194 protein-coding genes and 1 pseudogene (2 of these 195 only partly in view) are annotated in these 230,686 nt (G+C 45.6%); 163 read left to right on the top strand and 32 right to left on the bottom strand.

Going from position 1 to position 230,686, the window contains the following annotated elements:
• From QMA13_RS18940 to QMA13_RS18885, 12 genes are all read left to right on the top strand, one after another.
• Nucleotides 1-50, top strand: the 3' portion of a protein-coding gene (locus QMA13_RS18940; RefSeq protein ID WP_282935319.1) for a glycoside hydrolase family protein. 1,708 nt of this gene lie to the left of the window's left edge; 50 of the gene's 1,758 nt are visible here — the last part of the coding sequence; its start codon lies off the left edge, out of view; the stop codon is at nucleotides 48-50.
• Nucleotides 51-349: 299 nt separating this feature from the next.
• Entirely contained in the window at nucleotides 350-3,568 is a 3,219-nt protein-coding gene (locus tag QMA13_RS18935) for a hypothetical protein (protein WP_282935318.1), read from the top strand.
• Nucleotides 3,569-3,771: 203 nt separating this feature from the next.
• The gene (locus tag QMA13_RS18930) at nucleotides 3,772-5,082 is read left to right on the top strand and encodes a Gfo/Idh/MocA family oxidoreductase (RefSeq protein WP_282935317.1); all 1,311 of its coding nucleotides are present in this window, start codon (nucleotides 3,772-3,774) and stop codon (nucleotides 5,080-5,082) included.
• Nucleotides 5,083-5,101: 19 nt separating this feature from the next.
• Complete coding sequence (locus QMA13_RS18925; protein ID WP_282935316.1) at nucleotides 5,102-7,093, top strand: alpha/beta hydrolase family protein; 1,992 nt, start codon at nucleotides 5,102-5,104, stop codon at nucleotides 7,091-7,093.
• A 20-nt stretch (nucleotides 7,094-7,113) separates the two neighbouring features.
• Nucleotides 7,114-7,791, top strand: coding sequence for an aspartate/glutamate racemase family protein (locus QMA13_RS18920; RefSeq protein WP_282935315.1), 678 nt, complete (start codon nucleotides 7,114-7,116; stop codon nucleotides 7,789-7,791).
• A complete protein-coding gene (locus QMA13_RS18915) occupies nucleotides 7,788-9,041 on the top strand; it encodes a ribulose-bisphosphate carboxylase large subunit family protein (protein ID WP_282935314.1) in 1,254 nt (417 codons plus the stop codon). The genes QMA13_RS18920 and QMA13_RS18915 overlap by 4 nt, the downstream gene beginning before the upstream one ends.
• 49 nt (nucleotides 9,042-9,090) lie before the next feature.
• Nucleotides 9,091-10,440, top strand: coding sequence for a four-carbon acid sugar kinase family protein (locus QMA13_RS18910; protein WP_282935313.1), 1,350 nt, complete (start codon nucleotides 9,091-9,093; stop codon nucleotides 10,438-10,440).
• A gap of 106 nt (nucleotides 10,441-10,546) precedes the next feature.
• Nucleotides 10,547-11,713 carry an extracellular solute-binding protein gene (locus QMA13_RS18905; RefSeq protein ID WP_282935312.1) on the top strand — a complete coding sequence of 389 codons (1,167 nt, stop codon included), beginning with the start codon at nucleotides 10,547-10,549 and terminating at the stop codon, nucleotides 11,711-11,713.
• Nucleotides 11,710-12,867, top strand: a complete 1,158-nt coding sequence (locus tag QMA13_RS18900; RefSeq protein ID WP_282935311.1) for a CaiB/BaiF CoA transferase family protein — start codon at nucleotides 11,710-11,712, stop codon at nucleotides 12,865-12,867. Before QMA13_RS18905 ends, QMA13_RS18900 begins: the two co-directional genes overlap by 4 nt.
• A gap of 4 nt (nucleotides 12,868-12,871) precedes the next feature.
• Nucleotides 12,872-13,327: a MaoC family dehydratase gene (locus QMA13_RS18895; protein WP_282935310.1), complete on the top strand. Its 456-nt coding sequence runs from the start codon at nucleotides 12,872-12,874 to the stop codon at nucleotides 13,325-13,327.
• A complete protein-coding gene (locus QMA13_RS18890; RefSeq protein WP_282935309.1) occupies nucleotides 13,324-14,574 on the top strand; it encodes an extracellular solute-binding protein in 1,251 nt (416 codons plus the stop codon). The genes QMA13_RS18895 and QMA13_RS18890 overlap by 4 nt, the downstream gene beginning before the upstream one ends.
• A 24-nt stretch (nucleotides 14,575-14,598) precedes the next feature.
• On the top strand, nucleotides 14,599-15,708 hold the full coding sequence (locus QMA13_RS18885) for a Gfo/Idh/MocA family protein (RefSeq protein WP_282935308.1): 1,110 nt from the start codon (nucleotides 14,599-14,601) through the stop codon (nucleotides 15,706-15,708).
• Between the two features lie 346 nt (nucleotides 15,709-16,054).
• On the opposite strand, the gene QMA13_RS18880 is transcribed toward QMA13_RS18885, so the two are convergent.
• A complete protein-coding gene (locus QMA13_RS18880; protein WP_282935307.1) occupies nucleotides 16,055-19,933 on the bottom strand; it encodes a hypothetical protein in 3,879 nt (1,292 codons plus the stop codon).
• Nucleotides 19,934-20,188: 255 nt separating this feature from the next.
• On the opposite strand from QMA13_RS18880, the gene QMA13_RS18875 reads away from it, so the two are divergent.
• From QMA13_RS18875 to QMA13_RS18845, 7 genes are all read left to right on the top strand, one after another.
• Nucleotides 20,189-21,325 (top strand): glycerate kinase, encoded by a 1,137-nt coding sequence (locus tag QMA13_RS18875; protein ID WP_282935306.1) that lies wholly within the window; start codon nucleotides 20,189-20,191, stop codon nucleotides 21,323-21,325.
• 60 nt (nucleotides 21,326-21,385) lie between these two features.
• Entirely contained in the window at nucleotides 21,386-23,167 is a 1,782-nt protein-coding gene (locus QMA13_RS18870; protein WP_282935305.1) for a stalk domain-containing protein, read from the top strand.
• A gap of 66 nt (nucleotides 23,168-23,233) precedes the next feature.
• Nucleotides 23,234-25,033, top strand: a complete 1,800-nt coding sequence (locus tag QMA13_RS18865; RefSeq protein WP_282935304.1) for a stalk domain-containing protein — start codon at nucleotides 23,234-23,236, stop codon at nucleotides 25,031-25,033.
• 78 nt (nucleotides 25,034-25,111) lie between these two features.
• Nucleotides 25,112-25,840, top strand: a complete 729-nt coding sequence (locus QMA13_RS18860) for a phosphonate ABC transporter ATP-binding protein (RefSeq protein WP_282935303.1) — start codon at nucleotides 25,112-25,114, stop codon at nucleotides 25,838-25,840.
• Nucleotides 25,841-25,994: 154 nt separating this feature from the next.
• Nucleotides 25,995-26,981, top strand: coding sequence for a LacI family DNA-binding transcriptional regulator (locus QMA13_RS18855; protein ID WP_282935302.1), 987 nt, complete (start codon nucleotides 25,995-25,997; stop codon nucleotides 26,979-26,981).
• 263 nt (nucleotides 26,982-27,244) lie between these two features.
• Complete coding sequence (locus tag QMA13_RS18850) at nucleotides 27,245-28,066, top strand: glycerophosphodiester phosphodiesterase family protein (RefSeq protein ID WP_282935301.1); 822 nt, start codon at nucleotides 27,245-27,247, stop codon at nucleotides 28,064-28,066.
• Between the two features lie 179 nt (nucleotides 28,067-28,245).
• Nucleotides 28,246-29,412, top strand: coding sequence for an ABC transporter substrate-binding protein (locus tag QMA13_RS18845; RefSeq protein ID WP_282935300.1), 1,167 nt, complete (start codon nucleotides 28,246-28,248; stop codon nucleotides 29,410-29,412).
• A gap of 91 nt (nucleotides 29,413-29,503) precedes the next feature.
• Here the strand turns inward: QMA13_RS18845 and QMA13_RS18840 are convergent, their stop codons facing one another.
• From QMA13_RS18840 to QMA13_RS18830, 3 genes are all read right to left on the bottom strand, one after another.
• Entirely contained in the window at nucleotides 29,504-30,001 is a 498-nt protein-coding gene (locus QMA13_RS18840; protein ID WP_282935299.1) for a DUF1648 domain-containing protein, read from the bottom strand.
• 93 nt (nucleotides 30,002-30,094) lie between these two features.
• Nucleotides 30,095-31,081: a YpdA family putative bacillithiol disulfide reductase gene (locus QMA13_RS18835; protein WP_282935298.1), complete on the bottom strand. Its 987-nt coding sequence runs from the start codon at nucleotides 31,079-31,081 to the stop codon at nucleotides 30,095-30,097.
• An 84-nt stretch (nucleotides 31,082-31,165) separates the two neighbouring features.
• Nucleotides 31,166-31,747 (bottom strand): class I SAM-dependent methyltransferase, encoded by a 582-nt coding sequence (locus QMA13_RS18830; RefSeq protein WP_282935297.1) that lies wholly within the window; start codon nucleotides 31,745-31,747, stop codon nucleotides 31,166-31,168.
• Between the two features lie 168 nt (nucleotides 31,748-31,915).
• Here QMA13_RS18830 and QMA13_RS18825 point away from each other — a divergent pair, with 168 nt between their 5' ends.
• The 8 genes from QMA13_RS18825 (at nucleotide 31,916) to QMA13_RS18790 (ending at nucleotide 37,956) form a co-directional block, all read left to right on the top strand.
• On the top strand, nucleotides 31,916-32,143 hold the full coding sequence (locus tag QMA13_RS18825) for a hypothetical protein (RefSeq protein ID WP_282935296.1): 228 nt from the start codon (nucleotides 31,916-31,918) through the stop codon (nucleotides 32,141-32,143).
• 13 nt (nucleotides 32,144-32,156) lie between these two features.
• Nucleotides 32,157-32,558 carry a spore coat protein gene (locus QMA13_RS18820; RefSeq protein WP_282935295.1) on the top strand — a complete coding sequence of 134 codons (402 nt, stop codon included), beginning with the start codon at nucleotides 32,157-32,159 and terminating at the stop codon, nucleotides 32,556-32,558.
• Nucleotides 32,559-32,692: 134 nt separating this feature from the next.
• Nucleotides 32,693-33,127: an L-fucose mutarotase gene (gene fucU / locus QMA13_RS18815; protein WP_282935294.1), complete on the top strand. Its 435-nt coding sequence runs from the start codon at nucleotides 32,693-32,695 to the stop codon at nucleotides 33,125-33,127.
• 86 nt (nucleotides 33,128-33,213) lie between these two features.
• Nucleotides 33,214-33,756: a hypothetical protein gene (locus tag QMA13_RS18810; protein WP_282935293.1), complete on the top strand. Its 543-nt coding sequence runs from the start codon at nucleotides 33,214-33,216 to the stop codon at nucleotides 33,754-33,756.
• Nucleotides 33,714-34,022 carry a hypothetical protein gene (locus QMA13_RS18805; protein ID WP_282935292.1) on the top strand — a complete coding sequence of 103 codons (309 nt, stop codon included), beginning with the start codon at nucleotides 33,714-33,716 and terminating at the stop codon, nucleotides 34,020-34,022. Before QMA13_RS18810 ends, QMA13_RS18805 begins: the two co-directional genes overlap by 43 nt.
• Before the next feature lie 282 nt (nucleotides 34,023-34,304).
• Nucleotides 34,305-34,562: a hypothetical protein gene (locus QMA13_RS18800; protein WP_282935291.1), complete on the top strand. Its 258-nt coding sequence runs from the start codon at nucleotides 34,305-34,307 to the stop codon at nucleotides 34,560-34,562.
• A 29-nt stretch (nucleotides 34,563-34,591) separates the two neighbouring features.
• Nucleotides 34,592-36,145: an ABC transporter ATP-binding protein gene (locus QMA13_RS18795; protein ID WP_282935290.1), complete on the top strand. Its 1,554-nt coding sequence runs from the start codon at nucleotides 34,592-34,594 to the stop codon at nucleotides 36,143-36,145.
• A complete protein-coding gene (locus QMA13_RS18790) occupies nucleotides 36,145-37,956 on the top strand; it encodes an ABC transporter ATP-binding protein (RefSeq protein WP_282935289.1) in 1,812 nt (603 codons plus the stop codon). The genes QMA13_RS18795 and QMA13_RS18790 overlap by 1 nt, the downstream gene beginning before the upstream one ends.
• A gap of 52 nt (nucleotides 37,957-38,008) precedes the next feature.
• On the opposite strand, the gene tkt is transcribed toward QMA13_RS18790, so the two are convergent.
• Nucleotides 38,009-40,027 carry a transketolase gene (tkt, locus tag QMA13_RS18785; RefSeq protein WP_282935288.1) on the bottom strand — a complete coding sequence of 673 codons (2,019 nt, stop codon included), beginning with the start codon at nucleotides 40,025-40,027 and terminating at the stop codon, nucleotides 38,009-38,011.
• Between the two features lie 115 nt (nucleotides 40,028-40,142).
• Here tkt and QMA13_RS18780 point away from each other — a divergent pair, with 115 nt between their 5' ends.
• Entirely contained in the window at nucleotides 40,143-41,036 is an 894-nt protein-coding gene (locus QMA13_RS18780; RefSeq protein WP_282935287.1) for a LysR family transcriptional regulator, read from the top strand.
• A gap of 22 nt (nucleotides 41,037-41,058) precedes the next feature.
• Here the strand turns inward: QMA13_RS18780 and QMA13_RS18775 are convergent, their stop codons facing one another.
• Both QMA13_RS18775 and QMA13_RS18770 read right to left on the bottom strand, forming a co-directional pair.
• Nucleotides 41,059-41,520, bottom strand: coding sequence for a nucleoside deaminase (locus QMA13_RS18775; RefSeq protein WP_282935286.1), 462 nt, complete (start codon nucleotides 41,518-41,520; stop codon nucleotides 41,059-41,061).
• Between the two features lie 36 nt (nucleotides 41,521-41,556).
• Nucleotides 41,557-42,273 carry an ankyrin repeat domain-containing protein gene (locus QMA13_RS18770; protein WP_282935285.1) on the bottom strand — a complete coding sequence of 239 codons (717 nt, stop codon included), beginning with the start codon at nucleotides 42,271-42,273 and terminating at the stop codon, nucleotides 41,557-41,559.
• Between the two features lie 121 nt (nucleotides 42,274-42,394).
• Between QMA13_RS18770 and QMA13_RS18765 the strand changes: the two genes are divergently transcribed.
• From QMA13_RS18765 to QMA13_RS18735, 7 genes are all read left to right on the top strand, one after another.
• Entirely contained in the window at nucleotides 42,395-43,270 is an 876-nt protein-coding gene (locus QMA13_RS18765; protein WP_282935284.1) for a LysR family transcriptional regulator, read from the top strand.
• An 85-nt stretch (nucleotides 43,271-43,355) separates the two neighbouring features.
• Nucleotides 43,356-43,889: an NfeD family membrane protein gene (locus QMA13_RS18760; RefSeq protein ID WP_028548373.1), complete on the top strand. Its 534-nt coding sequence runs from the start codon at nucleotides 43,356-43,358 to the stop codon at nucleotides 43,887-43,889.
• 14 nt (nucleotides 43,890-43,903) lie between these two features.
• Complete coding sequence (locus QMA13_RS18755; RefSeq protein WP_282935283.1) at nucleotides 43,904-45,427, top strand: flotillin lipid rafts scaffold protein FloT; 1,524 nt, start codon at nucleotides 43,904-43,906, stop codon at nucleotides 45,425-45,427.
• Nucleotides 45,428-45,569: 142 nt separating this feature from the next.
• The gene (locus QMA13_RS18750; RefSeq protein WP_282935282.1) at nucleotides 45,570-46,127 is read left to right on the top strand and encodes an NUDIX hydrolase; all 558 of its coding nucleotides are present in this window, start codon (nucleotides 45,570-45,572) and stop codon (nucleotides 46,125-46,127) included.
• Nucleotides 46,128-46,232: 105 nt separating this feature from the next.
• A complete protein-coding gene (locus tag QMA13_RS18745; protein WP_282935281.1) occupies nucleotides 46,233-47,243 on the top strand; it encodes a 2-oxoacid:acceptor oxidoreductase family protein in 1,011 nt (336 codons plus the stop codon).
• Between the two features lie 47 nt (nucleotides 47,244-47,290).
• A complete protein-coding gene (locus QMA13_RS18740) occupies nucleotides 47,291-49,597 on the top strand; it encodes a thiamine pyrophosphate-dependent enzyme (RefSeq protein WP_282935280.1) in 2,307 nt (768 codons plus the stop codon).
• Nucleotides 49,598-49,700: 103 nt separating this feature from the next.
• The gene (locus tag QMA13_RS18735; RefSeq protein WP_282935279.1) at nucleotides 49,701-50,003 is read left to right on the top strand and encodes a hypothetical protein; all 303 of its coding nucleotides are present in this window, start codon (nucleotides 49,701-49,703) and stop codon (nucleotides 50,001-50,003) included.
• Here QMA13_RS18735 and udk read toward each other — a convergent pair.
• Entirely contained in the window at nucleotides 49,939-50,577 is a 639-nt protein-coding gene (gene udk / locus QMA13_RS18730; RefSeq protein WP_282935278.1) for a uridine kinase, read from the bottom strand. The two genes, QMA13_RS18735 and udk, sit on opposite strands and share 65 nt — an antisense overlap.
• Nucleotides 50,578-50,883: 306 nt before the next feature.
• On the opposite strand from udk, the gene QMA13_RS18725 reads away from it, so the two are divergent.
• Nucleotides 50,884-51,699 carry an SDR family oxidoreductase gene (locus QMA13_RS18725; protein WP_282935277.1) on the top strand — a complete coding sequence of 272 codons (816 nt, stop codon included), beginning with the start codon at nucleotides 50,884-50,886 and terminating at the stop codon, nucleotides 51,697-51,699.
• 53 nt (nucleotides 51,700-51,752) lie between these two features.
• Here QMA13_RS18725 and QMA13_RS18720 read toward each other — a convergent pair whose 3' ends face one another.
• On the bottom strand, nucleotides 51,753-55,049 hold the full coding sequence (locus QMA13_RS18720; protein WP_282943442.1) for a DEAD/DEAH box helicase: 3,297 nt from the start codon (nucleotides 55,047-55,049) through the stop codon (nucleotides 51,753-51,755).
• A gap of 221 nt (nucleotides 55,050-55,270) precedes the next feature.
• On the opposite strand from QMA13_RS18720, the gene QMA13_RS18715 reads away from it, so the two are divergent.
• Nucleotides 55,271-55,663 (top strand): hypothetical protein, encoded by a 393-nt coding sequence (locus QMA13_RS18715; RefSeq protein WP_282935276.1) that lies wholly within the window; start codon nucleotides 55,271-55,273, stop codon nucleotides 55,661-55,663.
• 16 nt (nucleotides 55,664-55,679) lie between these two features.
• Here the strand turns inward: QMA13_RS18715 and QMA13_RS18710 are convergent, their stop codons facing one another.
• Entirely contained in the window at nucleotides 55,680-56,663 is a 984-nt protein-coding gene (locus QMA13_RS18710; protein ID WP_282935275.1) for a metallophosphoesterase family protein, read from the bottom strand.
• Nucleotides 56,664-57,060: 397 nt separating this feature from the next.
• Here QMA13_RS18710 and QMA13_RS18705 point away from each other — a divergent pair, with 397 nt between their 5' ends.
• Both QMA13_RS18705 and QMA13_RS18700 read left to right on the top strand, forming a co-directional pair.
• Nucleotides 57,061-58,296 carry an S-layer homology domain-containing protein gene (locus tag QMA13_RS18705; RefSeq protein ID WP_282935274.1) on the top strand — a complete coding sequence of 412 codons (1,236 nt, stop codon included), beginning with the start codon at nucleotides 57,061-57,063 and terminating at the stop codon, nucleotides 58,294-58,296.
• Between the two features lie 241 nt (nucleotides 58,297-58,537).
• Entirely contained in the window at nucleotides 58,538-59,836 is a 1,299-nt protein-coding gene (locus QMA13_RS18700; RefSeq protein ID WP_282943441.1) for an MFS transporter, read from the top strand.
• A 58-nt stretch (nucleotides 59,837-59,894) separates the two neighbouring features.
• Here QMA13_RS18700 and uraA read toward each other — a convergent pair whose 3' ends face one another.
• On the bottom strand, nucleotides 59,895-61,163 hold the full coding sequence (gene uraA / locus QMA13_RS18695) for a uracil permease (RefSeq protein WP_282935273.1): 1,269 nt from the start codon (nucleotides 61,161-61,163) through the stop codon (nucleotides 59,895-59,897).
• 243 nt (nucleotides 61,164-61,406) lie between these two features.
• On the opposite strand from uraA, the gene QMA13_RS18690 reads away from it, so the two are divergent.
• The 7 genes from QMA13_RS18690 to QMA13_RS18660 all read left to right on the top strand — a co-directional run bounded on the left by QMA13_RS18690 (nucleotide 61,407) and on the right by QMA13_RS18660 (nucleotide 70,025).
• On the top strand, nucleotides 61,407-62,798 hold the full coding sequence (locus QMA13_RS18690; RefSeq protein WP_282935272.1) for an MATE family efflux transporter: 1,392 nt from the start codon (nucleotides 61,407-61,409) through the stop codon (nucleotides 62,796-62,798).
• A 205-nt stretch (nucleotides 62,799-63,003) separates the two neighbouring features.
• Nucleotides 63,004-63,771: a metal-dependent hydrolase gene (locus QMA13_RS18685; protein ID WP_282935271.1), complete on the top strand. Its 768-nt coding sequence runs from the start codon at nucleotides 63,004-63,006 to the stop codon at nucleotides 63,769-63,771.
• 221 nt (nucleotides 63,772-63,992) lie between these two features.
• Nucleotides 63,993-65,189, top strand: coding sequence for an acyl-CoA dehydrogenase family protein (locus QMA13_RS18680; RefSeq protein WP_282935270.1), 1,197 nt, complete (start codon nucleotides 63,993-63,995; stop codon nucleotides 65,187-65,189).
• Nucleotides 65,190-65,437: 248 nt separating this feature from the next.
• Complete coding sequence (locus tag QMA13_RS18675; RefSeq protein WP_282935269.1) at nucleotides 65,438-67,291, top strand: family 8 glycosyl hydrolase; 1,854 nt, start codon at nucleotides 65,438-65,440, stop codon at nucleotides 67,289-67,291.
• A 399-nt stretch (nucleotides 67,292-67,690) separates the two neighbouring features.
• Nucleotides 67,691-68,569 carry an AraC family transcriptional regulator gene (locus QMA13_RS18670; RefSeq protein WP_282935268.1) on the top strand — a complete coding sequence of 293 codons (879 nt, stop codon included), beginning with the start codon at nucleotides 67,691-67,693 and terminating at the stop codon, nucleotides 68,567-68,569.
• Between the two features lie 95 nt (nucleotides 68,570-68,664).
• Complete coding sequence (locus tag QMA13_RS18665) at nucleotides 68,665-68,931, top strand: YciI family protein (protein WP_282943440.1); 267 nt, start codon at nucleotides 68,665-68,667, stop codon at nucleotides 68,929-68,931.
• Between the two features lie 92 nt (nucleotides 68,932-69,023).
• Nucleotides 69,024-70,025 carry a zinc-dependent alcohol dehydrogenase family protein gene (locus tag QMA13_RS18660; protein WP_282935267.1) on the top strand — a complete coding sequence of 334 codons (1,002 nt, stop codon included), beginning with the start codon at nucleotides 69,024-69,026 and terminating at the stop codon, nucleotides 70,023-70,025.
• A 140-nt stretch (nucleotides 70,026-70,165) separates the two neighbouring features.
• On the opposite strand, the gene QMA13_RS18655 is transcribed toward QMA13_RS18660, so the two are convergent.
• Nucleotides 70,166-70,651: a hypothetical protein gene (locus tag QMA13_RS18655; RefSeq protein ID WP_282935266.1), complete on the bottom strand. Its 486-nt coding sequence runs from the start codon at nucleotides 70,649-70,651 to the stop codon at nucleotides 70,166-70,168.
• Nucleotides 70,652-70,832: 181 nt separating this feature from the next.
• On the opposite strand from QMA13_RS18655, the gene QMA13_RS18650 reads away from it, so the two are divergent.
• The 6 genes from QMA13_RS18650 (at nucleotide 70,833) to QMA13_RS18625 (ending at nucleotide 80,163) form a co-directional block, all read left to right on the top strand.
• The gene (locus QMA13_RS18650) at nucleotides 70,833-71,402 is read left to right on the top strand and encodes an FAD-dependent oxidoreductase (RefSeq protein WP_282935265.1); all 570 of its coding nucleotides are present in this window, start codon (nucleotides 70,833-70,835) and stop codon (nucleotides 71,400-71,402) included.
• Nucleotides 71,403-71,605: 203 nt separating this feature from the next.
• Nucleotides 71,606-73,918, top strand: coding sequence for a helix-turn-helix domain-containing protein (locus QMA13_RS18645; protein WP_282935264.1), 2,313 nt, complete (start codon nucleotides 71,606-71,608; stop codon nucleotides 73,916-73,918).
• Between the two features lie 247 nt (nucleotides 73,919-74,165).
• Nucleotides 74,166-75,083 (top strand): ABC transporter permease, encoded by a 918-nt coding sequence (locus tag QMA13_RS18640; protein ID WP_481858232.1) that lies wholly within the window; start codon nucleotides 74,166-74,168, stop codon nucleotides 75,081-75,083.
• Entirely contained in the window at nucleotides 75,077-76,000 is a 924-nt protein-coding gene (locus QMA13_RS18635) for a carbohydrate ABC transporter permease (protein WP_481857993.1), read from the top strand. Before QMA13_RS18640 ends, QMA13_RS18635 begins: the two co-directional genes overlap by 7 nt.
• Before the next feature lie 60 nt (nucleotides 76,001-76,060).
• On the top strand, nucleotides 76,061-77,731 hold the full coding sequence (locus tag QMA13_RS18630) for an ABC transporter substrate-binding protein (protein WP_282943439.1): 1,671 nt from the start codon (nucleotides 76,061-76,063) through the stop codon (nucleotides 77,729-77,731).
• Between the two features lie 359 nt (nucleotides 77,732-78,090).
• Nucleotides 78,091-80,163, top strand: a complete 2,073-nt coding sequence (locus tag QMA13_RS18625) for an acyltransferase family protein (RefSeq protein WP_282935261.1) — start codon at nucleotides 78,091-78,093, stop codon at nucleotides 80,161-80,163.
• Between the two features lie 60 nt (nucleotides 80,164-80,223).
• Here the strand turns inward: QMA13_RS18625 and QMA13_RS18620 are convergent, their stop codons facing one another.
• The 3 genes from QMA13_RS18620 to QMA13_RS18610 all read right to left on the bottom strand — a co-directional run bounded on the left by QMA13_RS18620 (nucleotide 80,224) and on the right by QMA13_RS18610 (nucleotide 81,727).
• Entirely contained in the window at nucleotides 80,224-80,640 is a 417-nt protein-coding gene (locus tag QMA13_RS18620) for a 2'-5' RNA ligase family protein (protein ID WP_282935260.1), read from the bottom strand.
• Between the two features lie 294 nt (nucleotides 80,641-80,934).
• Nucleotides 80,935-81,402 (bottom strand): type II toxin-antitoxin system VapC family toxin, encoded by a 468-nt coding sequence (locus tag QMA13_RS18615; protein ID WP_282935259.1) that lies wholly within the window; start codon nucleotides 81,400-81,402, stop codon nucleotides 80,935-80,937.
• Complete coding sequence (locus QMA13_RS18610) at nucleotides 81,389-81,727, bottom strand: hypothetical protein (protein WP_282935258.1); 339 nt, start codon at nucleotides 81,725-81,727, stop codon at nucleotides 81,389-81,391. The genes QMA13_RS18615 and QMA13_RS18610 overlap by 14 nt, the downstream gene beginning before the upstream one ends.
• A 327-nt stretch (nucleotides 81,728-82,054) precedes the next feature.
• Here QMA13_RS18610 and mreB point away from each other — a divergent pair.
• Nucleotides 82,055-83,136, top strand: a pseudogene (gene mreB, locus QMA13_RS18605) (rod shape-determining protein MreB).
• Between the two features lie 57 nt (nucleotides 83,137-83,193).
• Here the strand turns inward: mreB and xerS are convergent.
• Complete coding sequence (gene xerS, locus QMA13_RS18600; protein ID WP_282935257.1) at nucleotides 83,194-84,279, bottom strand: tyrosine recombinase XerS; 1,086 nt, start codon at nucleotides 84,277-84,279, stop codon at nucleotides 83,194-83,196.
• A 181-nt stretch (nucleotides 84,280-84,460) separates the two neighbouring features.
• Here xerS and QMA13_RS18595 point away from each other — a divergent pair, with 181 nt between their 5' ends.
• The 17 genes from QMA13_RS18595 (at nucleotide 84,461) to QMA13_RS18515 (ending at nucleotide 104,559) form a co-directional block, all read left to right on the top strand.
• Nucleotides 84,461-84,961 carry a YhcN/YlaJ family sporulation lipoprotein gene (locus tag QMA13_RS18595; RefSeq protein WP_282935256.1) on the top strand — a complete coding sequence of 167 codons (501 nt, stop codon included), beginning with the start codon at nucleotides 84,461-84,463 and terminating at the stop codon, nucleotides 84,959-84,961.
• Nucleotides 84,962-85,119: 158 nt separating this feature from the next.
• Entirely contained in the window at nucleotides 85,120-86,082 is a 963-nt protein-coding gene (locus QMA13_RS18590) for a sugar-binding transcriptional regulator (RefSeq protein WP_282935255.1), read from the top strand.
• Nucleotides 86,083-86,104: 22 nt separating this feature from the next.
• Nucleotides 86,105-87,340, top strand: a complete 1,236-nt coding sequence (trpB, locus tag QMA13_RS18585) for a tryptophan synthase subunit beta (RefSeq protein ID WP_282935254.1) — start codon at nucleotides 86,105-86,107, stop codon at nucleotides 87,338-87,340.
• The gene (trpA, locus tag QMA13_RS18580) at nucleotides 87,282-88,103 is read left to right on the top strand and encodes a tryptophan synthase subunit alpha (protein WP_282935253.1); all 822 of its coding nucleotides are present in this window, start codon (nucleotides 87,282-87,284) and stop codon (nucleotides 88,101-88,103) included. The genes trpB and trpA overlap by 59 nt, the downstream gene beginning before the upstream one ends.
• 100 nt (nucleotides 88,104-88,203) lie before the next feature.
• Nucleotides 88,204-89,166 (top strand): AAA family ATPase, encoded by a 963-nt coding sequence (locus tag QMA13_RS18575; RefSeq protein ID WP_282935252.1) that lies wholly within the window; start codon nucleotides 88,204-88,206, stop codon nucleotides 89,164-89,166.
• The gene (locus QMA13_RS18570; protein WP_282935251.1) at nucleotides 89,163-90,275 is read left to right on the top strand and encodes a DUF58 domain-containing protein; all 1,113 of its coding nucleotides are present in this window, start codon (nucleotides 89,163-89,165) and stop codon (nucleotides 90,273-90,275) included. The genes QMA13_RS18575 and QMA13_RS18570 overlap by 4 nt, the downstream gene beginning before the upstream one ends.
• Nucleotides 90,272-91,588: a DUF4129 domain-containing protein gene (locus QMA13_RS18565; protein WP_282935250.1), complete on the top strand. Its 1,317-nt coding sequence runs from the start codon at nucleotides 90,272-90,274 to the stop codon at nucleotides 91,586-91,588. The genes QMA13_RS18570 and QMA13_RS18565 overlap by 4 nt, the downstream gene beginning before the upstream one ends.
• Before the next feature lie 110 nt (nucleotides 91,589-91,698).
• Nucleotides 91,699-91,938 carry a hypothetical protein gene (locus tag QMA13_RS18560; RefSeq protein ID WP_282935249.1) on the top strand — a complete coding sequence of 80 codons (240 nt, stop codon included), beginning with the start codon at nucleotides 91,699-91,701 and terminating at the stop codon, nucleotides 91,936-91,938.
• A 261-nt stretch (nucleotides 91,939-92,199) separates the two neighbouring features.
• Nucleotides 92,200-93,552 (top strand): Nramp family divalent metal transporter, encoded by a 1,353-nt coding sequence (locus tag QMA13_RS18555; RefSeq protein ID WP_282935248.1) that lies wholly within the window; start codon nucleotides 92,200-92,202, stop codon nucleotides 93,550-93,552.
• Nucleotides 93,553-93,730: 178 nt separating this feature from the next.
• On the top strand, nucleotides 93,731-94,417 hold the full coding sequence (locus QMA13_RS18550) for a class I SAM-dependent methyltransferase (protein ID WP_282935247.1): 687 nt from the start codon (nucleotides 93,731-93,733) through the stop codon (nucleotides 94,415-94,417).
• Nucleotides 94,418-94,589: 172 nt separating this feature from the next.
• On the top strand, nucleotides 94,590-95,528 hold the full coding sequence (locus tag QMA13_RS18545) for a carbohydrate ABC transporter permease (RefSeq protein ID WP_282935246.1): 939 nt from the start codon (nucleotides 94,590-94,592) through the stop codon (nucleotides 95,526-95,528).
• A gap of 40 nt (nucleotides 95,529-95,568) precedes the next feature.
• Nucleotides 95,569-96,402, top strand: coding sequence for a carbohydrate ABC transporter permease (locus QMA13_RS18540; RefSeq protein WP_282935245.1), 834 nt, complete (start codon nucleotides 95,569-95,571; stop codon nucleotides 96,400-96,402).
• A gap of 136 nt (nucleotides 96,403-96,538) precedes the next feature.
• On the top strand, nucleotides 96,539-97,909 hold the full coding sequence (locus QMA13_RS18535; protein WP_282935244.1) for an ABC transporter substrate-binding protein: 1,371 nt from the start codon (nucleotides 96,539-96,541) through the stop codon (nucleotides 97,907-97,909).
• Nucleotides 97,910-98,022: 113 nt separating this feature from the next.
• On the top strand, nucleotides 98,023-99,846 hold the full coding sequence (locus QMA13_RS18530; protein WP_282935243.1) for a cache domain-containing sensor histidine kinase: 1,824 nt from the start codon (nucleotides 98,023-98,025) through the stop codon (nucleotides 99,844-99,846).
• Nucleotides 99,846-101,459 (top strand): response regulator transcription factor, encoded by a 1,614-nt coding sequence (locus QMA13_RS18525; RefSeq protein WP_282943438.1) that lies wholly within the window; start codon nucleotides 99,846-99,848, stop codon nucleotides 101,457-101,459. Before QMA13_RS18530 ends, QMA13_RS18525 begins: the two co-directional genes overlap by 1 nt.
• An 82-nt stretch (nucleotides 101,460-101,541) precedes the next feature.
• A complete protein-coding gene (locus QMA13_RS18520) occupies nucleotides 101,542-103,401 on the top strand; it encodes a heparinase II/III family protein (protein WP_282935242.1) in 1,860 nt (619 codons plus the stop codon).
• 24 nt (nucleotides 103,402-103,425) lie between these two features.
• Nucleotides 103,426-104,559: a glycoside hydrolase family 88 protein gene (locus QMA13_RS18515; protein WP_282935241.1), complete on the top strand. Its 1,134-nt coding sequence runs from the start codon at nucleotides 103,426-103,428 to the stop codon at nucleotides 104,557-104,559.
• Between the two features lie 73 nt (nucleotides 104,560-104,632).
• On the opposite strand, the gene QMA13_RS18510 is transcribed toward QMA13_RS18515, so the two are convergent.
• Together QMA13_RS18510 and QMA13_RS18505 are read right to left on the bottom strand one after the other, a co-directional pair.
• Nucleotides 104,633-105,523 (bottom strand): cation diffusion facilitator family transporter, encoded by an 891-nt coding sequence (locus tag QMA13_RS18510; protein ID WP_282935240.1) that lies wholly within the window; start codon nucleotides 105,521-105,523, stop codon nucleotides 104,633-104,635.
• A gap of 176 nt (nucleotides 105,524-105,699) precedes the next feature.
• Nucleotides 105,700-106,614, bottom strand: a complete 915-nt coding sequence (locus tag QMA13_RS18505) for an aldo/keto reductase (RefSeq protein WP_282935239.1) — start codon at nucleotides 106,612-106,614, stop codon at nucleotides 105,700-105,702.
• Nucleotides 106,615-106,863: 249 nt separating this feature from the next.
• Here QMA13_RS18505 and QMA13_RS18500 point away from each other — a divergent pair, with 249 nt between their 5' ends.
• From QMA13_RS18500 to QMA13_RS18440, 13 genes are all read left to right on the top strand, one after another.
• Nucleotides 106,864-108,228: an MATE family efflux transporter gene (locus QMA13_RS18500; protein WP_282935238.1), complete on the top strand. Its 1,365-nt coding sequence runs from the start codon at nucleotides 106,864-106,866 to the stop codon at nucleotides 108,226-108,228.
• A 108-nt stretch (nucleotides 108,229-108,336) separates the two neighbouring features.
• Complete coding sequence (locus QMA13_RS18495) at nucleotides 108,337-110,166, top strand: glycoside hydrolase family 97 protein (protein WP_282935237.1); 1,830 nt, start codon at nucleotides 108,337-108,339, stop codon at nucleotides 110,164-110,166.
• Between the two features lie 99 nt (nucleotides 110,167-110,265).
• On the top strand, nucleotides 110,266-112,578 hold the full coding sequence (locus QMA13_RS18490) for a chondroitinase-B domain-containing protein (RefSeq protein WP_282935236.1): 2,313 nt from the start codon (nucleotides 110,266-110,268) through the stop codon (nucleotides 112,576-112,578).
• A 331-nt stretch (nucleotides 112,579-112,909) separates the two neighbouring features.
• Entirely contained in the window at nucleotides 112,910-114,226 is a 1,317-nt protein-coding gene (locus QMA13_RS18485) for an ABC transporter substrate-binding protein (protein ID WP_282935235.1), read from the top strand.
• A gap of 453 nt (nucleotides 114,227-114,679) precedes the next feature.
• Nucleotides 114,680-117,181 (top strand): phosphodiester glycosidase family protein, encoded by a 2,502-nt coding sequence (locus QMA13_RS18480; RefSeq protein WP_282935234.1) that lies wholly within the window; start codon nucleotides 114,680-114,682, stop codon nucleotides 117,179-117,181.
• A gap of 50 nt (nucleotides 117,182-117,231) precedes the next feature.
• Entirely contained in the window at nucleotides 117,232-118,578 is a 1,347-nt protein-coding gene (locus QMA13_RS18475; RefSeq protein ID WP_282935233.1) for an ABC transporter substrate-binding protein, read from the top strand.
• Between the two features lie 40 nt (nucleotides 118,579-118,618).
• Complete coding sequence (locus QMA13_RS18470) at nucleotides 118,619-121,810, top strand: phosphodiester glycosidase family protein (RefSeq protein ID WP_282935232.1); 3,192 nt, start codon at nucleotides 118,619-118,621, stop codon at nucleotides 121,808-121,810.
• Between the two features lie 112 nt (nucleotides 121,811-121,922).
• Nucleotides 121,923-122,555: a YdcF family protein gene (locus QMA13_RS18465; protein ID WP_282935231.1), complete on the top strand. Its 633-nt coding sequence runs from the start codon at nucleotides 121,923-121,925 to the stop codon at nucleotides 122,553-122,555.
• Nucleotides 122,533-123,711 carry an ROK family transcriptional regulator gene (locus QMA13_RS18460; protein ID WP_282935230.1) on the top strand — a complete coding sequence of 393 codons (1,179 nt, stop codon included), beginning with the start codon at nucleotides 122,533-122,535 and terminating at the stop codon, nucleotides 123,709-123,711. Before QMA13_RS18465 ends, QMA13_RS18460 begins: the two co-directional genes overlap by 23 nt.
• A gap of 20 nt (nucleotides 123,712-123,731) precedes the next feature.
• The gene (locus QMA13_RS18455; protein WP_282935229.1) at nucleotides 123,732-124,502 is read left to right on the top strand and encodes a Cof-type HAD-IIB family hydrolase; all 771 of its coding nucleotides are present in this window, start codon (nucleotides 123,732-123,734) and stop codon (nucleotides 124,500-124,502) included.
• A 197-nt stretch (nucleotides 124,503-124,699) separates the two neighbouring features.
• Complete coding sequence (locus tag QMA13_RS18450; protein WP_282935228.1) at nucleotides 124,700-125,083, top strand: MFS transporter; 384 nt, start codon at nucleotides 124,700-124,702, stop codon at nucleotides 125,081-125,083.
• 127 nt (nucleotides 125,084-125,210) lie between these two features.
• On the top strand, nucleotides 125,211-125,510 hold the full coding sequence (locus QMA13_RS18445) for a hypothetical protein (RefSeq protein WP_282935227.1): 300 nt from the start codon (nucleotides 125,211-125,213) through the stop codon (nucleotides 125,508-125,510).
• A 335-nt stretch (nucleotides 125,511-125,845) separates the two neighbouring features.
• A complete protein-coding gene (locus QMA13_RS18440; protein ID WP_282935226.1) occupies nucleotides 125,846-127,273 on the top strand; it encodes a S1C family serine protease in 1,428 nt (475 codons plus the stop codon).
• A gap of 92 nt (nucleotides 127,274-127,365) precedes the next feature.
• Here QMA13_RS18440 and QMA13_RS18435 read toward each other — a convergent pair whose 3' ends face one another.
• Genes QMA13_RS18435 through QMA13_RS18425 form a run of 3 tightly spaced genes read right to left on the bottom strand, consistent with a single transcriptional unit; the run spans nucleotide 127,366 to nucleotide 131,080 of the window.
• On the bottom strand, nucleotides 127,366-128,514 hold the full coding sequence (locus QMA13_RS18435) for a Ger(x)C family spore germination protein (RefSeq protein ID WP_282935225.1): 1,149 nt from the start codon (nucleotides 128,512-128,514) through the stop codon (nucleotides 127,366-127,368).
• A complete protein-coding gene (locus QMA13_RS18430) occupies nucleotides 128,511-129,989 on the bottom strand; it encodes a spore germination protein (RefSeq protein ID WP_282935224.1) in 1,479 nt (492 codons plus the stop codon). Before QMA13_RS18430 ends, QMA13_RS18435 begins: the two co-directional genes overlap by 4 nt.
• Entirely contained in the window at nucleotides 129,986-131,080 is a 1,095-nt protein-coding gene (locus tag QMA13_RS18425; protein ID WP_282935223.1) for an endospore germination permease, read from the bottom strand. The genes QMA13_RS18430 and QMA13_RS18425 overlap by 4 nt, the downstream gene beginning before the upstream one ends.
• A 313-nt stretch (nucleotides 131,081-131,393) precedes the next feature.
• On the opposite strand from QMA13_RS18425, the gene QMA13_RS18420 reads away from it, so the two are divergent.
• Nucleotides 131,394-133,346, top strand: coding sequence for a heavy metal translocating P-type ATPase (locus tag QMA13_RS18420; protein ID WP_282935222.1), 1,953 nt, complete (start codon nucleotides 131,394-131,396; stop codon nucleotides 133,344-133,346).
• Nucleotides 133,347-133,424: 78 nt separating this feature from the next.
• Here QMA13_RS18420 and QMA13_RS18415 read toward each other — a convergent pair whose 3' ends face one another.
• Nucleotides 133,425-133,595, bottom strand: coding sequence for a hypothetical protein (locus QMA13_RS18415; RefSeq protein WP_282935221.1), 171 nt, complete (start codon nucleotides 133,593-133,595; stop codon nucleotides 133,425-133,427).
• A gap of 94 nt (nucleotides 133,596-133,689) precedes the next feature.
• Here QMA13_RS18415 and QMA13_RS18410 point away from each other — a divergent pair, with 94 nt between their 5' ends.
• On the top strand, nucleotides 133,690-133,857 hold the full coding sequence (locus QMA13_RS18410) for a hypothetical protein (RefSeq protein WP_282935220.1): 168 nt from the start codon (nucleotides 133,690-133,692) through the stop codon (nucleotides 133,855-133,857).
• A 127-nt stretch (nucleotides 133,858-133,984) separates the two neighbouring features.
• Here the strand turns inward: QMA13_RS18410 and QMA13_RS18405 are convergent, their stop codons facing one another.
• Nucleotides 133,985-135,703, bottom strand: coding sequence for an ABC transporter ATP-binding protein (locus tag QMA13_RS18405; protein WP_282935219.1), 1,719 nt, complete (start codon nucleotides 135,701-135,703; stop codon nucleotides 133,985-133,987).
• A 15-nt stretch (nucleotides 135,704-135,718) separates the two neighbouring features.
• A complete protein-coding gene (locus QMA13_RS18400) occupies nucleotides 135,719-137,494 on the bottom strand; it encodes an ABC transporter ATP-binding protein (protein WP_282935218.1) in 1,776 nt (591 codons plus the stop codon).
• A 314-nt stretch (nucleotides 137,495-137,808) separates the two neighbouring features.
• Here QMA13_RS18400 and QMA13_RS18395 point away from each other — a divergent pair, with 314 nt between their 5' ends.
• On the top strand, nucleotides 137,809-138,936 hold the full coding sequence (locus QMA13_RS18395; protein ID WP_282935217.1) for a serine hydrolase domain-containing protein: 1,128 nt from the start codon (nucleotides 137,809-137,811) through the stop codon (nucleotides 138,934-138,936).
• A 321-nt stretch (nucleotides 138,937-139,257) separates the two neighbouring features.
• Here QMA13_RS18395 and QMA13_RS18390 read toward each other — a convergent pair whose 3' ends face one another.
• Both QMA13_RS18390 and QMA13_RS18385 read right to left on the bottom strand, forming a co-directional pair.
• On the bottom strand, nucleotides 139,258-139,929 hold the full coding sequence (locus QMA13_RS18390; protein ID WP_282935216.1) for a response regulator: 672 nt from the start codon (nucleotides 139,927-139,929) through the stop codon (nucleotides 139,258-139,260).
• Between the two features lie 2 nt (nucleotides 139,930-139,931).
• Complete coding sequence (locus QMA13_RS18385; protein ID WP_282935215.1) at nucleotides 139,932-141,101, bottom strand: sensor histidine kinase; 1,170 nt, start codon at nucleotides 141,099-141,101, stop codon at nucleotides 139,932-139,934.
• A gap of 215 nt (nucleotides 141,102-141,316) precedes the next feature.
• On the opposite strand from QMA13_RS18385, the gene QMA13_RS18380 reads away from it, so the two are divergent.
• Nucleotides 141,317-141,832, top strand: coding sequence for a CcdC protein domain-containing protein (locus tag QMA13_RS18380; protein ID WP_481858231.1), 516 nt, complete (start codon nucleotides 141,317-141,319; stop codon nucleotides 141,830-141,832).
• Nucleotides 141,833-141,909: 77 nt separating this feature from the next.
• Nucleotides 141,910-142,668, top strand: a complete 759-nt coding sequence (locus QMA13_RS18375; RefSeq protein WP_282935213.1) for an SDR family oxidoreductase — start codon at nucleotides 141,910-141,912, stop codon at nucleotides 142,666-142,668.
• Nucleotides 142,669-143,287: 619 nt separating this feature from the next.
• On the opposite strand, the gene csaA is transcribed toward QMA13_RS18375, so the two are convergent.
• On the bottom strand, nucleotides 143,288-143,617 hold the full coding sequence (gene csaA / locus QMA13_RS18370) for a chaperone CsaA (RefSeq protein WP_282935212.1): 330 nt from the start codon (nucleotides 143,615-143,617) through the stop codon (nucleotides 143,288-143,290).
• Between the two features lie 199 nt (nucleotides 143,618-143,816).
• On the opposite strand from csaA, the gene QMA13_RS18365 reads away from it, so the two are divergent.
• The 19 genes from QMA13_RS18365 (at nucleotide 143,817) to QMA13_RS18275 (ending at nucleotide 160,561) form a co-directional block, all read left to right on the top strand.
• Nucleotides 143,817-144,329 (top strand): GNAT family N-acetyltransferase, encoded by a 513-nt coding sequence (locus tag QMA13_RS18365; protein WP_282935211.1) that lies wholly within the window; start codon nucleotides 143,817-143,819, stop codon nucleotides 144,327-144,329.
• A 99-nt stretch (nucleotides 144,330-144,428) separates the two neighbouring features.
• Nucleotides 144,429-145,733 carry a phytoene desaturase family protein gene (locus QMA13_RS18360; protein ID WP_282935210.1) on the top strand — a complete coding sequence of 435 codons (1,305 nt, stop codon included), beginning with the start codon at nucleotides 144,429-144,431 and terminating at the stop codon, nucleotides 145,731-145,733.
• A 39-nt stretch (nucleotides 145,734-145,772) separates the two neighbouring features.
• Complete coding sequence (locus tag QMA13_RS18355) at nucleotides 145,773-146,654, top strand: RNA polymerase sigma-70 factor (protein WP_282935209.1); 882 nt, start codon at nucleotides 145,773-145,775, stop codon at nucleotides 146,652-146,654.
• Between the two features lie 378 nt (nucleotides 146,655-147,032).
• A complete protein-coding gene (locus QMA13_RS18350; protein ID WP_282935208.1) occupies nucleotides 147,033-147,944 on the top strand; it encodes an NAD(P)-dependent oxidoreductase in 912 nt (303 codons plus the stop codon).
• Nucleotides 147,945-148,234: 290 nt separating this feature from the next.
• A complete protein-coding gene (locus QMA13_RS18345) occupies nucleotides 148,235-149,095 on the top strand; it encodes a PHP domain-containing protein (RefSeq protein ID WP_282935207.1) in 861 nt (286 codons plus the stop codon).
• Between the two features lie 28 nt (nucleotides 149,096-149,123).
• On the top strand, nucleotides 149,124-149,756 hold the full coding sequence (locus tag QMA13_RS18340) for a DapH/DapD/GlmU-related protein (RefSeq protein ID WP_282935206.1): 633 nt from the start codon (nucleotides 149,124-149,126) through the stop codon (nucleotides 149,754-149,756).
• A gap of 21 nt (nucleotides 149,757-149,777) precedes the next feature.
• A complete protein-coding gene (locus QMA13_RS18335; protein ID WP_282935205.1) occupies nucleotides 149,778-150,479 on the top strand; it encodes a GntR family transcriptional regulator in 702 nt (233 codons plus the stop codon).
• Nucleotides 150,480-150,580: 101 nt separating this feature from the next.
• Nucleotides 150,581-151,006 carry a phosphonate C-P lyase system protein PhnG gene (gene phnG, locus QMA13_RS18330; RefSeq protein ID WP_282935204.1) on the top strand — a complete coding sequence of 142 codons (426 nt, stop codon included), beginning with the start codon at nucleotides 150,581-150,583 and terminating at the stop codon, nucleotides 151,004-151,006.
• 14 nt (nucleotides 151,007-151,020) lie between these two features.
• Nucleotides 151,021-151,614 carry a phosphonate C-P lyase system protein PhnH gene (gene phnH / locus QMA13_RS18325; protein WP_282935203.1) on the top strand — a complete coding sequence of 198 codons (594 nt, stop codon included), beginning with the start codon at nucleotides 151,021-151,023 and terminating at the stop codon, nucleotides 151,612-151,614.
• A gap of 2 nt (nucleotides 151,615-151,616) precedes the next feature.
• Nucleotides 151,617-152,750 carry a carbon-phosphorus lyase complex subunit PhnI gene (locus QMA13_RS18320; protein WP_282935202.1) on the top strand — a complete coding sequence of 378 codons (1,134 nt, stop codon included), beginning with the start codon at nucleotides 151,617-151,619 and terminating at the stop codon, nucleotides 152,748-152,750.
• Nucleotides 152,751-152,755: 5 nt separating this feature from the next.
• Nucleotides 152,756-153,598 carry an alpha-D-ribose 1-methylphosphonate 5-phosphate C-P-lyase PhnJ gene (locus QMA13_RS18315; protein ID WP_282935201.1) on the top strand — a complete coding sequence of 281 codons (843 nt, stop codon included), beginning with the start codon at nucleotides 152,756-152,758 and terminating at the stop codon, nucleotides 153,596-153,598.
• 16 nt (nucleotides 153,599-153,614) lie between these two features.
• Complete coding sequence (locus tag QMA13_RS18310; protein ID WP_282935200.1) at nucleotides 153,615-154,460, top strand: ATP-binding cassette domain-containing protein; 846 nt, start codon at nucleotides 153,615-153,617, stop codon at nucleotides 154,458-154,460.
• A gap of 25 nt (nucleotides 154,461-154,485) precedes the next feature.
• A complete protein-coding gene (phnM, locus tag QMA13_RS18305) occupies nucleotides 154,486-155,667 on the top strand; it encodes a phosphonate metabolism protein PhnM (protein ID WP_282935199.1) in 1,182 nt (393 codons plus the stop codon).
• A gap of 16 nt (nucleotides 155,668-155,683) precedes the next feature.
• Complete coding sequence (locus QMA13_RS18300) at nucleotides 155,684-156,412, top strand: phosphonate C-P lyase system protein PhnL (protein ID WP_282935198.1); 729 nt, start codon at nucleotides 155,684-155,686, stop codon at nucleotides 156,410-156,412.
• A gap of 85 nt (nucleotides 156,413-156,497) precedes the next feature.
• Nucleotides 156,498-157,556 (top strand): PhnD/SsuA/transferrin family substrate-binding protein, encoded by a 1,059-nt coding sequence (locus QMA13_RS18295; RefSeq protein WP_282935197.1) that lies wholly within the window; start codon nucleotides 156,498-156,500, stop codon nucleotides 157,554-157,556.
• Nucleotides 157,557-157,592: 36 nt separating this feature from the next.
• Nucleotides 157,593-158,381 (top strand): phosphonate ABC transporter ATP-binding protein, encoded by a 789-nt coding sequence (gene phnC / locus QMA13_RS18290; RefSeq protein ID WP_282935196.1) that lies wholly within the window; start codon nucleotides 157,593-157,595, stop codon nucleotides 158,379-158,381.
• A complete protein-coding gene (locus tag QMA13_RS18285) occupies nucleotides 158,371-159,156 on the top strand; it encodes a PhnE/PtxC family ABC transporter permease (protein WP_282935195.1) in 786 nt (261 codons plus the stop codon). Before phnC ends, QMA13_RS18285 begins: the two co-directional genes overlap by 11 nt.
• A gap of 49 nt (nucleotides 159,157-159,205) precedes the next feature.
• Nucleotides 159,206-160,021, top strand: a complete 816-nt coding sequence (locus QMA13_RS18280) for a PhnE/PtxC family ABC transporter permease (RefSeq protein WP_481858230.1) — start codon at nucleotides 159,206-159,208, stop codon at nucleotides 160,019-160,021.
• A gap of 162 nt (nucleotides 160,022-160,183) precedes the next feature.
• Nucleotides 160,184-160,561, top strand: coding sequence for a winged helix-turn-helix transcriptional regulator (locus QMA13_RS18275; protein WP_282935193.1), 378 nt, complete (start codon nucleotides 160,184-160,186; stop codon nucleotides 160,559-160,561).
• 50 nt (nucleotides 160,562-160,611) lie between these two features.
• Here the strand turns inward: QMA13_RS18275 and QMA13_RS18270 are convergent, their stop codons facing one another.
• A complete protein-coding gene (locus tag QMA13_RS18270; protein ID WP_282935192.1) occupies nucleotides 160,612-161,682 on the bottom strand; it encodes an SDR family oxidoreductase in 1,071 nt (356 codons plus the stop codon).
• 206 nt (nucleotides 161,683-161,888) lie between these two features.
• Here QMA13_RS18270 and QMA13_RS18265 point away from each other — a divergent pair, with 206 nt between their 5' ends.
• The 16 genes from QMA13_RS18265 (at nucleotide 161,889) to QMA13_RS18190 (ending at nucleotide 178,797) form a co-directional block, all read left to right on the top strand.
• Nucleotides 161,889-162,875 (top strand): helix-turn-helix transcriptional regulator, encoded by a 987-nt coding sequence (locus QMA13_RS18265; RefSeq protein ID WP_282935191.1) that lies wholly within the window; start codon nucleotides 161,889-161,891, stop codon nucleotides 162,873-162,875.
• A 201-nt stretch (nucleotides 162,876-163,076) separates the two neighbouring features.
• The gene (locus QMA13_RS18260; RefSeq protein WP_282935190.1) at nucleotides 163,077-164,078 is read left to right on the top strand and encodes an ABC transporter substrate-binding protein; all 1,002 of its coding nucleotides are present in this window, start codon (nucleotides 163,077-163,079) and stop codon (nucleotides 164,076-164,078) included.
• 9 nt (nucleotides 164,079-164,087) lie between these two features.
• A complete protein-coding gene (locus tag QMA13_RS18255; RefSeq protein WP_481858229.1) occupies nucleotides 164,088-165,200 on the top strand; it encodes a FecCD family ABC transporter permease in 1,113 nt (370 codons plus the stop codon).
• Between the two features lies 1 nt (nucleotide 165,201).
• Nucleotides 165,202-165,975, top strand: a complete 774-nt coding sequence (locus QMA13_RS18250; RefSeq protein ID WP_282935188.1) for an ABC transporter ATP-binding protein — start codon at nucleotides 165,202-165,204, stop codon at nucleotides 165,973-165,975.
• Between the two features lie 18 nt (nucleotides 165,976-165,993).
• Nucleotides 165,994-167,451 carry an MFS transporter gene (locus QMA13_RS18245; protein WP_282943177.1) on the top strand — a complete coding sequence of 486 codons (1,458 nt, stop codon included), beginning with the start codon at nucleotides 165,994-165,996 and terminating at the stop codon, nucleotides 167,449-167,451.
• A gap of 75 nt (nucleotides 167,452-167,526) precedes the next feature.
• Entirely contained in the window at nucleotides 167,527-168,114 is a 588-nt protein-coding gene (locus QMA13_RS18240) for a sigma-70 family RNA polymerase sigma factor (RefSeq protein WP_282943175.1), read from the top strand.
• Entirely contained in the window at nucleotides 168,092-168,874 is a 783-nt protein-coding gene (locus QMA13_RS18235) for a DUF4179 domain-containing protein (RefSeq protein WP_282943174.1), read from the top strand. The genes QMA13_RS18240 and QMA13_RS18235 overlap by 23 nt, the downstream gene beginning before the upstream one ends.
• A gap of 67 nt (nucleotides 168,875-168,941) precedes the next feature.
• Entirely contained in the window at nucleotides 168,942-169,484 is a 543-nt protein-coding gene (locus QMA13_RS18230; protein ID WP_282943173.1) for a MarR family winged helix-turn-helix transcriptional regulator, read from the top strand.
• 142 nt (nucleotides 169,485-169,626) lie between these two features.
• On the top strand, nucleotides 169,627-170,118 hold the full coding sequence (locus tag QMA13_RS18225; RefSeq protein WP_282943172.1) for a hypothetical protein: 492 nt from the start codon (nucleotides 169,627-169,629) through the stop codon (nucleotides 170,116-170,118).
• 23 nt (nucleotides 170,119-170,141) lie between these two features.
• Nucleotides 170,142-171,008 carry an NmrA family NAD(P)-binding protein gene (locus tag QMA13_RS18220; RefSeq protein WP_282943171.1) on the top strand — a complete coding sequence of 289 codons (867 nt, stop codon included), beginning with the start codon at nucleotides 170,142-170,144 and terminating at the stop codon, nucleotides 171,006-171,008.
• 226 nt (nucleotides 171,009-171,234) lie between these two features.
• A complete protein-coding gene (locus QMA13_RS18215; RefSeq protein WP_282943169.1) occupies nucleotides 171,235-172,239 on the top strand; it encodes a LacI family DNA-binding transcriptional regulator in 1,005 nt (334 codons plus the stop codon).
• Between the two features lie 22 nt (nucleotides 172,240-172,261).
• Entirely contained in the window at nucleotides 172,262-173,374 is a 1,113-nt protein-coding gene (locus QMA13_RS18210; protein WP_282943167.1) for an ABC transporter substrate-binding protein, read from the top strand.
• Nucleotides 173,375-173,476: 102 nt separating this feature from the next.
• A complete protein-coding gene (locus tag QMA13_RS18205; protein WP_282943165.1) occupies nucleotides 173,477-175,114 on the top strand; it encodes an ABC transporter permease in 1,638 nt (545 codons plus the stop codon).
• A 28-nt stretch (nucleotides 175,115-175,142) separates the two neighbouring features.
• The gene (locus QMA13_RS18200; protein ID WP_282943163.1) at nucleotides 175,143-176,231 is read left to right on the top strand and encodes an ABC transporter ATP-binding protein; all 1,089 of its coding nucleotides are present in this window, start codon (nucleotides 175,143-175,145) and stop codon (nucleotides 176,229-176,231) included.
• Nucleotides 176,232-176,338: 107 nt separating this feature from the next.
• Nucleotides 176,339-177,130, top strand: coding sequence for an HAD family hydrolase (locus QMA13_RS18195; RefSeq protein ID WP_282943437.1), 792 nt, complete (start codon nucleotides 176,339-176,341; stop codon nucleotides 177,128-177,130).
• Nucleotides 177,131-177,324: 194 nt separating this feature from the next.
• Nucleotides 177,325-178,797, top strand: coding sequence for an MDR family MFS transporter (locus QMA13_RS18190; protein ID WP_282943161.1), 1,473 nt, complete (start codon nucleotides 177,325-177,327; stop codon nucleotides 178,795-178,797).
• 38 nt (nucleotides 178,798-178,835) lie between these two features.
• Here the strand turns inward: QMA13_RS18190 and QMA13_RS18185 are convergent, their stop codons facing one another.
• Nucleotides 178,836-179,720, bottom strand: a complete 885-nt coding sequence (locus QMA13_RS18185; protein WP_282943160.1) for an AraC family transcriptional regulator — start codon at nucleotides 179,718-179,720, stop codon at nucleotides 178,836-178,838.
• A 179-nt stretch (nucleotides 179,721-179,899) separates the two neighbouring features.
• Here QMA13_RS18185 and QMA13_RS18180 point away from each other — a divergent pair, with 179 nt between their 5' ends.
• From QMA13_RS18180 to QMA13_RS18160, 5 genes are all read left to right on the top strand, one after another.
• Entirely contained in the window at nucleotides 179,900-181,303 is a 1,404-nt protein-coding gene (locus QMA13_RS18180) for a hypothetical protein (RefSeq protein WP_282943158.1), read from the top strand.
• Nucleotides 181,287-182,027 carry an SDR family oxidoreductase gene (locus QMA13_RS18175; RefSeq protein ID WP_282943157.1) on the top strand — a complete coding sequence of 247 codons (741 nt, stop codon included), beginning with the start codon at nucleotides 181,287-181,289 and terminating at the stop codon, nucleotides 182,025-182,027. Before QMA13_RS18180 ends, QMA13_RS18175 begins: the two co-directional genes overlap by 17 nt.
• Nucleotides 182,024-182,839 (top strand): alpha/beta hydrolase, encoded by an 816-nt coding sequence (locus QMA13_RS18170; RefSeq protein ID WP_282943155.1) that lies wholly within the window; start codon nucleotides 182,024-182,026, stop codon nucleotides 182,837-182,839. The genes QMA13_RS18175 and QMA13_RS18170 overlap by 4 nt, the downstream gene beginning before the upstream one ends.
• Entirely contained in the window at nucleotides 182,836-185,460 is a 2,625-nt protein-coding gene (locus QMA13_RS18165; protein WP_282943153.1) for a glycoside hydrolase family 38 N-terminal domain-containing protein, read from the top strand. Before QMA13_RS18170 ends, QMA13_RS18165 begins: the two co-directional genes overlap by 4 nt.
• 167 nt (nucleotides 185,461-185,627) lie before the next feature.
• Nucleotides 185,628-186,380, top strand: coding sequence for a polysaccharide deacetylase family protein (locus QMA13_RS18160; protein ID WP_282943152.1), 753 nt, complete (start codon nucleotides 185,628-185,630; stop codon nucleotides 186,378-186,380).
• Between the two features lie 52 nt (nucleotides 186,381-186,432).
• Here QMA13_RS18160 and QMA13_RS18155 read toward each other — a convergent pair whose 3' ends face one another.
• Nucleotides 186,433-187,224, bottom strand: coding sequence for an AraC family transcriptional regulator (locus QMA13_RS18155; protein ID WP_282943151.1), 792 nt, complete (start codon nucleotides 187,222-187,224; stop codon nucleotides 186,433-186,435).
• 379 nt (nucleotides 187,225-187,603) lie between these two features.
• Here QMA13_RS18155 and QMA13_RS18150 point away from each other — a divergent pair, with 379 nt between their 5' ends.
• The 20 genes from QMA13_RS18150 (at nucleotide 187,604) to QMA13_RS18055 (ending at nucleotide 208,491) form a co-directional block, all read left to right on the top strand.
• Nucleotides 187,604-188,962, top strand: coding sequence for an ABC transporter substrate-binding protein (locus QMA13_RS18150; protein WP_282943149.1), 1,359 nt, complete (start codon nucleotides 187,604-187,606; stop codon nucleotides 188,960-188,962).
• Between the two features lie 163 nt (nucleotides 188,963-189,125).
• Entirely contained in the window at nucleotides 189,126-189,527 is a 402-nt protein-coding gene (locus QMA13_RS18145) for an acyl-CoA thioesterase (RefSeq protein WP_282943147.1), read from the top strand.
• A 46-nt stretch (nucleotides 189,528-189,573) separates the two neighbouring features.
• Complete coding sequence (locus QMA13_RS18140; RefSeq protein WP_282943436.1) at nucleotides 189,574-190,521, top strand: DNA-binding transcriptional repressor DeoR; 948 nt, start codon at nucleotides 189,574-189,576, stop codon at nucleotides 190,519-190,521.
• Nucleotides 190,522-190,749: 228 nt separating this feature from the next.
• On the top strand, nucleotides 190,750-191,415 hold the full coding sequence (deoC, locus tag QMA13_RS18135) for a deoxyribose-phosphate aldolase (RefSeq protein ID WP_282943145.1): 666 nt from the start codon (nucleotides 190,750-190,752) through the stop codon (nucleotides 191,413-191,415).
• Nucleotides 191,416-191,439: 24 nt separating this feature from the next.
• The gene (locus QMA13_RS18130) at nucleotides 191,440-191,835 is read left to right on the top strand and encodes a cytidine deaminase (RefSeq protein ID WP_282943143.1); all 396 of its coding nucleotides are present in this window, start codon (nucleotides 191,440-191,442) and stop codon (nucleotides 191,833-191,835) included.
• Between the two features lie 85 nt (nucleotides 191,836-191,920).
• A complete protein-coding gene (locus tag QMA13_RS18125) occupies nucleotides 191,921-193,099 on the top strand; it encodes a NupC/NupG family nucleoside CNT transporter (RefSeq protein WP_282943142.1) in 1,179 nt (392 codons plus the stop codon).
• A gap of 29 nt (nucleotides 193,100-193,128) precedes the next feature.
• Entirely contained in the window at nucleotides 193,129-194,310 is a 1,182-nt protein-coding gene (gene deoB / locus QMA13_RS18120; RefSeq protein WP_282943140.1) for a phosphopentomutase, read from the top strand.
• 19 nt (nucleotides 194,311-194,329) lie between these two features.
• Nucleotides 194,330-195,037 (top strand): purine-nucleoside phosphorylase, encoded by a 708-nt coding sequence (gene deoD / locus QMA13_RS18115; RefSeq protein ID WP_282943138.1) that lies wholly within the window; start codon nucleotides 194,330-194,332, stop codon nucleotides 195,035-195,037.
• A 55-nt stretch (nucleotides 195,038-195,092) separates the two neighbouring features.
• Complete coding sequence (locus QMA13_RS18110) at nucleotides 195,093-196,394, top strand: pyrimidine-nucleoside phosphorylase (protein ID WP_282943136.1); 1,302 nt, start codon at nucleotides 195,093-195,095, stop codon at nucleotides 196,392-196,394.
• Nucleotides 196,395-196,605: 211 nt separating this feature from the next.
• Nucleotides 196,606-197,775, top strand: coding sequence for an FAD-dependent oxidoreductase (locus QMA13_RS18105; protein WP_282943134.1), 1,170 nt, complete (start codon nucleotides 196,606-196,608; stop codon nucleotides 197,773-197,775).
• A gap of 51 nt (nucleotides 197,776-197,826) precedes the next feature.
• Nucleotides 197,827-198,501: a TetR/AcrR family transcriptional regulator gene (locus tag QMA13_RS18100; RefSeq protein WP_282943133.1), complete on the top strand. Its 675-nt coding sequence runs from the start codon at nucleotides 197,827-197,829 to the stop codon at nucleotides 198,499-198,501.
• Nucleotides 198,502-198,833: 332 nt separating this feature from the next.
• The gene (locus tag QMA13_RS18095; protein WP_282943131.1) at nucleotides 198,834-200,909 is read left to right on the top strand and encodes a PrsW family glutamic-type intramembrane protease; all 2,076 of its coding nucleotides are present in this window, start codon (nucleotides 198,834-198,836) and stop codon (nucleotides 200,907-200,909) included.
• A 15-nt stretch (nucleotides 200,910-200,924) separates the two neighbouring features.
• A complete protein-coding gene (locus QMA13_RS18090; protein ID WP_282943129.1) occupies nucleotides 200,925-201,179 on the top strand; it encodes a CPCC family cysteine-rich protein in 255 nt (84 codons plus the stop codon).
• A gap of 141 nt (nucleotides 201,180-201,320) precedes the next feature.
• The gene (locus QMA13_RS18085; protein ID WP_282943128.1) at nucleotides 201,321-202,694 is read left to right on the top strand and encodes a vWA domain-containing protein; all 1,374 of its coding nucleotides are present in this window, start codon (nucleotides 201,321-201,323) and stop codon (nucleotides 202,692-202,694) included.
• A gap of 268 nt (nucleotides 202,695-202,962) precedes the next feature.
• Nucleotides 202,963-204,447 carry a M81 family metallopeptidase gene (locus QMA13_RS18080; protein ID WP_282943126.1) on the top strand — a complete coding sequence of 495 codons (1,485 nt, stop codon included), beginning with the start codon at nucleotides 202,963-202,965 and terminating at the stop codon, nucleotides 204,445-204,447.
• Entirely contained in the window at nucleotides 204,444-205,769 is a 1,326-nt protein-coding gene (locus QMA13_RS18075) for an aspartate aminotransferase family protein (RefSeq protein WP_282943124.1), read from the top strand. The genes QMA13_RS18080 and QMA13_RS18075 overlap by 4 nt, the downstream gene beginning before the upstream one ends.
• Before the next feature lie 45 nt (nucleotides 205,770-205,814).
• Nucleotides 205,815-206,645, top strand: coding sequence for an SMP-30/gluconolactonase/LRE family protein (locus QMA13_RS18070; protein ID WP_282943123.1), 831 nt, complete (start codon nucleotides 205,815-205,817; stop codon nucleotides 206,643-206,645).
• Nucleotides 206,646-207,068, top strand: coding sequence for a RidA family protein (locus QMA13_RS18065; RefSeq protein ID WP_282943122.1), 423 nt, complete (start codon nucleotides 206,646-206,648; stop codon nucleotides 207,066-207,068). It begins immediately after the preceding gene.
• Nucleotides 207,052-207,693, top strand: coding sequence for a carbohydrate-binding family 9-like protein (locus tag QMA13_RS18060; RefSeq protein ID WP_282943120.1), 642 nt, complete (start codon nucleotides 207,052-207,054; stop codon nucleotides 207,691-207,693). The genes QMA13_RS18065 and QMA13_RS18060 overlap by 17 nt, the downstream gene beginning before the upstream one ends.
• 15 nt (nucleotides 207,694-207,708) lie before the next feature.
• On the top strand, nucleotides 207,709-208,491 hold the full coding sequence (locus tag QMA13_RS18055) for an IclR family transcriptional regulator (RefSeq protein WP_282943118.1): 783 nt from the start codon (nucleotides 207,709-207,711) through the stop codon (nucleotides 208,489-208,491).
• A gap of 11 nt (nucleotides 208,492-208,502) precedes the next feature.
• Here QMA13_RS18055 and QMA13_RS18050 read toward each other — a convergent pair whose 3' ends face one another.
• The gene (locus tag QMA13_RS18050) at nucleotides 208,503-208,970 is read right to left on the bottom strand and encodes a helix-turn-helix domain-containing protein (protein ID WP_282943115.1); all 468 of its coding nucleotides are present in this window, start codon (nucleotides 208,968-208,970) and stop codon (nucleotides 208,503-208,505) included.
• A 19-nt stretch (nucleotides 208,971-208,989) separates the two neighbouring features.
• Nucleotides 208,990-209,322, bottom strand: coding sequence for an AraC family ligand binding domain-containing protein (locus QMA13_RS18045; protein ID WP_282943113.1), 333 nt, complete (start codon nucleotides 209,320-209,322; stop codon nucleotides 208,990-208,992).
• 233 nt (nucleotides 209,323-209,555) lie between these two features.
• On the opposite strand from QMA13_RS18045, the gene QMA13_RS18040 reads away from it, so the two are divergent.
• The 15 genes from QMA13_RS18040 to QMA13_RS17970 all read left to right on the top strand — a co-directional run.
• Complete coding sequence (locus QMA13_RS18040; protein WP_282943111.1) at nucleotides 209,556-211,277, top strand: amylo-alpha-1,6-glucosidase; 1,722 nt, start codon at nucleotides 209,556-209,558, stop codon at nucleotides 211,275-211,277.
• A gap of 70 nt (nucleotides 211,278-211,347) precedes the next feature.
• Nucleotides 211,348-213,324, top strand: coding sequence for a right-handed parallel beta-helix repeat-containing protein (locus tag QMA13_RS18035; protein WP_282943109.1), 1,977 nt, complete (start codon nucleotides 211,348-211,350; stop codon nucleotides 213,322-213,324).
• A 33-nt stretch (nucleotides 213,325-213,357) separates the two neighbouring features.
• Nucleotides 213,358-214,113: an SDR family NAD(P)-dependent oxidoreductase gene (locus tag QMA13_RS18030; RefSeq protein ID WP_282943107.1), complete on the top strand. Its 756-nt coding sequence runs from the start codon at nucleotides 213,358-213,360 to the stop codon at nucleotides 214,111-214,113.
• Nucleotides 214,110-214,904 (top strand): creatininase family protein, encoded by a 795-nt coding sequence (locus tag QMA13_RS18025; protein ID WP_282943105.1) that lies wholly within the window; start codon nucleotides 214,110-214,112, stop codon nucleotides 214,902-214,904. The genes QMA13_RS18030 and QMA13_RS18025 overlap by 4 nt, the downstream gene beginning before the upstream one ends.
• A gap of 102 nt (nucleotides 214,905-215,006) precedes the next feature.
• Nucleotides 215,007-216,020, top strand: a complete 1,014-nt coding sequence (locus QMA13_RS18020; RefSeq protein WP_282943103.1) for a hypothetical protein — start codon at nucleotides 215,007-215,009, stop codon at nucleotides 216,018-216,020.
• A 44-nt stretch (nucleotides 216,021-216,064) separates the two neighbouring features.
• Nucleotides 216,065-217,621, top strand: a complete 1,557-nt coding sequence (locus QMA13_RS18015) for an FAD-dependent oxidoreductase (RefSeq protein WP_282943101.1) — start codon at nucleotides 216,065-216,067, stop codon at nucleotides 217,619-217,621.
• Between the two features lie 42 nt (nucleotides 217,622-217,663).
• A complete protein-coding gene (locus QMA13_RS18010) occupies nucleotides 217,664-218,980 on the top strand; it encodes an ABC transporter substrate-binding protein (RefSeq protein WP_282943100.1) in 1,317 nt (438 codons plus the stop codon).
• Nucleotides 218,981-219,010: 30 nt separating this feature from the next.
• Nucleotides 219,011-219,889, top strand: a complete 879-nt coding sequence (locus QMA13_RS18005; RefSeq protein ID WP_282943098.1) for a carbohydrate ABC transporter permease — start codon at nucleotides 219,011-219,013, stop codon at nucleotides 219,887-219,889.
• Nucleotides 219,882-220,712, top strand: coding sequence for a carbohydrate ABC transporter permease (locus QMA13_RS18000; protein WP_282943095.1), 831 nt, complete (start codon nucleotides 219,882-219,884; stop codon nucleotides 220,710-220,712). The genes QMA13_RS18005 and QMA13_RS18000 overlap by 8 nt, the downstream gene beginning before the upstream one ends.
• 56 nt (nucleotides 220,713-220,768) lie before the next feature.
• The gene (locus tag QMA13_RS17995) at nucleotides 220,769-222,754 is read left to right on the top strand and encodes a right-handed parallel beta-helix repeat-containing protein (protein ID WP_282943094.1); all 1,986 of its coding nucleotides are present in this window, start codon (nucleotides 220,769-220,771) and stop codon (nucleotides 222,752-222,754) included.
• A 336-nt stretch (nucleotides 222,755-223,090) separates the two neighbouring features.
• On the top strand, nucleotides 223,091-225,433 hold the full coding sequence (locus QMA13_RS17990; RefSeq protein ID WP_282943093.1) for a helix-turn-helix domain-containing protein: 2,343 nt from the start codon (nucleotides 223,091-223,093) through the stop codon (nucleotides 225,431-225,433).
• 519 nt (nucleotides 225,434-225,952) lie between these two features.
• Complete coding sequence (locus QMA13_RS36660) at nucleotides 225,953-226,552, top strand: ABC transporter permease subunit (RefSeq protein WP_481858195.1); 600 nt, start codon at nucleotides 225,953-225,955, stop codon at nucleotides 226,550-226,552.
• 11 nt (nucleotides 226,553-226,563) lie between these two features.
• Nucleotides 226,564-227,460, top strand: a complete 897-nt coding sequence (locus QMA13_RS17980; protein WP_282943090.1) for a carbohydrate ABC transporter permease — start codon at nucleotides 226,564-226,566, stop codon at nucleotides 227,458-227,460.
• Between the two features lie 30 nt (nucleotides 227,461-227,490).
• A complete protein-coding gene (locus QMA13_RS17975) occupies nucleotides 227,491-229,053 on the top strand; it encodes an extracellular solute-binding protein (protein WP_282943088.1) in 1,563 nt (520 codons plus the stop codon).
• A 124-nt stretch (nucleotides 229,054-229,177) separates the two neighbouring features.
• A protein-coding gene (locus tag QMA13_RS17970; protein WP_282943086.1) for a hypothetical protein crosses the window boundary here: on the top strand, nucleotides 229,178-230,686 show its 5' portion. It continues 198 nt past the right edge of the window; 1,509 of the gene's 1,707 nt are visible here — the first part of the coding sequence; its start codon is at nucleotides 229,178-229,180; the stop codon falls past the right edge of the window.

The raw sequence follows: 230,686 nt of genomic DNA, 5'->3' as shown, positions 1-230,686 counted from the left end.
CTATGAGGACAGGACAATATCGCAGACTCGTGAAGGAGTTTTATTGGTAAAAAGCAGGATGTGGACAGCCGTTTGTAGCGAAAAGGCGGCTGTCTTCTTAGTATAAGATTCAATGGTTCATTCAGGAAAACATATGCCTATAAATTAGCTGTAAATCCCCTATAACACGAATTCGTTTTCATACTATTTTATTTATAACAGAAGGCAGCATGTTATAAAAACGAAGCTATGAAGCGGTAAAGTGCTTTGGGGGTGATCGGATTGAAGCTATTGATGATGTAGTATGCTGGGGTTTAATAATTCAAACTTGAGAATCTGATTATTAAATTAAGTAAGGAAGGTGTGTCGAATGAACAACAAATACATAGCCTGCGCAGTTTCTTTATTCCTCTTGTCGACGTCGGTTCTACCGCTTGCTTATGCGGATAGTAAAGATGCTGAGGTTACGGCAGATGAATTGAAAGTAGATGAAGTGAACACATTAGTAGTGAAAACAGACGAAGTGAAAATAGTAAAAACATCTGAAGATTACGAGGATCTAAAGATGATGCCTCAGGATTTGAAGGACAAGTTTGATCTCTTTATTAAAAGTGGTGTCCTGAAACCGGAATCGGAGAACACTTATGGATTTAATCTGCCGGTTACTCGAGAAGATTTCGTTCAGGCGTCAAGAATCATTTTCTCTAACGATGAAAATGAAGCGCTTACAGATAAGAATAAAGAATCGTTTAGAGCACTGGGTCTTACTAATGAAGACGGAATGGCTGTTGACCCGACTGTATTCGTAAGTAGACAGGATCTTGCAAAGTTTTTAATCTACGGGCTCGGCAAGGTAGATGAAGCACGCAATGTTACACCAATTACGGATGATAGTATCCGGGATGAAGATAAGGTAGATAAAGCGGCAAGCCGATTTGTCACACTTGCTTTGCAATTAAAGATTATGCAGAATCTTGATGATAGTCGTTTTCACGGTACGGACCGGGTTGTTACCCGCAGAACACTTGTGGAAGCTGCTTTTGAAACGCGCAAGGTTCTTGGTGGGCAAAGCGAAACGAGTAAAGTGTCTATCACAGAAGCCAAAGTAACTGGGGCTCGTAAAGTATCGGTAACCTTTGAAACTGCGGTGGATGCTGCAAATGCGGTCAAGGCCATATTATCCGTCAAGAAAGATGGCAGTGTTATCTCTGGAACAACGGAATGGGCTGCGGATAAAAAAAGTGCGACGATTACATTGGATACCAAATTGACGAAGGGAGCATATACCGTAGAATTGTCAGGGTTAGATGAAAAGGCTGTAGCCCAGAAGACAGTGGACTTTTCTGCGGAGGATGAAACAGTTAAGAAGCTTGAATTCACAAGTACATCAGACGAGTTGGCTCGCTCGAAGGTGATTGTTGGTTTTAAGCAGATTAATCAATATGGAGAGCAAACCCGCTTGCCTGCAGCTGCATTTGATATCAGAGTCAGTTCCGGAATCGGAATGCAATATGTGCCGGGTCAACAAGCCGTTAAGCTGGATCTGAGACAGGAAAGACGTGGTTCGGCAATCTTCGTCTCTATCTACGATAGAGAGCACAATTTATCGTTGAACAAAAATTTTATCGTCGGGGACCGTGTGGTTGTTTCCAAGATCGAAACGGGCAAGTTGTCTTATAAAGACAATAAGGAGCTGCAGCCCGGAGGTAAAGTCTACTTATCATTCCGAGCGTATGATCAATATGGTTGTCTCGTTGATGATGTAGAGGAGTTGGACAGAGGGATCATTACAAGATTTGAAGGTGAGTCACTGTTCGAAAATGTAAAGAACAAGGTGTTCGTTGATTATGATAACGACAATTACCCGGAGCTGGAGCTTGTAGCAAGGGATGATTTCGATAAAGACAAAGGAACTACCCTGCATTTAATGGCAGTAGGATCCGGTCAGACCGTGAAGCAAGAAATAGCTTTATTTTCCCCTAAGCTGGCGTCAAGTCTTAAGATTGCGGATTTAACTTCACAATTGGCAGTGGGGGATACTGACGTAGGAATCACTCTGGAAATAAGAGATGCTGAAGGTTATAGCTTCTCAACGGATGAAATCGCAGCATTGTATAATGCCGGGCAGATTCAAGTACGGAGTTCTGGAGTCCTTAAACTGGGTTCAGTTGCTGAAGGAGAACCGATAGGCTTAAGCGGAGCCAACAAGGGCAAGGTGGTCGTGCAAGCGACAAACAATGGATCAGCATCCATTGAAGTATATTTGAAGGATGCCAATCAAAAGGCGACAGCCGATTACACAGTTCAGTCTGCACGTGTAGCTGAAAGATTGGAGAAGTCAGGGTTCGAACCGGCAGAAACCATTACGGTGATCCAAGGAGTAACAGATCCGATTAAAACCATAAAATACGCTATCAAAGACCAATACGACACAGAATTTAAGACCGCTCCCGATGAATATCAGGTAGAATACAGGCTGCAAAAAGTCAGTGGAGAAGCAGGGGCATTTACGGCTAACTTTAATGGCAATACAAAACTTCAGATGAACGATACAAATGCTACCATTAGAGTGAAAGCAAGCCAAGCTAGCAACAGTAGTATTTTTTTGATGGCAGATGCCAAAAAACTGGGTGTTTATAAAGTGGTCACAACATTGGTTAAAGCAAAGAAAGATCCTAAGGAGGCAGAACCGACCAAATGGCCGATTGAATCAGAGCTGCAGACCATAACAGCACAGGCGCAAAGCTACACGTATCAACAGCTTGACAAGGATTTAACCTACTACGTAAATTCTGATACAAGCTTGTTTGCCGTAGGAAAATATTTAGTAGACCATGCTTTGCTGGAGAGTAAAAACAATAATAAAAAAGATAAAGCCACCCAGGAGGATGGAGCCTATATATTTAAAAACAAACCTGAACTAGCAAATAAAGGAATTACGGTTACGGTCAAGGATAAGCAAAATAATGAAATTACTTCCTATCCAAAAGGAGCTTCCCCTGTGATAAAAAGTATCACATTTGCTAATCCGAATCTATTTGCCGTCGATAAACCCGAGTTTCCGACTAAGATCATTGGTCTAAATCCGGGAAGTACGGATGCCATACTTACTGTGAATACACCTGCAGGAACAAAGATTGTAAAAACCAATTTTACTGCTTTTGCTTCCGAATTGGAATTCAAAGAATTAAAAGTGACACTTAAAGATAATACCGTGACCAATGTTGATCCCAAAGCCATCGACGATCGCTATATTTGGGATGATAAGCTGCTGAAACAGGTTCAAGTAAGCGATACCAGCGGCAATAGCTTTACGAACAAATCGAATCTCGATGCAGGAACGCAAAGCGCTTCTCTTACCCCATTCATTGGAGTATTCGGAGTATCCTTTGTTCTCAAGGATATTACTTATAAACCAGGAACAAAAGAAGACGATAAGGATATTTTCTATATGACCGATGACTACAAGCTCGTCTTCAAACCCAAAAGCGGTGTTTATGATATAAATAAAGTAAATTTACAGAGCTTTACCATTGTTGGAAATGGTCCGAGCAATAAGCCTAAGAACTTTATTTTCATTGTGAAGTAATGTACCCAGCCTTTGCCGAGTGTGGCAGAGGCTTTTTTAACGTTTCGGGGCTCCCCGTAATGTACCTGAATCAACTTCGAAGCCAAAGCTCCACTTTGTGGGATTAACTCACGGCCAAATCACCCTATAATCAAGCTCGGATATACTAATTTATTGCACTCCTCCATTTTGTATACTGTAGAGAAGATGGGAGGTAGAACAACTTGGCAAGAAAAAGATATGTTATCTGCGGGGTCAGCACCCGAGCTAACGGGATGTTTATAAACTCCATGCTGGACACGTTCCAGCCATATTGCGAGATCGTTGGGCTGCTCGATTCGGATCCGGCCAGGTTCGCTAACTGCTTTCGCAAGTTTCCTTCTCTAAGCGGAGTCCCTGTGTATGCTCCCGAGCAATTTGAACGGATGATTGAGGAAACGAGGCCGGACGTGGTGATAGTAGCCGGAGCGGACCATAGTCATGCCGATTATATAGTGAAGGGTTTGCAGCATCATCTGGATGTGATATCCGAAAAACCGATGGTAACCACCGGAGCCGATTGCAAGCGCGTGTTAGATGCACAGAATAGCAGCAGAGGAAGGCTCTACGTAGCTTTTAACTACCGTTATGCTCCGATCCATACAAGAATCAAGGAAATCATTCTGGAAGGAAAAATCGGGAAAATCACTTCTGTCGATTTAAACTGGTATCTCGATACCTATCACGGAGCAAGCTACTTCAAACGCTGGAACCGCAAAAGACTGCATTCCGGCGGTTTGTCTGTTCATAAAAGCACACATCATATCGATCTTATCAACTGGTGGATTGATCAAAAGCCGGTCGAAGCCTTTGCTTACGGGGCTCTGAATTACTTTGGCCCGGAAGGTGAGCTTAACCCTGCCAAGGAAGAAGGGCGTTATTGCGGTACCTGTCGTGTCAAGCAGAACTGCAGCTACTTCATGCGCTGGTCGACGCGCAGCAAGGAAGTTATGCCTGAGGATGACCATTTGACTCAGATGGATAAGAAGCCTAATGCCTATAACGGATACCGGGCAGACGGCTGTATCTTTGATTCAGAAATTGATATTGAAGATACTTATGCTGCAGTCATTAAATACGATAAGGGCGCAATGCTGAGTTATTCGGTCAATTTTTCGTTGCCATATGAAGGATACCGATTAGCCATTAATGGGACCAAAGGGAGATTGGAAACCAAGGAAATGATGTCCAAACGGGCATCCTATCATGTACCTGAGCAAAAGATCGACTATTTCCCGTTATTCGGGGGTAAAGAAACGATCCATGTGGTTCCCCGCTCAGGAGGTCATGGTGGAGGTGACCCGCTGCTTCTTGAAGATTTATTCCTTGGAGCTGATCCTCTTCGTGCTTATGATATCATGGCCGGTGCTGAGGCAGGAGCTTATTCAGTACTGACTGGCGAAGCGATCTGGAAATCGGCTCAATCGGGGGTGCCGATACGAATCGGCGATTTGCTGGTTTCAGAGGAACCAGAAGAAGCTGGATATTCTAAATGAACTGGGGGGAAATACGGACGTGTACGATAAATTTGAAAATGTAGGAATTGCCCATTTTGATGTAAAAAGTCAGCTGCCAAGGTGGGTTTATGAATCGGCTATGCGTGCAGCTAAAAAGGGAGAGAAAGCGCGCAGTGCCATTAAAAACAAGCAGATGCTTGAGGAACGACAGCGTGAAATCCGTGAAGGCTTGGAGCAGTGCATAGGAGGATTAGCCTCTTTCGATACTCCGCTCAACCCACAAATAACAGGAACGGTTCAAGGAAATGGGTTTCGGGTGGAGAAACTCATTTTTGAACCACGACCTCATGCATACGCAACCGCTAATGTTTACATACCCTATGATACAACAGGTCCAAGAGGGGCAGTGCTGCTTTTGTGCGGACATCGCGAGCAGGCCAAGCATTGCGATGAATATCAAACCGTCTGCCATTATCTGGTGCACGCTGGATTAATTGTTATGGCTCTGGATCCGGTGGGGCAGGGAGAACGGTTTGGTTACTACGATACCGAGACCCAACAAGCCCCAATGACCAGCGTCACCGAGCATGAGAACGTCGGTCGTCAATGCATGCCTCTCGGAGACAGCCTAGCAAGGTATATGCTTCATGATGCGGTACGCGCGATAGATTATCTGAGTACCAGAGCCGATGTAGATCCGAATTGCATAGGAGTAACCGGTCATTCCGGAGGGGGTACCCAAACCTCTCTCCTGATGATGTATGACAAGCGGATTGCGGCAGCAGCACCTGGCGGGTTTATTATGAACCGGCCTTACTTCTTGCTCACCGGCAAGGCACAGGATGCGGAGCAAAAATGGCCCGGCTTTTCTGCCTATGGCTTTGACCATGAGGATATTGTTCTTGCCATGGCGCCACGTCCCGTACTAATTCTTGCCACTACTTATGATTCGGTACCCATTGAAGGACCGCGTCATACGGTATCCGTAAACCGCCGGTTTTGGGAAATGCATGATCGCAGTGAAGATTTGACTATTTTCGAGGACGAGAATGTTCACCGGTTTACGATACCGTTGGCTAAAGCGGCCGCTGCTTTTTTCTCCAAGCATTTACTAGGGTCAGCTGTGACGCCTTCGGAGGATCAAATTGAATTGATTCCGAATGAGCAGCTGTGGTGCACTCGAAGCGGGCAAGTCATTGGCGAAATGGCTCAAGCCAAGAGTGTCTTTGATGAAAATGTGGAAAGACTCGCCTATTTTGAGAACAAACGCGAGTCGATATCCGATGCAGAACGCAAGAAGCGTGCTATGGCGTGGCTTAAGAGGACCGTATTTTACAACAGGCAGTCCTGCGATCTGAATCCCCGTCCTTCCGGAGGTGGAGAAGTAGATCATCTATGGGTACATCGTCAGATTTGGTGGAGTCAGCCGGGGCTGTTGAATCATGCCTTACAATTCTACGATTCCAAGCTGCATGGACAAAGACTTCCTGTCACGATTGCTGTGTGGGATGGGGGCACATCCCGGCTTGAAGAACATTCCCAGTGGATAGAAGAAACTTGCGCATCCGGTCGTATCGCCATGGTGTTAAATCCGACGGGGATAGGGCCTCTTCTGCCGCATCTGAATTCGCCTACGGATAAACCATTCAAGAGGTTTGGCATCATGGATAGACATACAGACGAAATGATGTGGCTTGGAGATAGCATGGCTGCCCTGCGTACATACGATGTTCTGCGAGCCATTCAATTAATATTCGTGTTAAAAAATGTCGATTCCAGTGACATTCGTCTTTATGGAAGCGGTCGGTATGCAATGTATGCCGGTTTAGCGGCTTTATTGGACTCAAGAATAGATAGTGTCCGGTTGGAGAACTGCATGAGCAGCATTGCCGACTGGATAAAAGAACCTTTTTACGATGAATTGGATTCGTTAAGCTTTATTATTCCTGGAATGCTTCGTCATTTGGATCTTCCAGATGTATATAAATGGCTTAAGGATGACAGACGCCTGTCCGATGTTGAGCTTTTAAAAAGCCATTCAGCAAGCTAAGTGAAGAGGAGGAAGTGCATATGTCTACTGTAGTTGCTATCTATACAGGACAAGGATTGGCGGAACGCATTCAACCGTTATTTCGGGAAGAAATGCCGGGATGCCGATTGGTTAGTATTATCGATGACAGTATTATCGCTGATGTGATTCGGGATGGTAAGGTCACATCTTCTGTAAGGCGCAGGCTTGTGCAATATTATCGCCACGCAGAAGAGATAGGAGCCGATGTCATTCTTAATACCTGTTCATCTGTAGGAGAAGTAGCGGATTGGGCAAGAGCTATGATCGACATTCCCATAATAAAAATTGATGAAGCTATGGCTTCGCAGGCGACTTGGCAGTTTCATAACTTAGGGGTATTAGCCACGCTGCCTACAACTTTGGACCCGACCAAACGCTTGCTGCATAAAGAGGCCGAAAGACAGAATCGTGTGGTTAATGTAGTGGATGCACTAGCCAAGGGGGCGTACCAAGCACTGGTATCAGGACAGCCGGAGGAGCATGATCGTTTGGTTCTTGAAGCTGCCAAATCGGTAGCTCAGCATGCGGATGTACTTGTGTTGGCACAAGGCTCGATGGTCAGGATGGAAGAAGCGCTGAAGCAGGTCACAGGCCTTCCTGTTTATTCGAGTCCACGCTTAGGCGTAATGGCAGTTAGAACCGAGCTGGAGCGATTGGGGAAGGTGGCCATACCGTGAATGATCAAGTGATCGCTACCTATTGGATAGAGACGGCCTTTGCCTTGGAAAAAGCCAGTGAAATCATTGTGAGCGAGCAATCCACCGGTACTTTTATGCCTTTGGCCAATGAAACGGTGAGTCTGAAGGAGAGGCATCGCGCTCGAATTTTGTCTATTCAACCGCTGGAGAGCTCTCCTTTCCCAGCACTACCAGGGGCCAAAATTCCTGTTGGCAGCAAAGGCTTGTATCATCGCGGTATAGTAAAGATTGCTTATCCGTATGACAATATCGGTCCTTCCATTCCGAATTTGTTAGCTACTGTGGCAGGCAACTTGTACGAGTTGGAAGAGTTGTCTGGGATACGACTCATCGATCTGGAGCTTCCTTCATCGTTTCGTGACAGGTATGAAGGCCCAAGATTCGGTATTGCTGGTACTAGAGAGCTTACAGGCGTACATGGGAGACCTATTATCGGCACTATTATTAAACCGAATATCGGATTGCCGACAGAGCAACTAAGAGGAATAGTTCGAGAGCTGGCCTCGTCGGGTATCGATTTTATAAAAGATGATGAAGTCCATGGCAATCCGCCCTATGCGCCGTTATCCGAGAGGGTCAAAGCCGCCATGGAAGAAATTGAACGCGCTGCGGATCAGACTGGCAAAAAAACCATGTATGCCTTTAATATTACAGATGATATCGATCAGATGCTTCGCCATCTGGAAACCGTTGTACAGTATGGGGGCAACTGCGTCATGGTGAGCATCAACAGCGTTGGTTTTGCTGGGGTAGCTCATTTACGGAAATATGCTCCTGTGTGCATCCACGGACATCGTAACCAATGGGGGATGATGTCGCGGTACCCATATCTCGGCATGTCATTTTCCGCATATCAAAAACTGTGCAGGTTGAGCGGAGTGGATCATCTTCATGTGAATGGACTTAACAATAAGTTTTATGAAGATAATGCTTCTGTCATGAGCGGCGTGCAAGAATGCTTAAAACCCATGTTTGAGAAGGCAGATGTAGCACTCCCCGTATTGTCCTCCAAGCAATGGGCGGGCTCTGCATCTGAAACATACCGCGAATTGAAAACTGTCGATCTGATGAACATAGCCGGCGGAGGGATTCATGGACACCCTGGCGGATTTGGCGCTGGATTCCGCAGCTTTGTACAGGGATGGGAAGCTGCCCTTGCAGGAATTCCATTGGAAGAATATGCACGGACCCACTCGGAATTGAGGCAGGCCTTGGATATATTAGGCTAATCTTAGCGAATCAGCAGCACAGGTCAGTGAATGGATGGAGGGAAGCGAATTGAGGATCTGTTATTATGGAGACGATTTTACTGGTTCCACGGATGTGTTGGAGGCACTGACGAGTGGTGGTCTGCGAATGATTTTATTTATGGACGTGCCAGAACTAACGTTATGGAATGAAAAGTTCTCCGACTATGACGGCTTCGGGGTAGCCGGTGTGACACGTACCATGTCGCCCGAACAATTAGAGGTGACTTTGAAGCCGGCTTTTGCAGAACTTCGCTCCTTCGGTGCGCCAATCACGCACTATAAAGTATGCTCGACCTTCGATTCTTCTCCAACGTCAGGCAGTATCGGAAAAGTTATCGATATCGCGAGGGAAGTGTTTACAGAGCAGCGCTATACTCCTATTCTGGCGGGCTCCCCTGTTCTAAGGCGCTATACGGTATTTGGAAATCATTTTGCAGCTGCCGGAGAAGAGATCATAAGGTTGGATCGCCATCCGAACCTAAGCAAGCATCCGATCACTCCGATGAATGAAGCGGATCTACGGTTTCATTTATGCAAGCAAACTAAACAGTCCGTCGGACTAATGAATGTAATGGATTTGGAGCAGCACGGTTCTCTCCTAGAGGAGCGGTATACCCAGGTACTGAGCCATGATCCGGATATTTTGCTGTTTGATGTGCTAACTGAAGAACATCTAGGTAAGATCGGCGGTATTTTATCGCGTGAAAGCGAAGCGGCTCCACTATTCGTGGTCGGTTCTTCAGGAATAGAATACGCGCTTGTTGCGCACTGGAATAGAAAAGGCAGCATGAACCCCGCCTCATTATCTAAGCAAGCAGAACCAGTAGAACAAATTCTAATCGTGTCAGGCAGCTGCTCGCCGGTGACTCAAGAGCAAATTGAGTGGGCACTGCGACACGGCTATGAGGGGATTCATATTCCGCCAGCGTATTTACTGAATCGTACTTCGGACAAGATCACTTCACTGTTAAGTCAGGCGGAACAAATGCTGAAGGACGGAAAAAACGTCATTCTCTATACGGCATTGGGGCCGAACGATGAATCCATCGAATCTGTGCAAAGTATATTAAAGGAACAAGGTCACGACAAAGCAAAAAGTGGGCAGTTAATAGGTGAATACTTAGGTGACTTAACGCGAGAGCTTATCGCTTTAACGGACTTAAAACGGGTTGTTTTTGCAGGAGGAGACACCTCAGGCTTCGCTGTAAAGCAATTGAATATTTATGCTTTGGAAATGATCGCATCCACGGTTCCAGGAGGACCATTATGTAGAGCCTACTCGGAAAATGTGCGAATCAACGGGCTAGAGCTGGTGCTTAAAGGCGGGCAAGTGGGTCCTGCTGATTTTTTTGAGAAGGTGCGAAGAGGGGACGCTTAAATGCGCAGCCAGAGAAAAGGTTGTTGAATAGAACAAAAAGAAATCGCTTTCAGGTTTAGTTGATATTCTATGTTTGTTTTCACATTACTGATACTAGGAGGACACTATGAGCATCGTACTACGAGGCATTACTTGGGATCATACGCGCGGTTATATCCCGATGGTAGCTACTTCGCAGAGGTTTGCGGAGCTGGTCCCGGAAGTAACCATTCAATGGGAAAAACGGTCTTTGCAGCAATTTGCCGACGCGCCCATACAAGCTTTGACAGATAAATACGATTTATTAGTTATAGATCACCCTTGGGCAGGTTACGCGTCCGAGTCCGGTGTGCTTCTGTCATTGAATACATATTTGCCGGATGATTTTATGCAGAACCAATCGACGAATTCCGTAGGTCAATCTCATCTCAGTTATCATTTCAACGGCAGTCAGACTGCTCTAGCAATAGATGCGGCCACCCCTGTTGCCTCCTGGCGATTCGACTTGTTGGAGCGGGAGGAGGAGCAAGTGCCCGTTACCTGGGAGGAACTACTAAACCTTGCTCGAAAAAAACTTGTCATTTTTCCGGCTATACCGATCGATAGCTTAATGAATTTTTACATGCTGTGTTTTGCCCAAGGGGAAGAGCCGTTTGGCGGCGACGAAATGGTGGTTTCTTATGAAAGCGAGCAAGCGGCATTAGAAGCTTTAAGAGAGCTTGCTTCTTACTGTCGTTCCGAAATTTTCCGAATGAATCCAATTGCCGTGTATGAGCATATGACTACTTGGAATGACATAGGCTATTGCCCGTTCGCCTACGGCTATTCAAACTATGCCAGATCAGGTTATAGTAGAATACCGCTGACCTTCGGAGATTTGGTAACTTACGGGGATCGCGGTCCTATGCGTTCAACACTTGGGGGAACAGGGCTCGCAGTCTCGGCAGCCTGCAAGCATAAGGAACTGGCGGTGCGGTATACGCAATATGTAGCAAGCGAGGAAATACAGAGCACGTTGTATACGATGGCAGGGGGTCAGCCGGGCCACCGAAAAGCATGGATCGGCGAGGAGACGAATCGCTGGACACAGTCTTATTTTAGCCAAACGCTTCCTGCCCTTGACAGAGCTTATGTAAGACCGCGTTATAACGGTTATTTGCATTTTCAGGATCAAGCTGGCAATTATGTTCAGGAATATATGATGAATGGCGGCGATACCAGGCGAATATGGGAGCTAATGAACCAGCTGTTCCGCGAATCGCTGACCATTTCGAAAGAGAGGCGGTTAGGATGACTACAACTTCCGCGTTCAAACCATTGGAAGGACTGCTTGTGCTTGATTTTGCCCAGTTTTTATCTGGACCTTCCGCTGCTTTGCGTTTAGCCGATCTCGGTGCAAGAGTAATCAAAGTGGAACGGCCGGATGGAGGCGATCTTTGCCGGCGGCTCTATGTCTCTAACCTGGAGCTGGATGGAGACAGCACTTTATTTCATTCTATTAACCGCAACAAAGAAAGTATCTCCGCCAATTTGAAAGATCCCGACGATTTAAAGCTGATACGAACATTGATCGAAAAAGCGGATGTCATGATACAAAATTTCCGCCCTGGAGTCATGGAAAGGATCGGCTTACATTATGAAGTGGTACGGGAATGGAATCCGCGTCTTGTGTATGGCGAGATTACCGGATATGGCAAAACAGGACCTTGGAGTGGCAAGCCGGGGCAAGATTTGCTAGTTCAATCGCTTTCTGGTCTGGCATGGTTGAACGGCAATGCGGATCAGCCACCAGTTCCGTTCGGTCTGTCCGTAGCCGACATGTTCGCAGGGACTCATTTGGTGCAAGGCATTCTAGCGTGCTTAGTGCGGCGATCTGTTACGGGAAGAGGCGGACTTGTCGAGGTCAGCTTGTTGGAATCTATTCTCGATGTTCAGTTCGAGGTATTGACAACCCATATGAACGATGGGGGAAAGCTTCCCGAGCGGAGTGCCGTGAACAATGCGAATGCGTATTTAGGTGCACCCTACGGAATATATGAAACGGAAGACGGCTACATTGCCTTGGCAATGGGTTCGGTAGTCCAGTTGGGTCAATTGCTGGAATGCGACCAGCTTGAATCATTCAATGATCCTTCAAGCTGGTTTACTTATCGAGATAACATCAAAGCCATATTGAAAAATCATTTGAAAAACCGTCCAACATCGTTCTGGATTTCCCGATTGGAACCGGCGGATTATTGGTGCGCTGATGTGCTGAACTGGAAACAGCTGCTGGAGCACGAAGCGTTCCGACATTTGAATATGACCCAACAAACGGTGAACGGCAGCGGTGCACAGCTTACGACCACTCGCTGCCCGATTCGTATTGACGGCAGCCTTCTGCTCTCTTCAGTTGGAGCTCCCAAAATCGGAGAGCATAACAGCAGAATCAAAACGGAGGTGTTATAACCAAATGATTCGACCTCTGTTCTATGAAGAATATGAGACTGGCGTCACAAGAGAGTCGTTCGGAAGAACGATAACGGAAACGGACATTGTGATGCACGCAGGACAAACGGGCGATTTTTATCCTCATCATATGGATGCTGAATGGTGCAAACAGCAGGATTTCGGCCAAAGAATTGCGCATGGGACACTGATCTTTAGTGTAGCCGTAGGCATGACGGCCTCAGAAGTGAATCCCGAAGCATTCTCGTACGGGTATGATCGTCTCCGATTTATTAAGCCAGTCTTTATAGGAGATACAATACGAGTGCGAGTGACCGTTCATGAGAAGAAGGATCATCCGAGACGCAGCGAATTTGGGATCGTTAGCGAGCGGTGCGAGACGTTCAACCAGCACGGGGATACGGTATTGGTATGCGATCATCTTTTGATGGTCAGGAAACGGGGAGGAGCTGGAGCATGAATTCAAGTCGGTTGAAGCTCATTTCGCGTCAATTTGAAGGCTTTGATGCCTCATTTGCCGTTCAGGCAGAACATTTTGAACAATTGACCGGCTGCAGGGTAAACCGAGAGTTCGAAGAAATTCATAGGCTCTATGACCGTATGATTACCGGCAAGGAAGCTGCTTCAGGAGAGCATGACTTGTTTCTGTGTGTCACGGACTGGCTGCCGGAAGCCATTCAAAAAGGGCTACTGCTTCCTCTTAACGAGTTTCTGAGCGAAGATCCACCTGAAGGGTGGCCAGATGCATGGAACCCTAGCATGAGGGGGCTGCAAACAGATAAAGACGGCAGCATTTACGGCTTGCCCTACCACGATGGCCCGGAAATGTTCATCTATCGCAGCGATCTTTTCGATGATCCGGCGGAGCAGGAGGATTTTGCGAAGCGATTTGGCTACCCTCTTCAGGTGCCTGCAACATGGAGCCAGTTTATCGATATTGCACATTTTTTTACACGCCCGGATGCCGGGATGTACGGGGCGTTAACGGCTTCATTTCCAGACGGTCATAATAATGTATATGACTTTTTGATCCACCTATGGAGTCGAGGCGGGGACCTGGTGACGAAGGATTGGAAAGCAGCTTTTCACCAAACTGCCGGTCAAGAAGCCCTGCAATTTATGGTTGATTTGATCTACAAGCATCAGGTAGTCCCTAAGGAAGCAATGGATATGGACAGCATCAGGAGCGGGCACTGTTTTGCACAGGGTGGGATAGCAATGATGTGGAACTGGGCAGGGTTCGCCGCCGTTGCGGAAATGCCGGGGATGTCCAAGATCGCAGGAAAAGTCCGTACAGGACTTATTCCTAGAGGAGATGGACCGCAAGGCATTCATATGTCGCTGAACATCTATTGGGTGTTGGCCATAGCCGCAGGCAGTAAAAACAGGCATATGGCCTACCGGTTTATGAAGGAAACCGCATCAGCGAAGATGGATAAAGCTACGTCCTTGTACGGCGGGAACGGGACGCGTCTGTCTACCTGGCGCGATCAGGAGGTAAGAAAGCAGTTTCCGTATTACGAGCATCTGGAGACCGTGCATCGGAATGTCAAAAGTCCGCTCCCGATTCCGGAGTATCCGGCCATTAATGAGGTATTGTCTCAAATGGTTGATGACGCAATGCGACTTCGGACTCCGGTAACGGAGGCTTTAACCCGTGCGGCAGAGCTGGTAGATGACATTTTGGCTCGAGCAGGTTATTGCTGATGACAAGAAATGGAGGTGGAGAAGATGAAGCCGAGTGAAGAGCAAGAAAGTCTATTAGACATAGACTATAAGCCGATGCTGCCCAAAGACATGAGCAGAGGAATAGGCATTATAGGAGCCGGCGAAATTGTCGTTCAAGCGCATTTGCCTGCTTATCGGATGGCAGGATTCCGGGTCGTAGGAATATACGATACGGATCGGAGTAAAGCGGAAATGGCAGTCCGCAATCATTCGGACATGATCGTGTTTACGACTTTGGAGGAGCTCTTCCATCATCCTGAGGTGCAGATCGTGGACATTGCGGTGCCTGCCCAATTTCAACCGGAGATTGCCAAAAAAGCGGCTCGTCTCGGCAAGCATATTCTTTGTCAAAAGCCCTTAGCCGAAAGCTACGCAGAAGCCCGGACTTTGGTTGATGTATGCTCCTCTTTAAGCATCAAAGCAGCCGTCAATCAGCAGATGCGGTGGTCACCGGGCATTCAGGCAAGCCGTTCCATCGTAAAGCGCAGATGGCTCGGAGAGCCTCTTCAGGCTTCTATTCAAGTAAATGTCCGTACGCCATGGGAGAACTGGCCTTGGCTTACTCAAATAACTACTTTGGAGATCATGTACCACAGCATTCACTATTTGGATTCCGTGCGTTATGTGCTCGGTCTGCAGCCGGAATATGTATATGCGGATGGAGCCCGACTCCCTGGTCAGCCTTATCGTGGGGAAACCCGCACCATGATCCATCTTAAATTTCCGGGAGAAACACGAGCTTTAATCCATGATAATCACAACAACGGGATGCCCCAAGATGATTGGTATGCTACATTTCGTTTTGAAGGGACGGAGGGAACGGTCAAAGGGACGAATGGCGCTTTATACGATTATCCTTCAGGTCGTGAAGACACGTTATCCTTGTACAGCAACCGATTGCAACGGGGATGCATGTATACGCCACAGCTGGAAGGCAGATGGTTTCCGCATGCATTTATGGGAACTATGGGAGAATTGATGAGGGCCATTGAAGAAGACCGGGAACCGGAAAATAGTATCAAAGATAATTTGATTACCTTACAAACCGTTTTTGCCGCATATCGCTCCATGGCGGAAAACAGGCCGGTCTATTTGCAAGAAATCATAGAATGAACTTGGGAAGAGCCTGATCCTCAATTGTTAAAAGAGATACTACCAGCATGCAAGGATTGGTTGTGCTCAACCTATTGAAGGATAGGAAAATCATCAAGAAATTTGATTAGCGGTGATCTTGAGCTTGAATTCGTTGCTCTTGGTATACTTGTAACATTGATACTTTGTGCAGCCGATGAGGAATGAATAAATATGGAATATAATACCAATTTTAATATTTGATTCTGCATGCTATTTAGAAGGCAAAAAAGACGACATTAATCCATAAATGGAGCGGTCGTCTTTTGTTTCACCCTCGTATAGCTGGGCAGGAATTTGCATAATATCGGGCTATGATGGATGATTACTACGTATGCTTCAAAATGCGAACAGGACCATATAGACCTCCACTTGGAAACCATTCCTGCCAGCCCAGCTCTTCTTCAGTCCGCTCCCGGTTCCAATACATGACATCGGGATTGCCACCTACCAAGCTGGTTGGCCTGCCGATTTCATAGTGGGTGCCAAGCGTGTTAGTCACCCGAACTCGAAGCCGATGCTTACCTTCAGGTAAGTGGGGCAACGTAAAGCGGTAGGGTCTCCAAAGGCGTACACCTAGCGGATGGCCGTCCACCCACACTTCAGCAGTACCTCGTACATGTCCCAGGTCCAGTTCAGCACCATGGAGCGCTGTGCTGTTGATTATGGTTTCATATTCGACCACTCCACTGTGATGAGGAAGATGGAGCGCCGTTCGCCAATCCCCTAGTGTTCCTTGTGTAGGGGCTGTCTCGAAACGTATCGGAGCGAGTAGAACTGCCGCTTCCGTGTTAGAGTCAATAGGAGTGATTCGGATGGCGGCTGCAGCTCCGGCTTGTTGTACCGCGAATTCGATGAGTCCATCACGCACGGCAGTCTCAACGCCGTTGATCCATGCTCGCAAGTCCCCTGAGGATTCTATCCGCATTTTCCTCGCACCTATGGGGAGAGGGAAGCGAAGCCAGACCGGGCGGCTGATACAATCCGGATCAGCGACAAAGGGGAGTGGCTGCGTATCTGGAACAGATTCGGGCATTAGCCAGCCAACCCGCGGAAGCGGATGAGGCCTTGCAGTGATCCACAACGACTCCGTCTCGGCAAACTGGAGGACAGAGAAATGATGAACGCCCGGAGCGTGACCCTGTTCATCGGACCAATCCTCACCAGTGAAGAGGCTAACTGTTTCTCCGTTGAGCAGCTCAATAATTCCGTCGGCAAACACCTCGCCCTTGCCTTCGGGCAAGGCGAATCGAACTTCGTTTACTCCGGTTTGCCACCATTCGGTGATGTCAATTTCTTCATGACCCTGCCGTATATAGGGATTGAAATCGCCATGCTCAGTTATTTTGACTCCATTTACGTACAGTACTGCTCTGCCGCGTGCAGCGAATACGATACGTACACGTTGAATTGGACTGTCCGTACTGCACTCGATTTGCTTCGTTAAACTGGATTGCAGATTAGGATTTCTAGTGAATAGCCATTTAGGTAGTGGGGGATGTGCAGTCTCGTTCACTTCAACCGCTGCCCTCAACAAGCCTTTGCCGATCGCCTGTGCCTTTAACAACAGTTCATTGAGTCCAACGTGTAACTCAATCCAAGCAGTTTGCTCCTCAGGTCCTCCGCTCCAGCTAATCTCCTTACCATTGACAGTCCCTGTAATATTCGAATTACTTTCTGTCCGAATCCAGTATCCGCCGGATGATGGAGCCATAACGAAGGTCCTAGCGCAGACGAACTCTCCTTTAACAAACTCGCCCAAATTAAGAAAACGACGCGGGATGCGGCCCATTCGTCCGGCCCAGGAACGCATAGACAAGTCACCGAAGACGCTGCTATATACTTTGATAACGGAATGTGCTTCAATGAATTCTTCACCTAGGCACACATGCCAATAGCCGGCTTCGCTCCAAAGTCTGGTCAACCAATCGGATTCATCCAAATCTGGCAGATGCCATCCCGAGCTTTCCCCGTCGATCGATTCCTTCTCCAATCTCACATTCATGCTGCGGCGTTCGATGGGTACAAGTCCATTTCCGCTTCCGTGCAAGTCAAAATCTCCGAATCGGTTATCCAACGTGGGTTCTACCCGGATGCGCCAACCGTCCTGAGGCAGCTCCAAGCTGTCGCTCACATTTCCAGTCCTGCTGACTATGGCAGGAAATGGGGATGGGGAGGCTGAATCCTTAGCTGTGACCTGATCCTTAGCTTTACTTGCAGTACCTAGTTCTACGCAGACTATCAGTGCTGCCGGCCAAGAGCTGAAGGGCACCTGCAATTCAATCCATTCACCCTCTCTTTTATAATCGAGGGGTTCCATATCGCCGTTGACAGGGTTCCACAGCTGTGGCACTCTGTCAGTTCTTAAACGATATACGGTTGATTCGGGGAATCTCGTATCCGGGCTTGCCGGTTGATGCATTCTTAACAATGATCCGTTCTCCGGAAGTAGCAGGAATACTTCAGAGTCGGCCGTTTTGCGGTGCAGAGACTCTCCCGGACCCTCCACTCGTCTAGGGACACGCGCTTCGATCAGCGCGACTGCCTCCTCCGCCGAATCGACATAGATCGCACCCGCCAAATCTTGCTCCGTTTCCGGCACTCCTACCGCGATGACGAAGCCGGTTCCCTGCAACCAGGTTTCTATACGGGATCGAGCATCGTCATCCATAAGGGTCGTTCCGCACAATAGCAAGACAGCAAACCGCTCCTCAGCTATTTTCAGCTTATCGCCCTCAGAGATCGCTTTTTGCAACGCGCTGTCATCTGCGATATCGAAATCAAGCTGTGCTTTTCGCAGTGCTCCAGGTTGATTATGATCCCGACGGCTCCAGCTTCCAGTCATTTGTTTGTAAATATTTTGAATCCGGGTGACATCCTCATTCGGGTCCCGGTTAGAGATTCCCATCGGGTGTTCGTTCTTTTTCCCATCGGCCAGTGATAGATGTCCGCAAACCGCATAGGAAGGGTAATGGACTGCAATATCACAGACATGCGTTCCCTCGCTCAGCATGAAGCAAAGGCGGCTGATCGTATCCGCGAAGACTGGATAGTGCTCGAAGTAGGGCTGGCGCCATCCCGTATCAGGGGGAGCCCACTCCCACCACCCGCCTCTCGTGCTGTAGTATATCGAATGAGGGCTATAAACCGTAGCTCCTGCTTGAAGCCATGGGATCAGCCAATGCATCGTTTCCTCCAGTGTACCTCCCCAGCCGCTTGAATGAAATGCTTCCAAGAATACCCTGTTGCCGCCATGCAAATGAACCATGGACGAATGCGGCTTAATCTCGCCGTCCATGTCACTTCCCGGTGCATTATACCAGCGATGAGTCCGAAAATAATCCAAATAAAGCCGCTGCGCCCCGTGAGGGTCTGCTCTTCTAGCTGGACCCGCTTGATCGCAGCAGAGAAGCATTCCTCGCTCCCGGTGCCATTCTCCAAGCGGGATGAAGAACGATTGCTCCGCAAGCTCTGCAGCCAAACGGTACACTCGACGGCGCAGTTGGGTATAACCAGGCAGAGGATCATATAACAATGGAAGGAGCGGCACCAGTTCCTCACCAAATCGCTCCTTGTAGAGGAAAGGAAGCTCTGGGGTCCATAACGGTAGTGGGGGGAGCTCGTCCTGAAAGCTGCCTGCTATCGTTTTGCCGAGATCCTGTGAGAAGCGGCGATCCATCTCCCCATGAACACGATTGATTAATTCTTTCGTTGCTGCAGGGTCCAGCCAGTTGAAGCCTTGCCGAACCGCCGCATACGTGTAATCCTCAGCTTGGTACAACACTTCCGAAGACGCGGGAATTTCTTCATCGGGCAAAAATCTACGAAGCTGATATCCGGCCATTTCCGGACGCTCGGTAACAATTCGTGCTGGCATGTTCGAGCCCGAAAATCCGATCTGGTCGTAAAACCAAAGGTACATGCCGAGCCGTTCCGCTTCTCGCAGCGCTACCTCGAACATGAGCCACCAATCTTCGCTTGCAAACGCAGGACGATCACTAACAGAACCATATTGCGGACCAGTAGGTGCCAAATTAATGATGCCGATGTTCCGCAGCCCTCCTTTTCGGAACTTCCACATTTGCCAACGCACCCGCTCCTCCGTTACTTCTTCGGCACTCCACCACCAGAAGGGAACCGGACCGAACCGGGGGTCGGCTTGGGTGAACTTTTTTTGCAGTTCAGAAAAGATCAATGATATCACCACACCTTTATCTCCTAATGAATATCTATTCTTGAATCATAATGAAGGGCAGTAGGTCAATCTAGGGGAGTATCATGCCATTTTGTAGCTTATAACGGCTATTCGTCTTGAATATTCTGCTGATTACAGCTTTATTTATGACAATATAGGTAATAACTCCGTTTTGCAGGAGAGATTTGGCCGCTGGTATGGACGCGCCGTTTTAATACATGGCATAATAAGGTTATGCAAAAAAGGAGAAAGAAGGGGGACGCAGCAATGAAAATTGTTTTGGCTCCAGATTCTTATAAAGGAAGCCTGACTGCTAAAGATGCTTGTGACGCAATGGAGCAAGGCATTCGCAGAGCAATACCCGATGCTGAGATTGTAAAAGTACCGATGGCGGACGGCGGTGAAGGCACTGTCAGAAGCTTGGTCGACGCTACGGATGGTTCACTGCACAAGGTTACCGTTCAAGGGCCATTAGGCTCTCCTGTGTCTGCAGTTTATGGCATATTGGGTGATGGAATTACTGCCGTTATCGAAGTAGCTGAAGCCTCAGGTTTATATTTAATCGATAAAGAAAACAGAAACCCGCTGCTCACTACCACGTATGGTATGGGTGAGCTTATTAGGCATGCCCTCGATCAGGGATGCAGGTCTTTTATTATTGGGCTTGGTGGCAGCGCAACCAACGACGGTGGGGCCGGAATGGCACAAGCGCTAGGAGTTAAGCTGCTGAACAAAGCTGGCAAGCCTATTGGTTTAGGCGGCGAGGCTTTAAGTGAAATAGATTCAATTGACGACGCACAGATGGACTCGAGAATTCGGGATAGCCGCTTTATTGTAGCTTGTGATGTAGATAACCCGCTATGTGGACCCAACGGAGCAAGTGCCGTATTTGGTCCGCAAAAAGGAGCTACCCCCGAGATGGTTAACCGTTTGGACTCCTGTTTGAATCAGTTCGCAGAGGTCATACGAAGAGATATCGGTACTGATATCATTAATCTTCCTGGCGCAGGCGCGGCGGGAGGCATGGGAGGCGGAACGGTCGCTTTCTTGAACGCAGAGCTAAAGCCCGGAGTGGATATTGTCATCGAAGCGGCTCAACTGGAGATGCACTTGAAAGGCACAGACCTCGTCATCTCTGGTGAAGGTCAATGCGATTTTCAAACGGAACGGGGAAAGACTCCCTATGGTGTGGCCAAAGCGGGCCAGCGTAACGGTGTACCTTGTGTATTAATCGCTGGATCCATTGGCAAAGGTATCGAGTGTTTGTATGACAGTGGCGTTATTAGTGTATTTTCCATGGTAGATAAACCGATGCCTCTCGAACAGGCAATGCAAGATGCGGCGCAATTGGCTGCGGATACAGCGGAGAGAGTGGTCAGGCTGTTTATTGGAGGAAGAAAATAAGGTATATTAATTATTTAATACATTAATTATTATTACGAAACAAAAAGGAGTTATTTATTCATGCTTCGTCATATTACTTCATCGTTCAAAGCAGGAGCATTACTAAGTACCGTTGCTGCAGTCGGATTGATGCTTCCTACATCCGCAGGAGCCGTTTCCGTTTCCCAGCAGCACATTCAGTTATTCCCTGAAAAAACAGAAATTGTTGTTAATGGTCAGAAGGAAGTCCTAGAGGAGCCAGCTGCGCTCATTCAAGACCATTTTTATGTACCGGTTAGATGGCTTGCGGAAAAGCTGCAATTAAAGCTTAATTGGGATGCTTCTACCAATAAAGTCGGACTTATAACTCCGAAGGCGTTTATCGAATTCGATTCGTCTAACGGCGTCATACAAGTCAACGGCAAAGCTGTAGATTTTGCTTCTGTAGCAGAGATTCGTAATGATCGTCTGTTAGTCCAATTGTCATGGATTGCCGATTATACGGGGGTAAGTTACAAGCTGGCATCGGATATGCAAAGTGCGGAGTTAAGCTTCATAGGGACGCTATCCACTGCGTATAAGGAATCAGATTTGATTAAAGACGATGCTCAGCCTAACTCGAAGCCGATAGCTTTGTTCGCTTTAGGGAAATCGGCGTATCGATTGGGCGAGAAGGTCGATTATGTTGATCTAAGCTACGATCCGGATGCAGAAGGACTACCAGGGTATGAATGGGAAGGGAATAAAGATGCATTCTACAAGCCCGGCACTTATCCTGTGACCCTTCGCGTCAAAGACGGTAAAGGAAATGTCAGTGACCCCTTTACGCGCTCAGTAACCATATTGGATGAGCCGTATCTGGAGCGGGAGGCGTTTCCTTACTACTACAGCAATAGCGGAACGGTGTTTCAAGCAGGGAAAGGGCTGCTGAACTCGTTATCGAGCACTGAACGGAAGCTGCCTGTGCTGGTTCGTCAACCCGAAGATCGGCCCTTAATTGTCGGGAGAAGCATGAACCCAAACAGTCAGTTAGGCTATTTATATCAAGAGAAGGTCAATGGAAAGGCACGTTTGAATCTTCAATATACGAACGGAATGGACAAGCCAGCTCGTTTTGCAATCGCGATACGTAACAACAATGAGAAAGCCGTACATATAACAACAACCCGCAAATCGCAACCGAACCCCTCTATTTACGGTGAGATAAGAGCCAATAAAACGGCGGAGGACTTCTTGAGCTCCAAATCGCTCGATGAAGAAATGGTAGTTGAAGCTGGTTCAACGGCGTATTATGCGCTAAGCAAGGATATCGATCCAGGACAAGTTTTCCAAGGCTTGTATGATATAACAGCCGATGGGGAGGTCAGCGTGTCGTATCTAATGATTAACCCTGGGGATTCCACCTATGATCTCGGTAAATATTCGATTGTAGGCCAGAAGGAATCCAAAAGCGGCACCTACCCGGTATCGGAGGTTACATGGCAGATCGATGCAAGCAATTTGAAAGAAATGACGAAGCTTGGCATTGGAGACACTTCGTTGGAGCCGGCTTTGACAGGGATGAATGCTTTCTCCAAGGAATCCCTTGTAAATGAAGGGAATTCAGGAGTTCGTTACCGGATTAAATTGGATAATGCAGCTAAAACGGGGATTGCTTTACATCCAAGAAATGGATTCGTTCAAGGCTCAGTTCGTGTAAATGGCAATGTGGTAACCTATCCAGCTGGTGGATTGACGTCCAATGAGGGGTTATTGTTGTATCGTACAACGGGTTCGGAGAAACAAGTCAATATCGAATGGATGTCTACCGGCAGCGCACAGCTTCCCCTTGATGTGGTGCTGTATCCGTTGAATGCAAAATAATAGCTATTTTATTTTCATAGAATTTTATCCTAATCTAACTTTATACCGAAGGAGCTCTTAATCAGCATGTTTTTTGCAAAAAAATGGTGTATTTTATGGACTGTGCTCTCACTGTCAACCGTGACATTGCCAGCAGCCTCCACAGCTGCATGGGCAGCCTCGGAATCGGCCGCAGTGAAGTCAGTACCTGTTAGTAAATCGTCTCTATTATATATTGGAAAAGATGAAGCTTATTTGAACGGAAATCCGTTAAAGCTCGAAGCACCGGTGCTGGAAGTAAAAGGACAAGCCTATCTACCGGCGGTCAGCCTTCCTTCATTGCTTGGGGTGTCAGTCCAATGGCAGGAGTTAAGTCAGAGTGTTCATCTGACGACGCCATCGGCTTTTGCAGAGTTTCAGCTCGCTTCAAAGCAGTTGAAAGTCAATGGAAGCTCAGCTAGCTTTGACAAGGCGGCAACCCTAATCAACGATCGGTTATATATATCGATGGCTTGGCTGGAACAATATATCAGCTTTAAAGCAACCAAGAACGAGGAGCTCAAAAGAATTGATCTGTTGTACGTTCAAATGCCAGCAGATGGAGCCTTTCATAATGATACGATGCCGAATACGAAGCCCATTGCACAGTTTTCGGTCAATAAGGACAAGTATCGTCTAGGAGAACCAATTATTTATTCGGATACCAGCTATGATCCGGATGGCGATGCAATCACAAGTGTCAACTGGACAGGGAAGGCTGAAGCTATATTCGAGCCGGGGTTATTCAAAGTTTCCCTTCAAGTCACGGACAGTAAGGGGACTGAGAGCGAAACCTTTTCCCGTAATGTAGAGATTGTCAATGAACCTTATCTCGACCCGTTCGAGTATAAAGTGTATCATGAGCCGGTTGGGACCTTTGTGAAGGATGAGGAAGCGACACTTCGTAAATATTTGCGTGATATTCCGTCACTGCCAAACGAGGCCAAGCTTTCCAAGGAACGGCCGCTTATTGTAAGCGACAGCCCGGAAACCTTTACGGAGAAAGGATTTTTATATCAGGAAAAGGTAAACGGCAAAGCCAGATTATATGCAGATCATGTCAATGGAATGAACGAAAAGGTACAGTTTGCAATTGTAGTCCGTAATCCGAATCCAGATAAAACAGTCAAGATCACGACGACACGTTCTGGAGAAGTATATCCCTCAATCTATGCAAACTTAATAGGGAACGAGGCTTCCATTGAGTTTTTGCAGGATGAAGGCAATAAGCCTGAAACGATCACTGTAGGCCCTTATCAAACCGTATATTATAAGAAGATGCCGGAGTTCTTCCCGGGTCAAGGCATGAATGTGATATATGATGTAGAAACGGATGGAGAAGTCTATTTCTCATTCGTAGCCATGGATGCAGGTGCGGACTTGAGCTCTATCGGCATGTTTGAGCGTCTGGACTACACTGGTAATGTAAGAGGGACGTTCAGCGGCTCTGATGTAACATGGAATGTGGATGCCAAATCGTTCACCAAGCCGTCCAGCTTGGCGATTGGAGATGGTACGTCAGATCCGTTTGTTACCGGCGACGACTTTTTTAGAAAGCATGACTCGTTGAATCTGGGCAACTATGGTGTTGTCTATAAGATTCATATCGAGAATCCGCGTAAAATGTCAGTTCTGCTGCTGCCGCGAGGTGGTGTATTTAAAGGACCGTTCGAAGTAAATGGTCGGATTATCCAAACGCCTCCGTCAGGGGTTATGATGGATTACCAAGGGTATACCATTTTGGCGCGTACGGATGGAACGGAGCCTTCCTTGGATATTGAATTTACGCCTGCCGCAGGCTCGGCTTTCCCTGTGGATGTCATTTTTTATCCTTTGGATGATAAATAAACTCGTTTTTTGTATGTCAAATATAGGTTATACTAAAGGCAGCGATTGGATTAAGGTGGGAGAAGGAGAAGCGAACGGATGATTATTGTACGCAATTTATCGAAATCATTTCCGCCAGATCATCAAGTATTATCAAAACTCAGTTTCCAAGCCGATGAAGGGGAACTGATTGCTTTGGTGGGGGCAAGCGGAAGTGGCAAATCGACGCTTTTTCGCTGCCTGTCCTTAAAAATGAAGTGGGACGAGGGCCAGTACATCTATGATGGCAAAGATATTTCCGGCGTGCGCGGCTTGGAGCAGCTCAAGCTTCGCAAGGACTGGGCTTATCTGGAGGAGAAACCGAGCTTGAACCCTCGGAAATCTGCTCTGAAGAATGTATTAAGCGGGTTGTTCCTCCACAAGGCTTGGTGGCGTATTCTCTCTGGGACAACATCCAACGACGATCATATGACGGCGATGGATTATTTGGATAAAGTCGGCTTGCTGGACAAGGCGCATGAGCCAGTAGAAAAGCTGAGCGGCGGAGAGAAGCAGCGCGTCGCCATTGCGAAAGCGTTAATTCGGGGAGCTAAGGTTATTTATGCGGACGAACCTGTATCCGGTCTGGACCCGGAAGCTGCAATCAAAGTGCTTGAAGACTTAAAGGACATTTGCAAGAAGGATAAGGTTCTAGTGTTCTGCAGCTTGCATCAATTGGAGCTTGCTGAGAAATTCGGTTCGCGCATCTGGGGATTGTCCGGAGGCAGGCTCGTGGTGGACATTGCAGGCAGAAGATTGACACAGAGGGAAAAGGAACTTATTTTTTAGTAAGACAAGCAAGGGATGGTCCCATAACCCATCGGAAGATGACGGAGGGACCGTCCCTTTGTTTCATCCAGGAACATCGTAATTGTTTATTGACTGAGAAAAAATGATATGCTAATCTAGATTGTAATCGATTACTTTAGAGTGAGGAAAAATAATGAGTTCAGTCAAAGAGGTAGCAGAGCTTGCAAACGTGTCCGTTGCAACGGTATCCAGAGTTCTCAACAATCATCCATCCGTTAAAAAAGAATACAGACAAAGGGTCATGAAGGCTATAGAGGAGCTTAACTATAAGCCCAACATACTTGCTAAAAATTTAAGAAAACAGTCCAGTAGCACCATTGCCATGGTAATGACTACAATAGCCAATCCATTCTATGCAGGTATCGTTAGAGGTGCTCAAGAGGCCATTCGCAATAGCGGTTATAATATGATCATTGGAACAACAGAGTGGCAAGCAAATACATATGAGAATATGCTCAGCACGAGCCAGGTGGACGGAATAATTATTTTATCCTCATGGGCCAATAAGAAAACGATTCAAAGCTTAAACGAACAATATCCTGTAGTGATGTGTAATGAGTATTACGATGATATTAACATCACTTACGTATCCATTGACAACAAAAAGGCCGGCTATGATGCAGCATGTGAATTGTTAAGAAGGGGTCACCGAAATATTGTATATGCTGCAGGATCCAAGAAGTCCAGCTCTGTCAATGATAGGCTAAAGGGATATAAAGAGGCTTTGAGTGAAGCTGGCATTCACTATAATGAGCAATTGATCATTAGGCCAACTCAGGGTCATGGGGAAGATGGTCAGATGATAAATAGGTTAAATGAGCTTGTGGAACAAGGGATAACGATCGACGGCATACTGACGCATTCAGATTTGATGGCATCCTATATTCTAAAAGGAATTAAAGAAAATGCAATTCATGTGGCCAAGAATATAAGCATAATTAGTTTTGATGGAACCTTTCTTACGGAAATTTCTAACCCTGGACTAACAAGTATTGTACAACCAGCCTTTGAGTTGGGCTTCTCAGCGGTAAATATGTTAATTCAAAAAATACAAAATAAAGAGATCAACAAAAGCGGAAGGCTCATCCTGGATCATCAATTAATCACCAGGGAAACATAAGAGCTTTCTTTTTTATAATAATAAGTAATCGATTACTTTATGATAATTTAGGATAATTTACGGAAAATTCATAATAGGATGACATTCTCATAACATTTTAAATGTATCTTAATTAGAGTAAAAAGTAATCGATTACTAAATTGAAGTTCTGGTTGATACAACAATCCCTAATAAGTATAAAGCGACAAACCGTTTATTTTCAATCTAAAAAGTAATCGATTACTTTTAGATAATATACCCAAGAGGAAGGAAGAAAGAATACTATGACACAAACCAAATTCGAAGAAGTGTACTCTACGTTTAATGATCCCAATGCGCGTGCTTTTACCGTATCGCATCGAGGCGATTGGCGGCATTATCCTGAAAATTCGTTAGCAGCCGTGAAATCTTGTATGGATATGGGGATTGACATGGTAGAAATTGATGTCCGTAAAACTAAGGATGGTCATTTGATTCTCATGCATGATAAAACGGTCGATCGAATGACCAACGGTTCGGGGAAGGTGTCTGATTTAACACTGGAACAAATGCAACAATTATTTCTCTTTGACGGTAAGGGAAGGGAGGGAGCACAGTTAACCAACATGAAAGTACCGACCCTGGAAGAGATTATGCAGCTTGTCAAAGGCAAAATGATGATTAATCTTGATAAATGCTGGGACGTTCGTGAAGAGGTCTACGATATTTTAGTAAAAACGGATACACTTCAGCAAGGTCTATTCAAAAGCAGTTCAGACTATAAGGAAGTGGACGCTTTTTTGAGTAGTAAATCTATTCGGCCAGAATACATGCATGTGATCGAAGAATTTAATGTAGATCAATTAGGTAAGGTATTGAGTGTAATTATACCTAAGGCGTTAGAGCTTGTTTATCCCACTGAGGAAAGTTCAGTGATCTGTGAAGCGAACTTTAAACCTTTAATTGGGAAGTACCGAGTATGGGTAAACTCCATTGAAAAAAAGCTATGCGGTGGTTACGAAGATACACCATTAGGCTGGGAATGGATGGTCCGATTCGGCTTTAATATGATTCAAACGGATTGGCCGCTAGAATTAAAAACATTCTTAATATCAATCGAGCACTGATCAAATAAAGCTGAGGGAGTGAACATAGTAATGCTTAATAACCGTTCTTATCGATTCGGAACGAATCTGATGTGTGCTGTTGTATGTATAACCCTGCTTAACGGTTGCGATACAACAAATCAGACTTCATCTGCTTCAGAAGGGGGAAGCCGATTGACCATCAGCCTGTTACAATATCTGTGGGAATCAAAACCCAGGGATATTTAACGGATGAGGAGTTTAATCGTTACATAGCCGAGCCGGTGAATAAACAATATCCTTGGATCACAGCAGAAAAGGTCATCTATAATACAAAAGGTGCGAAACTGTCAGAACTCGTCGCAGCAGAAAATGTTCCTGACATTGTAATAACCAATAATGTTAATGGAATGCCGGAATTTCTCGAATTGGATCTGGCTGCTCCTCTTACGGAGTTGATTCAAATGTCTAAATTCGATTTATCCAAAATCGAGTCACAGGCTATTGAAGCAGTAAAAGCTGCAACCCAGATGAAGAATCTTGTTGCGCTGCCTTATTCTAGAAATTTCCAGACCTTGTATTATAACAAGGATATCTTCGATAAATTTGCAGTACCTTATCCAAAGGACGGGATGACATGGGAGGAGGTTACGGAACTCGCCAAGCTTTTAACCCGTAATGACAACGGTACACAGTATAGAGGTCTTGAGCCCAATGTTCCGGAGAGGCTGTCATCACAGCTCTCTTTATCTTTCGTCGATCCGACAACCAATAAAGCCGCATTGAATTCAACGGAATGGAAACAAGTCATGGATAGGATGATAGCTATTCATTCGATTTCAGGTAATCAACAAATTGTGTACAATAATGAGGCTGCTGACTTGTTTTATAATAAACGTACATTAGCCATGCTGCCTGATATTAATTTATTCGGTGACTTAAGTAAATTCAAGGACTTGAATTGGGATATGGTGTCATTTCCTGTTTGGGATCATCTTCCTGGTGTAAGTCCGGGAATTGATGCGCATTTAATGGTGTTATCTAAAACCAGCAAGAAGAAAGAGGATGCATTTCGTGTGATGTCTGCTGTTTTATCTGACGATGTCCAACTGGACATGTCCAAGCAGGGAAGATACAGTATTTTAAAAGATACAAGAATCAAGGATGCCTTCGGTAAAGATATTACATGGATGGCAGGTAAAAATATTCGTGCTGTTAATATGACCCCGGCAAATCCCTACCCCCAGACCGAATTTGACAAAGAGGGCATCAATGCCATTAGAAATGCACTATCCAATGCTATCAAGAATGGCAGGGATTCGAATACAGTATTAAGAGAAGCTTCAGAAATCTTCGATAAAAAGATCGAGGAAGCGAGGAAGAAATAAAGCTACTTGCTGACACTAAAAAGTGTTGATCCTTTAAGCTTCGGGGATCAGCACTTTTGTTGGGTGTTGATTTGGATGATACCAACTGAACCTATGCAGCTCGGAAGGATCGCACGGCAAATATAATCACGCTTCCGAGAACGATGATTAATACAACAGGCAAGAACCAAATTCCTAAGCTATTCATGGCACCACCTGCAGAGCGGATCATACTCCATTCAATATAGGAAAACAGGATCATAATTTCGAACTTCAACCAGCTCAAGAGCAGCAGCGCATTGGAATATTGCCTGACCGCATTATCAGGTGTAACTTCTCGAGGGTAGTTAAACAACTGCGGATATTTTCTAAGAATCGTAAGACCAACAAACAAAATAACTCCGATGCTTGGAAGCAGTAGAAGGCTGCTTTTACCACCCCAGCGGTCGGCTTCGCCTAGTGCGTTGAAATGAGAGGGTATTTTTTCCGGCAGTTCGGAAAATATGCTAAACAAATACACGAACGTGCCTAGTAGAACAAGGATCGAGACAATGTTATGAAACTTCTCCAATGTGGTTTTTGCAATGGATATTACGGGTCTATTCTCCATAGGCTCTATGATCCTCCATCATGAAAAAAAGAAACGGCTGTCAGGTTGAACTGAGTTGACCGTCTCTCTTATTTTATTCGCAAATTTAATGGCTTATGTAGTCGAACTTGTGAGTGTAGCAATATGTCGGGCAATCATTCCGCCGTGCAACCGACCACTCTCGATAAATACTTCGTTAGCATCGTTTCCAGAAGCGGCAACACCTGCTATGTATAATCCTCGTACTGTAGTTTCCATCGTATTAGGGTCATAGAGAGGCGCTGTTTGTTCAACGTTTAATTGTACTCCGGCATCGGTTAACATGGAGCGATCGGGTCGAAAGCCGGTCAGCGCAAGGACAAAGTCGTTATCCAACTGCTTCTCTACACCATTTTCCAAAATGGTAACAAAGCGGTCATCGATGGAGACTACTTGAGAATTGAACATCATGGTAATTTTCCCTTTACTCACCATGCTTTCGAAAATCGGCCGAACCCAAGGCTTTATATTAGGCGAATATTGTTCGCCTCGATAGACGACCGTGACGTCTGCTCCCACTCGCAACAGATCCATAGCCGCGTCAATGGCAGAGTTGTTGCCCCCAATAATAACGACCTTCGTACAGCTGTAAGGATGCGCCTCACGATAATAATGGGTTACTTTGGCTTTATCTTCTCCAGGAATGCCTAACATGTTAGGATGATCAAAATATCCTGTCGCTACGATGACGTAACGCGCTTGAGCCGTGGAACCATTACCGAATCGGTCACTTACCGTAAGCTCGAAAAATCCGTTCTCTGTCTTACGTATCTCGTCTACAGAGTGATAGGACTGGACTCTAACTTGGCTCCGTAGAGCCGTACTTCGGTAATAATTCAACGCCTCCAGACGAGAAGGCTTATCATTAGGTGTAGTAAAAGGTATGCCGCCAATTTCCAGCAGCTCCGGTGTACTGAAAAAATGCATATAAGTTGGATACAGGCTTATGGAATGGGCGATGCAATTTTTCTCAATAATGAGGGGGCTGATGCCGATCTTCTGCAGCTCGATAGCCGCGGATAATCCGCAAGGGCCGGCCCCGACGATAATAACTTCCTCCAAAGGGAAACACCTCGCTTGTCGATTACATTAATGCGTACTTACATTACACTTTAATAGTAACCGATCAAGAGTAAGGCTGCAAAGTCAATAGCCCCTTTTTTGACAAACATAGACAAAGGCAGGTGGGACGTTCAACATAACAAATTGAATCGATAAGATATCAAAATGCGATTGGAGCTGTTTTTTCATCTGTAGTGAATATTGAAATGCGATAAAATAACCATTTGGCTTTAAGGAGCTGTAAATTTGTTCAACAAGAGCTTCGCGAAGCGTTGGTTGAAAGTTGGCAAAGGGCAGACCACTAATGATGCAGTCAACCTGTTCCAATCCTTTACCTTGAATAGATGTAGACAAGCTTAGCGCATCGGAAAAGGTGCTTGAGTCCGGATATTGAAACCGGAGCTGTTTGCGCAAATAAGGATCTCTTTCAAATAAAAGAGCTGTTGTTCCCGGCTTCATAGCGTCATGAATAGCGCGGGTAATGACCCCGGTTCCACAGCCTAGTTCAGCCACACTGCCGATTTCACTCCAGGGCACATTGTCTATCATTTTGTTAGTTAAAAATCGGGAGCTTGGAGTTACACTGCCGATAGATCTGGGAGTACGAATAAATTGATAAAAGAATTTTACTTTTTCCATAGCCGCAGACGGCAGATTGGCATTCATTCCTTGTCCTCCTTTTTCAGATAAACCAATTATATCTTAAACAAGAAGACAAAACATGAAACTTACCTGAAAAAATTCTTAAGAATACGATATGAATAAATATTCTTGATGAATGGGGATGATATATCGGGTTGATTACCAGTTTCAATAAAGGAGGGAATACAACTTATGAAGCAGCCATTAACCGGTAAAGAATTGAACTATATTGTGGATTCTATGTCCAATGAAGACTTATTGATGAAACAATGTGCAATTCTGGCTTCGTCAACACAACAGCCCGCTACGCATTCGTTATGTATGGAGATGGTCTCCTTACATCAACAGCATTGCGAGGCGCTTATGCAGTCCTTGTATCAGCATACGCAGCTAGCTCCAATGCAGCCGCAATCCAATTAAATGAGGTGAAATCATGCAGCAAACGCTACCGTATTCCCAATATTCAGGTCAATCCCATCAAGCAGCCTTGCCGGAAAAAGACATGCTCTTTACGATTTTGTGTGATTTGAAAAGAACATGCCGTGAATATACGACTGCAGCGACAGAAGCTAATTGTATGGAGGTGCGTCAATTGTTTACGTCCTTACTCCATAGCTCATTGCAGATGCAGGCTAACGTTTATCAACTGATGTCCCAACAATATATGTACAACACCTCGTCAGCGGCATTGCGGCAAGATATTGAGAGACAAATTCGTAAGCATCAACAGGAGGAACAGCAAACGAATCATTTCCTTAACAGCACACTGAATAGTTCCTCTTCCTATTTTAATTATTCCTCCGGCAGCCAGCAGCATCAGCCTTATATGATGTAATGGAGGCTTGAAAATGAGACGTTCTGGGATGAAGCAGCGCTCCCAGGGCGTCTTTTTGGTAGGTGTTGACAATCTCTTCTAATCCCGTTTAGGATTAATGAGAATTAGTTACTCATAGAAGGGAAGAAGAATCAATGTTAAAAGGAATTCCTTCAATTCTTTCGCCGGATTTGTTGAAAATACTTATGGAAATGGGCCATGGTGACGAGATTGTGTTGGCTGATGGTAATTTCCCGGCTGCAAGTCATGCACTGCGGTTAATTCGCTGCGACGGACACGCGATTCCTGAGCTACTGGATGCAATTTTAAAGTTTTTTCCACTCGATACTTATGCGGAGCATTCCGTGGCCTTAATGGAGGTAGTTCCTGGGGATCCGGCGGTTCCTGTCATTTGGGATGAATATAAGAAGCTGGTCGACAAGCATGATCCTCATGCAAGAGAGCTTAAGCAAGTAGAGCGTTTTGCTTTTTACGATCGTTCCAAGCAGGCATATGCTGTGATTGCGACTGGAGAAAAGGCACTGTACGCCAATATTATTTTGAAAAAAGGCGTTGTCGTTGAATCCTAGCATGAATGCATTCAAAGCTTCATAGAATAATAGAACCATAGATTGATACTCTATGAAAAGCTAAGAATGTTGGAGGAGCCATAGGTATGGTTGTGCGTATGCTTAGAAGTGTCGTCGGTTGGCCGGCCAAGTCGCAATACCCTATGTTAGTGGCCGCCTTTTTGTTAGGAAACTTGATTGCTGTATTGTTTTCCGTTGTCCAGCCATCCTCTTCTTTTCGACTGCTTCAGCATTATACATATCAGGAAACGATGGCCTCCAACGGAGTGAAATTGTATTCTATCCAGACCGTCCCGCAAAATATCGTTTTGAAACCGATCACATCAAATGTTTCTCTTACAGCGGACTTTGGGATTAACGGTGGTTTTTTTTGGAACGGGGATTTGCTTAGCATTGCCGTCATGAACGATCAGCCCTTGAAAGGCGAGCAGGACGATTACGGCTCCGGCTGGTATAATATCGATTATCCTAAGGGTACGCTTGTATGGGATGAGATTACAGGACAATTCTCGGTTCAAGTGGTGCAGGACGCTCATCAAATCAAGGTGACGGATAAGCAGCACTATTGGGCACAGGGGGAGTCAGCATGTCTCTCGGACATGATGCTTCCTGGGTTAATCAGGCACTAGCGGAGGATATGCCTGCTTTCGATGAAGCGAGGCTGCGTTCGGGGGCGGTCTACGACGATCGGCAAAACCTATGGCTCGTTGTGACGGACAAGCCTTGTACGGTGGAGCAATTCCGATCGGCTCTCATTGAGAAGCTTGGGAAGGGTCGACTATTAGACGGCATATTCCTCGACGGAGACGGCTCCAGTCAAATGAACACTGCACAAAAAGTGCTTAAAGGGGACTCGCGGGAAGTGTACCAGATTCTAGCCTTGAAAAGAAAATAAGCTGAAGAAAACCGTCGTATGCTTCATAAGGAAGCGGAGGACGGTTTTTTTATATGCATGGAGTATATGAAATGAAAATCAAAAAAAACGGCACCTGATAGGGGTGTCGTTTTACGTTTTTTGACATCAGTTAATAAACAGGTAGATTTCCTTGCTCTCTACCATATTAGTATAAACCAACATTTATTATAAGTCTATACATTTTTTGGAATATCGTTTAATTTTATTGTGCTGTATTGATTTATTCAATTGAACTCATGGATTGGAGGGTGAAGAGCTTTCATGTCGGAACCGAATCGAACCGTTTGGACTTGTAACTTGATATTTTTTATCCAACTGCTGGTTACTTCTTATCCTCTCTATTTGATTATTTTGTTCATTACCAGTTTGTTATCCTGGGCCGTCCCTTTCTTGCAAATGAAGGTGACCTCAGCCATTACGGAAATGTTGATAATCTCATCAGAGCATTCACATCTCCAAGAAAAGGTGACGGATGCAGTGCTGTTGGGACCCTTTATTCCACTCTTATTACTCTGCTAGGTATCATGGTTATGAACTGGTTAATAAGCATGGACACGTTTCAGCGTTACGTAGCTGCTCAACTTAATGAACATGCACAGCAGAGGTTTCATGATTTGTTTTATAAAAAGGCGCTTACCTTAGGATTGGAATGGTTTGAAAGTCCTCGGTATTTTCATCTGCTGCAGCGATGCAGCAAAGCAATGGAAAGCGGATCTGTATCTAACCAGCTTGCCCAAATCCAGAGGTTTGTAACTCTAACGATTAGCTGTACCTCGATATTGTGGCTGTTTGCAGTACAGAGCAAGCTGTTATCTGCCTTATTGCTTTGTTGCGGTGTCGGAATCGTTATGTTGCGAATAAGCAATAGTCAAGAACTGAAACAGATGGATGATCGTACGGATACTTTCCGAAGAAAAGCTGTTTATATAAAGGATTTGCTTGTTGGCCGTAATGCGGCAGCAGAGATAAGAATATTCGCCTTGGGACAGCATTTCATTGACTCTTGGCGAGAACGCAGTGTAAAGCTCATTATGCTGATTTCGTCAATCAGTCGTCGTCATGTTGTCCGCTCTATACCATTATCCCTTGCTTCGGCTGTGGTCCACGGGTTCATTATGATTTACTTGATTAGGGAGGCAGCACAAAACCAAATCACTACAGGAACGATGGTTGCTATGTTATTCGCAGCTCATCAATATTTGGAGAAGATCCAGATGATTAGCTGGAGAGTACAAGGGATATCGAGATTTTTCAGTGAGTTAATCCATATTCCGCTGTTTTTACAATTAGAGGGAGAAGAAGTCATTACGGCGATAAAGGAAGCTCCCGAGAGATTGGAACGCATTCAGTTTCGACAAGTTTGCTTTGCCTATCCAGGTCAACAAAGGCATGTCATTACGAATCTCAATCTCGATATATGTCCAGGCGATCGGATTGCCATCGTGGGAGAAAACGGAGCAGGCAAGAGTACGCTTACTAAGCTTCTGTTAGGACTTTACAAGCCTACGGTTGGAAAAATAACGATGAATGGAATCGATGTACAGGAGCTACAACCACAAGAGTGGAGAAGCCGTTTCGGGGCCGTATTTCAGGCTTTTACCCGTTATTCCTTTAGTGTTAAAGATAATATTGGCTTTGGAAAAATAGATCGTTTGGGCGATCGGAACGCCATTATCGATGCGGCTCACAAGAGCTCCGCACATCACTTTATTGAGACCCTTCCCGATGGCTACGAGACATTATTGGGAAAAGAATTCAATGGTGGGCGTGATCTGTCAGGAGGACAATGGCAGCAGATTGCTATGGCACGCGCCATCTTTCGAAATGCTGAAATCGTAGTATTGGATGAACCTGCCGCTGCTTTAGATGCATCATCGGAATTGGAAGTATACCGCCAGTGGTTGGATCGAGCGCATGACAAAATCGTCATCATGATCTCACACCGATTGGGAGCAGCAAGGCTGGCTAATAAAGTTATTTACTTACAGGAAGGTAAAGCTGTACAAATTGGAACACACGACGAGCTTATCGCATTGGGTGGTCCTTATGCAGATCTGTATCACCTCCAGGCGGTATGGTATCAAAAACAGGAGGGCAGCTAATGATGTCAACCCTTGATGGCACTATCAAAGAACGATGGACATATTTTCCAAAGCTGATAAACCTGATCTGGTCCCAAATGAGGTTAAAAGAGAAAATCGTCTTTGTCCTAATCACGCTTGCTTCTGGAATATTTCCTGTTCTTGCCTTGATACTGCTTCAGCAAGTAATTGATACATTCATCCATGTCATAGCAGGTGAAGTTAGTCTAGACAAAGCGATATACGGAACGTTGGCGGTTGCTGTTGTCATATGGCTATCCAGCTTACTAGAAGCTGTTCATCAATGGCAGAGCACAGTCATTAGAGAGCTAATCAAAATAAGGCTGCAAGAACAGCTCCTGTTAAGGGCTGCATCATTCCCTTATAGTGATTTCGAAAGCCCGGATACATACGATCGATTAAGCATGGCACAACGAGGTCTGGATAACAGCCTCAGAACGTTCGAAGAACTGTTCACCCTGGTTTTACAACTGAATATGGCAGCAGGGCTGTTGATATACGTAGGTTCGATTCATTATGGGTTTCCTATTCTGCTGCTTGCAGGGAGTGTCTTCGTTCAGCTCGTGCAGGGTCGATTAAATAAAGCCAAATATATTCTAGACAAAAAACATACTCAGACACAAAGAAAACTGAATTATTTAAATGTATTAATTACCGGTAAAGAAGATGCAGCTGAAATCAGGCTATTTGGGCTTCAATCCTATTTTCTAAATAAACGTATGTCAGCATTTATGCAGTTGAGAAGCGAACGTCTTGATTTGGAGAAAACAGCACTAAAGTCTAGAATATGGCCTGGAGTTGGAGAACAGTGTACCTTCTTATTAGTTATAGTCGGAGTGGTGCTGCTCATTGCACGTGGTTCGCTAACCGTTGGCTACTATGCTTCTTTTTTGGGTGCGGCGGAACGATTTCGAGATTCTGCAAATACACTGCTTCGAAGCTTGGTTCAAATAGATGGGGACTTACGTTATTTTCGAAATGTAATTGATGTTTTGGAACAGAGAAGCGAGCATGCTTCAGGTGAAAAGAAAGTGTTTCTGCCGACAGAGCCGTTACGCATTCAGCTCCATTCTGTAAGCTTTACTTATTCGGGGAGCGATGAAGCTGTGCTGCGCCATGTCTCTCTCTGTATTGAACCTGGTGAAAGTGTAGCGTTGATCGGCAGGAATGGAGCTGGTAAAACGACACTGATTAAGCTCATACTTGGTTTGTACAAACCGACAGAAGGGTTCATAACGGTGAATGGAGTTGATCTAAATGATATATGCCCGGTATGGTGGCACTCACGTACTGCCGCTATTTTACAGGAGTTTGTACAATATGAAGGCTCTGTTGCTGAAAATATTGCTTACGGTCATCTTGCTAAAGAGCAAGATTTGGAATCCATTCATTTAGCTGCTGAATTTAGCGGAGCTAGCGAATTTATCGAGGCTTTGCCAGAAAAGTATACTACACAGCTTGGCAAACAATTCGATGAAGCGGGTACCGATCTATCGATAGGACAATGGCAAAAGCTTGCTCTAGCGAGGGCGTACCTATGTAATGCGCCGCTGTTGATCCTCGATGAACCTGCTTCAGCACTCGATGCCGGAGCGGAAGCAGATATGTACAGAAGATTTCAACAAATGAGTATTGGGAAATCCGTTGTATGGATATCGCATCATCTTGCCTCGACCCAAATCGCAGATCGCATCGTTGTTTTAGATCAGGGAAGGATCGTAGAGGAAGGAAGCCATGCCGAATTAATCGGTTGCAGAGGCATGTACGCGGAAATGTACGCAATTCAATCTTATCTGTATGAAGCAAAATGAAATCAGAGCCGTTAGTTCCACCTTAGGAACCATCGGCTCTGATTTTTTTAGTTTAACCCAGAAGAGCTTTGACGCGATCAGCGACATTCTCTACGGTAAATCCGTATTCCTTCATGACCAGGGAAGCTGGCGCGGAAGCACCGAAGCGGTCAATACCCATGATGTCTCCCTTGGTGCCAACATACTGATGCCACCCTTGTGGAGAAGCCATCTCGACAGATAGTCTTGCTTCAACATCAGGCAGAATGACGGAATCTTTGTATTCTTGTGATTGTTGATTAAAGAGCTCCCAGCTTGGCATGCTGATGACACGGACATCGATGCCTTGTTCAGCAAGCTTTTGTTGTGCTCCGATAGCGAGCTGTACCTCTGAGCCCGTCGCGATAATCTGAGCCTGTGGCTTGCCGTTTGCAGCATCAGAGATAACGTAAGCGCCTTTTCCTAAGCCTTCTGCTCCCATGAAAGCCGAGTTTTCAAGGATAGGCAGTGCCTGACGAGTCAAAATTAGCGCAACAGGTCCTGATTGATTCTGCAACGCATATTTCCATGCTAGGCTAGTCTCGTTAGCATCTGCCGGACGGATCACGGTGATGCCTGGGATGCAGCGCAGAGCGGTCAGCTGTTCGATAGGTTCATGCGTTGGACCGTCTTCACCGACGGCAATACTATCATGAGTGAACACGTAGATAGCAGGAAGCTTCATGATCGATGCTAGACGAATCGCCGGACGCAGATAATCGGAGAAGACGAAGAAGGTAGCTACAAAGCCGCGAACGCCTTGGTGCAGCTGCATTCCGTTCAAAGCCGCACCCATTGCGAATTCCCGAACGCCGAAGAAAATATTGCGCTGGCTGTAATCATTCCTAGTCAAGCGACCTGAACATTTGATGTTCGTCTTTGTGGAGGTTTCCAGATCCGCGGAACCTCCTAGCAGGTGAGGAACATGTTTCGCGAGGCCGTTCAATGCATTCTCGGAAGCGGAACGAGTGGCAATAGCCTTGTCGTTACTAGTATAGAAAGGCAAATCAGCATCCCAGCCTTCAGGCAGCTGTCCGCTTATAGCTGTATCGAACTGATTCGCCAATTCTGGATGCGCTTGACGATACTGTTCGTATTTAGCATTCCAGTCTGCTTCATGTGCAGCGCCTTCCTGTTGGAATTGGGCAAAATGCTCTCGGACATCCTGTGGAACATGGAAATCGGGTTCATTCGGCCAACCATAAAATTCCTTGGTCAATGCCGTTTCGGCTTTGCCTAACGGTGCGCCGTGGGAACCGTGTTCTCCCGCTTTGCCGCTTTTGTTTGGGCTTCCGTAACCGATCACGGTTTTGACCTCGATCAGGGACGGGCGAGGGTCTGCTTGAGCTGCTGCGATAGCTTGGTGAATGGTTGCAAGATCGTTGCCATCCTCAACCCGTTGGACATGCCAACGATAGCTGCTGAACCGCTGCTGTATATCTTCGGAGAAGGAAAGACTCAAGTCACCATCCAATGAAATGTCATTGGAATCGTACAGTACAATTAATTTCCCTAATTGCAGATGGCCTGCAAGGGAAGCAGCCTCACCGGTGATGCCTTCCATCATGTCGCCGTCGCCGCAAATCGCATACGTATAGTGGTTGACAATATCGAAGCCTTCGCGATTATAGATTGCTGCCATATGGGCTTCAGCGAGAGCCATTCCGACTGCCATCCCAACGCCTTGGCCGAGGGGACCGGTTGTCGCGTCAACACCGGCCGTATGCCCATACTCCGGATGACCCGGGGTCAGGCTGCCCCATTGACGGAAGTTTTTCAATTCTTCCAGCGGAAGATCATACCCGAATAGATGCAGCAAGCTGTATAGCAGCATAGAGCCATGTCCTGCGGACAAAACAAATCGATCCCGATTAATCCAATTGGGGTTATTAGGATTATGCTTCATAAATCTTGTCCAAAGCTCATAAGCCATCGGAGCGGAGCCCATCGGCATGCCGGGATGGCCTGAATTAGCTTTGTCAATGGCGTCGATAGCAAGCGTCCGTATCGTGTTCACAGCTTTTTGTTGGATCGTCGTATGAATCAAAGTCATTGGTTAAACATCCTCCTTAATAAGTAGAAGTTGTGCTCAACTATGATTATAATGGGAAACAGAGCTATATATGAAATCGATATTATACATATGACCTATAGATGGGGGTAATAGCATGATTGCGAATTTAGAACTATACCGTGCCTTCTATTGGACGGCAAAGGAGCAAAATTTATCACGCGCGGCAGAACGTTTGTATATTACACAGCCTAGTGTTAGCCACGCTATTAAGCAGCTGGAGACGGAGCTTGCCGTCACTTTATTTCATCGCGGAGCTAAGGGAGTTCGACTTTCAGAGGAGGGACAGCTGTTATTTTCACAAGTGGAGCAGGCATTTCAATTTATAGAGTCGGGGGAGAGACAGATTGCGGAGTTTAATAACCTAATGAGAGGAGAATTGCGGCTGGGGAGCAGCGATTCACTGTGTAAATACTTTCTGCTGCCGTCCCTGGGCCGTTTTTGCAATGACTATCCGCAAATTCGTCTTGATCTGGTTCATGGAACAACACCGGAAATCATCCAAAATGTGAAGGAGGGAAGGATCGATTTTGGCATTGTCCGTTTGCCTATTGAAGATAGCACCCTGAAAATTTTGGAAACCATTACGGTGCAGGATTGCTTTGTAGCGGGTCCTAGATATTTTCATTTAGCTGGACAGGCAATGTCATTAATTGAGCTGACTTCCAATCCGCTCATCTTGTTCTCCAAGAACAGCAGCTCCCGCCGGTTTATTCAAGAGTTTGCTCAGGCTCATGGAATTACGATGGAACCGGAAATCGAGCTGGCCAGTGTCGACCTGCTAATCGAATTTGCCAAGGCGGGACTGGGCATCTCCTTTGTAACCAAGCAGTTCGTTCAATCGGAGCTGGAATCCGGCAAGCTAGTAGAGATAAAGCTGAAAGAACAAATTCCGGAACGTAAGATCGGAATTGCATTGTTGAAGAATCGCCGTCTATCCGCGGCTGCTCAAATGTTCTTTCAGCAATACCTCCATGTAGAGCTGTCTTAAGTCATCAAGGCCTGGACTGACATTACAAATTGTTTTTCTGCTTATAGAGTTCCATAGGATTGTTAGACGTTGAAGGCTCTATTCTTGTAATCGGAAGCGTTTGCTCCCCTAATGGAAGGGAAAGCTGATGATAGACATGCCTGGTGCTAAGACCGATTTGTGCTGCATCTTCTTCTGTGTAAGCGTAATATACGGCTTTAGCTCCGGTCCAATAGATCGCGGCTAGGCACATCGGACAAGGTTGGCCGCTCGCATACACTTCGCAATCTGTAAGTTCGGCACTGTTCAGGGTGCGACATGCATTCCGAATGGCTTGCATTTCGGCATGGGTTGTTGGATCATTCGTGGAGAGAACCTCGTTAACTCCGGTGGCGATAATGCGGCCGTTTTTGACGATAACCGCTCCGAATGGTTTTCCCCCGTTGTTTAATGTATTCTCGTAGGCAAGCTCAATCGCCTTTTGCATAAATTCAGTCGATTCCATGATGTTAACTCCTTATAAGGCTATTGTTTGTATAGATTATTTTGCTTCAGCTTCAAGAAGAATTCGCTTGATTTCTTTATAGCCGCGCGCTTTGGCATGCTGTAAGGCAGTTATTCCATCACGATCGGGAATGGCAGGATCAGCACCGTGCTCAAGCAGTTTACGAATAATCTGCTGGTGCTTGGAGCCGCCATCGCTTAATACAACAGCCTCCATAAGTGCTGTCCACCCCAAATTATTAATGTGATTAACTTGAATGTCGGAATGCTCCAGAAGCTCTGTTACTACTTCGAAATGACCTCGTTCCGAAGCCGGAATGAGTGCCGTTCCGCCATATCGATTAGTCAGCCGAGTGTCGGCTTTAGCTTCAAGGGCTAATTGAACAATATCGAGCAGACCTTCCGCTCCAGAATAAAGCAACACGTTATCACTGCGATTATCCCGGATATTGATGTTGGCTCCGTTTTCAATGAGAAACTTCACCATATCCGCCTTACGCCCGTGCGTAGCGGCCAGAACAGCCGTCCTTCCTGCACTATCCTGTCCATTAATATCCGAACCCTGATCAAGAAGCTGCTTTACGCTCTCCCGATTTCCTTGTTCAGCATAAGTCGTTAATTGCTCAATAGCTTGATTCTGTACCATAGGCAGCACATTCTCCCTTCCATTGTTAAGAGGCTCTGGCATTGTAAGCTCATCGCAGCCAGTTAATGTATACAACACCGTCATGCAGACCATCAATAACCGGTTCATAATCGACAACCTCACTTTGCACTTTACTTGTCTTATGTTAACATGAGCACAGATATATGAAAAATATTAATAAGATTAGTATTTATAACTTTTGGCATATACGTTGTGAGGTGCATGACAAATGGATATAAAGCAGCTGCGCTATTTTATTGCCATCGCGGAAGAAAAACAAATATCGGGAGCAGCCAAAAGACTACATATGGCTCAACCACCCCTCAGCCAACAGCTGAAGCATTTGGAGGAGGAGCTGGGGGTTCCATTAGTCATACGTCGTGCACGTGGACTGGAACTGACCGAAGCGGGACATGTCTTATATAAGCATGCGCTGAATATGGAAAAGTATATGGATCAAACCCGACGGGAGGTGAAGGAAACCGGAGAAGGGTTGAAAGGGCTGCTTACAGTAGGTGTAAACACGCTGTCGTCGGAGGAGCTTCCGCAGCTGCTTCTGCAGTTCAAGGCCCGCTATCCGGATATAACCTATAAAATTCAGCAAAATGAATCTGCACAGCTGTGCAAGCTCGTTAAAGAAAGAATCATTGAATTAGCCCTGATTCGTTTTCCGATCGATTTCAGCGATTTCAGCTATTTGCATGTGAAATCAGAGCCGTTTTATTTGGTAACTTCACAAGCTTTACCGGGAATAGGGGATAAAATAACGTACGAGCAAATAGGTCGTCTTCCGCTCATTATTCCAAGTACGGACGGACTGGGCTTGCACCAGATGATTGTCGAACAGTTATCACGCAGCGCCCTGGAAGTCAATGTATTGTGCGAATGCTCCGATATAGCGATGCTCCTTGAGCTTGTAGCGAACGGATTTGGTAGTGCAATTCTTCCTGAGGTTGTCCTGCGGCTGCATCAAAGAAACGATATTCACATCTATCCCATTGCGGATTCCACATGGACAACTTCATCTGGTTTTATTTGGTTAAAGGACCATTATCTTTCACAGGGAGCGAAGCATTTTATTGAGCTTTGGAAGGAGTATAAATAAAAAGGAAATGATTTGAAACTTTTCCTCTCCCTAATGCGTATTAATTTATGGAGCTAACCTAAATGATGTGAAGAGGGGAATGCTTATGCTTTCATTATATTGGGGCTTTCTCATCACTGGAGTGCTGTTCGCATTAGTGACGGTAGTCCTGGGAGACCTGCTTGGCAGCGCCTTGGATGGCGTGTTCGATTTTATGTCCGGACATCATATGCATGCGTTTCAACCGATGGTTATTTTCAGCGGACTGACGGTATGGGGGGGCGTAGGCATATTAATGACCAAGTACACCCTATGGGGGACAACTGCGGTACTTGCGGGCTCCATTTTGTGTGCTGTCATCATGTCTGTACTCATTTACTTCCTATATGTTAAGCCGATGAAAAATAGTGAGAATTCAGTTGCCTACTCTATGCAGGATACCGTAGGTAAAATTGCAGAGGTGTCCGTCACCATACCTTCTGTAGGTTATGGCGAAGTGCTGCTGCGGATGGGAGCAGGGAACACAAATCAGATTGCAGCCAGTTATGAAGGGGAAGAAATCCAAACCGGCACGAAAGTCGTTACTGTCGAAGTCAAGGACGGTACGCTGCTCGTCGCCCGTTTAGATAAATTGGAATAAAGGAGATATGTCGAATGCCAGAACCATTAGTTGTACCTGCTATTGTAGTAGGTGTCATTATTGTGCTCGGTCTTGCTTTCTGGGCCCGCTATAAAACGGTAAGCCCGGATGAAGCCATGATCGTGACAGGTTCCTTTTTAGGGATTAAAAACGTAATGACGGATGACTCAGGTCGCAAAATCAAAATTGTCCGGGGAGGCGGCGCATTTATTTTACCGATATTCCAGCAATCACAATTTTTATCTTTGCTGTCTCATAAGCTGGATGTTTCCACACCTGAAGTATACACAGAACAAGGCGTACCTGTCATGGCGGACGGTGTCGCTATCATTAAAATTGGCGGTTCTGTAGAAGATGTAGCTACGGCGGCCGAGCAATTTATGGGCAAACCGACAGAAGCGTTGAAGGGAGAAGCGCAGGAGGTTCTTGAAGGACATTTGCGTGCTATTCTAGGATCGATGACGGTGGAAGAGGTCTACCGTAATCGTGATAAATTTGCTCAAGAGGTGCAAGGCGTTGCAGCCAAGGATTTGAAAAAAATGGGTCTTCAAATTGTCTCATTCACAATCAAAGATTTGCGTGATAAGCATGGTTACCTGGATGCTCTGGGTAAACCACGTATTGCAGCGGTCAAAAGGGACGCTGAAATCGCAGAAGCGGAAGCATTGAGAGATGCGCGTGTTCAGAAAGCGAGAGCAGAGGAAGACGGGCAGAAGGCAGAGCTGGTGAGAGATACCAACATTGCGGAAGCCTCCAAAGAAAAAGAACTGAAGATCGCCTCGTTTAAGCGGGAGCAGGATACAGCCCGTGCGGAAGCGGACCAAGCGTACCATATTCATGAAGCACGTGCGAAGCAAAGCGTGGTGGAAGAACAAATGAAGGTTGAGCTTGTTCGTAAAGAGCGTGAGATCGATCTGGAAACAAAAGAAATTCTTCGTCGTGAAAAGCAATATGACTCCGAAGTGAAAAAGAAGGCGGACGCTGACCGTTACGCTGTTGAGCAAGCAGCCGAGGCGGATAAAGCTAAAAGAATTTATGAGGCTGATGCCATGAAGTACCGAATTGAAGCCGAAGCGAAGGCGAATGCCGAGCAAAAACGGCTTGAAGGCTTGGCTGTGGCAGACGCGGAACGCGCCAAAGGTACCGCGGAAGCAGATGTTATCCGTCTGCGCGGTTTGGCAGAAGCGGAAGCAAAGCAGAAGCTGGCCGAAGCCTTCGAGAAGTTCGGCGAAGCCGCAGTTCTCGATATCATCGTCAAGATGCTGCCGGAGCTGGCAGGCAAGGTAGCAGAGCCGATCAAAGGCATCGACAAGCTGACTGTCGTAGACACAGGTCATGGGGAAGGCGCCGCGAGAATCAGCAACTATGTGACTTCTCTAATGGCTACGGCCCCGGAAATGCTGAAAAGCGTCAGCGGCATCGATCTCGAGAAGCTGGTTAAGGGCTTGACCCAGCGCGGGACTGAAAAATCTTCTTTGAAATCCGAAGAACAGACGGCTGCTGCAGCGGTTCAAGATTTGCCAAACGAGTCCAAATAAACCAATGAATCAACCCGGGTACTGTACGATTTCGTGCGGTGTTCGGGTTTATTTTTCGTCATAAACGAGCTATAGTAATACTGTTTACTAACCTGCTAACTAATAGACAGGTATCGATACATAACGAAGGAGGTGTGTGAACATGTCGGTAAATTATTGCTCGTCCTGTGGTCATCCGATGGAGACCCGCCAAATGGATGGTGTCGAGCGACGGGTTTGCACGAATTGTGAAGCGGTTCACTGGGGGAATTACAGCATCGGTGTCGGCGCGCTTGTCGTTAAAGATGACAAAGTACTGCTGGTGCGCAGAGCGCAGGAGCCTGGCAAAGGAAACTGGACGAACCCCGGCGGCTATATCGAGCAAATGGAACCGATTGAGGAAACGGTTGTGCGTGAGGTCCTAGAAGAGACCGGAGTCCATACCAAGGTAAAAGGGATTGTTGCTTTACGTGACCAGCCTCGCAGTATTCATAATGTGTACATTGCCTTTGAAATGGACTATGTGGACGGTGAGCCCAAGGCCGACGGCATCGAAGTCGATGGGGCTGGATTTTTCTCGTTGGCAGAAATGGAGACGATGCAGGTTGCCAATTTTACGAAGTGGCTCGTGGATGTAGCGGTAAATGGCAAGAGCAACGGACTGCTTCCGGACAAGGAAACCACCATTCCATTGAACGGATATGGATTATTTCGGGTATAACTGGAAAAAAGTTTTTGGCAAGAGAGGAATTTGTCGATCTATTTAGAATATAAATAGTATTTAGAAAACTACTTGCTGCAGTCTATTCTCGAAAGGAGTCATGCAATGGTTACGTTACCTAAAAAGAACGAGCTTGGCTTTTTTGAAATTCGTCTGGAATCGATTGGGGGACTTGGTGCCAACCTGGCAGGAAAGATGCTTGCTGAAGCAGGAGTTGTAGGGGCCGGATTAAACGGTGTCAGCTTCTCCTCCTACGGTTCCGAGAAAAAAGGCTCTGCCGTGAAAGCGCATATTCGCTTCTGTGATATCGACACGAATATACGTGATACTTCGCCTGTGGAACGACCTCATGTGGTAGGGATTTTTCATGAATCTTTGTCAAAAACAGTCAATGTTGTCAGTGGAATATATGAAGACAGTCTTGTACTGGTCAATTCCACCAAAGCTCCTGAGGAGCTGAAGGAAAAGCTGAAAATGATGGGCGGTACCATTGCGGTTATCGACGCCATCGGCATTTCGATTGAAGAGAAAAACCGCGTAAATATGGCGATGTTAGGTGCATTGTTCCGGCTATGTCCATTCTTGAACCCGGACACAATGAAGAACGTAATCCGCAAGTCTCTGGAGAAAAAATACCCGCAAGCAGTTCAACCGGCATTAAACACGTTTGAAAGGGGTTACAACGAAGTTCAGTTTCAAACCTTCGCCCTTCCGGAAGGACAGAAAATGCCTTCTTTCGTACGTCAGGATACACCGGTTCTTGGATTTGAGACTCAGCCAATGGGTGGAGTTATCACGAATCCGGGCAACAGCATTTTAAAAGATTTAAGCATTTCCCGTGCAGGAATGATGCCTCATTTCGAGGATGACAAATGTATTCACTGCGCTGCCTGTGATACGGTCTGTCCGGACTTCTGCTTTGTATGGGACGAACAGGCCGACAAGAAGGGGCGCCCGCAAATGTTTTTGCAGGGCATTGATTATCAGTACTGCAAGGGCTGTTTAAAGTGTGTACAGGCGTGCCCAACAGAAGCGCTATCGAGTGCGAGGGAAGCCGACGGTTACGCCGAGCAGCATCGTGTACCGCATCGTTTTGATCTGGCTGTGAATGGATGAAGCACTTGTCAATCAAGTAAAAGCTTACCTGAAAGGTGGAATTCCAGTTGGCAATTGAGATAAAAAAAGAGGTTTCTCAAGGTACAGTGGAACAGCGTATTGTGTATGAGTCAGGCAATGAAATGGCAGCTTATGCAGCGCATCAAATCAACTACCACATCATGGGATACTTTCCGATTTCACCATCCACAGAAGTAGCGCAATTCCTGGATCTAATGAAAGCGAACGGGCAGCACGACATTAAACTGATTCCGGCTGACGGCGAGCACGGCTCGGCTGGGGTATGTTATGGAGCTTCAACTGCAGGCGGACGCGTGTTCAATGCGACGAGCGCCAACGGTTACTTATATATGCTAGAGCAAATGCCTGTGCAATCCGGCACACGTTTTCCAATGGTTATGAACCTGGTATGCCGCTCCGTTTCGGGTCCGCTCGATATTCACGGAGATCATTCCGACTTGTACTATGCATTAAATACTGGCTGGCCAATCTTGATGTGCCGCGATCCGCAGGCTGTGTACGACATGAACATCATTGCGTTGAAGCTTGCAGAAGATCCGGAAGTACGGCTTCCGGTGTTAGTGGCCTCCGACGGATATTTCACTTCACACCAAAAACGCCGCGTTCAAACGTTTGCGAAGCGAGAGGATGTCCATGCATTCGTCGGAGAAAGACCACCGACCGGCTTCGCAGATACATTGGATCGTGATCATCCGATCACGGTCGGTCCGTACATGAACGAGCCGGATTACATCAACAACTGCTACCAGCAATCCATGGCGATGTACAATGCGGAGCATGTCTATGATCGGATTCGCCAAGAGTATGAGGTGTTGACGGGGCGTGACTATCCGATCCTCGACTTGTACCGGATGGAGGATGCAGAGGTTGCTGTGTTCCTGATGAACTCAGCGTCTGAAATTATTAAGGATGTTGTCGACCAACTGCGTGAGCAAGGGATTAAAGCAGGTTCTATTGCTCCCAACATGATTCGTCCATTCCCGCAAAAAGCGATCGCGGAAGCACTGAAACATGTTAAAGCAGTCACGGTTGGCGACAGAGCGGATTCCTACGGCGGTCATGGCGGCAACATGGTTAATGAGATCAAAGCGGCGCTGTTCACTCACGGCAACCGCGATACAATGGTCATTAGTCGTATTTACGGCTTGGGCGGAAAGGACTTCTATTCCGAGGATGGACATAACATGTTCCGCTTCGCCATCGAAGCTCTGGAAAAAGGCACAGTGGAAATACCTTTCGATTACTATGGTCATACGAAAGGCGATCCTGCGAAAGCACCGATGCGTGTGCTGAACCCAATGAAATACGAGGATTTGAAAACAGGTCTAATCACCGTTTCTCCTGATGAAGCAACTGGCAAGCTGAACGTGCGGATTCCGCCGCTGCGTTCTTTAACCAAAAAGCCTAAGCGTATTGCTCCAGGGCATGGCGCTTGCCCGGGTTGTGGAATTTTCTCCGGCTTGGAGCTGTTCTTCAAAGGCATTGAAGGCGATATTGTAGCTTTGTTCCACACAGGATGCGCGATGGTCGTAACTACGGGCTATCCGTATTCAGCGCATAAAGCGACTTATATTCATAACCTGTTCCAAAACGGCGCGGCTACATTGTCCGGTGTAGTGGAAATGTTCTGGGAGCGCAAACGCAGAGGCGAATTGGATGAATTCAATTTAAAAGATGACTTCACTTTCGTTATGATTACGGGTGACGGCGGGATGGATATTGGGATGGGGCCGGCTATCGGTGCTGCGCTTCGTAACCACAAAATGATTATTTTGGAGTACGATAACGAGGGCTATATGAACACGGGAGCCCAACTATCTTACTCCACACCGATGGGTCATAGAACCTCCACTTCCAATGTAGGCTCCAAGCAGGGCGGTAAAGTGTTCCACCATAAAGATACCGCACAAATTATGGCGGCGACTCATATTCCGTATGTATTTACAGGCTCGGAAGCTTTCCCGCAAGATCTTGTTCGCAAAGCGGCCAAAGCACAATGGTACGCTCAGAACGAAGGCTTGGTTTACGGTAAAATACTCATCGCCTGTCCACTGAACTGGTTGTCCGACGACGAACAAGGCTCCAACATTGTTGGTGCTGCGGTAGACTCCTGCTTCTTCCCGTTGTATGAGGTTGAGCATGGTGTTACGAATATTACGTACAATCCGGAAGATAAGAGCAAGAAGGTTCCGTTGTCGGATTGGCTCAAGACAATGGGCAAGACGAAGCATATGACGAAGCCGGAATATGAAGAGTCTTATAAAATGTTCGAGAACGAAGTGGAACGTCGCTGGAATATGTTGAAAGCGAAGCACGAAAGTCCTTATCTATAAGTCATACATTCTTATAATAAGAAAAGGCACCATCTCCGATAGAGATCGTGCCTTTTCTATGTAATGCAACTGAAGCTGTGTAAAATGGAAGGAGGATATCCGTTTGCCATTCGTATTAAAGCATGATATAACTTCCCAGATCTTCACCTGCAGGCTCATAAACAATTATCAGCTCGCATATTATGGAACCAAGTTTTGGAATGAAGAGGACGAGGCCCGCTCTGATTATCCAGATTTCTTACGTTCTCAAGCTATCGATGAGGCCGAGAGATGGCAGCTGTATGAGCTTTCCGATAATGAACTGAAGCTGTGCAATGTGAAGCTTAAGAACGATCCGCGCCTTATCCTCTTATGGGATGAGGAAAAACAGAAGATGATTGTAAGTACTTCTCCGTTAAAATCGTAAGCATTTGGATGCCGACTTCATTATGACCGCCTTCGGGAATAATGATGTCGGCATATTTTTTGGATGGCTCGATAAAGGCTTCGTGCATCGGTTTTACCGTGGTTAAATATTGGTCATATACGGATTCAATTGTCCGTCCACGTTCTTGAATATCTCTGAGTACTCTGCGCAAAATGCGTACATCAGGGTCCGTATCGACGAACACTTTAATATCCAAAATGCCTCTTAAATGCTCATCCGATAACACATGCAGCCCTTCAATAATAATAATCGGATTAGGAAGCAGCTGCTTGGTTACTGCAGACCGGGAATGAGTTGAAAAATCATAGGTTGGCGCAGAAACTCGCTGCTCCTGCTTGAGCTGCTTCAGATGCTCCAACAGCAAAGCATTATCAAATGCTAAGGGATGATCATAATTGATCGCTTCCCGTTCGGAAAAGCTTAAATGACTGTGATCACAATAGTAATTGTCTTGCGATATAAATGTCACTTGGCTGCCAAGCTTGTCAATAACAGACCGGGCCACGGTTGTTTTGCCTGATCCTGTACCTCCTGCGATACCGATGATGAGCATGTTCGATGATCCTCCTTAAAATGTGCGCGGTTGCATGACCTGAACTTGCGAAAACGACCTTCGATAGTATAGAAACATGGATTAGTAAAAGAGAGCGCAGGTTTTTCGGCATGCTGAATTCCCGTTGCTCGTTTATTAAGTTTCTAGCGCTTCCGATCAGGGTAAAAATAAACGAACGAGTTAATGCAACTCAAGTATTGTAGCATAAACTTGCTCTCGTTACGAGAACCTCATAATTGTTGTGAAACATGGCAAAATAAGCATGGTTATAAAGTCAGTTTACTACGAAGAATTGAGGTGTTAGAGATGAATATGCAAACAATCCAAAAACCTAATGCAACCTATCCTGAATTAAAGGATAAAGTAGCGATTGTAACGGGTGCAGGCTCAGGTATTGGGCGAGCGGCAGCTCTTGCATTAGCTTCGCAGGGAGTGAAGGTTGGCTTGCTGGACTTAAAGGACAGCAGGACAGAGCAGGTGAAGCAGGAGATTGAATCTTTAAATGCCCAGGCGATGACTGAGGATGTTGATGTGTCTGATCCGGATCGTGTACGGGAGGCCATTGAAGCTGTTGCCAAGCAATGGGGGAAGATTGATATTGTGTTTGCCAATGCAGGTATTAACGGAGTATTGGCACCTATTGAGAGCATGAAACCGGAAGATTGGGATCATACGCTTTCTACGAACTTAAAAGGCACTTTTCTAACTGTTAAATATGCGATCCCACACATGAAAGAACAGGGAGGCAGCATCGTAGTCACCAGTTCGATTAACGGTAATCGAGTGTTTTCCAACTTCGGTATGTCTGCTTACAGCACATCCAAGGCAGGGCAGATGGCTTTCGCCAAAATGGCCGCGCTGGAGCTAGCCCGATATAAAATACGTGTAAACGTCATTTGCCCGGGCTCAATACAAACGCATATTAGCGAAAGTACACACCCTACGCCGGATTTGAACAAGATCAAGATTCCGGTGAAATACCCGGAAGGGAATCAGCCGCTGGAGCACGCTGCCGGTCAGCCGGAGCAAGTAGGGGATCTGATTGCATTCCTGGCGTCCAATGCTTCAAGCCATATTACCGGTACGGAGCTGTTTATTGACGGAGCGGAATCGTTAATTTAAGAAAATAGCAAAATGCCTTGGCCCGAGTTTCTTTCAGTCAAGGCATTTTTGAATTATCCAATCATCAAAATTTCTTTAATTTCCTGTTCAGACAAGCTGGATAAAGACTCCTGTCCAGGTTGAATGACTTCATCGATGAGATTCTTCTTTCTTTGCTGTAGTTCATACATTTTATCTTCTACAGTTCCACGACTCACGAGGCGAATGACTTGCACGACATTCTTTTGTCCGATACGGTGTGCGCGGTCTGCAGCCTGCTGTTCAACTGCGGGATTCCACCATAGGTCATAAAGAACAACCGTATCCGCACCGGTTAAGTTTAATCCCGTACCACCTGCTTTTAGCGAGATGAGGAAGAGGTCTCGTTCACCATCGTTAAATCTGTTGCACAGCTCTACACGCTCTCGGGTAGGGGTGTCTCCATCCAAGTAAAAATAACGTACTCCCTGATAGCCCAACTCTTTGCCTATCAAGCTTAACATCGTTGTAAATTGTGAAAATATGAGCAGGCGTTTGCCTGCGCTTCGACATTCTTCAACGATATCCAAAAGCTGCTCGAGCTTGGCTGAGCTTCCTCTGTAGTCTTCAATGAAGAGAGCCGGGTGGCAGCAAAGTTGGCGAAGTCGTGTTAAGCCAGCTAATATTTTGATCCTGCTTTTTTGAAAGCCTTCTTCATCCAGGTGCTTCAAGGTTTCTTGGCGCAGCTTGGCCAGGTAGGCCGCATACAATTTTTTCTGCTCGGGCAATAGCTCAGAGGCTTGCAGGGATTCGATTTTCTCCGGCAGCTCTCGTAACACATCGGTCTTCAATCTACGCAGTAGAAAAGGGCGGGCACGTTTTGCCACATGTTCACGAGTTAGTTCGTTGAAGGTTTTCCTGTTCGTGAACAGCTCAGGAAATACGGCGTCAAATATAGACCAAAGCTCCTCCAAGCGATTCTCTACAGGCGTTCCTGTAAGAGCAAAACGGTAGCGTGCTTGAAGCTCTTTGACCGCTTGAGCCGTTTGGGTGACATGATTCTTGAACACCTGAGCTTCGTCCAAAATCATTGTATGAAACGATTGTTCCACATACATGGAAATATCTCTGCGCAGAAGTGGGTAGGAAGTAATAAGGACATCGTACTTGGAAGCGCCTTTAAGTATGCGGCTTCGTTCGGTTTTGGTCCCATCCGCGATAATAGCCTTGATCCCTGGAGCAAACTTGTTCAGCTCATTCAGCCAGTTGTAAGTAAGCGAAGCGGGTGACACTATGATCGCTGGCTGCTTCAAGCTGCGGATCTCAGGAAGAACGGAAACCATAAAGGCGATGCTTTGCAATGTTTTGCCAAGCCCCATATCATCGGCTAATATGCCACCGAAATGGTAATGAGCAAGGGTCTTCATCCATTGATAACCGTATTTCTGATAATCCCGAAGGATTGGATTCAAGCTGTCGGGAACGGGGAAATCCAGATTGTCCGGGTTTCGCATATTTTCCAGCAATCTTCGGAACGATTTGCCCAGTTTAACCGTATTTCCATGTCTATGGGAATCCATCATATGGAGCCCGCGGGTAACAGGCAGCTTGAAGAGTGACCCCTTAATATCTCCTTGACGAACTCCAACCTCATTCAGGAGCTTAACGATTTCTTGGAATTCCTCGTTTTCCAATGGTAATAATGAACCGTTAGGTAGCTTATGATATCTGCGTTTCTCCTCTAGTGACTGAAGCAACTGACGAATTTCCGATTCAGGGATTCCTTGCATATCGAATTGAAACTCCAGCCAATTAGTTCGTTCATCCACATCTACCATGATTTTTGGAGGGGGATTAGTAAGAAGAAGCCTGACTTTAACGGCGGAAGTAGCGTATACCTGAACGAATTTTTCCAGCTCAGGTACGATGTGATAAAGAAAATCATACTCGCCTTCTTCATCGTCCATGTAATAACCGCTTTCCGTCTTGGAGAAGGAGCTTTGCTCCATTAATTCTAGAATGCGTCGCTCCTGCTCTCCGTCTCGAAGGAGGATATGATCGTATGTATGTTTGGCACTGGTGCCTTCCAGTGGATTGATAACAATCTCGCCATAACGAAACTCCAACCCTGCAAGGAGCCGATCTCTGACCCGATCCAAATACAGCTTAGCTTTTAAAGGCGCTTGCATGATTCGTTCTGTTACTGCCTTCGCAATGTGGACATTGCCGAGCTTCATTAATCCAGGGATTACTTGTTCCATAAATGGTTCCATTTGCTGCGGCTGTATTTGAATCTGCTGCTTGCGGGAAGTTTCAAGCATTTGCTTGAGCTCGGATAGTCTTCGACATTGTTCAGTATCCATCTTCAGCAGCTTACCCTCAAATAGGACAACATCGTAGGCTTCCATTATGGTTATCTGTTCCAACCCATGGACGACCAGTTGATAATCCTCTGTTGTAGCTTGATCAAATTCAAATTTGAGCGGGAGAGGCTCATCGGCCATACGAATTCCATCAAAAGTACGCTCACTCAGCTCAAGCTGGACGAAGGGAGCGGAGATAAGAAGAGGGAGGAGAGCTTCCCAGTAAAAGGGTGGGATGGGAAGCATGCGTTCGCTGTTGCTCGGAGCCGTATTGAAGTTCCAATGGCTCGGTTGACGGTACATCTTCTCATGCTGATAGATTTGAATTAGCTGGCGCAATAAGGCATCATGCTCAGGTAGAAAGCTGTGAACTTTCGGATCGTAGGTGAACTGTCTTGTAAAATCAAAGGGTTCTCTTCGATCGATGGCTTCAAGAAAACCTCTGATATTTTGAACGATATATAATCGTTTAGGTCCCAGCTTGATTTCAATGCCAAACATGGATTTCCTGTAACTATATGTATAGAGCTTACAGGTGAATTCGACTTGAAGAGTCTCTCTATGATCCACCAGAGCTCGCGCTCGGACAGTTCGAAGGGGCTTGGCAGCGAATAATCCCAGCATGCTCCCGACTAGCTGAACATCTGCCGCGGAAGAGTTACTTGGTAGCGAGATAGCTGCTTCAGAATCCTCATCCTTTAGGTCTTCTTGAGGCTCCAGCTCCACGGTTCCATCACGATGCGCAGCTTGTATGAACAGCATTGCTGCGGCAATATGCTTGCAATATTTATCATAAGATGCCAGCGTAGGGCAAGAGCATACGGCTGCTACATCTCCGTGACGATCGAAAGTGATGGTTACATGCTGCATGTTTTTTTTATCTTCTATAACATCAGCTTCAAAATTCGCAGTCATTGGATTGTAGTGAGTTAATGACACTTTTCCGGCGCGGTAATAAGTCTCTCCTTTGTCATAAGAGAGCTGGCCGCACAACTGCTTAATGACCTTCACTGTCAACTGTAAGCTCATCTGCTTAATCCTTTCTTTATTTCCGGAATCGTTATCTCCTATCATAGCAGAAATCATGAGAATGAAAAAGAACGGATGTTCCCTGTGTCTGAACCTCTAACGTAGCGAACAAGCCTTGTTTGTGGTATGCTTCATAAAAGCTTAAAATAACGCTCTCGACCTTGAGCCATCCGGAAGAAGACTTCCAATCCGATGCCCAATAGCCTAAGGAGGGATTACGAATGAACGATAATTTTATTCATATCAAGTCCATTGAAGGAGATTTGAAGCTGGTTCATAAAAAAAGAGACTTCGGCATCACCGTATCCACGAAGGAATTGGTGTTCCAGAAGCCTCATGTTAATTATCACCTCAAGCTTGAGGATATCGTAAGCATTATTCCCTTTGATACTGCCGAAATGAAGGCAATAACGTTCAATAATCGGCGTCATTCAGGAAGCGAGCTGATGAATATGTCAGCAGGAATGCCTCATTATAAGATTCACGTTCAAAAAGCGATATTGCATAATCGCAGCGGCATCTTCTCTTTTGGTTCAGCGCAATTTATATTACCAATCCATCATGATCTGCTTCTGGCCATTTCCAAGTACAGCGGACTCAGCGCCGTTATTTAATTTTATCAAAGTGCGATTATTTATACGTTATGACATAATGAGCCTCTGGAATCCAGCGCTGCTTGTTGAAGTCTCGCCCTCGAATGGTGACCGAACCGTTGCGGGCTTCCACGTACAAGCCTTCGCTGGCTTCAGGCTCCAATGGCTTCTCCGCACCACTAGCATCTCCCGTCCACGGCTGCTCAACAGAGGAGCTGTTAATCATCAAAAATTTATTTTGCACGAAGGTCTTAGGCAGCTTAAGCTCCCAGTGTGTGTGTCCCGTGAACAGAATGACCTGGGGATATGCAGATAAAATTTGGTTCAGCTCCTCATGCTGGATAACACCTCGATTATTAACACAGCAAGCGCTCGTTCCTGATACTGTATTGGGAAGAGGTTGATGCAAAAAAACAAAAATCGGTTTTGCACCCATCACATCCTTTTTTAAAGTTGCTTTTAGCCACTCCAATTGCTTGTTCGACAAGTAGGCATCCTCCAGATTGTTCGCATCCGACTGCCGGTATTGCTCAGAACCTAGAAAAATGAACGTAAAGCCTTGTAATTGCTTCTTGTAATAAAGATTGTCCTCTCCGTTGAACTTCAAGAACCGCTCGATTGAAGCTTTCTCCGTTTCCCCGTTAGGAAAGTTGGTTTCGCTCCATTGATCCGTTGCACCATGCCACGCTTGATAAAACTCATGATTCCCGATATTCGAGTATACGGCCTGAGGGTGAAGAGAACGACCCAGCAGCTCCTTCAGCTTATCGTAATCCTCCTGTCGGCCATCCGTTAAATCACCGTTAAGAATTAATGCATCTGATGCTGAATTTATTTGATTCAGGTCATTCAGTGCTTTTTTTAATTTGTCTTGTGAATGCGTGTCCCAGGCTTGAACGTGAATATCACTAAGTACAGAAAAGGATAAGATCGGTTTTTCTTCAGCCTGAGATGTTGCGTAAGGGAGACCGTAAAATAATGTCCCGACGGTCAGCAGTATGGATAAAGTCCATTTTTTCATGGGTCAGCCTCCTTCTGCCTTTATTAACCGTAGTATTAGCCGAAAGAAACGTTTTCTATTTCAGCTTAATTTTCGATTGTTTACGGAACGTTATCTACACATGGAGTTTCTATGAATCGGAATAAAGAGGAATAAAGGTTCAAATTTATGGTCATTTCGACTCATGGGCGAAACATTTCGCAAGCTCAAGGGAGGGGAATAAGGAATAAAGAGCAATATTTGAGACTTTTCTCACAGACTAAAAGACTTTCGAACTAACGTTCGCCACGATTACTGCCGTTCGATTTTAGGATTGAAGTTGAATACCATTTTCATCAATTTGCCTTTATTCTTAATAATGGTCTAAGTATATAAAACAACATTGTTCGACACAGAGAAGAAAAGAGGGTATCGCAGGATGAAGAAGTTACGTTGGATAGCAGTATCGATTGCGTTATTTACCGGTTTGTCAGGGACTGCGTGGGGTCAGCCGGTTGAAAAACCGCTTTTTCAAGATGTAAAGGGACATTGGGCGGAAAAAACAATTACACGATTGGTAGACGAAGGCATATTGGACGGGTTTCCAGATGGGACCTTCCGTCCCAACGACTCGGTAACGGCAGATCAGTTCATCAAAATGCTGCTCTTGTCCTACACACAGTTGTATCCGAATGGAGAGCGTAAGTGGACGAATGATTTCACCCAATCGTTGAGTGCGATGAACCGGAATATTTTGCAGCAGGATTACCGCACCTTTGACTTTAAGCCAAGCACGGTGGGCTACTGGGCGAAGCCATACATCGATTTGGCTAGTGATTTGCAGTTTATAAGCAAAAGCCAATTTCCGGATTTCAAAGCCAAGCTCAAGCGTGAGCAAGTTGCTGAGGTAATATACTACACGGCAAAAGAAACCGAATATTTGGAAAATGAACAATACAGCTTGGCTGCAGCCGCTGTAATGGGAGATTTACAGAGTGCAAAGCCACGTGAACAGAAGTTTGTCGCGGAGGCGTTCGCCAAAGGAATTATGGAAGGATATCCGAACGGTTACTTCGGTATTGGTCGAGAGGTCACTCGTGCGGAAGCGCTAACTATACTAGAACGGATCGTACATAAGGATAAAAGAATCAGTGTGAAGGCAGTGGATAGCGGGCTGGAGAAAATCGTGCCGACCAAGGACGGCAGCTACAAAAAGCTGATTTTCCCGAATCAGAAAATGCTGAAGGCGTACGATGTACTGCAGGAAGCGGCAAAGCGCAGGGGAACGAACTACGACTTGGAGGAAACGACGCTCAGGCTGTATAAGGATGCGGACACAAAAGCTAAAGATTTGAACATAGCAAGCACCATCGCACAGTCAGGGGAGGAAGTATCCTTGTGGCTGGAGCCTGAATACAAGACCTATGGTGTCACCGTTCATGTGCAAGAGGGGATGCTGGCAAGAAATCAAGAGGCCATCAAGACCTTCACCAATTACCTGTTCTCGGTGGATGCATTAGCCTTCGATGATTTGTTCCTGCAAGTATATAATCAAGTCGTGCTTGGTAAAGCAGTAGAGACGCGTACAGTGAAGATCGGCACCTACGCGGTTGAGATTCACGTTGAAAGTGACGGTCAGACGATCGTATTCTCCATTTTGGAGAAAAACGAATAAACAATTAGCGAGCGCTTGTTCCTGTTGAAGGAACAGGCGTTTTTGACCTTTTTTCATTTTGCGGAAGGTGAGCATCTTATGTTAATCTGATAGATGTATGTTTTTGGCATTATTGTTAGTTTTCCTTCAGAAAACTCTAAGAGAATGCTTACGAAGCAAGTTTTCCTTCAGAAAACTCTAAGGAGGAGTTATTGTGTCAAGTGGTGCGCAAGCCGCGGTGAGGACAAACGCATCCAGCAGAATGCCGGTAATGGTTAGTATCGTACTGGCTAATCTGGTTGCTTCCATGGATACGACCATTGCCAATACGACGATGCCTATCATTACGAAGGAACTAGGAGGATTCGAGCTGTACGCTTGGAGCTTCGCTTCGTATATGATCATGTCTACCGTTGTATCGCCAGTTGCCGGTCGAATCTCCGATTTGTACGGCAGAAAGAAGATTTTTGCAGTAGGTATCATTTTGTTTTTATTAGGCTCTATGCTGTGCGGCTTCTCCAATTCAATGCTTCAGCTCGTTATTTATCGTGCGGTACAAGGGATTGGTGCCGGGGTGATGATGCCGTTTCCTGCAATTATTGCGGGAGATTTGTTTCCGGTAGAGAAGAGGGGGAAGATTCAGGCTTTCTTCACCGCAATGTGGGGGTTATCCGCTATCCTTGCCCCAATGCTTGGAGCTATGTTTGTTGAATACGCCAACTGGCGCTGGATATTTTTCATTAATATCCCGATTTGTATCGTTTCGGTTGCACTTTTGTACTTTTACAAAGAAGTGTATCAGCCCAAAAAATCGAAAGTGGATTTACTTGGAGCTTTCATTTTTGCCGTTGGTGTCAGCTTGCTTCTATTAACAACCATCGTGGAAAGCAACATCTATGTGTATGCACTGTTAGGGATCGTGTTAATGGCTATCTTCGTAGCTTACGAGAAACGTCACGAATCGCCTATTGTGCCACTATCTTTGCTGAAAAATCCACCGATAGCGTGGATGATCGTCAATTCCTTCTTGGCTTGCGCCTCCTTATTCGGTGCATCTAACTACATACCGTTGTTTTTGCAAAAGGAAGGCTATTCCATATTCATTAGCGGTGTTGCACTCCTTGGGATGTCTTTTGGCTGGATGGCCATGGCTGTACCTGCTGGGAAATGGATCGTCAAATGGGGATATGGGCGTCTGCTAATCATCGGGAATATTTTCTTGGTGCTATCGGGTGTTATGCTGCTGTTCTTAAGTGAAGGCACCGGTTTCTGGTATGCCTCAACGGCTATGTTCGTACAGGGCTTGGCTTTCGGAATGATTGCAACCGTATCTGTTATCGGTTCTCAACAGCTCGTTAAGGCGCACGAGAAAGGGATATCGACTTCACTGCAGTTATTTTCACGGAATATTGGAACGGCCATCGGGGTTACGGTTATGGGAGCCTTTTTGGTTAAAACAACTGATTTTTACTTGGGAACATCCAATATGTTCTTATATGGCTTCATCGTCAGCTTGTTTGCGCTCGCTTCCTCATTCATGATTAAGGCGAAGCACACCTAAGAAGTAAAAAGACATGCTCTCCGCACTCAAAGTGAGGGAGGCATGTCTTTTTTTGGATTTATTCGTTAGATATCTTTAAAGTTTCAATCAGTTTGAAGAATATGCTGAGCACAATCGCAATGATAGTGGCGAGCGCCATCCCTTTTAAGGAAAATCCTCCGATTGTAACGGTCGTGCCGCTGATTCCGATAACCAATACAACTGTGGTAAGAATCAAGTTAGTTGCTTTGGAATAATCGACTTTGGTTTCAACGAGCATTCTTATACCGGAAGCGGCTATTACGCCGAACAAGAGCAGGGATACGCCACCCATAACTGGAGTGGGAATCGTCGTAATTAGTGCTGCTAATTTCCCGAAGAACGAGAGCACGATAGCGAAGATCGCGGCTCCTCCGATAATCCATGTGGAATACACCCGAGTTAGCGCCATGACACCGATATTTTCGCCGTAAGTCGTATTAGGAGTGGAGCCCGCAAAGCCAGAAATGACCGTTGAGATTCCGTTACCTAGTAACGATCGGAATAAACCTGGATCTTTGGATAAGTCTTTACCGACAATATTGCTTGTTACAATAAGATGTCCAATATGTTCAGCGATGACGACAAGAGCCGCTGGAACAATAATAGCAATTGCGCTGCTGCTGAACTCTGGTTTGTAATAAGTAGGCAGAGAGAACATAGGTGCCTTGATTACTGCATCGAAATTTACATAGTCAAGGAAATAAGCGACTACATAACCACATATGATACCGACAAGAATAGGGATGATTTTGAGAAAGCCACGAAACATCACATTACCTATAATCGTAATAAGAAGTGTGACCGTAGCAATAAGAATCGCATTGGGATCGAAGCTCCAGTTAGCCGCCGCATCAGCAGGCTTAATATAGCCAGCCATTTCAGCAGCAGTCGGAACCAGTTCCAGACCGATAACCGCGACTATGGCTCCCATGGCTGCAGGAGGAAAGACGACGTCGAGCCAACGTGTACCGATGAATTTGATTAATAAGGAAACCAGGATAAAGACGAAACCGGAAACGATAAAGCCTCCGAGCGCCGCGCCGTAGGATTGGGTTGCCAGAACGACGAAGACGGGTGATAAAAAGGCGAAGCTTGACCCAAGAAATGCAGGGATGCGTCCTTTACAGAGAAACAGATAGAGCAGAGTTCCTAACCCGTTCATCAGCAGGATAGTGGCTGGATCCACCTTAAAAAGTACGGGCACAAGGACCGTAGATCCGAACATCGCAAACAGATGCTGTAAGCTTAGCGGGATGCTTTGAAGCAGCGGCGGACGTTCGTTGACTTGAATTTCGCGTTGCAGCATGGTTACACTCCTCGTTTTAATAAAATCTCAGAAAAAAACACTTTCATTATAGTATCAGAAGAAAGTGTCGTTTGGAATCGCTTTTTTAAAATATTTGTCACATTTCATGTCATATCACTCCAAAGTACATGGACTTTACGTAAGGTGTTCGTTTGGATATAATTAATTTTACTGGTAAATTATTTGTGTGTAAAAGAAGTTGAGGGCAGCCGCGGCTGCCCTTTGCGCTGGGAGAGTGAGAAGATGGCCTATCAAATGGATGCATCACTAACGGAAGGACATATTGGTAAAAAGCTTATTTTGTTTGCAATGCCCCTCTTGATGGGGAATGTGCTGCAATCGCTTAACGGGACGATCAATGCCATCTGGGTCGGTAATTATTTGGGTGAGAGCGCCTTCGCGGCCACATCCAACGCAAACAATATTATGTTTTTTTTGCTGAGTCTCGTATTTGGTATTGGCATGGCATCAACGATCCTGATCGGACAAAGCGTCGGAGCACAGGACGAGACACAAGCGAAGAAAGTAGTCGGAACAAGCGCACTGTTCTTTCTGGTGCTGGCTTTAGCCATTACGGTCATCGGACTGGTTTTTTCCCCCATGATATTACGTGGGATGAATACACCGCATGATGCAATGGATTTTGCTACTTCGTATTTGCGAATTATTTTTATCGGATTGCCATTTATGTATGGATATAACTTTATTATGATGATCATGCGGGGAGCTGGAGACGCTAAAACGCCGTTTTACTTCCTGTTAATCTCAACGTTTCTGGATATTGTGCTGAATCCCTTGTTCATATTCGGGTGGGGACCTGTACCGGCACTCGGTATTTCCGGATCGGCAGTAGCTACCGTTATAGCACAGTTTGTCAGCTTGGCCTGTCTTATCGTGTTCTTATACCGTAAGAAGCATTACCTCAGAATTACTCGCGAGGATCTGCCTTATTTGAGATTCGACAGACAAATTATCGGGGCGCTTATTAAAAAAGGCGTACCGATGGGTCTGCAAATGTTAATCGTATCGACTAGCGCAATTGCCGTCATTAATCTGGTTAATGGTTATGGGTCCGTTGCTACAGCAGCTTTCGGCGCGGCCATGCAGCTCTCAAGCTATGTTCAAATGCCTGCCATGGCTATTGGTGGGGCGGTTTCGACCTTGGCCGCACAAAATGTGGGAGCAGGTAAATGGGATCGCGTCCATAAAACGACGATGATGGGGATCTTGATCAATTTTATTATGACAGGCGTATTGGTCGGAGTTATTTACTTGTTTAATAAGCAGGCGTTAGGACTCTTTTTGAATGACCCTGCTGCTCTTGAGATCGGTATGCGCATTAACTTAATCACATTGTGGGGATTTATTTTATTCGGTATTACCTTCGTTGTTTCAGGCGTCGTACGTGCAACGGGAGCGGTTATGGTGCCGTTGTTGACTACCTTCCTGGCATTATGGTGTATTCGGATTCCTCTGTCGTACTTCTTAAGTGCTAAATACGGCTTGGATGCCATTTGGTGGAGCTTCCCAATAGGATTTACAATCGGAATTGTTCTTTCCATTTGCTACTATGTATGGGGCAATTGGAAGCAATCCCAAATGCTGAACGGGAAACAGACTCAAGCAGCTCGTTAACCGTAAGGGGATACCCACCGGAGTCTCAGATACACTCTGAATTTTCATAGGTTTGTCGTCAGACTGAAGTCCTTCGCCGCAAGGGCTTCTTTTATTTAGAATAGATACCGCACATTTGTTCGCATGCAGTCATGGTTTATGGTATAATATAGTAAGGCATCTTTGCTGAATACTTCATGGAAATGAGAAGGAGTTCAATTAGGTTATGACGGGAAGAACCCATTTGGTTGTCGGCACAGGGGTGACATTGTCTATATTGCAAATGACCGGTCAAGGAGTTTCCTTGCCGGTTAGTGCTGTTGCTCTTGTTAGTTCGCTGCTCCCTGATATCGATGAGCCAAACAGCATGCTGCTGCAAAAAACGATGCCCAAGTCGCTGCTTACAAAATTGAGATGGTTGTTTGCGATCGTAGGTGCTGGATTTATCATATATGCCTACCTTCAATCGTTTTATACGCCATACAGCTATGTGGCCGGAGCCTTGATAATTATTATGTGCCTGGTTAACCAGCGGGCATTTCGCCAATTGCTCATGGTTTTACTTGGAGGGCTATTGCTTTATCTGGGAGCATCAGCTGGTCCTTGGTGGGGGACGGTCGGAGCGATGTTAATGGTTTGTGCAGTGCTTCCACATAGGGGGATGACGCATTCCATTTATGGCATCCTCATCTGGGGTGGACTGTTGTATTATGCATCGATCATGCTTAATATCAACTTATGGATGGCAGGCGCCATATCGTATTCGCTGCATCTAATCTGTGATGTACTTACAAAGCAAGGCATTCATCCGTTTCCACCTTTGAAATTTAAGCTGGTTATCCCGCTTATGAGCACGGGGAAATTCAGTGGATTTATTATCGAGAGTATCTGTATCACGATTACTTTTGTTCTGATATGGAATGCTTTTATCGTGCCCATGGGACACACTGGATTAGGTTTATGGGAGCAAGTCAAAACTGCAATTATTGGATAATCCTGTTAAATGCTTCAAATCTTAAAATGAAAACAGAAACAGATCGTCGTATACTACCTATCGGTTTAGTAACGAACGATCTGTTTTTTTATGCAAATTTAACTGAAGCGGGAAATGATATTTTCTAAAGAAATCTCATCCGTATCAGCTGTTTGGCCGAAGTATTTTCTGTATAATGAACAATAAGTCTTCAATTATTTTCCAAAGTGGAGAGTGAGAGTATGCCTAAAAAGACAATAGTAGATCCCTTTATACGTAATGAACGCGAAACCGAGCTAGCCGCATTAGCCGATACACTCGCTGCTCAGTTTGCCCTTAGGGCAGCCAAGCATGATGAAGAAGGGTCTTTTCCATTCGATAACTTTAATGAACTGAAACAATCCGGCTATTTAAAGCTCCCTGTGCCCAAGGAGTATGGCGGTGAGGAAATCGGACTTTATGAACTGGTCCTGCTGCAGGAACGGTTGGCAAGAGGTGATGGTTCTACGGCGCTGGCTGTTGGCTGGCATATGGGTCATATGCTACATTATCGAATTGCTAGGCCTTGGCCAGAAGCTTTATTCGAATGGTTTTGTAATGAAGTGGTAGAACGTGGATCTATGATCAACAGCTTTGCCAGCGAAAAAGCTACGGGCAGCCCGAGCAGGGGCGGAAAGCCACAAACCGTTGCGGAGAAGGTTGAAGGGGGTTGGCTGCTAACAGGCACCAAAACCTACAGTACGCTGAGTCCTATTCTGAACCACTTTGTGGTATCGGCTTCTATTGCAAACGAAGAGCGGAACGGAGAATTCTTAGTTACTAAATCGCAGCAAATTACCATTGATGAAACGTGGGATACACTTGGAATGCGTGCAACAGGAAGTCACGATCTCGTGCTGAGTCGCGCTTTTGTACCGGATAACGCTTTTATCTCCCGAGTGGATGAAGATCGCAAATATCCGAAACAAGACGACGGAGGAGGCTGGATGCTTCATATTCCTGCCTGCTACTTAGGTATTGCTTATGCAGCACGCGACTATGCTGTTGAGTATGCAAGTCGATATCGCCCTAACAGCTTGCCTGGTCCAATTGCAGATCTTCCTCATATTCAACAGCTCATCGGAGGGATGGAGGTGGAATTGACAACGGCTAGAACCTTGATGTATTCCGTAGCAGCACGGTGGGATGAACAGCCGGATAAGAGAAGTGCTTTGAAGCCGGATTTTGGCATCGTCAAATATGTAGCTACGAATAGCGCCCTGCAAATTGTAGATAAAGCGATGAGAATTGTTGGCGGAGCCAGCTTGTCTCGGTCACTTCCTTTGGAACGCATGTATCGGGATGTTCGGGCAGGCTTGCACAATCCGCCAATGGACGATATCGTTCTGAAAAATGCGGCACGGAGGGCATTGGTGGAGTGGGAAGGAACAGAAAGTTGAAGGTTATTAATATAGATAATTATTAATCATATTAAATAAAATAAATATAAAATATGGTAATAAAGTGAATTTTAAGCAAAATCTGTTGAGTTTCCTTCATTGTGGACAGCGGTTCGATTCCTTATACTTTGATTGTCAAGGCCAAGACAAGTTTACTTGTTAAAGGAGATGAGCTAAGTTAACGAATCGAAGATTCATGCTTTGGATTACAGCAATCCAAACACAACCACAATAAAGGAGATGATCTAATGAAAAAAGGCCGCCTTCTTGGAGCAATACTCATGATTTCTGCTGTACTTCCGTTTCAAGCATTTACCGCTTCTGCTGCTGGAGAGCTGAAACCGTTTCCTCAGCATACAACGTATTACACCGGAACGATAAAGCCTAATAATGTGACTCAAACTCAACTGGATAACGATGTTAAGAGGATCTACGACGAATGGAAAGCTAGATACTTGAAGCAAAATCCGAAAGCGACAGACCAATACTATGTTTTCTATAATCTTGAAGGGGAGGCAGATCCGGCAACAGCTGTGTCATCCTCAGAAGGCCACGGGTACGGGATGCTGGCCACAGTCCTGATGGCAGGGTACGATACGAATGCCAAAACCTATTATGACGGATTATACAAGTTCTATAAAGCTCATCCTAGTGTAAACAACAGCAATTTAATGGCATGGCAGCAAATTAAGAACAGCAGCGGCAATATTGTCGACAACCCGGATGGAGGGAATGACTCTGCAACGGATGGAGACATGGATATTGCTTACTCCCTGCTATTGGCTGATAAACAATGGGGAAGCAGCGGCACTATCAATTACCTGAATCAAGCGAAAAGTCTCATTAATGCCATTATGGCCAAAGACATTAATTCCAGCGAGTGGCTGTTGAAAATGGGCGATTGGGCAGATAACAGCGATACCACGTATGGTAAAGGTACTCGTTTATCCGACTATATGATGAGCCATCTCAAGGCATTCCAAACTGCGACGTCGGATGCGAATTGGGCGAATGTTACAAGCAAGTCCTATTCTATCATCAACAGCTTATATACCAATAAAAGCCCGAATACAGGACTTATGCCGGATTTTGCAGTTTACAGCTCCGGCAGCTACGTTCCAGCTCCATCCAAATACTTGGAGGATCCAAGTGACGGCAAGTACTATTACAACTCCTGCCGCACACCTTGGCGTATACCGATCGATTATTTACTGACAGGGGATAACCGAGCTTTAGGACAATTAACAACGTTAAATAACTGGGTGAAAACCAAAACCTCCTCAAATCCGAACAATATTATTTCAGGATATAATCTGGACGGCACTGTTATCTCTGGCGAAACAGAAAATTCAATGGCTTTCGTAGCTCCTTTTGCTGTTAGCGCTATGATCAATTCAAGCAATCAAGCCTGGTTGAATAGCCTATGGACAAAAATGGCAAGTACATCAACATCCAGCATTGGTTATTATGAAAACAGCATCCGGCTTCTTGTTATGATTACTGTTTCAGGTAACTGGTGGGCACCCGATTCCACATCGACTCCTCCATCGACTTCTACAACTCTCGTGAGCGATAACTTCAACAGTATGACTACTGGATCGGCTCCGACCGGATATACGACTAGCGGCGATGTGACGATTGCGGAGCTGCCAAGTGCTTCCAACAAAAGCATCAAGCTCAATGACACCGATACGACCAATGCCGTAAAAGCGAGTAAGAGCTTTGCATCTCAAACCGGTAAAGTGACCTTAGAATATAAAGTCATGCTGCCTGCCGCCGTAAATAATCTGTATGTACATTTAAAGCAGGGGTCTACGATCGGCACTACGATTCAATCGAATTCGGACGGAACGCTTCGTTATCGGAATGGGGACGGAACGATGTCTACCGTTGCCAATTATTCTCCGAATACATGGCTGACTATCAAAGTAGAGGCGGACGTATCTACGAATAAAGCTAATGTTTATGTGAATGGCACTTCCGTTGTGACAGGCGGTACCTTCCGCAATAGCGTAACGGCGATCGACAACGTCGAGCTGATTACTCATTCAACAGGTACGGGAACAATGTACATTGATGATGTCAATATAACGACGCCTTAAGAAACGATAAGCCATCGGCCTTGTTCATCCAGGGTCGGTGTTTTTTTATAAATACATTTCTGGACAATGGTTGGTGCCTAGATCCGGAGCTGTGTAGAGGTGAAGTCCGCGGCGGCAGGAAGGCAAAGTGAAGGAGAAAGACGGGGCACCTCCGCTCAAATGTAACTAAATAGGTTTAATCCAGACATTTGTGCTTCAGGACAGATGTCTTTTTTTAAGCTCATAACCATAAGAAAGCATAACATGACAGTAAGTTTCCCAATTTCCAAATACGACCAGTCGTCCTATCATTAAGTTTAAGAAACCGACATATATTGATTTTTGTAACCCTTTTCAAAGTTCAAGTTGCACTCTAGTCATCGAACAAATCAGACCAGACGGGTAGAAGGAGACATGAAGATGACCACCGAATCGAAACAATTATTGAGAGATGCACAGTTAAAGATGCTGCAGATTGCTCGAAATGATTATTCGGAACAGCAAAGAATCTCACTCCATGTGCACGAACATTACCATCAGTTGGTCGTCGTTCATAAAGGAAGCGGTGATATGCAATTGAACGATCAGTATTATCCTGTGGAAGGACGTTTTTTTTACTTAATTCCTCCGCAATCCAAGCATGCTTTTTACTTCAAAGAAGAATCTACTGCAGTAGATTATAAATTCAAACTATATGATGAAGGCTTAGCTCATGCCATTACCGACTACCCAACCTATGGATCTTGCAGCAGCGATGATTTGGCGGATTTGAAGCAGTGGTTTCAGCTCTCGATGGAGTACAGCAAAATGCCTGAGCCTCTTGCCTTGTACCGGATCGACTCCGGCTTCAAAGGAACCCTGCTTTCATTATTGCAAAAAAGCCGGCTGCGAACCGTGCAAGAAAACGACACCTCAAGATCAAAAGTAGGAACTTATTCGGATTTTCCTATTGCGGCCTATATTAATGAGCATTTATCGGATAAGCTTTCTTTGATAAAAATAGCTAATCATTTTGGATTTCATCCGCATTATATTATTAAAATATGCAATGACCATATCGGCATGAGCCCGATGCAGTATTTGCAAGAGAAGCGATTGGAAAAAGCGATGGAATACTTGGAAGATACCGATTGGACTGTAACTGAAATTAGCGAAAAGCTGGGCTGGACAACGTCCTATTTCTCGCGATTGTTTCATCAAAAGAAAGGGATCTCACCATCTCAATTCCGTAAAAAAGCGGTGTATTCCTTAAGATCGGATGTTTGGCTGGAGGCCGACCATGCGGCAGCAGGACAATGATAAGCAGACAATTAGATATTCCCCACGGATTGTCTTATAATGGATGGATGAGCAGTGAGCAGTCATTATAAGAATTGTGAGAGGAAGCTGGAATGATGAAGCACTTTGTTGTATTCTTACCAATGCTTGATGAAGAAAAGAGTCAAACGTATCGAGCGCAGCATCTCGAGTATTTGTCGGAAATGCGGAATGAGGGACACATCTTCGCTAATGGACGTTTTGTTGATGGTGCGGGTGGGATGGTCATTTACAAAGCGGAGTCATTCGAGACCGTAGAGGGATTTGCCTTGAAGGATCCCTATGTTGTAAATAAAGCCAGAGGCTATGAAATTCATGAGTGGGACATGGTGCTTGCTGACTAAAGCTTAATGAATCCTAACAAACGGCCGATTTTTCTGTACGCAGAGAAGTCGGCTTGTGTTGTTTGGATGTCACTGGAAGGAGAAGGAACAACATGCTTGCCCGATATATTAATTGCACTCGATTCGGAAATCCAGTGGACGTGCTGCAAGTTCAGTATAAAGAAGTAGAGCGGCCCGGGCCAGGAGAGCTTCTGGTCCAAATGGCCGCTCGCCCAATTAACCCATCTGACTTGATTCCCATAAGTGGTGCTTATGCTCATCGTATTGCATTGCCTATGGTTCCAGGATATGAAGGTGTCGGCATCGTAACAGAGGTTGGACCGAATGTATCCTCATCCATACTGGGGAAGCGTGTTCTAGCGTTGCGAGGAGAAGGCACCTGGCAGGAATATGTTCGAGTACCTGCGGAGCTGGCTGTTTGTGTACCTGAAGCCATACCTAACGATACAGCATCCCAGCTGTATATCAATCCCATTACCGCTTGGCTGGTATGCAAACAATTCCTTGCAGCCGAGAGAGGGGATTACGTTCTGATCAATGCTTGTGGATCATCTATAGGCCGAATCTTCACTCAATTATCCAAAGTGTTTGGTTATCAAGTTATTGCCGTAACTCGTAACCATTTACATACGGAGGAGCTGCTGCTTCTGGGTGCGGCCCATGTCATTAATACTTCTGAGACCCATCTGCATAAGGCTGTCATGGAGATAACGAAGGGAAGGGGGGCGAGTGTCGGGATTGACTCTATAGGTGGTTCCGCAGCAGAAGTGCTGGCGCAATGTATATGTATCGGAGGCACCGTAGTGAGTATCGGACTATTATCCGGGATACCGGTCAATTGGACGCATGTTGCTAAGCAAACCGGAGTAAACCCGGTAATGTACTGGTTGCGTCATTGGGTGGAACGTGCATCAGTCCAAGAATGGCATGAGCCTTTCCTAAACATTATGGAGCTTATCCAACAGGGGCAATTACACCTGGATAGCCCAGGTTCAAGATTTGATCTAAGTGGAGTCTTAGAGGCTGTATCAGCCGCAACCGCTTATGGGAAATCTGGTAAGACCTTACTGACAAGCTCTAATTATTTCCCTTAGGAGCTGTCATTTCCCGGGGAAGCGCAGGACTCGATAAAAAGCGCATCTCCTTCGACATCTCGTGTTGAATTCCATTAAGGTCTTCACGGATGATGTCGAGAGAGTGCGCTTTTTTATGATTATAATGCGTTTAAGAGAAGCTAAGAGCCAACTTCCATCACCATGCTTTGAATTTTTTGCAAACGTATGTACTCATTTTTTTGTAAACCTGGACGGAAATAACTGTACAAATAAGAGGCTTCATCAAACGTCAGCCCTGGGTGGCATACAACCTCTTGAATTGAATGGGGATTGTCCAGAATCAGCTGCCACTCTCCGTCACGTTCCTCAGGAGAAACCGTTTGCAGCAGTTTTGTTTTGATCTCAGCCATTTGCTGCAATTCATCCCAAATATCAGACCAAGACGGACTGAACTGCTCTGGACTAGGAAACATTTCCCGAGCTTTGGTGATCCATGCGTAAATGGACTCCTTTTCGTACTCCTGCAATTTTTTAAGCGTGTTCTTGAAACCCTCCAATAACATGTGAAAAGCGGAATAGCCGCCCTCGTCTATGGATGTTTTCCATGATGCAAGTTCTTCTTCAGATATCCCGTTCTCTAACTGCTGCCATTGATTCCGGTTCATCGAATTCGATCTCCTCTTTATAAAATGGGGTAGATTGTCATTAATTTAGCATATTCTCGTTGGGATTTAAAGGGAGGAATGGCACTCTGTTTTGACATTCCATTCCAACTTGTGTAGCATAATAAGAGATGGACAAGTACCTTACATCATCAATTGATAACACGAAGGGAGAGTATCGAGTATGTATGATATCGTTATTATCGGAGCAGGTCCCGCAGGTGGCAGCGCTGCATTGTTCGCAGCAAAGTCCGGCAAGAAAACGCTATTAATTGATAGTGATCAAAGCATGACTAAGCGTGCCTGGTTGGAAAATCACTACGGTGTGATGGAGATTACAGGTGCTGAGCTCGTCGATATCGGACAGAAGCAAGCAGTCAAGTTCGGAGCTGATTTGGTTCAAGCGAAGGTATCCAATGTATCCAAGTCAGCCGAAGGCTTTCAAATCGAGACGGAAACCGATCGTTATGAAGGCAAGCATGTGATTCTGGCAACGGGTGTCTTATTGGACCTGGCACAGCAAATTGGGCTGCAAACCAAAGATGGAACCGAACCTAGAATCAAGACAGTGATCGATGCATCTCCTGAAGGGAAAACCTCCATTCCAGGCATTTGGGCTGCAGGTACTGCTGCCGGTGTCAGCGTACATACGATCGTTACCGCTGGGGACGGTGCCAAAGTAGCGATTAATGTCATCAGCGAGCTGAATGGTGAGCGTTATGTCGATCACGACGTAGTGAAAAAAGGCTCTTAATAGTAATAAATAGACACAAGGACTGTTCGAGAGTAGCTTATCTACTTGCGAACAGTCTTTTTTTGCATTTCGTAAACGATGTTAATTGCCTTGGATATGAGTTTCGACAAAAATGCACTCGAATTTCGACGTTATCTTTCGTTGTCGGTCAGAAGAAAGTACTTTACAATGGAGTCAAGCCTCGGACATGGAGGAGATTCGAAATGTGGAGATTAAAACGCACTAGAGCTGGCAGTCATAGAGTTTTTATACGTCTGCTGGTACCTAATCTGTTATTCCTTCTACTGCCTCTGTTGGTCGGAGGGGTTATCTACAATAAGACACTTCATGAGATGGAGAAGGAAGTTACGGCTAGCAATACGACTGTGCTTCAGCAAAGCAGAGATATATTGGACCGCCGAATGTCGGAACTTTCTTCCATTGCCATCCAGTTGGTCAACGATACTAGAATCATGCAGTTTCAGCATATTAACGATCCGTTTCAGGGCTCCAACATTAACCGTATTTGGGATACACGCAAAGCGATTCAGAATTACAGTTTAACTAACAACTTTATATTTAATTATTTTGTTATTTACAAAAATAGCGAGCTCGTATTTACGGAAAACTCCACGTACGAGCTGTTTGATTTTTATAATACATTTCGCTACATAGGACTGGATACGAACAGCTGGAAAAGCATGATCGTAAGCACGTACCACCAACGCAAAATGCTTCCCGCTCAGCAGGTGCTTGTGAACGGTAATGTGTATTCCCTCCTGACCTACATCCATTCTCTGGGGTATCCAGGGTACCCTCAAGGAGCCGTTGTAATAACGGTAGATAACAGGGAAGTTCAGAAGCTGATGGGCGGATTGGATCTGTCCGGCGGCGGGTGGGCTTATATTATCGATAACAGTGGTAAAATCATCAGTTCTACTGCATCGGACGCCCCTATTAGCTGGATTCAGCGTTCCAGGCTGACAGGCAGGGAGGGGAGTATGCTAGAGCAGATTGATCATCAACAAATGCGCGTTACCTACACTACTTCCTCCTATAACGGTTGGACCTATTTAGTCGCTCAACCGAATCATATTGTTTTGAAAAAAGTGTTGTATATCAAAAACATCATTTTTACTATGGCTTTTATCTTTCTGGCACTTGGCCTTCTGATAGCCTATCTGATTGCTTACCGAAACAGCCGGCCGTTAAGATCCATTATGGAAACTATTATGGAGCGGATGGACGGGAAACCGGATAGCGGGCCCGATGCGTATCGATTTATAGGCGAGTCCGTAGCTAAGCTTATAGATAACAATCACGAGCTGCAGGACAAAATGAAGAAGCATGCTCCATACCTTCAAGCGGCATTATTCGAAAGATTGCTGAAGGGAGACTTCTTGTCTGCCAAAGATACGTCCATACTGCTCCAGCATGTCGGTATCGAGACACAGGGAAGTCATTTTGCTGTGGGGATTGTTCAACTTCGGGGCTATGAGGGCGGATTCGATACAAATTCGCTTGAGGAGCTCGATATAAAACGAGTGATGATTAAGGATATTCTTCGTCAAGAGCTGCATGTAAATATCTATTGGCATGATATAGCTGAAGATCAGATTGCGCTTTTATTTGCATTTGGAGGTAATAAGGCGGAGTCTGGATTGATTTATTTGGGTGAAGCACTCCCAGAGATAAGTGAAATCATTCAAGCTAGGACGAATGTGGTGACGAGGTTTGCCATCGGAGGCATTTATAAGCAGCTGCTGCATGTGTCGCGTTCCTTTGAGGAAGCAAAACAGACGCTGCATTTTTTAACATGGAGAAATCAGAACGCTATTGCTTCGTATGACGAAATCCCTAAGGAGAACAACGGCTATTTTTATCCGTCGGATTTGGAAATGCGCTTGAGCAATTTGGCTTTGGCAGGTGAGCTTGCAGCTGTGGAAATCGTGCTGCGTGAACTGCATGAAATTAATTTTGTGGAAAGACGGCTATCGGTACCAATGCTTCAGTTGTTTATGAACGAAATGGTGGGTACGGTAGTCAAGCTGCTTCCACAGGTTTCTCTTAACGAAGGTCCCTTGGTTGACAGACTGAAGCAATTATCCGCAGAGGTGACCTCTTACGAGGGACTAGAAAAAAACTATATGTCGCTCGCTAAGGTGTATGGTCATGTGTGCAGCTTCGTGAATGAACATAAAAAGAGTCAAAATGTGCAGCTGTTGGAAAATATCGTTTCCATGCTTCATGAATCTTTCGTTGAACCGGACCTATGTCTAGATTCGGTAGCGGAACGAATGGGAATATCGAAAGGATATTTATCTCAATTTTTCAAAGAGCAAATGGGGATCAACTTTTCGGATTATTTGGAGGATCTTCGTATGACGCTGGCCAAGGAGCTGCTGGCTGAAACGGATTTACCGGTGTTTGAAATTGCAGAGCGGGTGGGCTACAGCTCGTCGAACACCTTTTGCCGTGCATTTAAACGAATAAATGGTGTCAGTACATCAGCATTTCGCAGTTCAAAGGCGATTTGAAAGCGCATTCTACACAAATGCATATCAGATGGAATAATGCACATGGGCCGTTCTTAATGGCTGCACATCAAGCCGAATACAATCCCATTTACCTCTTGGACGACACCCTTTAATGTTAAAGCAAGGTCACTGCAAGGCTGAGCTCAAGCAAAGCTTGACGTTAGCATGGGAAGTCTAGGACGAGAGAGGTGGGCTATTGGAAGCACTTAAACAAGCAACAACAGTGGAGTCTGATGCTAGCGTGAGGATGAAAACCCGAATACCATTAACCAAAATACGTAAAGTATGGAGACTGTATGCATTAATCGCAATCCCGCTGATTTACATTATTATTTTTAAGTATGTTCCGATGTATGGCGCACAGATTGCTTTCAAAAACTTTATTGTAACCAAAGGAGTCTGGGACAGCGAATGGGTCGGCTTCAAGCATTTCGAACGCTTTTTCAATTCCTATGAGTTTTGGCGGCTGATGAGCAACACCATAGTATTAAGCTTATACAGCTTGGTTGCCGGGTTTCCTTTTCCCATCATTCTTGCACTTAGCTTGAATTACGTCAAAAATCAGTTTTTCAAAAAATCGGTTCAAATGATAACCTATGCACCGCATTTTATTTCCGTGGTCGTTATGGTTGGTATCATTCTGGAACTGCTGGAACCGAGAAACGGGATCGTCAACAATATTATGAAGTTAATAGGGCTCAACCCGATTAATTTTATGGGAGTTCCAGAATATTTCAAATCCATCTATGTGTGGTCAGGCATTTGGCAAAGTGTAGGCTTTGGCTGCATTATCTATTTGGCCGCGTTATCCAGTATCGACACTTCGCTGCATGAAGCCGCAGTCGTGGACGGCGCAACCAAGATGCAGAGGATGTGGCACATCGATATCCCGGGGATAATGCCTATCGCCATCATTATGCTGATAATGAATACAGGACATATGCTGGATGTTGGCTTTGAGAAAGTGCTCCTTATGCAGAACCCGCTCAACCTTCGAACGTCAGAAGTCATTGACACGTATGTGTACAAGGTCGGGTTGACATCACAGGCGCTGAACTACTCATATCCTACTGCGATCGGGTTGTTTAAATCGGTCATTAATCTGATTTTACTTATCATGGTTAATAAAATTGCCCAAAAAACAAAACAGGCTAGCTTATGGTAAGCGGGGGAAGGGAGCATGCATTGGAACATACGACGATCAAAGAAACGAAAAGCGATCAATTATTCACTTTTGTCAATTATACGATTTTGTCGTTATTTTTGATTACGATCCTTTATCCGTTAATTTATGTTGTAAGCGCTTCAATAAGCAGCTCGGAAGCCGTCATATCGGGTAAAGTGTGGCTATGGCCTGTCAATCCGACTTGGGAAGGCTATAACGCCGTATTCAAGCACAAGCTGATCTGGAGCGGTTTTACGAACTCGATTTACTATACCGTTGCGGGAACGCTGATTAACGTTGTTATGACCATCTTGGCTGCGTACCCATTGTCGCGAAAGGACTTTTACGGCAAAAATGTGTTTATGTTTCTCTTCGTATTCACCATGATGTTCTCCGGAGGCTTGATTCCGACCTATATGCTGGTTAAGGATTTGGGCTTGCTTAATACGACTTGGTCGATGCTTCTGCCGGGAGCATTGGGCGTCTGGAATATGATCATAACAAGAACCTATTTTCAGACGACGATTCCTGACGAATTGTTGGAGGCTTCACAGCTTGATGGCTGCACAGACTTTCAATTTGTTTGGAAAATCGTGCTGCCGCTCTCAGGTCCCATCATTGCTGTTATTGCATTGTTCTATGCGGTGGGCCACTGGAATTCGTATTTTAACGCTTTGATTTATTTGAAGAAGCAAAGCTTGTATCCATTGCAGCTTGTTCTGAGAGACATTCTTGTTCAAAACGATGTGGACATGAATATGCTCGTCGATGTTGCGGAGCAAGCGAAGCGGGAGGGCTTGAGGGAGCTGCTGAAATACTCGTTGATTGTAGTGGCTACGGTACCGTTGTTGATCGTGTATCCTTTTGTGCAAAAGTATTTTGTAAAAGGAATTATGATTGGTTCGTTGAAGGGGTAGATGCTTACGACGCCAGTTTTGCCAAAGGCAAAACTCTTAGGAGGGGTTAATTTGAGAAAAATGATGCTCATCACGCTCTCGCTGCTTTTAAGTATGGGAATTGTATTAAGTGCCTGTTCAGGAAAGGATGAAGCCGCAACGCCGGATACTTCCAAGCCATCTCAGGTTGCTGTAACTCCAGCAGGACAATTTCCTATCACTAATGAAAAAACGACGATAAAAGTGTTGGTAAAAGGCAGTTCGTCCGTCGAAGATTTTGCCACCAATGAATTTACGAAATGGCTCGAGCAAAAAACGAATATACATATCGAGTGGGAAGTTGCTCCTGAGAAATCGGCTACCGAAAAGCTGAATCTGGTTCTTTCCAGCGGCGACTATCCGGACGTTATTATGGGCTTTGGCGTATCTCCGACCCAAATGATGATTTATGGAAGTCAGGGCGTTTTCCTCCCGCTGAATGACTTGATCGAGAAGTACGGCGTCGAAATGAAAAAGATGTTTCAGGAAAACGCATTTTACAAGGATCTGATTACGGCACCAGATGGCAAAATCTACGCTTTACCTCAGGTCAACGAGTGCTATCACTGTATGTATCAGCAAAGAATGTGGATTCAAAAGCCTTGGCTCGATAAGCTGGGCCTCCAAATGCCGACTACGACAGATGAGTTCTATGAAGTAATGAAAGCATTCAAAACAAAAGATCCGAACGGCAACGGAAAAGTGGATGAAATCCCGCTCTCCGGATCGATCCAGGCTTCCAGCAGCAACCTGTACTCGACGCAGATGCTCGACTCCTTTCTCATGAATGCCTTCATTTATGATCACGGTGAGAAAAAGCTGTATCTGGAGAATGGTAAAGTGACAGTACCTTATAATAAGCCCGAGTGGAAGGAAGGGCTGAAATACATTCATAAGCTGTATGCCGAGGGGTTAATTGATCCGCAAGCTTTGACTCAGGATAACAACCAACTGAAAAAGCTGGGCGAAAATCCTGATACCGTCATTCTAGGCGCGTCCTCCGGACATAACATGGGGTCGCTCACGACGTTAGGTGGCAGCAGCGGAAGATGGTTGACCTATGTGGCAGTACCGCCACTTAAAGGGCCTGGTGGTTTCCAAAATGCAGCCTATCATCCTTATGTCGTTGGGAACGGTCAATATGTCATTACCAAAAATGCCAAAAATCCCGATGCGGCGTTCCGATTGGCCGACTTCCTGTATAATACACCAGATACTACGTTAAGATGGTATGCAGGACGCGAGGGCGTCGAATGGCGCTATGCGGAAAAAGGGGAGATTGGCATTAACGGCAAGCCTGCCATCTGGAAGCAGCTGACTCCATGGGGCGGAGTGCAGAATGTGAACTGGAGCCAGACGGGGCCGAACTATCGCTCCAATGATTTCCGTTTGGGAGAAGTAGCTAACCCAGAGCAGCCGCTAGAGGTTATCCTTTATAACGAAACGAAGACAAAGATGGAACCGAAACAAATGCCAATCGATAAGGTCATGCCTCCTGTATTCTTCACCGCGGACCAAGCATCGGAATTAGCGGATTTGGAGAAGACGATTCTGGATCACACGAAGGAAATGATGGCTCGGTTCATTACCGGTGATTCGGATATTGATAAGAACTGGGATGCCTATGTGAATAATCTGGATAATATGAATTTGAAAAGATACCTGGAGATCTATCAAACTGCGTACGACGCTAACTTTAAGAAGAAAAAATAATGGATCACTATCGCCCTCAAGCGCTGAATTTCGGTGATTTGAGGGCGATTTTATTTGGTAAAAACTGCGAACAAAAGTTCCAATTGATTCCTTTCCTACAGCGTAATAAGATAAATGAGCCTGAAATTCGGAGTCTGTAAAATGTGAAGGAAAAGATGTAATCCTTTCGTAACGTTTTCCATTTCGCGACTGTGTATAGTAAAGGTACAGCTGAGATGAATTGCGCCCCATGTGCGATCGAAAGGATAGAAGACAGATGAGCCGAATCGTTATGTTAAAGATACGGAATAATTGGATTAACACCATTAAATGTATGGCAACAAAGCAATTAATGTCCTTAACCGAAGGGGGCGTTCATAGTGCCTAAACCGGTTGTTGGACAGGGAAGATATATGGCAGGTCTAGATGGACTGCGAGCTATAGCGGTATTTGCCGTCATTGCCTACCATCTGAATCTGAAGTGGGCTCCGGGTGGACTCCTGGGAGTTGGGGTGTTCTTTGTTCTATCGGGTTACTTAATTACGGATCAACTCATAGCCCAATGGAGAAACAAGGGCACTGTGGATTTAAAAGATTTTTGGATGAGGCGGGCTCGGAGGCTTCTTCCAGCATTGCTCCTGATGCTTGTTGTGGTTGTTGCCTGGTTTGCGATCTTTGATAAAGCGCGTCTTCTTGCACTGAGAGAGGAAGTAGCGGCAGGTTTATTGTATGTAAGCAACTGGTGGCTCATCTATCATAAGGTTTCTTACTTTGAAAGCTTCGGCCCTCCATCTCCTCTAGGCCATCTTTGGTCGTTAGCCGTTGAAGAACAATTTTACTTACTTTGGCCTGTCTTACTGTTATTTGCCATCCGTTGTTTGCCAAGAAGAGGCCCCTTAGTTGGTGTGACGCTTCTTGGAGCGGTAATTTCCGCGCTTGCTATGGTGCTGTTATATGTTCCAGGTTCCGATCCAAGCAGAGTGTACTATGGAACCGATACAAGGGTGTTCGCTCTCCTTATAGGAGCGGCACTTGCGATGGTGTGGCAAAGCCGCAAACTAACGCCTCGAGTGACGGTGCGGGCACAGATCATACTTGATTCCATGGGCTTGGCTGGTTTACTGCTCATCAGTGTCATGATATGGAAGACGAATGAATATGATGAATTTCTATATCGTGGTGGATTTGTTTTGCTGTCTTTTGCGGCTGCAGTGGTCGTAGCCGTGCTCGCACATCCAGTTAGTTTGATGGGTAAAGTGTTGGGAAGTAAGGTTTTTCGATGGTTCGGTGTAAGATCTTATGGAATTTATCTATGGCATTATCCAATCATAGTGATGAGTACTCCAATGGCCAGCAGCGGTAAATTTGATCTGGCTCGAGCTTCACTTCAAATAACAGCAACGCTCGTATTAGCCGCCTTATCATGGAGGTATGTGGAAGAACCGATTCGTCGTGGTTCGTGGAACCGAATGATAGCCCAGGCGAGTATAAGCAGACGCATGCGCCAACGACTGTCAATGGTGCGCTGGACACCTTTTGCCTGCGCGGTGGTCTTAATTGGTTTTCTGTTTGTTGGATTGCTACAACGCGTAACGGATGCAACGGCAGGTTCTGAAGCAGGAGGGGGAACGGATCCCATTTTACCGCCAGAGACAGCAGTCGTCAGTGCCGTTTATGGAAGTACTGCCTCTAGTGGAGCACAAACCAATGTGCCCCCAGTGCCAAATCCATTGGGTACGGATAACCAATCGGATTCAGCAGTTTCTTCTTCAAACACCAAAGAAAGTAAGAATAATAAAGTAAATAATGATAACGAACAGTCATCATCTCAACAGCCGGATAGATCCGCAGACCTTACTGAAACCACGCAACCTACTGAAGAAATTGCTAATCAGCAGCCTGCAGAAAATACGGATAACAATCAAGCCTCCAAACAAACAGCTAAGGAAGAGCCTAGTTCTCCGGCCATTGCTGCGGTAAAAACAGGAAAAGGCATAACCGCTATCGGCGATTCAGTTATGCTGGATATCCAGCCCTATTTGGAGAAGCTTTTACCGGGAATTGTAGTGGATGGTAAAATTGGTCGGCAATTCAACGAAGCTGCGGACGTTTTAGACCAGCATAAAAAAGAGGGGACTTTAGGAAACCGCGTCATCATAGAGCTTGGCACGAATGGGCCCTTCAATAAAAAGCAGCTGGAAACACTGCTTGATTCACTGGATGGAGCAAAGCAAATTATTGTAGTAAACACGAGAGTTCCACGTAAGTGGGAGGATGAAGTGAATTCGGTTCTTGCCGAGGTTGCCCGTTCCAACTCAAAAGTTACTCTAATCGATTGGTATACCGCAAGCGAGGGGAAAAGCAGCTTCTTCGCACCTGATGGAGTGCATCTTGAAGCGGAAGGCTCTGAATATTATGCTTCATTAGTAGCCGGAGCACTGAAACGAAATTAATACCATTAAATAACCTGCATCCTTCTTTTATAGTTGGAACGCAGGTTATTTTTCTGTAGCTTATCCTAGCACTAACCTCGCCCTCTCGATAAATCTAAAGGATTCATCCGGAACGGCGTAAGAAACCGCGGTGCAATCAAAATAGCCTTGAGGGATAGAGTCGCTAAGCTCAATCATCAATTCTTTTGTTCGCTCTACATCTATGAACTCAGCCAGAGTTAAATGAGCGGAGAAAGGATACTTTCGTTTCTTTGCTCCTTCGAACGCGGTTGCGGATTCCAGCGAGCTGCGGAGCTTATCCAGCTGTTCCTGTGGTTCAATAGCAAGACAGACGCCAGGGTGCGGTAAATAATTCTTTAAAGGGCCATAGAGAATGGAGAAGGACTTGAATTGGCTTGCAATATCCTCTAGCTCCTTCCAATGTACCGAAAGTAAGGGCTGGGGGAGGGGATTGTGAGACTGATGTGTGCATCGCAAGCCATTGCGGATAGCTTATCGTATTGTTCTCGAATTGCATTCGCCTGTGTCATAAGGGGTTCGGAGGGAAGAAGCAAGAACACGCCGTAACGGTATTTTTGCTGCCACTTTTCCCAACCGGATACATCTTCAACATAATGAGTGAACATGGTGAAGCACCTCCATCCTCTATGGATAAAAATTACATTTTATTTTAACGTAAAGTAACGTTCTCGTAAATTGTTTTTACAAAGATAAAAGCCCAGATGCCGTAATAATGGCAAATGGGCTCTTTTTGATTTTTGAATACGGATATCACCAGACGCTGGGCATCACTTTTATCGAAGAGTCCAGCTTAGGTAGAAAGCTGTAGCTCGGATTGAACGTGAAAATGCGTTTAATCTGGTAAGTGATCATGACGACAGCCGTTATGGCTTCATTAAGAGAAATCTGTAAATCTGGACAATCGACAAGCAGACGCTTGGACTCCTGTTCGAATTCGGAACAGCCGGAGATGATGGTTAAGGTTCCTTTTTGTACTGCTTGCTCTACCGTTTCGAGAAAAAACTGAGCTTGCTGGAATCCGTAATTGTTTCTTAACCACTGATGAGTGTCGAACAGTACATAGTTTGTTGTAATAAGTGTTCTGTCCATATCGTCCAGATCCAAGAACAAAGTACGTGCTTTGGAATAGTAAGGGTCCTGAGGATTCATAAAGGACATGAAAGCCGTTTGATCTAGATAAACAGCTTGAGTAAGTTGAGTCTGCTCATGATTGCTCATATTTCGTATCTCCATAAAGGTTAATGTTTCGCTCCGACAAGGCATCCAAATAGAGAAGCGGATTACGATCCAATTGTTCTCTAGATATGGGAACTAGAAGCTCGCTGCTTTTAAGGGTCCAGTACTGCTCGACGATCTGATTGAGAATTTCGTTAACGGTGACTTGCTGCGTATCCGCCATTTGTTGGCATTTTGCTAAAAGAACCGGGTCTAGCTCCAGGGATAATTCATCTTCTTCTGCTTCTTCAGGCCCGGCAATAAACTGAGTCGCCGCACTTTTCCATTGTTCCAGCCGGCGCTGCAGCAGTCTTTTGGAATTGCCCATGGACTTGCACCTCCGTTGTAAGTTGGTTACGGCTTATGTATTTTTCGTCGCCATCCTATAGTGTTCGAGGAGAGACGACAATTTAATAGGGCTGAAGGCAAGATTCGCCAATTTTCTACAAGAGGAAGTTGGCTTGTAAATATATACCTAAAAAAAACCCCCGAAAGATCGAAAAGAAAGACGAAGAGTATAACACTCGGAGCCTGCGGTAGTCAGGGGATGATGACACCGATCAAGCTTGATAACCTCAGCAGCATATCCGGAGAAAGTATAGTTGGGATTTCTAATCCTACGCTTCTATACCTTGTTTGAAACGGAGGATACATAATGTTTAACGCACTGGAGCTTCAATTCGGCATCGATTTGGGGACATCGAATACAATTATTTATCAGCATGGAAAAGGGATCGTGCTTCAAGAGCCGTCCGTTATTGCAGTAAGGCACGCCACCGGGGAAATACAAGCTTTCGGTGCAGAAGCGCAAGCTATGATTGGACGCGCCCCAGGGAGTCTTGAGATTATATACCCTTTGCAGGAAGGGGTTATTTCCAACTTCGATTGGTCAACGGCAATGCTCCAGCATTTTATGAAAAAATTCAAGCCCGCTCATGGATTCGCAAATCGAAGGTATTTATCTCTATTCCTTGCGGCATTACCAGTGTTCAAAAACGAGCCGTGGAAGAAACGGTCCTTCAAAAAGGTTCCAGCAGAGCCATCACTATTGAAGAACCGCTTGCAGCTGCATTAGGTGCAGGTCTTCCGGTTGACGAGCCGATGGGAAATATGATTCTCAATATCGGGGGAGGTACGGCACAAGTAGCTATCTTGTCTCTTGGCGGTATCGTATCGAGCAGAACAACTCGCAGAGGTGGATTATCTATTGATCGGGATATTATTGAATATGTGAAGAAAACGTACAATCTCGAAATAGGTGAACGAACCGCCGAAGCAATTAAGATAAATCTAGGCAGCGTTGAGAAACCGGACCCAAGTATCCAAATGGATATTCGAGGCAGAGACCTGATTGAAGGCTTGCCTAAGACGGTAACGATAATGGCAACGGAAATATATACTCTACTGGACAGCTTTATTGTTACTATGGTGGATACGATTCGATCCACATTAGAAGATTGTCCGCCTGAGCTTGCCGGTGACGTAATCGAGCAAGGTATTATATTGTGCGGAGGAGGGGCGTTGCTAAGCGGACTTGCCACTCGTCTACAGAAGGAGACGGGTATTCCGATTCATCTCGCCGATCAGCCTCAGGAATGTACGGCATTGGGGGCCGGGAAGATGCTTGAATTCGATGTCAGAACTCCGCGAAGCGCACGCAGCCAAAGCAGTTGGAAGCCTGCATCGAATGCCAATTACAAAGAACAGGAAAACAATAATCAGCAGGCAGCTGAATAAATGACGAAAGAGCAGCAGTCCACTAGGGATTGCTGCTCTTTTATGCTTGCAGACACATCAATCTTGAGCTTTGCGAAAATCGATCGCTTCGGCCATTGTTTTGTCAGTCAGGTGTGCGTAGATTTGGGTAGTTTCTGGAGAGGCGTGGCCTAGCTGTTCCTGAGTTTTGTACAGATCGTTCCGCAAATAGTAGTCCGTTGCGAAGGAATGGCGAAGCTTATGTACAGACAAGTACGGCTTGCCAAAGTATTTGGCATATTTGATGATCATCGCTTGAATTGCGCGTTTGGTCATGCGTTCCCCTTCTTTTTTGCCGTTGGCTATGGCAAGAAAGAGGGCTTTTTCTCTTTTGGGTGCTTTATACTGCGTTTGGCGCAGCTCCAGGTAAGCAGTCAGGTCGTCCATTGCCTCCTGTCGGAAGTACACAGGAGTTTTGAAGGTATCGTCATTTTTACCTTTTCGGTATACGTGCGTCAGCTTTTTCTTAAGGTCAATATCATCCACATTCAAATTCACCACTTCGGAAACACGAAGACCTGAATTTAGAATGAGAGTGACGATACAGGCGTCCCTTACTTTATTTTGATGATAAGAGTAAAGGGCCTGTTTATTGTTGGCAACGTCCTGTTCATAGCCGCGGTGAACATACGCAATAAATTCGTGGATTTCTTCCTCCTGAAGCAATTTGCCTTCGAGTTTGGCAGCTGTATCCTTCGGTTTGTGGGTGCGCTTGATCTCGACCTTCGCCATGACATTCCGCTTTAAGAGCGGATAAAACTCCTCGTCCTCGGCAATTTGACTCAAATAATGAAATAAGGAGCGCAGGGAGGAGAGCTTGCGCGAGATCGTGGTTTTACTGTTCGTATTCTCGGTCCGTGTGGAAAGAAACATACGAAAATTATCGATACTTTCCATGTGAAGCTTTTCTAATGCTTCTATAGGCACTTCCTTAACAGAGCTCCCTTGAGCCAATCCTTCAGCCAGCAGCCACGAGAAGAATGTTTCGTAATCCCTGACATATTCCAGCAATGAGGAGGGAGACAAATCTGGAAGCTTATAATTTATAAATTTTTCTACATACCAAGGCATGGTAGGTACTCGTTTATCCAGCTCTTGGCGATCTTTTACCTTTAGTATGTTCACGTCAGCGTACCTCCATTAAGTAAGGTAATGATGGAAATAGAAAAAGAAACCATTTCATCCCAGACCCTTAGTATAGAACAGATCCACAGTGAAGTGTAGTCCTATGAAGTGATCGGCAATGAATGAACCCAAGCCCAGTAATCCATACTAACCTTTGATAATCTAAAAGGGGGTCAGACCTATGCCAAACAGATACTCAAAAAAAATGATCTATATTTTGTCCGCGTGCTTGCTTGTAGGTGCTGCAACAGGCTGCACCAAAAAGAGTCCAGCGGCACAGCCGGCGCCTCATACGAATAACATGGTGCATCAACAAGCAGCCAGTCCAGCTCCTTCTACAGTTGCAGGAGAACGTATCGAGGTTGCCAATCAGGCTGCACAAAAAATTACGCAGCTTCCTTTTGTCAGTAGCGCATCGGTGCTTATATCCCGCCACAACGCCTATGTAGCTGCCATTATGAAGGATCGCAGCGGCAATTTGTCGCAGGATATGGAAGCACAAATCGCACAACAAGTAAAATCGACTGACAGTAATATTCAAAATGTATATGTCTCGACCAACCCTGATTTCGTTCAGCGTGTCAACAACTATGTGGCGGACGTGGGAGCTGGCAGACCGATCAGCGGATTTGTGCAGGAGTTTGCAGAGATGGTGAAACGAATTTTTCCTACGGCTCATTAATGAATAGATAAGCAATGCCCGAAATGCGAGGTCAGCAGCCTCGTGATTCGGGCTTTTTGCTTTTATTTCAAAACAATGATTGTAAAAAAGTGAGGTTCTATATATAATCGATGTACAAATGTTTTATGTGAGTACATATGTACATGAAGGGGATAGCCATGTCAGATATGAATCAGGAAAGAATGAGGCTGCTTGTTAAGATTAGTCAGCTTTATTACGAGGACGGTCTTAACCAACAAGATATTGCACAGCGATTCGGCATCTCGCGACCGCATGTGAGCCGGATGCTAACAGCTGCAAGAAGTGAAGGCATCGTTCACATAGCCATTAAAAATCCTTTTTCATTGGAACAGGAGGTGGAGCGGCAGCTCATTAAGCTATTCGGTATTCATGATGCCCTAGTCGTTAATACCAATGACGCGGACGAATTTAGCTCCAATCTTCAGTTAGGCCGGACTTGTGCAGCGCTATTAGAGTCCATTGTGAAGGATCAAGACATTGTCGGCGTGATGGCAGGTCGAGGAGTTGCCGCACTTGGCGAAGTTCTGGACTATTTTCCTAGAAGTGGAGTTCAATTTGTGCCCATGGTAGGCGGTTGGGGCTCAGAAGGAGCGGATTGGCACGCGAATTCAAATGTGAGTAAGCTGGCCGAGAAGCTAAAGGCCAAATACTGGCTCCTTCATGCCCCTGCCGTTGTAGCTTCTGAAGAAACCAAAGCGCTGCTTTTGAATGAACCTGAAATCTCTCGTGTTATGCATTTGGCTCAGCGGAGCAGTATGGCGATAGTAGGTATAGGGCAAGTATCGGAGCGGGCGACGATCATGGAGTCCGGATACTTCTCGGAGAAGGATCTCGCCAGTGTGCAGCAAGGTCATGCTGCTGCCAATCTGTGCGCTTCTTTCATTGACATTGAAGGAAACATGATCGATTTCCCTGCCAAAAACAGAATGATAGGTGTCACAGCTCCAGAGCTTCGTGGTATCCCTAATGTCATAGCCATTGCTGGAGGTTTGGAAAAGGTGCAGGCCATAACGGCCACACTTCGCGGCAAGTGGGTTGATCGGCTTGTAACCGATTTGGCAACGGCCCAAGCGGTAATCGAATTTCATACTAATAATTAAGCAGAAATGAGAGTGATAGTTGATGAACGCCGATGGATATTATGGCTCGTTCGGGGGGACGTTTATCCCGGAAATTTTGTACCCGGCCATTAGCGAGCTGAAGGAGCATTTTGAGCAGATCAAGTCGGATGCCGACTTTTGGAACCGATATTATGAAATTCTCCGTAATTTCTCAGGCCGCCCAACGCCGCTGACCTATGCTGAAGGGCTTACCGACCATTTCGGAAGTGCAAGAATTTATATCAAGCGCGAGGATTTGAATCATTCCGGCGCACACAAAATTAATAATGCGTTAGGGCAGGCCTTACTTGCTAAGCGAATGAAGAAAACACGGGTCATAGCGGAGACAGGCGCTGGGCAGCACGGTGTTGCTACAGCTATAGTGGCGGCTAAACTCGGATTAGAAGCTACTATCTATATGGGGCGGGAGGATATGGAGCGCCAGTATGCCAACGTATTCTGGATGAAGCGTTTCGGCGCGCAGGTGGTACCGGTCGATTTCGGTTCCCGAACTCTGAAGGATGCAATCAATGAGGCCTTGCGTGATTGGGTGTCCAGTTTTGAAACGACTCATTATTTAATGGGTACCGCTTCAGGACCCCATCCGTTTCCAGCGCTTGTGGCCTATTTTCAATCGATCATCGGAAAAGAAGCTAAGGAGCAATTGCTGGAGCTTGAAGGCAAGCTTCCGAGCCGAGTATACGCCTGTGTCGGAGGTGGCTCTAATGCGCTTGGGGTATTTCAGGAATTCATGGTGTATCCTGAAGTCGAGCTAGTCGGTGTGGAAGCGGGAGGCAGAGGACCAGAGTTGGGGGCACATGCGTCCAGAATTGCCTATGGGCAAGCAAAGGTCGGCATTGCGCAAGGCTTTAAAACCTTGTTCTTGCAAAACGATGAGGGTCAAATGCTGGATACGTACAGTGTTGCAGCAGGATTGGATTATACGGGAATATCTCCGATTCTCGCCAATTTGTCTGAGCTGAGGAGAGTCCGGGTCGAAGCGGCTACGGATGATGAAGTGATTGCAGCTCTCCAGCTCGTTATGACCAAAGAAGGCTTGGTGCCTGCACTTGAATCAACGCATGCTTTTGCAGGAGCTTTCAGGGAGATAAGCAGCACCAGCACTAAGGACTGCATAATCATCAATATGTCGGGACGCGGGGATAAAGATATATTTAACATTGCGGAGGGATTGAAGGATGATGAATGGACCGCATTTATCGGAAGAAAGCAGCAGCAGTATGAACGCGCTCGCTGAACATATTCGACTTAAACGGAATGATAAATCCATTTTACTGATGGCGCATCAAATATTAGGTTATCCGGATTTCGAAACGAATTACGAGATGATCCGGTTGTTTCACGAATATGGGGTCGATCTGGTAGAGCTGCAAATTCCTTTTTCAGAGCCTATAGCAGACGGTCCTGTGTTTTTAAAAGCCAATCAGCAGGCGTTGGAGCAAGGCACAACGGTACAGCAATGCATGGACTTTGCTCGTAAGGTTACTCAGGATTTCGATATGCCGTTTTTGTTTATGACCTACTATAATATCGTATTCCAGTATGGGGACGAACGGTTTGCGGCAGATTGCGCTTCAATAGGAATATCGGGTTTGATCGTACCGGACGCTTTTCCGGAAGAGAGCAGCGATTATTTAACGGCATGCACAAAGCAGGGTATCGCTCCGGTGTTGCTTGCAACTCCATATACATCTGCTGAGCGATTAGCTTACGTCTCCCAAGAAACCGATGGATTTTTGTATTGTGTCGCAAGAAAAGGCTTAACAGGCTCCAAGACAGCATTCGATGAAGCTGCTTCTCAATTTATTGAACGCTGCAGACAACATGCAAGAACACCGATAGGAGTAGGCTTCGGCATTCAGCACCCTGACGATATCCGATATTTAAAAGGTAAATCCGATATCGCCATTGTAGGAAGTCAGCTGCTTAAGGTACTTGAATCGGAAGGCTTGCCCGGCGTTCGTAAGTTTCTTCAATCCTTAAGTGAAGCTGTGGATTAAAACTTTTTTGTAGAGCGATACCCCAATCTGCTCCTAATATGGTAGAGTAATCTTGAAAAGATTCCCTGACCATCACGTTATAATGTAGGAGGAGCCCTTCATGCAGTTAACTCAAATTCAAGCGTTAGCACAATCGATTAGTGCCAATGTCAACAAAGTCATTGTAGGAAAAGAGGACGTCATCGAGAAGCTGCTCATCGCTATCATTGCATCCGGTCATATTTTGCTCGAGGATGTTCCGGGAACGGGGAAGACGCTGCTTGCCAAAGCCATGGCCAAATCATTGAATTGCACTTTTAAGCGCATTCAATTCACCCCTGATCTACTGCCTTCCGACTTAAGCGGAATCAACTATTTCAACCAGAAGCACGCTGAATTCGAGTTTCGTCCGGGACCGCTATTCACGAATGTTTTACTTGCCGATGAAATAAACCGTGCTACACCAAGAACTCAATCCAGCTTGCTGGAATGTATGGAAGAACGACAAGTTAGTATTGATGGCGAAACAAGAAAGCTGGAGGCGCCATTCCTGGTTATAGCCACTCAAAACCCGGTGGAGAACCAAGGCACGTTTCCTCTGCCAGAGGCTCAGCTGGACCGGTTTTTGTTCAAAGTGAAAATGGGCTACCCGACAACGGAAGAGGGAGTGAATATCCTCAAACGGTTCAAGGATGGCAATCCTCTCGAAGATATTGCCAGTGTTGCTGAGACAGAAGCGATTATCGCAGCGCAGCAGCATTATTCTAAGGTAACCATCAGCGATGAATTATTGTCCTACCTGTTAAGCATTGTTGAGAGAACAAGAACTCATGCTGATGTAGCGACAGGGGTTAGCCCACGCGGCAGCCAAGCTCTCCTGAAAGCTGCTCAAGTCCATGCCATACTCAAAGGCCGGGATTTCGTCATTCCAGATGATCTTAAGAGGATGGCGAAGCCGGTCTTAGCCCACCGCATTATCGTTAAAGGCTCCTATCGTTCACGATATGAAGCGGCAGAAGCGATTATCGATTCGATATTGCAGGAGGTTGCCGTACCTACCGAGCCGGAGCTGGTGAACGAATGAGCGTTCATTGGCTGCTCTTTATCACGATGTTCATTCTTGTCATTCAGGTGATCTTGTTCAAAGCTCTTGGACATAAGGGACTGACCTATGAAAGATATTTCAGTACCAAGGGATGCTTTGAAGGGGAAGAAGCCGAAATGATTGAACGGATTGCGAACCGGAATATTGTGCCTGTACCATGGCTTAGGCTGGAATCGTTAATTCATGCCGGTCTGCGCTTTTATAGCCAAGCGAATCTGGATATTAATAACGGCAAATTATTTCAAAATCATAAAAGCATGTTCAGTCTGATGCCCTATACGCAAATAACGAGACGGCATCAGATTTATTGCGGCAAGCGAGGCTGCTATCGGCTGAACACAGCTTCACTCACTTATGGAGATTTGGTGGGGCTTTACCGGAATACGCTTAAGCTTTCGCTGGATGCGGAGCTGTTGGTTTATCCCAAGCTGGCGTCACTCGACGAGTTGACGCTTCCGTCCCATAGCTGGCAGGGCGATTTGGTAGTACGTCGGTGGATCGTCGAAGATCCGTTCATGATTTCCGGGGCTAGAGAGTATCGTTACGGTGACCCATTGAATGGGATCAACTGGAAAGCCACCGCACGAAGCGGGAGGCTGCAGGTTCACCAACGAGATTTCACCGCAGACCAAAGGCTAATGATTTATCTTAACGTTGAAGATCATGAGAAGATGTGGAACCAGGTTAATGATGAAGCGTTGTTCGAGAAAGGATTGTCCATTGCTGCTGCCATCGCACAGCATGCGATTGATCTTGGAATGGAAGTAGGATTCAGCACTAACGCATACTCCGTAGATTCGAAGGACCCTGTTAGAATCGAACCCAGGAATGGGGCGGTACATATGACATACCTGCTGGAAACCATGGCTAAGGTTGTCGTTACCAGAAGCATCCCGTTCGATACTCTGCTCGAGGAGGAGGCGGCTAACGGACTTACCAATCAAGACATTCTAATTGTTTCCGCTTACATTAGCGATAAAATGAGAATACCTATGGAGCAGCTACGCTTCCAAGGGAACTCGGTTGATACCTTACTTCTTCAGAAGGAGCTGCATCATGAAGAAGAACAGGCGGGTGAAACGGCATGAAGAATCCATCGTTGAGCGCTAATGCGGGGATTATCTTACTTAAGGGCTGCGTTGAAGTGCTACTCGCTTTCCCTTTGCTGCTCTTAGCGGCCGTATATATCCTGCCTGAATCCCACAGGGTTCTTTGGATAACAACACTTCCTTTAGGCTATGCCATCGGATACATTCTGAACAGCTTGATTCCGCTAAGAAGAACCTACCTTCAGATGCTTGTCTCTTTGTGCTTAGGTGCGATTTCATCTTACTGGCTCTTTGGGATCTCATTTGCTGCAATCGTTGCGGCAGTCACTAGCTTCATCGTAGTATACCGCGGCATACGCCTCGTGTGGATTCCGTGGGATGTCTTTTTCCCGGTCAATTTTTATGTGTTCGGTATGATTATATATTTTGTTTCCTCAGTCTTTCTGCATTTTGTAGATTCATTCCAGCCTTATATGACGTTGTTACTGTGGGGAGGGTTAGCCGCGCTTGTGGTGACGCTTCTCATGTCTAATGAATCCAACATGAAGCAGGAGACTTTATCTGGAGATAAAGAACCGGTTATCGCTGCTGAGATGATGTGGAAAAATCGGCTGCTTGTTGTCCTGCTGTTAGTTATTATCCTTCTCGTTGTATTGTTCCGTAAGCTTGGAGAAGCGGTGCTTTGGGGCATCCATCAGCTGATTCAATGGCTTCAAGCATTATTTAGCGGGCCGTCTTCGCCACCCGCTGCGGAACCGGCCAAATCGCCGCAGCCCCCTCCCATGAATCTGTCGGGTAACGAAGAACCTGCGTTATGGCTTGTATGGCTTGAGAAAATATTGTATTTCGTTGTCGGAGGACTTCTTGTTCTTGGCTGCTTGTTAGCGATCTATTTCATCTTAAGAAGGATACCTCGCTTAGCCAAACGATTATTTGCCTGGCTTGCGAGCAAGCTGCATTCGGAAGATAAACAGAAGGGTAAAATCGGCTACGAAGACGATGTAGAGAGTCTGATGGACTGGGAAAGTCTTAACGAAAGGCTATTTTCTAAGTGGAAACGGCTATTCAATAGGTCCGGACATCGCGAGAAGTGGGAGGATCTTCAAGATAACAAACAAAGAATACGGTTCTTGTACCGTCGCTGGCTCCGACAATCGATGCAGCGTGGATACATGTTCAAGAGCTTCCTGACTCCAAAGGAAACCGGGCTGGAGGTTCAGCAATGGGACGATAAGAAGCAACCTCCTGTTGATACGTTTTTGTCTTTGTATGAACAAGTCCGGTATGGGGATAAGGGTATTGAGGATCACGATTTACATGCGGCCAAAGAACGGATGGATAAGAAAAAGTAACTCGATTTCTCAAGGACTGTTGAAATACCGGGTGTTTATCCATTATAATTTCTGAAGCACGACCGATACATGGAAGGGTGAGTCCGCTGATTAATGTATTAGCAGCATCAATGACATACAGCAAGGAAGACGGGTATGTCGGTAAAGTTGAATTTGAAGTGCAGGATCATAAACTGCCGTATGAAATTACGCTGTATAGCAAGAACGGTAAGGAATGGAGCTACGGGCTATTCTTCCTGAATGAATCTGGAAGCGAAGATGAAATATTGGCAGTGGAAGATTTGCTTGAAGAAAATGATGAATGGTACGACTTCCTTGTGAATGCGGCTAAAAGCAAGCTGCAACAGTAAATGAAATGGTTTGAAATCTCATAGCACAACAACAAACTGCAGTCCTTAACAGGGTGGCAGTTTTTTTGTTCTTTCCGAAGGCTCAAAATGTTTCCCTTGACAAAAATATTTTGCCGAGTACAATCACTAACATAGGAACATTTATTTTGTGGCATCATATACTTGAGAAAGAGATAAGGGGTTCTGCCTAATAAATGTTGCCCTGGGACAAAAAAGTTAGCTTGGCGCATTATGCCGTTAATATAAAAGAGGTGATACCGTATGAGTGAAAAAGCGCAAATTAAAAATGTCGCCGAAGAGGGCTGGAGATTATCGGGAGGACGTCCATCTCTTCCCGAAGTATATCGTTCGATGAAAATACCCAAAACAGGAAGCTGGATCAAGAAATTCTTAGCTTTTGCAGGGCCTGGATATTTGGTTGCCGTTGGTTATATGGACCCGGGGAACTGGGCTACGGATATTGCCGGTGGTTCCATGTTCGGTTATTCTTTACTCTCAGTAATTCTAATATCCAATCTTATGGCTGTACTGCTTCAAGCTCTCGCCGGCAAGCTGGGTATAGTAACCGGCAGAGATTTGGCGCAAGCCTGTCGGGATCATTACAATAAACCGATTGCTTTTACTTTATGGATCTTATGCGAACTGGCCATAGCGGCTTGTGACTTAGCTGAAGTGATCGGGTCGGCAATAGCATTAAAGCTGTTGTTCGGTATCCCACTTCTGTACGGGGTTATGATCACCGCCGTTGACGTACTCGTAGTGCTGTTACTGCAAAATAAAGGATTCCGCTTTATCGAATCGTTGGTTATCATTCTAATAATAACCATTGGAGGCTGTTTCCTAACAGAGATGTTCTTATCCAAGCCGGAAATCGGCGGAATTGCCAAAGGCTTCATTCCTACAACGGAAATTATCAGTAATCCCATGATGCTGTACATTGCCATCAGTATATTGGGCGCAACCGTAATGCCGCATAACTTATATTTGCACTCATCCATTGTTCAAACCCGGAAGTTCGATCAAACACGGGAAGGCAAACGCCAAGCGATTAAGTACGCAACATGGGATTCGTCCATTGCCTTATTCTTTGCCTTATTTATTAACGCGGCGATCCTGATCTTGTCTGCCGCAACGTTTCACAGAGCAGGGATGACGGAAGTAGCGGATATCGAGGATGCATACCAGCTGCTTACTCCATTGCTTGGAACCACATTAGGAAGTATTCTCTTCGGAGTAGCGTTATTAGCTTCAGGCCAAAACTCCACATTGACTGGTACATTGGCTGGGCAAATTGTTATGGAAGGGTTCCTTAACATTCGTCTCCCTGGATGGTTACGCCGTCTCATAACCCGTTTGATTGCTATTATTCCAGCGGTCATCGTGACAGCTGTAGCGGGAGAGAAGGGCACAGCCCAGCTGCTAATTTTAAGCCAAGTCATTTTGTCGCTTCAATTATCGTTTGCGGTCATTCCGCTCGTGAAGTTTACGAATGATAAGAAGAAAATGGGTGAATTCGCCAATAAAAGCTGGTTGAAATGGCTATCCTGGATCGTAGCTGGAATTATTGCGATATTGAATGCTTATCTGTTATTTCAAACCTTTTTTCTAGAATAATTGAGCACTTATCCATTAGTAGGACCAAGAATGTCAATCTTTGATTGGCATCTTGGTTCTTTTTCAAACAATTTTATAGGTATTTCTTATAAAATAAATAGTCTTTATATATTATTCCAATTAACGAATCCGATCTATAATGAAGTAAAGGATGAGATGAAGCGAGGGATGATATCAAATGAATGAGAAGGTAAGAGTGCAGTTTAACGAAGTGGCACAACAGTACGATCAGCAGCGTAAGCAGTTGATTCCATGTTTTGATGATTTTTACGAAACGGCTGTAAGGTGGACGCATTCGTCCAATGAAGCTCCGCGCATACTTGATTTAGGCGCTGGAACAGGACTCTTATCTGCAGGAATTTTGCACAAATTCCCACAAGCTCAGTTAACCTTGGTCGATTTAAGCGAAAAGATGCTTGCTACAGCGCGGCAGCGTTTTGCAGGAAACCGTAAGGTGGAGTATATTATCGCCGACTATTCGCAATATGAATTTGATGGGCCTTTTGACGCTATTGTGTCGTCCTTATCGATTCATCATTTGACTCACCAGGAAAAGAAGGCTTTATTTCACAAGCTTTATGGTCTTTTGAATGAAGGGGGAGTCTTCGTGAACGCGGATCAGGCAAGGGGACTTACTTCGCATATCGATCTCTCTTACAAGAATCAATGGGAAGAGTGGATTCGTTCCAACGGACTCCCGATAGAGGCAGTGGAGGGAGCTATAGAGAGAAGGAAGCTGGATATTAACGCAACAGTTGAGGATCAAATTCATTGGTTAAGCGAAGCAGGCTTCTCGGATGTGGACTGCGTTTATAAATACAATGATTTCGCCGTTTTTTATGCAACAAAGCCTGGGTTGGCCTAATAGGAAGAATTCAAGCCGGAGGGAAGCCTCTAGGCTTTTTTTTGTCGAGAAAAAGCGCTTTATTGATTAAAAAGTCAAAATTGTCGACAAGGTAATCAAAATACCGTTAAATATATCCCACTCTCTTTGATTATAATAAACTCAACATTATTGAAGTTGAGGTGATCGCATCATGAATACTAATTCGGCTTCCGCTCCTGCGGAAAAGAAGATACCTAAACGGAGCAAGAGAGGTCTTCAAAATCGGGAAACGCTAGCAGGATTCTTATTTGTAAGTCCTATGCTGATCGGAGTAACGATCCTGGTACTGCTTCCGATTCTTGCTACATTCGTACTAAGCTTCTCGGATTGGAATTTTATTATGGGCTTCAAAGGGTTTAAATGGGCTGGACTGGATAATTTCCAGAAGCTCGTTACAGATGCGACATTCCTGAAATCTTTCAGGAACAATGCCATATTTTTGCTGACAGTCCCCATTTACTTAATTGTTTCCATGGTGCTCGCCATTCTTATTGATAAGAAAGTGTACTGGAAAGGCTATTTCAAAGTCGCTTACTTCATGCCTTACATCTCCAGCGTCGTTGCTGTAGCGATCGTATGGCAAGTATTGTTTCATCCATCGGCTGGACCCGTTAACCAGTTCTTAATGTCGATTGGGATTTCGAACCCGCCAAAATGGATCGCGGATCCTAACTATGCTCTTGTCTCCGTGATGATGATTTCGGTATGGATTTCCATCGGGTTTAACTTGATCGTGTATATTGCAGGCTTGCAATCGATTCCTAAAGATTTGTATGAAGCAGCTGATATTGACGGAGCATCTGGTTGGGTTAAATTCAAAAGTATCACATTGCCTATGCTGTCACCTACGACCTTCTTCTTGCTCATTACGGGTATTATCTCAACCTTTAAGGTATTCGATTTGATCGCAGTCTTGACGCAAGGCGGACCTATTCAATCCACAAGCATGCTTGTTTGGTACTTGTATGATACAGCATTTACGAATTTGAAAATTGGATATGCTTCGTCTATGGCGACTGTACTGTTCTTCTGTGTATTAATAATCACGTTCTTGCAATGGATCGGTCAGAAAAAATGGGTAAATTATTAATCGTCTACAGGCAACTGAACGAAAAGAAGGTGGGAATAATATGAGGGAGCCGCTGAGCCTCAAAAAATTGATCTTTACGATCATCATGTTTGCAGTCAGTTTAGTGTTTCTGATGCCGTTCTTCTGGATGCTTTCCGCATCCTTCAAAATCGAATCCGAAGTATTTAACTATCCTATCAATTGGATTCCTAAGCATTGGAACGCAATTAGTAACTATAAGGAAGTATGGTTCGGACAGTATCCATTCTACCTGTATTATTGGAACTCCATTAAGATTACGGTTGTAACAACAATTATTTCGGTTACTGTATCGGCATTGGCTGCCTATGGATTCTCCAAAGTGCAGTTTGCAGCAAGCAAGTGGTTATTCCTTATCGTGCTTACAACCTATATGGTACCTTCGCAAGCTGTTTTGGTTCCGCAATTTATTTTGTATCGTTCCATCGGTTTGTTTGATAACCATCTCGGACTTATCCTTATCGGAAGCTTTAGCGTGCTTGGAACGTTTATGCTGCGTCAGTTCTTTATGGGGCTTCATAATGACTTTATTGAATCAGCCAAGATTGACGGTGCAGGCCACTGGAAAATATTTTGGAATATCGCATTGCCTCTTGTGCGTCCAGCGGTTGCAACCTACGCAATCCTACGCTTTATCTGGACTTGGAATGATTATCAGAATGCGCTGATCTTCCTACGTACGGACAAGCTGTTTACGATTCCATTGGCGATGCAGAAGTTTACTTCTTTAAGCGGTGAGTTCTATTCGTTAATAATGGCCGCTGCGGTGTCTGCTATCCTTCCGCTGCTTATAATTTTCATCATTGGTCAAAAAAGTGTTATTGAAGGCATTGCAATGGGCGGAGTTAAGGGGTAATTCGACAAGGAAAGTCAAAAAAATTGTAAATAAGTCAAAATCCGCGCATGGATGCTCTAACAGCAATTGGTACAATCACTGTGTAAGCTTGATGAAACCAACATAGCGAGTTTCAAAACAAGGAGGGTACTTAAAGATGAATAAGAAAAAAGTAAGCGCAGGCGTATTGACCAGCGTAATGGCACTGGGCGTATTGGCAGGCTGCGGTGGGGCATCAGATCAGAAAAACGCTCAAGGCGGAGATACAGCAGGTAAAACGACTGAGTTGCGGTTTTATACTTATGGTACTGAGGGTAACTATAACTGGAAGAAAACGATTGCTGCATACGAAGAGAAAAACCCAGGAATTAAAATTAACCTGATCGGATTGAGCGAAAAGGGCGATACCCAGGAAGCAATGAAAAAGCTTGACTTGGCTGCCGCATCCGGTGAGGATATGGACGTTCTGATGTTCAGTGATCCTGCCGCTTACGCTCAACGCGTTGCACTGGGCATGGTAGCTCCAATCGATGATTATATTACGAAAGACGGCTTTAAAGTTAACGAAGAATACAAAGTAGATACGAAGCTGAATGGCAAATACTATGCACTTCCAGGTAAATTCAATCCTTGGTATGTCCTGTTGAATAAGAACATGTTGGATGCAGCCGGCTTGAAAGTGCCGACCGATTGGACATGGGATGACTTTATGGATTATGCTAAGAAAATGACCCAAGGCGAAGGTGCTAACAAAGTATACGGTACGTATTTCCACGGACCACAAAATGGTGGCTGGGTCGAATATGCGAAACTGGCTTTGGAAAACCAACCGGACAATCCGGATTTCATTAAAGCGGATGGAACCTCTAATCTGGACAGTCCGTTGTACAAGAAATCGCTTGAGATTCGTATGAAAATGGAGAAGGACGATAAATCAGCAACTCCTTATACGGACATGCTTTCCCAAAAGCTGAATTATCGTACGCAGTTCTTTAATCAAAAAGCAGCAATGATCGCAACCGGCAGCTGGATGAACACGGAGATTGGCGGAACAGATCAAGTTCCATTGAACTTTAACGTTGCAGTGGCTCCATTCCCTAAAAACAATCCTGGTGACCAAGTTGGCTATGCACCGGTTGCTACAGACTACATCTCCGTTGCTGCTGCTTCTAAGCATAAAGATGAATCTTATAAATTCATCCGCTGGTTAACCACGGACGGACAATTGGTTCAAGAGAAGAACGTACCATCATGGAGCAAAGTGAAGCAAGAGGATCTTGGTAAAATTATCGACAACATCTTGAGCACAGCGAAATCTCCGGAAAAAGTAGACAAAGCTTCGCTAGTCAGCGTATTGTCTAACTCCAAAGCTGCTGCGATGGTACCTCCGGTATCTTACCAAGCCGAAGTCAACAAAACAATAAACGAAGAGTTTGAAAAAATGATCTTGGGCAAACAAGATATCGATACAACAGTTAAAGCTTCTCAAGATCGGGTAAACAGCATTATCGCTTCCAATAAAAAGTAACAAAATCGGTCATATTAATAAAAGGAGGGGTGGCTCCAAGCCTACCTCTTCTTTTGTTCGTTGTACATATATTGCATGTGTTTAAGACTATAGAAGGGCGGGAGGCTGCTACTATGAGGAAAAAGATAGGTCAATGGTTATCATCCCGCTCGTTTCGTTTTAAGCTTATGGTTACATCCATCATCTGTATTCTTATTCCCGGTTGTTTCTCTCTCATTATGTATAATTACTTAACCCAGGATGCGGTTAAACAGCAGGTCATCTCCAACTCGCAGGAATCGATGCTGCTGGTCAACAACTATGTCACCAATTCGCTTAAATATATGCTCAATGTAGCCAACTTGATTCAGATGGACTCAGAGCTGAGCTCCATAGTGAAACGAAAAGCTACCGGACAGACGTACACGGGACCGAATGCAGAGTACGAGGAATTCACCGACCAAAGTAAAATAAGGAACACAATTGAAAATATTACTATTGGCGGGGAGCAGTGCTACGTCACCATTATTTTATCCAATGGGTCCTATTATTCCAGTTATTCCGTTTACGACTATAATCCGATCGATATGACGAGAGAACCGTGGTTTGCGCAGTTAAATCAACTATATGGCTTTAATTCGTATTGGGTAGGTGCGTCGCCAACCGTATTTATATCTGAGAAGGACAAAAATCCTTACCAGCTCTCTGTCGTTAGGACGTTACGGGAGAAGGAAGGATTTCAAATATACGGGTATGTCATTGTTACTATTATGGAAAATCAGATGAATCAAAATTTCGAAAATCTTTCGGATAGTCAGGAATTTATGATCCTCGATTCCAATAATGTGATCATGTCACATAACGATGTTGATCAGATCGGCAAACCATTCCGCTTTGCAACTTCTAACCAAACGAACAAACAAATCTCTACCCAAATTGTCCATGGTGACAATGAGGACTACTTGCTTACCCAGGAACCGTTGTTTACAGGATGGAAGCTGGTTTCTCTGACACCCTATCAGACAGCTATAAATAAGATCAAATCGATTTTCACAAATGTAATCACGCTTCAGCTTATTTCGTTTATTGTGTTCTTGTTACTGCTTCTTTATTTGCTAAGAACGTTCACCAAACCACTTGTTGGTTTAGGGAAAGTGGCCATAACCGTGCAAAAGGGCAATCTGGATGTCCGTTCCCGTATCCGCGGAGGGGATGAGATCGGTAGGCTTGGGTATTTGTTCGACCAGATGCTGGATCGGATTCATGACATGATTGAGGAGATTTCGGTCACCCAGACACGCAAACGCAAAGCCGAGCTGGATATGCTGCAGGCGCAGATCAATCCCCATTTTCTATTCAACGTATTGAACTCGATCCGTATGAAAGTGATGTTCAAGGGGGATAAGGAAAGTGCGGAGATGATTGGCTCCCTCTCCAAGCTGCTGCGTATGACCATTAATCAAGATAAAGGACTTATTACACTGCACGAAGAGATTGAAATCGTTATGGATTACACGCAGCTGATGAACATGCGACAAAAGGAAAAAGTGCTGCTGCAGACGGATATCTCAGCTAATGCCTTATTGGAAAAAGTACCTCGCTTTTTTCTTCAGCCATTGATCGAAAATGCACTGATTCACGGCTTAAGTCAGTCTGGCGGTGTCATTAGAGTGAAAGCATGGGTTGAGGAAGACAAGCTTATCGTATATGTCGAGGACAACGGAGCGGGGATGGATGATAGCACCTTAAGCAAGCTTCAGCGAAGACTTGCTATGAGTAATGAGCAGGAGCATCCTGAAATGGAGAAGCATAAAGGCTTTTCCAGTATCGGTTTGTCGAATGTAAATGAACGAATGCGCATGACATATGGAGAAGATTTTGAAATGAAGATGGAGAGCGAATTGGGCAAAGGGACCCGGATCACGATGCTCATCCCATGCTTGGAGGCGAATGAGTGATGTATAAAGTCATGCTAGTGGATGATGATTACCCTGTACTGGAATTTCTATCAGAGGCCATTTCATGGATGGACTTTGACCTTGAGCTTCAAGGGTGCTACGAGAATGGAGCTGTTGCATTAGAGCAGGCAGAGCAGGAGATGCCGGATATACTGATTACCGATATCGGGATGCCTAAGATGAACGGATTGGACCTGATTGCTAAGCTGCGTGAGCGAAAGCCTAATCTGCGTGTAGCTATTTTATCTTGTCACGACGAGTTTTATTATGCACAGCAAGCCGTCAAGCTGAATGTGCAGGATTATGTGTTGAAAGATACGCTCGATCCTGCCGATTTGGAGAAGCTGCTGCTGCAGTTCAAAGCAAGCTTGGATCAGGAAGAACGTGTACAGACGCATCAGCACCAGCTTCAGCATATGGTGGACCGAAATATAGAAATGCTTAAGGAAAAATTCATCCGCAGAACGCTTCAGCAGCCGATTCTCGATCCTAATGATTGGCTAGAGGAAGCCAACTCTTTCGATCTCTCCTTAAAGGGAATGGCTTGCTTGCCGATCCTCGGGGTCATTGATGGGTACCGTTCAGCTAAGCAGCGCTTCATGTCTGACGATATTTTACGCTTTGCCATTGATAATGTGATTGGCGAAGTGAGCGGAAAAGAGTCGCTGCCAGCTGTGCATTTTGCTTACGGAACTAAGGAATCGTTCTTTTTGTTCCCATTTCAATCCACATTGAAAATAAATCCTTTCGATGAAGCCGCGGCTAGAATGAAGCGAATCCAAGAAGCGCTGCGTAAATACTTGAAAATATCGATATCTTTCATTATAGGGGAAGTCAGCCATAGACCGGAAGAAATCAAGACGGCCCTTTTTCAGCTAAGATCGAGCAGAGTCCAGCGGTTTTATATGGAGGAGAGTAGTATTTCCAAAAAACGAACTCTACCGCAAGGAAACATCGATTTATTTTCTTGGTATGATCAAGCCAGTACAGAGCTCAAGGAAATGATCTTAGAGAAAAATACTGCAAGCATCGTGCCTACAGTGAATCATTGGATGGAATTTCTGAAGGAGCATGCCTTTGAGCCGGAGAAGGTGAAGGACTGGGTGCTGAAGCTGCTGCTTGATTTGAAGCTTAAGCTTCAATCGCTCCAGTATTTCCGTTCTACTTATGAAGTCGATATATTGCATAAAGAAATATTGGAGATTGATTCTTTGTTCGAGCTGGAGCATTGGTTGGTGGAGCATTTTCAATCCGTAATCACCCTTGCGGGGGAGATAGGAGATCAGAGGAAACGATCCGAAGTTGTTCAGGCATGTCATTATGTGTCGCTTCATTTGGATAAAAGAATAAGTCTGGAGGAGGTAGCGGATCATCTGTTCTTAAACAGCAGCTATTTCAGTCGATTGTTTAAGAAAGAAACCGGGGAAACGTTCATTGAATACGTAACCCGTATGAAAATGAATCGCGCCAAGGAGCTTCTGGATCACACCAACCACCCGGTAGGCAAGATCTGCGAGATGCTGGGTTACGACAATCAAAGTTATTTTATCAAAATATTTAAAAATTCGGTTGGTGTAACACCGATGGAATACAGAGGTCAAAAAACATCCTGAAAAAGTAAAAATAGTATCATTTCACAAGGTGATTCGGTAGTATGATAGAGAAAAGTTAATCTATAACCTACGGAGGCGCCCGATGAACCGTAATGAAATTAAACGATTATTGGACAATCAGTCGTCAGAATCAGCTTCTTTATTGTTTGGTGATGGAGAACAAGCTGCATGGTGGAACGAGGTCAGACGAGCAGAAGGTTACAGGCCGATGATAGACGAGGTACGCGAAGAAGCCGAGAAGCTGCTTCAACAGCAGGAACCTCAGCGATCATTTGCCCTATTCCGCATATTTGCGGAAAGCGGTACAAGGCTTGAGTATGAACATGTCTACTTTGAAATGAGAAAAAGACTTAATACATTTACCATCATGACGTTGTTGGAGCCTGAACGCACGGATTACCAGGAAGCTCTTGAGGAAACGATATGGTCCATTTGCAATGAGTATACCTGGTGTTTGCCAGCTCATGCGGGGAATACACCGGAAACTACAGAGGATAGCGTGTTTACGCTGCAGAATCCGTCTGAGGACTTGCAGGGGAATGCCCATATCATCGATTTATTTTCTGCGGAGACCGGGTTTGCACTAAGTGAAGTGCTCAAATTAACGGAGCATAAGCTGCCGCGGTTGCTGCGTAATCGAATCGTTCATGAAGTATACCGACGTATCTTTTGGCCATATATTCATCAGGGACCTTTTCATTGGGAAAAGGCTACCCATAATTGGTCTGCAGTTTGTGCCGGATCTATCGGGGCAGCGGCGCTTCATCTGATGAAGGACAATGATGACTTATCTGTTATTCTGGAACGAGTCCTTGAGACGATGAACTGCTATTTGCAAGGCTTCGAAGAGGATGGGGCGACGACGGAGGGCTATGGTTACTGGTACTATGGCTTTGGGTATTTCGTGTTTTTTGCAGATTTGCTTAAGAAAAGAACGATGGGATCTATTCATTTGTTCTCGGATGAGAAGATACACCGGATTGCCTTATTTCAACAGAAATGCTTCATGAGCGGAACTTCAGTCGTCAACTTCTCGGACTCTACTCCGGAAGCACGAATTCATATGGGGCTGACACATTATTTGAATCGGATTTATCCCGATGTGGAAATTCCTGATTTTTCATTACGCACGAGTTATACGGAGGATCATTGCAACCGTTGGCCTACCGCACTTCGCAATATTTTGTGGTTTCGTGAAGATAAAGCGATTACCGGTGAACCTTGGGGCACCGCTTCTTATTTCTTGAACGATGCGCAGTGGCTAGTTTCAAGATATGTTAACGAGCATGGCTCATTCTGCTTCGCAGCCAAGGGCGGGCATAATGCGGAACCTCATAATCATAATGATGTCGGTCATTTCATTATTCATTCGCAGGGGGAAACATTCCTCGCTGATCTGGGCTGCGGGATGTACACGAAGCAGTATTTTGGATCAGAACGATATACTTATTTGTGCAACAGCTCTCGAGGTCACTCCGTGCCTATCGTAAACGGAAAGCTGCAGCAGCCGGGTGCTGAACGTCGTGCTTCTGCATTACAGGCTTCAACGGAACCGGAAATGGAACGAATGCAGATGGATTTATCCGGCGCTTATGATGAGACGCAGCTTCGTCAGTTGGTTCGCAGTTTCACATGGTATAAGAAGGAGCTGCCTCGGTTGATATTGGTAGATACCTATGAATTCAGCGAGACTCCGTTGGAGATTGTGGAACGATTTATTACTATGATCGAACCCGACTTGGCTGGAGAGGATCTTATCATTCCTGGGAAGGAACAGCGTTTGCATATCGGTTACGATGCTGCCATTCTTCAGCCGCAAGTTGAAAAGCTCGAGTATACGGATCACTTCGGCGTCTTGAAGGATGTGTACGCAATCGATTTTAAGCTACTTCGCCCAGAGCGGAACTGCACAGTTCAATTTCAGTTTGAATTTAAATCATAGTAATTTTACTAGGGGGACTCCGAAATGACTGTAATTGTAAAAGGTCCTTGGGTAGATCAAGCATGGCAGGATGCCATTAAGAAAGTAAGCAAAACTAGCCAGCGTATTGGAGCTCAGTTTCCTCATGCCAGCGTCAATGGAACGTATGTTCTGGAACCGGCTTTTTGGTGGACGGCAGGATTTTGGCCCGGCTTGCTGTGGCTGCTCTACCGCGATACGAAGAACGAGCATTTTAAAATATTAGCGGAGCAGTGCGAGGATCAACTGGATCAAGTCATTACTGACTATTATAAGCTGGATCATGACATTGGCTTTATGTGGACATTGACAAGCGTAGCTCGCTACAAACTGCTTCAAGCGGACGATTCCAAGCGCCGCGGACTGCTTGCCGCCAATTTGCTGGCAGCGCGCTTTAATGTGAAAGGGAACTTTATCCGCGCATGGAACCCTTGGCGTGAAGGGGAGAACAATGCCGGCTGGGTCATCATCGACTGCATGATGAACTTACCGCTGTTATATTGGGCGTCCGATGTCAGCGGCGATCCGAGATACAAGCATCTGGCACAAGAGCACGCAGACACCGTATTAAAGAATTTCATTCGACCCGACGGTTCGGTCTATCATATCGTTAGATTCGATGAGCAAACAGGCGAACGTATTGAGGCATTGGGTGGACAGGGCTTTGCCCCAGAATCCGGGTGGTCTCGAGGAACGGCTTGGGCGCTGTACGGTATGGCTTTGAGCTATCAACATACAAGAGAAGAGAAGTATTTACATGCGGCGAAGCAGGTAGCCCATTATTTTATTTCTCAGCTGCCGGAAGACCATGTTCCACTCTGGGATTTCCGTCTTCCTGAGGGCATCGCCAAGTATCGCGACTCTTCAGCAGGAGCATGCGCCGCTTGCGGACTGCTCTTACTGGCAGATCTGGTATCTCCGTTGGAGGGTGCCTCCTACTTTAAAGCGGGTGAAGCGATCTTGAATTCCCTGTACACCAACTATGGTGCTTGGGATAATGAGCAGGAGGAAGGGCTGATCCTGCACGGTACAAGCCATTATCCGGAACAGAAAAATATGGATGTACCTTTAATTTACGGCGATTATTTCTATGTTGAAGGATTAAGCCGTCTAAAAGGTCACACCAAGCAGTTCTGGTAAAATATTGAAACCTTAGTCACTAAATAAAGCCATCCTTTGGATAATGTCCTGAGGATGGCTTTTTGGCATGCAATCATGAAGCATACCAAGGATTGATATGAATGAGCACCTCATCTACATCAGGATGCATATTCATAATCACCTGTTTAATTTGGCGGGAAATATCATGCCCTTGTTGAATGGTCATTTCTCCTGGGATGCTAAGCCGGACATCGACTAACACATAATGCCCGTGTTCTCTTGCGCGGATACGGTCTATGCGCTTCACTTCAGGAACCGATCTAATCAAAGAGGCGTATTCGTCCAGCTGTTCCTGATCCACCGCTTTTTCCATCAGCACATTGAAAGATTCCAGCCCCATATGATAGGCCAGCTTCAGCACTAACACAGAGACGATGATCCCTGCCAACGGATCCCCATAAGCTAAATAATGGATGCCGAAAGCTTCTCCGATCAGGGCAAGCCCGATCCCAGCTACTGCCGCTATGGAAGCATAAACGTCGGCAAGATGATCGTATGCAGTTGCCAGCAAGCCTTTGCTGTTCACTTTCTTGCCAATCCGATAGGTGTAGGAATAGAGCACCTGTTTCCAAATCAAGGAAACCGCTGCTGCGCTCAGAGCAATATAGCTGGCCTTTCGCGGCAATTCGAAAAAGGCCATCACAGCCTCATAAGCAATGTACAAAGCGGCAATAGCCAAAATAATGGACACGAAGGCGGAGCTTAATACTTCTGCCTTGCCATGACCGTAGGGGTGGTCCTCATCCGCAGGGCGCTTCGATATATTCATCGAAGTCAGCGAAGCGGCGGTTGCGATGACATCACCGGCATTATGAATGCCGTCAGCCAAGAGCACTTGACTGTTAGTCAAAAGCCCGACAATGATTTTGATCATCGTTAAAGCAACATTGCTTACCAAGCTAATCCATGCCGCGACAATCGAGGAACGGTTACCTTTACTCATCCATTGTGACCCCCACCAGAACTTTTTCCCGTAGGAAACAAAAACCCTTGACCGCTATCGGGCAAGGGTTGGGTATTTTTTTGAAATAACTAACTTCCTTGCTTAGCTCAAGGTGTAACCCATCAGCATTTTCCAATTATACCATCTTAATGGTGGGGTATGCAAAGGCGCTTGCCTTAATTAAACCTATCCATTTGTTTTTTGGTGAACAAACGGCTGCCTACCTGCGCATTGAGGGTGGCTTGCTCCGGCGATTTTGCTCCTGGAATGGCTACAACAGAAGGCCGTGAGACGACAAAGCGAAGGGCAGCTTCTGCCATATCTTCATCTTTTTCAAGCACACTTCTGATATCGCTTACTTTACGAATCCGTTCCTCGAACTGCTCGCGGCCAGCGCCGCCTACATTCCAGGCACTGCGAACGCTATCCGTAAAAACAGAATCCTCCGTATAGTTGCCGGATAAGAGGCCCATCGCCAAGGGTCCACGAACCAGAACCGCAATACCATTCTCCTCGCAATAAGGGAGGAATTCCTTTTCAGGCTCACGGTTAACTAAAGAATAGTCGGCTTCAACAACCCGGCACGTTCCATTGATATTGAATCTTTTGAGCACTTCCAAATTGTTCGTAGATATTCCATACTCTCTAATTTCTCCGTTTTGCTTCAACATTTCAAAACCTTCAAGGAAGATGGAAGGGTCTTGAATATCACCAATGTGGCAAAGCATCACATCGATCCAATCGGTTCTCAAGCGATGCAAGGATGCATGTGCGCACAGGCGGATCATATCGGGGGTTGTCAGAGGTACCCCTTGTCCCGTTCTTTTACCGAAATGGCCAATTTTAGAAACGATATAAGATTTATGCCGATCTCCGCCTAATGCTCTGCCAAGTCGCTGCTCAGACAAGCCATTAGGTATGCCATAGGATTCAGCGGTATCAAACAGATTCACTCCCTCATCTATCGAAGCGCGAACCGTTGCGAACGCAGTAGCATCATCGACGTCCCCCCATTGGTTACCTATATTCCAAGTACCGAGGCCAATGGTAGAGACCTGCCACCCCGTGCGACCAAAATTGCGATAAATCATTGATCTCCACTCCTTTTTGAAACACGTTTATGAATGTCTTTGATTCGCATTCTGAGCAGTTTTATTATACATCAAATTCACATTACTGCATTAAAGCTGCACTGCCAATCCGAGTTTCCGACAAAAAAAGGTGAGTTATGGCTATATATATTCGAGTTGAGCCTATTTATACTGTAGAGGTTTGTTAGAGAAATCATACGGTAGAGAGAAATTTTCGGAAAGATATTCAACATGGGGGAGTGGAGAAGTGTGACAGAAAAGAAAAAATTATCTTTGTGGTACTTGGCTTGGCCTATAGCCGTCGAAATGCTGCTGCAATTTTTGATGGGCAGTGTGGATACCTTGATGGTTAGCCACATCTCGGATTACGCTTCTTCGGCAGTCGGTTTATCGAATCAAGTATTGAATGCGACCAGTGTTATGTTTATGCTGATTAACTCTGGGGCGGGTATTGTTATAGCCCAGAAAATGGGTGCAGGACTTGTGGATCAAGCTCGTCGAACTGCAGCTATTACTGTAAAAGCTAATTTGGTTGTGGGGGCTGTATTAAGTCTATTTATTTATTTCAATGCAGACTGGTTATTGGGCTTCATGCAGGCACCTGAGCAAGTGCTCCCCTTGGCAGCAACCTATTTGAGCTTTGTGGGTGCGAATACGATTGTGATTTCTCTGTATACAGCGTCATCAGCGATCATACGCAATACGGGAAATACGAGAGGACCTATGCTTATCGTGATGGGAATGAACGTCATTCACCTCATCTTAAATTATGCACTTATCTATGGGGCATTCGGATTGCCAGAGTGGGGTATCTTCGGGGTATCTGTTTCCACTGTCATTAGTCGAACCGCAGCGCTCATTTTCAGCCTTATTGTATTGTATAAAGCATTTAATCCAGGTTTTGCAAAAAGCGACTGGAAAGGGTTCGACATGAAGCTGGTGAAGGAAGTGTGGCATATAGGATGGCCTATGTCCATCAATGCGGCATCATGGAACTATTCTCAAGCACTCATTTTTGCTATGGTAGCCTCGATGGGAGCGGCTTCTCTAGCTTCGTTCACCTACATGAATACTATACAATCGCTGCCTTGGTTGGTAGGCATGTCCGTTGCGATGGCTTCACAGATCCGAGTCGGTCATTTGTACGGGGCACGTAACTTCGAGGCATGCTACCGAAGCGCATTCGCCGCATTATGGTCAGGCCTCGCATACGTTCTGATTACTTCCCTGTTATTGTGGCTTGTCGGCCTCACGGCGTTGGGATGGTTCACATCAGATGCCGAAGTACTGCAAATTGCGGTACCTTTGTTGGCCGTGAACGTCGTTTTGCAGCCTTTGAAAATGATTAATCAAGCGTTTGCCTTCTCACTTAATGCCGTTGGAGATACCCGCTTTACAGCTGTAACCAATATGGGCTCCATGTGGCTGGTTGCAGCTGCATGTTCATATTACTTCGGAATTACGTTAGGGTGGGGGATCATCGGTATCTATGCAGCTATGATTATGGATGAGAGCATTCGAGGTATTCTCGTAGCCGTTCGCTGGAAGAAAAGAGGACGACTTAAATCGGAATCAGATGAAGTTAGTATGGTACAAAAACAAATGAGTTTGTAGCATTGAGCCTTGGAAAGTATTGCCATAGGATTGGATTATGGGTTATGGTGCATTCCTTTGCTTGAAGTTAATGGATGGATTTATTCAAAAGGGGAGAGTGAACGAATCATGAAACAATCAATCGATATTATGCCAAAACAAAGCTGGGTGCTTAGTTCTCCTGATTCGAGCCTTCAGTTCCAAATCGAGCTATCTGAGGAAGGAACGCTATACTATAACGTGCTCAAAGAAAAAAGTATGATTCTGGATCGGGCTCCACTTGGGATTGTTACAACGGAAGCAGATTTTACCAAAGGATTGGCCTTTGTGCGGAAAGTATCTTCCGAAGTGAATGATGATTATACGCTTCCTCATGGTAAAACCAAGCATTATGAGAATCGTGCCAATGAGTTGACTCTTTTCTTCGGAAAAAATGGACAGGAGCTCCAATTCATCTGCCGAGCCTACAACGATGGAATTGCTTTCCGCTATCAGTTGGCTGGAAGCGGTGAGCTGGTGATTACAGCGGAACCCACAGGATTCGTACTGCCTCAGGAGCCCTTAATTAATGTTTGGTCGCAAAAATGGATGGAGTGCTATGAACGCACTTATGATCTTGGAATGCTGGAGACCATGGACGAATCTGATTATGCATTCCCGATGCTGTTTCAAGTTGGAAATGCCGGCTGGGTATTACTTACGGAGGCGGCCGTATACGGCACCTATTGCGCAGCCCACTTGAAAGTAAGCGGCGAGAAAGCGAGAACGCTAGAGCTTGCCTTTGCTCCGGACCAGCCTGGCCCGAATGTGACGAGCGCACCGTTCGCAACTCCTTGGAGGACGGCGATTATCGGGTCAACGCTAGCGACGATAGTCGAATCTACGTTGGTATTTAACCTTAACCCTGCTTCCGAGGTGGAAGATATGTCATGGATTCGCCCGGGACGTTCGGCTTGGTCATGGCATTCTGACAGTCAATCGTGTAAGGACCATCAAAAGCAGGTTCAATTCGTTGATTTCGCGGCGGAAATGGGCTGGGAATATTCGCTTGTAGATGGTGGATGGGATCGAGAAGAGAGTACGACGGATGTGCCTGAATTAATCAAGTATGCCGAGTCCAAGGGTGTTGGCATCTGGTTGTGGACGCATTATAAACGAATCAAGGAAGAAGAGGAATGCAGAAATTCGCTGGAGCTATGGGCTAGTTGGGGGATCAAGGGGATCAAAGTCGACTTTTTCGATAGCGATTCACAAGAACGAATCCAGGTCTATGATATGATTGCAAACGTTGCATTGGAGAATAAACTGATGATTAACTATCACGGGTCGACGAAGCCTTCGGGCGAGCAAAGACGTTGGCCGCATGTTATGACGAGAGAGGGCATTTTCGGTGCGGAATACTGGAAGAACGACCTGAACGAAGGCCCTAACGCGACTCATAACTGCACGGTACCGTTTACTCGTAACGTTGTGGGAGCAATGGACTATACACCGGTTACCTTATCCAGAGTAACCCGTACCGGTCATGGTCATCAATTGGCTTTATCGGTCATTTTTGAATCCGCAGTACAAAATTTTGCCGATTCGATAGAAGCCTATAACGAAAGCGGCGGCAAGCTATTCTTATCCCAGGTGCCCGCTGCCTGGGATCAAACACTGCTGCTGGAAGGTTATCCAGGCCGTTATGTTACTATGGCAAGAAGAAACGGTGACGACTGGTACATCGGAGCCATATGTGCTGCCGGAGGTAGAACGTGCCACGTGGATCTCCGTTTCCTTGATAGGGAGGCTTCGTACCGTGCCGAGATTTATGAAGAGGTATTCGGACCCCTGGATCACTATCGGTTCAAGCATTCTACAGACATTACAGTCCGGACGGATATAGTAACGCATGCGGATACGCTGCATTTGCCGTTAAGAGTCAACGGAGGCGCTGTGATCCGTTTAACGAAAATATAAGCATCTGGTCCTGGTGCTCACAGCCAGGACTTTTATTTTGATCTTACAAGCTAACGAGCTGTTGGTAGGAGCGATAATTAACCCTTAGGAGGTTTCAACTTGAATCAAAAAATCGTTGTCATAAACAAGGAAAGTCTTTATTCAGTAATCCAGCATGCGATCCCGGGAGATACCGTTATTATGAAAAACGGAGTTTGGGACGATGTCGTATTGGAGTTTGACAAGCTAGGTACTTCAGAGCAGCCAATTATCCTAAAGGCAGAGATACCTGGCGAAGTGATCCTTACGGGTGCGTCAACGCTCACGTTTTCCGGTGAGCATCTTACGGTCGATGGCTTGTTCTTTAAAGAAGGCGTACAGCCTGGCATGAATGGAAGCAATACGATCGTTAGGTTTCTGAGTGGTTCCAAACACTGTAGATTGACTAACACGGCTATAATTGATTGTCACCCGACCCAACCAGATATCAAAACATTTTGGGTCACCATTGATGGTTCTCATCATGAAGTAGATCATTGCTATTTTAAAGGAAAGCTGTATGCGGGCCAACTGATGAGAAGTATGAAATATTCAAGCTATAACCGGATTCATACAAATTATTTTGTCGATATTCCTGCTTACGGGATTAATGGCTTGGAGATTATTCAGGTTATGGGGATCGGAAGTGATGGAGAACCAGGAAGTGCAGGTGGCGAGCATGTCATTATCGAGAATAATTTGTTCGAGAGAGCGGATGGCGAGTGTGAAGAGATCATTTCGATCAAATCGAATCATGATGTGATTCGCAACAATACATTTAAGGATTCCATAGGCGGAGTAGTGCTCCGCAGCGGTCATAATACAGTTGTGGAAGGAAACTTTTTCATCGGGGGTAACATAGGGGGAACGAAAGGCATTCGTATAACGGGCGAAAATAACTTGATCCGAGGTAATTATTTAACCGGGCTTCAAGGCTTCGCGCTCAGTGTAATGGCAGGAGAATATATCGATGAGCCTTTGACTTCCGATTGGCAGCCTGTCCTTCGTAAAGGGACACCACTGGGACGTGTGCCTGTGTATAACTGGTCCAAGCATAATACGATCACATATAATCAAATGATCCATAATTATGGTCTAGATATCGATATTGGCATAGGCTACAAATCGGCTTGGCCTTCCAAACAGCGTATATTACTGCCTGAGCTTAATGAGTTCTCGGAGAATGTGATCGTCAAGGATCGTGGGGAGGCTCTTACCTTTGCACAGCAGGATCCGAATGTTATGGAGATTACTTTTGCTCCGAACCATTATGTAAATAATAAATTGAGCATTCAAGATAAAGAAGCACTGCTGCCCGAAGGATTTGCTCATGTTGAACTACCATTGGGAACATTGCCCAACACAGGGTACAAGTGCAGTATCGAAGAAGCGGGAGGATTGTCCTTACAGGCTCCTTTAAGAGACGATGAAGTGGGTCCGCAATGGGTCTTGGATAAAAGAAAAGACGGGAGCCCGCTATTCCAACCGAGGGACCAGTTTGCAATGGTCGAAACGGTGCCATGGAATGTTAAGAATAACCTGTGGATTTTGTGTACAGGCAGTAGTGACTTATTTGTACGCAATTGGAGAATGAAGCTTGACGTGGAGGAAAGGGAGCTATGTCCTTTTGAACGCGAAGGGAACTACTTCGTACCCATTCGCTCGTTGGCCGAGAAACTAGGTTTTGCGGTAACGCAAAGTGATGACTGTAAAGAAATTCATATTAAGGACAACGAAACTACCTTAATGATTAGTCTCGGCAGCTGTGTTGTGGTTAGAGAGGGCAGTAGGAGTACCACCCCATTCATAGCTATCGAACGACAGGGCAATCTGTACTTACCTGTCGATGGGGCAGCCGAGCTACTGGGTAAAAGCTTGTATAAGAATGAACAGGGGATAATCGTGTTCTCTGACAAATATGAGGATGCGGTCGCTTTTGAGGATAAAGCGTTTGTTGAACAAACATTACAGTTGTTTAAAGTCACAGCAAGTCGTTTTGACAAAAATATGACAATGCCTCCACAAGGGCATACTCACGGAAATATTCCAGGTCATACGTTACACATGGATAGTACTCTCCAATGGATTTCTTATGGAGACAGAGAATGGATTCGTTATGATCTGGGTCAAGTTTTTGAGGTGGGAAGAGCAGTCATTTACTTTGTCTCGGGAAGCGAAGCGCAGTATTCGTTCTCTATTGAAGCTTCGATAGATGGGGTGGAGTGGATAAAGCTTGGATATGGGGTCAGCAGCAGTGATGAGGAATCGATAAAGTTCACACCTGCGTATGCCCGTTATGTTCGGATTTTCGGACATTCGAATCGGCACAATAATGCTATTCGACTATATCATGTTCAATGGTTTACCGAGCAGAATGAAAAAATCCCTTTATAAAATTTTCTCGAAAAGAGCTTCGAAATCCCCGGGATTCCGGGGGTTTTTTGTTGGACTTTTTATTAAAAGGTTAGTTTAATACAAAAACTGGTTAACTACATACATCTTTATTATGAAAAAAATAATGTAGAATAATGAAAGCGCCACCACAGAGGGGTAACAATACAGGGGAGATGGTCTTAACTGTAAGCAGCTGAAGCGAAAACATGCTTATGGTAACAAAGAGAAAGTGTTTTCATTATTAAATGTAAACGCTTAATTTACTGTGCTCAAAAAGAGAGTATCAACAAACGCAAATCAGTTTTTTATTTTGGAGGGAGCAGTAAAACAGATGAACAAAAAATGGATGGCAAGTATGCTTGCTTTAATGCTGACGATGGGGGTAGGAGCGGGCTGTGCCAAGCAAGATGCAGCTGCGCCGTCAGAGCAACCGGCTCAAGCCAAAAGCAAAATTGGTACCGATCCAATTAAACTCACGGTGTTTACAGAAGTGCCCATGCTGGCCGATGATTTTGACAAGCTGATTGCAGGACCCGTCAAAGCAAAATATCCTAATGTTACATTGGAACGAAGCGAGAAGGCAAAAGGGAATGAAATTACCGACAGGATTGCTGCCGGGAATATACCGGATATTTTATTGACAGGCTTTTACTTCATTCCGAATCTTACCGATACCGGTATGCTGTTGGAAATTGATGATCGAATCAAGCAAAATAATGTTGACTTAACTGCCTTTGAGCCTGTCGTTATCGATGCTTTGAAAGGCTTCCGTGATGGCAAATTAGTAGCATTACCTTTTTACATGGGAACAACGGCGTTATTTTATAACAAGGATATTTTTGATCGATTCGGCGTTCCATATCCTAAAGATGGCATGACATGGAGTGAAGCAACGGAACTGGCTCGCAAGCTAACCCGCAGCGACGGTGGAGTTAATTATCAGGGTCTGAATCCGGGAAGCTGGGACACTCTTGGAAGCCAATTAAGCTTACAGAAGATTGATACGGCAGCGAACAAATCGATGGTAAACAATGACGGTTATCGCAAGGTTCTGACCCTTCTTCAGGATATTAACTCCATTCCTAATATGGATCCTAAGATGAAAGCGATGGATGCATTTACTAAAGACAGGAATTTGGCAATGTATAATTTCTGGTGGACAGATGTCGTAACAAGAATGGAAGAAGCAGCTAAAGCCGGCAATCCCGGAAATTGGGATATCGTTACGACGCCATCCTTTCCTGATAAGCCGGGTGTAGGGGCCAAAGTGGACGCTCATATTCTATTGGTCTCTTCCCAAACCAAATACAAGGATGAAGCTTTCGAAATTATCAAATTTTTAACCACTTCCCCTGAAGTTCAGACTGAAGTCGCCAAAACAGGAAGACTTCCTGTCCAAACTAATAAAGAGATTCGCAAGCATTTAGGCGAAAACTATCAAAGCTTAAAAGGCAAAAACCTAGATGCCATCTTCAAAAATAAAATGGCTCCGCTGCCGAAGTTCCATGTACTGGACAGCAGCGCGGTTGGCAAACCGATGGGTGATGCGGTAACCGCCGTTACGCAGAACAATGTGGATATCAATACGGCTCTTCGTCAAGCCGATGAAGCCGTGAACAAAAATATTGAACAATTGATGAAAAAATAAATCGTCATTAAGGAGACCAATCAGATCTGTTCTGATTGGTCTTTTTACTGCCAGAATAGGGGATGGACATTACACTTAGGATTCAGATGTTGGATGAAATTTACAAAATATTCATACCGAGAAAACATTGAACTAACAATGACAATCTAGACTGTAGATATTAAATCAATTTGATTAATTCATTGAAGGGGTGATGCCAACTGTAGTAAGGATGTAGTAAGATAGAGAATCATCAAAGAGCGCCTCATCTATCTGACATCCTGAAATAAGAAGGAGAGCGGATAATATGACTTCGAATCAAAGCATGCAGCCGAATAAACTGGATTCCAATATGGTGAGGCTAATTATTCTGAAAATTAGCATTGAACTATAAAGCCAGTTGTCGTAATATAATAATTAATCAAATTGATTGATAATTAATTATGGGCCAACATTCGAAAAGGAGGCGGTTGGATGTCTCGAACTACGAAGATGGTGCAGGACAAACAACAACTGGTTTGGCAGATGGATCAATCCGAGAGAAGGATGGTAGCCCCTGGGGTCAGGTTCATTCGTCAGCATCTCACAAAGGGCGATATGAAGGAAGCGGTATATATGGTAGAAGTGGATCTGGGCCATGAGCTGATCCATGTGGAGCCAGTATCTTTTCAAGGGAAAGTAGTACGACTAGATACGGTTGGGAATATGCTTCATCAGCTTGAAATGCAGGGAAAAAGATGTGTCGCCGGGTTCAATGGAGATTTCTTCAGTTATGGCGGAGTGCCATCCGGCCTGCAATTGGTAGATGGTGAAATTATTACGTCACCTTTATCGACCAAAGTTATGCTGGCCGTAATGCAGGATGGCTTAGTAAAGCTGGAGGAGTCTGTCAGTATGAACGGTTTAGTACAATGTGAAAGCGGATACATATTACGAATCGATATGATTAACCGTGCAAGAAAAATGGTCAATACGGATCATGCCTGCGTATACACGTGGCGATATGGCGATTCTACTCGTACTCCTGACGGAGGGATTGAAGTCATTCTTACATCTCTCGAGGCAACGGTAAGATTGTATCAAGGACTACCTATTCAGGGCATTATTCGATCCATCAGGGAGACTTCAGATTCACCGATTGAACAAGGTACTTGGGTGTTATCCCTTACTGGGTCCAAAGCTGAACAATTCCGAGAAAAGGTTAGACCAGGTGAGGTGATTTCACTTCATGTTGAGTTTGATAAAGGCATGGATAAAGCACGACAGGTGATTTCCGGAAACTCAACATTAGCGTTCATGCTATTAAGAGACGGTGAAATACCAGAACATTTGCTGGACACCCATACTAGATTGAACAGTGACAGGCATCCAAGAACAATTGCTGCAACCAAGCAAGGCAAACTGTACTTAGGGGCCATCGATGGTCGACAGCCGGGTTATTCTGACGGAATGACATTAGCTGAGGAAGCCTATTATCTGCAAAGCCTCGGCATGGAGAATGCTATTAATTTGGATGGAGGTGGCTCAACTACTTGTTATATCCGACAGCCCGGAGATGAGACGGCGATGCTGGTCAATCAACCATCGGATGGGTTTGAACGAGAAATAGGCAATGCACTGGCTGTTATTTCGAAAGCGCCAAGCTGTGAAATTGATAGCCTTGTCATTACACCCTCCTCCACTCGAGCGATGTCGGGTAGCAAAGTATCCTTTCAAGTAAAAGGTCACGACCGTTATTGGAATGCATCAGCTATGCAACCTGAAAACGTCCATTGGTCAGTAGAAGGCAGTATCGGAGCTATCAATGAGATAGGAGAGTGGACAGCAGGCTCTGATACGGCTGCAGGCCGAATCATCGCTCGTTATGGTGAGGTTGTTCAATCCATACAGGTCGTCGTTACGAACCAGCTTGCGCGTCTTACTCTAGTTCCATCATCCACAGAAGTGGAACCCGGCGGAATTTGCTCTTTTCGTGCTCAAGCTTTTGACGAACAAGGAAATGAGCTGTTCGTTTCCAGCGAGCTGCTTAGCTGGTCAACTGAGGGTGCAATCGGAGATTGGAATGAAGGAGGTTATTTGGCTGCCGGTTCCGAAGGAGCGGTAGGACGAGTGATAGCGAGTCTGGGGAACATTCACGCCTATACTAATGTACATGTTGGAAAACCGCACCTCATCATTGCTGATTTCGAAAGTTTGGATAAGGTAGGGGTAGCCGAGGTTAACGCAGTAGAAGGGTCCGTGACGTTAACAAAGGCGGCAAGACCGTCCCCTGTTAGATTCGGCACCTTTTCCGGCAAATGGACCTACGACTTCACTGGGATGTCAGGGAGCTCTAGTGCGCATATTACGTTTGAGGATGACTTTGGAGAGCGAGGACGTGAGATTGAAGGGACACCTTACCGGTTTGGGCTGTGGGTTAACGGGGATGGTGGTTGTCATTGGCTTCGGTTGGGTATAGAAGACGCCGATGGATTTAAACGATCATTGAATTTTACAGAGCCGGGAGGTTTACATTGGAAAGGATGGAAATATGTCTATACCGATGTTCCGCAAAATACTAGGTTCCCAATTTGTGTACATACGATAACCCTTGTGGAAACAAGCGACGCAAATAAGAACAAAGGAGTGCTCTATCTGGATGATTTCAGGGCAGAGTATGTTGATTTTCACGAAGATGTTGAAGGTCCTGAGTTCTCCGGTATGATTCCGGCGGATCAAGCTTTTGTATCCGAAACGTGTCCAATCATTCAAGTAATGATAACAGATAAGAAAAGCGGCGTAGATCCTTCGTCGATACGAGTATGGTTGAACGATTCAGTTCTTCCGCATACTTTCAGAACAGACACAGGGCTGCTAGAATGCGGTCCACGGGAAGATTTGGAACCAGGAACGTATCGAGTTACCGTTGAAGCAGCAGACATGGAGCGTAATGCGGCACTCCCAGCAGCGTCGTGGAGTTTCAAAATAATTTTGTAATTACATTAATATTTAGTGAGGTTAAATATATGACAAAGGTGAGATCAACGATGAAGAAAAGAAAAGGTTTGTATACGGCCCTAGTGTTAACGCTTTCCACCATGATAGCAGCAACAGGCTGCTCTAATAAGTCAACACAGTCCTCGCAAAACAGTGATCCTTCTAAATCAGAGCCTGTGAAAGCGGAAGAGCTTACTATTACGGAGCCGGTTACACTTAAGCTGTACTCTCATTTTGCGGCAATCAATACACCAAATGATGTCGATGCTCTCTTCGGTACCGTCAAGAAGAAGCATCCTAACATTAACATCGAGTTAATTAAAGGAACTAAGCTTACCGATATGATCGCAGCTGGGGAAGTGCCCGATCTGATTGCTACAACGCATTTTTACATGAATGATCTTCTGCCTCTCGGAGTTGCCAGCGATATGACTGATTTCGTGAAAAAATATCAGGTCGACCTAAATAAATTTGAGCCGCAGGCCATCAACGCTATCAAAACTTACGGCAAAAAAGGAGAGCTTTACGGGATACCGTATACGCTGAACTATGGCGTTCTCATTTACAATAAAGATATTTTTGACCGCTTTGGAGTTCCATATCCGACAGACGGCATGACATGGGATAAAATCATTGAGCTGTCCAAAAGATTGACCCGTGAAGAAAACGGAATTCAATATCTTGGCTTCGACCCTGGGTCTGAACGCACATTCTCTAGAGGGTACTCCTTAGGAACAGTGAATGAGAAGGGGGGCCCGATCTTTGATTCTGAGGGTTACAAGAAGACGTTTGATCTATTGAAACGGATGTATGAAATTCCAGGTTATATTGACCCCAAAAATAAATTCCAGTACGGCGTGGACTATTTCATTAAAGATCAAAAGCTTGCTATGTTCCCCTCTTGGCTTGCAGCCATTACGAGTCGCCTGCCTCAATTGAATGAGGGAGGCAATGGATTCAATTGGGATGTGGTTGGACATCCTGTGTTCGACGATAAGCCGGGTGAGGGACGAGAAATTGAGTTCCAATCTCTTATGGTACCCCCGACCAGCAAAAATAAAGAAGCAGCCTACCGCGTTATTCTGACAATGATCAGTGAGGAATCGCAAAAGGAAATGAATAAAGGAAACAATTTAACAATATTAAATAACCCGGAATTAAAAAAACAGTTCGCCTCCAACACGGACATTTATAAAGGCAAAAATCTGGATGGTATTTTCAAAGTGAAGCCGGCGACGGCACCTATCAATTCGGAATACGACAATGAGAATTATAAATATTTACGGGAAGCATTAACGGGAATGATCTTTGACAAAAAAGACATTAACACCGTTCTAAGGGAAGCCAATGAGAAAGCAACTAAGTACATTCAAGACGAACAAGGCAGAAAGAAATAAAGAGCGTCTGTATGACTAAATCGAAGGGAGACAGGATTCTATGAAGCGAAATAAAAGGAGATGGCGTTATCTCGTTATAGGTTTCATTACAGCGATTATGTTAGTGACACCAACCTATAGCCAGTTTGAATATGGATTTGTACGTGCGGAATCGGTCCAATGGCAAACTATAGACGAGAAGCAAAATACCATTTCACCTGGTGTACTTCATACAAGCCGTACTTTAATAGGGAATGGGCTGCGTGAATCCATTCATTTGCTGGAGGTGGATCCAACTAATCCCTATGTTAAAGTGGAAGCGATTTCCTCACATGGAGAGGTTTCAGCTGCAGAAACGGTCAACAATATGCTTGAGGAGCTGGAGCAGCAAGGTGAACGCCCGGTGGCCGGAACAAACGGTGATTTTTTCAGTACGGTAGGTGTGCCCTCAGGCCTAATGATTTCAAATAGAGAACTGGTAAGCTCACCATCAACCAGCAAGATTGCTATGGCTATTATGCCGGATCATACCGTTAAGCTTGAAGAGAACGTAACAATGACATCCAAACTGACCAAAGATAACGGTGAATCGCTAACACTAACGATGATTAACCGTACCCGTGTGGCGACGCATACCAACCATGCTTTTTTATATAATTGGAGATTCGGAAGCTCGACGAGAACACCGGATGGAGGTGTTGAGGCCGTCATTCGTGCAGATGACCCATCCAACCAATTAATACCAGGGCAGCCTGTAAGCGGTGTAGTCGAGTCAATCAAAGAAACAGCAGATACGCCGATAGAGCCGGGTACATTCGTATTGTCGGCTACTGGGTCCAAAGCAGATTGGATTCGACAGAAGCTTGCCGCCGGTACTAGACTTCGCTTGGATATATCGCTGTCCAAAGGATTTGGAGATGCGGAGCAAGTGATTTCTGGAAACTCCACTTTAGGCTATGTTTTATTAAAGAACGGGGCGGTATCGTCAACGGTGCTTGATGCGTCCGATGCGAATACAAGCGACAGGCATCCAAGGACAATGATAGCGACTAAGCAAGGAAAGCTGTACCTTCTTGCTGTAGATGGAAGACAGCCCGGACATTCTGACGGGATCACGATGGCAGAAGGCGCCTATTACTTGCAAAGTCTTGGAATGGAGAACGCCATTAATATCGATGGGGGAGGTTCTACTACCTATTATGTTCGACAGCCAGGGGATTTGTCGCCTAGTTTAGCAAACCGTCCATCTGACGGCCACGATCGTGCAGTAGGTAATACGATAGCGATTGTATCGACGGCACCTACCGGTCCATTGGATAAGCTGGTCGTAAATCCGGATACCCCATTACAAGTCATAGCCGGAAGCAGAATTGAATTTGATGTGAAAGGTCAAGATGCAAACGGCAACGGTGTTCCCGTATCACGCGAAAATCTTCAATGGTCGGTTCAAACCAATATAGGCGCGGTGGAATCCAATGGAGCCTTCACGGCTACGATGACCCCAGGAACAGGACGATTAACGATTCAGAATGGGACCGTCGACAAGAATTTGGATATAACCGTTGTAGATCAAATCGATCACCTTACACTTCAGCCTAATACGGCGGTAGTTGAGCCAGGAGCTATAATTCCGTTTCAGCCGGTAGCTCTTAATGCCCAAGGTCAGCAGGTTTGGATATCTCCAGATCGACTTATATGGTCTATTGATGGCAATATCGGTTCGATATCTCATGACGGGAAGCTGCAAGCGATCAATGGAACCGCAGAAGGAAAAGTACATGCTGCTTATGGCAATGTAAGTACAGAGGCCGTCGTTCAGGTGGGTAAGCGGCCACAGCTGCTTGAGCCATTTGAAAGGACGGACAATATGCAAACTAAGGATGCTAATGCCGTTACCGGCTCTGTTACCATTACAGCCGTTGCTCGGCCGAATCCGGTTCGATTTGGGACTAAATCATTAAAGCTCACCTATGATTTCACAGGAAAAGGCGGTACTTCAAATGCCTATGTGAATTTGTTGAACGATAGTGGTGAAATCGGAAGAGATGTTGAAGGAAAGCCTTATCGGATTGGTTTGTGGGTATACGGAGATTCTAATAATCATTATTTGAGGTTAGGTGTTACGGACGGTAATGGAACGAATCGCATCTTTGATCTTACGGAGCCGGGAGCGCTTAATTGGACTGGCTGGAAGTATGTAACAGCACCGGTACCTGATAATACCATTTATCCTCTGAAAGTGCGTTACATCGTTGTGAGTGAATCAGATGCAGCCAATAAAAACAAAGGTGCGGTTTATTTGGATGATCTTCGGGCTGAGTATATGGACTTGGGTGAAGATGTCACCGGGCCTGTGTTTGGCGCTCAGACACCGGAACCGGGTACGGAAGTTACCGGACTTCGACCTACGATTAGTGTAAAAGTGATTGATGCGGGAAGCGGTGTTGATCCATCCTCGGTTATTGCTACTATCGATGGTACAGCCGTCCAATCGACTTATGATGCCGCGAGCGATATAGTTCATGTAATTCCTGGAACGGATCTAGCAGAAGGCGAGCACCATATCAAAGTCGAAGCAGCGGATAAAGCGGGTACTTATGCGATACCAGCTGCAGAATGGTCATTCTGGTTGAAAGCTCCTGACACAATGCCTCCAAGCTGGAGCGGGGGCGCTGCATTAACCGTAACCGATGTTACTTATCACTCAGCAAAGCTCAACTGGAATGCTGCAACGGATAATATCGGTGTACAAGGATATCGAATTTATAGCAATGGCAAACCGAAGGATACGGTTCAAGCAGACCGCTGTTCGGCAATATGCACTTATTCGATGGATGACCTAATTAGTTACACTCAGTATTCTTTGGAGATTGAGGCTTATGATGCTGAAGGTAATACGGCGCGCAGCGGTACAGTGGAAACCTACACTGCAAAGGATACTACAGCTCCCGGAGCACCTGTTACCGTAAATGTTTATGGCAAAGGACATGACATGCGGATCACCTTCGTTCCACCGGTGGACTTGGATTATGAGGGAACGAAAGTGGTCATATCCCCAAAGGGCGGAAATAACGGAAATAAGGATGGAAGAAACGTTGAGCTATTTGCTCTATCAGGTGTCACTGTTCTTGAAGCAAGCAATTTAAAGCACGGTTTTTACGAAGTGGTTGTTCAATTTCAAGATACGAGTGGAAATTTGTCGTTACCTGTCATTAAACAAGTGAAATTGAATGAAGGAAAAGGAAATGAATAGGGCATTGGTCAAAGTAGGGATTGTAGTCAAGGATGATTTATCGTATTATATAGTTAATCAAATTGATTTATAATCATTTTGAGGTACTATGACTTCAGAAAGGAACAGCAGTATGTGGGAATTAGCACTAATGGTCATGCTGGGCATCATTGCGGCTGTGCCTTTGACTTACTTCGTATGGATGCATACTTGCCGGAGGAAGAAGACCGATGCGGATGCATTGATTGTTCTAGGCTACCGTTGCGACGGCAATCAAATCCATCCCTTACTAAAGGAACGCTTGGATACAGCAATACTTTTGTATCGGCAGTACGCTTACCGCTATCTGGTTTTGTCTGGCGGAGCCGTTAAATCCAATTTAACGGAAGCCGAAATTATGCGGGATTATTTGTTGGAACAAGGTGTGCCGGAAGATAGGATGCTATTGGAATCCCGTTCCCGCAACACCGTGCATAATTTGGTGAACTGTAGACTTGTACTTCAGGAGCATGGGATGAGCACGTTTTTGTTAGTTTCCAATTCCTTTCATTTACGTCGAATGAGGTATATAATGAAGACGCTTGGATTAACAGCTTCACTGTATGCGGAACGGAATTGGAGTAGCATAGTACAGCTTCAGTGGAGATTAACTTTTCAGGAAATCCGGGCATATCGCCTGACCCTACCGTGGTTGGATAAGGCAATGAATATGAAATCTCCCCAGGCGATGGGGGGCAAGAAAGGTGCTGCATCCCGTGAAGCCTGAAAGAACAACTAGCAATAAACTGCTCAAATCCATTAACCAGCAAAAAGTGCTGCGTCTCATTTATACGGAAGGCCCCATATCACGTGTAGAGCTTGCTGACAAAACAGGTCTCACCCAACAGACGATCACCAATATCGTGAATCGGCTGCTTGAGGATGACTACTTGTTGGAGACGGACCCTATTGCCGGCAATAGCGGCAGGAAACCGATCCCGTTAGTGGTAAAGACAGGAGAAATGTATGCCATAGGCATCGAATTGGCGATTAAATATGTCAGGGGTACCTTGATCGATTTTCACCATAATACCATTCATGAAATTAAAGAGCAGGTTCAAGCCTATAACGATGTAGAACATCCGCTTGAATATGTTACTCGTATTGTAGATGAGCTGATGAAATGGGTTCCTAAGCCGCAGCAGCTCAAAGGGATTGGTTGCAGCATTCAAGGGCTCGTCGATTCCAAACAGGGTGTAGTTATTTATTCACCGGGCCTTCGTTGGAAGAAGTTTCCTCTCAAAGAACGGCTGGAAGCGCGCTACAATCTGCCTATTTATTTAGAAAACGATGTCAATCTGCTTGCAATTGTTGAGAATTTGAAGGGTCATTTAGCGGATTCCGTGAACAATGTTACGATTAAATTGGATTATGGGATAGGCGGAGCGCTAGTTTTGAACAAACAACTATGCACAGGTTCATCTCATGTCGCAGGAGAATTCGGACATTATAAAGCGTTTTCACCGGAAGATACGCCTGTCTGCCACTGTGGTGCCAAAGGATGTTTAACGACATTAGCTTCGGTAAGCGGATTAAAGCGAAATGCAGGCCTCACACCGGAAAGTTTTGCAGAACAGCTGGATGCGGGGGAGGAACAGGCTTTAGCACTTCTACATAAAATTGAGCCCGCTATTGGTACTGCGCTGAGTAACGTCATTACATTTTTCAACCCGGATCATGTGCTGCTGACAGGGAAGTTGATCGACGTGCTGGGTCCCCGATTAATCACGATTCTGGAGAAACGTATTTATTCCACGATTCCCGAATCGTGCCGGGGAGTGAAGCTGGTTTATTTACCGCAAACCCCTAATGAATCGACATCTGCTGGCGGTCTCGTAGTCAATCATTTCTTTGATGTACCTTTGGAAAGCTTGTCTCTTTAGAGAACCAAGCAACCTATCGCATGAATGAGAGAGAGGGAGCCGGTATGACGCAATATCGCTTATTAGCATTAGATTTAGACGGTACAACGTTAACAGAAGACAAAGTTATTACGGCGGAAACGCGTACTTGGATTCAGCGGGCAGAACAGGCGGGAGTGAAAGTCATTTTTGCCACCGGACGCGGGACGCAAACAACGAAGTCCTTCTGGGAAGAACTGAAGCTCCAATCCCCGATGGTCCTTGTTAATGGCGCGGAAGTATGGGAAAGCCCCGAAGTCCTATCAAAGCGAGTGTATATAGCTCGAGAGCATCTACTACAACTCCATCAACTAGCAGTAGAATGGGATGCCCATTATTGGGGTTATAGTGTGGAAAGCTTAACGAGCAAGCGGAATTGGACAGAGCAGATGTTTGATCGGGATTGGATGAAATTCGGCATACGACATGATGATCTGGATAAAATTCAGGAGCTTCGCCATATTATTCAAGGCTGGGGTACGTTGGAAATTACTCGATCCGCCGCAGTGAATATTGAGATTTCGCCCAAAGGGATTTCCAAAGAATCCGGCGTCCGCATAGTGTGCGATCAATTGGGTATAAGAATGGATCAAGTTATGGCAATTGGCGATAATATGAATGATCTTAAATTAATCAGTGCTGCAGGTCTTGGAGTAGCCATGGGCAATTCCGATGATGAGCTGAAGCTGGAAGCCAATGCCATAACGGATACAAATGAGCAAGATGGCGTTGCGAAAGCGATTCAGAAGTATATTTTTCAATTAGCGGTCTAATAAATAACTTATAACTTGTGGAGCTTGTAGAAAAAGATCGGCAGCCTTCTATAGTCCATAAAAATATTTCGTAGTATGGAATAGGGGTAAGGCTCATAGCCTTACTCTTTTTTTCTCCTCTGGACATCATATCTTAAGAAGCCGATGAAGGCTGTCAAAAGTCCGCTGTATTCTTGCTGACTTTTAGGAGCAAATGAATGAGTTGGTCAACTTCCTCTACTGTCATGCCTGCGGCAAGCTTGCTGTTGATTCACGCAAGGATCGATTCGAGCACCGGATTTTGCGATACTGCACAAAGTATGGAGCAATTCATTGTTTATCGCACAATTCAGGGTATCGGCGGTGGCGCCTTAATGCCTGATCAAATCAATTGGCGATGGATTTTTTACATTAACTTACCCTTTGGTATTATTTCTTTATGGTTTATTGCCCAGTTTTACAGGGAGACACTCCATCTTAAAAAGCTCAAGATTGATTGGTTTGGTGCTCTTACGCTTGTAGGGGCTGTAGTGAGCTTTATGTCTGCGTTTGAGCTTGGTGGAAACCGATATGCATGGGACTCAACACCTATTCTTTCCTAGCTTATTATTTTTGCCATTCTGTTCGTTCTCTTTATAAATTGAACGGAAGGTTCAAGAACCAATTATCTCATTTAGCTTATTCAAAAGACAATTATTTGCAGCCACACGCATAGGATGTTCTTTTTCTATGACAAGCTTAGCAACACAACATAACATGGAACCGCAAAAACGCGGAATAGCTACATCCACGAATACATTTTTTCGGACCTTGGGGATGTCTCTAGGTGTGACCATTTTAGGCGCCATACAAAATCACATTTATAAATCGCAATTAACGGATGCTTCAGATACTATGTCCATTTCCGTGTCATCTACTTTTAACTGGACTTTACTTCCAATTGCTCTAGGCTTCATATGCATTTTATTAATGGGGAAAGAAAGACTTATACCTCTTGAAAAAGAAAAGCGCAGTAATCAAGCATCGTAAATGAAACCTATTTGTTAAGGGAATGCGAAAATCATATCGATTACTTGATGGAAGAAACAAGTTAACATAATAATAAATATGTTAACTTGTTTTTGTGTCTTTAGAAGTCAATTATTAAATCAAGCTTAAAATGAAGGCTTCCTTGGAAGGCGGAGCATCCATAAATGCAGTATCATTTGGGCATTTTCTCAGCAGTGATGAGGGCTAGTAGGCTTTTAACTCCCATTTATATTATTTTAAAGTGTCATTAAGGTACGGATTCTATTATGTATTCATAGCCACTGGCTAGTGCAATAATCGAATCCAACTCAACTTATCAATGGGAGGTTTTCAATATGGAAAACAATTACGATAACGAATATAAAGCACAACCTGAAACGGAGCAATCGGAGAAGCTTACTGAAATGCCTTCTATCGAACAATCACAAGAACCAATGGATGAAGGTAAATTTAGACGGAACGGTTCGTTTTTTAAATATTCCGGTAAAGTATCGTTAAATTCGGTGGACAATTACGAAATGAAAAAACGCAATACTTTGAAAAGTAGTTTTGCCGCTTTTTTGGCCGGAGCCGTGGTCGTAGGGAGCTTGATGTTCGCATCAGACAAATATAACTTATTCACTCACAGCACAGCAGCAGCTGGAGGAGCGCCAACGTCCGTATCCTCTAGCGGTACGGCTCAAACAGCCTCTTACTATAATACAGCAACGGGCGGCAGTATAGCGGATATTGCCAAGCAGGCCGGTCCTGCCGTAGTCAAGATAGAAACGAAGGTAAAGGTTAACAATTCGCGCAGCAATTCGATGTATAACGATCCTTTGTTCAGACAGTTTTTCGGCAATAAAGGAGGTAGCAGCAATGGTGGCGGCAGCGATAATCAATCAGGATCTAGCGATGGGGCATTGCAGTCTAGCGGTATGGGATCCGGATTTATTTTTCAATCTTCAGGCTATATATTGACTAATGAACATGTCATTGATGGAGCGGATGAAATTGATGTAACTGTGCAGGGCTATGATACACCGTTCAAGGCGAAGCTGCTAGGTAACAGCTATGATCTCGATTTGGCTGTCCTCAAGATTGAAGGAGATAAGGAGTTCCCAACATTGCCAATTGGTGATTCTAATGAAACCCGTGTTGGGGATGGAGTAGTCGCAATCGGCAATCCGTATGACTTCGACTATACTGTAACCTCTGGTGTTATTAGTGCAAAAGAACGTCCAATCAGCATTCCGGATGAGAAGGGTACCCGTGACTATAAGCATTTATTCCAAACCGACGCGGCTATTAATCCTGGTAACTCCGGCGGTCCACTGTTGAATATGAACGGTGAGGTTATCGGTATTAATACAGCGGTAAGTGCTGAAGCGCAAGGCATCGGGTTCGCAATCCCTACTAGTACAATCAGTTCTGTCCTTGAAAACTTGAAAAACAATGTGGAAATTCCGAAAGAAGCAGCCCCCTATTTGGGAGTGAGCGTTCAAAATATTACCGATGACATGTTAGCCGACTTAAATTTGAGCAGCACGAAAGGTGCATTAATTGCTGATGTACAACCCAAAACACCTGGTTTCGAAGCAGGCTTAAGACCTTATGATGCTATTATTGCCGTAAATGGAACAGAAATTGCAACGGCGGACGAATTAACGAAAACAATTCAGGCTACAAAAGTTGGAGACAAAGTCAAAGTAACGATTATGCGTAATGGGAACAAGCAGGACGTTACTGTTACTATTGGAGATAAGAACGCCACCAAAAAATAATTCGATTTCATTCTTGCACAAAAAGCCCTTTAGAGGGCTTTTTGTTTTGAATATTAATTTAACTTCATCAACGTTAATGACATTAACTAAAATCAATTGACTCTACCCTTGTATTTACCTGTATGCAACAGCTTCACTTTCACTTCAATTTTGTTGATGGAATCTTCGTCAAGAATGAACTCTTGATTTTTATGAAGTTCTTTCCACTGCTGAGGATAAGCGCGGTACAATGCTTGATCCAGTTTTAGTACATCCAGCTTTTTTTCTATACCTTTCATATAGGTCTGTTTGATTTCATTCTTTATGGCTTTTGCCGCTTGTTCCTCTATCTCCTTTTCGGAAATATTGGCGATTAATTCATCTAAATAGGATTCTATTTTGATGGTTAGATCAAACACTGGCTTGCCATCCTTAAATACCGGTTGAATTTTAGATTTGGGGTGAAGCAGGACGATGGCTGCTTTTGGATTTTTATCGTTGGGGATGTTAATGGGTGACCGTTCCAGTTTTCTTTGCAGCCATCGATAGCCTGTAAGCTCTTCCTCGGATAGCCAACCTACCATTTCATGCTTTCTAAAAAAATATGCCCCATCGATTTTCAGCAGTGACTTGGGCTTGCTGTCCTCATGCCAGTTTCCCTTATCTATCGCCAGTGACGGCAGCATGGCCGGATCGCCGGCCTCGTTCAATTGAGATATAAGCTTAAAACCATACAGAGGGACTATGTAAGAACGCTGCGAAAAGGTTTGAGCTGGGGTATCTATGATGGAATCCAACGGCGAGAAATTCATAATCGATTTTTGGTACAACACTTCATTGAGTGGTTCTCTGCTTCCATAAACTAAAATATTGTATCGAACCTCTCTGTACCGGTTAAGCATGTCGTAGGCTTCCTTTATTTTCTCGCCGTGCTTCAGCATATTCTCAGATACAATAATAGCTTTGACATGGCCCCAGAATACTCGAATTTGCGAGGTTGCATAGATAGAGTTAAATGATTCGGTAATGGTCTTACCTTCGCCCTTGCCAATCCATATTGGGATATTTTTACCTAGTTCGGTGGACTCGACTTTAGCTACACTCGAAAAGTTCAATACTTGAACATAACAAACAAACTTTCCATCCTTGTAATCAATCCCTAGAGCCGTAACATAGGCCATTCTTTGAATATCTTTGGAATTCCAACAGCCTGGAAGCAAGAGGAGTGAAAGACATACAAGCAGGATTTTCTTGAAATTCACGATTTTTGTTCTCCTTGATGATCTGAATCTCCCGTGTCAAGAACACGAGGTCTTCCTCTAAACTTACTCCAGGGACTTTTAAAGAACGATTTCAATATATCCTTAGGAATAGGAGGCGAGACTGGTGACAAGTAAGGAACGCCAAAGGATTGCAGCTTGGACATATAAAACGTCAACATGATGACACTGAGGATAAAACCATACAACCCTAAAATGGAACAGACGATAAACACGGTTAACCGTACAGTACTCAGAACCGTACTCAAGGTCTGATTGACTAGAGTAACACCAGAAACGGCGGTTATTGCACCTACAACGACTACAGATGGGGAAACTAAACCGGCTCTTATCGAGGCATCACCAATGACCAATCCGCCTACGACCGTCAAGGTTGAACCGATGGAGCTTGGAAGACGTACACCCGCTTCACGGAATATTTCCAGCAAAATCAACAAAATAAACATTTCAATCTGTGCGGTGAAAGGGAGGCCTAGACGAGATACAGCGATTGTAGCCATTAATCGAAATGGAATTTGATCTTGATGAAACGCTGCTATGGAAACCCAAAAGCCGGGCAAAAAAGCGGAGAGCCAGAAGCTTAATAAGCGCATCAATCTTGAAAAGGAAATATACTGAAAATTAAAATGAATATCTTCCGGCGATTTAAGAAGTAGTGAAAATGTTGCAGGCGCAATAAGCACGAACGGATTTCCGTCGACTACAAGAACAAAACGCCCTGCCAGGAGCGCCGCAACGGCATAATCGGGACGTCCGGTAAAATCGAGCAGCGGGAACATAGAATATTTGACATCGCCCAGAAGCTCTTCAAGCTGTCCAAGACTATACACTCCGTCTATGTCGATCTTTTTGAGTCGTTTACGGACTTCATCAAGTAACTGAGGGGAAATGATATCTTGGATATATAAAAGTCCTACCTTAGTGCGTGTTCTCTTACCCAAAATAGTCGTGTCATAGCATAGGCTGTTGCTTCGGATTCTTTTGCGGATAAGAGCAATATTTGTCGCAATTTCTTCGGTAAATCCGTCTTTAGGTCCTTTTATGGATATTTCAACCGTCGATTCTTCAGGGGTTCGGCCTGGTAAATTGCAAATATTCAATTTGAATATGGACTTCGTTTGCGGAAAAAAGAGGAGAAGGTCACCCTGAAATACGGAATCAATGATCAATTCCTCCGTACAGTGAAGCGATAGTGGTATAAGCGGCAAGGCTCCATAATAATTGTCTTCATCAAAATGCTGGAACCCCTTGATATCATAGACCTTCTTTAATTCTGGTAGAATATCGGTACCGATTTGTTTAGAATCACATAAACCCTCAGCATAAATAAGCAATATTTTAGAAGTAGCGACTTCTGCAAAATGGTGCTCCAAAACTTGAACGTCGGAGGAATGAGCGAACAGTCCCTTTAGTTTCGAGATCGTCCATAACGGTGCTTGGGGATTTTTTTCGTTCATGTTGCTTCCTCCTTTTTTGATCTTTTGATAAGCGATACGGCACCCCACAATAAGGAGGTGACGAAGGATACGACCAGGAATGCAGGAAAGTAATCATGATACATCCACAGATAGTATTCATTTTGATTGATCGGTAAAAACGAAGTGGCGACATAACTAAGGGCAATGATTAAAATAATCAGATGCTTTATTTTTGTATTTTTAGTCGGAATCATATCAGCAAGTAAAAACAATGCAAGGCTTATGCGGACGCAGGCTCCTGATAACCACTGAAAAACGGAAAGAAAATCGACATGCTCCACATAATCTCCCAATCGCACAAGACGCCATTGCTCATAAGGGGATATCATTTGCTTGGCCGCTTCTTCAGGCCCAAATTCTACGATCCCCCCGATTAGAGGACCAATCGTAATATAAACCATCATGGATGCGAACACGAGAAACTTCCATACTTTGATTTTTTGTTTAATATGATGCTGCATGAGAAGAATCATAATCAGTTCTACAAAACCGCCGCCCGCAAAAACCATACCATTGACAACAGGCTGAATTCCATTTTCAAGGAAAGGCTTCAACAGGTTGTAGTCTTTTTCCGGAGAGTTAGCTACAGCAACGAAAATGCCTAACGCAATGACAGTAGGAAGTAGGATACCGGAGCAAATGGCAATAGTTCGCACACCCATAATAGCTGAATAAAAGCATACGAGGGTTAAAGCCCCGGTTAATATGATTTTTGGAGTTGCCGGCAAATAGTTCGTAACGGTCCAGATCGAGGTATGGATAACCGTTGTATTTCCTATCAGATATAGCTCTAAAATAACTGGCGAAATAAGAATCCATGAGATGACTGTATTGGTTTGAGAAGCAAGCCAGGGCTGCAGCTTTTGCTGTCCGGATCTATAGGTAATAAAAAGCAGGAGCAAGCACCAGGGTAAAAATGCTCCCGCTGCCATTAAGGCAGAGAACCATGAATCCCTCCCGGCAGCATCCAGAATCATTGGGTTTACAATGACATGATTGGTCAAGCCGTTCATAAGCATTAAAATCATAAACGCCTGCAAAAGGCTAATTTTCCCACTCGTCGTGTCCATAGCTAATATCTCATTTCATTGTCAACGTTAGTTGTTCTGCTGGAATATGTTCCTTATAATGTCCAATGGTGGGAAAGGGTATGCATTTTTCAAAGAAGTAGGCAAAATGTGGACATATAGGCATTAGCCCATTTACTTTTGTTTTGTTACAGATTATAATAATTCTAAATAATAAATGTTTTCCAATAAAATTGCATATGAACAAACCGAGATCTATTCTCGATTAACATGCTGCTCCCGCACAAGGAGCAGCATGTGCCATTTTAAGGGGAGTAATAATGGGATTCATTCTCAATGAGAAGGAGTGATTCAAATGATTACAGCTTATTCATCTACAAAAACCGATGCAAACCAACCGGAATTATCCCAACAACAAGCTCAACAGTTGAACCAGGAGCAGAGCTGGTTAAGCCGTTACGGAGAAGCTCTTGCAGCTTTAACAAGTGGAATATTGATTGCAGCAGCTTGGGGGATAGACGGCTCGTTTCATACGGCAGCGATTGCTTTATATTCCCTGGCATTTGTTGTAGGTGGTTATGTGAAGGCGAAGGAAGGCTTGTACACCTTATTTGCTGAGCGTGACCTGGATGTAAATCTGCTTATGCTGGTTGCAGCGGTAGGGGCAGCAGGGATTGGATATTGGGCAGAAGGAGCCGTACTTATATTCATTTTCTCACTCAGCGGTGTATTGGAAAGCTATACGATGGATAGAAGCCGTCGCGATATATCGTCATTGATGGATCTTAAGCCAGAATTAGCTGTTTTGTATCGCGATGGGGAGGAGACAATCGTCTCAATAGATGCTCTTGAGATCGGAGATGTCATTATTGTCAAGCCAGGAGAAAGGATACCTGCCGATGGCGTTGTAACGGAAGGATTATCATCTGTTAATCAAGCTTCCATAACCGGTGAATCTCTCCCTGTAGATAAAGCCGCGGGCGATGAAGTATTTGCCGGAACCTTGAACGGTCAAGGAGCATTATTTATTGAAGTCAGTCAACGAAGTGAGTCAACCTTATTCTCGAAAATTATTCGGCTTGTACAGGAAGCGCAAAGCGAAAAGCCTGCTTCACAACGATTTATTGAAAAGTTCGAACGGATTTATGCCAGAGCAATCATTGGAGCGTGTGCGCTGCTGGTTGTTGTTCCACCTCTTGTTCTTCAATGGACCTGGAGCCAGTCTTTGTATAAAGCCATGGTATTTCTTGTTGTAGCTTCCCCTTGTGCGTTGGTTGCTTCTATCATGCCTGCCATGCTCTCAGCGATCTCAAATAGTGCCCGTAAAGGGATATTGTTTAAAGGTGGAGCTCATCTAGAGAATCTTGCACGAACTCGGGTCATCGCGTTTGATAAAACAGGGACCTTAACGATGGGAAGACCTGTGGTTACGGATATTATTCCTTTTCAAGGGTATAGTGAGACGGAGATGCTAAATATTGCGGCCTGTCTTGAGAGCTTATCCGAGCATCCGCTAGCCAAGGCTATCGTTCTGGAAGCCAAAGATCGCGAACTGTCGATCAAACGTCCGTCGGAGTTCACTACACGCACGGGTTGGGGGATTCAAGCCCAGTGGGAGGGCGACACGTGGAAAATCGGTAAGCCGACTTTTATGGATGATAGCTACATGACCGATACGTTATCGGAAGCTATTGACCGATTAGAACGAGAGGGCAAGACAGTAACTGTTATGCATAATTCTCTGGGAGCTGCAGGTATCATAGCGCTTCGCGACACGCTTCGTCCCAATGTGAAACAGTCCATCGCATTATTGAAGAAGCAAGGTATTGAAGTTGTCATGCTGACCGGTGACCAACGGCAAACGGCTCAAGCCATCGCTCAGGAAGCGGGTATTGATAAAGTATACGCTGAGCTGCTGCCAGAACATAAAGTGAGTCTGGTTAAGCAACTGCGGCATGAATACGGATCGATTGCGATGGTAGGGGATGGCGTTAACGATGCACCGGCATTGGCTACTGCAACTGTCGGTATTGCTATGGGGGCTACAGGAAGCGATGCAGCGCTCGAGACTGCGAATATGGTTCTACTGAGCGACGACATCGATAAGATAGCCAGTGCTATCACACTAGGCAAACGGACTCTTGCTATCGTCAAACAAAATATCACATTTGCTCTGGCAGTCATATGTGTATTAATAGCGGCGAATTTCTTGCAAGGTATTGCTCTTCCTTTAGGAGTCGTTGGACATGAGGGGAGTACGATACTTGTTATTTTAAACGGACTTCGTTTATTGCGCTCCAATTCATAATACTCGTAGAGAAAAGGAAAATCGTAATTCCTGAACACGCCAAAAAAATGGACCCTGCTCATTAACGGCGGGGTCGGTTTATGGCTCTGTTCTTTTACTGAAGACCATAGTTGGAGTTGCTGATAAAATAGATTGCTGCTTTCTTCGAGATGCTTCTCGAATCTGACGGTCATTTTCTATGGAGATAAATAAACAAAAGGCTCCAAGACCAATGAGAATAAAAGTTGTAACAGGAAGAAGATAACTCATCTTCACGGCTCCTTAGTAAAGTTAATGATAATCATTATCATCATTATAACCTATTTTTACAAATGATCAAATCATTTTTTAGGGAGGAAATACAATGAATACGGTTCACGATGTGTTAGAAGAAATTGAAACCCGCATCAAAGAGCTTCAATCAATTGAAGATGAATGTAGAAGAAAGAGAAATATTAGCGGCAGAATGAATGCGAGAACGAAGCGAGAAGAGTTGGAACGGTTGAAGAATGTGATTCTGGGCATAGAGTAAGAACAGATCGGAATGAAGAGCAGACATCCTCAGTGTCTGTTTTTTTGTGTTGTATTCTTCCATTCAATTTCCTCTTAGTACAATAGGAAGAGGCACTGCATGCATGTATGCATACAATGCCTCTTATTCAAGATGCTTCCGCCATGGACGCGATAAGCTGTTTGTAAATGACTCCACCTGCCATTAATTCTTCATGTGTGCCTTTCTCGGCAAGCTTTCCTTGATCCATGACGAATATGATATCGGCGTTACGTATGGTTGATAGCCTGTGGGCGATAATGATGGTGGTACGGCCCTTGCGCAGCTGATCAAGTTCTTCTTGCATAATCCGCTCTGTCTCCATATCTAGTGCTGATGTCGCTTCGTCTAACAGTAAGATGTCGGGGTCACTAATGATCGCTCTCGCGATAGCAAGCCGTTGGCGCTGACCTCCGGATAACGTGTAGCCTCGTTCACCGATAATCGTATCATAGCCCTCGTCCAGTGATTCAATAAAATCGTGAATTTGTGCAATCCGGCAAGCTTCGATCAGATCTTCTTCAGACAAATGCTCCCGACCCAAAATCAGATTGTTACGAATGCTGTCCGGTAGCAGGAAGGGCTCCTGGAAAACAACGGAGATTCGGCTCATCCATTGATCCATTCGGATATCAGAGAGAAGGGTCCCATTGATCCTAATGGAGCCTTGTGTCGGCTCAAAGAATCTCAGGAGCAGCTGGGCAACGGTGGATTTGCCGCCTCCGCTAGTACCGACGATTGCAATCTTGGATCCCATTTCAAGAACCATATTTAATTGATTTAATACTTGGCGTCCTTCATCGGAATAAGCGAAGGATACTTGGTCGAATCGGATACTTCTAACCGCTCCTGTCAAGTTCTTCGTTCCTTCAGCTACTTGCTCCTGTTCAAAGAGCTCTTTGACACGGTCCACGAATGCGAGCCGGCCGGACATATTCATAAAGAAATTGAACACATTCTGAAAGCTTTGGAATAACTGGTTGGAATACTGATACACGATAACGAAGGTCCCGAGAGTTGTATTTCCTTGGATAACCTCATAACCGCCTATAATGAGCACTCCGAGCCTTCCCATCCACTGTACCGTATTGCTTAACAGGAGCTGCGAGTTCGTCAGCTTCCCGTTTTGCATGACTTTATCGTAAAAAATCTGGAATGTGCTGCGGAATATTTTTTCCTCCCATTCCAAGCGATTGTAAGCAAGGATCTCCCTGGTAGAGGCTATTCCTTCCTCAATCTTGACCAGCAGATCTCCGCGACGATCCTGCATCTCCTTGGTCTGACTTCGCATGATAGGACCGTAATAGCGTCCGAGTCCGATGTAGACAGCGCTGAAGAAGACGACGAGGATCAAAATCATCGGGCTGGCCCAAGCGATAACACCGATCAAGAATAGGGTCCCGGCAAACTGCTGAATGCCTTTAGCCAAATCTCTAGAAACAAAATCGGATACCTGCTGTATGTCGCTTGTAAAATATTGAACCCATTTGGCAGTCCGATGATTTTGCATTTCGGCGACAGGCTTACGCTGAATGACCGCCATTAGGCTGGTGCCCATTAGACGATGTAGGTTTAGCTGATTGACCCTGGTCAAATAGTTGCCTATCCAGTTCAGGCTATAAGCTAGCAAGCTCGTAATGGTTAAATAGAGGAGTACCCATTGCAGCTTGGCGTAATTTTTGTTTACAAGGATATCGTCAATAAAAAATTTCTGCGAGCCCTGTGACATCAACTGTACCCACTGCTGGAGGGCGAGGACGGCGATGCTGATCAGGATCATTTTTCGACTTTGATAAATATAATTCCATATCCATTTGATAGTTTTCATCTGAGACCTCCTTCCTTATGAATTCCCTGCTGCTGCACGTGTCTCCAGCTCATACAGCCAGCCCTTGTTGTTCACTAGCTCATTATAGCTGCCTGTTTCCGCTGCTACGCCGTCCTTGATGACGACAATCCGATCATAATGACGAACGGTAGACAGACGGTGTGCGACGGCTACAGTTGTGCGTCCACGCATTAAAGTGTCAAGCGCTTTCAAAACCTCGATTTCACTTACATTATCTAAAGCAGATGTAGCTTCATCCAACAAAATGATTTTGGGATTCTTAATGAACATCCTCGCGATGGAGATACGTTGACGCTGACCTCCAGATAGCTTGACGCCTCGTTCACCGACTAGCGTATCGTAACCATCTTTCAATTGCATAATGAAGTCATGTGCATTTGCTGCTTGCGCGGCCTCAATGACCTGATCATCAGATGCCTCGGGGAAGCCGAAGCGGATATTCTCGCGAATGGAAGAACCGAATAAATAAGTTTCTTGGAAAACATAGCCGATAGAATCCCGCAACTGCGATAATGACAATTCATTTAGCGGCACACCGTCAAGATAGATTTCTCCAGAGTTAGGATCGTAGAAACGCCCGATAAGTTTCAATAAGGTTGATTTACCATTGCCTGTCGGCCCGACAAAAGCGAATCGTTCTCCAGCCTGGATGTCCAGATAGAAGCCTTTAAGAATGTCCCGTTTATCATACCCGAAATGAACATCCCTGAAGGTCAATTCTCCTCGTACAGCGGGCAAAACGACGGGGTCTGTCGGTTCTTCAACCTCAGGGTGGAGAGCCATAAAATCCTTAATTTTCTCACCTTGATGCAACACCAGACTCTGATCAACAAGAATCTGAACGATTTGCGCTGAGTTCTGATTCATCATTTGGTAATACATGACAAACGATACAAATTCACCCACTGTCAGCATGCCATTCCGGTTCAAGTAGGAGCCGCATATGAACATGACAAGCATTCCAGCAAAGGAGGATAGCTGTCTGGAGAGAGCACGCGCGCCGCGGAAAATAAACTGCTTTTTTTGACTCACATTGAAATCTTCATGCTTCGTTTCATAACGCTCCAATTCCCATTCTTCACGCTGGTAAGCTCGCATTTCAGTCAGTCCCGTAATGCTCTCATAAATTTTTCGATTCCATTCGGTACGCCGTTCCCGAGCGATTTTCCCCCAGTAGGCTGTTTTTTTCTGTAGAAAGGGTCCGACCAAATAGTAAAGAAAAAAGCAGGGCATTGTGACTAGCATAAGAATCGCATTGGTATGAATTACGAAGCCGAAGGCTACGAACATCATAATTCCATTGTTGACCAGGCTTGGAAAATGCCTCTGATAAATCCCTTGCACTGAGGAGACATCCGTATTGAGCAGGGAGAGTGTTTCTCCAACCCCATGCTTCTCATAATAAGTAAAGCCAAGACGTCGAAGCTGCTTCATACAAGCATACTGCAGGTCTCTAGAAGCCTTCTCTCGGACAAGCCGGGAGAGCAGGTTGTTGGCGGCCATGGCCCCAAACATACATACAAGCACACCGACAAGGATTAGAACGATAAATCTGAATTTATCTAAATCCTTGGCCATAATCACATTGTCGATAATATACTGCAGAACACGGAAAATGCCCATTTGCGAGAGGGAGATAATGAGTCCGCAGATAATAAATAATGTCATTTGCCAGGCGTAAGGCTTCATAAAGGAAAGCAGCCACATGTATACGCCCAAATAATATTTCCCGTTCTTCTTAGCTTCTGTCTTATCCAGCAGTTCGTCCAATACAATTCCCTCTTTCTGTAAACTTCATCCTTCTATTATGGTCGGATTTCCATTTGTTGTCTATCTGCTAAATTAACACTAATTCCCTATGACAGCCTGTATGAGACCGTTTACATTAATCAATAGTATTATATAGTACATTAATTGGTTTTTTCTCAATAAGAAGGAAGAAAATGTGGATAGAGGGCAGGCTCAGAACAAATAAATGAAATTTTAACCTATTTCCAGCGGATTGTTCTAAAGATTCTTAGCTTTATCAGTAGTATAATGATGAAAATCTGAAGGCAGGACAAATCAAAAGGAGGAAGACTTAAATGGGAGTTAGAATTGAATTGGAAAGGGTACGGCCTGAGCGGGTTAGTATATATTCCAAAGGAATCATTGATTTTATAGAGACAATAAAAGAGAAGCGGATCCATCTCCATAGCTTTGCACTTCTTCGTTATGGCAAGGTTGCTGCCGAGGGATACTATAAGCCTTTTCTTGAAACCCAGCTTCATCAAGCTTTTTCTGTGAGCAAAAGTGTGACATCCGCTGCTATCGGCATTGCTATTGGTGAAGGACTGCTGTCTTTGGAAGATCCTGTGGCCGAGTACTTCCCTGAAAAGCTATCCGGGGAAGTCCACCCCTATACCGGAATGATGCGAATCAAGCACCTGTTGGAGATGGCGACCGTACATTCCAAATCTACGAATACGCAGACAAATGATTGGATAGCGTCATTCCTTAACACAATGCCTAGCCACCCTCCTGGTACAAGCTTCGCCTACGATACTACAGGGACTCATGCGTTGTGTGCGATCCTTCAAAAAGTGACAGGGATGACAGTCCATGATTATTTAAGAACCAGACTCTTTGATCCGATAGGAATGGGGGAGATTGAATGGGAGAGCTGTCCCATGGGCATCAACAAAGGGGGGAGCGGTATTAAATGTACCACAGAAGATATGGCAAGATTCGGACAGCTCTATTTACAAAAAGGAGTATGGGAAGGAAGCAGAATCTTACCTGAGGGTTGGGTAGAGCTCAGTACGTCTAAGTATAAGGATACTAATAATACCAAAATTCTTCTCGACGGAACTCAGGGATACGGCTATCAATTTTGGCGAACCCGCTACGATTCCTATTGCGCCTTCGGGGCCGGTGGTCAGCTTATTGTTGTTATTCCGCACAAGGAGGCTGTATTCGTATCGACTGCCAACACGATGAACTATCGCGACGGACAACAGCAAATTCTCGATAGCTTATGGGAAACGCTATATCCTGCAATGAGCAGCGAAGCTCTTCCGGAAGAGGAAAATTGCTATGTGGAGCTTCAAGGGCAGCTGAATCTCTTATCACTAACCATGCCCATTGGTGAGAAGTATTCCTCGATCGCCGAACATTTACATGGCAAACGTATACATTTCGACCACAATCCATTTGAATTTGATGCTTGCTAATTTCATTTTCATGGCGAGAATGGCAGCTTGATTTTTTACAAAGAGGAAAATCATATCGAGCTTGTTTTCGGGCTTATGGAGTGGAGGAGCGGTAGTAACCCTTTCCTCGAAATACCTTCTTTCAGCACAGGGTGTTGGGTCGATGAGAAAACCTTTGTCATTCAAACGACAATGTTCAAATTAACGCAAGAGTTTACTCTAACGTGCGGATGGGAGCAGGGACTTCTTAGTATACAAGTCGCACCCGCAGGGTTTTACTTTAAAGATCAAGTTGAGTATATCAATGAGGTAATGTCTAGATAAGAGAGTGGATTTATATTATCAATTCACCATACCATTACGAAGTGCGGCGACCACCACTTGTGTACGATCTTCACAGCCGAATTTCTGCAAAATACGATGCACGTGAGACTTCACTGTGCCTTCGGTTATGAATAGCTTTTGCGCAATTTGATCATTGCGAAGCCCATAGGCCATTTCCTGTAATATCTGTTGTTCACGCTCGGTCAAAGAATCGAATAGGGGAGACTTGTTCCCAATTTCTGCGATAGTAAAGCCAGTATTGGCCACCCTAAGAAGTGCATTGGCTGCAAGCCCGGTCTTGTATATGGCTTCGCCGCGGAAGGCGGAGCGGATAGCGTCCAGCATTTGCTCTACCTCTGCATCTTTAAGTAAGTATCCAACCGCTCCAGCGCGAATGCCTTGATAAATATACTCTTGATCATCAAAAGTAGTCAGTATGACGGTCTTCGTCTCAGGCCAGTGTCTCATAATCTCTTGCATGGCCTCAATCCCAGACATGACTGGCATTTGTATATCCATTAGTATGACATCTGGCCGAAGCTCGGCGGTCAAATCGACCGCTTTTTGACCGTTCGAAGCTTCTCCAACAAGCTGCATGTCGGCTTGCAAACCGATAATATAGCTGAATCCTTGCCGAATCATAGTCTGATCGTCAGCTAGCAGCACTTTGATTTTTTCATTAAGCTGCATAATCAGTCCTCCTGTTCATTAAAGTCACGGCTGCTCTCAGCTCGCGGAATGGCTGCAATAATTTCAAAGCCGCTCGGTTCAATAGCCGCAAGTCTGAGGCTTCCTCCTTGCTCCTCAAGCCGTGTTTTCATAACCCGTAAGCCATACCCTTCTTTAATATCGCTGTTTGAATCCATAATGCCGTTATCTCGGATGATCATCACGAGCCTATCGTTTTGCTTAATAAGACTAACCTCGACTAGAGTAGCTCGAGAATGGCGGATTACGTTTGTGATAGCTTCCTGCAGTACTCTGAACAATGTTTCGTATGCCTCTGCGTTCACTTCTCCATCATTTAAATCGGTATGAAATGTATAGGGAATGGAGGCAGAAGCCTCCATTCTAGCTAACAGCGACTTCAAAGCCGTGATTCCTGGGGTGGAACGATTATCAGCGAGGGCATGGACGGAAGTTCGGATATCCTGGAGTCCCTGGCGAGCTACAGCAAGCATTTCATCCAATGATCGGCTGGCCCGCGCGGGGTCTTCCTTTACCATATAACGCAGAGCCTGTATCTGAACGATCAACGATGTGAGGCTATGGCCGACGGCATCATGGATATCTCTTGCAATCCTCGTTCTTTCTTCCAGTACTGCATACTGCATAGCGGTGGCAGAAGCTTGATGAAGCTGATTATAGGCTGACTGAAGCTCCTCCAAATGCTTCTTATTCAATTCATACATCTCATTCCGTTGTCTGCGGCTCCGTATGAAGAAATAGAGGACAATCGCAAAGACAACAAAAGAGATAATATTAAAAATATCATCACTGCCAAATCGCACATAGAGTGCCGCGGTAACACAGATGACCAGAATTGCTGGTGTCTGTATTTTAGCGAATGAGAACCGGATCGCCGACACAAAAAGAATGATGGCGATAATATACACAAGATTGATTTCTTGAAACCATATTACCCCGATTGCGGCTTCCAGCAATAGAATACTCATGGCAATGACGAGTCGTCTTTTTGTCCAACTCGCTCTTGGAAAGAAAAGGATGCATGTATAGGTCGCCCAAAGGACAACATTGAGTCCTACTTGAACCGGAGGACCATGAAAAAAATGATTGAATTCCATTAAAAAGAATAAGAATGCGGAGCCGGCTGCTGGTCTTCCGTATAAGTAGTATTTCATAGTGATCCTCCTTCACCATGTAGGCCACTTCATTTTGCATTGTTTAATGGAAAATTACAATCCATAGAGCTGAATTTGAAGCAATATCTATCTGTAGATATAGAAAGAGCAGGGGCAAAGTTCTATCTGCAGCTAGTCGTTCTGTTTAAGAGATGAAGGTACTATTATGCATGAAGCCGAAACCAATCAAGGAGGCATAACATCATGCAGTCGCAATTATTAATTACAGTTATTGTGGGTATCTTCATTATGTACCGAATTTTTTAAGAATTCGTCGCAATTTAAGCTGGCAGCAGCTGAAGCCACGTAGAATGCAGATAATTACGGTTATTTTCACTATCATCGGTCTAATCTTTCTTATGGAAGGAACATTCCAGATAAGTAGTGTAATTTCGGATATCATCGGTATTCTCGCAGGCATTATTCTTGCTTATTTCGGAGCCCTACTTACTCAACTCGAGAAGCGCAATGGTTATTGGTTCTATCGACCGAACCTATGGATTGGTAGCCTTGTTACCGTTATTTTCATCGCTCGTTTAATCTACCGAATATTTGGGATATTCGCGGCAGATCATTCAGGGGCAGCACACCCAGGAACCTCATTGGCTAACGGCATGCTGAGTACAGGGTCGGGTTGGACTTCAGGTTTGATGCTGATCATGTTCGCTTACTATGTTACTTACAATGTGATTTTGCTGCGCAAGCAAGAGCTTGTAAGGTCAAGAGTGTGATATGATTAGAAAAGGAAGTCACAGGATAACAATATATAGGGATGAAAATACGCTATGAAACGATGGAGGTTGAAAACATGAAACTTTCCGGAAAAGTAGCCGTTATTACCGGGGCAGCTTCAGGTATGGGTAAAGCGATTGCAGAGCTTTTTACAGCTGAAGGAGCAAAAGTGGTTGTATCCGATCTACGTGTTGAAGCAGCACAAACGGTCGTGACCGGGATTGAATCAAAAGGTGGGACCGCCATTGCTATTGCTGCTAACGTGGCTAAAGAAGAGGATGTTCAGCAATTAATCGATTCGGCTGTAAAGCAATTCGGTACACTTGATATATTGGTCAACAACGCAGGTATTATGGATAACTTTGTTCCTGCAGCTGACTTGACGGATGAGCTGTGGGAGCGAATTTTTGCCATTAATACGACAGGTCCTATGAGAACTACACGAAAGGTGCTTCCTATTTTTATAGAGAAAAAAAGTGGAGTCATAGTAAACATCGCTTCCGCAGGAGGTCTGCAAGGATCCAGAGCGGGTGCTGCGTATACTGCCTCTAAGCATGCTGTAGTCGGATTTACAAAAAATGTCGGGTTTCAGTATGCAACCTTGGGCATCCGCTGCAACGCAATTGCTCCTGGAGGCGTGAATACGAATATTAGCACAACTATTAATTCACCTAATTCCTTTGGCATGGAAAGAGCGATGGCTGGAATGAATTTAAACCCTCGATCCGGTGAGCCCGAAGAAATCGCTAAGGTCGCTCTGTTCCTTGCATCGGATGATGCCAGCTTTGTTAACGGAACCGTAGTTGCAGCGGATGCGGGCTGGATGGCATATTAAAAAGGACAGAAGAGTACCTTCTAAGCCGCGCTAACGCGGCTTTTTTGGTTTGCACAGCAGGAGCAGTGTCGATCATGAGGCTGTACAAGACTTACGAAGTCAAGCAAGGATCTTTTTGTATACTTGATTTGCTAGCTTAACAATTGTTAAATTAGTGTGTATACTACTAAAAAATAGGAGGTGCTTAAGCATTTTTATAAATAAAAGAGTTCCTCTTTTGGTTGTTATTATCTTGCTTATATCGAGCTTAGTTCTTCTTAATAACAAATATCTTAGCGCTACTGAAGGCAACTGTGGCAGTGAAAAGGGCAACACCTATAATTGGATAGGTAGGGCATGTCTTTGGAATGGATATAAATTAAGTAAGCCTACTCACTTTACGATCTCAATACCATCCATCGATAGTGGACCAGTTACCTATGAAGTAACGACAAATACGAATCAAAATGTAACGATACTTATAGACCCATCTTTGGATATGTATAGTGATCAAACTATCGATTCCATTCACTGTAAGGTGATGGAAAAAGGCTTGTTTATGAACAAACTTATTTTTAAACAATGTACTCAACAAGGAGTCGATGGCAAATCGTTTAGTCTATAATGGGGACCTTACTATTCATGCTATAGGAGTCCCGTTAGGAACATTCACATCCGGCTTAAGTAAGATAACATCTCCCTTTTCCGGGACACCTCCTAGAACCAGTACCTCAGAATTAAATCCGGCTATTCGTCTTGGTGGGAAGTTCACGATAGCTACAATTTGATTGCCTACTAATGCTTCTGGTGTATAGCGATTCGTAATCTGGGCGCTGGAACGCTTAATGCCTAGAGCACCAAAATCTATTTTTAATTTGATAGCTGGAACTCGGGCTTCCGGGAAAGGCTCAGCCTCGAGAACAGTACCGATTCGAATGTCAAGCTTCATAAATTCTTCTATAGTTGCCATGAGAGATCTCCTTTTGCATATGTGCTTATGTTGTTGATTGACCTGTATATTTGGGACATTATCGTCTAATTATATGTTCACAAAACATCACGTCTCCAGATAAAGTTTAGCTATAACCAACTCTCCCATTTGAAAATAACATTTTCGAGAAATTCTTCTGTATAATAAATGTGCAAAAAGTTGAGAGGCAGGTGATTCTGTGAACATTAGAAAGGCTGTGCTATCTGATGCACCAGGGATCGCAAAAGTACATGTCGATAGCTGGAAAACCTCATATACCAATATCATCCCGGATGAGTACATAGTTAAACTTTCCTATGAAAAAAGAGAGCAGATGTGGAAAGGTATTATCCCTAAGGGAATTGTATTTGTTGCAGAAAATGATCATGGCAAGATTGTCGGTTTTTCGGATGGGGGAGCAGAAAGGAGTGGAAAGTATCCGGAATTTGATGGGGAATTAAACTCGATTTATATTTTACAAGAGTATCAAGGTCAAGGAATCGGTAAGTTACTCGTAAAATCAGTCGTAAATGAATTGAAAAATAATGGTATGAAGTCCATGCTTGTGATTGTGTTGGAGGATAATAGCTCACGTTTATTTTATGAGAGGCTCGGCGGAAAGAAAATGGATACGTTAGAGATAGAGTTTGCTGGTAAGAAATTAAAAGAGCTCGTGTATGGTTGGGAAGATATACATACTTTATTTCCTTAAAAATCCGCGTTTTGCGCGGTTTTTTATTTTAAGGTTGAAATGCTGTCACAGCTCGAAACCTCTTTTCGTCTTATAGGTATCTTGCGAAGGAGGAGGCAGATGAGAATGAAAAATTATGATGTAGCAATAATCGGTGGAGGCATTTCGGGGCTTCTCGCGGCTATTGAAGTAGCGAAAGCCGGGAAGCAAGTTATCGTTTTGGAGCAATCAACGCATGTAGGGGGACGAGGAATTTCTGTCAATAAGAATGGGGCACTCCTCAATCTGGGTGGGCATGCAATTTATAGAGGAGGGTATGCTTATGCAGCTCTGCAGCGTTTCGGCCTCAAGTTAGAGGGAGGCGTACCCTCGACTACAGGATCGATTATTTGGAAGAACGAACTCATACCGCTGCCATCCGATCCACTCAAGCTTTTAACATCCAAGTTATTCTCCTTTTCAGGTAAAATGGAGCTTGGCCGCTTGCTAATGCGCCTTGGCAAAATCAATGCTGCAGAGCTTGCTGACGTTAGTCTTCGAGAATGGGCAGAACAAGAAATAGTTGATCCCATGGTACGTCATTTATTTTATACTCTGTGCCGAACGTCGACCTATAGCCGCGACCTTGATTACCAGACTGCCGCTACGGTCCTGCATCAAGTGCATCTGTCACTAAAAAGCGGTGTGTTTTATTTAGATGGAGGATGGCAAAGCATCATCGATCAGCTGCATAATATAGCCATAAGCTGTGGGGTCACGATACAGACTGGCGCAGGTGTAAGTGCAATTAAGCATTCAGGAGGTGCCGTGCAGGGAGTACTTCTAGGAAGCGGAGAGCTGATGGAAGTGAACCGTGTTATTAGTACACTAGCGCCGAGCGACAATTTTCGGCTGGTTCCGGGTGCAGAGCAGACTGCGCTAAGCCGCTGGAAGGAGGACGCACGTCCGATTACGGCAGCATGTCTTGATTTGGCTATGAAGCGATTACCAGTAGTCGGAAGGGATTTTGTCATGGGGATCGATCAGCCGGTATTCTTCTCCAATCATTCGCGCGCGGCTAAACTCAGCGATAACGGAGCGGTTATTGTGCATATGATAAAATACAATGCTGTCGGAGAGCATGATCCCAAAGCTGACGAGCAATTGCTCACACACACGATGAATTTACTTCATCCTGGCTGGCAGCAGGAAGTAACAGCTAAACAGTTTTTGCCGAGCATTACCGTTGTGCATGACTATCCGCATAAGGCACGAAGAGATAGCAAACCAGAACCTGCTGTACCGGAGATTCGAGGACTGTATGTTGCTGGCGATTGGGCGAGTCATGGCGAAATGCTTCTAGACGCGGCAGCAACAAGTGCAGGACGCGCTGCATCCATGCTTCTCCAAGATGCATCAAAAGGAAGAGATGTTATTAGCGTGTAATTTATACAAAACAGAGTAAGCCTATCATGGAGGATATTCATGGATAAGACTTTGATCACGGAAGGTATGTACGCATCCTACAAAAAATTGTTGTTTTCACTTGCCTATCGAATGATGGGGAGCGTCATGGATGCGGAGGACATCGTCCATGAAGCCTACCTGTCCCTTCAAGGTACGGATCCGGGGCAGATTACGAACCTTAAATCGTACTTGTGCAAAATCGTCACGAATCGCTGTATCGATAGGCTTCGTTCTGCCCAGAAGCAGCGCGAGGTTTATGTAGGTCCTTGGCTTCCAGAGCCGATTGTTACAGAACAGTCCGACAGCAATGATCCGTACCAAGCATACGTACAGCATGAATCGCTCTCTACGGCGTCTCTGCTTCTGCTCCAGCAGTTGTCTTGGGTGGAGCGCTCGGTCTTCCTCCTGCGGGAAGTATTGCAGTACGACTACGATGAGATAGCAGACATCGTCGGGAAGAGCAGTACAAATTGCCGTCAGATCTTTCATCGCGCCAAACGGAGCATTCATACCGATCATGAACATACAACCTTACCCGCTTCACCCAATCACCAGATGCTGGTTGATAAATTTGTAGCCGCCCTATTAAGCGGTGATATGAGCAAGCTCATGACTGTCTTATCACTCGATGCTACCTTATACTCCGATGGTGGCGGTAAAGTAACAGCTGCCAGACGTCCAATTCTGGGTGCGGAGCGAATCGCAGCTTTCTTCGAGGGCCTGTTGAGAAAGCTCGAGCCTGGCTTCTCCTATAAACTCGCGTTTGTAGGTAGTGAGCCTGGGCTTGTTACTTATTCTAATGGAGCCACCGTTAGTGTATTCTCCTTCCAAATCGAGCAGGGAAAGATTACTGCTGTCTATATAGTCGTAAATCCAGATAAGCTGACCTTAGTGCATTAGATGAAGTTTGAGGGAAAAGCACAAGCCAAATTGCTTGTGAGTCTGTCGAGAAATCCTCTTATTCAGAAAATAGCTGCAAACGTAGGTGGGGTATCCCTTGTGAGGAGCGAGAGCGTCCGCCTTTGTTCTCGGGAAATCACCGCTGTAAAGCGATTAAGTTGAAAGTATCCCGAGAACAACAGCGGCCGGAGGGGATACCCCACCGGAGTACCACCCACACTTCTGAAGTAATGTAGGTTTTCAACAACCTAACAAGCCAAATGGAGCTTGTGTTTTTTTGTGTCTGAAAAAGTGAATAGGGCGGGTTAAGTAAAACCGATATCGGTTTCATGGTATAATGATTTAGCATACTATTAGCTATAGGAGGTAAAACATACTATGAATATCGCATTTATCGGATTAGGAACGATGGGCAAACCGATGAGTATGAATCTACATAAAGCAGGCTTCTCGCTTATCGTATACAACAGGAATCGGGAAAGGGCAGCGGAATTTGAAGCTCTGAATTCCGTGAAGATTGCTGCTTCGCCGGCAGAGGCTGCGGCGCAAGCAGATATTGTCATTACCATGCTCACCGACGACGCTGCCGTAGAGCAAGTATATCTTGGTGACAATGGCATCCTGTCCGCATGCCAATCGGATTCCAAGCCCCGTATCGTCATGGATTGTAGTACGATTTATCCTGTTACTAGCCAGATGCTGGCTGAGAAGCTGGCAGCTCTTGGCGTCGATATGCTCGATGCTCCAGTAACCGGAAGTGAGCCGCAAGCCATAGACGGCGTACTGACCTTCATCGTTGGCGGCAAACGTGAAGCCTATGAGACATGCATTCCACTGTTTGATGCCATGGGCAAAAAAGCGGTATACATGGGAGCCAGCGGAGCTGGAGCTAACGCCAAGCTAGCCAACAACATGCTGGTTGCAGCCAACTTGACAGCTTTGGCAGAAAGCTTGGCCCTGGTTCAAAAGTCAGGCGGCGATCCACAGCTGTTCCTAGAGGTGCTTGCCGGAGGCGGAGGACGCAGCGGGATGGCGGAGATGAAAGGTCCCAAAATACTAGGCAGAGATTTCTCAGCCCAGTTCATGACACAGCTGATGTTCAAGGATTTGAAGCTGGCGGGACGTCTTGCCGAGTCTCTTCAAGTTCCTGTGCCGATGCAAGCTTCCGTACAGCAAATTTTCCAAATCGCTTGCAACAGCGGCTGGGGCGCGGAAGATATGAGTGCTATTGCCAAATGCTATGAGGCTTGGACGAGCACGACAATTGGAGAACGCAATGAAAGAGTGTAAATCCTATCCTAACTTAATTGGCGGAAAAAGAATCCATGTGATGGAATAGAGTAGATTTCCTTTATAAACACCTACATGACCACAATGCAAATAACTATTGCGTTGTGGTTATTTTATTTGGTTTCGCTTGTTTTTAATTTGAATTCCTTACAATTTCTTAACATGGGTATTACACTCCATTAACCCTTGTAACTTGGCATCAAGTTAGACTGGTTCCATAGAACAAAAATAACAACAGCCATTTGGAACTAATTAACTTCTTCCTAATAAGAACCTACAAGGAGGCAGCTATGAAAGCAGAATTGCACTGCCATACCAGAATATCCGACGGTTCCTTCCATTTTGATGAGATTTTAGAGCTTGCTCGCAGGGAAGGAGTCACGCATCTGGCTATTACGAATCATGACACCACATGCGAGTTACACCAAATGATAGATAACGGCCAAAATCAAGGCATTGAGATTATTCCCGGCATTGAGATTTCGGGATATGACTTTCAAAGAGGACGTAGAGTTCATCTTCTAGGGTACTTTATCGAGCCTGGTAACGAAGCTATTGAGACATTATGCAGCCCGCTGCTCAAAAAGAGGCACGAAGGGTGCCATACCGCTGTAGAACGGCTGATTGAAGCAGGCTACTCCATTACATGGGAGGAAGTGTTGAAATATGCTGAAGGCGGTACTGGGGTCTATAAGCAGCATATTATGCATGCGCTGATCAATCATGGTTACACGACGACGATTTATGGCGATTTATATAAAAAGCTGTTCTCCCGCGGTCAGAATAGCGAGCAGCCAGGCATTGCCTATATCCCGACGGAATACGTCGATATGTGTGAAGCTGTCCGGGTTATTTTACAGGCAGGAGGCGTCCCTGTGTTGGCACATCCCGGTCAATACCGCAACTTTGAGGCTGTGGAGGAGCTGGTAGAGGCTGGTCTGCAAGGAATTGAAGTATGGCATCCGCTGCACAGCGATGAAGATGAACGGAGAGCGATCGAGTATGCTCAGGAGCTCGGTCTAGTGATGACCGGAGGCTCGGATTTTCATGGCTATTATGGGGAGAAAGAAGTAACCCTGGGCAGCAAAAGCCCCGGATTAGCTGTAGTAAAGGAGCTTAGAGAACGGAAGGAAGCTTTACTGCGTTCGTAGACCACTTACTATCCTAGGAGATGATCAGATGAAACATATCCATCAAACTCATTCCAGTATGCCGTTATCTTATGAGCCTGCCGTTCATGCAAGCAGCCATATTCTCAACAGCTACGCTGACGAATGGACCTCGATTGGTCCCAACAATAATCTGATCGATTCCCGTATCGGTGCTTATACCTATACGATGGATGACGTCACGATCAATTATGCCGAGGTGGGTAAATTCACATCCATCGCGTCCCATGTCTGCATTAATCCGGTCGACCATCCAATGGATAGGGTGACGCAGCATCATATGACATACCGGTGTGTTGCCTTCGGGTTCGCTGCTACGGATGATGCGGATATTTTTGAATGGCGCAAAGGCAACCGCGTTACTATCGGTCATGATGTGTGGATCGGACATGGCGCGATTGTAATGAAAGGAGTTCACATTGGTACCGGAGCGGTGGTTGGTTCAGGCGCTATTGTGACCAAGGATATAGAGCCTTATACGATTGTAGTCGGAGTACCGGCAAGACCGATCAAAAAGCGTTTCTCTCAAGATATTATTGATGCCCTGCTGCAAATAGCTTGGTGGGACTGGCCGCGAGATTTGTTGGAAGAGCGATTCTTTGAGCTGAACGATGTTGCCGGCTTTGTTAAAAAATACGGCTGAAACCACTTGGAGGTGTCCGTTATGTCAGAAGAAATGGATATTATGGATCATCTGATTGCGTCCATCCAATCCGGTAAATATGAGCCGGACGATAAGCTGCCGTCGGAGAATGAGCTTGCCGACCGGTTTAAGGTTCCCCGTATGACCGCACGCAAAGCCTATGAACGGCTCCAAGAGCTGGGTTACATTTACTCCAAACAGGGAAAAGGCAGCTTCGTACAAGACCGGAACCTGCGGATTCCGCTAGCGCTATCTGCGAATAAGAGCTTTAGTCAGAAAATAACCGAGCTTGGTTATGATTACCAGTCGAAAAATATTTTCTGCGAGCCCATTGAATATAACAGCAAAATTTACGAATCACTCGGAGCGGATGAAGAGGTGCGTGTATACAAAATCGGCCGTCTTCGAATCATCGATGGAAGACCGATAGCACTGCATATTTCCTACGTCGCAGAGTCCCTGTTTCCGGATATCGCGAACACCGGCCATGAGATTACTTCGATGTTCCAATATTACCGAAGTCAAGGGTTCCATCAATACCAGTCCAGCGAGACGATTCTCCGCCTAACGTATCCAACCAAGTTTGAGCGAGAGCTCTTGGCCTGCTCTAGTCTGATTCCTTTGCTGGTGCTCGAAGCCCAATGTTTTGACGGTGAATCGGGCCGAACTTTGGAGTACTCCAAAATCATGTACCGGGGTGACTTGTTCACCTACGTGATATAACAGAGATTTACACAAACTTAACAGCTGCCAGCCTGGCAACAAGATAGAGTGGATTGTGAGGGGAAGTTCAAGCTCTCTCAAGCGAAAGGAGGCACAAGGATATGAAACGTAGACAAAGAACGGAGACGTTAATTAACGGTTCGCCTCATCTCGCAGAGGCACTGGCTAATGATATTCAAGGCCGTTACCCGATTGATTTGATCGAAGAGCCCAACCACGGTTTGGTGATGGTCAAGGTAAGAGAAACCGCTCAGAAAAGCTTGTTCTATTTGGGAGAAGTGCTGGTAACGGAATGCAAAGTCGGGATTGGCGGTGCAGTTGGAGTTGGCATTGTCAAAGGCGATGAGCCGGAGAAGGCCTATAACCTCGCGGTCATTGATGCTGCTTATGCAGCACAGCTGAAGGAAACAGCAGCCTGGACCACGGTTTTGCAGTCGGAAAGCGAACGAATTGCAGCAGAACGTCATGCATTGCAGGCGAAGGTACTACAAACCAAGGTTGACTTTGAGACGATGGACACAGATTGAAAGGAGGGTATTCCATGAAGCTGGATAGGGTACATGACATACAAACGGCATATAGAAAACTGATCGACTCCATGTCGAGGCCAGGAAAGATTGCAGACCTTGTCAAAGAAGCCGATAAGCTGGATTCCAATCAAGGATGCCTGCCAGCGACCTTACTTGTAGCCCAAATGCTGCTTGATACCGAGGTTGCGTTTGCCGTGGTGTCAGAACGGAAAGGGCAGACGGCCCATTTGCTAAGTCAGTTGACTTATGCGAAGGAGACTGTCTTACATGAGGCGGATTACATTTTTGTTATGAGTGACGCCGCATCCGGTGAACTGGTCCATGCATTAGAAACAGCCAAAATCGGAGAATTAAAGGACCCGCATCATTCCGCGACGCTCATTATTGAATCGGAAAGCGTATCTAGCGGAACAAAGCTTCGTTTGACTGGGCCTGGTATTCAAGCCACTGCTCAAGCGGAAATAAGCTCAAGCGAGAGTTGGATTGAGGCTCGGGCTGAACGAAACGACGAGTTCCCGTTAGGGCTGGATTTGATCTTCACAGACAAGTCCCATCGCCTTCTTGCATTACCCAGAACGACGCAGGTTGTTAAGGAGGAGGGATAACGATGGGATATGTAGCGGTCAAAGGCGGAACACGGGCTATTGAAGAATCATTGAAAAGAATACAGTACGAGCGTTTGCGGCAGGGGAAGGTGCTCGATGTCACAGCTGTGGAAGCCGGGATGCGCGGACTTGTCGATCAAGTCATGTCCGAAAGCAGCCTGTATAACGAACAGCTTGCGGCATTAGCCATTAAACAAGCGGAAGGGAACCCGGAGGAAGCGGTCTTTCTGCTGAGAGCCTACCGTTCAACATTACCCCGTAAGCATTACTCAAGAACCGTTCAATCCGATGAAATGCGGGTGGAAAGACGAATATCGGCATCATTCAAGGATATCCCGGGCGGCCAAGTACTCGGCGCCTCCATGGATTACTCCCATCGGCTTCTGGATTTTGATCTTGTAGAAGAAAACGAAGAAACGGTTGCGGAATGGCTGCAAAGCTATCTTCAGCCGGATGAAATCGCAACTGAAGAGCATACTCGCTCGCTTCAGGACGGCCGTTTTCCTAAAGTACTGGATTATTTAAGAAAAGAAGGACTTATCGCCGAATGTGTGGATAATCCAACTGAACCCGACGATGTAACGCGGACCAGTCTTACGTTTCCGGCGAGCCGGAGCGAGAAGCTGCAAATTTTAACAAGAGGGCAGACCGGAGCGGTTACTTCACTCGCTTATGCTGTCATCCGTGGATACGGAATGGTCCATCCGACGGTAGGAGAGCTGAGAGTAGGCGAAATTCCAGTATATGTAGATAGTCCGTTAGCCTCTACGAAAGATGACGACGATGCTTATTTTATCGGTGATATCAAGGTGACGGAGGTTGAAATGCTGGTTCCTGCAACTGTGGAGAAGGAGAACGGCAGGAAGGAGCTTCAGCTGGAATTTGGATACGGGCTGTGCTACGGACAAAATGAAACGAAAGCGATCGCGATGAGCATTCTGGATAAGAGCTTGGAGCGGGGCGATAAGTCCGTACCTACCCAGAATGAGGAATTCGTTCTATTTCATATTGATTCCGTGGAGTCGACAGGTTTCATTTCCCACTTGAAAATGCCGCACTATGTGACATTCCAGTCGAAGCTGAACGATGTTCGCAAGACGAGAAAAACAACAGCCGGCGCAAGCCAGGAGGTGTAGAGGATATGCGAACGCAATACAACTTTGCCTTTTTGGATGAAGGCTCCAAACGGGAGATTCGACGCGCTACGCTGAAGGCTATCGCTATTCCGGGGTATCAGGTCCCATTCGCCTCGCGCGAACTGCCTATCGGACGCGGTTGGGGTACCGGCGGGCTCCAGCTTACCCTTTCATTAATCGGTCAAAATGATGTGCTAAAGGTAATTGACCAAGGCTCGGATGAGTCAGTAAATGCGGTCAGCATTAAGAAGCTGATTGATAAAACGACAGGGGTTCCGACTGTAGAAGCGACGGAGCTAGCTACTCTGATCCAATCCAGACACCGGATTCCCGAAATCCCGCTCAAGCCCGAGCAAATCCTTGTCCTGCAGGTTCCGATGCCGGAACCGCTGCGGATGTATGAGGCCAGCGAATTGGAAACGAAACGTCTTCACGGGGAAAAAGATTACAGCGGAGCTTGGCTCATGCTGTTCGAGCAAATTATGAAATACCGCAGCGTGTCTACGGGCGCAGACCATCCGGTCATGGTGCATGACCGCTATGTGATGGCTCCAAGCCCGATCCCTAAATTCGATAATCCCAAAATGAACTATTCGGAAGCATTAATTCTGCTGGGCGCAGGGCGGGAGAAAAAGATTTATGCGGTTCCTCCTTATACCCAAGTGGTTTCCTTGGCTTTTGACGATGTTCCCTTTGAACCGGAATCTTTTCCAGGCCAAAGCTGCAAGCAATGCGGGGCGCAAGATGTGTTTATGGATGAGCTGTACAACCAGGAAACAGAAGAAACCTATTACCAATGCAATGATACAAGCTATTGCTTGGACCGTATGAACCAGCAGTCTGTCTGAGAAGAGGTGATATCTGATGAGTCCACAAGAAGTTCCTATTATGAGAGTCAACCATTTGAATAAGCAATTTGGCGCAGGCTGTGTGCATTGCACCAATCCAGAGCACCGTCATCTTGAGAAAAACTACTGCCGTGCTTGCGGTACTGTCTATTCCTGTCAGGATATTTCGTTCGACCTTTACCCAGGTGAGGTTCTAGGAATCGTAGGAGAGAGCGGCAGCGGCAAGTCGACCTTGATGCAATGCCTTTACTTTGATCAGGAAGTGACTAATGGCGAAGCCCATCTTCAGCCCTATAAGCATGGAGAGAGCAATCTTTTCCAGGAATCCTCCCAGCAAAAAAAATATATCCGAAATCATCTGATGGGCAAAGTATATCAAAATCCGGTATTTGGCCTAAGAATGAACTTTTCGTCCATCGGCAACATTGCGGAGAAGATGATTGCGGCTGGAAACCGCCATGTAGCGGCCATGGAGTCGAGAGGAAGCGAGCTGCTGGAGCGGGTTCATATTCCGGTCTACAGGATGAAAGAAGCGCCGAAGAACTTCTCTGGCGGGATGCAGCAGCGGGTGCAAATCGCCAAAGCTCTGTCCAACAATCCTCCGATTTTATTATTGGATGAAGTAACGACAGGGCTTGATTTATCCGTCCAAGCGAATGTTCTGGATTTAATCAAGCATTTGCAGAGAGAGCTGAAGATCAGCATGCTGCTCGTATCGCATGATCTTGGAGTCATCCGAATGCTGGCTGACCGTACTATGGTGATGCTGGACGGCCGTGTAGTCGAACAGGGCTTGACCGACCAAATTCTTGAAGATCCGCAGCATGCGTATACACAGCAGCTGGTTCATTCCTTGCTATAACGAATCCATGACAGGAGGGGTTTAGATGTATCTTATAACGAACGGTATCATCGTTACGGAAGAAGAGCTATTGGAAGGTTATGATCTATTGATTGAAGAGGACCGGATTGCTCAGATTGCCCACCGTGGAGAGATGGTTCTACCAGAAGGCACGGAAGTGATTGATGCGCATGGCGGCTATGTAACTCCAGGGATGATCGACATCCATTCCGATTACATCGAGCATATGACAGCGCCTAGACCAACTTCCCTAATCGACTTTCGACTAGGCCTTCGTGAGACGGAGAAGGAGCTTATTACACACGGGATTACAACGATGTATCATTCTCTATCCATATTTAAATCTGCCGATTACAAATACCGTCCTATTCGTGAACCGGAAAATGTACGCAAGCTGATCGATCTGATTGACCAGACGCACAACAGCAAGCATTTAATTCGCCATCGGTTTCACGCTAGATTCGAAATCGATAATCTGGATCAAATCGATAACCTGAAGAGCTATATCGAAGAAGAGAAGGTTCACTTGGTTTCGTTCATGGACCATACTCCGGGTCAAGGCCAATATAGAGATTTGGAAGTGTATAAAAAAACGGTACGTGGTTACGACCATCTGACCGATGATAATATAGCTGTGCTGATTGCCAATCACCAGACCAAAGAAAAAATGACCGAAGAGGCCATTCGGGATATTGCCGAAATGGCAAGAGCGAGGAACATCGCTATCGCTTCGCATGACGATGATTCCTTTGAAAAGTTGGACCTGGTTCAAAGCTTCGGTACGGCCATAAGTGAGTTCCCGATCACGCTGGACATTGCACGAAGAGCGAAAGAAAAGGGCTTGTTCACCGTAGCGGGCGCGCCTAACGTCATTCTGGGCGGTTCGCATAGCGGCAACCTATGTGCAGCCGAAGCTATCCAGGATGGATGCATCGATATTTTGTGCAGCGATTACTATCCGGCAGCGATGCTGCATGCGGTATTCCAGCTGGCAGGTTCAGATGAGAACCATTTGGTGGAGATGTTCAAGCTCGTTACGCTGCATCCTGCCAAAGCGGTCAACATAGATGCGGAATATGGCTCGGTAAGGGAAGGCAAGAAAGCGGATCTGTTGATTATTGAGAGGCTGGAGCCGGATGATTTTCCTGTTGTCACCACCGTCATGGTAGATGGCAAGCTGATTCAACAAACCAACTATAGAATCTAACAGGAGGTGATAGCACATGGAGAACCTGCTGTCGATTGAGCAATTATCCAAGTCATTTACACTGCACAATCTGGACAAACATATTCCAGCGGTTGAGAATGTAAGCCTTCATCTGCAGGAAGGGGAGTTTGTTGGTATCACCGGGAAGAGCGGCAGCGGCAAGTCGACCGTATTGAGATGCATCTATCGTACCTATCTTCCACGCACGGGAAACATTTGGTACAACTCGGAAAGATTTGGCCGCATTGATCTGGCTGCCGCAACTGAGCAGACGATCATTGAGCTTCGCAAGCATGAGATCGGCTATGTATCCCAGTTTCTGAATGTGATGCCGCGCACAACAGCCCGAGAGCTGGTTCGCAATGCCATTGTTGAAATGGGGCATGACGCAGAATATGCAGAAGCTGAAACGATCAAAATGCTGGAGCATTTTGAACTGGACCGCAGCTTGTGGGACAGTTACCCGGCTACTTTCTCCGGAGGAGAAAAGCTGCGTTTAAATATCGCTAGAGCGATGGTCAAACGTCCGCGTTTGCTTCTGCTGGATGAGCCTACGGCGAGCCTGGATCATGGCTCCAAGCTCAAGGTCAAGGTGCTGATTGAGCAGCTTATGAAGGAAGGCGCTACGATGCTCGGTATTTTTCACGACTTGGAGTTTATGCATGACTTATGTAACCGCGAGTATCGCATTCAGAACGGAAGCATACTCGCAACCGAAAAAAAGGAAAAGCTTACAACAACTTAAAATTGTCAAAACATTCAGATAATAATTCCTAGTTACAATGGACTTGACCAAATAAAACCATGGTGTCATCGGGAGGAGTTTAAAAGTGAAAAAGATTTTGACTCTCATCATTTCGTTATCTCTGGCAGCTGTAGCAGCAGGCTGCGGTTCCAAAGCTGGAGATGCAAAGAACGCTTCAGCAGCTGTTAAAACCAAGGATACGATTACCATTGCTTGGTATCCTAATGAATCAGGTGCAGATTTGAAAAACGCTCGCGATGAACTGGGAAAAGTCATTGAAACCGCAACTGGAAAAAAGGTCGAGCACAAGACAACGACCGACTATATTATTGCGATTGAAGCCATTGCTAACGGAAGTGCCGATCTCGCCTTCATGGGACCTCAAGGTTATGTAGAAGCCAATGCGAAAAACAAAAAAGTACAGCCCCTGGTCGTAGCAAGCGGTGAGTCCGGTACGCTGGATGATGCCGTATACTTCAGCTGGCTGAATGTAAGAAAAGGGGAAGAGGATTCGTATAAAAGCGGAAATGGCTTTGCCATCGATAATATTGCCGGCAAAAAGTTCTCCTTTGTTTCTAACTCCTCCACATCCGGATTTAAAGTACCATCGGCAGGCATCGTAAGCTACTTCTCTAAGAAAGACAAATACAAGAGCCTGACGGCAGAAGATTTGCTGCAAGGCAGCAAGGATAAATTTTTCAGTGAAGTATTATTCGGCGGTACGCACCAAGGGGCGGCAGTGAATCTTTTGACGGGCAAAGCGGATGTTGCTGCCTTTTGTGACACATGCGTGTCTAACTATGTAGAGCTGGCTTCGGGAACGGCTAACAAGCCGGGAGCGGTGTACAAGGTAAAACAAGGTGCAGCTGAACCGTTTAATACACTGATTGGCAAAGAGTTTGCGCTTATTTCCGTAACTCCGGTCCTGAATTCGCCATTTGCTATCAACACAGGTACCGTAAGCGCGGAAGACATCAAGAAACTGAAGGATGCGTTCACTTCAGATGCTGTGACCAAGAATACTAAAGTATTCCTGCCAAGTGATTCGAAAGAATCCGGCTTGTTCAAGCAAAAGACTGGTAAAGAGAAGTTTCTTCCTGTAGAGGATGCTTGGTTTAATCCGGTAAGAGAGCTGTCCAAGTAATGACCAACCGTACAAAACTTGATAAGGGAGTTAACCATGACAACGTTATTGGAATTCAAGCAGGTATCGAAGCAATATGGCACGGATACAAGAGCGTTATCAGATGTTAATTTCGCTGTGAGAGAAGGGGAGTTCGTCTCGATCATCGGACCATCAGGGGCGGGGAAGTCCACTCTCCTTCGCTGTATTAACCGCATGATTGACGCAAGCAGCGGAGAGATCATTTTTGATGGTGCTAATGTTATGGGAATGAAGAAAAGCGATTTGAAGAAATTCAGAACCCGGATCGGCATGATTTTTCAGCATTACAATCTGGTGAACCGTCTTACTGTGATCGAGAACGTCCTTCATGGGCGTCTCGGTTACAAGTCGACCCTAGAAGGTGTTCTCGGGCTTTATTCTAAAGAAGAGAAGAAGCAAGCCTACCACATCCTCCAAATTCTTGGGCTGGAAGAGCAGATCTATAAGCGCTGCGACCAGCTGAGCGGGGGACAGAAGCAGAGGGTCGGGATCGCCCGGGCGCTTGTGCAGAATCCCAAGATGCTCTTATGCGATGAACCGATCGCTTCATTGGATCCTAATGCTTCCAAAGTCATAATGGAGCACCTGCGCAGCATTTCTTCCACAATGGGCATTACCGTCGTTATTAATTTACACCAAGTGGACGTAGCGTTGAAATATTCGGACCGGATCATCGGTGTCAATAAAGGCTCTATCGTCTATGACGGGCCGCCTGCACAGATTAAGTGTGAACAGCTAAGCAGAATCTACGGCTCTGAGCTGGATGAGCATGCGGAGGAGATAGGCGGTTCCTATGCAGTCTAACTTTTTCGCGAGAAAACGGATGAATTCGCTGCTCTTTTGCGCTTTGCTCCTTTTGGTAACGATTATCGCGATCATTATTACGGATTATGACGTAGTCAAAGGCTTTACCTCCATACCGAAAGCGGCGGAGTGGGCCAGCAGCAATTTTTATCCGAATGAAAAGGCAATGAAGCGTCTTCCCGCGATTATAAGCAGTTTGTCCGAAACAGTGCTCGTCTCGATAGCATCTACCACGGTCGCCGCTGTTTTGGCCTTGCTGTTTGCGATACTAGGCTCCAACACGACGGGAGTGGGGGGAGTCATCAGCTTTATAAGCAGATCGATCGCGACGTTGTTTCGCAATATTGATGTTGCCGCATGGTCAATGATTCTGCTGCTTTCGTTCGGCCAAAGCGTGCTGACCGGCTACTTTGCACTTTTCTTCGGCTCCTTCGGCTTTCTCACGAGAGCTTTCATGGAATCGATCGATGAAGTGAGCAACAGCTCCGTAGAAGCTTTGAGGGCAACGGGAGCAAGCTACTTCTCTATCATTTTTCAATCGGTTATTCCTTCGAGTATTCCTCAATTGCTGAGTTGGGTATTGTTTATGGTGGAGACGAATATTCGTCAAGCAACGTTGATCGGGATATTGACGGGTACGGGCATTGGCTTCCTGTTCAGCTTGTATTACAAAGGCTTGAATTACAGTTCCGCTTCTTTGGTCGTCATTGTCATCGTCATCGCCATTTTGATCATTGAATCGGTTTCCAACTATGTAAGGAAGGTGATTTTGTAATATGGACATTCAGGAATCCGTCCATACGGTCTATAGCAGCAATCGGAGGATGACCATGGAGGAACGGATCAAAGCGAAGCCTTTCAATAAACAAACCATGCTGATTCGGCTTACGCTAACGGTTCTAGCCATTTTGACCGTCTATGGTTTTGTTACGTTTGACTACAAGGATATCCGATTTTGGGATGCCGTCTATGCGGCTGCGGATACGATCAAGACGATGTTCTTCCAGCCTTTTCTTAATCATATTACTATTGGAGAGGCACTGAAGCAGGTAGTCATTACCTTAGGGCTCGCGTTTCTTACGACCTTATTCGGTGCTGTCATCGCCTTGTTCCTAAGTCTGTTGGCTGCGCGGAACCTCTCCAATTACAGGCTCTCGATCTTTGTTAAAGGCCTTGTTGCTTTTATTAGAGCCGTTCCGACCGTCTTGTGGGTGTTGATCTTTGCGGTTGCGGCGGGGCTGGGAAGCGTTGCTGCGGTCATCGGCATGACCTTTCATTCCATCAGCTATCTGGTTAAAGCGTATTCAGAATCATTCGAGGAGCTGGATAAAGGGATCATTGAAGCATTGAAGGCAAGTGGAGCCAGTTGGTGGCAGATCGTATTTCAAGCGGTCATTCCGTCATCCATCAGCTACTTGATTTCCTGGACCTTTATGCGGTTTGAGATCAATTTCGCGGTAGCGGTTGCTATGGGTGCAGCAGCAGGAGCGGGCGGAATCGGCTTCGACATGTTTATGGCGAGCTCCTATTATTATGATGTTCGGGAGATTGGAGCGATCACGTATTTGATCCTGGCATTTGCCGTCCTGCTCGAACTCGTGGCTTCGAGAATCAAGAAGAAATTAAGAGTTATGGATTGATATCGAATTGAACATCGATTCGTCACGAGGGCCGCTTGCATCTTGCATGCGGTTTTTTGCTTCTGCGAATTATGGGCGTGGAAACGTTGTTTGATACATGTTTAAGCTTGCACCTATGGATACAAATCGGTATTGTTGAAGGAAGAGGAGGGGATTCGGCCAATGCAGGAGCCTAAGAAATTATACAATACGTCGGTGGAAGTGACTCTCGAAGTGATGGGGGGCAAATGGAAGCCGGTTATTTTGTTTCATCTGACATTTGGTAAAAAACGTAATGGCGAGCTCATGAGCTTAATGCCTGCAATTACCCAAAAAGTTCTGACAGAACAATTGCGCGAGCTGGAGAAGGATGGGGTAATTAATCGGATCTCCTATAATCAGGTTCCTCCGAAAGTCGAATATGAATTGACGGAGTATGGCTGGACTTTGAAGGAGATCCTTCATTCCATGTGTCGGTGGGGGGATGTGCACTTGGAACGGGTATATGGTGACAATGGCTCGATTCTGGCTACCGCTCCAAGCCCAGGCGTGTTCGAATAAGGAGAAACCGGTGACTGGATTCCAGTACCGGTTTCTTTGTGCAGGTTTTGTCATGGGATTACTTTGCGGAGTCGCAGCTCGTCAAAAATATTCCTGAACATCGACTCGGTATCGATGAATTCATGGAAGCCGAAGCGGCGTGCCTTCGTACCGTCAGCAAAGAAATCGTAGTCCCACGAGAATACGAAGTCTCCGAACCGCCAAGAAGAAACATCCTGATAACTGTTGTTCATTAAACCGTACTTCTCGATCATGGAATTCCACAATGGCTCCTTATCCGCCATAACCACTTCCATAGACATCTGCAGCGGAGGTGCTGTCTCCAGTCCAAAATAGGCAGCTATCTTCGGCCACATCTCATTCCAGCGGAACAGATCCCCATTCGTAATGTTGAACGCTTGATTGGCGCAGCGCTCATCGGTAGCTGCCCAGACGGTAGCTCGGGCTAAGAGCCCGGCATCGGTCATCTCAAGCAGGCTGTTGTAGGCTCCTGGCTTGCCAGGAAAGCGTAATGGCAAACCAAGCTCCTTGGACATGGAAGCATAAATCCCAATGACGATCGCTAAATTCATGGGATTGCCAAGAGCAAATCCGCTCACGACAGAAGGCCGCAGTGCCGACCAAGTCCATTGGCGTCCGACCTGACGCTGTTCAAGAAATTGCTGCTGGTCCACATTGAATTCAGGAGGCATATGGTAAGCATCGGTTTCACGAGCAGGCGTTTTGAAAGGGCCGAGGTGAGCACCATACACTTTGTAACCCTGCATGAGACTTATGTGTTGTAGGCCAAAAGCCACCGACTCGATTGCATTGACGACATTGACGAGCATAGCCAGGTTTGGCGCTACTAGCTCTGCCCAGGTCGGGCGGTCCTGATAGGCGGCATAAAAGATATGGGTAACTTGGGTCAGGCTGCTTAGCTTATCACGAGTATCCGCTTCATCCAGCAGATCGACGGCCACATACTGAACCCGTTCGACGGATTCACCTCCTCGTCTCGATAATCCAATGATATCCCAGTCTGGCAGCTCCATCAGATGGTTGATCAGATTTCTTCCGATGACGCCATTGGCACCGACGACAAGTGCGGTTTTATGTGCTGCATTCTTTTTTATATTCATCGTTCATGTTCCCCTCTCCATTTGTAATACATTGTCATTGTGCACCATAAAAAATCGGCTGAAAAGTACGCACTTTGAAGTCATATAGGTACTTTGAAGTTACATAATCTTATAGAGATGGTTATAGGGGACACGTGTTGTATTTAAAAGCAAGACCGGGTACAATGCATCTTATATCGATTGATTAGGACTGAAGGTGCAGAGGGATGACTCTAAACATATTGAATGCGGATATTCATCATTTATTTGATGGATTCACTAAGCTTGTGAATGGTCATGTTGAGCATAAAGAATGGGAGCAGCATCTTTCCATTCCATCACATATTGGCAAGGGAAGCGTTAGACGAACCCGCATTCGCCCGGGAATGGAAATCATGGTCACCGATATAACATTCGAACAGGATATGAAGCTTCATATTCAGGAGGCCTGTCCCCTATTTGAACTAAGCTATTGCTTGCAGGGCAGTATTTATTGCGCATGGAATGGCAAAGAAAGCTATACGGAACCGCAAACGGGGAACGTTCTTTTTATGGAAGATGAGCTGGTATACGAAGAAAAGAAAGCAGGCGTAAGAAATCTGCTTCTGGAAGTTCGCTTATCTCCAAGAGAGTTATTCCATTACGCCGGAGATATAACAGAGAAACATAAGATGGAGACGTGGCTGCACCGTCATAAAGGGAATATTGATGCTTATTCGTTTACTCCTGCAATTCACAAATGCGTGTCGGATATCATCCATTGCACCTATAACGGAACCATGAAACGATTGTATATAGAAAGTAAAGCCATGGAGTTCATCGCTTTGTTCGGAGAGCTGGATGGACAAGGGGCTATGGGCGGAAATCATTTTTTGCGCCGAGATGATATTGCAAAGCTAAACATGGCAAGAGATCTGGTCGTGCATCACTTTGAACATCCTTTGTCCATCCGGGATTTAGCCAGGAGGGTTGGACTTAATGAATTCAAGCTGAAGAAAGGGTTTCCCGAACTATTCGGAATGACCATTTTTGAGCTAGTCCGTAAACAAAGGATGGAGAAGGCATTATGGTACATGGAAGTAGAGCAATTAAATGTTGGAGAAACTGCGGTTTCTGTTGGATATAGCAACGTAAGCAACTTTGCAGCTAACTTCAAAAAGTATTATGGTTGTAAGCCCAGTGAATACTTAAAACGCTTGGATCAAAGTAATTGATTCCCGAGTGAATACAATGAATGGAAGAGCTCCTTCAATCATGTGCTGCATGGTTGGAGGAGTTTTTTTATCCTCTGGGTTTCCCCTAATGGTTCGCTCCTTCTACAGGCCAAGAAAATACCTTAACAGGTAGCACATTGTTTTGATGTAAATGATAATGGTTATCAGTAAGCCTACATGAAGACAAATGAGGAGCCAAGTATGAAAAAACACATTGTAAAGGCCATTCCATTATTTTTTGCGACTTTTCTTATTTCTGCTTGTGGGAACACAATGACAGCCGAGGAGCAGACTACAGGTCGGGGAGCAGGGAATTATTATCCGGTTTCAATCCAGGTTTATACCGATGAAGGGAAAACGGTGACACAGACGATTAAACAGGAGCCCAAAAAAGTGGTCGTCATTGGCGAAGCGATGGCTGAGCTTATGATCGGATTTGGACTGCAGGAAAAAGTGGTTGGGGTAGGGTATCTAGATCAATCTTTATCCAAATATGCTGAACAAATTGCCCAAATGCCGGTTATTTCGAAGCTATGGCCATCTAAGGAAGCAGTGATTGCCCTTCAGCCAGACCTTATCTATTCCCTATCCTCTGCACTGAAGGAAGATCGAGTAGGGGACTTCTCTTTTTGGAAGGAGAGGGGTATTCCCGTGATTTCGGCTGCTAACTTTACCGTAGGGCGCAGCATAGAGGAATACTTCAAAGATATCAAAAATTTTGGGATTGTATTTCATGTTGAGAATCAAACCGAGGCCTATGTAAAAGAACAGAATGAAAGGTTCGATCAGATAAAAAAGATAGCAAGTACTGCTAAAACCAAACCAAAAGTGCTGTTTATCGCAGGCGCCGGACGTGAAAATTATGATTATTATCCTCCCTCCTGGTGCTTAATTGATGAAATGATTGAGGGAGCCGGCGGAGAGTATATGCAATTGTCGAAGCAAGGTGTTGAAATGTCCTTGGAGTCTATCATTGCTGCTAATCCGGAGAAAATTATTGTTTCGGAATTTCAGAAAACCGATCGTGAAGCGATTAGAAACAAACTGCTTTCGAATCAAAAGCTTCAAAATATCCAGGCAATAAAGACAGGGAATGTGATGGTCGCCGATTATACGAATGCCGTGCGTGGCAGTCTTCAGCTTGCTGACTTGTATGAGGATGTGGCAGCGTTCATCCATCCGGAACTATTTGGAGGAAAGTAGATCATGTCGATGATACAAGAGCGTGGAACGTTGACAAGCACCACAAGGGCATATGAGTTTTTATTAAAAAAGCGTTTGATCTTCATAATAACCACCATTTCATTAATCGCAGCTTTGGTTTGTTCTGTAGGAATTGCCTTGTCCATCGGACAAGTGTCGGTTCCCTTTAGCGATTCTCTGAGGATTGTGGTCTACCAGATGTCAGGGATTTCATCGGGATCATTGAATGAGCAATCTTTAGCCATCCACACGGATATTGTATGGAGTATTCGTTTTCCCAGAGTGTTGCTAGCGATGCTTATCGGTGCCGGGTTGGCTTTGTGCGGTACAGTCATGCAAGCGTCCGTGCAAAATCCGCTGGCTGATCCGTATATATTAGGGATATCGTCAGGCGCCTCTTTAGGTGCTACCTTTTCCATTATGATCGGATTTGGGACGGCTGGAATCATCGGAAGCATGGGCACTGCGTTCTGGGCTTTTCTTGGCGCCTTAGGCGCTGCTACTTTAGTTCTCGTTGTAGCCAATCTAAGCGGTAAAATGTCTTCCATTAAGTTGGTGCTGGCAGGCACCGTTATCCATGCTCTTTGCAGCGCTTTTTCCAGCTTTATCGTGTTTTTTGCCAAGGATGCAGAAGGCATTCGATCGGTCACCTTTTGGACCATGGGGAGCTTAGCCTCAGCCAAGTGGGACAAGTTAATGCTTCTAGCTATCGTGATCGTTTTTGCCGCAGTCTTTTTCCTGTTTCAAGCAAGAATTATGAATACGATGCTGACGGGGGAAGAAACAGCGGTTACCTTGGGGATTAACCTGAACGCTTACCGAAGGTTCTACATGGTTATTTGCTCCATCCTGACAGGATTTATGGTAGCGGAATGCGGCATCATTGGCTTCGTTGGCTTGATCATTCCCCACATCGTTAGAAGCATGGTTGGCTCCGATCATAGGCGGCTTTTACCCGTTTCCATCCTTTTAGGTGCTATGTTTATGATTTGGACCGATGTCTTGTCCAGATCGATTATACCCAATAGTGAGCTTCCCATCGGGATAGTGACCGCTCTTCTGGGGGCACCTATGTTTATGTATATGGTAATGAAAAAAAACTATGGGTTTGGAGGCAAGTAGCTTGGAATTAAAAGTGAGTGATATCGCTGTTTCTTTATCTGGGACCGATATTGTAAAAAATATTTCGCTTCAGGTTGGCAGCGGTAAATTCGTGGGGATCATTGGTCCAAATGGCTGTGGCAAATCAACGCTTCTAAAAAGCATATATAAAGTACTTAAACCTAGAAAAGGATCGGTATTTTTGGACGACAGAGATGTAGTGAAATCAAGTCCCAAGTCCATTTTTCGAAAAATGGCCGTCGTGGGGCAATTTAATGACATGAGTTTTGATTTTACCGTACATGAGATGGTGATGATGGGGAGAACGCCTCACAAGCATCTTATGGAATCAGATCGCAAGGAGGATTATGGTATCGTTAATGAAGCCCTGCAAAAGGTGGATCTGCTCGGTTACTCCGATAGAAGCTATTCGACACTATCCGGCGGTGAGAAGCAAAGGGTTATTCTGGCTCGTGCCATTGCACAGCAGCCTGAATTTTTAGTGCTGGATGAGCCTACGAATCATTTGGATATTAAGTATCAGCTCCAGATTTTATCGATTGTCAAATCATTACGTATAGCCACATTGGCGGCATTGCATGATCTATCTCTTGCTGCCATGTATTGCGATGTTCTTTATGTTGTCAAAGGCGGGAGAGTAGTAGCAAGTGGAAGGCCTGATGAAGTTTTGACTAAGGAGCTCATTCGCCAAGTGTATGAGATCGATTGTGAAATCTACACCCATCCTATCAATGGCAGATTAGCTATCTCCTATAGCCCGCCAGCCTACTCTTAATAACTGGGAGGGAGCCCAATGAAACCTATATCAGAAGCATGCACTAAGGATGCGGAAGCAGAACAGCAGGTTGATCCGAGACGCTGGTATACGCTGGCTCTCCTTCTGCTTTCCACATTGTTAATCTCATTAAATAACTACATGATGCAGGTTGCGCTTCCGCTCATCCAGAGAAGCTTGAATGCCAGTTTTTCCGAAGCACAGCTTATATTCTCAGGATACTCGCTAGGTTTGGCTATAGCATTGATATTGGGCGGCAAGCTAGGTGATATGTATGGCCGCAAACGGATCCTATTCATCGGAGTATTAGGGTTTACATTGACATCTGTAATAGGTGGTGTAACCTCGAATCCCACGTTGTTAATCATTATCCGAATTTTTCAAGGACTATCCGCTGCAATGATTCAACCACAAGTACTGTCTATTATACAGAGCAGTTTTCTTCCAAGAGAAAAAGGACTGGTTTTTGCCATCTACGGGGCATTGATTGGAGTTGGATTTACACTCGGCTTAATCCTGGGAGGTTTTCTGGTTGACTGGAATCTTTGGGGACTTAGCTGGCGCATAGTATTCCTTTTTAATGTACCCTTCGGTCTATTGGTCTTACTCTTTATTCCTATTGTTCCCAATTCTCGCGGGTCCGCGAAGCAGAGCATTGACTGGACAGGGACGGTCCTGTTGATTCTTGGCTTGCTAATGCTCCTATATCCTCTGAGCGCAGGACACCAACAAGGTTGGCCTCTGTGGACATGGGATTGTCTGATACTATCGATACTAATCCTTCTGGCCTTTATTGCGGTACAGATTTGGAAGCAGAAGCAGAAGAGTTGGCCTTTGATCGATCTATCGATATTTAAAATAAGTTCCTTTAGCATGGGAATCGTGACGGTTATCGTGATCTATCTCAGCATGTTTGCCTTCTTCTTCATCTTGAATTACTATGTACAATCCGGCTTGCAGTATGATCTTGAATCTACGAGCCTAGTCTTTCTTCCGCTTGGTTCCGGTTTCTTTGTCACTTCTTTGTTATCCTCAAGGATGATGAAGAGATGGGGAAGAGCTGTACTGCAGACAGGCACTCTGACGATGGGAGTTTGCAATTTGTTGCTCATTGTGACTCTGTATATAGATCCGAAACATATGCTGTCTTTTTACAATGTCATCGTATTGCTGGTGTACGGTTTAGGTCTTGGAATGGCTACTACGCCATTGGCCAATATGGTTTTCGGTGAAATCCCGGTTAGTGTCGCAGGGACAGGTTCTGGCTTGTTTACAACATTTATGTACTTAGCTAATTCTTTAGGCGTGGCTTTTATTGGTATTGTGTTCACTTCTATGCTGGGCCATACACTTTCAGAAGCTAGTCTGGAAGATTATATAAAGGCATTTGCCGTTTCCGTTGCAGCTAGCGGATTAATGGCTTGGGTCGGTTGTATATGTATAAGCTTCTTGCCCAAGTCATCAAAAAGAAAATAAAAAACTATTGAATAGTAGTGAACCAATTGCAACTAGGAGCCAATACATCGTGTATACAATTTCAGGGGGCCTCCAATGAATGATGAAAATTTAGAACAGTGGTTAGACCGTTTGATGACCGGGGATGAAGAAGCCCTGGAAGTGATCTATGGTATGACCCGGAAAAAAGTTCATGGCACGGTCGCCATGCTGGTTCGCAATAAAGAAGATGTCAACGATATCGTCAATGAGATCTACTATCAGCTGTGGCGGGCATTGCCGGGCTACGATCGCAAGCGTCCATTCCTCTTTTGGTTAAATGGCATTGTGATCCGGCAAGTGAGTAATTGGCGAAGACAAATATGGAGAAGATTCCGGTTGGTAGAAAAACATACCCGTCTAGGTGAAGAGCCGCAAGTAGAACTGCCTGGTGAAGCTCTAATCGAAAGCGAATCCCAAAGAGAGCTGCAAGAGACGATCAATCGGCTGCCTTACAAGCTTAGGATCGTGGTGATTTACCGCTTTTACTACGATTATTCTTATGAGCAAATTGCCGAGCTGCTGCAAATTCCGACAGGCACGGCCAAATCAAGAGTCCATCTGGCATTGAAGCAATTACGGCAAAGGTTCGACACGGAACTGGACGGGGAGGAATATCAACATGTCTTTATCAAAAAAAATTGAGCAGGCGCTAGAACACCAAATCGAAGAAGCGGTGATACCCGATGAAGTTGATGAGCGTGTCAGACAATCGTTTAGGGAGTTTCACCGCAAAAAGGAGACGAAGAAAATGAAGAAAAAATTAGTAGCATTCAGCATAGCAGCAGCTATTTTAATACCCACCAGCGTATTTGCTTCCTTGGGCGGAACGTCTTATTTTTTCAACAGCGAAGCCAATATTAATGGTCTGGTCGATGACCGTGTGAAAAGTGCGATTTCTAATGGATTATCGATTCCGATGGATCAGCAAATAACCGATCAAGGCATTACGGTTCATTTTACAGAAATGGTTGTTGAAGATACCAAAATTCTCGTTCATTACCGTATCAAAAAGGCGGATGGAAGCTTAGTGCCCTATGAATTCGATACTAAAGGGCTGAATGTACTTCAGGATGGGAAGAAAAATGGAACCCAAGTAGAAAATCCGACTTATCAAGAGCCCGGACTTGAAGGATTTAGCGTTCTAAGCTTCATCGGTACGAGCAAGCCGGATCGGCTGCCATTTTACTTAACGGATGCCCAAGGCAAAGAGCTGGACGTTGGCATCGCAGAAAAGGATCAGCCGGAAGGCTTGCTTGCCTTCGTCACAAGCGGTACGAAGCTTCCCCCGTCCATTCAATTGAATGTGAGCATCAATCGAATCGGGAAAATGAAGGGAACCTGGAAGGCGCAAATTCCGATTGATCAAAACAAATTAACACAAGGAACAAAAGCAGCTAAATAACAGGCTTGCCTAAGGATAAGAAAAAAATGAATTGACAGGAAAAGTAATTAGGTGCCATACTATATTCATGACAAACGAAAACCATATTCCAAATGATCAGCAAATGGCTCCCACGCTTGAACAAATGAAGCGTCAGATGGACCGCTATGAGCTGGACGTAGATGTGCAAGCGGTGCTTGTTGCTTCCAGACTCATGGCGGCGGGAGCTAAGCTGGAGCATGCTGCAGAAGTTCATTTTTCCAGATTTGGGTTGTCTACAGGGCGATATCGCTTATTAGCGGATCTGGAGGATAACGAAGGAGAGGAGCTGCCGTCACAGCTTGCAGAGCATCTGGGAGTCACAAGAGCAACGGTGACGGGTCTCATTGATACGCTTGCAAGGGATGGCCTTGTATCTCGACGAACCAGTTCACAAGATGGCCGGCAGAAAGCGGTCATACTAACAGAACAAGGAGACAAGAAGCTGCGTGATATGGCGCAGGAGCATTTCAAGAGGATGGAAGCTATGGTTAACTTGTTAAGCAGGGAAGAACGATCGGTTTTTCTCGATCTGTTGGGTAGAGTCACACAGGGGATCTCCGCACTCACGGAGGAGCCGGAGGAGACCTAAGTCATTAAAAGCAATATATTGAGGGTTGAAGGGGCTAGTTAAGCTAGCCCGTTTTCATCGCTATATAGTTAGGATACTAATTATATAAAAGAAGATGCTGAATGATCAAATAACAGGAGTGGAGAGAGAGGAGCATGGTGATATGAACAACATGCATTACCGGAGGAAAATGGAAGGAGCTTCTGCTATCAAAAGCAATACCAATGCGTTCGTGCTGTGGCGTGAAGTACTGATGGCCTATGTATCTCCTGCCGTTATGGCAGGGCTTGGGGGTCTGATCACTGCCGATAGAAATCTTCAGATTGGAGCACTGACCACTATAGGAGGAGCATCGGCCATAATGGCCTGGCTGCTAGGGCTTTGGCTGCGCAGCAAAGGAGGTGATGTACGCTGGATGATTCGGATGCCCCGTATAGTAGCGGTAACGATGTTCGCGATAATTGGAGCTTCATTAGGCTTACTTACTGCATGGGCAACACTGGGCTTATTGGAAATGGTTCTATCCTACGCCCAATGGGATTGGATTCAACGTGTCTGGTTTGACTTTCCGTTATCGGGAGCGATTGCTTGCACGATTATGACTTGGCGTTGGCGCCAAAGCCGTACTACATCATGTTTCGTATTACATAACTAAGTTACCGATGGAGGAGATTAAAGATGATAACTATTATTGGAGCAACAGGTGTAATTGGAGGGGCGCTATTAAAGCGCATGGTTGAGCTTGGGGTACCCGTAAGGGCGTTGAGCAGGGAGCCAGATAAGCTGCGAAGTCAGCTAGGGGAGGCAGAGCTCTCCATGATCGAGATCGCATCGGCTGACGCTTCCGATACCGGTTCACTGCGTCACGCATTTGCAGGAGCCAGCCAGCTCTTCCTTGCCATGTCCAACAGTCCTAGACAAGTTGAATTAGAGACTTCCATCATTCGTACTGCTGTCGAAGCTGGAGTGGAGCATATCGTTAAGATATCAAGTCCAGTCTATGATAGCAGATCTCCGGTAGCCATAGCGGGCTGGCATCAAGAGATTGAAGGCTTCCTGTCACAAGCAGGGATCACGGGCACTCTGCTGCGCCCCTATGCCTTTATGCAAAATTTACTACGCTTTGCGCCATCGATCAGAGCACAAGATGTTTTTTGGGGCTGCATGGGGGACTCTCCTTGTAACTTCATAGACTGCCGGGATATTGCCGACGTGGCTGCTGAAGTCCTTACCAATCGAGAGGTTGCAGGCCGAACCTATACCCTTACCGGCTCGGAAACCTACAGCTACCCGCATATTGCAGCTAAGCTATCTTTCTTGCTCAATAGGACCATTCGTTACGTTGATAGGAGTAGAGAGGAATTGCTAAACGATCTTATTCAATATGCACAGATGCCTTCATGGATTGCGAACCATGTCGTTGAAATCCAGACGATGGCCACGGTCATCCCCGAAATGCCTACCTACACGGTGAAAGGCTTGCTTGGGAGAGATCCGCGAACCCTTGATGCTTTTTTGCAGGAACAGATAGAACAATTTCGCTAAAAACTAATGTGAAACAAACTCTAAACATTCTACAAGTTCGTATTTGGGACATACCCAATACGAGCTTTTTTTAATTAACACCAGTAATAATTAACTATATTAATTAAAATTCTCATTTCCTCATCTTTACAATAACTTATCACACAAGAGCATTTCCTGTCCCTTATAATAGGGTTGCAAACGATACCGGAAACGTTACCGGAGCGAATGTGACGGAGGTGTGATTGTGGCCAATATTAAAGATGTAGCAAAGCATTTAGGAGTATCTGTATCAACGGTGTCTAGAGCAATAAACAATCATCCCGACGTGAGTCAAGAGACGAAACTGCATATTTTGGAGGCGATCAAAACCCTAAATTACCGGCCAAACGCAATTGCCAAAGGATTAATTCAGAAAAAAACGTTCACAATCGGACTGATGATTCCCGAAATCTCGGACCCTTTTTTCTCTGATATCGCCAACGCCGTAGAGGACTCTTTGGCAGGGCATGGCTATCAGGTGGTCTATGGGAATACGTCACGAAATCCGGTCAAAGAAAAGCAGTTCATTTCTAACGCAATTGAGAGGCAGTTCGATGGATTGATTATTACTCCGGATGGCCTGGATGACGAATTGGTGGATATGCTATCCAAGCTGGAGAAGCCGGTTGTCTTCCTGAGACGGAAAACACCTGCTGGATTACCCATTCCGTTCGTCGATGTCAATCATTATGATGCAGCGACAATAGCCGTAAGATACTTACTCTCTTTGGGGCATAAGAACATCGGCTTCATCGGAATGCCGCAGACCTCACATACAGGGAATGAAAGGCATCGTGGCTATCGTGATGTGATGAGCAGCTGTGGTCTTCTGGATGAGAACAACCTTGTAGCAGGAGGAAGGACCATAGAAGCGGGCAGGGAAGCCATGGGCAAGCTGTATGCTCAAAATCCATCTTTGACTGCTGTGTTCTCAGCTAACGACCTGTTAGGAATCGGAGCGCTCGAATGGCTGGCCATACATAACATTAGTGTCCCTGATCAGTTGTCAGTTATCGGATTTGACGATCTGGAATATGCCAATCTGCACTGGGTACAGTTGACCACGATGGCACAGCCACGTCAAGAAATGGGCCGAAAAGCAGTGGAGCTGCTGCTGCAAATGATCGCAGAAAAAGGAACAGAAGCTGTCTCCGCGTTGATCGAAGCAAAATTGATTGTCCGCAGAACCTGTAAACCAATCTCAGATTGATAATCAAATGGAGGATGAAACGATGTCTAGAAGAGGAAGTAACAAAGCGGTTAGTCTGGCAACAGCAGCTATGTTAGTTTGCACCATCTTGTTAACGGCATGTGGAAGCAGCAAGGGGAATCAGGCAGCCTCGAGCAACGCAGGTGCGGCACCGGCGTCGACAACGAGCACACAGCCAAGCTCACCTCCCAAAGGCTCCGGCAAATTGGTTGTGTATGCGGCGCTTAACGAGGATGACATTGTTCAAATCCAAAAAAAATTCAAAGAGGACACGGGCATCGAGATTGAATATTTGCGTTTAAGCGGTGCCGGTGAGGCCAGCACAAGAATTCAAGCTGAAAAAGCGTCACCCAAGGCAGATGTCTTCGTCGGTGGATCGGTGGAGTTCTATGAACCTCTGGCTCAACAAGGCCTGCTGGAGAAATACACATCGCCTAATGCCAAGGACATCGATAGCCAGTTTAATGATCCGAAGGGGTATTGGCAAGGCTGGTATATGGGCGTGCTCGGCATCGTACTGAATACGGAACGGTTCAAGAAGGAGCTGGAGCCCAAAGGCATTAAAGAGCCTAAGACTTGGGATGATTTGCTCGATCCTGCTTACAAAGGCATGTTTATCACTTCCAACCCAGCGACAGCAGGAGGCGGTTATATTTTCGCAGCAGATCAGCTCTTCCGGTTGGGTGAGCAAAAAGGATGGGAATATTTGCAAAAGCTGAACACGAATGTTCACCATTACACACCGGCAGCGGGGGATGGCATCAATCTTACAGCGACCGGCGAATTCGTGGCAGGAATGTCCTGGGCCCATGATATCGTTAAATCGGCCAAACAAGGATATCCCATCAAAGTTATCGTTCCGGAGCAAACGGCATTTGAAATTGGAGGCGTCGGCGTTATTAAAGGCGGAGCCAATACCGAAAATGCCAAGAAGTTCGAAGATTGGCTCTTGACGAAGCCGGTTGGAGAAATGAATACCAAGATGTCTAACCGTTACTCCGTCCGCAAGGATGTAGCTCCTCCAGATGGTATGATCAAAATCGAGGATGTCAAGCTGGTTAATTATGACCGGGACAAAGCTGCACAAATGAAGCCGGATGTCGTGAAGAAATTCACGGATATGATCGGCAAATAAGCACTTAGTATTGACAGTAAGCAGCAAGGAGATGGATGAAACGGGAGATGGGAGGCATTTCCCGTTTCATTCACTTTTCGAGTGACCATGAGGAGTGACGTCATGATTGCAACCAATCATAAAGAAGTATGGGCAGAGATCCGAAGATTGAAGAAGGAACCGCTGCTAGCTGCCGTTATTGCCATAGTGATTCTGATTACAATGTACTTCGTCCTATGGCCGGTTTATAAGGTGATCAGTTTTCCTAATTTGTCTGACTACAAGGAGATATTCACGAACTCAAGATGGCTCGCTGCCGCATGGCACAGCCTATTCCTGACATTGATTTCAACGTTGTCTTGCACCGTGATTGCTTTTATATTTGCCTACACGATTAGCCGTCTTCAAGTTCCGTTCAAAGGGCTGTTCAAGTTCATCACCATTCTGCCCATCGTTTCTCCGCCTTTTATTATTGCTTTGTCCTATATCCTGCTGTTTGGGAGACAAGGACTTGTCTCCAAGTACATTTTACATATGAGCATTGACGTATACGGCTGGCATGGGCTGTGGCTGGTGCAGACGATTACCTTTTTTCCATACGCGTATGCGGTCATATTTGGTGTGCTTAAATCGAGTTCGATTCAATTGGAATATGCGGCCTACAACTTGGGTGCGACTCGTTGGCAGGTCTTTAAAGATATCGTGCTCCCGCTTAGCAGACCTGGTATAGCAGGGGGAGCTCTGATTACGGCTATGAATGTGCTGGCAGACTTCGGGAATCCCATGATCATTGCCGGCAATTATGCTATGCTGCCGACCGAGGCATATATGCAAATGTCGGGGTTGTTTAACTTATCCTCGGCAGCGATGCTCTCTACAGCTTTGCTCGTACCAGCGCTTATCCTGTTTGTGCTGAATCGTAGGTGGGTGGGGGACCGGTCTTACGTAACGATTACTGGCAAAGAGTCGTCTCTTGCCCCTTATCCAGTGCCTTTCTATGTGAAATGGGGCTTGTTCGCGTTCTGTGGGATCGTGACCATCATCGTGCTTGCAGTGTATGGAGTCTTATTTTATGGAGCTTTTACGAAGACCTGGGGCTATGACTGGAGTTTCACCCTGAAAAACTTCAGCTATGTGTTCGACAAGAAACGGGAAATGACGAACAGCTTGACCTATGCGATGATCTCATCCATTGCAGCCGCTTTTCTAGCTATGCTGCTGGCTTATATAGTCAAAAGGAAGCAAGTGGGAATCAACAAGCTGATCGATTTTCTAGCTATTCTGCCTGGAGCTGTTCCCGGTGTATTCCTTGGACTTGGCTTCGCTATGGCCTTTAATGAGAAACCAATGGAATTGACCGGAACTTCAGCCATTATGGTGCTGGCGTTAATGTTCTGGAACTTACCGACCTGCTACAGTGCTTGTCTCGCAGGCTTGCAGCAGATCGGCCATTCATTAGAGGAGGCCTCCCTTAACTTAGGGGCAGGCAGCTTCACTACATTTCGCCGTATCCTGCTGCCGCTCCTCAGAGGGCCGTTTATGTCCGCTCTCGTCGTTTCGTTTTTAAGATCCGTCACTTGTTTAAGTGTGATCATCTTCATTTATTCGGCTAAAACCTCCGTCGGCACGATCTCTATTCTGGGCTTGGTTCAGAATGGGGCATGGGGGAACGCCGCTGCTTTTACGGCTGTGCTAATCAGCATCGCCTTTATCGTTCTGGCAGCAGCCAGAATCTTGTTGAAGGTCAGAATAAATCCATAACCGATGAAGGAGGGTCAGAATAGACGCTATGGAACCGATGATCCAAATCGAGCATTTGACGAAAACGTTCGGCCATTTTAAAGCCATCGATAATATATCATTGGATATTCCCAAGGGAAGCTTCACGACGCTTCTCGGTCCAAGCGGATGCGGCAAAACGACTTTGATGCGTCTTATCGCAGGCTTCAACGAGCCGGATTCCGGTAATATTTATATTGAAGGAACCAAAGTGAACGGCATTCCGGTTTATAAAAGAAATACTCCCTTGGTTTTTCAGGATTATGCATTGTTCCCACATATGACAGTGTATGAGAATATTGCCTACGGCCTAAAGCTGAAAAAGATACCGAAACAAGAAACAGAAGCCAGAGTGGCCTCTATGCTGGACATGTTCGGTCTGCAAGGCATGGAACGCAGATTTCCCAAAGAAATGAGCGGTGGTCAGCAGCAAAGGGTAGCATTTGCCAGGGCATTAGTCACAGGCCAAAACATCTTGCTGATGGATGAACCGTTAAGCAATCTAGACGCCAAAATGAGGATCGAGGTAAGGAATGAGCTGAGGGCTTTGCAGCAAAAGCTCGGTATTACCGCCATTTTCGTTACGCATGATCAAGACGAGGCATTGTCTATCTCCGATCAGATTGCTGTATTTGATAAAGGACGCATTCTTCAATGCGGCACGCCTATGGATATCTATTTCAAACCAATGAGTCCCTTTGTGGCGAATTTTGTGGGAGCAGCGAACTTTGTACATGGTAGGGTGATAGGACAGGAAGAACAAGATCTGCTGGTACAATGCAGCGATTCTGTGCTTAAGGTCAGCAAAGACAGCCATCCATTTCGAGTAGGTGACCCAGTGATGCTTGTCATTCGACCTGAATGCATATCCATTGCTGCACAAGAGAATGGACATGAGCAGCGACCCAATGTTAAGAACGGCGTTATTAAGAGCAGCAGCTTCCAAGGGAGCATGGTTCGTTATGTAGTAGAAGCAGATTCTATGGAGTGGACCGTTGATGACTCCAACCCAAGTATTTATGGATTTCATCAGGGCATGATTCAATTCGAACTGGACAAAAAGAAGATCCATGTTCTGCCGGCGGCAGCTGCACATTAAACCCATTTATATGGAAATATTCAAGCTAGTGGGGAGCGATCTGTCAAATTACCGTCTCTTCCAGAGAGGATTGTGTTGGCATAGTGCGTTTACAACCGTTGTACAAAATGATTGTGACCGATATTGATGGAACACTTGTAGACCATCAGCAAAGGATAAGTGATCGCAATAAGGATAGAATCCGTTGTTTCCAGCAGGAGGGGGGCCTCTTCACGCTGGCTACGGGCCGTATGGAGGATGCTGCGCTTTCCTATGCGCAGGAGCTGGATATTCAGCTCCCTGTCATTTTATATAATGGGGGAAAGATCGTAGACCTGGTTACGGGACAATGCTTTTTTGAAGCACTGCTCTCAGCGGAAGCCGTGAAGCAATCCTTGCAGTTATTGCATGAGTATTCGTTGGATATCATTGTTTACTCCGAGCGCAAGCTATGGGTGGATGATGTAACGCCTGTCATTATGGACTATATGAACAAGGATAGAGTAACGTGTCATCGGTGGGAGAACCCGAATGTTCTCCTGAAGGCGCCAGTCAATAAAATCATGATCATCAAGGAAAATCAAGATTTTGACGGTGTGCTGAGGGCTTTATCTCCGTTGGCAGGCAAGCATTGTGAGTTGGTCATGTCCGAACCTACTTATTTAGAAATATTACCCAGAGGGGTATCCAAGGGAAGCGCACTAAAAATGCTGACAAATCTTGTACAAATCGATATTCGTGAAGTGATCGCGATAGGGGACAACTTGAACGATCTGGAAATGATAGGTGAAGCGGGACTAGGCGTTGCGGTAGATAATGCCCATGTCCGATTGAAAGAAAAAGCAGATTACTTAGGTAAGTCGCATCTTGACCATGCCGTGGCAGAAATCATTGAGAAATTTTGTCTGCTAAATAAATAACTGTGTTGTATAAAACAAACCCTGCCGCTCCTGAATCCTTATTTAGGAAGAAACAGGGGTTGTTTGTGTTCAGTCATGCGGAATTGCGTCCTCCTCTATTTTCCAGTTTAAATTCAGTTTATATTTGTATCGTAGTATGAGGGCAATTCATGAATCTGAGGTGATTTGCTATTTTAAAAACAAACAACAAAACATTGGTTCTTACCGGACTGATACTCGGTCTTATCTTCGCGGAGCTTGACGAAACGATCGTCTCCACCGCGATGCCGACGATAATCCGTGAGCTTCACGGATTATCACTGTACGGTTGGGTAGCCGGAATCTACATGCTTGCAGTAACGATGTTCATGCCGATTCTAGGCAAGCTGGCTGATTTATTCGGCCGTAAACGGATTTACTTGATTTGTATGGGCTTATTCATTACAGGCTCGATCGTAAGTGGATTTGCGAATTCGATGACATGGCTTCTGATCGGACGCGGTATTCAAGGAATAGGAGCGGGCGGGCTTATGCCTCTAGCGTTGGTTATTATCGGTGAGACATACCCGTTAGAGCAGCGTGCCAAAATCCAAAGTCTCTTCGGTCCGCTTATGATTCTTCCGCAACTGTTAGGACCAACCGTGGGGGGATATTTAGTCGGACACATGAATTGGCATTGGGTATTCCTTATTAACATTCCCGTTGGCGTACTTGCTGCTGCCGTCTTGGCCGTTGGAATGCGCGAATCGATTGGTGAAGAGAAGCGATCTATTGATTGGAGCGGAGCAGTGACCTTGATCCTTGCTTTATTCTCACTGCTGCTGGCTCCGGTACTGATTGATAATCAAGGCTATTCTTGGTCTTCACCTATTATCATTGGTTTGTTGGCATTGTCCTTCATCTTCTTTATTTTGTTAATTTACATTGAGTCAAGAGTGAAGGAGCCTATCATTCCTCTTCATCTATTTACTAATCGAAATGTAGTCGTTCTATCAACACTGGTGTTTATCTTGATGATGGGCTTGATGGGGGGGATAGCGTCGTTTCCTTTCTTTGCACAAAATGTGATGGGGCTCTCGCCAACAGCATCGGGCTATTTGACACTTGCCTTTATGGCTGGGGCTATACCGTCGAGTATCGTAAACGGGTTTCTCATTACGCGAGTCGCTTATCGAAATCTGTTCATTGTATCGTTCCTGCTGCCGATCATCGGGTTCTTCCTGTTGATGCAGATTCAGGTCAGTACAACCATACTATTCATCGTGATTAGCTTCTTTATACTTGGGGTCGGACTTGGCGCGCTGTTCGGCGGAGATAACCTCATTGTTCAAGAATCTGTCGATTCCAAAGACAGCGGCATTGCCTTGTCAACCGTTCAGCTGTTTCAATCGCTTGGGGCGACGATAGGGTTAAGCGTATTCGGCAGCATGTTGGCCCGTAACATAAAAAGTGGCGTAGCCGATCTCAGCGATCAGCTTCCTTCCGGTACGGCTGAGCATATCCAAACGGGCGGGATCCCGCAAGGAATTTCACCTGATCTATTGCTACAGGTAAAAACGGTGTTTGCTCATGCGTTTCAAAACATGTTTACCATATCGTTGATCTTCGTAGTTGCCGCGTTCATCCTCTGCTGGTTTTTGAAAAAAGAAATTTTGTCCAAGAAAGAAACGGAAGCCGCAAGCGCATAACCTATGCGCTGCGGTTTTCTTTTTTAGGTTAAAGTTATTTAAAGTATGGACTCGGTTCTCCGATATACCCCAGGGGATGTACCGCTAATTTTCTTGAAAGCTTTGGAAAAATGATGAATATCGGCAAAACCGCAATATTCCGCAATTTCCTGGATCGGAAAAGAGGAGTTTTTGATCAGCTCTTGTGCATGTTGAATTCTTAACCTCATTAAATATTGATGGGGAGACACGCCGAAATGCTCTTTAAACACAACGGAGAAACGGGACGGAGAGAGCTGAGCACGTTTTGCCATGTCTGACAAAGAAAGCGGTTCTGATAAATGAAACGAAAAATAAGAGGTTATCCAGTTTAAGGATTGAGGCTTCTGAAATTGGACAGCTGGCTTTTCCATATGGCCTTTGAGCAGAGATAGCACTAATTCACTCGCTAAATGTGTAGCTTCCAAGTGACTGTACAAGTCACCATGCTCCCACAATCCAATCATTTTTAGCATGGTTTCTTTAAAAGCCGACGGTTGGGAAGGCCGAAATTTCAGAGGAATATGAATGCCCGAAATATCGTTTAAGCGTGGCTGAAGAAACTGCGAATATGCGCTTAGGTCAGTTTGACCTGGAAGTGTCGGAAAGCTTTGTTCACGCCCTTCCGTGTAAAAAAAATCCATATGAGCAAAGGGAGTGATAGTTCGTGTTACGCCTCTCAGCGTATGCAGTTGGTCTGGCTGAATAAGGCAGAATTCTCCTTCATGAAAATGATGCTCTTCTCCGCTCGTTTCCACAATGAAATGTCCTTCCTGAACATAAATAAGCAAATAATCAAGGAGCCGCCGCTCCGGCAAATACCATGGTTCCCGTACTGCATACCCTGTTTCTCGAATAAAAGGCAGCAGCGGATGACGGATAATGATTTCGTGAAATGACTTCATTCTCAACCTCCCTTGATTCCCTGTGTCCAAAATATCAGACTATGTCCAAAAGAACAATAAGTTTTGACAAAAAATGAAAAAGGGATAACAAAGCTTTGAAAGTAGAGCAGACCTTATAATACAAACAAGATAACGTATTCTTCTGTACATTAGCACTCTCAAGGAGGTTTTATTCTAATATGCAAAGAGTAATAAATAACAATTTAGGAATGATTCCGCTTGCCGGAATATGCAGCTACGAAGAAGCCTGTGCGCTCGGTTACGATATTGATCGTAACGTTAACCTGTTGAAAAGGTATATCTATGCCGTTTCTCAATTGAACCAGGTTTTTGCCGCCCATATTGCTAATGTTCCTGAATGGGAAGTGAAATGCGCATTCAGTCTTCACATTTGGCTTGAGGCAGAGCACAGCGCTGCGCTGCGCAAACGGGTTATGGAAATGCGGGAGCCGCCTCTACATTTAGATAAAGTGCCGGATGTGCGTCTAGAAGCTTTCTTCCAAGAACTGATACGCGCTCAATCCACGCTTGAGCTTGTGGTCGGACTATATCGGGTTGCTAAGCCGGAGCTGCTTCGAGCCGTCAGGAAGCATCTGTGTGAAACCAATTCACTGGTGGATCATCCTACTTGCAGAGTTCTGAAAATGATAGCGGCGGAGCAGGAAGAAATGATGGCTTGGGGCGAATCTGCTATCCAAGCTCTGATTCAAACAGACGAAGACGAAGCTCGGTCGACGGAGTGGCAGAAGCATTTAGAGAGCTTTCTGCAGGAAGCAGGGGGAATCTCCGGTGAATCGAAGCGTCCTGAGGACGCGCCCCAGAAAACTCCTCGCTCCGACGGCAGCCGGTACGTAATGAAGCTGGAACCAAGTAGAGACGACAGATTTATAGACCCCTATAATGCCGCAGCAAAAATCGATGAGTATTATGTGGACGATAGTCTCCTTGCGGACGAACGAACATATGCTCTTATCTATAAACGATTGAGAGAAATGGACGTTCCCGAATGGATGGGACCGATTATTTACCAAACCGAGGGCAAGCCATGGGAGTATTACCAGGACCTGAGTCGTCAGCTGTGGGATGAGGCCCGTCATGCCATGTTAGGTGAAGTAGGGTTGTATCAGGACGGAGTAGAGTTCTATAAATACCCAATCGAGTATAGAACGAGCATGGCGCTCAATTGTTGCTTCAAGCCTCTCGAAGCCCATGTGATCTTGTGGTATATCGAGCAAGGCCTGATGCCTCGCAAAACGGGAAAGCAGCTTGAATGGGCCATTGCCAAGCAATCGGATAACGAATTAGCCAAAACGTTCCAGGATTACGATTGGGCCGATGAGGTGCTCCATGCTCAAATTGGACGAAGATGGCTTGTGCCTGAATTTGAAAGTCTCGAGAAGCTGACTCAATTTGGAGAGTCTTTAATGGAACGCAACTGGGCGGAGAAGGCTAAGTTGGATAGCAGATCCGCACAGAGTCAGTGGTGGCCGCAATTTCTTGCTGAAATACGCGAGAGTAAGCAGCGAATTCGTGTTACACAACAACAAAAAGGAGCTGTGACTTCCGATGAACTTGTCAAATAAAGTATGTGTAGTAACGGGGGCAGCTCGAGGCATCGGGTTGTCTCTAGTTCACCAGCTGCTAGCGGCTGGAGCCAAGGTTGCTGTTAGCGACGCGGATGAAAAGGCATTACAAGAGGCGGTATTTCAGCTTGATTCTGCTGATAGAATCATCGGGATTCCAACCGATGTCCGATCAGAGACGGATATCGCGCTTTTGGCCAATGCCGCTGAAAGTCAGCTTGGACCTATCGACGTTTGGATCAATAACGCAGGGGTAGCCCGTCATAAAAGAATTACGGACTATACGACCGATGACATCGATTGGATGATGGATGTCAACTTCAAAGGCACGGTGCTTGGAAGTCAGCAGGCTCTTCGCCATATGAGTCCCAAACAGTCCGGTCATATTGTGAACATTGTCTCCACTGCAGGATTGACGGGAGTGCCTACAGAATCGGTTTATTGTGGTACGAAATTTGCCGTGCGAGGGTTTACGGAGGCGCTTCAGCAGGAGGCTGCGGGATGTGGAATACGAGTAACCGGCGTGTACCCAGGAGGTGTGAATACGTCGTTCTGGGATAAGGCAAGAGAGCAGCCTTCTCCGGTACAAACGTATTTAACACCTGATGACGTGGCCCTGGCAGTTATTTCTGTGCTTCAAATGAACGACAATTGCGTAACTCATGAAATCGTCATCCGTTCCATGAAAGATGCGAATTTTACGCTGGAGGATTTGAATCCATGACGGGTTATCGCATTCATACAGCTCAATTCTACTCGAAGCATTTGAATGGAAGAAGGGTTTATCGCATAGCAATACCTGAGAAGCGGTCGGATGAGAGTAAGCCGCTGCCTCTCCTTGTGCTGTTGCATGGAGTCCATGGATCAGAAACGGATTGGACGGAACAGGGGAACCTGCTCGAGACGTTACAAGAGCAAAGCCGCTCCGGGAACATAGGTGATATGGCAGTTCTGATGCCTTCAGACGGTCTATTCTCATACGGGACAGGATATTTGGACTGGGCGGAGGGATATCCCCACCTCTATGAACGGTATTTGCTGGAAGAGGCTCTGTTGGATGCGGAACAACGATTTGATGTGGGCGGAATAAGGTCACGCCGATCGATCGCGGGGTTGTCGATGGGAGGCTATGCCTCCGTTCGGCTTGGTTGGACATGGCCTGAGCAATTCAGTTCCGTCAGCAGCTTGAGCGGTTTCTTTGATGCACATGAGCTGGAAGTGCTGATTGGTGGCCCAAGCTTTGCTTCTATATTTCAGGGCGATCAAGCAAGAATACATGCGGCGTCTCCCTTGACTATGCCTTTACCTTCGGAAGAACAAATGCCTAAGCTCTATTGGGACTGTGGAATAGATGATCCTTATATCAATTACAACCGCCAGCTGTGTGATCGACTACGTGGCTTGGCAATCTCTCATCGTTACGAGGAAGAAGCGGGTGCGCATACATGGGATTACTGGAGAAAACGTATCCGTCATCATCTCCAATTTCACTACCATGTAATGAAAGAAGCTACAACCTCGGAGGTCATCCTATGACTATGGATTCACAGCGAGTCGTTCATTTAGTTCCGCATTTTCATTACGATACCGTATATTTAAAAACCTATGAGCAATATTTGGAGCCTGCGCTTAGCCATATTCACGAAACTCTGCGAATTATGACAGAAAACCCTACCTATACGTTTATGATCGAACAGACCATTCTGCTAGAGGAATATTGGGAGCGTTTTCCTGAGCAGAGGTCGCTGCTATATCAGTTTGCTCAAGAAAGAAGGCTGGAGGTTGCATGTGGCATGTATTGTATGCCGGATATGAATATCCCGTCGGGAGAATCATTTATACGGCAGGTGGCTAAGGGAAAGCGTTGGGTAAAAGAGCATCTAGGGGTCGACGTCCATGTGGCCTGGGTGTCGGATAGCTTCGGTCATCATCCCCAGCTTCCACAGCTTTTGCAGCACTGTGGCTACCATGCCTATGTTTTTGGCAGAGGAATGGACCCGGATGCACCAACCCCTTTTAGATGGTCAGGCATTGATGGGACAAAGCTTCTAACCCATCGACTGCATGGTGGCTATGGATTGATCATGTTCTCCCAATCGGTAGACAATGCTCTGGAGCTTAATTTGAATACGAATAAAGGCGCTGATGCTATTCGGGATCGAATTCGCTTTCTCGAAACGGTATCTTCCGATTCAAGAGACCTGCTCTTGCCCAATGGCGGCGATATGGCGAAGCCTCAGAAGGAAGCGATAGCCGCAGTTGAAGATTACAATCGTAGATATAAAGATAATGCCGTCTGCATCTTGTCTTCCGTTCATCAGTATGTGAGCTCTATACAAGAGCGGTCTGAGCTGCTGCCGCTGTTATCTCCCGACTTGAATCCAGTTACGCCGGGAATTTACAGTTCAAGGATGGGAATCAAGCTCTGGAATCGCAAGATAGAAGGGAAACTGCAGCTGGCTGAAAGATGGCATGCGGCGATTTCACTAATTCGGGGCTTCAGCAAAGCCTCTACCGAAGTCATTCGCAGGGAACTCGAATTGGAGCATGCATGGCAGCAGCAGCTGTTTAACCAATTCCACGATATTATCAGCGGAACTATCGTCGATGCAGGTTACCTGGACTCCATGAGACGTTACAAAGAAGCCGATGCATGTCTGGATCGAGTGATGGCTAGTTTAAAGAAAGAAATGGCAGCTTCCTCTGCGCCTTTAGTGGTAAACGAGCTGCATGATGTCGTTTTGATGGTCATGAACCCATCATGCTTTACAAGGAAGGAAGTCGTACGGTTTCATCTTGAAACAAGCTTACCGAATATTAACGGAGCCACTGTTCTAGACGAACATGGCAACGATCTTGAGATGCAATTTCGTGTCATTACTGAAGACCAAAGAGGGCCAAGGAGAATTGAACTATGTTTCACCGATCGTTTGGAAGGCTTGTCTAGCAAGAGCTACAAGGTCATTTGGAAGCGACATGAGGAATTAGTCGTCAAGCAGCAAGAGCCTAGTCACAGAATATCGCAAAGTCCAGAAGGAATTTCCTTCGAGAACAGCCTTTGCCGAGTTCAAATTGCCAATAACGGTTGTATCGTTTCTTACCGACTCAATGCATCAGGACACGAGTGGATTCCCGAAGGTAAAGGCTGGAATGAACTCTTGCTGTTGTCTGATACCGGAGATTTGTGGCTCTATGATGATCCAATCATTAACGGTGCCTATTACGGACCTATGGATGACATGTTTCAGCAAATGGCTGAGGATACGAAGCCTTATGTAAAAAAACGACTGGGCAGCTCCTTGCGTACAACAGGGATGCTTGCCATCAAAGACGAGGATGCCGACAAAATCATTATTGAGAGCAAAGGAAATATTCGTTTTTGGAGGATGCAGGTGGATTATGTTACAACCGTCTTTTTATATAAGGAATCTGGCAAAATCGGATTCGGAACCAAGCTAACCGGAAGAGGACGGCAGTATCGTTTGATCGCAGCATTCCCGACCGAGCTCTCAGAAGGGCACCTCCTGCAAGAAATTCCTTTTGGTACCGTCAAGAGAGAAAGCGGCGAGTATCCGGCGCAGAATTGGTCGGCGTTGGAAGAGGGGGACCGTGGAGTGCTGATAACCAATGTGGGAATTGCAGGTAACGGAAGGCTAGACGGTACGATGTATCTTGCATTGACACGGTCCGTCTCGATTGATTACAAAACGGAGTCCGAGCTTGCCTACGAGGAAGGCGAAACGCATGTCTATCGATATGAAATCGAGGCATATGAAGGAAAGCCGTTGGCAGAGCTTAAGCCTTGGCGCAGCGGCGAACAGCTGATTTTACCATTAGTAACGGCCGTATATCCAGCGGTGACGAAGCTGTTGAATGTAGACGCAATTAAGGTTATAAGCGAGACGGTTCATCTTACTGGATTGTACTATAGAGAAGGAACATGGACACTGCGGATCTACGAGGCAGAAGGCAGCCATGCATTGGCGACCGTTCATTTTCCTTTGGCCACTGTACTTGATGAGCCGTTGTACATCTGGGAAGAGAACGGGATAGGGGATCGTATTTCTGAACCACAGCGAGTACATGAAAGCATTGAAGTGGAGCTCACAGCCTATCAGATTAAGACCTTTGCGTTTGGTCCGAAACCTACTATTTGAACAGAAATATTCGCCAAATTGGAACTAGCTTTTTATGGCAGTTCCTCTTTGGTATGGATAGTTTATACGGTGCCTAAGGAACCGATTTTGACTAGACTGCATTGCTACTCCTATTGGAATGCTTTATAATGATATGACAATCAAATGAGAACTTATGTGCGTATATCTTGCAGACTGAGAAAACAGCAGCAGATGACTTAAGGATGGAGGGACTATGGAATTTGAAGCCTACGAACAACAAGATTGCACTATTTACTCTTGCTGGAATTGCAACGGCGCCGGGGTTTATGGACCCTTTTCGTGAGGAGCTGTCTTTCCAGCTGCGGAGTCGGGGGTATATCGTGGAGGCGGAGTCCATCTATCCTTATGGTGACTGGTCGCAACGGGTAATGAAGCAATTAGCAGCGATTTTCCGCGATATGACGGATATTCAGGAACGTTTATGGACATCAGTCGGCGCAAGAGCAGCCAAGGAGCTTATTTTCGAGGCGGCAAAGAAAGGGCAAATTGTACTGCTAATCGGACACAGTGGAGGAGGCATTAGTGCTGTTCAAGTTGCCTTACAGCTAATTAAAGAAGGTTATTTGCCGCCGCTTATCGTTCAGATCGGCTCACCCAAATGCCCCATTCCATTGGTTTTAAAAGAACACGTGCTTTTCTTATCCGCTGTTGGCACAGGAGGTAAAAGAGACCCGGTTACCCGGTTCGGACGATGGGGAGGCTGGGTACGCAAGTTCGGTCATTTAAAGGTTTGGAAAATGAGGGCTTATCCTCCTGAAGAAGTTGTAGACATCCCTTTGATCGGAAGCCATCCGGACTACTTCCGTACTCATTCTCCTTATGTGGATGAGACTGGAAGCTCGAACATGATGAAGACGCTTCGCCCCCTGTTATCCTGGCTCGAACGAAAGCTGCCGTAAAAGGACCTAATTGTGACCAAAACCATGGAGTTCCGCTGCTTTTAGCCAAACGTCAAGACCTCGCCTGCTTCTTATATTGACTCGGAGATAGTCCGTAACGCAAACGGAACGAACGATTGAAATGAATATAATTGGAAAATCCGCACAAGTAAGCGATCTCCTCCAACGTATTCCCGCCGATTAGTATATATTCCCTCGCCATAATAAGCCTCATTTCAATGACATAATCCATAATGGATTGATTAAAAGCCGCCTTGAATAACTGAGAGGCCCGCGACACGCTCAACCCGACATGGGAAGAGATTTCGCGTAATGTCAATTTGCTTGCTGCCCGCTTCTCTATATAATCTCTGATTTGATTAGAGACGGACCATTGATGGAGCATAGGTCCCCTTCCTTCCGTAATCAAACGTCCCAAATGAAGAAAAAAAGCCTGTACCAAGCAGTTCACAATATCAGGATGTGCATGTTTCATCCGTCTTTTCTCATATCGAACTAATTTCCACATCGAAATCAACCCATCATCCAGCCCCAGATGAACTTGTAGTGGAGTAGGGTAGTGGGTCCACCACTCATCTAGCCAAGCTTCCCCCGGCATAATCAATAAATAATAGTCAGAGCTCCGAAATAAAGGATTAGTGTCGTCCCCTATGATCAACTCATACGAATCACCCGGTTTGCACAACAACAGATCTCCAGGCTGTATAACATGAGTGATGCGATTCACGACGGCTTTGCAGGAACCGTCCGTCTGCAGTCGTACGACATAGTGCTTCAAGCCATCGCGCCGATCCGTATATAAGGATTTGGTATGAACTGAGTGTCCGATTGCAATAATGTCCAAACGTTAACCTCCGTTCTAAGGAAGCCGCTAATAAGATACGTAAAGTAGCGTGTTCTATATAATAACAAATACGGTATCCAAAAATGAAATAATGATAAGATAGGTTAAGAAATTGCTTTGATTGGATATGTTCTTAGTCGCTTGCTTCACATTAAAATAAAAGTAATCCTGAGAGTGAATTGGATCTGGTTGTAACCGGATACAGTTTCATTATACACGCTGCTGAAACAGGATACGACAGTGTTTTCCGATGCGCGTAAGTTTAACGGAAACTCTCATGATGAATTGATTAAATGATGGGGGAGACGGCAGCGAGGATGTCCGATTATCTAGAGTGACTCCGACATCATCTTCAGGACAAGAGCGGATGCGGTGAGGTATGAACGGCATCCGATTAACGGATTCCAATAATTTACGAGAGGGCGATCGAATGAAACATCGCAGCTTCATTGTGCTGACCATAATTTTATTTCTGGTTTTATTAACGGGATGCGTGAAGGAGGGCTCGCAAAGTACAGCCGTTTCTTCTCCGCAGGAGGAAGGCATCAAAGTCGATTTGCAAACGCCGACAGAGCTTATTTTTTACGATGAGACGAATATGTCCGAGGATGTATTTAACGAAAGGTTTGCAAAGCCAATAAGAGATAAATTCCCGAATGTTAGCTTCAAAGTAATCAAGCCGGGCAAAGGAACCTATATCAGCGAAATTGCATCTAGCGGCACTTTTCCAGATATTTTCTTCACAACCTCTTGGAGCTTTCCCCTACAGGTGGACGGCGGCATGGTGTCGAATCTGAATGATTGGGTGAAAAAAGATTCTACCAATATAAGCAGCTATCAGCCAACGCTGATCGATACGATCAAGAGCTTCAGTCCGAAGGATGAATTGTTTGCTCTTCCTTATTCCAATTATGCATCGGTTCTGTATTACAACAAAGATATTTTCGACCGGTTCGCAGTCCCATACCCTAAGGACGGTATGAGCTATGAAGAGGCGATTGAATTAGGGAAAAAGCTGACAAAAAACGATGGCGGCGTAATGTACACCGGATTTTTCCCGGGGAATTATAGCTTTACATACGCTCTCTACAAAGCGGGATTCGTAGATGTGGCGAACAAAAAGTCCAGCTTTAACAATCCGGAAATGAAACAAGTGTTCGATCTGCTAAAAACCGGCTTCAGCTCCCAAGGCATGGAGTATATGGATTATACCGCTGCACTGAACAAGTTTTATAAAGACAAGACGCTGGCGATGCTGCCGTATCATTTTGAATTGGGGCGAATGGAAGCAGAGGCCAAATCGGGCAGCGGCTTCAACTGGGATATGGTGCAAGCACCGACTATAGCCGGATTTAACCATAGTGGCGCGCCCAGCATGCTATCGATTTCGTCACAAACGAAGCATACGGCTCTGGCCTTTAAGATCATTTCATATTTATCCTCATCGGTGGAATACCAAACCATGCTGGCTAAAAAAGGGATATTGCCCGTAGTGAACAACCCGGAGATTAAGAAAGCCTTTGGTTCAAGCCTGGATTATTTGAGTGGGAAGCATATAGAGGCGATCAGCAAAGCAAAGCCGCAGTCGATTCTGAAACCGACCCAGTTCGATAGAGTACCTGATAAATATTTGACCCAGGCACTAAAGGATGTCGTCACAGGATCGACGGACGTGAATACGGCGCTTAGCAAGGCAGAGGAGCAGGCGAATAAAGATTTACTATCTCAGATCAAATAAGCAGCGCGAACGCCTGTAAAATGGATGAGGAACTCCTGTTTATTTAAAACTGGGGTTCCTACTTTTTTTGAACGACTTCGCTGCAAATTAGCTATAAGCTCCTTTTCCGTGATAATATCGATATTAAAGTGAGATTAGACTAAGGTTGAGGGAGTAATGGGTGATGGAAGTAAGACTCGATATCATAGTTCGTTCGACTGAAATTGACGTTAACGGTCATGTCAACAATGCCAAATACTTGGAGTATTTAGAGTGGGGACGTGAAGAATGGTATGATACAGTCGGATTAAGCTATCAAATTTTTACCAGCTTAGGTGTGCAGACGGTAACCGTGAACATTAACATCAATTATCGCAAAGAGTGTAAGCAAGGGGACAAGCTCTCTATCGTAACACGTCCTGAGAAGATGGGAAGAACTAGCTTTGTTCTGAAGCAGGAGCTGTATAATGAAACCGGAGAGCTCTGTGCAGATGCAATCGTGACCAGTGTAACCATGGATATCCAATCACGAAAGAGTCGCGAAGTACCAGAACCCTTGCAGAAGCTTTTTATAAATAAACAATAATTCAAGAGTGGCTGGCGAAAAATAAAAGACAAGTAGGTTGAAAGTCATGGACGATGAAAAGCAGAGGTTAAGTATCGAAGCGGCAAGGCTATATTACTTATCCGATTATAGTCAGCAGGATATCGCGGCAAGGCTCGGAGTCTCCCGTCCGACCGTTTCCAGACTGCTTCAATTTGCCAAAGAACACGGGTACGTTCGAATTGATATTGTCGATCCGCTTGAGGATCTGGACGCTTTGGGTCACGAGCTAAAAATTAAATATATGCTAGACACGGTATTCGTTTGTTATTCTCCGCTCAATGAGTATGCGGAAATTCAAAAGCATATTAGTAAAAAAGCTGCCGAATACCTCCATGATACTGTGACGGACGGCGATATTATCGGTGTAACCTGGGGAACCACCATGTATTCCGTAGCACGCGAGCTGCAGCCCAAACAAGTAAAAGGTGTGGAGGTCGTTCAGCTTAAGGGCGGGGTCAGCCACTCTCATGTGAATACGTATGCTGCAGAAACGGTAAACTTGTTCGCTGAAGCTTTCCACACGGCCGCGAGGTATTTACCGCTCCCGGTTATATTTGATAGTATTGCTGTCAAAGAAATGGTAGAACAGGATAGGCATATTCAACGAATCATCCAATTGGGTCGGCAGGCTAATATTGCTGTCTTTACGGTAGGGACTGTCAAGGAAGATGCACTGTTGTTTCGGCTGGGCTATTTCAATAAAGAAGAACAGGAACGGCTTCAACGGACCGGTGCCGGTGATATTTGTTCCAGATTTTTCGATGTACAGGGAAATATTTGTGTTGATGAAATCAATAATCGGACAGTAGGGATTGATCTTCCTGATCTTCGTAAGAAGGAGAAATCCATTCTTGTAGCCGGTGGACAAAGAAAAATCGAGGCTATTCGGGCCGCACTCACAGGGAAATATGCCAACATCTTGGTAACAGATCAATATACCGCGCAAGCTTTACTAAGACAGATGGATAAATAAAGATATGGATATTGAGAACCTACTGTAAGGAGACGGTAGGTTTTTTCATGCTCAAGAATGATTATCTAAGCGGATTATTGGGTAACTTTATTATGCTATAATTTTGACGTGAACATAATTTCATTTTGTGTTTTACATTTGTTCAAGGTCGTGCTATGATACCTATGAAGTATTAAACATAAATTAATAAATGACGTTTTACACACAAAATAAAAGGAGTGATTCAGCATGGATCTAGCTGGAATGATTGACCACACACTACTTCGGGCGGATGCAACCCAAGCGGAAATTACGAAATTAACAGAAGAAGCGAAGAAATATAAATTCGCATCCGTTTGCGTTAATCCAACCTGGGTTGCTTACTCGGCCGAACAGCTATCCGGAACTGGAGTAAAGGTATGTACCGTTATCGGGTTTCCACTGGGAGCTAACACATCCGCTGTAAAGGCTTTCGAAGTGAAAGATGCCATTGCTAATGGAGCGACGGAAGTGGACATGGTCATTAATATAGGTGCATTGAAAGATGGGAATAATGAATTCGTCGAGCAGGATATTAAAGCGGTAGTCGACGCGGCAGCAGGCAAAGCACTGGTAAAAGTGATTATTGAAACCTGCCTTTTAACAGATGAAGAAAAAGCACGTGCTTGTGAACTAGCGGTTAAAGCCGGAGCAGACTTCGTAAAAACATCGACAGGCTTCTCAACAGGTGGAGCCACTCCAGAAGATGTTGCCTTAATGCGCAGAACAGTTGGAGCTAATGTAGGCGTGAAGGCATCCGGAGGCGTTCGCAGCCTGGAAGATATGAACAAAATGATCGAAGCGGGAGCTACCCGTATTGGAGCAAGCTCTGGTGTCAAAATTATGGAAGGCGGACAATCCGAAGCTTCTTATTAATCTCCATACTAAGGAGGACAAGGAATGAAAGAGCAGCTGATTCAAGAAGCCATTGAGGCCCGCAAGCAAGCCTACTCTCCTTATTCCCATTTCCAAGTGGGAGCGGCTTTATTGGCTGGCGGCAAAGTATATCGGGGATGCAATATTGAGAATGCATCTTACGGTCTGACGAATTGCGCGGAGCGTACCGCGGTATTTAAGGCAGTATCGGAAGGACATACTAAGATTGAAGCCATTGCGGTTGTTGCGGATACAGAAGGCCCAGTTTCCCCTTGTGGAGCTTGCCGGCAAGTACTGGCCGAATTTTGCGATCAGGATACCATTATTTATTTAACGAATTTACATGGCAATAGCGAGGAATGGACAATGGCGCAGCTGCTACCAGGAGCATTTCAAGCTCGCGATATGAAGAAGAAATAATCCATGAGGATTTTTCTTCTCATGATGGTGTTGTAAGCGCTTAAGATAGGCATACTTAATTTACACTACTTTGGAGGATGACATCATGAGATATTTAGTTGCCGTTTTAGGTGTGCTGGTCGTTTTCGTTTTAACTTATGCAGTGAGTAACGATCGACGTAATATTCGTTATCGCCCGCTGTTGGTTATGGTCGTTTTACAAGCGCTGCTCGCATTTGCTTTGCTCAATACCGGTGTAGGGGAGTTTCTCATCGGCGGGTTTGCATCAATATTTGAGAAGCTTTTGTCTTATGCAGCGGAAGGTGTTAACTTTGTATTTGGCGGTATTGCTAATGAAGGACAAGCCCCTTTCTTCTTGTCTGTCCTGCTGCCGATCGTCTTTATCTCCGCTCTTATCGGAGTTCTGCAATACACCAAAATCTTGCCTTTCATTATTAAATATATTGGTCTGGTATTGAGTAAAGTAAACGGTATGGGTAAACTGGAATCCTATAACGCCGTAGCTTCCGCGATATTGGGTCAATCCGAAGTATTTATTTCCGTTAAAAAGCAAATCGGCTTGCTGCCGAAACAGCGGTTATATACGTTGTGCGCATCCGCAATGTCGACCGTATCCATGTCTATTGTTGGTGCCTACATGCAAATGATTAATCCCAAGTATGTCGTGACCGCACTCGTATTGAATCTGTTCGGCGGTTTCATTATAGCTTCGATCCTGAACCCCTATGTCATCTCTAAGGATGAAGATATTCTTGTGGTTCAGGGTGAGGAAAAGCAGTCATTCTTTGAAATGCTCGGCGAGTATATTATGGATGGTTTCAAGGTAGCTATCACAGTTGCGGCGATGTTGATCGGCTTTGTTGCCATTATTGCCCTGATCAACGGAATTTTTACGGGTATTTTCGGAGTTTCATTCCAGGAGATGCTCGGTTATGTATTTGCACCATTCGCTTTCATGATGGGAGTTCCATGGAAAGAAGCCGTCGAGGCTGGAAGCATTATGGCTACCAAGATGGTATCCAATGAATTTGTAGCCATGCTGGATCTCGGCAAACATACCGCGTTGTCCGCACGGACAGTAGGTATCGTATCGGTATTCCTTGTTTCCTTCGCGAATTTCTCATCTATCGGAATTATCTCCGGTGCTGTTAAAGGATTGCATGAAAAACAAGGGAATGTGGTTGCTCGCTTCGGTCTGAAATTGTTGTACGGTGCCACTTTGGTAAGTGTGTTGTCAGCTACAATTGCAGGACTGTTCCTGTAATCTAAATTAGAGTAAAAGGAGCCGTTATAATGGTTCAGTTTAAAAGAGTTCACCTCATCGTGATGGATTCGGTTGGGATAGGAGAAGCGCCAGACGCTGCTCAGTTTGACGATTATGACGTCGATACGTTAGGTCATATTGCCCGTGAACGGGGAGGGCTAAATATGCCTAATATGGCCAAGCTGGGCTTGTCCAACATTCAAGAAATTCAAGGCGTTTCTAAAGCTGAGAAGCCTTTAGCTTATTACACCAAAATGCAGGAAGCTTCGAGCGGCAAGGATACGATGACAGGCCATTGGGAAATTATGGGTCTCTACATCGATACTCCGTTCAGGGTATTTCCAGACGGTTTCCCTCCTGAGCTAATTGCCAGGATAGAAGAGAAGACCGGACACAAGGTGATTGGCAACAAGCCGGCCAGCGGTACGGAAATTATTGAAGAGCTTGGAGAAGAGCATGTTAAGACCGGCTCTCTGATTGTTTATACTTCCGCCGATTCCGTGCTTCAGATAGCGGCGCATGAAGATGTTGTTCCATTGAAAGAGCTGTATGAGATTTGCGAATTTTGCCGTGAGATTACGTTGGACGATCCGTACATGCTTGGTCGAATCATTGCTCGTCCTTTCATAGGAGAAGTGGGACATTTTACCCGTACGGCTAACCGTCATGATTATGCTTTGAAGCCATTCGGTCCTACGGCAATGAACACACTAAAGGATGCCGGCTTCGATGTCATCGCATTAGGCAAAATATCTGACATTTATGACGGAGAAGGGGTAACCCAATCCATTCGTACGGTTTCCAACATGGATGGAATGGATAAGCTGATTTCTTTGCTGGATCAATCGTTTACAGGGCTAAGCTTTATAAACCTCGTGGATTTTGACGCATTATTCGGACATCGTCGCGATCCACAAGGATATGGGCAGGCACTGGAAGAGTTCGATGCCCGGCTGCCGGAAGTCTTCAGCAAGCTGAATGATGAAGATCTCTTGATCATTACAGCCGATCATGGCAATGATCCGACTTATCGCGGAACGGATCATACCCGAGAGTTTGTACCTCTTCTTGTATATTCTCCTAGCTTTGCTCAGGGCGGTAAAGAGCTTCCGCTTCGCAAAACGTTTGCGGATATTGGGGCTACGGTGGCAGAGAATTTTGGCGTAGCTTTACCTGAACATGGTACGAGCTTTTTGAAGGAACTGAAATAATTTTTAGGAGGATACCATAATGAGCGTTCATATTGGGGCTAAGCAAGGCGAGATTGCTGAAACGATTCTACTCCCAGGCGATCCGCTGCGGGCCAAATATATAGCCGAAACCTATCTGGAAGATGTGATTTGCTACAATCAGGTCCGGGGGATGCTTGGTTTTACTGGAACTTACCAAGGCAAACGTGTTTCAGTACAAGGCTCGGGGATGGGAATTCCATCGATCAGTATTTATGCTAACGAACTCATTAGCCAATACGGCGTTAAAAATTTATTTCGCGTTGGCACCTGCGGCGCAATGCAGGAGCATGTAAAAGTGCGTGACGTCATTTTGGCGCAAGCATCCTGCACGGATTCGAGCATCAACCGGCATGTCTTCGGTGGCTTCGATTATTCTCCGATAGCAAGCTTCCCGCTTCTGAAGGCAGCATATGATCGTGGAACAGCTAAGGGAATGAAGCTGCACGTAGGTAATATTTTTAGTTCTGATGTATTTTATCGTGACGATAAATCGATCGTTCAAAAACTCATGGATCACGGAGTTCTAGGAGTGGAGATGGAAACGACTGCGCTCTATACGCTCGCGGCGAAGCTCGGTGTGAATGCTTTGACGATTTTGACTGTAAGCGACCACTTGCTGACAGGAGAAGAAACGACAGCTGAAGAACGTCAGAATACATTCAATGAGATGATGGAAGTAGCGTTAGACACAGCTATTTCACTTTAAGAAGTAACGAATACTTAGATCTGTTCAATTATACTAGCGGAGGAGAGACAAAACGATGAGAATGGTGGATCTAATTGAGAAGAAACGCGATGGGAAAGAACTAACAACCGAAGAAATCAATTTCATTATAGAAGGCTATACGAAGAACGAAATTCCTGATTATCAGGTAAGCGCGTTAGCCATGGCGATATTCTTCAAGGACATGACGGAGCGGGAACGGGCAGACTTGACCATGGCCATTGTCAATTCCGGGGAAACAATTGATTTGTCAGCGATTGAAGGTGTGAAGGTGGACAAACATTCTACTGGTGGCGTTGGTGATACGACTACATTGGTCTTGGCACCGCTCGTAGCTGCGCTGGATATTCCAGTAGCCAAAATGTCAGGCCGTGGACTTGGACATACCGGAGGAACGATCGATAAACTGGAAGCTATCGAAGGCTTCCATGTGGAGATCAGCAAGGAACAATTCGTAGATTTGGTGAACCGACATAAAATTGCGGTTATCGGCCAAACGGGGAATTTGACACCGGCAGATAAGAAGCTATACGCTCTGCGCGATGTAACGGCTACTGTTGACTCCATTCCACTTATTGCAAGCTCTATTATGAGTAAAAAGATTGCTGCGGGTTCCGACGCTATCGTGTTGGATGTGAAGACGGGGGCAGGCGCCTTCATGAAGACTGCCGAAGATGCGAAGGAGCTTGCACAAGCCATGGTGCGCATCGGCAATAATGTTGGCCGCAAAACGATGGCTGTCATCTCCGATATGAGCCAACCCCTTGGATACGCTATAGGGAATGCACTGGAAGTGAAGGAGGCCATCGATACATTACAGGGTAATGGGCCGAAGGACTTGGAGGAGCTCTGCCTTGCCCTTGGACGTCAAATGGTATTCTTGGCTAACAAAGCCTCGTCGCTTGAAGAAGCGGAAGAGATGCTCAGAGAAGTTATCCGCAACGGCAAAGCGTTGGAGAAATTCAAATCGTTTATTGAGAACCAGGGTGGAGATCCATCCGTAGTAGATCATCCGGAGAAACTCCCGCAGGCCGCTTATCAGATCGAAGTGCTGGCAAAGGAAGATGGAGTTGTCGCTGAGATCATTGCGGATGAAATAGGCACCGCCGCTATGCTGCTTGGGGCTGGCCGGGCGACGAAGGAGTCGGAAATCGACCTCGCCGTAGGTCTGATGTTGAATAAGAAAATCGGTGACACGGTTAAAGCCGGCGAGTCTCTAGTGACCATTCATGCTAATCGACAAGAAGTGCAGGATGTCATTGATATGATCTATACCAATATCCGTATCGCAGATCATGCCGAGGCTCCATTACTGGTACATGGCATTGTAACGGAATAATAAAACATAAGGCTTGAATTCTTCCCGGAGGATTCAAGCCTTTTTTTATTAACTAAAGTACATTGGTTCTTTGTCGAGTAGGACAATATCTGGGACAAGAGAACCATGATAATTTTTTACCAATAACGAACACAGTTCTTTACGAACAGTGTTCGTTATGATATAACTAGATCAAGGCATTTATAATCTAAATTCAGAGGTGTTGATAATCATGACAAATGAAACTATAAAATCAAAGGAACAGCAACGAATTGCAATCGTAGGTGCAGGGCCAGGCGGGCTGACATTGGCAAGAATTCTTCAGCAGCATGGTATAAAGACCGTCATCTATGAACGTGAGGCATCCCCCTCCGCTCGTCAGCAAGGTGGTTCATTAGACATCCATCACGATTCCGGTCAATGGGCATTAAGTGAGGCAGGCTTATTAGAACAATTCAAAGCACTCGCCCGCTATGAAGGAGAAGATTTCCGACTTCTTGATAAAACCGGTAAAGTGTATATGGACGAGATAGCTGAACCTGATGGAGGGGGCCGCCCGGAAATCGATCGTGGAACGCTGCGTGAGCTGTTGTTAAACTCTATAGATCCTAATTGTATTCGCTGGGGGCATAAGTTGGACCAAGCGGTCGCATTGGAAAATGGCATGTATGAGCTTCACTTTGAGAACGGGCAGATAGAAACCTATGATCTGGTCGTTGGTGCTGATGGTGCTTTTTCCCGTATTCGCCCGCTATTAACGGATTCTGTTCCGGCTTACTCTGGTCTTAGTATGGTTGAGCTCTACCTGGATAATGTCGCTGTTGCGCATCCTGAGATTGCTGCGTTTAACAGACGCGGGAAGCTGTTTGCTCTATCCGATCATAAGGGGATAGTGGGGCAGTTGAATGGTGATGGTCGTATCTGCGTCTATGCGGCGTTTCGAGTAGAACAAGAATGGCTAGATACTTGCGGCATTCCGTTCGATCAGCCAGAGCAAGCTAAGGATCAGCTTTTGGAGCATTTTCATGATTGGAATGAGACGCTGCGGAATTATATTCAATCTGCCGATGGTCCTATGCTCCCACGACGCATCTATATGCTGCCTACAGGCCTTAAGTGGACTCATAAACCAGGGGTAACATTGATTGGCGATGCTGCTCACCTCATGTCTCCTTTTGCTGGTGAAGGTGTGAACATGGCTATGCTGGATGCCGCGGAGCTCGCGTTGTCCATTGTGAAGCATACCGATATTAACAAGGCGGTTGAGGCTTACGAGGAGAAAATGTACAACTATTCGTCCGAATCGGCCCAGGAATCGTATGATAATCTAGAGCTTTGCTTCTCTGATGATGCTGCGTCTAAGCTGGCGGCTTTAATGAACTCATATCATGAACAACCATAATATTCCCGGCTTAAGATTTACTAATTCATACAAGTATGCTATAAGGGAATTATGAATAATCCAAATCGTACTGTCATTAGTCGTCGTTCGCGGCCTGCGAAGGAGCCGCTAAGCAAAGATATTATTGTGAAGACGGCCTTCGAATTGTTAAAGAACGAAGGCATGTCCGGCCTTAGTATGCGCAAGATCGCCAAAGCGTTGGATACAGGCCCCTCATCGCTTTATGTATATGTAACGAACCTTAAGGAGCTAAGCGCTTATGTGCTTGACTATGGGCTGAACGAGGTTGTGCTGCCATCAGATACTCAAGAAGATTCTTGGAAAAACGATCTTTATGATGTGCTACGCTCTTACCTAAAGATTCTATACGAATCGCCGGGTATCGCAGAGCTCTCTCTAACAACCATACCAATAGGACCTCACTCTTTAGCCATTACAGAGTATATCCTGGGACGCTTGCATGCAGGTGGAATCCGTTCCACGTCTGCCGCGTGGGGAGTAGATCTATTGCTTTTCTATACTGCTTCCGTAGCTTTCGAGCAAGCTAGTCGCGATCAGAAAGGGACAACATTAGATTCAATCTATTCATCTTACCAATCGTTGGATGTGTTAAGATATCCGATGCTTGCCGGTTTGAAAGAGGAGATGTTCTCAGGAGACCAAGAGAGGTTTCGTTGGGGAATAGAGGTTATCCTGCAAGGGATTTTGCAAACACAAAATAAGTAGTTCAAATAAACTAACAGGCTGCCATGGCAGCCTGTTTTTACGTATATATGACAGATGAACCAAAATGGGACAGCTTAAACCAGGTTTCCCGGGTTTTTATGAATCGAGATTTGAGACCAGCGCCTTTTGTCATATTTTATAAGAATAACTATAATAATGGTATCCCGTTAGAAATAAGTTAGTTATATGTTGCGGGTGTTGTTCTATGAACCTCCGTTCCGATCGATCGGTGACCACGGTTTTCATGAATTCAGTTGTTTACTCATGGCCGGACCGTCGTCAGGGGAGACGTCCCGCACGCACGAGGTTGGCTTTTAAAGGAGGCGACCGTAGTGAATACGCTAGGGTCCATTCGAACCGGAATTCGAGATTTCTATGAGGCCATCTACCTAACTTGCCAAGCATGGATTGAGAAATATCCGTTTATAAAAACGGTGTATGTGATTTTTTCCTGGTTGTCACTAATCCTGTTTGTTTTAAGCTTGTTTTTCGTTAAAGAATCGCGCACCATGATGGTTCAATATTTATGGTCGTTTTATGTACTGCTGCAGTTTTGGTTTCTGTGCCGAAGCAAGACCATGCCGTGGAAGTCGATTGTTTTATTCGTACTCGCAGGCGTTTTTCTTGTCGTACCGTTCACGACGCTTACGCTCAATGCTCTGCATGTGCTTTTTGGAGGTAAAACTTCCGACACTTGGTCCATGGCTGTTATCACACCCATTTTCGAGGAATTGTGGAAGCTCCTCCCGCTTGGCATATTCCTATTGTTCTCGCGTAGAGCTTCCGCCTTAAGTTTAAGCGATTATACGCTCATCGGAGCGGCGACCGGCGTCGGCTTCCAACTGATGGAGGAGCTTTCCAGAAGGTGGCTTAGTACTGGCATTCTTGCAAAAAAGTTCGGTTATAGCTTTACGATGCTGGGCGGCGAAACGATCCATTGGGACTTTTTTTCGCTGTTTCCCGGGCGTTTCGAGGAAAGTATTTTTCCTACACTAATGACCGTTGGTCATCCCGTACATACCGCCATGATCGCACTTGCGTGCGGAATTGCCTATCGGCTGCGGGCAAGATGGACGAAATGGGTTTTTCTGTTACCGGCAATCATTTTGCTTTGGTCGATCCTGGATCACGCGGCTTATAACGGCCAGCACAAGCTGCCTGGGTGGGTGTTCCGTCTTCATGATTGGACCGGCAGTGGTTATAAAACCCAGCCGACATTCTTGTTGATGCTAGCCGCATCACTCGTTGCCGATTATTGGTCGCTGAACAAAATACGAAATCGCCTTCCGTCGCTGCCGAACGAGCCGCTTCTTAATCCGTTCACGGAGCTGTGGAATATGATCCGTTCTCTTTGTCTGGACCGGGAGAAATTTATTTATTGGCTCAATTTTTACAGGGAGCGCAGGGAACTAGGATTTCATTTGCTTTACGGTAACGAGGAAGCGGCAGGCAGGCAAGAACCTATCCTGAAGCGGGTGAAAGCTCTTTGCCAAGCGTTGACCGGAATCGCGGTCATTTTGCTTGTTGCCGGTCTGTTTACAAACATTGGGGTTCAAACGGGAGGCGGGGAAACAGCATGTTTCGCCTGCATGTTCGATTCGCTGCAAAACTGGTGGGATCGGCTGGCATGGTATGAACAGGGCGCGATCGTGCTCGGGGCCCTTGCTTTATCTCTGCTGTTCGTAGGATTTTGGCCGGCTTTTGGTTTTGCGATGACGGCGGCTGGAATTGCCGGAAGCGGACATGAGATTGCCGGTTACATCCGCGATCCGAGGAAGCTGCTGACTCCAGAAAATGTGCTTTCCGTGGCGGGAGGCATTGCACTAAGCCGAATCCCATTCGGCAAAGCGTTAAAATGGGCGGGGAAGAAAGGGCGCGGCTATGTGCGCAAGCTTCTAGATAAGCTCGGTTCCCGGAAGCCGAAATTGGACGTGCCGGATAATCCGAAAACTCCGAAGAATGACAGCAAAAGCCTGGATAATCACCCTAACGATACTAAGAGGTCTGATGATGATACTCCGAATAAGGATAAGGATAAGGATAAGGATAAGGATAAGGATAAAGTCGATGAGGGGACACGTTATACTGGGAAGGCTTATAATGGAACACGAAACCCAGAAGTAGATTTTATAAATGGGAAAGGAAAAAGTACATTAGAGAAACATGTCAGTAAGCACGGCTACGATTCAGCAGATCAATATTTACAGGATGCAAGAAACTTTCTAGAAAAAACCCCTACATCAACAACCCAGTCTTTTGTATCAAATGAAGGAACATACTTCAGGTACGATACTGCTACAAATGAATTTGGGATCATTAATCAGTACGGAGGAGTCTCAACCTATTATAAACCCGTTGATGGAATGAACTATTGGCTAGAGCAGATTAGTAGATACGCACCCAAATAAAGAGAGGTAATGAAGATGGATACTCAGAAATGCCCATGTTGCGGTTTTTTTACGGTTGAAGGTGACTTTGATATTTGTGATGTTTGTTATTGGCAGTATGATTCTGTTGCCCACAATAATCCAGATTTATCAATAGGCGCAAACAAGATTTCTTTGAACGAAGCAAGGCATAATTATAAAATGTTCGGGGCTTCGGAAGAGAGGTTTTTAGACAAAGTCAGAAAACCATTAACCGAGGAACTTCCTGAGAATAATACCGAAAGTGGCTGAATTGTTGGGGCTAACAGGTATATTCTAGAAGCCGCGCGGTTATCAAATGAACTTCGGCTGGATCGATAATAATGTGATTATATAAAAAGAGTATTAATCGGAGGTGAATGGATAATTCGAAGGTCTATCTTAATATTTGTAATGTTTATCGTATTCCTTGTTGGTTGTGGTGAAGAAACAGTAAAGAATGCCTCAAAAAATCAAGACACATTAGATTCAAATCAAAGTAAAGCAACCACAGAAATTCAGACCCCATCAGATTCAGTTCAAAGTGAACCCAACCCGGAAATTGAGAGTCCAGTGGAATCAAAACAAATTGAACCTCAGACTTCCTTAACAGATGAACAAATATTAATGAAACCTCCGGGACGGTTTGCTGGTTCAAATTATAATGAACAGAAAGTTCAGGAGGCTCTGGATCAATTACCAAGTGATTTGACAGCTGATCAATATAAGGAAGAACTACTCCTCCTATTGGCTGAAGACTATCGCACTTATGTGACCACTTTCATTAATTTTGAGACCGAAGTTAAAGTCGATAATCAACGACCTAATGCTAAGATTACATTACCGACAAGTAAGAAGTTACACATTTCAATCTTACTTGATGCCAGTGGCAGCATGAAAGCGGAGATCAGTGGAAAATCAAAAATGGATTCTGCAAAAGAAGCTATACAGAGCTTCGCAGATAAATTACCAAAAAATGCAGAGGTATCTTTACGGGTATATGGACATAAAGGAACAGGAGATCAGAAAGATAAACAATTATCATGTAACAGTACAGAAGAAATCTTTCATGGTCAAGGTGAGCAGACAAATCAAATAAAAGAGGCACTTCAAGGTGTAAACGCAGCTGGATGGACACCAATTGCGAATGCTCTGAAATCTGTAAAACAAGATATTAATCCTGAGACAACCGATTCGATTGTATATGTGGTAAGTGATGGAATTGAAACATGTGAAGGTAATCCAGTACAAATTGCAAAAGAACTCAATCAATCAAAAGTTAAGACTGTTGTGAATATTATTGGTTTTGATGTGGATAATGAAGGACAAAAACTGCTTCGACAGGTTGCAACATCTGGTGGTGGAGAATTTACTTCCGTTGATAATGACGAAGCACTAAAAAATTATCTGAATAAAACGTATGATAAATTACGAGGTGAGTGGACGATATGGAAGGAAAAAGGAGCAGGGGAGGCTAATATAAAAAAAGAACAAAAACAGGGAACAATCAATAAAACACAAGAAACGATGCAAGGTTTAGTGAACAAAGAAAATTCTAATCTGCTAGCAGCCCTTAAATATCTAGAAACTAAAAACGGAAATGCTTTCCCCCGTAGCGAGCTCTTTAAAAAAATAACTGAACGCAAGAATTTCGCATGGAAATATGCTCGCGATACCGGGAAACATTTATATGACGAAGTATCTAAAAGTGGAAATAAGGTTTATGACGATATAATGGATGAAGGAAAAAAGAATGTCGATGATTTGACTAATAAGAAAAATAATTAACGACTGAACAGGTTGACCATATTAAATCATATACTTAAACAATCACATCGCCTCTAGAAGGCGGTGTTTTTTTCATGCGATCTAGTGGTAAACATCAAGTTATTGTCAACCACCAGTTGATCAATAAGGAACACTATGTTGTTATACTCAGAATATTTTCCAAATATAAAATAATTTTCTTGATGTAAAATGAATGCTCGTGCTACAATAAATTCCATAATTTAATAAATTTATAATTCATTAGGACGTGAAGGCGGGTGAGCTTTGCATGTCAGAACCGTTACGAATTGGGGTCGTGGGTGTTTACCATGAAACGAACACGTTTGCACCAGGTTTAACGCACTGGAGTGACTTCAGCCATTGTTGTACGCTGGGGGAAGCTGCCTTCATGGAGCTATTCCAGCATACCCGAACTACGATGGGAGGAGTGATCGATGCAGCGCTGCAAGACTCAATAACTCTTGTGCCTGGTTTGTATGTTTCGGCGACGCCTGGAGGAATAGTGTCCGATGAGGCTGCGAGGCATATTTTGCAGGAGCTGACACATTCGATTCAACCGGGGCTTGATGGTTGGGTCGTTATCCTTCATGGAGCGATGGTATCTGAGAGCTGCCCCGATATGGAGGAATCTATACTGGAGGCCATCAGAAGCCGCATTGGTTTAGAGATTCCCATTGCTGTCACTGTGGACCTGCATGCCAATCTGGGATCAAACATGTCCCGGTTGTGTAATTTGCTCATCGGTTATGACACTTACCCTCATATCGATGCTTATGAACGCGGGATGGAAGCTTTGCAGCTGCTGGTTCGCCAAATTCACGGAGAGATTCAGCCTGTGATGATATTGGCAAGACCGAACATGCTTGTAGTTCCTCAAAAAATGATCACGACACAAGGTGTCATGAAGCAGATCATGGAGAAGGCATTTGCAATGGAGCGTGACCCTGACGTACTGAATGTAACCGTTTGCGGTGGATTTCCGTACAGCGACGTCCCTTTTGCGGGCATGTGCTTTGTGGTGACGACCAACGGGAGGGAAGCCCTTGCACAAAGCTATGCGGATGAGCTGGCTCACCTAGCCTGGTCTCTACGGGATCAGTTTCAAGCTGAAGTGGTAAGTGTGTCGTCTGCAATGCGATCTGTTCTGGAAGCCAATGAGGGACCCGTCATTCTGGTGGAAGGGTCCGATAATGTAGGCGGCGGTTCCCCGGCTGATGCTACACATCTGCTGCATGAGCTTATAAGGCTCCCTGTAAGAAGTCTGATCGTTATCCGAGACCCAGAAGCAGTTACATTCGCATGTCAACAAGGTGTAGGCGAGCTCTTCTCGTATAAGGTTGGTGGTAAAAGTGACAGCCTGCACGGCAAGCCGGTTCCTGTTGAGGGGAAGATCCGGCTGCTTTTTGACGGAATGTATACACATAGGGGGCCTTACATGAAGGGTACTATAGCATTTATGGGAACAACGGCCGTTGTTGAAGCAGGTCCAGTGACCCTTGTTCTTACTTCCGAACGGGTGCCTCCCTGGGATATAGGGCATGTTGAATCATTAGGGCTGCATCCTTCTTTGTTTCATATCATTGTAGTGAAATCGGCAGTAGCTTGGATTAGCGCCTTTGGATCCTACGCCAAGAAGGTTATCGAGGTGGACACGCCGGGCTGTTGTACCTCTTCGCTGGAAAGTCTCCCTTATCGTCATTTACCTCCATCTGTTTTTCCATGGAATTCATTTGAAAAGGAGCATGCAGAATGAACCGATACAAACAATCGATGGATAAATATCAAGAAGCAAAAGCATATGTAGCGGGAGGAGTATCCAGCAGTCTTCGGGTTTCGATGAAGCCGACACCCTTGTACGTACACAAAGCATACGGAGCGATAATTCAAGATGTGGACGGCCATGAATACATTGATTATATGCTGGCATATGGCCCTCTGATCTTGGGTCATGCCCATCGCGGGTTCAACGAACGAATCGTCGAAGCCATGCAGAGGGGGAGCACCTACGGCATGCAGCACGACGGAGAGATTCAATTGGGCCGGCGTTTAACGGAAATATTGCCTTGCGCCGAGCAAGTGGCTTTTAGCGGCTCGGGTACCGAAGCAGTGATGCTCGCACTGCGACTAGCTCGAGCATATACCTCAAAAAGAAAAATCATCCGATTCTATGGTCATTATCATGGATGGTCGGACACTATTTTTACATCTTTCCCTAGCCCGGACTTTTCCTCTGCAGGCCAGACAGAAGGGAACTCGGATATCATCCCGGGAACAAACGGACAAAGCCGCAGCAGTCTGCAGGATATCATCCTCTTGCCGTGGAACGATCCTGAAGCTTTGGAAGAGACGCTAACCAAACATCATCATGAGATAGCAGCCGTCATAACAGAGCCCATTATGTGTAATTCGGGCTGTATTGCACCCAAGCCAGGCTATATGGAATTCATGCGCGAGTTGACTTCAAAGTTAGACATCGTACTCATCTGGGATGAGGTGATCACCGGATTTCGCATGGGGCTTGGTGGGGCGCATGAACGCTTTGGCATCCTTCCAGATCTTGTCACCATCGGTAAAGCGTTAGGTGGGGGAATTGCTTTAAGCGCAGTAGCAGGCAAGAGAGAGATTATGAGTCTCATCGAAGAAGGCACTGTCATGCACCTCGGTACGCTTAATGGCAACGGACTGTCAACAGCAGCTGGATTAGCAGTCATTGAAGAGCTATCGAAGGAAGAAGGACAAGTGCTCAAGGAGATGGAGAACACCGCAATCCGTCTGTCAGATGGCATTCGATCGCTACTTGCCCGTAACGGTCATCAAGTCGTTGTCAATCAACTAGGTCCGGTGTTTCATGTCATGTTTATTGATAGAACGGAAGTGAATGATTTCGATACGTTTAATCTTCGGGATATGAAACTGTATACACGATTTGCGGAGGAGATGCTGCACGAAGGGGTACTCGTTCGTCCCAATGGGCTCTGGTATGTCTCATCAGCTCATGGACAGGAAGAAATAGATAAGACTCTGTCCGCGGTAGAACGGGTTGCACAGAAGCTAGCCCACAATAATCAGGTGTAGAGATAAGGAAGAGAGGCGAGAATCGTGCTGTATAAAAGCCGCCTTTTGACAAAACCGCATGTATTTACTTCTGGCATTGAAGGTCCTGCTTGCGACAGGGACGGTAATTTGTATGCTGTAAATTATGCCAGAAGGCATACGATTGGAGTGGTCACTCCTCAAGGAGACAGTCGTCTGTTTCTTGAGCTTCCTGCAGGAGCTACCGGGAATGCGATTCGCTTTCATCCATCGGGTCAAATGTTTATAGCCGACTATACCGGACATCGTATATTACGCGTCGATATGCAAACACGGGAGATCGATACTTTCATGGAGCAGCCCGCGATGAACCAGCCTAATGACCTCGCTGTAACAAGGAGTGGCATTTGGTTTGCCAGTGATCCGAATTGGAAGCAATCGGATGGGAACCTTTGGCGTATTGACGAGAATGGAAAAGACGAGCTGCTGGAATTTGGAATGGGTACCACAAACGGTATTGAAGTCAGTAATGACGAAACAACCTTGTACGTGAACGAAACCGTTCAAAGAAGAATATGGAAATACGATTTGACGGTGGACGGTCAGATCAGTTATAAACGGCTGTTCTACGAATTTACTGACTATGGACTGGACGGCATGCGCTGTGACGTAGAAGGAAATGTGTACGTGACACGCTTCGGAAAGGGGACGATTGCCGTACTTTCCCCACAGGGCAAGGAAATCAGAGAAATTACGTTACTCGGAAAGCAATGTACGAACTTAACCTTTGGTGGTGTGGATGGTCGCACCTGCTATGTCACTATGGCAGACACGGGGGCAGTCGAAACCTTCCGGACGGAGGTTGCGGGAAGGTGCTGGGCGTTTTTGCATGACAATAAAGGAAGGGAGCGATTCTAGATGAAAAAAACGGTGTCGAGACAAGAAAACAACCGGAAACCTTTTAGCTCCGCCATTGAAGCGGGAGGGTTTATATATGTATCCGGCCAGGGGGGAATAGATCCAAACACAGGGCAAATCGTCAGCTCTGATTTAAGGGGACAAATCAACCAGACGCTGCATAATATCCAAAGCATCCTGCATGAAGCCCGTGCCACCTTGGATGATGTGGTCAAAGTTAACGTCTATTTGAAGGAAAGGGCGCATTATGAGGAGTTCAACGAAATTTATGGGAGCTTTTTTTCGTATCCGTTTCCTGCCAGAACTACGATTTACTGCGATCTGAATTTTGACATTCTGGTAGAAATCGATGTGATTGCACTCGCCCCGACGGCTTCCGATAGAGTGCTTGATGGGGCTGGAGCTCATGCAGACTCCGAATAGCAATCTTCCTTATGTATATCGCTGCCCTTTAGTGTTGGAAGAGCCGCCTGGCTTCATCGACTGGGATGCCATTCCGAGGATAGAACTATCGGATTGCCGTACTGGAGCTCAGCCTGCCCTGCGTACTTATGTTCAATGCTGCCGGAGTGCCTATGAGCTGCACGTCCGCTTTTACTGTGAGGAGGACGGAATAATCGTTTCTTCCTACACGCAAAGGGACGACCCGCTATATAAAGAGGATGTCGTGGAAATCTTTATCGATGAATGTGGGGACGGATCGCGGTACAAAGAGATTGAAGTGAGTCCACGCAATGTTATTTTTGACGCCGCCATTACTAACGATAACTATCCTGAGAATGCTCAGGGGCTGAAGGTGAATACCTCCTGGAATATGGAGGGGATGGTCACTTCGGTCACTCCGCTCCAGAATGGTGATCTTGAATATCAGATTAAATTACCTTTCAGCAGCTTTGATGGAGTACCTCTCAATGGCCAATGCTGGAAAATAAATTTTTATCGCATCGACGAGGATGCCGCTGGGGTTCGACGCTATTGGGCATGGTCGCCTACCTATCATCCTTCCTTTCACTTGGCCGCCCGATTCGGCAAATTACTTTTCGACTAAAGGACGGATGCATCTATGAGTACATCGGAAAAATCAAGCTCGACGGTCAAATCGGCCGATCGCGTCTTGGATATATTTGAATTGTTCGCAGAAGCGGGAGTGCGTGAATTAAGTCTAATGGACATTTCACGACGTCTCGAGCTACCCGCGAGCAGTGTCTTCAAAATTGTACAAAATCTCGTTCACCGGGGGTACCTGGAGAAGGATGAGCATGGCAAGCTGTTTCATCTTGGCTATAAAATCTTTCAAATCGGCGCCCAATACGCGCAGCATACGAATCTGACCGCAGAGTTTCAATCCATCGCGCAGCAGATCGTCTCTGAGGTTAATGAAGCCGTATATTTATCCATCCGAAGTGACAGGAACATTCTCTATATAGCGGAAAAGCAAAGCACGCATCCAGTTCGTTTTGTTTCTCATTTGGGTATGCAGCTTCCGCTTCATACGACCGCTATGGGTAAGCTTTTTCTAAGTGCAATGCCCGATCAGGAGATAGCAGCAATGTACGAAAGCCAAAGTCTTGGTCTTCTTACCGATCATACCTTGTCCGACATGGATCAGCTATTGAAGCAGCTTCATGAGATTCGCCGGACAGGGATTTCTTATAGCAAGGGAGAAGCAGTGCAAGGGATTCAATGCGTTGCCGCTCCCATCGTGAATGCGAAGCAGGAAATTGTAGCAGCCATGAGTATTTCCATTCCGTTAAGCCGATTGGATGAACAGACCTGGAATCAAATGGAGGAGCAGGTCTTGCAAGGTGCTAGAAAGCTTAGCTGGCTGTTGTATTTTCAGGTATAGTAAGCATGGATTTATCCCTCAGTGAATTGTTTTCTTAGCTCAAGCGGGGTAAACCCATTCATTTCCTTGAATACCTTGTCAAAATAATTGACGTTACAAAAGCCTGTGCGCTCTGCAATTTGCGTAATCGTCAAATCCTGCTGAATCAATAGCCGTTTAGCCATCTCTACTCGATAACGATTTATGAACAGCGTGGGAGTGATTCCGGTCACTTTTTTAAAGAAACGGGTAAAATGAAACGGGCTCATGTTCACCAGCGCACCAAGTGTGTCGGTATAAATTTTTTGATCGTAGCAAGATTCGATAAAATCAATAGCGGGCTTGAGGCGTTTGTAGTGAGCGAGACTTTTACCCAAATCTTTGTTAAGGCATGTTTCTCGTTGATAGCCCCGGAGGATAGGGATGATCATGCGATAAAGGGAGGATTTAATAATTAGCTCACAGCCGATCGCTTGCATGGAGTATTCTTGGTAGGCCAATTCAAAATGGACAAATAATTCATTCCATATCGGATGAGAGGGGGACAATCGGCTCCAATATGGGAGCGGTTTGTATAAATCGGGCGTACACATGCTGAGATTCGGAATGCTCCAAGGAGCCGGCTAATAGGGACATATCAAAAATAATACCGCGAATGGTACAGCTTTTGCCGTGCAATGCTTGCATCGAATGAATCTTGCAGCTGTTAATAAAAAGAATAGCCGGCGCATCCACGATGAAGGTTCGGTTGTCAATATGGACCTGAACAGTGCCCTCCAAAAGATGAATAAATTCAAGGTGATCGTGCCAGTGAGGTCTTACCAAATGATAGGAGCTCTTCACTTCCGTCATACGTAATGGAAAGCGCTTTCCTTCGAAGGGTTCGATTTTCTTCAAAGCATCCAATTCGGACCACCGCCTTGTCAACCAGATGATAGTTATTATAACATAGCTTACTTACATCCGAAATGAGGAAAAAGGAGCAAAATCTTGTAAGGAAAGCGCAGATTGTTCTATAGAATACGTTGTTTGAATTGCGCGATAATTAAGGCATCAATAAAGCAATTCATAAGGGAGAGAGTTATTTGAAGAGCAAGACATGGATGCAGGTTCAACACAATATACCTAATTTGTGGATGGAAGGAGCATTGTTTGCATTTTCCGGATATGACGGACCGACGCATTCAAGCTCTCGATTTGTAGCTACAGTAGGAGCTAACGATTACAGCTTGCTGTTCCATACTCCAAAACAGAGATGGCTGGAATTTAAAGCTGCTTTTCCCGGAACCGTTCAAATTGCAACGGGTGACGTCTTCTTAGCAGACCTGGAAGCGGGTCCGCTGCTTGCAGTATTTCAGAGTTGGCACACGCTAGTTGGAACAGCTCCCGTAACCGTGGACATGCAGCTGCGTTTTGAAGAGGAAGACGGCGGTGAGGTTCGGTGGAAGGATACGCTTCTGGTTACGGAATCAGTGGATGGTCAGGATGCTGTTGTACTGCTTAGACACGAGGAACGTTGGGCGCTGGCTTACGGAAGCCGAGTGGAAGAAGCAGCCGAGCGGGCTGTGAAAGGAATGGCGTCCGATATCTGGAAGGAAGCGGAAGACCGGATGAAGTTTTATCGGCATGCTCCCCGATTGGAAGACCCTCTGATGGAGAGGCTACTGCTCAAATGCTTTAGTGTGATGAAAGTGAATACGCTTGCAGCCGAAGGAGTTATTCTTCAGCACTGGTCCACACCGGATCGTGTTCCCCATCAAGCGATGTGGCTGTGGGACTCCGTGTTTCATACCTTTGCGATGAATTGGGTGGACCCTGTGATCGCGTGGAATTTTTTGAAATCGGTGCTGGATACGCAGCAAGAAGACGGAATGATTCCACATACGACCAAAGTGGATGGGTCAAGCTCGAATATGACGCAGCCTCCTGTCCTCGCATGGGGGGTATGGGAAAATTATCTCCATACGAAGCGTAAAGCCGATTTGCGATATGCGCTTCCTCGGCTGATACACTATCTGTCCTGGGATATTGCGAACCGTGACAGTAATGGTAATGGGCTTCTAGAGTGGATGATTGAGGGCAATCCGTTATGCCGTTCCGGTGAGTCAGGGATGGATAATTCTCCACGGTTTGATCGTGCGGCTTTGCTGGATGCGGTTGATTTTTCAGTATTCGTCGCTCACGATGCTCATTATATCGGACTCATTGCAGATGAGGTTGGGGACATCGATTTAGCGAACGAATGGAAGCAGAAGGCGGCCAATGTACGCAGCCAAATTCATAGCAGCCTGTGGGATGAAAAAGAAGGCTTTTATTTTGATAGAGATATGGATGGGAATCTCTCCAGAGTGAAGGCGGTGAGCGGATTTTTGCCTTTGCTTCTGGACGGATTGCCCCCGGAGCATACGCAACGGCTAGTCTCCTTGCTTCAGGATCCGGACCATTTCCAAACGAAGTTTCCAATCCCCACCACAGCAGCCTCGGAAGCGGAGTACGGCACAGACATGTGGAGAGGACCGGTATGGATTAATACGAACTACCTCGTCTACATCGGATTAAAGAGGCAGGGAAGAAAAGTGGAAGCGGATCAACTAGCCCGGCAAACGATTCAGATGGTTCAAACTTATTATGAACGATTCGGGGTGATCTTCGAATATTTCGACTCCTCGGATCGTGTTCCTCCTATTGCTTGTGATCGTAAGGGGCCACCATCCGTTTTATATGATATAAGGAAAAAGATGGATGTGGTCCGGGACTTTCATTGGTCAGCTGCTTTGACGGCCTGTATGTTAGTGGAACTGACCTAGGAAGTTGTAGCGTTCCCCGTTATCGGTAAGCCCAAATCGATGCGTTAACAAGAGGGAAGGAGAATAAACAATGTCAAATCCAGTGAATAAACATCCCGTTTCGGAAGATGTCGTTATGCATGAGAACTCGCCAAACGAGCCTGTACAGGTATCCAAAGCTCCAATCAGCAGACGTAAACTTCTGGCTTCTCTAGGTCTTGCTGGAGTCGCAATGGCGACAAGGGGTTGGCTGTCGGGTTCGAGGCTATCCGTCGCCTATGGTAATGCTTCCGTGACGAACGCCGTCTATAACAATTCCGGCCTGTCTTTAGAGGAAACCATTGTAAGTAATCATTGCATTCCCATCTCATTGCAGGCTTTACGGCTGGAGACAGCACCTTCTGTTGACGACATCTATTATGTTACCGATGAGGGCAAACGAGGATTTTTTCACTATGATGCGACTGACACTTCTTCTCTCGACAATACAGGCACCGTTGTTGTGTCCACTGGAGGTAAGCGCTTCAAACGATTGTACGACGATATGCTGCTGTCTTCCTGGTTCGGAACCAAAGGGGATGGAGTAACGGAAGATACAGTAGCTCTCCAAAATGCTCTTAATGCATCTGTAGGGAAGAAGCTCTATATCCCGCTTCACAAAAACAATTACTATTTATCCGGGCAGCTTATTTTTCCGAGTCATATCACTATCGAATTTGAACACGGAACTGTCATTCAGGCTATCGATACCTTACTGAGGACTACTCCCTATGAGAGATTGGTTCGCATGAAAAACGTGACGGACATTATCATTTATGGCAACGGGGCGACATTTCGGATGAATAAGGCTGCTTACTCATCAGGCGAGCAAGCCCATATTTTTGACATTAGCGGCTCCTCCAATATTACGATTGAACAAATTAATGCAAATGACAGTGGTGGGGATGGATTCTATATTGGCAATTACGAAGCCACATTACCATATTGCAAAAATGTTGTGCTGCGCGATTGTGTAGCCAACAATAATCGTAGACAAGGATTATCTGTCATCAGTGTCGATGGGCTCCTTGTAGAGCATTGTACATTCTCCAATACGAGCGGAACGTCCCCTCAGGCAGGTGTAGATATTGAGCCTAACAACACGAACAATCTGGAAATGCTCAAGAATGTCAGGTTTATCCATTGTCTTTCCGAGAACAACAAAGGCCGCGGATTTGTATCGATGGTGAAGAAATTGAAGGCTTCCAACGAGAAAATAGACATACTCTTTCAAAATTGTATCTCTCGTGGCAATACTTACGGCTTTGTTGTCAGCTACGGCAATGACGCCGCCAATAGCGGGGCTCAGGGAGAAATTAAGTTCATCGACTGCCGCGCTGAAAAAGACCTGTATTGCGGCTTTGCGGAACTATCCTGCTCTGCCGAAAGCGTAAAAACTACTTATATCCGCTGTATAGCCTACAACAGCAATAGCAATAATGATCTGAATTATGAATATGCTCTAGGCTCCTCCTTTATTATTACAAGCCTCACGACCGAATCCCGACTCTCCATTGGCAATGCTTACTATTACGAGTGTGAAGCTATTGATGATCGTCTGCTCTCACAAACCTTACGAGGATTTACAACTAAGAAGAAAGTGAACGAAACCATTAAAAACATCAGTTATGTCAATTGTAAAGCTAATGGAGCCACGCTAGCTGCGTTTGAGGTTGAGCCAATTTCTGAGAATGTGCTCATACGAAATCAACCCCAACTCACGATTGCTCTACCATTATCTGGAGCAATAAGCCTATCCTACCTTGGATTTAAAATTAACAATTCCGGAGCAACGGCTGCCGTAAGCTACACACTCCCCAAGGCGAAATCGGGCCGCAGCTATACGTTCTCTGTGAACGCTCCTCTCGAAGTGAATATCATCGCAGCGTCCGGCGATGCTATCTTGACGCCAACTGGAGCAGGTATCGTTAGGTCTGGGAACATGGGCGACTCTGTAACCTTGCTGGGAAGAGCAGATGACCGGTGGGAGGTAGCTAACGCCGTCGGCAGCTGGTTTCCATTAGTCTGAAAACATCGGAATAAATGAGAAGGGGGTGAGACTATGGCTCAATTGAGTGGGAAAGTCATCCTGGTGACAGGTGCTCTGGGGAAGCTAGGTTTATCTGCCTTTAACCTGTTCTTAGAGAGAGGTGCCCGTGTGGTAGCTACAGACCTGGCCTCTCCTGAGGAGGCTAGCCTGAAGCTTGAACATACTGCTGCTTCTGCGCGTAAGACGGAATGGATGTATATGAAATCGGATGCGCGTGATGAAGAGCAAGTCACCTCGGTTCTCGAATGCATCAGGCAGCGTTGGGGGCGCTTGGACGGTCTTTATCACAATGCCTATACACAAATTTCCAAACCAGCCATGGAGCTTACCTCAGTGGAGTGGAATGCAGTGCTGTCCGGTACCTTAACCAGTACGTTTCTGGTGAATAAATATGCACTCCCGCTGATGATTGAATCTGGAGGGGGCGTTATTTTAAATACTTCATCGGTCTTGAGTCAAAAGGTGAAACCGGCTTGTCTGGCTTATGGCGCCGCCAAAGCAGGGGTCAACCAGATGACCCGAGTCCTCGCTGCCGATTATGCTAATAGTGGAATTCGAGCGAATGTTCTGCTGCCTGGGGACATCAAGACAGAGGAGGCGCTGCGTCAACTCTCCCCAGCTTTCAAGCAAGCTGTCGCTGCCCAAACACCGTTGGGCCGTTCAGGTACTCCTGAGGAAGTTTCTGAGCTGGCTGCCTTTCTGCTATCTGATGCGTCATCTTATATCACCGGTGCATTGATAACCATTGATGGGGGATTTGCGTTATGAACGATTTTCTATTTCATCATGGAACACGAGAGTCGTTAAAGGAGCAGGCTCAGGAAGGGTATGCTGTTGTTATTCCCTTGGGGGCGACGGAACAGCATGGACCGCATCTCCCCGTGTACACGGACACTATGATAGGCGAACATATTGCCCTTGAGGCGTGCAGGAAGGCTGCCAGCTCCATGAAGCTGCTCATGACTCCCATCCTTCCGGTCGGCTGTTCGCAGCATCATTTGGCTTTTGGCGGTACTTTGTCGTTCTCCTCCTCGACGTATCTTCTTTTATTAAAAGAACTTGGTGAAAGCCTCATAGCCGGAGGCTTCCGTAAAATGATTTTTCTAAATGCGCATGGAGGCAATGAGGCTTTGATGCACCAAGCAGCTCAAGATCTTGCCGTTCAGCATAACATCTGGAGTGCTTCTGCTTCATATTGGAGCTTGTCTCGAGAAGCGCTCAACGAGCTGAATGCTCAAGAGATGGGGATGGTTCCGGGGCATGCCGGGGGGTTCGAAGCCTCGTTGATTGCTTCCTTGGCCCCGCAATTAATCCAAGGTGGGCAGGACTTTATAGATGGATCTAAGCATCTCCAACGTTCATGGATACATGGAGGGCCTCCTGGTTCTTATGTCGGTAAACACCGCGAATTGACTGGGTTGGATGGTTATACGGATTCCATCCAACCCATGGACGGAGCCAAAGGAGCATCCTATTTGGATGTTATCATTGATGCAACAGTCCATTGGCTTTTGCAAGTAGATCAATGGATGAATGAAGGGGCGAAGCCAACCTCATGAACATTCGAGCGGAACGGAAAAAAGTGGCTGCCATCGTTACGGAATACCGTCCTGATTCCCATGCGGATGTCATCCTCGGAAGGCTGTTGAGTCAATTCGGATATGAGCCGCAGATTGATGTCGTTGCGCTGTACCTGGACCAGGAGCCTCCTAACGATCTGGGTAGGGGAGGCGGCCAGAATCAACGGAATCCCTATCTATGCATCGATTGGAGAAGCGATTGCCGCACCTCATGTCGAACTTCCTGTGGATGGCGTTCTTCTGATCGGCGAGCATGGTGACTATCCATGGAACGAGAAGCGTCAGAAGCTGTATCCGCGCCGTCGCTTTTTTGAAGAAACCTTCCGTGCCCTTGATCAATTAGGGCTTGTTGTTCCGATATTCAACGACAAACATCTGTCTTATCGGATTGAAGATACGGAATGGATTTATAGGGAGATTACACGAAGAGGGCTTCCCTTTCTTGGAGGTTCGTCTATTCCACATACACCACAGGTACCAAGCTACCCATCGAAGCGATTACAGAAGGCCAAGGAAATTTTCGTCATAAGCTGGCTTGGCATTGAGTCTTACGGATTCCATGGAATGGAAGTGCTGCAAGCGGCGGCAGAACAAAGAGACGGAGGCGAGACCGGCATTCATTCGGTGCAGGCACTGGAGGGAAGGTCTGTATGGGCTGCTATGGATCGGGGAGAAGTCCCCGAGGAGCTGATGGTTGAAGCATTACGAACGGTAAGCGGGTCGCTGCCGGGTCATCCGAGGGATCATGTAGATGTTCCTGTACTATTCATCATCGAATACTGCGACGGTGTAAGGGGATATGTTCTTCAACTGCAACGCTTTGTAAAGGAATGGACTCTTGCCTTTCGGGGAGCTGATGGGGAGATCACAGCAGCTCGCTGTGAAAGTGGATGGGAGCGTCCTTACAGCCACTTCGAGAAGCTTACGAAACAGATTGAGCAGATGATCCTGACTGGTCATTCTTCAGTACCAACCGAACGTACGTTTGTATCATCAGTCATGATTAACCTCGGGATGGAATCGCTTCATACAGGTAAGAAATTATTCGCATCCCAGCTTCGATCCATCCGATATTCCCCTGTGCCTTCGGTGTGAGTTCTATTAAATGATACAAAACAAAACCAAGGGGGAGATCCCAGATGAGCACTTTATCCAACTTATATTATTACAAGCCCAATCAGCAGCTCTCCGATCCACCTCGACGCATTGATGCAGACTTGTGTATTTATGGCGGTACCCCAGCGGGTGTGGCAGCAGCTGTCCAAGCGACCCGCATGGGTCTTAAAGCGGTAATTGCTGAATTCGGACAGCACATTGGAGGAATGACCTCAAGCGGCCTAGGACGAACGGATGTTGGGGATATGACCGCCATCGGTGGCATTTCCAGCGAGTTGTATGAGGCACTTGGCCGGCATTATGGAAGTGATGAGCCGGACGGTCGAACATGGGCATTAGAGCCTGGAGTAGCTGAGAGAATCTTGACGGAATGGCTGGAGCAAGCGAAGGTGGAGGTTCGCTTTGAGCAGCACTTGGACTCTGTAGAGCTGAAATCCGGTCGCATTCAACAGATAACAATGGAAGATGGCACTATTTACTCCGCTCCCATGTTTATCGACGCCTCATATGAAGGTGATTTGCTGGCTCGGGCCGGTGTATCGTACCATGTGGGCCGGGAATCCAATACCGTGTACAAAGAAACCTTGAACGGTATCCATTTTGGCCATCCGAAGCATAACTTCATGGCTTGGGTAGATCCCTACGTAGTCGAAGGCAAAATCGATAGTGGTCTGCTGCCAGGAATAACCCAGGCCGCACCGGGAGTACAAGGGCAGGGAGACGATTCCGTGCAGGCGTACAATTTCCGGATTTGTTTGAGCAGCAATCCGGAGAATCAGCTTCCTTTCCCTGAGCCGCCTAGCTATAACAGGGATGAATTCGCCTTGCTGGCTAGATACATTCATAGCGGCGTCTGGGATGCCTTGAAGCTCAATAAGGTCATGCCAAATCACAAGAGCGATTTGAATAACTGGGGTGGAGTTTCTACAGATTATATCGGACGAAATTATGCATGGCCCGAAGCGAGTTACCGGGTTCGTGAGAAGCTCTTCCAAGAACATGTTCACTATAATATGGGCATGCTGTATTTTCTGGCGAATGATGACAGCGTTCCCTCATCCATCAGAGCGGAGGTTCGGACATGGGGCTTGCCTGCCGACGAATTTCAAGCTACAGGCGGGTGGCCTCATCAGCTCTATATTCGCGAGGCAAGACGCATGATCTCTGATGTTGTAATGACAGAGCATCATTGTCGTCATTATTCCACCGTAGAGGATTCCATAGGGTTAGCTGCCTATACTATGGACTCCCACAATTGCAGACGATTAGTGCTAGAGGGTCGTTGCATCAATGAGGGTAACGTGGAAATAAGTCCGAAGGGTCCTTATCCGATCTCCTATCGAGCGATCATTCCCAAAGGAGAGGAATGTACGAACCTTGTCGTACCGGTATGTCTGTCTTCCTCTCATATTGCTTATGGTTCTATTCGGATGGAGCCTGTGTTCATGATTCTAGGTCAATCTGCGGCTACAGCGGCGGCGTTGGCACTAGAGCATCAATGTGCTTTACAAGAGCTGGATTATGGCTTGCTGCGCAGCCAGCTGCTGGCGGATCGTCAAATTCTGCAAGCTGAGATGTAAGTATTTTGATTTTCAAATTGTATTTAGAGGGAGGTCACACTCATGAGCACAAAGGCAACGGCAATTGGACTTATTGCAGCCCTATCTCTTATGGTCACTGCCTGTTCATCCAACAAGTCTACAGATGCCCCGACGAGTGGGAAACCAGTCGGAGAGGGGATGGCGGCTTCGCCCAAAGAAGTCACCGTTAAAATTGGTCTGCCAGGAGGATACGATATCACAAGCAAGCAAATCATCACCAACTTTCAAACCAAGTATCCCCATATTAAGCTGGACATCGAGGAAACGCCCTGGGGCGATTTTGTTACCAAAATCGTGACGCGTATTGCGGGCAATAATGCTCCGGATCTCTGGCTGCAAGAAAATGCCGTTGTGCTCGGGTACGGCAAACGTGGCGTTGCGGAAAATCTGGAGCCTTTTATTAAGCGGGATTTGAAGACAGACGAATATGTTAGTGCACTGACCTCTGCCAAGCTGGATGGAAAAATTTACGGCATTCCCCACGGCATTAATCCCGGTGCTCTTGCCTTTAATAAACAGATTTTTAAAGATAACAATGTGCCTTTGCCAACAGACGATTGGACCTACAACGATATGATCGAGGCTGCCAAGAAGCTGACGAAGGATACGAACGGTGATGGGAAGCCCGATATCTTCGGCTTTCAGACGGGCAACAATATTACACTCGGCTGGCTACCTTGGATGAGGGCTTATGGTGGTTCTTCCCTGGATGCAACCTTGACGAAATCGAATTTTACCGATCCCAAATCGATCCAAGGATTGACCGCGTGGGCCGATACGATCAACAAGCTGAAGATCAGCCCTACTCGTGAAGCCGCGAACACCGGCAAATTTTTTGAGAACGGGAAAGCGGCGATGACCTTCTTTCAATATGCAACCCAGGTTTCACTAAATAAGAATAAGCCGGACCTGGATTGGGATACGGTCAAAATACCAAAAGGGATGGACGGCAAGCGTTTTGTTCCGATGGTGGTGAATCAATGGGTGATGTACTCAAAGTCGAAGCCGGAAGTAAAAGAGGCGGCATGGACGTTCCTCAAATACTATCTAAGCGATGAGGGACAGAATTTGCTCTCTGAAAGCGGAACTAGCTTGCCTGTGAAGAAAACGGCTCTTGCAGAACTTGAGAAATCCACGACCAAGCCGCTGAACAAGAAGGCTTACACCAAAGGTATTGAAGAAGCGGGAGGTACCCTGGACGAGAACCCGTCTTGGAATGAATGGAGAGCCGCAGCCGGCCCGATCCTAAATGACATTATGGACGGGAAGCGGACGCCTGAAGATGGAGCCAAAGAGATTCAGCAAAAGGTTCAGCAAGTGCTTGATGACAATAAATAAACAGAATGGACATGGAAAAGGGGTGCTCGGATGCGCAAACAAGGCTTGTGGGGCTTCGCCTTCACGTTACCTTTTGTCCTGCAGCTGCTAATATTCTTCCTGTTCCCCTTCGTATTTTCTCTTTACCTGACATTTACGAAGTGGGATTTATTCAATCCACCGCAATGGGTTGGCCTGCGAAACTGGGACCAGCTGCTGCATCAGAAAGTGTTCTGGCTCTCGCTTCGAAATGTCGGCTTTTTTGCGGTACTATTTGTACCGCTTCAGACCATCGTCGCGCTATTTCTTGCGTACTTGCTTAATCAACAGCTTAGGGGTAAATCGCTGTTTCGACTCGTTTTTTTCCTGCCGGTTATCACCCCCTGGGTAGCAGGAGGCATGATCTGGCTTTGGATCTACAACAACGAATACGGATTGTTGAATTGGATCCTGCAGTCCATGGGAATCCAGCCGGTCGATTGGATCCGAAGCGGGAACTGGTGGCTCGTCATTGGTTCCATTGCTATAGTTAACATCTGGAAGGGAGCCGGGTATTCCATGGTGCTGATCTTGGCGGGCATGCAAAATATATCCAAGGAAATGCTGGAAGCAGCTAGGATGGATGGAGCCAACGGTTGGGCACTGTTTACCAAAATTACCATTCCTATCGTATCTCCCATGGTATACATGGTCATGATCTTGTCTACCATTTCCGCATTCCATGCTTTTGATGTATTCCTAGTCATGCTAGGTGATGTCATTTCCGTTGCGGACCGAAATATGGTGCCGAATATTCTCATCTATAGGGATTCTTTCCTCAACTTCAAGATGGGCAGCGCATCGGCCATGGCTTGGGGGCTGTTCTTAATCATTCTGATCATAACCATTTTCCAGAAGTTGACTGAGAAGAGGTGGGTGCATTATGAGTAAAAGCCATACGGGTCTTAAATTGGCTGCCTATCTCATCTTAGGCATTGGATCGATCCTCATGCTGATCCCATTTCTGTATATGCTTTCGACTTCCTTGACAGCGCCTGGGTCCGAATTGACACTTCCTCCCAAGCTAATGCCCGATCCGGTTGTATGGAACAACTACCGGCACGTATGGGTCGAAGTCAACTTCCTGCAGTACACCATGAACAGTATCTTTATTACAATGATGGATCTGATAGGAATGGTTGCTTCCTGTGCCATTGTTGCGTACGGACTAGCTTTTTTTGAATTCCGAGGGCGGAACCTGATCTTTCTGGCGATGCTCGGTACGATGATGCTGCCATCTCAGATTACGATGATCCCAACCTATTTTATTTGGAAATCCGTCGGTGCGCTAGACACTTACTATCCGCTTATTCTGAGAAGCTTTCTGGGAGGAGCCTTCGGAATCTTCCTTCTTCATCAGTTTTTCAAGACACTGCCTAAGGAGCTGTATGACGCAGCTTGGGTCGATGGGGCCAACCCTTGGAAAATTTTCTACACCATTTATTTGCCTCTGGCTAAGCCCGCCTTGTCGGCATTAGCGGTGTTTACATTCATCAGTGCCTGGAACAATACGTTAGAACCTCTTATTTACTTGCAGGATAAGCATATGTTTACTCTTCCTCTCGGACTGCTCTTTCTGAAAAATGAAGTGCAAAATCGGATGACACTTATTATGGCTGGTGCGGTCATAACCATCATCCCCGTCCTTTTTGTATTTCTGTTTGCTCAAAAGTATTTCGTTCAAGGGATTGCTTCGACCGGTTTGAAAGGCTAGCTTATGTCACATTTGTGAACGCCCACAAACTATAGTTGGAAAAGGAGAAATGACCTATGTCCCAACTGTCCAAAAATTCTAATGAATTTGAAGAGGCATCGGCTACGACAGACTCATCTGAAGTTAGGGAGCAGGTATCGGAGAGACCAGCGATAATGAGCAGAAGAAAGCTGTTGGCTGCGATAGGTATAGGAGGCATAGCCGCGGTTTCAACAGGGTTATGGAAAGGGACGGGACTGCATGCAGTATCTGCTCAAAGTATGTCCGTTACTCAGTCCGTATACGGTATGGAGAAAAAAAACCGCAAAAAAGAATTGCTTGAACTGCTGGATATGGATTTTTGCCTAGCCGTGAAGCTGGAGGAACTTAGGGCTGAAACGGAGCCGGACCCTCAAATGGTTTATTACGTAACCAATGAGCTTCAGGAAGGATTCTTTCGCTATGATCCTTATGACGTATCTACGCCTGACAACACCGGAACCGTACTCGCGTCGACCAATGGGAAACGGTTTAAACGTATTTACGGGGATACGATCATTGCTACCTGGTTCGGTACCAAGGGGGACGGGGTGACCAATGATACACAGGCATTGCAAGCAGCGTTGAATGCGGCTGCAAGCCATAAGCTGTTTATTCCTAAGCATAGGTCTGGATTTTACCTGACAGGACAGCTTTTCATTCCCGGCCAAATAGCCATTGAATTGGAGCCAGGGACAATCATCCAGGCAATAGACACGCTAAGTCGGGTCAGTCCTGCATATGAGAGGTTGATCCGGATAAAGACGGTTAAAGATGTATACATAAATGGCAATGGATCGACATTGCGCATGAACAAGTCGGCGTATTCGTCCGGTGAACAGGCCCATATCTTTGATATCAGCGGTTCGGAGAATGTAGTGATTGAGAATATTAATGCTAATGACAGCGGCGGCGATGGATTTTATATCGGTTATTTTGAATCGACCATTGCTTCTTGCCGTAATATCGTGCTTCGCAATTGCAGAGCGGATAACAATCGAAGGCAGGGGCTTTCGGTTATATCCGTCGATGGTCTCATCGTGGAAAACTGCCGCTTTTCCAATACGAAGGGGACGGCTCCCCAGAGCGGCGTGGATATAGAACCAAATGGACAGCTCGATTTGCTGAAAAATATTCGTTTTACCAACTGTGTAGCAGATGGGAATACAGGTCGAGGATTCCTCGTCACTTTGCTGAAACCTACCGCTAGCAGTGAGTCTATTGATATTGTATTTAATGCCTGTAAAACGAATGGCAATTCTTTCGGATTTTCTATGAACTATGGAGGAGATGGAGCGAAAGGCGTTCAAGGGGAGATTAAACTAATCGACTGCTTGGCCCAAAACGAGCAGTATGCGGGATTTTCGGATTTGTCATTTTCTGCGGACAGTGCCAAACGCTCATATATCCGATGCAAGGCGATGAATTGTAACACGGTGAATCAACCGGACGACGCATATGGATACGGTTCCTCGTTCATTATGACTACTGTGCCGGCACAAACAAGAAGCATCATCGGGAATGCCGTCTACATGGATTGTGAATCCGTAGATTCTCGTTCACAGCCTCTCATCAAGCGAGGATTTAGTCTTAAAAGAAATAAGACGGAGAATATACGAAACGTAGCCATAGTCAATTGCGCAGTCAAGGGTGGAGGCCAAAGCCTGTATTCCATTGATCCGATAACCGAGGAGCTGCATGTACAAAAGCTTCCACTGCCTGTAAAAGCGTACGCGACATCAGACACACTCACGTTGGATACCGTTGGTTTCAAAATAACCAATAGTGGTGCGACTAATGATGTGATTTTAGCGCTTCCGACAGCTAAAGCTTCCATCACCTATACATTCTATGTGGAGGCAGCCTATCGGTTCAGTCTGGCGACGCAAGCAGGACAATCCATATGGACACCTGCAGGGGCAAAATCCATTGTCGGTAACGCTTTCAAAGGAAGCTCCATTGTTCTGACCGGTCGAGCGGACGGTAATTGGGAGATCAAAAGTATGATAGGCGTTTGGCTGTAAATAAGCAAGATTTGTGTTTGAGCTAGGAATCGTGTAAACGCGTTCAAGTGAAGAAAGTCGCGTAAAATGTATCAATAATGTAAAAAAGGCTGCTTAGCAAGCCTTTTTTACATTATTACGAGTTCGAGTAAATGAAAACCAATCAGAATATTTCTGGTTGGTTTTTTTACAGTTGAAGTGCATCCATCGGGTTTCTGGACGGTAAAGGTTTTACTAAGTTCTCGTTTTTTTCTTGAAGTCATGTCGTCGGTTGTAGTGTGAATATGGTATGCTTTGTAAAAGCAGGTACGAAATACCGAATTATTGTAAATAAGATTGAATCCGCTTTCATTTCAATTGGGGAGTACCGCTAATCCGACAGTAACAGGGGAGATGGAGCTGTTGAAAGGAACCTTATCTGCAAGATTTAAGGTCATTTATGGCCTTGTGTTTTTGATGATTATTTCTTCTACTGCCTGGCTATCGTATCTTAGCTCCAAAGGAAGTCTGGAAGAGCAGTTGAAGAATTCGAATATCGCCCTGCTGAATCTGGTTCAGCAGAAGATCGAAATGATCTTGCGCGAGATCGATACCAATACGATTAATTTCATTCAGGAGCCGGAGGTGGCCTTTTTCCTAAACGGAAGGTACACGAACGATGATTTGCGGTTTAACCACTTCAATGTACTCAATACGAAGTTCAAGGTGTTAATGAACGCGAATAGTAATATTTCCTCCTTCTACCTGTACTCGCTTCAGAACAAGAGCTTATTGACGGACAGTACGTTTTCCGACGAAGCGGATTTCTACGATATGAACTGGCTGACTGCCTTTAACAATATGCAGCGTTACCACCAGTGGCTCGACGTCCGCAGGATTACTACGGTCAGCTCCGGACTACAGCTGGATAAAAATGTTGTTTCGCTCGTTCGTCAATTTCCGTTGATCAGTAATCCGCAATTCCGCAAAGGAGCCATCATTGTCAATATTGATGAGCGTACCATAGCAAACTTGATGGAAGATGTCGACAACCAGCGGATTGGACAGACGATGGTCATCAACGACCAAGGCATGATTGTTTCCTCTAAAAATAAAAGTCAGCTATATAAGCCTTTGAGCAGTATTGAGGGCGCTCCTAGTCTGGATAAACTGCAAGGAAGCGGCTATACGATGATGGAAACCCATAATGGGAGCTTTACCACCTTCTTTGTCACATCAAGCTATAACGGCTGGAAATACATAAGCGTGGTTCCGAATCTGGTCATGAATCGACCGCTGGAATTCGTTCGTAACGTGCTCTTGTTCCTCGCTTCCGGAATGTTTATAGTAGCCCTCGTACTTGTTTATGCGGTAAGCAGCTACACGTTCCGTCCTTTGGAGACGTTTCTTCGGTCATTTACCGAGAGAAAGCTTGATCGTCCTAACGATTTGACGTATTTGGAGAAATTTTTCAAGCAAATGATGTCTGACAATGAGTCTCTGCAAAAGCAAATGCATGAAAGCTTGCCTGCCTTGAAGTGGCGATTAATTATGAGCTTGCTCATGGCGGACAAGACAAGCTATTACCGGATGAAAAATTATTTTGACATTTTGGGCATTGATTTCTTCGAAGCCCGTTTCGTCGTACTAGTGATAGAGCTGGACCGCAAGCAGCATATTGCTTCTCCACGCGATATCTACTTGTTCACCTATGCGATCAGTAACGTGGCGGAAGAACTGGTAGCCGGCGTCTGTAAAGGGGTGTCAGTGGAGGTCAGTGACGGAATCGTTGCCGTCATCATGAGCTTTGAGGAAGACGATCCGAAGCATAATCAGATCCAGGCGCTTCAAATAGCTGATCTTGTGAGAAACTATGTTGCCGCGCATTTTAAACAAACCGTAACCATCGGCGTCGGTGGTTCCTATCTCGATCTTGAAGGAATTCATGAATCGTATCGGGAAGCTCAGAATGCGGTGAAATACAAGCTGATTATGGGCGATAACACGGTTATTTCCATTGATGATATTGCGGGTAACCACAACGATAAATTTTACCGGATTTGGGCGATGAGCGATACGGTTGTCGGTTTGATCCGTGATACAGATAAAGGGAAGCTGGAAGGTCAGCTTGAAAAGCTGTTCGTTGAGATCATCAAGATCAATGCGCCTCCGGAAATGATTAAGCAAATGTGCATCCAATTGATTATGAAGTCCATCAAAGCGATTTCGGACAAAGGGCTCGACATCAAGCAATTTCTGGATCCGAAGGAGAATATTTATCATCGCATTGATTCATGTGCCAATGTAGAGGAAATCCGCAGTTATATTTCTCTGTTTCTACATGAGCTGATCGTACGTACGGAGGAAAAAAGGGAGAACAGAAGCCCTAGCGATACGGTTCAGCAAATCATTACTTATTTAGAGCAAAATTACGCAGACAGCAATTTATCCCTCAATCTGATTGCTTCCGATTTCAAATTAAGCGTTCCTTATCTAAGCAAAATGTTCAAAGAAACGATGGAAATGAATTTCATGGATTACTTGATACAGGTCAGGATGGAAAAGTCGAAACAGCTGTTGAAGGATCCTAAGCTGAAAATTCAAGTGATAGCTGAGCAAGTCGGCTATAACAATGCGCAGAGCTTTATTCGTATATTCAAGAAATATACAGGCCAAACCCCGGGTGAATACAGGGAACTTCCTTCAGATGAAAAAAGGTGAATGGATTAAAAGCGGTGTATTGAGCGAAAGGGACCCTAAGCTTAAAAAAAGTGCAGAGTCAAAAACGGAATATATTCAAACAGTATGCGTTCCGTATACGATAACGGTGAAATCGGCAGAACCACAAAAAAGAGGGGAGGTGGAACTATGAATTCGCAAATCAGCGATGTCACGAGTCAGTCAGAAGCAGGGCAATCCGAATTGGCAAGAAGGATGAAGGCGGCGTGGAAATATCTCAAACGAGATAAGTACTTATACTTGCTCCTGCTGCCGATCCTGGTTTATTACCTTTTATTCAAGTATGCACCCATGTTCGGAGAGATCATCGCGTTCAAAAATTATCGTTTTGCCGATGGCATCTGGGGAAGCAAGTGGGTCGGGCTCAAACACTTCGAGAGATTGTTCACAAGTCCGGATTTTTTCAACGTATTGAAAAATACGCTGCTGCTCAACGTGTACAGCATTGTATTTGCATTCCCGGTTCCCATTATACTAGCCATCCTGCTGAACGAAGTACGCTTGGAATGGTTTAAACGGACGATTCAAAATTTGCTCTACATTCCTCATTTTATATCCTGGGTCGTATTAGGCGGTATTGTTATCGCTTTACTGTCTCCTTCCACAGGAATTGTGAACACAGTGATCAAGTTGTTCGGCATCGAGCCCGTTTACTTCATGGCAAGCAATTTCTGGTGGCCGATTGTGTTCATTCTATCCGGGATTTGGCAGAGTGCGGGCTGGGGAACGATTCTGTACTTAGCTGCGATGGCGGGTATCGATCCGCAATTATACGAGGCGGCCAAAATCGATGGTGCGAGCAAGATGAGACGAATTTGGCATGTGACGTTACCAGGTATTCGCAGCACGATTGCCATCCTGCTTATTTTAAGAGTCGGGCAGATGATGGATGTCGGCTTCGAACATATCTTTATTTTACAGAACAAAGCGGTGTACGAAGTATCGAGCGTGATTAGCACGTACGTGTACAACGTGGGGCTGATCGGCTCCCAATATAGCTATACGACAGCACTTGGGCTGTTCCAATCGGTGATCGGTCTTATTCTGGTCGTCAGTGTCAATAAAATTATCAAAGCTCTGGGTGAAAATGGTCTATGGTAGGGGGTGAGTGAATGACCAGAGGTTCCACGCTAGCATCAAGATGGAAGTTCGGATTGTTGTATATATTTCTGGCGTTTCTCGCCATACTGACTTTGTTTCCATTCGTCAATGTGCTGGCTACGTCCATGAGCGGCTCGAGGGCGATAAGCTCCGGAGAAGTATTTCTGTGGCCGAAGGATGTGACATTCACCTCCTTCCAGAATCTTATCCAGGACGGGCAACTGCTCATTGCCATGAAAAATACGTTGCTTATCACCGTAGTAGGAACGGCATTCAACCTTGTTGCGACGATTATGGCAGCCTATCCGCTTAGCCGCAGAAGGCTGAAGGGGCGAAATCTCATATTGATGGTCATTACGTTCACCATGCTGTTCGGGGGAGGCTTGATTCCCAACTATATATTGATCAAGTCCCTTGGAATCATGAATTCTTATTGGGCGTTATGGCTGCCTGGACTGTTAAGCACGTACAACTTTTTTGTTATGAAGACATTTTTTGAGAATTTGCCTACCGAGCTGGAAGAGTCAGCCTCCATTGATGGAGCGAACGATCTGCTAATCATCTGGAGAATCATTCTTCCGCTATCGCTTCCCATCATTGCAGCATTGACTTTATTTTATGCGGTCGGCTGGTGGAATTCCTATATGAGTGTGCTGATGTACATCACAAGCTCAGGCAAACAATCACTGATGGTTAAGCTGCTGCAAATGATCGACACGACAAGCCAAAGCTTGCTGAATGCCAGTGCTACGAACGGGGGAGAAGGAGCGACGATGCAAACCTTGCTATCTCCTGAAGGAATTCGGGCAGCAGCAATCATCATTTCTGTAGCCCCCATTTTGTTCGTATATCCGTTTTTGCAAAAATATTTCGTTAAGGGTGTTTTGATTGGTTCTCTGAAAGGTTGATCCTATTAGGTTGAGGAGGCGGAGAAGTCGATGATGAAACGCAAGCAAATGGCTGCTGTGCTGGGAGTTACTTTAACCACCACCATGATTGCAGCTTGTTCCGATGGTGCTGAGAAGAGTCCGAATGGCGATGCCAAAAATAACGATCCTGCTAAATTGGGGGTTAGCATCACCATTCTCGATCGGGGGCAGATAGCTAGCGATGAAGGGACCTATGAGAGCAATAGAGTGACGAAATATATTAACGAGAAGTCGGGGATTAACGTCAAATGGGTACCCATCTTGCGAACGCAATCAACGCAAAAGCTGAATACCTTAATTGCTGCTGGTGAAGCACCGGATCTGATGTGGGAGTACGATAGGAACTATATGTCCACCTTAAAGGATCAGGGAGCCATACAGCCGATTGACGATTATATTGAGAAATACAGCACTTCGTATAAAAATTATTTGAAAGCGCATCCGGAATTGAAGCCATATACGATGTTTGACGGCAAAACCTACATGGTAACCAGTGCACGCGGAATCGATGCCATCGCTAACCACGCCATGTGGATAAGGCAGGACTGGCTGGATAAGCTGGGCCTGAAGATGCCTACAACGATGGATGAGATGATAACCGTCATGAGAGCATTCAAGGACAAGGATCCCGATGGGAATGGAAAGCAAGACACTTTGGGTGCTGCATTCAACTATAACTATACAGGCATTATTCAAGCACTGTTTGCTGCACAAGGCGGCATGTGGTACTTGGAGAATGGGAAGATCGTTAAAGGCAACTTTACCGATCGATATACAGATGTATTAGCGACTATGAAGCTATTTTTTGATGAGGGACTTGTAGATAAAGAGTACATCACGGATAAAAACTTCCAGAAGGAGCGGCAGTTGTTCGTGACAGGGAAAGCGGGAATCTATTTCTCTAGCTGGAATATCCCGTCGGAATATCGCGAGCTGAAACAAAATGTTCCTGATGCCAAGCTGGTCCCCTTCGAGCCTGTGAGTTCAAAGTACGGTAAATTCGGTTTGTACCAGGAACCCCCTGCAAACAAGCTGATTGTGTTCAATAAAGATTTGAAGGATCCGAAGGCAGCGGTGAAACTGTTGGATTGGATGATAGATAAAAATTGGTTTGATGTACGCTTCGGTCAAGAAGGAGTTCATTATAAGCTGGTTAATGGGGTTCCGCAAGCAATCGATGCGGATAAGAACAAAAAGGAAATCGCCTATGCTCCTGAATATGCCGTAGTGGATCAATACAGTCCAAAGCCGGAGGACTTTGCTATTATGGCTGCGCAGGATGCCATTTCCCAAGAATATGCCAAGGTCCAAGGCGAATCGCTCAACACGGCGATGAAGAATAAATTCCGCAGAGATATTCCGTTCAACCCGACTTTCCCGGAATTAACGGAGATCCAAACTTCTTTCTCTCCGCTGTCCGATGAAATTGAAACCAAAGTCATTACAGGCGGAGCCCAGTACACTCCGCAGTGGGGAATGGAACAGCTGCGCAAGGAATGGAAACGCCTTGGGGGAGATAACGTCGATAAGCTCGCACAGGAATGGTATCAGAAAAATGTAAAAACAAACTGAGGAAGTACAGGGCGTCCTAAGCCCATGGGTTCTGGGGATTTGAGTGGGAGGACGCTCTTAGGTATTGAAGATTGAGAGAATAAAGGGAGTGAAGCAGGTGAGCATCGATCATCGACAGTGTCTAATGGAAGAACTCGAGAAGTGGCATAAGGACTATAACCCTGAGCTCCACATGGTGAGAAGGCCGTTCAGTACTCCTGGCTACCATACCACACTCAAAGACGTGGCATTCACCCATCCGACGTTGGCGGCATTTATTTATGCGCTAGGTTTGCTTGACAGTGAGGAAGATACTTATAAGGAACGGGCTTCGGACATTTTGCGTAAAGGGATCAGCCTCCAGGACCAGAACCGTGAGAATTCGACTTATGGGATTTGGTCGTGGTTCCTGGAGGAACCACTGACGATGATGGCTCCTCCGGACTGGAACTGGGCCGACTTTTGCGGCAAACGGCTGGTGTTAGCCGAACAGCGACATGGGAACAGGCTCCCGGCAGATTTACGTGAGCAAATACGCTTCGCTGTCTTTTGCGCCTGCGACGCCATTATGAAGCGTAATGTCGGACCTGGCTACACCAATATTGCCATCATGGGGGCTTTCGTCACACTTATTGCAGGCGAAGTGTTTGGTGTTGAACAATATACCGAATACGGGCTGGAGCGGCTGCGCAAATTTAGCGACTATACACATGAATTGGGTACGTTCCAGGAATTCAACAGTCCTACATATACGGTCGTTGCCATTCAGGAACTGTCGAGCATTCATACGTCGACGAAGCTGCCGGAAGCCAAACGTCTTAGTGCAGATATGCTGGATGTGGCTTGGCGTATGGTTGCGGAGCATTATCATGTGCCTACCGGCCAATGGTCAGGACCGCACAGCCGCAGCTATAGCACGGTAATGACGGATTCCGTTAAGTCATTCCTGCAGATGGCGTGCGGGGAAGATACGGTATCGCTGCAGTCGGAGGCTCCATTGATTTACAGCCTGGATTGGTATGGCAATCACATCGAGTGCCCGCCGGCGTACAAGCCTGCATTCGTGGATGGGAATGGGGGCGAATACACCCAAGTTATTCATAAAGATGCGCAAGGGAACGCGATCAATATCGCTACTACATACAAAGACGAGAGAATTAGTCTCGGGACCTTCAGCAAAGATGTTATGTGGAATCAGCGGCGGAATCTCCTTGCCTATACACGGAATGGTGATAGCTTCAGTTATATCCACCTGCGTTTTTTGCACGATGGGTATGACTATTCTTCAGCCGTATTCACATCGCGGCAGGATAGGACGGACGTCTTGTTGGGCATTGGCTTCTGTACCAACGGAGGAGATACTCATATCGGACTCGATCTGATAGATGGAACCTTGGAGGCAGCCGATCTTAGACTACGATTCGAAATCGGAGGTTGTTTGGAGGGCGTAGAGACTCGCATTAAGGAGGATACGGAAGCGGTGCACGTCAAGCTGGACGATGCTGCACTTGCTATGCGAGCAGCTGTATTGTTCGCTTCATTCGACGGCGAGCAGCCGCATTGGGAAATCACTCGGGACGGGGAGAGGTTGTACGTTGACTATATTATTTATGCCGGGGATAAAAAGCGGTTTGATTTTCGAAGTATGCAGGAA

The organism is Paenibacillus sp. RC67, from assembly GCF_030020805.1.
Taxonomy (GTDB): Bacteria; Bacillota; Bacilli; order Paenibacillales; family NBRC-103111; genus Paenibacillus_S.
This window is presented reverse-complemented; position numbering and strand designations above follow the sequence as displayed.

Excerpts from the sequence above, each read along its gene's own strand:
- QMA13_RS18935 (WP_282935318.1), top strand. The coding sequence starts at position 350 with ATGAACAACAAATACATAGCCTGCGCAGTTTCTTTATTCCTCTTGTCG.
- QMA13_RS18920 (WP_282935315.1), top strand. The coding sequence starts at position 7,114 with ATGTCTACTGTAGTTGCTATCTATACAGGACAAGGATTGGCGGAACGC.
- QMA13_RS18905 (WP_282935312.1), top strand. The coding sequence starts at position 10,547 with ATGAGCATCGTACTACGAGGCATTACTTGGGATCATACGCGCGGTTAT.
- QMA13_RS18900 (WP_282935311.1), top strand. The coding sequence starts at position 11,710 with ATGACTACAACTTCCGCGTTCAAACCATTGGAAGGACTGCTTGTGCTT.
- QMA13_RS18895 (WP_282935310.1), top strand. The coding sequence starts at position 12,872 with ATGATTCGACCTCTGTTCTATGAAGAATATGAGACTGGCGTCACAAGA.
- QMA13_RS18890 (WP_282935309.1), top strand. The coding sequence starts at position 13,324 with ATGAATTCAAGTCGGTTGAAGCTCATTTCGCGTCAATTTGAAGGCTTT.
- QMA13_RS18885 (WP_282935308.1), top strand. The coding sequence starts at position 14,599 with ATGAAGCCGAGTGAAGAGCAAGAAAGTCTATTAGACATAGACTATAAG.
- QMA13_RS18875 (WP_282935306.1), top strand. The coding sequence starts at position 20,189 with ATGAAAATTGTTTTGGCTCCAGATTCTTATAAAGGAAGCCTGACTGCT.
- QMA13_RS18870 (WP_282935305.1), top strand. The coding sequence starts at position 21,386 with ATGCTTCGTCATATTACTTCATCGTTCAAAGCAGGAGCATTACTAAGT.
- QMA13_RS18865 (WP_282935304.1), top strand. The coding sequence starts at position 23,234 with ATGTTTTTTGCAAAAAAATGGTGTATTTTATGGACTGTGCTCTCACTG.
- QMA13_RS18860 (WP_282935303.1), top strand. The coding sequence starts at position 25,112 with ATGATTATTGTACGCAATTTATCGAAATCATTTCCGCCAGATCATCAA.
- QMA13_RS18855 (WP_282935302.1), top strand. The coding sequence starts at position 25,995 with ATGAGTTCAGTCAAAGAGGTAGCAGAGCTTGCAAACGTGTCCGTTGCA.
- QMA13_RS18850 (WP_282935301.1), top strand. The coding sequence starts at position 27,245 with ATGACACAAACCAAATTCGAAGAAGTGTACTCTACGTTTAATGATCCC.
- QMA13_RS18840 (WP_282935299.1), bottom strand. The coding sequence starts at position 30,001 with ATGGAGAATAGACCCGTAATATCCATTGCAAAAACCACATTGGAGAAG.
- QMA13_RS18830 (WP_282935297.1), bottom strand. The coding sequence starts at position 31,747 with ATGAATGCCAATCTGCCGTCTGCGGCTATGGAAAAAGTAAAATTCTTT.
- QMA13_RS18825 (WP_282935296.1), top strand. The coding sequence starts at position 31,916 with ATGAAGCAGCCATTAACCGGTAAAGAATTGAACTATATTGTGGATTCT.
- QMA13_RS18820 (WP_282935295.1), top strand. The coding sequence starts at position 32,157 with ATGCAGCAAACGCTACCGTATTCCCAATATTCAGGTCAATCCCATCAA.
- fucU (WP_282935294.1), top strand. The coding sequence starts at position 32,693 with ATGTTAAAAGGAATTCCTTCAATTCTTTCGCCGGATTTGTTGAAAATA.
- QMA13_RS18810 (WP_282935293.1), top strand. The coding sequence starts at position 33,214 with ATGGTTGTGCGTATGCTTAGAAGTGTCGTCGGTTGGCCGGCCAAGTCG.
- QMA13_RS18805 (WP_282935292.1), top strand. The coding sequence starts at position 33,714 with ATGTCTCTCGGACATGATGCTTCCTGGGTTAATCAGGCACTAGCGGAG.
- QMA13_RS18800 (WP_282935291.1), top strand. The coding sequence starts at position 34,305 with ATGTCGGAACCGAATCGAACCGTTTGGACTTGTAACTTGATATTTTTT.
- QMA13_RS18795 (WP_282935290.1), top strand. The coding sequence starts at position 34,592 with ATGGACACGTTTCAGCGTTACGTAGCTGCTCAACTTAATGAACATGCA.
- QMA13_RS18790 (WP_282935289.1), top strand. The coding sequence starts at position 36,145 with ATGATGTCAACCCTTGATGGCACTATCAAAGAACGATGGACATATTTT.
- tkt (WP_282935288.1), bottom strand. The coding sequence starts at position 40,027 with ATGACTTTGATTCATACGACGATCCAACAAAAAGCTGTGAACACGATA.
- QMA13_RS18780 (WP_282935287.1), top strand. The coding sequence starts at position 40,143 with ATGATTGCGAATTTAGAACTATACCGTGCCTTCTATTGGACGGCAAAG.
- QMA13_RS18775 (WP_282935286.1), bottom strand. The coding sequence starts at position 41,520 with ATGGAATCGACTGAATTTATGCAAAAGGCGATTGAGCTTGCCTACGAG.
- QMA13_RS18770 (WP_282935285.1), bottom strand. The coding sequence starts at position 42,273 with ATGAACCGGTTATTGATGGTCTGCATGACGGTGTTGTATACATTAACT.
- QMA13_RS18765 (WP_282935284.1), top strand. The coding sequence starts at position 42,395 with ATGGATATAAAGCAGCTGCGCTATTTTATTGCCATCGCGGAAGAAAAA.
- QMA13_RS18760 (WP_028548373.1), top strand. The coding sequence starts at position 43,356 with ATGCTTTCATTATATTGGGGCTTTCTCATCACTGGAGTGCTGTTCGCA.
- QMA13_RS18755 (WP_282935283.1), top strand. The coding sequence starts at position 43,904 with ATGCCAGAACCATTAGTTGTACCTGCTATTGTAGTAGGTGTCATTATT.
- QMA13_RS18750 (WP_282935282.1), top strand. The coding sequence starts at position 45,570 with ATGTCGGTAAATTATTGCTCGTCCTGTGGTCATCCGATGGAGACCCGC.
- QMA13_RS18745 (WP_282935281.1), top strand. The coding sequence starts at position 46,233 with ATGGTTACGTTACCTAAAAAGAACGAGCTTGGCTTTTTTGAAATTCGT.
- udk (WP_282935278.1), bottom strand. The coding sequence starts at position 50,577 with ATGCTCATCATCGGTATCGCAGGAGGTACAGGATCAGGCAAAACAACC.
- QMA13_RS18725 (WP_282935277.1), top strand. The coding sequence starts at position 50,884 with ATGAATATGCAAACAATCCAAAAACCTAATGCAACCTATCCTGAATTA.
- QMA13_RS18720 (WP_282943442.1), bottom strand. The coding sequence starts at position 55,049 with ATGAGCTTACAGTTGACAGTGAAGGTCATTAAGCAGTTGTGCGGCCAG.
- QMA13_RS18715 (WP_282935276.1), top strand. The coding sequence starts at position 55,271 with ATGAACGATAATTTTATTCATATCAAGTCCATTGAAGGAGATTTGAAG.
- QMA13_RS18710 (WP_282935275.1), bottom strand. The coding sequence starts at position 56,663 with ATGAAAAAATGGACTTTATCCATACTGCTGACCGTCGGGACATTATTT.
- QMA13_RS18705 (WP_282935274.1), top strand. The coding sequence starts at position 57,061 with ATGAAGAAGTTACGTTGGATAGCAGTATCGATTGCGTTATTTACCGGT.
- QMA13_RS18700 (WP_282943441.1), top strand. The coding sequence starts at position 58,538 with ATGCCGGTAATGGTTAGTATCGTACTGGCTAATCTGGTTGCTTCCATG.
- uraA (WP_282935273.1), bottom strand. The coding sequence starts at position 61,163 with ATGCTGCAACGCGAAATTCAAGTCAACGAACGTCCGCCGCTGCTTCAA.
- QMA13_RS18690 (WP_282935272.1), top strand. The coding sequence starts at position 61,407 with ATGGCCTATCAAATGGATGCATCACTAACGGAAGGACATATTGGTAAA.
- QMA13_RS18685 (WP_282935271.1), top strand. The coding sequence starts at position 63,004 with ATGACGGGAAGAACCCATTTGGTTGTCGGCACAGGGGTGACATTGTCT.
- QMA13_RS18680 (WP_282935270.1), top strand. The coding sequence starts at position 63,993 with ATGCCTAAAAAGACAATAGTAGATCCCTTTATACGTAATGAACGCGAA.
- QMA13_RS18675 (WP_282935269.1), top strand. The coding sequence starts at position 65,438 with ATGAAAAAAGGCCGCCTTCTTGGAGCAATACTCATGATTTCTGCTGTA.
- QMA13_RS18670 (WP_282935268.1), top strand. The coding sequence starts at position 67,691 with ATGACCACCGAATCGAAACAATTATTGAGAGATGCACAGTTAAAGATG.
- QMA13_RS18665 (WP_282943440.1), top strand. The coding sequence starts at position 68,665 with ATGAAGCACTTTGTTGTATTCTTACCAATGCTTGATGAAGAAAAGAGT.
- QMA13_RS18660 (WP_282935267.1), top strand. The coding sequence starts at position 69,024 with ATGCTTGCCCGATATATTAATTGCACTCGATTCGGAAATCCAGTGGAC.
- QMA13_RS18655 (WP_282935266.1), bottom strand. The coding sequence starts at position 70,651 with ATGAACCGGAATCAATGGCAGCAGTTAGAGAACGGGATATCTGAAGAA.
- QMA13_RS18650 (WP_282935265.1), top strand. The coding sequence starts at position 70,833 with ATGTATGATATCGTTATTATCGGAGCAGGTCCCGCAGGTGGCAGCGCT.
- QMA13_RS18645 (WP_282935264.1), top strand. The coding sequence starts at position 71,606 with ATGTGGAGATTAAAACGCACTAGAGCTGGCAGTCATAGAGTTTTTATA.
- QMA13_RS18640 (WP_481858232.1), top strand. The coding sequence starts at position 74,166 with ATGAAAACCCGAATACCATTAACCAAAATACGTAAAGTATGGAGACTG.
- QMA13_RS18635 (WP_481857993.1), top strand. The coding sequence starts at position 75,077 with ATGGTAAGCGGGGGAAGGGAGCATGCATTGGAACATACGACGATCAAA.
- QMA13_RS18630 (WP_282943439.1), top strand. The coding sequence starts at position 76,061 with ATGATGCTCATCACGCTCTCGCTGCTTTTAAGTATGGGAATTGTATTA.
- QMA13_RS18615 (WP_282935259.1), bottom strand. The coding sequence starts at position 81,402 with ATGAGCAATCATGAGCAGACTCAACTTACTCAAGCTGTTTATCTAGAT.
- QMA13_RS18610 (WP_282935258.1), bottom strand. The coding sequence starts at position 81,727 with ATGGGCAATTCCAAAAGACTGCTGCAGCGCCGGCTGGAACAATGGAAA.
- QMA13_RS18595 (WP_282935256.1), top strand. The coding sequence starts at position 84,461 with ATGCCAAACAGATACTCAAAAAAAATGATCTATATTTTGTCCGCGTGC.
- QMA13_RS18590 (WP_282935255.1), top strand. The coding sequence starts at position 85,120 with ATGTCAGATATGAATCAGGAAAGAATGAGGCTGCTTGTTAAGATTAGT.
- trpB (WP_282935254.1), top strand. The coding sequence starts at position 86,105 with ATGAACGCCGATGGATATTATGGCTCGTTCGGGGGGACGTTTATCCCG.
- trpA (WP_282935253.1), top strand. The coding sequence starts at position 87,282 with ATGATGAATGGACCGCATTTATCGGAAGAAAGCAGCAGCAGTATGAAC.
- QMA13_RS18575 (WP_282935252.1), top strand. The coding sequence starts at position 88,204 with ATGCAGTTAACTCAAATTCAAGCGTTAGCACAATCGATTAGTGCCAAT.
- QMA13_RS18570 (WP_282935251.1), top strand. The coding sequence starts at position 89,163 with ATGAGCGTTCATTGGCTGCTCTTTATCACGATGTTCATTCTTGTCATT.
- QMA13_RS18565 (WP_282935250.1), top strand. The coding sequence starts at position 90,272 with ATGAAGAATCCATCGTTGAGCGCTAATGCGGGGATTATCTTACTTAAG.
- QMA13_RS18560 (WP_282935249.1), top strand. The coding sequence starts at position 91,699 with ATGACATACAGCAAGGAAGACGGGTATGTCGGTAAAGTTGAATTTGAA.
- QMA13_RS18555 (WP_282935248.1), top strand. The coding sequence starts at position 92,200 with ATGAGTGAAAAAGCGCAAATTAAAAATGTCGCCGAAGAGGGCTGGAGA.
- QMA13_RS18550 (WP_282935247.1), top strand. The coding sequence starts at position 93,731 with ATGAATGAGAAGGTAAGAGTGCAGTTTAACGAAGTGGCACAACAGTAC.
- QMA13_RS18545 (WP_282935246.1), top strand. The coding sequence starts at position 94,590 with ATGAATACTAATTCGGCTTCCGCTCCTGCGGAAAAGAAGATACCTAAA.
- QMA13_RS18540 (WP_282935245.1), top strand. The coding sequence starts at position 95,569 with ATGAGGGAGCCGCTGAGCCTCAAAAAATTGATCTTTACGATCATCATG.
- QMA13_RS18535 (WP_282935244.1), top strand. The coding sequence starts at position 96,539 with ATGAATAAGAAAAAAGTAAGCGCAGGCGTATTGACCAGCGTAATGGCA.
- QMA13_RS18530 (WP_282935243.1), top strand. The coding sequence starts at position 98,023 with ATGAGGAAAAAGATAGGTCAATGGTTATCATCCCGCTCGTTTCGTTTT.
- QMA13_RS18525 (WP_282943438.1), top strand. The coding sequence starts at position 99,846 with ATGTATAAAGTCATGCTAGTGGATGATGATTACCCTGTACTGGAATTT.
- QMA13_RS18520 (WP_282935242.1), top strand. The coding sequence starts at position 101,542 with ATGAACCGTAATGAAATTAAACGATTATTGGACAATCAGTCGTCAGAA.
- QMA13_RS18515 (WP_282935241.1), top strand. The coding sequence starts at position 103,426 with ATGACTGTAATTGTAAAAGGTCCTTGGGTAGATCAAGCATGGCAGGAT.
- QMA13_RS18510 (WP_282935240.1), bottom strand. The coding sequence starts at position 105,523 with ATGAGTAAAGGTAACCGTTCCTCGATTGTCGCGGCATGGATTAGCTTG.
- QMA13_RS18505 (WP_282935239.1), bottom strand. The coding sequence starts at position 106,614 with ATGATTTATCGCAATTTTGGTCGCACGGGGTGGCAGGTCTCTACCATT.
- QMA13_RS18495 (WP_282935237.1), top strand. The coding sequence starts at position 108,337 with ATGAAACAATCAATCGATATTATGCCAAAACAAAGCTGGGTGCTTAGT.
- QMA13_RS18485 (WP_282935235.1), top strand. The coding sequence starts at position 112,910 with ATGAACAAAAAATGGATGGCAAGTATGCTTGCTTTAATGCTGACGATG.
- QMA13_RS18480 (WP_282935234.1), top strand. The coding sequence starts at position 114,680 with ATGTCTCGAACTACGAAGATGGTGCAGGACAAACAACAACTGGTTTGG.
- QMA13_RS18475 (WP_282935233.1), top strand. The coding sequence starts at position 117,232 with ATGAAGAAAAGAAAAGGTTTGTATACGGCCCTAGTGTTAACGCTTTCC.
- QMA13_RS18470 (WP_282935232.1), top strand. The coding sequence starts at position 118,619 with ATGAAGCGAAATAAAAGGAGATGGCGTTATCTCGTTATAGGTTTCATT.
- QMA13_RS18465 (WP_282935231.1), top strand. The coding sequence starts at position 121,923 with ATGTGGGAATTAGCACTAATGGTCATGCTGGGCATCATTGCGGCTGTG.
- QMA13_RS18455 (WP_282935229.1), top strand. The coding sequence starts at position 123,732 with ATGAATGAGAGAGAGGGAGCCGGTATGACGCAATATCGCTTATTAGCA.
- QMA13_RS18450 (WP_282935228.1), top strand. The coding sequence starts at position 124,700 with ATGAGTTGGTCAACTTCCTCTACTGTCATGCCTGCGGCAAGCTTGCTG.
- QMA13_RS18445 (WP_282935227.1), top strand. The coding sequence starts at position 125,211 with ATGACAAGCTTAGCAACACAACATAACATGGAACCGCAAAAACGCGGA.
- QMA13_RS18440 (WP_282935226.1), top strand. The coding sequence starts at position 125,846 with ATGGAAAACAATTACGATAACGAATATAAAGCACAACCTGAAACGGAG.
- QMA13_RS18430 (WP_282935224.1), bottom strand. The coding sequence starts at position 129,989 with ATGAACGAAAAAAATCCCCAAGCACCGTTATGGACGATCTCGAAACTA.
- QMA13_RS18425 (WP_282935223.1), bottom strand. The coding sequence starts at position 131,080 with ATGGACACGACGAGTGGGAAAATTAGCCTTTTGCAGGCGTTTATGATT.
- QMA13_RS18420 (WP_282935222.1), top strand. The coding sequence starts at position 131,394 with ATGATTACAGCTTATTCATCTACAAAAACCGATGCAAACCAACCGGAA.
- QMA13_RS18415 (WP_282935221.1), bottom strand. The coding sequence starts at position 133,595 with ATGAGTTATCTTCTTCCTGTTACAACTTTTATTCTCATTGGTCTTGGA.
- QMA13_RS18410 (WP_282935220.1), top strand. The coding sequence starts at position 133,690 with ATGAATACGGTTCACGATGTGTTAGAAGAAATTGAAACCCGCATCAAA.
- QMA13_RS18405 (WP_282935219.1), bottom strand. The coding sequence starts at position 135,703 with ATGAAAACTATCAAATGGATATGGAATTATATTTATCAAAGTCGAAAA.
- QMA13_RS18395 (WP_282935217.1), top strand. The coding sequence starts at position 137,809 with ATGGGAGTTAGAATTGAATTGGAAAGGGTACGGCCTGAGCGGGTTAGT.
- QMA13_RS18390 (WP_282935216.1), bottom strand. The coding sequence starts at position 139,929 with ATGCAGCTTAATGAAAAAATCAAAGTGCTGCTAGCTGACGATCAGACT.
- QMA13_RS18385 (WP_282935215.1), bottom strand. The coding sequence starts at position 141,101 with ATGAAATACTACTTATACGGAAGACCAGCAGCCGGCTCCGCATTCTTA.
- QMA13_RS18375 (WP_282935213.1), top strand. The coding sequence starts at position 141,910 with ATGAAACTTTCCGGAAAAGTAGCCGTTATTACCGGGGCAGCTTCAGGT.
- csaA (WP_282935212.1), bottom strand. The coding sequence starts at position 143,617 with ATGGCAACTATAGAAGAATTTATGAAGCTTGACATTCGAATCGGTACT.
- QMA13_RS18360 (WP_282935210.1), top strand. The coding sequence starts at position 144,429 with ATGAGAATGAAAAATTATGATGTAGCAATAATCGGTGGAGGCATTTCG.
- QMA13_RS18355 (WP_282935209.1), top strand. The coding sequence starts at position 145,773 with ATGGATAAGACTTTGATCACGGAAGGTATGTACGCATCCTACAAAAAA.
- QMA13_RS18350 (WP_282935208.1), top strand. The coding sequence starts at position 147,033 with ATGAATATCGCATTTATCGGATTAGGAACGATGGGCAAACCGATGAGT.
- QMA13_RS18345 (WP_282935207.1), top strand. The coding sequence starts at position 148,235 with ATGAAAGCAGAATTGCACTGCCATACCAGAATATCCGACGGTTCCTTC.
- QMA13_RS18340 (WP_282935206.1), top strand. The coding sequence starts at position 149,124 with ATGAAACATATCCATCAAACTCATTCCAGTATGCCGTTATCTTATGAG.
- QMA13_RS18335 (WP_282935205.1), top strand. The coding sequence starts at position 149,778 with ATGTCAGAAGAAATGGATATTATGGATCATCTGATTGCGTCCATCCAA.
- phnG (WP_282935204.1), top strand. The coding sequence starts at position 150,581 with ATGAAACGTAGACAAAGAACGGAGACGTTAATTAACGGTTCGCCTCAT.
- phnH (WP_282935203.1), top strand. The coding sequence starts at position 151,021 with ATGAAGCTGGATAGGGTACATGACATACAAACGGCATATAGAAAACTG.
- QMA13_RS18320 (WP_282935202.1), top strand. The coding sequence starts at position 151,617 with ATGGGATATGTAGCGGTCAAAGGCGGAACACGGGCTATTGAAGAATCA.
- QMA13_RS18315 (WP_282935201.1), top strand. The coding sequence starts at position 152,756 with ATGCGAACGCAATACAACTTTGCCTTTTTGGATGAAGGCTCCAAACGG.
- QMA13_RS18310 (WP_282935200.1), top strand. The coding sequence starts at position 153,615 with ATGAGTCCACAAGAAGTTCCTATTATGAGAGTCAACCATTTGAATAAG.
- phnM (WP_282935199.1), top strand. The coding sequence starts at position 154,486 with ATGTATCTTATAACGAACGGTATCATCGTTACGGAAGAAGAGCTATTG.
- QMA13_RS18300 (WP_282935198.1), top strand. The coding sequence starts at position 155,684 with ATGGAGAACCTGCTGTCGATTGAGCAATTATCCAAGTCATTTACACTG.
- phnC (WP_282935196.1), top strand. The coding sequence starts at position 157,593 with ATGACAACGTTATTGGAATTCAAGCAGGTATCGAAGCAATATGGCACG.
- QMA13_RS18285 (WP_282935195.1), top strand. The coding sequence starts at position 158,371 with ATGCAGTCTAACTTTTTCGCGAGAAAACGGATGAATTCGCTGCTCTTT.
- QMA13_RS18280 (WP_481858230.1), top strand. The coding sequence starts at position 159,206 with ATGACCATGGAGGAACGGATCAAAGCGAAGCCTTTCAATAAACAAACC.
- QMA13_RS18275 (WP_282935193.1), top strand. The coding sequence starts at position 160,184 with ATGCAGGAGCCTAAGAAATTATACAATACGTCGGTGGAAGTGACTCTC.
- QMA13_RS18270 (WP_282935192.1), bottom strand. The coding sequence starts at position 161,682 with ATGAATATAAAAAAGAATGCAGCACATAAAACCGCACTTGTCGTCGGT.
- QMA13_RS18265 (WP_282935191.1), top strand. The coding sequence starts at position 161,889 with ATGACTCTAAACATATTGAATGCGGATATTCATCATTTATTTGATGGA.
- QMA13_RS18260 (WP_282935190.1), top strand. The coding sequence starts at position 163,077 with ATGAAAAAACACATTGTAAAGGCCATTCCATTATTTTTTGCGACTTTT.
- QMA13_RS18255 (WP_481858229.1), top strand. The coding sequence starts at position 164,088 with ATGATACAAGAGCGTGGAACGTTGACAAGCACCACAAGGGCATATGAG.
- QMA13_RS18245 (WP_282943177.1), top strand. The coding sequence starts at position 165,994 with ATGAAACCTATATCAGAAGCATGCACTAAGGATGCGGAAGCAGAACAG.
- QMA13_RS18240 (WP_282943175.1), top strand. The coding sequence starts at position 167,527 with ATGAATGATGAAAATTTAGAACAGTGGTTAGACCGTTTGATGACCGGG.
- QMA13_RS18235 (WP_282943174.1), top strand. The coding sequence starts at position 168,092 with ATGTCTTTATCAAAAAAAATTGAGCAGGCGCTAGAACACCAAATCGAA.
- QMA13_RS18230 (WP_282943173.1), top strand. The coding sequence starts at position 168,942 with ATGACAAACGAAAACCATATTCCAAATGATCAGCAAATGGCTCCCACG.
- QMA13_RS18225 (WP_282943172.1), top strand. The coding sequence starts at position 169,627 with ATGAACAACATGCATTACCGGAGGAAAATGGAAGGAGCTTCTGCTATC.
- QMA13_RS18220 (WP_282943171.1), top strand. The coding sequence starts at position 170,142 with ATGATAACTATTATTGGAGCAACAGGTGTAATTGGAGGGGCGCTATTA.
- QMA13_RS18210 (WP_282943167.1), top strand. The coding sequence starts at position 172,262 with ATGTCTAGAAGAGGAAGTAACAAAGCGGTTAGTCTGGCAACAGCAGCT.
- QMA13_RS18205 (WP_282943165.1), top strand. The coding sequence starts at position 173,477 with ATGATTGCAACCAATCATAAAGAAGTATGGGCAGAGATCCGAAGATTG.
- QMA13_RS18200 (WP_282943163.1), top strand. The coding sequence starts at position 175,143 with ATGGAACCGATGATCCAAATCGAGCATTTGACGAAAACGTTCGGCCAT.
- QMA13_RS18195 (WP_282943437.1), top strand. The coding sequence starts at position 176,339 with ATGATTGTGACCGATATTGATGGAACACTTGTAGACCATCAGCAAAGG.
- QMA13_RS18185 (WP_282943160.1), bottom strand. The coding sequence starts at position 179,720 with ATGAAGTCATTTCACGAAATCATTATCCGTCATCCGCTGCTGCCTTTT.
- QMA13_RS18180 (WP_282943158.1), top strand. The coding sequence starts at position 179,900 with ATGCAAAGAGTAATAAATAACAATTTAGGAATGATTCCGCTTGCCGGA.
- QMA13_RS18175 (WP_282943157.1), top strand. The coding sequence starts at position 181,287 with ATGAACTTGTCAAATAAAGTATGTGTAGTAACGGGGGCAGCTCGAGGC.
- QMA13_RS18170 (WP_282943155.1), top strand. The coding sequence starts at position 182,024 with ATGACGGGTTATCGCATTCATACAGCTCAATTCTACTCGAAGCATTTG.
- QMA13_RS18165 (WP_282943153.1), top strand. The coding sequence starts at position 182,836 with ATGACTATGGATTCACAGCGAGTCGTTCATTTAGTTCCGCATTTTCAT.
- QMA13_RS18150 (WP_282943149.1), top strand. The coding sequence starts at position 187,604 with ATGAACGGCATCCGATTAACGGATTCCAATAATTTACGAGAGGGCGAT.
- QMA13_RS18145 (WP_282943147.1), top strand. The coding sequence starts at position 189,126 with ATGGAAGTAAGACTCGATATCATAGTTCGTTCGACTGAAATTGACGTT.
- QMA13_RS18140 (WP_282943436.1), top strand. The coding sequence starts at position 189,574 with ATGGACGATGAAAAGCAGAGGTTAAGTATCGAAGCGGCAAGGCTATAT.
- deoC (WP_282943145.1), top strand. The coding sequence starts at position 190,750 with ATGGATCTAGCTGGAATGATTGACCACACACTACTTCGGGCGGATGCA.
- QMA13_RS18130 (WP_282943143.1), top strand. The coding sequence starts at position 191,440 with ATGAAAGAGCAGCTGATTCAAGAAGCCATTGAGGCCCGCAAGCAAGCC.
- QMA13_RS18125 (WP_282943142.1), top strand. The coding sequence starts at position 191,921 with ATGAGATATTTAGTTGCCGTTTTAGGTGTGCTGGTCGTTTTCGTTTTA.
- deoB (WP_282943140.1), top strand. The coding sequence starts at position 193,129 with ATGGTTCAGTTTAAAAGAGTTCACCTCATCGTGATGGATTCGGTTGGG.
- deoD (WP_282943138.1), top strand. The coding sequence starts at position 194,330 with ATGAGCGTTCATATTGGGGCTAAGCAAGGCGAGATTGCTGAAACGATT.
- QMA13_RS18110 (WP_282943136.1), top strand. The coding sequence starts at position 195,093 with ATGAGAATGGTGGATCTAATTGAGAAGAAACGCGATGGGAAAGAACTA.
- QMA13_RS18105 (WP_282943134.1), top strand. The coding sequence starts at position 196,606 with ATGACAAATGAAACTATAAAATCAAAGGAACAGCAACGAATTGCAATC.
- QMA13_RS18100 (WP_282943133.1), top strand. The coding sequence starts at position 197,827 with ATGAATAATCCAAATCGTACTGTCATTAGTCGTCGTTCGCGGCCTGCG.
- QMA13_RS18090 (WP_282943129.1), top strand. The coding sequence starts at position 200,925 with ATGGATACTCAGAAATGCCCATGTTGCGGTTTTTTTACGGTTGAAGGT.
- QMA13_RS18085 (WP_282943128.1), top strand. The coding sequence starts at position 201,321 with ATGTTTATCGTATTCCTTGTTGGTTGTGGTGAAGAAACAGTAAAGAAT.
- QMA13_RS18080 (WP_282943126.1), top strand. The coding sequence starts at position 202,963 with ATGTCAGAACCGTTACGAATTGGGGTCGTGGGTGTTTACCATGAAACG.
- QMA13_RS18075 (WP_282943124.1), top strand. The coding sequence starts at position 204,444 with ATGAACCGATACAAACAATCGATGGATAAATATCAAGAAGCAAAAGCA.
- QMA13_RS18065 (WP_282943122.1), top strand. The coding sequence starts at position 206,646 with ATGAAAAAAACGGTGTCGAGACAAGAAAACAACCGGAAACCTTTTAGC.
- QMA13_RS18060 (WP_282943120.1), top strand. The coding sequence starts at position 207,052 with ATGCAGACTCCGAATAGCAATCTTCCTTATGTATATCGCTGCCCTTTA.
- QMA13_RS18055 (WP_282943118.1), top strand. The coding sequence starts at position 207,709 with ATGAGTACATCGGAAAAATCAAGCTCGACGGTCAAATCGGCCGATCGC.
- QMA13_RS18045 (WP_282943113.1), bottom strand. The coding sequence starts at position 209,322 with ATGACGGAAGTGAAGAGCTCCTATCATTTGGTAAGACCTCACTGGCAC.
- QMA13_RS18035 (WP_282943109.1), top strand. The coding sequence starts at position 211,348 with ATGTCAAATCCAGTGAATAAACATCCCGTTTCGGAAGATGTCGTTATG.
- QMA13_RS18030 (WP_282943107.1), top strand. The coding sequence starts at position 213,358 with ATGGCTCAATTGAGTGGGAAAGTCATCCTGGTGACAGGTGCTCTGGGG.
- QMA13_RS18025 (WP_282943105.1), top strand. The coding sequence starts at position 214,110 with ATGAACGATTTTCTATTTCATCATGGAACACGAGAGTCGTTAAAGGAG.
- QMA13_RS18020 (WP_282943103.1), top strand. The coding sequence starts at position 215,007 with ATGAGCCGCAGATTGATGTCGTTGCGCTGTACCTGGACCAGGAGCCTC.
- QMA13_RS18015 (WP_282943101.1), top strand. The coding sequence starts at position 216,065 with ATGAGCACTTTATCCAACTTATATTATTACAAGCCCAATCAGCAGCTC.
- QMA13_RS18010 (WP_282943100.1), top strand. The coding sequence starts at position 217,664 with ATGAGCACAAAGGCAACGGCAATTGGACTTATTGCAGCCCTATCTCTT.
- QMA13_RS18005 (WP_282943098.1), top strand. The coding sequence starts at position 219,011 with ATGCGCAAACAAGGCTTGTGGGGCTTCGCCTTCACGTTACCTTTTGTC.
- QMA13_RS18000 (WP_282943095.1), top strand. The coding sequence starts at position 219,882 with ATGAGTAAAAGCCATACGGGTCTTAAATTGGCTGCCTATCTCATCTTA.
- QMA13_RS17995 (WP_282943094.1), top strand. The coding sequence starts at position 220,769 with ATGTCCCAACTGTCCAAAAATTCTAATGAATTTGAAGAGGCATCGGCT.
- QMA13_RS17980 (WP_282943090.1), top strand. The coding sequence starts at position 226,564 with ATGACCAGAGGTTCCACGCTAGCATCAAGATGGAAGTTCGGATTGTTG.
- QMA13_RS17975 (WP_282943088.1), top strand. The coding sequence starts at position 227,491 with ATGATGAAACGCAAGCAAATGGCTGCTGTGCTGGGAGTTACTTTAACC.